Consider the following 222,385-nt stretch of genomic DNA (forward strand, 5'->3'; position numbering starts at 1 on the left):
CCCAGCGCCGGCAGGTCCGGGTGGCTGTCCGTGTCCAGCGCGTGTCCCAGCACCACGAAATCGGCCTGCAGCTGGCGCGCGCATTCGATGTCCTCCGCCGTGTGGGCGGACACCCCCAGCCAGCCCGGCGGGCGCGTGTCGTCCTGCAGGATGCGGGCCGCGTCGGCCGCCCGCAGCTGCACGCCGTCGGCCTCGGACCACCAGGCGGCCGGATGGACGCTGTTGACCAGGCAGCGGGCGCCGTGCTGGCGGCACAGGGCCAGGGCGGCCAGGAAGGCCTCGCGCAGCGAGTCCGGGTCGGCCTGCCAGTCCGGTTCGCGGAACTGCACCAGCCGCAGCCCGCGCAGCAGTTCCTGGCGCAGGTCGGCCAGCCAGCCGGAAAGCCGGTCGGGATGGCCGATCCGGCTGATGCGGTAGCGCGTGGGCAGGCGCAGCCAGCGCAGCGGCGGCGCGGCGGCCGGCAGCAGCGAGCCGCCGCCCGGGCCGATGGGGTGTTCGGATTCGTCCAGGCGGATCTCCCAGGGGTCCACCCAGTCCAGCGCCTGGTTCTCGCGGCCGTGGGGCTCGCCCTCCCAGGCGGTCACCTGGCAGAAGGCCAGCTCGACGATGGTCTTGGGGTATTCGTGCACGTGCACGACCCAGGGATAGACGCGCGTGGCGCGGATGCCCAGCTCCTCGTCCAGCTCGCGCACCAGCGCCTGCTCGACGGTTTCGCCGGCCTCGATCTTGCCGCCGGGGAATTCCCACCAGCCGGGCCAGGCCTTGCCTTCCGGGCGCTGGCCCAGCAGCAGCCGGCCCCGGGCATCGATGATCAGGCCGGCGGCCACGCGGATGTAGGGTTTGGAGTCAGTCATGGCGGATCGGGAACGATGCGGAGCGGGGGGGAAACGGGGCATCAGGCATGGCGGGCCGCCCAGTCGCGCGCGAACTGGCGCGCCACCCGCCCGGACCGCGAGCCGCGTTCCAGCGCCCATTGCAGGGCCTCGGTGCGCGCTTCGCGGACCTGGGCCTCGCCGCAGCCGTGGACCCGCAGCCAGTGGCCGACGATGTCCAGGTAGTCGTCCTGGGCGAAGGGATAGAACGACAGCCACAGGCCGAAGCGTTCCGACAGGGAGATCTTTTCCTCGACGGTTTCCCCGGGGTGGATCTCGCCGTCGGGCTGGTGCTGGGCTTCCAGGTTCTCGTGCATGTATTCCGGCATCAGGTGGCGCCGGTTCGAGGTGGCGTAGATCAGCAGATTGTCGCCCGGCGAGGCGACCGAGCCGTCCAGCGCCGATTTCAGCGCCTTGTAGCCGGCTTCGCCTTCCTCGAAGGACAGGTCGTCGCAGAACACGATGTAGCGTTCCGGGCGGCCGTGGATGAGCTCGATGATCTCGCCCAGGTCTCCCAGGTCGGACTTGTCGATCTCGATCAGGCGCAGGCCCCGGTCCGCGTGCGCGTCGAGCAGCGCCCGCACCAGCGAGCTCTTGCCCGTGCCGCGCGCGCCGGTCATCAGGACGTTGTTGGCCGGCCTGCCGTCCAGGAAGGCCAGCGTGTTGCGTTCGAGGACGGCCTTCTGCCGGTCGACGTGGCGCAGGTCGTCCAGGTGGATGGGAGCGATGCGGCGCACGGCTTCGAGCCAGCCGCGCGCGCCCCGGCGCTGCCAGCGGTAGGCGCGGGCCGTCCAGTCGATGGCGGGCGGCGCGGGCGGCAGCCAGGCTTCCAGCTGGGCCAGCACGCCCATCGCCCGGTCCATCAGCGCCTGCAATCGATCGTCTGCCACGGAATCTGCCACGGAATTCTCCTCGATGTGATGCGGAAAGTATAATCTGGCTCTTTGCGGCCGCTTCCGGCGGGCGCCCCTCAGCATCCGGGTCCGTCTTGAACTTCTCAGAACTGTTCGCTCCCATCGTGTCCGACATGCGGGCGGTCGACGCCGTCATCCGCGCCCGCCTGGATTCCGAAGTCGTCCTGATCCGCACCATCGGCGATTACATCGTCGGCGCCGGCGGCAAGCGCATGCGCCCGGCCATGGTGCTGCTGGTGGCGGGGGCGCTGGGCTACCAGGGCGACAACCACCACCGCCTCGCCGCCGTGGTGGAATTCATCCACACCGCCACCCTGCTGCACGACGACGTGGTGGACGAGTCCGACATGCGCCGCGGCCGCCAGACGGCCAACGCCGTGTTCGGCAACGCCGCCAGCGTGCTGGTGGGCGACTACCTGTATTCGCGCTCCTTCGAGATGATGGTCGAATCCGACTCCATGGCCGCCATGGCGGTGCTGTCGGCGGCCACCACCATCATCGCCGAGGGCGAGGTCCTGCAACTGCTGAACGTGCACGATCCGGACGTGTCCCTGGACCGCTACCTGCAGGTCGTGCGCTACAAGACCGCCAAGCTGTTCGAGGCCGCCGCCCAGGTGGGGGCCATCATTTCGCGCGCCACGCCGGAGCAGGAAGCCGCCGCCGCCGCCTACGGCCGGCACGTCGGCACGGCCTTCCAGCTGATCGACGACGTGCTGGACTACAGCGGCGACGTCCAGGCCCTGGGCAAGAACGTGGGCGACGACCTGCGCGAAGGCAAGCCCACCCTGCCGCTGATCCGGGTCCTGGAAACCGGCACGCCCGAGCAGCGCGCCCTGATCCGCGGCGCCATCGAGACCGGCGACGCCGACTTCGAGGCCGTGGCGCGCGCCATCCACGCCACCGACGCGCTCGACTACACCCGCCAGGCGGCCCGCGCCGAGGCCGATCTGGCCCGCGAGGCGCTGTCGGCCTTCCCGGATTCCGTTTATCGGGAAACTCTGCTAAAATTCTGTGCTTTCGCGGTCGAGCGTGATCGCTGAAAAATTTCCCGCTGGCGGGGCTTGCCGGTTGATCTTCATCCGGCCGGGGCCTGAAATATGGTCTTCCATGAACTTCATGGGCCCGCCTGGCAGCACCGTCGGGGTGTAGCTCAGCCTGGTAGAGTACTACGTTCGGGACGTAGGAGTCGCATGTTCGAATCATGTCACCCCGACCACCATTTCCTCAGAAACGCACGGCCGAAAGCCGTGCGTTTTTGTTTTTGCGGCGGGCGGGATGCGTCTGCATGATGTGGTCGAAATGCTCCCAGGGAGCCTATGCACGTCCTCGATCATGGCTTAAAACGATCTGAAGCGGTTTCTCTGAAGAAGGCTGAGGGATGAAAAACGAACTGATCACCAGCTTGACCGTGACCTTCGAGGGCCATGCACAGCGTACGGAAAGCGGTGTGGAGTACTGGCTGGCCCGCGACCTGCAGCATCTTTTAGGCTATGGCAAGTGGGATAACTTCCAGAGCGTGATCTCCAAGGCCAGAACGGCTTGCGAGGTGTCCGGCCATCTCATCGGAGACCATTTTGCCGACGTCGGGAAAATGGTCGACCTGGGGTCGGGTAGCCGGCGTGAGATCGATGACGTAATGCTCACGCGCTACGCCTGCTACCTCATCGCCCAGAATGGCGACCCTCGCAAACAGGAAGTCGCCTTTGCCCAGACCTACTTCGCCATGCAAACCCGCAAGGCCGAATTGATCGAGCAGCGGCTGCTGGAGGCTGAGCGGGTGCAAGCGCGCCGTAAGCTGTCCGGCACCGAAAAGGAGCTCTCCCAGGTCATTTATGAGCAGGCCGGTGGCAACCAGAGCTTCGCCCTGATCCGCAGCAAGGGTGATCATGCTTTGTTCGGCAAGAGCACGCAGGCCATGAAAGCGCAGTGGCAGGTGCCGGACGGTCGGCCGCTGGCCGATTTTGCGCCGACCATCGTCCTGAAAGCCAAGGATTTCGCTGCCGAAATCACCATCCATAACGCCCGCACCCATCAGATGGGCACCGAGTCCGCCATTTCCCATGAGCATGTCGTCAACAACGAGGCCGTGCGCCAGACCTTGCTCCTGCGGGGCATACGTCCAGAAAGTCTGCCGCCCGCCGAGGATGTGAAGAAAGTGGAGCGGCGTTTGGCATTGGCAGAGAAGAAGACCCGGGAAAAGCCGGACAAACTGCCCGGTGACGAATGAGCGGAAGCAGCGAAAGGAATCCGCCCTGCTGCCGTCATGGTGCTGTGCGGTTCGGAGGGCTTCAGATCTCCCGCCGCAGCAGATCGCAGAAATAATCGGCGGCCAGCGTCAGCGGCAGTTCGCTACGGCGGATGAGCGAGATGTCGGGCGCGACCAGCAGTTCTTCCAGCCTGAGCTGCTCCAGGCAGCCGCGCAGGGGAGAAAACGCGGTCCATTGCACGGGCAGGAGCGCCAGCAGGTCGGTGCTGGCCAGCGCCACCATCATGGACAGCGCCGTGCACGCCTCCAGGGCGACCCGGGGCGCGGGCAGGCCCCGCTCCAGGAAGATATGGGTCAGGTCCTGCTCGTTGTTGAAATCGGCCGCCGGCAGCGCCCATTCGGCCTGGACGAGATCGGCGAGCGTCCTGGCCCCGATCAGCGGATGGTCGTGGCGCGCCATGACCGCCCTGGTGTTGCCCGAGAGGCGTTCGTGGATGAAGCCGGGCGGCACCTGCCTGGGCGTCACGCCGACGTAGAAATCGATCTCGCCTTTCCAGAGGCCTTCCTGCAGGTCCGGAAACAGGCCCTCGATCAGGCGGATGCGGACGGCGGGGTAGCGTCTCCTGAATGCCGGCAATGCCCGGGGCAGCATGCCCATGTGCGGCATGATCGAGAGCCCCGCGGTCACCGTGCCGGTGGCGTTCCCCTGCGCCTGCTGCAGTTCTTCCTGCGCCCGCCGCAATTCGTTCGTCACCAGCCTGGCCCGCTCGTAGAAGCGCTGGCCCAGCGGCGTCAGGACCATCCCCGTGGGCTGCCGGTCGAACAGCGGCGTCCCTAATTCCTTTTCCAGGCTTTTGACGCTGCGGGTCAGCAGCGGCTGGGCGACACCCAGCCTGCGCGCCGCCGCGCGCAGGCTGCCGCTTTCGACGATGCAGGTCAGGTCGCGGAGCTGGTTGAGTTTCATGTCGGCGCGGAAAAGGAAGCGGGAATCAGAAGCGGGAATCAGAAGCGGGATTTGGAAGCGGGATTTGGAAGCGGGAATCGGGACGGCGCGGCGCCTGCGTCCGAGGCATTGCATCAATCTACCCAGCCCTTCGATAACAATCATTAAGGGTTTTCTCTTAGTAGATATCAAAATCGAATCAGCGGCCCGGTTTTGCGATCTTCTGGCAAGGCGACGGCGTCATTACAGTGGTTTCGACTGCTCCGCCCGATCTCCGACGTTCGTACAGGCGTGAAAGCAGGTCTTTTCCAACAATCGAGAGGAAGACATGAACCAACGACTCAAGGCGCTCGTCACGGGCGGGGCGACGGGCATCGGCCGCAGCGCGGTCCTCGCATTGGCCGGGGCCGGCTACGACGTGGCGATCGTCTATGGATCGAGCGCCGCGGCTGCCGCCACGGTGGCGGGCGAGGCGCAGGCGCTGGGGGCGCGGACGCTGGTGCTGCAATGCGACGTCAGCGACGATGCCGCCGTGCGCCGCGTCATGGGCACGGTGGACGAGGCTTTCGGGCATCTCGATGCCCTGGTCAACAATGCCGGGACCACCGCCACCTGGAAGGTCAAGGACCTGGAGAGCCTGGACATGGCCGAGTGGGACCGCACCTTCGCCGTCAATGTGCGCGGCACCTTCCAGGTCACCCGCGCCGCGGTGCCGCTGCTGCGGAAAGGCACGCGGCCGGCGATCGTCAACACGGCCAGCATCGTGGGCCTGCGCCCGGGGCCGCAGCCCCTGCCGTATGCGGCCAGCAAGGCCGCCGTGGTCAATCTGACCAGGACCCTGGCCTGGAACCTGGGGCCCGACATCCGCGTGAACGCGGTGGCGCCCGGCTGGATGGAAGGCGAGTGGATGGAGCGGATGCTGGGCGACAAGTACGAGGATCTGATGGGCAAGCGTGCCCGGCTGACGCCGTTGCGCCGCTGCGTGACGGCCGACGACGTCGCCGAGGTGATGCTCAACCTGCTGACCGCCAACCGTTTCGTCACCGGCGAGGTGGTGGTGATCGACGGCGGCTTCTCGGCTTCGACCTGACTGTGGGGGTATGCATCATGCTTGAAGGATTCGTCCCATTCCCCGAGGATTTCGCCAGGCGCTACCGCGAGCGCGGCTATTGGCGCGATCGGTCGCTGGCGCAGGAATTCTCGGCCGTGTTCGCGCGTCATGCGCCGCGCATCGCCCTGATCGATGGCGAGCGCCGCTACACGTATGCGCAGCTCGATGCCCTGAGCGACAACCTGGCGCTCAATCTGCTGGCGCTGGGCCTGCGGCCGCTGGACCGGGTCGTGCCCACGCTGCCCAACGTGGCGGAGTTCGTGATCCTGTACTTCGCGCTGCAGAAGCTGGGCTGCATCCCCATCGCGGCCCTGGTCACCCATCGCCATGCCGAGATCAGCCAGTTCGTGCGCCTGGCGCAGGCGCGCTGCTGCGTCTATCCCGCATCCGTGCGCGAGCAGGGGGGAGAGTTCCGCTTCGCTCCCGTCATCGAGCGGATCCAGGCCGAGCAGCCCTGCCTGCAGCTGCGCCTGGTGCTGGGCGAGGCCGGTCCCGGCGAGCATTCGCTGCGGGCATTGATCGAACGGCCCGCCGCGCAGCCGGCCGCCCGGCTGCGCGAGATCCGCATCGATCCGGCCGATCCCTGCATCTTCCAGCTCTCGGGCGGCACCACGGGCATCCCCAAGCTGATCCCGCGCACCAACAACGACTATGCCTACAACTCCAGGGTGGCCGCGGAGGTGGCCGGCGTGACCGGCGATTCGGTGCTGCTGCTGGTCCTGCCGATCGCCCACAATCTGCCGCTGGCCTGCCCGGGCATCCAGGGCTTCCTGTTCCAGGGGGCCACTGTCGTGCTGCACGCCAATACGCGGCCGGCGGAGATGTTCGCCCTGATCGAGCGGCACGGCGTCACGCACCTGAAGGTGGTGCCGGCCTTGCTGATCCGCCTGATCAACGATCCGGCCGCCGCCGGTGCCCGGCTGGATTCCGTGCGCCAGATCCAGAGCGGCGGCCAGCGCATGCAGCCGGAGGTGCGCCTGCGCACGCGCCAGCTCTTTCGCAACGCCTTCGTGCAGGAAAACTTCGGCATGAGCGAGGGCCTGCTGATGTTCGTGCGCCCGGACGACGACGAGGAGGTGCAGCTGCAGACCTGCGGCCGCCCGGTCTGCCCCGACGACGAGGTGCTGCTGATCGACGACGAGGGGCGCGAGGTGCCCGATGGCGAGGTGGGCGAGCTTGCCTGCCGCGGTCCCTACACCCTGCGGGGATACTTCGGCGTGCCCGAGTACAACGCGCGCCAGTTCACCCCCGACGGCTTCTACCGCTCGGGGGACCTGATGCGCAGGCATCCCTCGGGCAACTACATCGTCGAGGGCCGCAAGAAGGACCTGATCAACCGAGGCGGCGAGAAGATCAGCGCGGAAGAGGTCGAGAACCTGATCCTCATGCACCCGGCCGTGCAGAACGTCGCCTGCGTTCCCATGCCGGACGCCGCCATGGGGGAAAAGATGTGCGCCTATGTGGTGCTCAAGCAGGGCGCGGCGCTGGATCTGCCGGCGCTGACGGCTTTCCTGAAGGCGCACGAGATCGCCCGGTTCAAGCTGCCCGAACGCCTGGAGGTGCTGCCGGACTTTCCGGTGTCCACCTTCGGCAAGGTGTCCAAGAAGACGCTGGGCGAATGGATCGCCGCCCGGCTGGCCGACGAGGCCCGCGCCGCCGCGGCGGGCTGAGCCGCTCCGCGATTCCTCATTCCCCCCTTTCAGAAAGAGACTTGCACATGCGCATCATCGACCTGCATTGCTACCCCGGCACACCCGCCTGGATCGACGCCCAGGGCCCCTATCCCGAAGCGCTGGCCACCTACTGGAAACGCGACTGGGTGGGCAAACCGGAAGAGGACGTGATCCAGGAGTTCGCGGCGGCCGGCGTCGAGGCCTGCCTGGTGGCCCTGGACCTGGAGACCACCGTGGCCAGTCCGCCCTGCACCAACGAGTACGTGCACGACATCTGGAAACGCCATCCCGGGCGCATCCTGCAGTGCTGGGGCGCGGTGGAGCCGGCCAAGGGCGAGATCGCCATCCGCCAGGCGAGGAAGGCCGTGACCGAACTGGGCTTCATCGGCTTCCACTTCCACCCCATCATGCAGCACTTCGCGGTGAACGACCGGCGCTACTACCCCTTGTTCGAGGAAATCGATGCGCTGGGAGCGGCGGTGATGATCGACGTCGGCACCACCGGCATGGGCGCCGGCATGCCCGGCGGCCATGGCGCCCGCATCCGCCATGCCCACCCGGGCGCCATCGACGATCTGGCGGCGGATTTCCCGAACCTGCGGATCATCATGGCCCACCCCGGCTGGCCCTGGGTGGACGAGGCCACCGCCGTGGCGCTGCACAAGGGCAATGTGTACTGGGAGATGTCGGGCTGGGCGCCCAAGCATTTCCCGGGCAACCTCAAGGTGGACATACGCGGCCGGCTGCAGGACAAGATCATGTTCGGCAGCGATTATCCCAGCCTGCCCTACGAGCGCATCCTGCGCGAATGGGACGAACTGGGCTACGGCGACGCCGTGATGGAGAAGGTGATGCACGGCAATGCCGAACGGGTGCTGGGACTATGAGCCGCGCCGCCTATCTCTGCGACGGCGTGCGCACCCCCATCGGCCGCTACGGCGGCGCGCTCGCGGGCGTGCGCACCGACGATCTCGGCGCCGTCCCGCTGCAGGCCCTGATGGCGCGTCATCCGCGCCTGGACTGGGAGCGGCTGGAGGAGGTCTGCTTCGGCTGCGTCAACCAGGCGGGCGAGGACAATCGCAATGTGGCCCGCATGAGCGCGCTGCTGGCCGGCCTGCCCGTCACGGTGGCCGCGGCCACCGTGAACCGGCTGTGCGGCTCGGGCCTGGAAGCCATTGCCGGCGCGGCGCGCGGCATCGGCATGGGCCAGCTCGATCTGGCGATTGCCGGGGGCGTGGAAAGCATGAGCCGCGCCCCGCTGGTCATGCCCAAGGCCGTTGCCGCCTTCAGCCGCCATGCCGAGATCCACGATTCCACCATCGGCTGGCGTTTCGTCAACCCGCGCATGAGGGAACTGTACGGCATCGACGCCATGGGCGAGACGGCCGAGAACGTCGCCGAAGAGCAGGGCGTTTCGCGGGCGGACCAGGACGCGTTCGCGCTGCGCAGCCAGCAGCGCGCCGCCAGGGCCGTGGCGGCGGGTCTTTTCGAGGGCGAGATCATCCCGGTCCGGTGTCCCGCCGGGCGGGGCGAGACCGTCCTCTTCGGCCGGGACGAGCATCCGCGGCCCGACACCACGCCCGACACCCTGGCCCGGCTCAAGCCGGCCTTCCGCCGCGATGGCACGGTCACGGCCGGCAACTCCTCCGGCGTCAACGACGGCGCTGCCGCGCTGCTGGTGGCCAGCGAGATTGGAGCCGCGCAGGCCGGCCTCGAACCGCTGGCCCGCGTGACCGGCATCGCCACGGCCGGCGTGGCCCCGCGCGTGATGGGCCTGGGCCCCGTGCCGGCGGTGCGCAAGCTGCTGCGGCAGACGGGCCTGCGCATCGCCGATTTCGACGTGATCGAGCTCAACGAGGCCTTCGCCGCGCAGGGCCTGGCCGTCCTGCGCCAGCTGGGCCTGCCCGACGACGCCGAGCATGTGAACCCCAATGGCGGTGCCATCGCCTTCGGCCATCCCCTGGGCATGTCGGGCGTGCGCCTGGCGCTGACGGCGCTGCGCCAGCTGCAGAGGACCGGCGGGCGGCGGGCGCTGTGCACCATGTGCATCGGCGTGGGGCAGGGCATCGCGCTGGCCTTCGAGCGTGTCTGAACAGGAGAGCCCCGGCATGACGCAAGAAATGCTGCTTTAGGAACGCCTTCTTCCCGGCGTGGCCGTGCCGCGCCGGGCCTGCCGCATCCGATCGCATCCGATAACGACATCATCCCAATCACGAGGAGACAACCATGCATTCATATCGAGACGGCGCGCACGCGCCCTGGCAGATCGCCATTGGCGCCTGCCTGGCCCTGATCGTGGGCAACGGTCCCGTCATGCAGTTCACCTTCGGGGTCCTGATCATTCCCCTGAGCGAGGCGCTGGGGACCGATCGCGGCAGCATCTCCACCGCGCTGCTGGTCGGTTTGGTGACGACCGGCGTGGCGACGCCGTGGATCGGGCGCCTGATGGACCGCCATGGCGTGCGGCGAGTGGGCTCCTTCTGCATCCTGGCATTCGCGCTGCTGATGGCGGCCTGCGGATGGCTCGCCCACTCGGTGGCCACCCTGATCCTGCTCTATTTCCTGGCGGGGGTATTCGCCGCCGGGCAGACGCCGCTGGCCTACAGCAAGGCGATTACCGCCGCGTTCGACCGGCAGCGCGGCCTGGCGCTGGGCGTGGCGGCGGCCGGGGTCGGCCTCGGGACGATGCTCATGCCCATGGTGGCCCAGTGGCTGCTCAATCAGTTTGGCTGGCGGGGCGCCTATGTGGGATTGGGGGCGATCACCGCCCTGATCGCCCTGCCGGCGTTCCGGCTGATGGTCGTGCCGCGGGCGGGAAGCGGCGCGGCCTGCGTGTCGGCGGTGTCGGCGCAGGCGGATGCGGCCGAAGCGGCGGCCCTGCCCGGCTGGTCCGCCCGGCAGGCGCGTTCGAGCGGCATCTTCTGGACGATGGCGGGCGCCTTCTTCCTGGTGGCCCTGGCGGTGTCCGGCACCATCGCCCATATCGTGCCCCTGCTGGTGGACCGCGGCGTGTCGCCGCAGGCCGCCGCGACGGCGATCAGCACGGCGGGCCTGTCCCTGCTCGTCGGCCGGATATTCGCCGGATGGATGCTGGACCGCTGCCCGGCGCCCCATGTGGCGATCCTGTTCTTTTGCCTGCCCCTGGCCGGCCAGGCGCTCCTGCTGCTGGACCATGGCGCGTCTGCCGGCCTGATGGCGGCCGTCTTGATCGGGCTGGGGCTGGGGGCCGAAATCGACCTGATCGCCTTCATGCAGTCGCGCTACTTCGGCCGGCGGGCGTTCGGTGAGATCTACGGCTATTTCTTCGCGATCTTCATGTTCGCTTCCGGGTTCGGCCCCTTTCTCATGGGACAGGCCTTCCGCGTCAGCGGCAGCTACGAGCCCTTTTTGCTGGTCTCGATGGCGGGGCTCGCGGTCGCGTGCCTGCTGATGGTGATGCTGAGCCGGCGGCCGGAGCGAGTGGCGTCCGTGGACATGGCCTGAACCACCGGCCCCGCGCGCGCCGCCCCGGATCCGCGCGGATCCGGCGGCGTCCGGGGCGGCGCCCGTTCATTTCGCCGTGAGCCGCAGCAAGCCCGCGCCGGAGCCGTCCTCGATCAGCCAGACCGCGCCGTCGGCGGCCACCGCCACGTCGCGGATGCGCCGGTCCAGCGACCAGCGGTCCGCCTGGCGGGGGACGCCGTCCTTGCCGAACGCCACCCGCACCAGGCCTTCGGCGCGCAGGCCGCCGATCAGGGCCGAGCCCTGCCAGGCGGGGAATGCCGTCCCCCGGTAGAACGCCAGGCCGGCCGGGGCGATCACCGGGGTCCAGTAGAGGCTGGGCGCGTCGAATTCGGGGCGGGTGGCGTGCCGGGGGATGGGCCAGCCGCTGTACTGGTCGCCGTTCGAGACTTCCGGCCAGCCGTAGTTGCCGCCGGGCCGGATGCGGTTCAGCTCGTCGCCGCCGCGCGGTCCCATTTCGTGTTCCCAGAGCGTGCCGTCGGGCGCGAAGGCCAGGCCGTAGGCGTTGCGGTGGCCCGTGCTCCAGGTCAGGGCGCGGATGCCGGCCTGCCCCGCCATGGGGTTGTCCGGCGGCGCGGAGCCGTCCGGGTTCAGGCGCAGGATCTTGCCCCGCGCGGCCTCGGGGTCCTGGGCGGTGTCGGGCTCCATCCGGTCGCCGACGGTCAGGAAGAGATGGCGGCCGTCGGGCGAGAAGGCGATGATGCCGCCGGGCTGGCCGCCCCGGCTGGCGGGCCGCTGGCGCCACAGGGTCGTCAGCTCGCTCAGCCGCGCGCGGCCGCCGGATTCGTCCAGCCGGGCGCGGGCCAGGATCAGCGCGCCGCCGCCCTTTTCGGGCGCCACGCGGGTGAAATAGAGCAGGCGGTCGCGGGCGAAGTCCGGCGAGGGGGCCACGTCCAGCATGCCGTTCTGGCCCCGGTCGTAGGCCGCCGGCACGCCGTCGATGGCGGTTTTGGCGCCGGCCTGCGTGACGAGGAACATGCGGCCGGCCTTTTCGGTGAGGACCAGGCGCCCGTCGGGCAGGAAGGCGATCGCCCAGGGGCGGTCGAAGGCGGCGATCCGCCGGACCGCGAACGGGGCGTCGGCCTGCGCCGGCAGGGGGCCGGCGTTTTGTGCGGCGGCGTTTTCCGGGGCGGCGTTTTCCGGGGCGGCGCTTTTGGAGGCGGCCTGGTCCGGGGATGCTCTTTCCGGAGCCGCGCCGCGGGGGCCGGCGCCCTGCGGCGCGGCGCAGCGTGCGGCGGGCGCCGCCGCGGCCAGCAGCGCGGCCAGCGCGAGCGCGGCGGGGAGGGCGGAAAAACGTGTCATGTGCATGCCTTTCGGAGGGCGTCCGGCCGGGTGTCCATTCCAGTTTTATAGTCGGCGCGCGGGCCGGCATCAAGAGGCCGCGCCGGGGGCCGTCGGGGGGCTATACTCGATTGAACGGACGGCATCCCGTCCCCTTCCCCCTTCAATCCACCGGTTCCGAACGATGACGACTTCCGCGATGACGACCCCTGCCTATCCCGATACCCGGCTCCTGATCGACAACCAATGGGTCGATGCGGCCGACGGCCGGACGCTCGACGTGCTCAACCCGGCCAACGGCCAGGTAATCGGCCGGGTGGCCCACGCCGGCGTCCCCGACCTGGACCGCGCGCTGGCCGCCGCCCAGCGGGGCTTCGAGACCTGGCGCGACACCTCGGCGCACGACCGCGCCGCCGTGATGCGCCGCGCGGCCGGCCTGCTGCGCGAGCGCGCGGAGGACGTCGCCCGCCTGCTGACCCTGGAGCAGGGCAAGCCGCTCGCCGAGGCGCGGGCCGAGACCCTGGCCGGCGCCACGATCATCGAATGGTTCGCCGACGAGGCGCTGCGGGTGTACGGCCGCATCGTGCCGTCGCGCAATCTCTCGGCCCTGCAGCTGGTCATCAAGGAGCCCGTGGGGCCGGTGGCCGCCTTCACGCCCTGGAATTTCCCCATCAATCAGGTGGTGCGCAAGCTGGCCGCCGCGCTGGCGACCGGCTGCTCCTTCCTGTGCAAGGCGCCGGAGGAAACCCCGGCCTCGCCGGCCGCGCTGCTGCAGGCCTTCGTGGACGCCGGCCTGCCGCCCGGCGTGGCGGGCCTGGTGTACGGCAACCCGGCGGAAATCTCCGGCTACCTGATCCCGCACCCGGTCATCCGCAAGGTCACCTTCACCGGCTCCACGCCGGTCGGCAAGCAGCTGGCCGCGCTGGCGGGCGCCCACATGAAGCGGGTTTCCATGGAACTGGGCGGCCATGCGCCGGTGATCGTCGCCGAGGACGCCGACGTCGAGCTGGCGGTCAAGATCTCCGCCGCCAGCAAGTTCCGCAACGCCGGGCAGGTCTGCATCTCGCCCACGCGCTTCCTGGTGCACAGCAGCCTGGTCGACGAATTCACCCGCGCCTTCGTGCGCCGCGCCGAGTCCCTCAAGCTGGGCGACGGCCTGGCCGAAGGCACCACCCTCGGGCCGCTGGCCAATGCGCGCCGCATCGCCGCCATGGACAAGGTGGTCGAGGACGCCCGCCGGCGCGGCGCCGAGGTCCTGACGGGCGGCGCGCGCGTCGGCGAGGCGGGCAATTTCTTCGCCCCGACCATCATCGCCGGGCTCACCACCGAGGCCGACCTGTTCAACAACGAGCCCTTCGGCCCGGTGGCGGGCATCCGCGCCTTCGACCGCCTGGACGAGGCCATCGCCGAGGCCAACCGCCTGTCCTACGGCCTGGCCGCCTATGCCTTCACCCGTTCGCTGCGCAACGCGCAGCAGCTGATGAGCCGGGTCGAGGCCGGCATGCTGTGGATCAACCAGCCGGCCACGCCCTCGGCCGAGCTGCCCTTCGGCGGGGTCAAGGATTCGGGCTACGGCACGGAAGGCGGCCCCGAGGCGCTGGAGGCCTACCTGAACACCAAGGCGGTGTCGGCGGTGGGGGTCTGAGGCCTTGCCCGGCGCGGGCCGGGCGCGCTTCGGCCGCCGGGCCGCGCGCACGACGGGCCGTGCGGACAGCGGACCGCGCGGTCGTCGCCCGGGTCGCCCGATCCAGGGATTCAGCGCTTTTCGAGGGTCTTGAGCACGGGGGACTGTTCGAGCTGCTGCGTCAGGGCGTGTCCCCAGGCCGCGTAGCCGGCCCGGTTGAAGTGCACGCCGTCCACCGTGGTCCAGGCGCCGGGCTTGGACAGCTTCAGCGAGTCGATGTAGCCGCAGGGGGCCACGTTGCCGGCGAGGAACGCCGAGACGAGCTTCACGCGGGCGTCGGTCTTGCCATACTTGCCGCCGTCCTGGCCCCAGGCCGGACCGATCCACAGACAGGCGGTGCCGGTGGCCGACACGGCCTTGGTCAGGGCGTTGACCTGCTGCCAGGCCCAGGCCTTGGGAAAGCTGGGCTTCGGGTACGAGGCCAGGGTGTCGCCCATGACGATGAGCAGCAGCCGCGGCTTTTCGCGGGCCAGCAGGGTCTGGATGGAAGGGATCTCGGCACCGGCCGCGAGGATTTTCACCGGCCCCTTGCCGACGCGCTCGGCCGCCCCGCAGGTGCTCTTGACGGGCGCCAGCCAGTCGCTCGGCTCGGTGCCGCAGGCCCCCACGGTGTGGACCCTGGCGCCCTTGCCTTCCAGCCCCATGTGCAGCGAGTCGATGAGATTGCCCGCGCTGATCAGATGGCTGTCGCCGATGACGAGGATGGACAGGCCGGCGAGTAGGGTGGTCACCATGTCGGGATTTCCTTCGGAGTGAGTCTGCCCGCCCGGGGAGGCGCGTCTGCGCGGACGAGCGGGCGAGGAGGGCCGCCTGCGGCCGGCCTTGCGGAACCGCTGGCTCGCATTATGGCGCCGATCCCCGCCGGCCGCCAGACCACCGGCCGCCAGACCACCGGCCGCCAGATCACCAGCCGCCAGATCATCGGCCGTCAGATCACCGGCCGCCAGAACGCGGACCGCCAGAACGCGGACCGCCAGAACGCGGACCGCCGGACCACCAGAACGCCGGGCGTGCGCGCAGCGGGCCGCTCAGGCGTCTTCGTCGGCCCCCAGCCGCCGCGACAGGCGCGCGCAGATGTCGGCCTGGATGCGCTTGACCTCTTCGATGGATGGCGTGGCGGCCGCGTCGATGCGCGCGATGTACGGCACGTTGATGGCGGCCACCACCTTGTGGTTCAGGCCGTGCACGGGGAAGGCGATGTTGGTGACGCCCTGGATCTGCTTGCTGGGCATCACCGAGCAGCCCGCGCGCCGCACGTCGGCGAGCAGGGACAGCAGGTGGCCGGGGTCCATGTCGAGCTCGCCATCGACCTTGATATGGTTGCGCAGCATGCGGGCGCGGCCGATCTCGTCCTGGTAGGCCAGCAGGATGTGCCCCGAGGAGGTGTCCGTCAGCCCCATGAACGCGCCGGTCTTCAGCCCGAAGGACCAGCGCTCGGGGCTGTCGACCTGGGCGACGACCACGCTGCAGCCGCGTTCGTACACGGCCAGGTGGCAGGACTGGCGCGCCCGTTGCGCCAGTTCGTCGAGCAGCGGCAGCGCCGTCTGGATCATGCGCTTGAGGGGCGGCTGGCGGTGCGCCAGGCAGAACATCTTCAGCGTGAGCGTGTAGCGGTCGTTGGCGTCGGACTGGATGTAGCCGCGCCGGTGCAGGGCCACCACCATGCGGAAGATCTGGCTGACGTTGCGGTTCAGGGCGTCGGCCAGTTCCTTCAGCGTGCAGCCTTCGGCCGTCCTGCTGAGGACTTCCAGGATGTCCAGCCCCTTGTCCAGGGCGGGGGCACTGTAGCGCACGGTTTCCCCGGCGGGGGCCGGATCGTCCGGCGGGTCGGTCATGTCCATTGGAGGCGTCGTTCCCGGTTGAACAGGGGGCCGCCGCATGGCCTTCATGCGGCGTTCCTGGCGGCAGCCGTATCGGTCATCGGCAAGCAGTCATCGGCAAGCAGTCATCTTGTTTTACCAGAAAAATTATAAGTTCATATAGAAAACAAGAAACCTCATTTAACGTCATTTTTCCTGAAAATTTACGTTTTATAGGGTAAACACCGAACGGAAAACAGACTGATCTCGTTGTCAACAAACGGCCCATCGATGAACATAGAGTCTGATTCAAATAAGAAATCCATTTTCATAAGAGGAAATGGGTTCCGCCTCTCACCACTCACCGAGCCGGCCGCCCGATCCAGGGACGTGCCTGGGGCCGTCCGGCTCGCACGACAAGGAGCATGAACAATGGCAGGTCGTCTTTCCGGGAAAACCGCGCTCGTCACCGCAGCGGGCAATGGCATCGGCAAGGCCACGGCGCAGCGCTTCCTGGGCGAGGGCGCCCGTGTCATCGCCACCGACATCGACGAAGATGCGCTGCGCGCGCTGGCCGGCTGCGAGACGCGCAGGCTCGACGTCACGGATGCGGCGGCCATCGCCGCGCTGGTGGCCGAAGTCGGCCCGGTCGACGTGCTCTTCAACTGCGCCGGCTACGTGGACAGCGGCTCCATCCTCGAATGCAGCCGCGCGGCCTGGGATTTCTCGTTCGGGCTGAACGTCACGTCCATGTATGAAATGTGCCGCGCCGTGCTGCCGGGCATGCTCGACAAGGGCGCGGGCTCCATCGTCAATGTCTCGTCGGTCGCCTCCAGCGTCAAGGGGGTGCCCAACCGCTTCGTGTACGGCACGACCAAGGCGGCGGTCATCGGCCTGAGCAAGGCCATCGCCGCCGACTTCGTGGGCCGGGGCATCCGCTGCAACGCCATCTGCCCGGGCACGGTCGAATCGCCGTCGCTGCGCGACCGCATGCGGGAGCAGGCGCAGGCGCAGACCGCCTCCCTCGACCAGGTGCGCGACGCCTTCGTGGCGCGCCAGCCGATCGGCCGCCTGGGCACCCCCGAGGAAATCGCCGCGCTGGCCGTCTACCTGGCCGGCGACGAGTCCGGCTATACGACCGGCGCCATCCACATCATCGACGGCGGCTGGGTCAACTGACGTTCCCCGCCACCGCCATTCCAGGAGGATTCGAATGAAACTGTTGCGCCACGGCCCGGTGGGCCAGGAAAAACCGGCTCTGGTCGATGCCCAGGGCCGCATCCGCGATCTGTCTCCCGTCATCGACGACATCACGGCCGAGACCCTGCGGCCCGCCGCGCTGGCCGCCCTGCGGGCGGTCGATCCGGCATCGCTGCCGCTGGTCGAGGCCCCGGGCCGGATCGGCGTGCCGTTCCGCGGCCCGGGCAAGTTCCTCTGCGTGGGCCTGAACTACAGCGACCACGCCGCCGAGACCGGCGCCGAGGTGCCCGCGGAGCCTGTGCTGTTCAACAAGTGGTCGCGCCCCTCGGGGGCCAACGATCCCATCGTCCTGCCCCAGGGCTCGGTCAAGACCGACTGGGAAGTCGAGCTGGGCGTGGTGATCGGCAGCAAGGCGCGCTACGTGTCCAAGGGGGATGCGCTGTCGCACGTGGCCGGCTACTGCGTCATCAACGACGTGTCCGAGCGCGAATACCAGCTGGAGCGCGGCGGCACCTGGGACAAGGGCAAGGGCTGCGACACCTTCGGGCCCGTGGGCCCCTGGCTGGTGACCGCCGATGAAATCGCCGATCCGCAGAACCTGGCCATGTGGCTGGAAGTCAACGGCAAGCGCTACCAGGACGGCAGCAGCCGGACCATGATCTTCGACGTGGCCACGCTGGTGCATTACATCAGCCGCTTCACGACCCTGTACCCGGGGGACATCATCTCCACGGGCACGCCTCCGGGCGTCGGGCTCGGGCAGAAGCCGCCGGTCTATCTCAAGCCGGGCGACACGGTCCGGCTCGGCATCGAGGGCCTGGGCGAACAATGCCAGCGGGTGCTGGCCTGGGATGCGGCGCAGCTCGACTGAGCGGCCCGCCGGCGATCGCGGGGCCGGTCCCGCCGATCCCGCCGGGGCCGGGCGGGCCGGCGGCGCCAGTGCGGCTCACGGCCCGGCTCACGGGGCGGGACGGAAGCGGTAGCGCTCCAGGGAGTCCCGCTTCATCTCGATCGAATAGCCGGGCCGGGTGGGCGGCATGTAGGCGGCCCGCCGGATCCGGCAGGGATCGACGAAGTGCTCGTGCAGGTGGTCCACGTATTCGATGACGCGGCCTTCCTTGGTGGCGGCGAAGCACAGGTAGTCGATCATCGACAGGTGCTGGACGTATTCGCACAGGCCCACGCCGCCGGCATGGGGGCAGACCTTCAGGCCATGCCGGGCGGCCATCAGCATGACGGCCAGCACTTCGTTGACGCCGCCGAGCCGGCAGGCGTCGATCTGCACCACGTCCACCGCCGATTCCATGATGAACTGCTTGAACATCACGCGGTTCTGGCACATCTCGCCGGTGGCGACCTGCATGCGGCCCCGCAGGGCCTGGCGGATGCGCCGGTGCCCCGCGACGTCGTCCGGGCTGGTGGGCTCCTCGATGAACCAGGGCTTGGCGAAGGCCAGGCGCTCCAGCCAGGGGATGGCCTGATCGACCTCCCAGACCTGGTTGGCGTCGATCATCAGGTGGCGCTCGTCGCCCAGGACCTCGCGGGCGATCCGCACGCGGCGGATGTCGTCCTCCAGGTCGCGCCCCACCTTGAGCTTGATGTGCGAGAAGCCGGCCTGCACGGCCTGCGTGGCCAGGCGGCGCAGCTTGTCGTCGTCGTAGCCCAGCCAGCCGGCCGAGGTCGTGTAGCAGGGATAGCCGTCGCGCTCCAGCTCCGCCAGACGCCCGGCCTTGCCGGCGGCCCGCTGCGTCAGCAGTTCGAGCGCCTCGTCCGGCGTGACGCAGTCGGTGATGTAGCGGAAGTCGATCAGCCGGACGAGCTGCTCGGGCGTCATGTCGGCCACCAGCCGCCAGACCGGCTTGCCCTCGGCCTTGGCCCAGAGATCCCAGACGGCGTTGACCAGCGCGGCGGTGGCCAGGTGGATGGCGCCCTTGTCGGGGCCGATCCAGCGCAGCTGGCTGTCCGAGGTCATGTGGCGCCAGAAGCGGCCCATGTCCTCGGTGATCCAGTCCAGGTCCAGGCCGATCAGCCGGGGCTTGAGGGCTTCGATCGCGGCGCAGCAGATTTCCGTGCCGCGCCCGATGGTGAAGGTCAGGCCATGGCCCTCCAGTCCCTCGACGTCCGTGTGCAGGATGGCGTAGGCGGCCGAGTAGTCCGGGTCCGGGTTCATGGCATCCGAGCCGTCCAGATGCGCGGACGTCGGGAAGCGGACGTCCAGTACTTCGATGGATTGGATGAGGGTCATGGTCCGGTCCGCCTCATTTGCCTTCGGCCACGATCTCGGCCGGCAGATCGGCGCCGTGGTATTTCCTGTAGATGGCGTTCAGCTCGCCGCTCTTCAGGGTCTTGCGGATCAGCTCGTTCATTTTTTCCAGGAGCTGCGGGTTGTTCTTCGCCACGCCGATGCCCAGCATGGAAGTCGCCATGACGACCTTGGTGACCAGCGGCGGCTTGCCGTTTTCGGCCAGCTGCTTGTTCAGCGAGGCGATGATGGCCGGCGCCCCGGAATAGATGTTGCCCCGGCCGCTGGTGACGGCGGTCATGGCGGTGGCGTCGTTCTCGAAGCGCACGATGTTCGTGCCGGCGGGCGCGAGCCTGGTGACGTTGGCGTCGTTGGTCGTGCCGCGCGCGGTCATCACGGTCTTGCCGGCCAGGTCCTTCATCGACGAGATGGCTTCGCTTTCCGGCGCGGCGATGACGGACTGGATGGCCGCGTAGGGAATGGTGAAATCGACGACCTCCTGGCGCTGCGGCGTGATCGTCAGGCTGGAGATCACCACGTCGGCCTTGTTGGTGAGCAGGAACGGGATGCGGTTGGCCTGGGTGGTGGGCACGATCTCGAGCCGCACGCCCAGGTCCTTGGCCAGCAGCTGCGCGGTCTCGACGTCCGAGCCGGTTTCCTTGAGGCTGGCGTCCTTCATGCCGTAGGGCGGCGCGTTGAGGTCGATGGCGACGCGCAGGGTCTTCTGCTGCTGGACCTGTTCCAGCGTGTTGGCGTGCGCCGGCGCGGCGGCCGCGAGCAGCGCGGCGGCGCCCAGGGCCAGGGCGGCCATGCCGCGGTTCGGGGGGAATGAGGTGATCATGATGTGTCTCCTGTGGGAATGGTCGGCGCCATCCTGGCGCCTGGGCCGGTCAGAGCCCGTTGCTGACGAACTGCCGCAATTCGGCGGTCTGGGGGTTGCGCAGGATGTCCGCGCCGCCCTGTTCGTGGATCCTGCCCTCGTGCATGAAGATCACCCGGTGGGCGAGCTTCATGGCGAAGGCCATTTCGTGGGTGACCAGCACCATGGTCATCCCGCCCGCGGCGAGCTTCTCGATGACCCGCAGCACCTCGCCGGTGAGCTGCGGGTCCAGCGCCGAGGTCACTTCGTCGAACAGCATGAGCTGCGGGTCCATGGCGAGCGAGCGGGCGATGGCCACGCGCTGCTGCTGCCCGCCGGACAGCTGCTCGGGGTAGCAGCCGGCCTTGTCGCTCAGCCCGACCTGGGCGAGCACGTCGGCGGCGATCTTCCGCGCCTGCTCGGCCGGCAGCTTGCGCACCGAGCGGGGCGCGAGCGTGATGTTCCGCTCGACCGTCAGGTGGGGAAACAGGTTGTAGCTCTGGAACACGATCCCCACGTCCTGGCGCAGCTGTTTCAGGTCGGTGCTGGAGATGCCCTTGCCGAAGGTATGGCCGCAGACCGTGATTTCGCCTTCGTCGATGATTTCCAGGTGGTCCATGCAGCGCAGGGCGGTGCTTTTTCCCGAACCGCTCTGGCCGATGATGGCCACGATCTCGCCCTTGCGGATGCTGAGGTCGATGCCTTTGAGGACGTGGTTGTCGCCGAACCGCTTGTGGACGTTGCTGAGGCGTACGACTTCCGTCATGAAGAAACTCCTAGGCCGGGAATCCGGACTCTCAGTTGCGCGCGATGGTCAGCCTGCGTTCGAGGCGCATGCTGTACCAGGACAGGGGGTAGCAGATGAAGAAGTACAGGACCGCCGCCGCGCCGAAGTAGAGGAAGGGCTTGAAGGTCGAGTTGTTGAGGATCTTGGCGTTGTAGGACAGTTCGGCGAAGCCGATGACCAGGGAGGCGAACGAGGTGTTCTTGACGATCTGGACCATGAAGCCCACGGTGGGCGGCACGGCGATCTTGAAGGCCTGCGGCAGGATGACCTTGAACATGCGCTGGATGCGGTTCAGGCCCAGGCATTCGGCGGCTTCCCATTGGTTGCGCGGCACGGATTCGATGCAGCCGCGCCAGATTTCCCCGAGGAACGCGGCCGCGTGGACCGTCAGGGCCAGGACGGCGGCGAACAGCGGCGAGGTCTCCGCGGCGCCGAGGATCGAGGGGCCGTAGAAGCAGATGCCCATGATCACCAGCAGCGGCGTGCCCTGGATGACGTTGATGTAGCCGAAGGCGGCGCCCTTGACGGCCCGGCTGCCGGACACGCGCATCAGGGCGACGGCCAGGCCCAGCAGGGCCGAGCAGGCGAAGGTCAGGACCGACAGCAGCACGGTGCCCCAGGCGCCGGCGAGCAGATACAGGACTTGTTCGTGGTTCATGGCGGGGCCTTCAGAGCAGGGTGCCGAGCTTGCGCTTGCGCACGAACAGGAACTTGCCGGCCAGCGCGAAGGCGCCGCGCACCAGCGCCGACATGGCCAGGTACACCGCCCACAGCACGATGAAGACCTCGAAGTTGCGGAAGGTGAGCGCCTGGACGTTGCCCGAGATGCCGAACAGGTCTTCCGTGCCCACGGCCGAGAGCAGGCTGGTCACCAGCATCAGCAGCACGAACTGGCTGGTCAGGGCGGGGTAGACGCGCTCCAGCGCCGGCACGAGGATGATGTGCCAGTAGACCTGGAAGGGGGACAGGCCCAGGCACTCGCCGGCCTCGCGCTGGCTGCGCGGGACGGATTCGATCCCGGCGCGCACGATCTCGCAGGTGTAGGCGGTGATGTTGATCACCAGGGCCAGGATGGCGCCGGTCAGGATCGACAGGGTGAAGCCGACGCTGGACAGGCCGAAGATCAGGAAGTAGCTCTGGATGATGAGGGGCGTGTTGCGGATGACTTCGACGTAGGCGCCCACGGCCCGCCGCAGCAGCGGCCCGCCGGAGCTGCGGGCGACGGCGCAGCCCACGCCCATGACGAAGCCGGCCACGGTGGACCAGAACGACATCAGGAGCGTGGTTTCCACCCCCTGGAGGAACAGGGGCCAGTACTGCAGCACCGCGCCGAAATCGAATTGATAGGTCATGCTCGGGCCTCGCTGGCCGGCGGGCGGCCGGGGAAGGGTTTCGATGGCTGTTTCTAGTCTAAAAGGACTGACCGGTAAAACCAGTTATGGATTTCCCTGATTTTTGTATTACCGGTCAGACCAGATAAAATGGGGCCGCCGGCGGAGTGCGCCGGGGCAGCGGAGATCCCTCATGGAAAAAGCAGCGGACGTTTCGATCCACGTGGTGGACCGCACGCGGGGTTACATGCAGGTGGCCGATGCGCTGCGCCGGGAAATCCGCCGGATGGACCTTCCGGCGGGCGCGCGCCTGCCGTCGGAGCGCGAACTCGCGCAGCATCTCCGGATCTCCCGGCCCAGCCTGCGCGAGGCCCTGATCGTGCTGGAACTGCGGGGCGAGATCGAGATCCGGGTGGGCTCGGGCATCTACCTGAAGCGCGACGTGCCGGCGGAGGAGGCCGAGGCGGGGGCGCGGGTGCCGGGCATCGACCACGACGTCGCGCCGATGGGCCACAGTCCGCAGGACGTGAGCCAGACCCGGTATTTCCTCGAAGGCGGGGTGGCCGCGCACGCGGCGCGCTTCATCACCCGGGAGCAGATCAAGACGCTGGGCGCCAGCGTCGAGGCCATGCGCCGGGCGGTCGGCACGCGCGACCGCACCGGGGACAAGCCCCTGGCCGACGCCGACCGCCTGTTCCACGTCACCCTGTCCTCCACGACCCGCAACCGCCTGCTGATCCAGACGCTCGAAGAGCTGTTCGACCAGCGCTACACCCCGATCGGCGGCTCCATGCACCGCCTGTTCGACACCGAATCGGTCTGGCTGGACGCCGTGCAGGAGCACCAGGAAATCTACGATGCCGTGGCGGCCCGCGACCCGCTGCAGGCCCAGGCCGCCATGTACCGGCACCTGACGCGGGCCCATGCGCGCCTGATGGCCGTGATCGGCTAGCGCCCCGGCCGGGCCCGCCGCGCCCGGCCCATCGATCCAGCCCGCTGATCGGCCTGGACTGCGAGACGGGCCAGATCACCGGCCGCCCGCATCGAGGGGCGGCGGGGCTTCAGGCCGACAGCAGGCCGCGCCGCGCCAGGTTGCGCATCAGCCAGGCGATGCCGCCCGTCCAGGGCGGCGCCTCTTCGCTGTAGGTGACGCGGTTGATCAGCGTTCCCAGCCGGGGCGAACCGATGCGCACGACGTCGCCCGGCTTGTGGGTGAAGCCCTGGCCGGGCGCGTCGCGGTCCTCGGTGGGGGCGAACAGGGTGCCGGTGAACAGCATGAAGCCGTCCGGATACTGGTGATGCCGGCCGCAGGTCTGGGCCACCAGGTCCGTCAGGTCGCGGCTGATCCGGCGGATGGAGCTGTGGCCGTCCAGGACGAAGCCGTCCTCGCCGGTCACGTTCAGGCGGATTTCGAGCCGGCGGGCGTCGTCCAGGGTGAAGCGCGCGTCGAACAGCCGGATGAAGGGGCCGATGGCGCACGAGGCGTTGTTGTCCTTGGCCTTGCCCAGCAGCAGGGCGCTGCGGCCTTCGATGTCCCGCAGGTTCACGTCGTTGCCCAGCGTGGCGCCGCGGATCCGGCCCGCGGCGTCCACCGCCAGGACCAGTTCGGGTTCCGGATTGTTCCACTGCGAGGCCTTCAGGATGCCGATCGCCTCGCCGCTGCCCACGGCCGACAGCACCGGGGCCTTGGTGAAGACTTCGGCGTCCGGGCCGATGCCGACTTCCAGGTATTGCGACCACAGGCCTTCCCGGACCAGGTACCGGCGCGCTTCCTCGGCTTCCCGGGAACCGGGACGGATGCTGGAGATGGCCGCGCCGATCGCCTGGCCGATCCCGTCGCGGATGCGGGCGGCGTCCTGGGGATTGCCGCCCGCCTTTTCCTCGATGACGCGTTCGAGCATGCTGTCGGCGAACGTGACGCCGCAGGCCTTGATGACCTGGAGATCGCAGGGCGCCACGAAGCGCGGCGCGTCCCGGTCGCCGGCGAGGGTGGCGCGCGCCACCGCGTCGAACGACCAGCGGGCGGGGGCCGCCCGCGCCACGGCCGCGGCCGGGTCGTCCTGGTTCAGCAGTTCGGAGACCGTGGGGAACCGATGGGTCAGATCGACCAGGACGCCGTTCCGGAGGGCGACCACGCTGGGGCCCTGGTCGCGCGGGTCATGGATGCGTCCGATCAGCAGGGCCTGTCCGGCATCGGACGGAAGCAGCGCGGAAGTGCCGTGCGTGTCGTGCATGGGATCAGGCGTACGAGACCAGCCCCTTGATCTTTTCCTGGTCGTAGCCCGACCAGGTCTCGCGGTCGGTCTCGATCACGGGCGCGCCGCGGTGGCCCAGTCCGATCAGGCGTTCGAGCTGGTCCTGGCGCTGGGTCAGGTCCACGGTTTCGTACTCGATGCCCAGGATGTCCATGTCGCGCTTGGTGAGTTCGCATTGCGGGCAGTTGGGCTTTGAATAGACGGTGATGGCCATGTCGGATCCTTTTTTGTCGGTCGGGGTTTGATCGGGAGGTATGGCAGGAGGCGCGGATTCAGAAATCCACGTCGAACACTTCGTTCTCGTCGTCGCGCTTCATCACGCCGACCTTGTACTGGGCGGTGTCCTCTTCCTGGTTGGAGGCCTGGACCTTGCTCATGTTGAGCCAGCTTTCCATGTATTTCAGCGGGTTCTCGGTGACGATCGGGAAGGACACCCGGTCCTGGACGTTGAAGAAGCGGGCCACGTCGGTGGCGCTGAAATGGACCCAGTCCTTCATCATCTGGCAGGTCACGCCGGTGAGCTCGCGGCCTTCGGAGAAGGCGTAGTCGGTCCATTCGACCTCGCTGGCGGTGACCTCGTCGATCATCTGGACGATCTTGTCGCGGCATTGCTCGAAGGCGGTGCGGCCGCGCTCGGTCTTGACCATGGCGCGCAGGACTTCCTTGCCGTACTGGACGTGGACCTCGAATTCGTCCTGGGCGATCTTCTGGACCGCCTTGCCGATGGGCTGGAACAGGCCCGTGCCGTCGCAGATGCCGAAGGTGACGGCGAACGAGGCAAGGAACTGGATGCGCTCCATGCACAGCACGGCGACGATGAACAGGTAGATGGCGTTGTAGGTTTCCTGGTCGTTCTCGCGCTGGCCGCGGGCGTAGTCGTAGCTGACCTCGAAGGCGCGGTTGAAGACCTCGCTGACGACGCGCAGGCGGCTGATGGCCTCCTTGACCGAGAGGATCTCGTTGAGGATGTCGTCGGGATTGTCGAAGCTGTTGCGGACGATCTCGGAATACGTGGCGGCGTGGACGATCTCGTTCTTGGTGATCTCCACCCAGCCGGACCAGGCCTCGCTGCTGGTGCAGACCGGGGCCAGCACGGCGGCGATGGAGCGCGAGGCGACGCTGTCGGCCTCCCATTGCCACGCCAGGGTCTTGACCATCATGTCGTAGGTGTGGCGGTCGCAGGTCTTGAACTGCACGTTGCAGGTGGAATAGTCGAACTCGTTCTCGTCCCAGTCCTGGTTCTTCAGCGTCTTGTAGAGCTTCCAGATCTCGGGATAGAACTTGTTGATCGTGTCGAACAGGCCCAGGTCCTGGCCCAGGATGATTTCCGGGAAGGCGTAGTCGGACTTGTCGGTGTTGAAGATCTTGGTGGGCAGGGCTTCTTGGGTCATTTTCGGGTCGTGCCAGGGGTAGGGGGCGGTCGGAGGCCCCGGAACGGTCGTCCGGGGCCGGGGTCGTGCGGGCCGTGCGGCGCGGGCGGCCCTGATGTCGGGGAAGGGCCTACATCGTGCAGCTTTCGCAGACGACTTTTTCTTCCACGCCGTCGTGGATGCTGCCGGCGTTGTCCAGCGTCTTGTCCGAGGCCACGTTGGAGTTGTAGTAGTAGCGGGTCTTCATGCCGTACTTCACCATGGCGAAGTAGTGGGTGAGCAGTTCGCGGCTGGAGACCTTGTCGTCGTCCTTGATCCGGCGCCACAGGTCGGCGGAGATCCCCTGGTCGGTGAATTTCTGGAACACCGCGTAGGCCTTGATCATGTCCACTTCGGAGATGTCCCAGGCCGACTGGTAGAAATAGGCCGGGTTGTCGCTCTCGGGCGCGGCCCAGCGGATCGTGACCGAGCCGTCGGTCTTGTTCAGCGTGACGTCGCGCACGGGATAGAGCGAGTTGGGCTTGCCCAGCGCCTTGGAGGACGATTCCCCCGGCATGTACGCCACCAGGCAGGAATGGGCGATGCCGCCGTTCTGCATGATCTCGGTGCGCAGGGCTTCCCAGTCGTAGCGGTTATGGAAGTCGCCCAGCTCGTCGACGTTGCGGTTGTAGGTGTCGATCGGCAGCCAGCCGTCAGGCCAGCGGGTCTTGTGCATCCAGGGCGCGACGCCGCGTTCCTTGCTGATGCGCAGCGAGGCCCGGATGGCGTGGTACATGTGGCGTTCGGCGATGCGGTGCAGTTCCTCGCGGCCCTCGTCGGTGTCGTAGCGCAGGCCCTTGCGCGCCATGTGGGTGGCCACGCCCATCAGGCCCACGCCGGCGTTCATGCGGGCCTTGGCGGTCACGGCCACGTGGGGCAGCACGTAGTGCGAGTTGAGGATGCAGTAGTCGATCATCTTCAACGTCAGGTACATCGCCTCCTGGTAGGTCTCGTCGTCGTCCTCGCCGATGGCGTCGTAGGCGATGGCGCCCAGGGAGCACAGGGCGATCTCGGGTTCCTCGTGGATCTCGACCACGCGGGCGACCCGGCCGCCCTTGCCCGGCTCGTCGGACAGGATGTCGTCGCCCGCCTTCAGTTCGCCGGCGAAGATGACGCGCGGCAGGGTGGAGTCGGCGACCGCGACGGTCAGCGGCGCGTTGAAGTCGAAGGTCTGCGTCGTTCCGTCGGCGAGCTCGACGGTGATGTGGCCCACTTCCCGGTCGGAATACAGGTCGCGCATGTCCTGGTAGGGACGGTTGGGCTCGCAGATCTCCAGGCACAGGTTGCTGGAATGGATGGGTTCCTTGAAGGGCGTGTGGCGGTTCATCTCGTCGATGTTGGCCAGGTAGGCCACGCCGGTCTCCAGCGCCTCGTTCAGCGAGGTCAGGATCAGGTCGCGCGGCTTGAAGGTTTCCTTCTTGAAGGAGGGGTCGCGCTCCAGGCGCTCGTATTCGCGCTTGAAGGCGGCCGAGTCGGGGCCGAAGAACAGCCGGGTGAGCTCGGGCGCGGTGCGCACGTTGAACGAGAAGGCTTCCTCGTTGCGGGCGACCTTTTCGGCGAAGAGCTTGTTGGTGACCAGTGCGTAGTGCAGGTCGCGGTTCTTGCGGTCCTCGGTGCTGCGCGGGTTGCGCAGGTAGGCGATGACCTCGGCCTCGGGGTCGAAGCCGGAATAGTAGGTGGTGCAGGCGCCGCCGCGCCCGGCCTGCATGTTGGCGTGCACCGCCTTGCCCAGCGAGGCCAGGTAGGGCAGCTTGCCCTGGTGCTGGATCAGGCCGCCGCGCACCGGGTCGCCCTTGCTGCGGGTGATCAGGTGGCTGCCGATCCCGGCCGAGGCCGCGGTCATGCGGTAGGCGATGTGGTCGCCGATGGCCAGGGACGCCTCGTTGTCGTCCACCACGTACAGGCAGCACGAGGCGAAGCCGCGCAGTTTGGTGCCCAGGTTGACGTAGTTGGGCGTGGGGGCGGAGATCCGCTTGGCGGAGAATTCGGTGTAGAAGCGCCGCACCAGGTCGATCCGGCGCTCGGCGGGCTCGTTTTCCGACAGCGCCATGGCCATGCGCATGTAGACGAACTGCTGCGTTTCGTATTCCTGCCGGGTGACGCGGTTCTGCAGGCTGTACTTCTTGCGGATGTAGTGCAGCGAGAAGTGCGGCGTGTCGTAGTCCTGCTCGTGGTCGATGAAGGACTCGATCTCGGCGTATTCGGCGTCGGTGTAGTCCAGGCGCACCATCACCCCGTCGGCCACCATGCGGTCGTGCAGGGCCTTGACGGTGGGGATGGCGGGGCCGTGGATGATCTTGTGCAGGTGGGACGCGTACAGCCGGCCCGCCATCAGGTAGTAGGACCAGGTGCCCTTGTCCAGGCAGTTCTGGATCAGTTTTTCCTGCAGATCGGCGGTGGAGACCGTCTCGGGCATGGTGCTGACGGCCTGCAGCACGATGCTGCTCCAGTCGACCTTGTTGCCCAGGTTGGCGGCGGCCCAGCGGCCCCAGCCGTTGAGCTTGCTGGGGATGTAGGGTTCGATGCGTCCATCACGCTTGACGATGTTCTTGATCACGGCCGGCAGTCCTTGGTGGCATGGGGTCTTCCTGCAGAAGACCTCTTTGATTTTCTACATGTAGTGCGGCTGGAAATGATAAACACAATATATGGTGTAGGCAAGCGCGGTTTCAAATTCGTCCGTTGAAACATTTTGAGGGTTTCGGCGGCCCCCCGCGTCGTGATACCCTGGAGCGCTTTGGGGGATTTCGCGGCGGTTTTCGCGCCGCGCGATCCCTGGATTTCATCGCCCGGGCCCGCGCGGCCCGGCGATCCTGCGTGTCATCCCATGAATGGAATCGTCCGGCTGCTGGCCGTGTCGGCCCTGCTGGGCGGCGCCAGCCTCGCGCCGGCCCGGGCCTGGCAGGCGGCCGACCCGGATGCGGCGCTCATCGACCTGGCCCCCCAGCGCTATGCCGTCCCCGACGTGCCCCGCGACGTCCCGTCCGACGTCCCCTCCGACGCGGCCGAGGCCGGCGATGCCGCCGACGTGCCGGATGCGTCCGGGGCGGTCGCCGTCCCCGGGCTGCGCTACGACCTGCTGTTCCTGGATGAGCCCGGACACGGGACAGTCCTTGCGGACTGTGACGTGCCTGGCGGATCCGGGCCGCTTGCAAGCGGCGAGGTGGAGGGATGCTTCCGCCTGCGCTGGTTCGGCTCGGCCGCCGATCCGGCGGCCGGCGCGGGGCCGTCCGGCGGATTCGGGCCGCTCGCCTCCGGCGGCCTGGACGCCTGGACCCTGGGCGCGCGGAACTGGCGCTATCGCAGTTCCGCCGGCTACGGCGTGACGCTGGGCAGCACGGCCGCGGGCGCGCCGGACTGGGGGCGGCCCGTGCGCCTCGCGGGGGTGGGCGTGGCCCGCTCCGTCTCCCAGGGGCGCCTGCCGGCCGGGTCGTGGGACTACGCGGTGGCGGTCGGCGCCGTGGACACCGGCCGCACGCCCGCCGAGGGCGATCTGGCCTACGGACCGGTCGCGCTCGATGCGACCACGCGCTATGCGCCGGACCGCGACCTGATCCTGGCCTCGCGGCTGCAGAGCGCCCAGGGCCTGACGGCGCTGGGGCTGGGGGGCGACTATTCCATGGGCGGCGCGGGCGCCTGGCGGTTCGGCGTGTCCGGCTCGCGCCAGCCGCTGGCCGAGGGCTGGCGCCGGCAGCTGGGCTATACCCTGGGCCTGCTGCCGGGCTGGGACCTGTCCTGGGTGAATGCGCGGCAGGGCGGGGGCTATGCGGACCTGGCCGCGTACGGCGGCGACCCCGGCTGCGACTGCGTCAGCAACCAGTGGCAGCTGGACCTGGCGGCGGGCCGCTGGGGTTCGTTCAGCGGCTCGTTCGAGCGGCGGCTGGACGCGGCGGGCGGCGGGCTGGACGAGCGGGTCGGGCTGGCGCACGGCTTCCGCTATGGTCCGTACCTGCGGGTGCGCCTCGAAACCAACCGCAACCTGACGTCCGGGGACTACGGCCTGGGCGCGCGGTTCTCGCTGCCGCTGGACTGGTAGGGCGGCGGCGGTTCCGGGCCGGGATCAGTCCCGGCCGTTCAGGTGGTTCATGAAGACGCGGCACAGGGCTTCCATCCCACGCCGGTCGTCCTCGTCGAAGCGGTCCGTGACGGGGCTGTCCACGTCCCAGACGCCCAGCAGCGATCCGTCCGCGCGCACCAGCGGCACGACGATTTCCGATTGCGAGGCGGAATCGCAGGGGATGTGTCCGGAGAACCGGCTGACGTCGCGGACGACCTGGGTCCTCCGGGTGCTCGCGGCCGTGCCGCAGACGCCCGAGCCCAGGGCGATGCGGATGCAGGCGGGCTTGCCCTGGAAAGGACCGACGACGAGTTCCGTGCCGTCGTACAGGTAGAAGCCCGCCCAGTTCAGCTGCGGCAGGCTGTCGAACACCAGCGCGCTGAAATTGGCCGCGTTGGCGATCAGGTCGGGTTCCCCCGCGATCAGGCCGCGCGCCTGGGCGGCGAGGTCGGCGTAGTGTTCCGCCTTGCTGGCGTAGGCGCGGGGAGCGAATGTGAACATCGGGCATTCCAGGAGACGGTCTGAGGAAATCCCATTGTAGGGCGGCCGTTGCGGGCCGGCCGCCGGCCGGACCGCGGCATGATGATCGTTATAATCTTGTATATATAGCGAATGTGTGCCCGACTGGCTTATGCTGGGCCGGGGGACGTTTGCGCGGCATCAAGGCCGCGTGTCCGATCTCCGCATGACAATGTCGGCGGCGCGGCATGGCGCCTGTCGCCGCCGGATCCGACGCCAGGAGAACCGCCCATGATCACGCTGCCGATCGCCGCCATCGTCCATGACCACGAGGACGGGGCCGATGCGTTGATGCGCGCCTTCGCCGAGCGCCAGTCCCGCGCGGGGCTGGACGTGCGCGGCCTCGTGACGGAGCCGGGCGGCGAGGAGGCGGGCCGGTCCCGGCGGCGCCTGCGCGACGTCCGGACCGGCGAGTCCTTCGAGATTTTCCAGGACCTGGGCGCGGGATCCCGGGCGTGCTGCCTGGACGTCTTCCGGCTGGCGGCGGCCAGCGCCGCGCTGCGCGTGGCCGGGAATGACCGCCCGGACCTGGTGGTCGTGAGCCGATATGGCCGCCAGGAAGCGGGCGGCGGCGGTTTCGCCGCGGAGTTCCTCGCCCTGATGGCCGAGAGCATTCCGGTGCTGACCATCGTCGCCGGGGAATTCCTGGAGGACTGGCGGCACTTCACCGGCGGCCTGGGCGTGGAGCTGCCCGTGGATGCCGATCTGTTGAACGAATGGGGCGCGCGGGTGTGCGCGATGCCCGCGCGGAACCGATGGATGATGGCATGAATGACGACGCCTTGACGATCGAGGACCTGGATTTCGCCCGGCTGTACCGCAACCACATGGCCCGCAGCGGCCGTCCGCCGAAGCAGGCGGGCGAGTGGGACGCCCGGGTCAGGAAGAACGGCATGCCCCTGGCCGGTACGAGCGGCTATGCCGGCGAATTCCTCTCGCGCATGGACCTGGGCGGCGCGCGCACGCTGCTGGACGTGGGCTGCGGCCCCGGCACCATCTGCCTGCCGCTGGCCGGGCGCCTGGAGCGCGTCTACGGCCTGGACTACAGCACGGCCATGCTCGACGCCCTGCGCGAGCAGGCCGCGCGGCAGGGCGCCGGCAACGTCGCGGCGATCCATCGCGCCTGGGAGGACGACTGGTCCGACGTGCCGGTCTGCGACATCGCCGTGGCCTCGCGCGCCTCCAACGTGGCCGACCTGGATGCCGCGCTGGACAAGCTGTCGGCCCATGCCCGCCTGCGCGTCTACATGACGCATCTGGTGGGCGGGCATTTCATGGACCCCGCCGTCGCGGACATCGTGGGGCGCGGCCACCAGGGGTTTCCGGACTACATCTACGTCCTCAACCTGCTGCACCGCAAGGGCATCCATCCCCGCGTGGACTATATCGAAGTGCCCAGCCGCCTGGCGGGGACGGCCTCGTTCGAGGCCTTCGCCGCGCGGGTGTCCTGGACCTATCCGGACCTGGGCGAGCGGGAGCTGGCCCGCCTGCGCGCCTGGCATGATGCCGACCCCGCGCGCGCGGCCCGGGGCGGGGCGCCGATGCGGTGGGCCTTCATCCATTGGGAGAAAACGGCATGAAAAAAAGCGCGCGCAACCTGGGCCTGGCCGTGGGCGAATCCGTGCGGGCGATCTTCAAGGCCTCCAGCGTCATCGTCGGCGTGCCGGGCTGATTTTCGGCGGGTCGATTCCCGCCGGTTCCGTGTATATTTCCTCCTTTCGGCACTATTCCTGGCGCCGGACATGACACGCAGGGAGGCACGGATTGTCCGAATCTCGCGGCACGGGTCCCCACGCAGGATTGCTCGACAGCCTCCGGGCGCGCCTGTTCCTGGCGGTGCTGGCGGTCATCGTGCCGCTCCTCTGCGGCCTGGGCTACTACGTCTGGCACCAGTACCGGAGCCTGGTGGCCAACAGCGAGCGCGCGGCCGAAAGCCTGGTCAGCGTCACGGCGGCCTACGACCGGGCGCTGATCAACGACGCCAGCGACGTGCTCCACACGCTGGCGAATTCCCCCATCCTGCGCCATGAGCGCTGGGCCGAATGTCGCGGCTACCTGGCGTCGCTGCTGGCGCGCCTGCCGCGCTACCTGAACCTGGGCGTGACCGACGCGCGCGGCTACCAGGTCTGCTCGGGCCTGCCCGACCCCGATCCCAACGGCGTCTACCTGGGCGACCGGCCCTATTTCCGCAAGGCCATCGAGCAGGCCGAGGTCACGCTGGGCGGCTTCATCATCGGACGCATGTCCAACCTGCCCACGCTGGTCCTGGCGGTGCGCGTGCCGGGCGATTCCGGCGTCAACGGCGGGGTGGTCTTCGGCGGCATGAACCTCGGCTACCTGCGGGCCGGCGCGGCCATTCCCGACCTGCTGCCGGGCGGGCGCCTGTGGATCCTGGACCGCGAGGGGCACGTGCTGCAGCGCGTGCCGGGCGACACCAGCCACCTGGGCGAGCGGCTCGATCCGCATCCGCCCCACGAGGACGGGCTGGTGCGCGGCACCCACCTGGACGCCGACGGCCGCCGCTGGGTCACGATGTCCATGACGGCCGGCCCGCGGGGCGATCCGCACGGCCTGTCGGTGCGCTACGAGGTGCCGGAATCGGTGCTCTACGGCGAGGCCCGCCGCGCCCTGTGGGTCGGGATGTTCATCGTCGCGCTGCTGCTGTGCGTGGCGGTGCTGGCGGCCTGGAACCTGATGCAGCTGGCGGCCGGGCGCAGCCTGGAGCACCTGCGCGAGGCCGTGCGGCGGCTGGCGTCGCAGGACTTCTCCGGACGCGTGGCCGACCGGCTGCAGGGGCGCGACCTGCGCGAAATCGGCCAGCAGTTCGACGACATGGCCGATGCCCTGCAGTCCTACCAGCGCTCCCTGGCCCAGTCCGAACAGAGCTACCGGCTGCTGTTCGAGGGCAGCCCCAATCCGATGATGGTGCTGAGCCTGGACAGCGGCCGCTTCCTGGCCGTCAACGACGAGGCGATGCGCCGCTACGGCTACGGCCGGGACCACTTCCTGCGCCTGGGCCTCGACGACCTGCGCATCGAGGTGCTCGAACACCAGCCGGACACCGCCTTTTCCTACGAGCGCCACCGCCGCCGCGACGGGCAGCCGCTGTTCGTCGAGGTCCGCAGCCTGTCGCTGATGTTCACCGGCCAGCTGGCCCACGTGCTGGTCATCCGCGACCTGACCGAGCGCGAGACGCTGAGCCGCGGGCTGAAGGAACGCGAGCGCCTCATCAGCCAGCTGATGGACGTCACGGCGGAAGCCATCTACGGGCTGGATGCGAGCGGCTGCTGCATCTTCGCCAACCAGGCCTGTTCGCACCTGCTGGGGTACGACCACCCCGACCAGCTGGTGGGCCAGCACTTCCACAGCCTGATCCATGACCGGCACGAGGACGGCAGCCCCTATCCGCTGGAGGAATGCCGCATGCACCTGGCCCTGCGGGAGGGCAAGGGGATCCACGTGGACGACGAGGTCCTGTGGCGCCGCGACGGCACCTGCTTCCCGGCGGAATACTGGTCCTATCCGATCCTGCAGGACGGCCGGCTGGAGTTCTGCCTGGTGACGTTCCTGGACATCAGCGAACGCCGGGCGCAGCAGCGGGCGCTGGCCTACCAGGCCACCCACGATCCCCTGACGGGGCTGCTCAACCGCGGCGACATCCTGCGGCGCCTGCAGGCGCGCTCGGAACAGTCCCCCGAGGCGCCCTGGACCCTGGTCATGTCCAATCTGGACGGCTTCAAGGAGGTCAACGAGGCGCTCGGGCACGACGCGGGCGACCGGCTGCTCCAGGCGGTCGCGCAGCGGCTGCAGGGGCTGCTGGGCCCGGCGTGCATGCTGGCCCGGCTGGGCAGCGACGAATTCGCCTTCCTGCTCGACACGGGCGACGAACACCTGGCGCAGGAGCAGGTCCACGTGCTGCTCGCCGCGCTGCGCGATCCGTTCGCGCTGAACGACCTGCAGATCCGCATCAGCTGCAGCTTCGGCCTGGCCGTGCATCCCGGCCATGCGCGCGATCCGGACGAGCTGGTCCGCTGCGCCGACACCGCGATGCGCCGCGCCAAGCGCGACGGCCTGGGGATCGCCGTGTTCAATCCCCAGGACCGCGCCAGCGTGCACGACCACCTGCTGCTGCGCGGGGAACTGCGCACGGCGCTGGCGCAGGGCCAGTTCCTGCTGCATCTGCAGCCCAAGGTCTTCCTGAACGACGGCCTGCGGGCCTCGGGCTCGCCGATGGGCTTCGAGGCCCTGACCCGCTGGATGCACCCGGAACGGGGCCTGATCCCGCCGGGCCGGTTCATCCCCATCATCGAGGTCAGCGACCTGATCCATCCCTTCACCCTCTGGGTCGTGGACCAGGCGGTGGCCTGCTGTTCCCGGCTGCAGGCCGTCCATCCCGGCGTCGGCATGGCCGTGAACGTGTCCGCCCGCAACCTGCTCGACGGCCATTTCCCCAGCCAGATCAGGGACGCCCTGCTGCGCCACGGGCTGGACCCCGCGCTGCTGGAGCTCGAAGTCACCGAAAGCGCCATCATGGCCGACCCCACCCGGGCGCTGGACACCCTGCACGCCCTGCACGCCCTGGGCGTGCGGCTGTCGATCGACGATTTCGGCACCGGCTATTCCTCGTTCGCCTACCTGAACCGGCTGCCCGTCGACGCGCTGAAGATCGACCAGTCCTTCGTGGCCGGCATGGCCGCCGATGCCGACATGCGCGCCATCGTGCGCTCCATCATCGAGATGAGCCACACCCTGGGCCTGATGGTGATCGCCGAGGGCATCGAGACGCAGGAAACGCTGGACCTGCTGTGGAACATGGGCTGCGACGTCGGCCAGGGCTACTTCATCGGCCATCCGGCGCCCGAGTCCAGCGCCGAGGCCTGGCTGCGCGGCCGCTGACCGCGCGGCCGCCGGCGCCGCGCGCGGCGGCCGCGGCGGGGCCCGTCCATGTCCCGGCGGGACCCGCCCATGTCTTGATGCGGGTCGACTGGCGCTCCCGGGAAACGTGGTATGAATGAAATATCGAAGACGGGCGCGGGAGCGTTTCCATGTCAGTTTCCATGTCAGACAGAGCGGATGCGGCCGACCGGGATGCCGTGAACCAGAACGTGCAGGGACTGATGCGGTTCCTGCGGGAATATCCGCCCTTCGACCAGATGGAGCCGGGGCACGTGCGCCGGCTGGTCGAGCGGATGCGGCTGCGGTTCTTCGAGGCGGGGCAGGAGATCGCGTCCCCGGACGACGGGCCCGCCGATGCGTGGTACCTGATCCGCCAGGGCGCGGTCGAAGGCCGCCGGCCCGGCCCGGACGGCGCTGCCGGTGCGACTGCGGGTGCCGGTACAGATACAGGTGCGGGTACGGGCGCCGGTGCCGGTACAGAGACGGGTCCGGATGCCGGGGCCGGCGCGGCGGGGAAGTCCGCCGCGGGCGCCGATCCGGGCGGCGGCTTCGTCCTGGGGCCGGCCGACGCCTTTCCGGTGGCCGCCCTGCTGGAGCATCGCCCCACCCGCACGCGCTACCGCGCCCTGCAGGACACCTTCTGCCTGCAGGTGGACCGGCCCGATTTCGTCGAGGCCCTGGAATGGTCCGAGCCCTTCCGCGCCTACGCCCTGCGCGGCGCGGGCAGCCTGCTCGGGCGGCTGCACCAGCGCACGCGGCAGGAGGCCGCGGCGGTCCAGGGCGAGGGCTACGTCTTCGACCAGGCGCTGGGCTCGCTCATGGCGCGCGACCCGGTGGCCTGTACGCCGGATCTGCCGCTGTCCCGGGCGGTGCAGCGGATGCACGAGCGGCGGGTGGGCAGCATCGTCGTCACGGACGAACAGCGCCGTCCCGTGGGCATCTTCACTCTGCGCGACCTGCGCCGCGAGGTCGCGGCCGGCGCGATCCGGCTGGACGCCCCCATCGGGGAATTCATGACCCGCCATCCGGTCTGCCTGCCGCCCGACGCCATGGCCTTCGAGGCCATCCTGCTGATGACGCGCCATCGCATCGGCCACCTGTGCATCGCGCAGGCCGGCGTCCTGGCCGGCGTGGTGTCCGAGCGCGACCTGTTCGCCCTGCAGCGGATCGGCATCGTGCACCTGGCGCGGGCCATGCGCCAGGCCGAGGACGCCGAGACCCTGGCCGGGCTGCGCACGGACCTGGCCCGGGCGATCTCGGGCATGCTGGCGCACGGCGTCGATGCGCTGCAGGTGATGCGCCTGATCGCCCAGATGAACGACCACACCACGCATCGCGTGATCGAGCTGGCGCTGCGCGACGTCGGCGATCCGGGCGTGCCGTTCGCCTGGCTGGCCTTCGGCAGCGAGGGCCGGCGCGAGCAGACGCTGCTGACGGACCAGGACAACGGCATGCTGTTCCAGGCGGCGAGCGACGCCGAGGCGCAGGAACGGCGCGAAGCGCTGCGGCCGCTGGCCGAGACGATCAACCAGGACCTGGACCGCTGCGGCCTGCCGCTGTGCCGCGGCAGGGTCATGGCCAGCAATCCGGCCCTGCGCCTGGCGGCGCGCGAATGGGAACGCTGGTTCGCCGACATCATCCGGCAGCCCACGCCCGAGCACCTGCTCCAGGCGGTGATCTGCTTCGACCTGCGGCTGCTGTGGGGCGAGGACAACGGCTTCGCGGCGCTGAGCCGGTTCCTGCTGGAGCAGGTGGCCGATTCTCCCCAGTTCCAGCGGATGCTGGCCGAGACGGCCCTGCGCAACCAGCCGCCGTCGGGCGGCCTGTTCGAGATCGCGGGCGGCGCCTGGAAGGCGGGCGCCTCGGGCTTCGACCTGAAGACGCAGGCGCTCACGCCCTTCGTGGATGCCGCCCGGGTCTTCGCCCTGGCCGCCGGCATCGCCGAGACTTCCACGGTGGGGCGCCTGCAGGCGCTGGCCGAGCGCGGCGTGCTGAGCGGGCGCGACGTGGGCGCCTACGTCGAATCCTACCGCTACCTGCAGCTGCTGCGGCTGCGGCAGCACCAGGCGCGCATCCATGCCGGCGAGGCCCCGTCCAACCACGTCCTGCCGGGTTCGCTCAACGCCCTGGACCGGCGCATCCTGCGCGAGGCCCTGCGCCAGGCCGCCGACCTGCAGAAGCTGCTGCGCTACAGCTACCGCCTGTGAAGGAGGACGGCGTGGTGAGCGGGAGCAGCGTGGTGAATGGAGGCCGCATGGCGAATGAGGACAGCGTGGAGGACGGGGGCCGCATGGCGAACCAGGACGGCGTGGCGAACGGAGACGGCGTGCTCCGGCTTCGGGCAGACCGCGCGGCCGTGCGCCGGAGGCGGCGATGTGGATGAGGCGCGAGGCCTGGCGCGCGCGCGACTTCCGCAGCCAGCCGGCCGTCGTCTTCGACCTGGAGGCCAGCGGCCTGGATCCCCGGCGGGACCGCATCCTGTCCATCGGCGCGGTCCGCATCGAGGACCTGGCGATCCCGCTGGGCCGCCAGTACGCCCGCGTCGTGCGCGCGACGGGTCCGCTGGGGCTCGCGGGGCGGCTGTTCCATGGCCTGACGCGCGCCGACCTGGAGCGCGGCGTGGCGCCGCGGGACGCGCTGTCCGGCCTGCTGGATTTCGCCGGCGACGCGGTGTGGCTGGCCTTCCATGCCGGCTTCGACCGCGCGCTGCTGGCGCGCGCCCTGAAGGCGCACCTGGGACTGCGCTGGGACGGCGAGGTGCTGGACCTGGCGGTGCTGGCGCCGATGCTGTTCCCCGACCGGGCCGGTCCGCATGCGGGGCTGGACGAGTGGGCGGCGGCGTTCGGGCTGGCCGCGCCGGCCCGGCACGCGGCGGTGGCCGATGCCATGCTGACGGCGGAACTCGCCCTGGTGGCGCTGCGCCGCGCGCAGCGGCAGGGCCTGCGCACCTGGGGCGAGCTGGCCGCGGCGGCGCGGGACTGGCGGGCCGGCCGGATGGGGCCGGGCGGGCCGGTCTTCTGAGCCGCCGCGCGTCCGCGCCGCGCCGCATGACGCCGTATGATGAAAGATGCGGGCCCGTTCCAGGACGGCACACCTTCGGACGGCCCGCCGTGATCCGCCGTTCCGGCCCGTGCCGGCCTTGGCCGGCTGGCGCCCGATGATCGACCTTCCCGATACGACCCTTCCTTCCGATACGACCCTTCCTTCCGATACGACCCGCCTTTCCGACATGACCGACGATTCCGATACGAACCTGACCGAGACCCTGATCCGCAGCGAGCCCCTGTGCGAGGGCAATTTCCTGAAGGCGCGCCGCGACACGGTGCGCATGCCCGATGGCAGCGTCTCGACGCGCGAATACATCGTGCATCCCGGGGCGGTGGTGGTGATTCCCCTGCTGGACGAGCGCCACGTCCTGGTCGAGCGCCAGTTCCGCTACCCCGTGGGCCGCATCATGACGGAGTTCCCGGCCGGCAAGCTCGATCCGGGCGAGGACCCCTGGGTCTGCGCCCGGCGCGAACTGCGCGAGGAAACCGGCTACGCCGCGGAGGAATGGGCGCTTGCCGGGCGGATACACCTGGCCATCGCCTATTCCACCGAAGTCATCCACGTGTTCTTCGCCCGCGGCCTGAAGGCCGGCGAGCGGGACCTGGACGTGGACGAGTTCCTGGACGTCGGCACCCTGTCCGACGAGGCCCTGCTCGACGCCTGCCGCGATGGCGCGGCCACCGACGCCAAGACCCTGACCTGCCTGCTGTGGCTGCAGAACGTGCGCAGCGGCCGCTGGACGCTGGACTGGCACCGGGCTCCGAATGCCGGGGCGGGAGATCAGGATTCGGCGTAGGGCTCGAAGCGGCCGGTCTCCGGGTTGCGGATGAACAAGACGCCCGTGGCGACGCCGAAATACGCGCCGTGGATGGCGAGCGTGCCGGCCTCGACGCGTTCGCGCACGGCGGGGAAGGTCATCAGGTTGCGCATGCTGTATTCGACCACGCCCCATTCCATCCGGCGGATCCAGTCGGCGTAGTCGTCCGTGCGGGGGCCGACCGCCTCGGCCACGGGCCTGATCTGGGACATCCACTTGCCGATGAAGTCGCGCTTGGACAGGGGCGCGGCCTGGTTGGCGTAGGCGGACACGCCGCCGCAGCTGGCGTGGCCCATGATCACGATGTGGCCGACCTCCAGGGCGTTGACGCCGAACTCGACACAGGCGCTGGTGCCGTGGAAGGCGGTTTCCGGATCCTCCTCGCAGGGCGGGACGATGCCGGCGATGTTGCGCACCACGAACATCTCGCCCGGGCCCGCGTCGAAGATGGTTTCCGGCGCCACGCGCGAATCGCCGCAGCTGATCACCATGATGTCGGGGTGCTGGCCCTTTTCGGCCAGTTCGAGGTAGCGCGCGCGTTCGGTGGCGAGCCGGCCGTGCAGGAAGGAGCGGTAGCCGTCGGTCAGTCGTCGAGGGAGCACGATGGGGTCCTTGTGGATTGAATGGGGTCGGATGCGTCGGTGAAGATGTCCCCGGCCGCCTCGCGCGACAGCAGCCGGCTGAGCGGGCCCGCCAGGTGGCCGTGGCGCACCGTGATGGCGTAGAAGTGTTCGGTCAGCTGCGAGGACTGGCCGACGTGCACCAGCTCGCCCGAGTGCAGTTCGTCCTGCACGACCACTTCCGGCAGCACCGTGATCCAGCCGCTGTCGCGCGCGATCAGGCGCAGCATCGTCATGTCGTCGATCTCGGCGCGCAGCCGCGGCTGCACCCCGGCCGAAAAGCACAGGGCGTCGAACTGCAGGCGCACGCCGTGGCGCACGCTGGGCATGGCCATCTCGACCCCGTCCAGGTCCTCCGGAACGCGCAGCGCGGTGCCCGACCAGCGGTCGGCCCGGCCGACCAGCGAGATGACCTGGCTGCCGAGGAAGCGCGAGGACGTGGGGCGGGTGGGGTCGGACGACACCGGCTCGTTGGCCAGCACCACGTCCAGCTGGTGGCGCAGCAGGCGTTCCACCAGCGTCTCCAGCGAACCCGAATCCACCGACAGCACGATCGTCGGGTCCCGCAGCAGGGGGCGCAGCCAGTTGACCTGGAAGTTGCGCGACATGGTCGAGACGCTGCCCACGCGCACGCGGGTCGCGCCCTCGTCGCGGCCTTCGAGCCAGCCGAGCATCTGTTCGCCCAGCCCGAAGATGCTTTCGGCGTAGGCGAAGACCTGCTGACCCGTCGCGGTGAGCTCCAGGTGGCGGCCCTGGCGGTCGAACAGGGGCGTGCCCAGGCGGTTTTCCAGCTGCCGTATCTGGGTGGAGAGGGCCGACTGGGACGTATGGATCTGCTCGGCCGCGTGCGTGAGGGAGCCCTGCTTGGCCACGCGCCAGAAGTAGAACAGGTGCTTGAAGTTGAGCTGGTTGATGTCCATCGTTCTGTTTTAGAGAACCGTTCAATATTATAAATGTAATTTACAGAACATACGAAAACTTCAAGAATACGCAGGTCGTTTTTGCCGCCGGGCCGCCGCGACGCAGAAGCCTCCTCCGGCGGGGGAGGCGGGTGGCCGCGGGCCGGGCGGCGGGGGCCTTTTCCTGGAGTACGTGTTGGATTCGTCATTCTCATCCGAGTTGAATTTCATGCTGGCGCTGGCGCCGGCGTTGCTGATGTCGGCGGCGGCGCTGGAGGCGTGGCGCAGCCGGGAACCGGTCGAACGCCTGTGGCGCCGGTTCAACGCGCTGACCTTCGCCGCCCTGGCCTTGGCCCTGGCCGGGCTCGTCGCGCAGCTTGCGCTCGCGCCGGCGGACGGCGCGGCGGACGCCGGCATGGACGGCTGGCTGGCCGCGAACGCGTTCGGCGCCTGGGTCAGCCTGCTGGTGCAGCTGCTGGGCGCGGCGATCGGCGTCTATTCCTCCAAGCACCTGCGCGGCGAGCCGCGCCAGCCCGTCTACGCGACCGCCCTGGCCGCCGTGCTGGCGGCCGTGCACCTGCTGCTGCTGGCCAACCACTGGGTCGTCCTGATCGCCGCGTGGGCGGCCATCGGCGGCGCGATGCATCCCCTGCTGTGCTTCTACGGGGACCGGCCCTTCGCGCTGCTGGCCGCGCACAAGAAGCGCGTGACCGACCGCGCCGCCGACCTGCTGCTGATCGCCGCCGCCGCGCTGGCCTGGTCCGAGACGGGCAGCGGGTCCTTCCCCGTCCTGTGGGCGCACATCGCGGCCGGCCAGGCCTCCGCGGCCCTGGCCTGGAGCGGCGTCTGCCTGGCGCTGGCGGTCATCGCGCGCACCGCGCTGATGCCGGTGCACGGCTGGCTGGTCCAGGTGATGGAAGCGCCGACGCCGGTCTCGGCGCTGCTGCATGCGGGGGTGGTCAACCTGGGCGGGTACGTGCTGGTGCTGTTCGCACCCCTGCTGGGCGTGTCGCTCGCCGCGCGCTGGCTGCTGGTGGCCTTCGGGCTGGTGTCGGCGATGGTGGCGGGGCTGGTGCTGCTGACGCGGGTCAGCCAGAAAGTGCATCTGGCCTGGTCCACGATCGCGCAGATGGGCTTCATGCTGCTGGAATGCGGCCTGGGCCTGTACCTCTTCGCGGCGCTGCACCTGCTCGGGCATTCGCTCTACAAGGCGCACAATTTCCTGAACGCGTCGAGCACCGTCGGGGAGTGCGGGCGCACGCTCGTCACGGGCGAGGCGCGCAATTCGGGCCTCAGCATGGCGCTCGCCGTGCCGGTGGCGCTGGCGGTCGTGTTCGCCGTGCGGGCGGCCCTGGGCGGGGGCGCCTGGCCGTGGTGGTGGAGCGCGGTGCTGGCGCTCGCCTGGGCGCCGATCCTGTGGGTGCCGGCCGCGCCGCAGGGACGCGCCGCCGTGCCCGTGCGCCTGGCGGCGGCGCTGGCCATGACGGTCTTGCTGACGCTCGCGGCCGGCCTCGTCGATCATGCGCCCCTCGGGGTGGCCAACGATCCGCTGGCGCCCGCCGGTCTCGTCGCCCTGGCCGGCATGGCGGCGATGTACCTCGGCATGGCGGCGTTCCAGCTGCGGCCGCGGGCGGTCACGGCCATCCGCCGCTGGGTGTATGCCGGTTTCTACATGGACGAGGGCTATACCCATTGGGTGCTGCGGCTGTGGCCTGTGCGCTGGGCCGGCGCCGGGCGCGCGGCCGCGCCGGCGGCCTGGGGCCTGCGCGGCTCGGCCTGGGGGAGGTCCGGATCGTGAGCGCCGTCCTTTCAGCCACGGTCTCCGCGGACGCGGCCCCCGCGCCGGCCGCGCCCTGCGACGGCGCGGCCCTGCGCGACGCCGTCGCGCACGCCTGCTCGGGCATCATGCCGGCCTGGCCGCTGGACCAGGCGGTGGCGGTCAATCCCCACTGGCGGCGCATCGGCATGCCGATCCGCCACGTGGCGGCGCGCCTGGCGGTGCTGGGCGACTTCCGGGTGTTCCCCGCGCGGGACTACATCCGGCGCGAGTGGGCCGCGGGCCGCATCCTCCCCGCCGACCTGGAGGCCGCGCTGCGCGTCCACGCGGGCCGCGAGGGCGGCGCCGCGGCGGCCGAGCGCTGCATCGCCGAGCTGGCGGCGGCGCCCCGGGTGCGCCGCGCGCCGCTGCTGGTGGACCTGCTCGACGACGCGGTGCAGAAGAACCGGCGCTGGCCGTGGCGCGAGGCCATCGTCTTCCAGATGAGCCAGGCCTGCGCGACCTACTTCGACCGCCACCAGGCCGACTGGCGCGCGTCGGGCAGCCCGGACCTGTACGGCTTCTGGCGCGAGAGCATGGTCGGCGACCATGGCCTGGGCGCGCGGCTGGGCCTGCCCGGGCTCATGCGGCACCTGCGCGGGCTGCCCCTGCGCGCGCAGGACGCGATGGCCTGGGCGCTCGCCGAGCTGGAACTGGAATCCGCGGCCTGGAAGGATTATTTCGAGGCCCTGCTGCTGTCGATCAATGGCTGGGCCGCGTGGTGCGCGTACGTCGGCTGGCAGAAGGCCGCCGCCGGGCAGGACGACGCCCGCCTGAGCGACCTGCTGGCCTGCCGGATCGCCTGGGAGGCGGTGCTGGCGCGCGCCGTGCCGCCCGCCGCGCGGAGCCCGGCGGTGGCCGCGCTGGGGGCGGCCTGGCTGGACGTCCCGCAGCGGATCGCGCGGGCCGAGGCGGAGCTGGCGATCGACGAACTCTGGCAGGAGGCGCTGGAGGCGAGCTTCCAGCGCGAATTCGCCCGCACCCTGCGCACGCCGGCGCCCCCGCCGGCCGCGGCCTCCGCCGCGCCTGAAGTCCAGGCCGTCTTCTGCATCGATACGCGCAGCGAACGCATGCGGCGCGCGCTGGAGGCCCTGTGGCCGGGCGTGGAGACGCGCGCCTGTGCGGGCTTCTTCGGGCTGCCCGCGCACTACAGCCCGCTGGGCACCGAGGCCCGCCGGCCGCAGCTGCCGGGGCCGGCCTATCCGAGCATCGCCCTGCGCGACGTGGCGACGGCGCCCGGGCAGGCGTGCGCGGACGAAGCGCGCACGGCCCGCCTCGGTGCGGCCCGCCGGCGGCGGCTGGCGCGGCTGGACCAGTGGCTGGGCGCCGTGCGCTGGCCGAACGCCACCTTTTCCTTCGTCGAGACCCTGGGCGTGGCCTACCTGGGCAGGATCGCGCACTGGATCCGGCCGCCGGCCGCGCCGCGCGCGCCGGCGGACCGCCTGGGCATGCCGGCCGGCGGGCGCGAACCGTGCCGCCCCATGGTCGTGGGGCTGGACGCCGGGGCACGCGCCGAACTCGCCGCCGGCATCCTGCGCACGATGGGGCTGGGCGACCGGCTGGCGCCGCTGGTGATCCTGTGTGGCCACGCCGGGCACAGCACCAACAACGCGCACGCCTCGACGCTGGACTGCGGCGCCTGCCACGGGCGCTCCGGCGAGGCCAACGCGCGCGCCCTGGCGCATCTGCTGAACGACCCGCAGGTGCGCGCCGGCCTGAGCGCGCGCGGGCTCGACATCCCGTCCGGCACGGTCTTCATGGGGGCCCTGCACAACACGACCACCGACGAGGTGACCGGTTTCGACCTCGACCTCCTGCCGCCGGCGGCGCGGGCGCGCTGGGACCGGATGGAGCGGGTCTTCGCGCAGGCCGGCGACCGCGTCCGCCGCGAACGCGCGCCGGCGCTGTGGATGGACGCCGGCCTGGCGCCCGGGGCGCTGCTGAAGGCGTTCCGCCGCCGGGCCAACGACGGCGCGCAGACCCGCCCGGAATGGGGGCTCACCCGCAACGCCGCGTTCATCATCGGCCCGCGCGAGCGCAGCCGGGGCCGGGTGCTCGACCGCGTCTACCTGCACGACTACGATGCGCGCGCCGACCCGGATGGCACGGTGCTGGAGGCGCTGATGACGGGGCCGATGGTGGTCACCCACTGGCTCTCCTGGCAGTACCACGCCTCCACCTGCGACCCGCTGCACTACGGCGCGGGCAACAAGGTGCTGCACAACGTCGTGGACGGCCATGTCGGGGTGTTCGAGGGCAACGGCGGCGACCTGCGCATCGGCCTGCCCAGGCAGTCGCTGCACGACGGCGACGGCTGGTATCACCAGCCCGTGCGCCTGACCGTCGTGATCGACGCGCCGGCGGCCTCGATCGAAGGCGTCATCGCGCGCCATGCCGAACTGGGCCGGCTGTGCGACAACGGCTGGCTGCTGCTGTGGCGCTACGAGGGCGACGAACTGCGGCGCTACGAGCGCGGCCGCTGGCTGCCGCTGGCGGTCTGAACCCGCCAGGACGCGCGCGGCGGGGCGGTGGCGCGCCGGTGCGCCGGGCCCCGGCGCGGCTTCCCCGATGCCGCGGGGGCGAACGCTCCTAGCGCTCGGCGCGGGGAATGCCCCAGGGATTGTCCTGGCGCAGCGCCGGCGGCAGCAGGCCGTCGGGAATGTCCTGGTAGCACACGGGGCGCAGGAAGCGCGCGATCGCCAGCGTGCCCACCGAGGTCGAGCGCGGGTCGGAGGTGGCGGGGAACGGCCCGCCGTGGACTATGGCGTCGCACACCTCGACGCCGGTCGGATAGCCGTTGGCCAGGATGCGGCCCGCCTTCAGTTCCAGGATCGGCAGCAGGCCGGCCGCCAGGGCGTCGTCGGCGCCGGCTTCCAGGTGCAGGGTGGCCGTCAGCTGGCCTTCCAGCGCCCGGGCGACGGCCGCCAGTTCCTCGGGGGATGCGCAGCGCACGACCAGGGCGCTGGCGCCGAACACCTCGGCGCCCAGGCCGGCCGGGTCCGCCAGGAAGGCCTCGGCCGTGGTCGCCGCCAGGCCGGCCTGGCAGGGCGCGGGGCCCTGGCCCGCCGCGCCGCGCGCCAGGGGCTCGACGCCCGCGTGGCCATGCAGGCGCTCGACGCCTTCGCGGTAGGACCGGGCGATGCCGGCCGTCAGCATGGTGGCGGCCGGCGCGGCGCCCACGCCCTCGGCGGCCAGACGCACGAAACGGTCCAGGTCCGGCCCGTCCAGGCCGATGATCAGGCCCGGGTTGGTGCAGAGCTGGCCCGCGCTGCCCGTCAGCGAGGCGACGAAGCCCCGGGCGATGGCCTCGGCGCGCGCGGCCAGGGCGCCGGGCAGCAGGAACACCGGGTTGGTGCTGCTCATCTCGGCGTAGACGGGGATGGGCACGGGGCGCGCGGCGGCCGCCCGCATCAGCGCCAGGCCGCCCTGGCGCGAGCCGGTGAAGCCCACCGCCCGGATCGCGGGATGGCCGACCAGCGCCAGGCTCAGCTCGTGGCCCGGCCCCGCCAGCAGGGAAAAGACGCCTTCGTGCAGGCCGCAGCGCTGGACGGCCCGGCGGATGGCGCGGCCCACCAGTTCCGAGGTGCCGGGGTGCGCGGGATGCGCCTTGACCACGACCGGCGCGCCGGCGGCCAGGGCCGAGGCGGTGTCGCCGCCCGCCACCGAGAAGGCCAGGGGGAAGTTGCTGGCGCCGAAGACGGCCACCGGCCCCACCGGGATGTGGCGCAGGCGGATGTCGCCGCGCGGCAGCGGCGTGCGCCCGGGCAGGGCGCGGTCGATGCGGGCGCCGACCCAGTCGCCGTCGCGCACCACGCGGGCGAACAGGCGCAGCTGGTTCACGGTGCGGCCGCGCTCGCCTTCCAGGCGGGGCCGCGGCAGGCCGGTCTCGCGCATGGCGCGCTCGATCAGCGCGTCGCCCAGATCCAGGATGGCTTGGGCGACGGCTTCCAGGAAGTCGGCGCGGGCTTCCAGGCCGGTCTCGCGGTAGGACGCGAACGCGGCCTCGGCCAGCCGCGCCGCCCGGTCCACCAGGCCGGCGTCCGCGCCCTGCCAGGCGGGCGGCAGCGCCTCGCCCGTGGCGGGGTCGATGGCGTGGAATGCGGCGCCGGTGCCGGGGATGTCCTGGCTGCCGATCAATTGGGTGCCGGTGATCTGCATGATGGGGTCCTTCGTGTCAGGGGTCTGTCGGGGCCGCGCCGTCCGCGCGGCGGGCCGGGTTCGGGCGGACGTCGAGCCGCAGGCCGACGTCCAGGGATGCGTCGAGCGCCAGGACGCGCAGCCCGGTGTCGGCCTGTCCGTCCGCGCTCAGGTTGACGGCGTCGCAGACGTGGGTGGCGGGCTCGACGCACAGGTAGCGTCCGGCGTTGGCGTGCAGCACCAGGTGTTCCAGCGGGCCTTCGGCGCGCAGGTCCAGGCCCGGTCCCCGCTCCCAGTCCAGCCGGGCCAGGCCGTCCCAGCCGCCCAGGAACGCGGTCCAGGTGCGCGTGCCGCGCGGCCAGTCCGCGCGCTGGTTGGCCCGGGGAAAGCGCGCCAGCTCGTCCTCGTGGGTCCATTCGACGGCGGCGTTCAGGCGCACGCCGGCCGCGGTGAAGTAGGGGTGCAGCCCCAGGCCGGCGGGCATGGGAGTGTCCGACCGGTTGCGTAGCGACAGGCGGACGCGCAGGCCGGCGGGCTCCAGCCGGACCGTCTGGCGCAGCCGCCAGGCCCAGGGCCAGCCGCCGACGCCGGCCGGATGGTCCAGCGCCAGTTCGGCGTGGGCGGCGCCGGCGTCCAGGACCGTCCAGGGCATCGCCTGGGCCTGGCCGTGCAGGGCGTGGGGATGGCCGGGCAGGGCTTCCAGGGCCAGCGTACCCGATCCCCAGCGCAGCCGGGCGTCGCGCACGCGGTTGGAAAACGGCGCCAGCGGAAAGAGGCCGCCCTTGGGCCAGGCGTGGGCGGGCCAGCCCTCGGCCTCGACCGGCGCCAGCCAGTCGCGCGGCCCTTCCTCGGGCAGGTCCGTGGTCCAGCGCAGGATGCGCCCGCCGGCCGCCGGCGCGAGCACGGCCCGGTGGGGGCCGCAGCTCAGGGCCAGACGGGCCGGCCCGGCCGCGTCCATCCAGGCGGCGTACATCCCGGCAGGCCCCTGCGGCGCGCCCAGGGGGCCTTCTTGGCGCTGCGCGTTCATGCCTCGCGGGGTGCTTCCTTGACGCGGCTGACGAGCTGCGTCGGGCTGACGAAGCGCAGGGCGATCAGGACCCACAGCAGGGTGATGGCCATGTAGATCATCGCCATCGCGTCGATCGCCTGCGGCGCGCGCACGCCGGTGGAGAACACCGCGTAGTACAGCGCCACCACCAGGGTCTGGGAATCCGGCCCCGCCGTGAAGAAGGTCAGCTCGAACATGCCGATGGTGCGCACCAGCACCAGCAGGCCCGCCGCCAGCATGCCCGGCACCAGCAGGGGCAGCAGCACGTGGCGGAAATACTGGTAGGTGTTGGCGCCGAAGATGCGCGCGGCCGATTCCAGGCCGGGGTCGATCTGCTCGATGAAGGGCGTCATCACCAAGATCACGAAGGGCAGGGCGGGCACCAGGTTGGACAGGATGACGCCCGTCAGCGTGCCGCCGACGCCGAGCTGGTACATCGCCGTGGCCATGGGGATGCCGTAGGTGACCGGCGGCACCATCATGGGCAGCAGGATCAGCAGCATGGCCAGGCGCTTGCCGCGGAACTGGGCGCGGGCCAGCGCGTAGGCGGCGGGCACGCCCAGCAGGATCGACAGCAGGACCGTGGCGGCGACGACTTCCAGCGTCACCACCAGGACGTGCGCGAGCTGGAAGTCGTCCCAGGCGCGGCCGTACCAGGACAGCGTGAAGCCTTCGGGCAGGGGCGTGCCGAACCAGCGCGTCGCCACCGAGTTGACCACCACGGTGGCGATCATGAAGACGACGTTGAGCAGGAAGAAGCCCATGACGGTCCAGATCGTGGCGCGCCACAGCCAGCCCCAGCGCCGCGAGGGCGCGGCGGAGGCGGGCAGGCCGGTCCGGGAAGTCGGGAGTGTGTTGGCGGTATCCATGATCATCAACCCTTGCCGCTGGTGGCTGGCCCGCTGTAGAAGGCGCGCCGGAATGCGAAGATCGCGCAGACGATGAGCAGCTGCACGAATCCCATGACGATGGCGATGGCCGAGGCCATGCCGTAGTCGTACTGCTCGAAGGCCGCCTCGTAGGCGGCGATGGAGATCACCCGCGTCGGACCCGCCGGGGCGCCCAGCAGGATGGCCGAGGGGAACACGGCGAAGGCCTGGACGAAGGACAGCGCGGCGGCCATCGACAGCCCCGGCACCAGCAGGGGCAGGTAGATCAGCCGGAACTGGTTCCAGGGGCCGGCGCCCAGCGTGCCCGCCGCCTTGGCCAGCGTCGGGTCGATGCCCGAGATGTAGGACAGGGTCAGCAGGAAGGCGAAGGGAAAGCCCGAGATCACCAGGGAGATCAGCACGCCCCAGAAATTGTGGGTCAGGCGGACCTCGTCCATGTACAGGTGCAGGCCCTGCAGGAATTGCGGGAACCAGCCCGCCGGGCCGTAGAAGGTCAGCATGCCGTCGGCGACCAGCACGGTGCCCAGGGTGATCGGGATCACCAGCAGCGTCGTGACGATGCGCTGGGCGCGGCTGTCGCGGCGCAGGGCGAAGGCGACCGGCACGGACAGGCCGACGTTGATCAGGGTGGCGGGCACGGCCAGCTTCAGCGTCACCCACAGCGTGCTCCATTGCGAGGGCGTGGTGAAGAAGTGCGTGTAGTTGGCCCACAGGCCGCCGCCTTCCAGCGGCTGCGTCGAGATGACGACGCCGTAGACGAAGGGGTAGACGAACAGGGCGAGCAGCACCAGGACGGCGGGCGCCACCAGCCAGCCGCGCCGGTCCCCCGTGGGCGCGACGCTCAGGGCGGTCGAGCTCATGCGGCCTCCGCGTAGGCCAGGACCCGGTCGGCCGGGATGTGCAGCCGGATGCGGTCGCCCGGCGCGAAGGCGCCCGGCAGGCGCACGTACAGGTCGCCCAGGCCGGTGGCGACGGACAGCAGGGAGTCGCGTCCGCCGAATTCCAGGGTCCGGATGGTGGCGTCGAAGGCGTTGGTCTGGCCCTGCGCGGCGATCTCGAAATCGTCGGGCCGCATGGCGACGGCGACTTCCCGGCGGCCGGCCAGCTCGCCGATGGCGGTGCCGGCGAGCTGGATCTGGCTGCGTTCGAGCGTCAGGCTGTCGCCGGCCTGGCGCACGGTGCGGAAGTCGAGCACGTTGCGGTAGCCCATGAAGCGCGCCACGTGCAGGTTGCGCGGGCGGCCGTAGACTTCGCGGGGCGCGCCGATCTGCTGCACCGAGCCGGCGCGCATCACCACGATCCGGTCGGCCATCGAGAGGGCCTCGTCCTGGTCGTGGGTGACGTAGATGGTGGCGCGTTCGAGCTGGCGGTGGATGCGGCGGATTTCCGCGCGCATCTCGATGCGCAGCTTGGCGTCCAGGTTCGACAGGGGCTCGTCCATCAGGATCACGGGCGGTTCGATGACGATGGCCCGGGCGATGGCGACGCGCTGCTGCTGGCCGCCGGAGAGCTGGCCCGGCAGCTTGTGTTCGTGGCCTTCCAGCTGGACCAGGCTCATGGCCGACTGCACGCGGCGGGCGATCTCGTCCCTGCGCACACCGCGCATCCGCAGGCCGAAGCCCACGTTGTCGCGCACCGACATGTGGGGAAACAGCGCGTAGTTCTGGAACACCATGCCGAAGCCGCGCCGCTCCGGCGGCAGCACGTCGATACGGGTATCGTCCAGCCAGATGCTGCCCTCGCTGAGCGAGGTCAGGCCGGCCAGGCAGTTCAGCGCGGTCGATTTGCCGCAGCCCGACGGCCCGAGCAGGGCGATGAACTCGCCGCGCCGGATGTCGAGACTCAGACCGCTCAGGGCGGCGACGGCCGAGCCGGAGGCCGTGTCGAATTTCCGGCCCACGCCATCCAGACGCAGCTGTTGAAAAGAATGATTCATGATCCTTGATCCAGGAGGGTCGGGCCGCCCGCGCGCCCGGGGCGGGCAGGCGGGCGGCCGTTCACGGGAATGCGACTGCGTTACTTCTTCAGGGCGCCGACTTCGGCGTCCCACTTGCGGAAGGCCTCGACCATCGCCTTGGCGTCCAGCGGCACGGCGTTCGGGCGGCGGGCGATCATCTCGTCGTATTCCGGCCGGCCGAACTTCTTGATGACCTCCTGGCTTTCGGCCGGCGCGGCCGACAGCGGCACGTCGCGGATGGCCGGACCCGGGTAGAAGTAGCCGGAGTCATAGGTCATGGCCTGCTGCTTGGGTTCGAGCATGAACTTCAGCAGCTGGAACAGGACTTTCTGCTTTTCCGCCGAGACGCCCTTGGGGATCACCATGTAGTGCGCGTCGTTCACCCAGGTGAAGTTGTCGAAGGCCTGGATCTTGAACTCGGCGGGCACCACGCCCAGCGCGCGCGGGTTGATGTCCCAGCCCGTGACGGTCACCGTCATGTCGCGGCTGCCTTCGCCCAGCTCCTTCATCACGGCCGAGGTGCCGCCGGGGTAGTAGGGCACGCAGTCGTTCAGCTCCTTCAGGAACTGCCAGGTCTTGTCCCAGCCGTTGATCGGGTCGTAGGGATCCTTGTCGCCCAGCAGGTAGGGCAGGCCCATCAGGAAGGTGCGGCCCGGGCCCGAATTCGCCGGCCGCGCGTAGATCAGCTTGTTGGGATTGGCCTTGCACCAGGCCAGCAGCTCGGCCGGCGTCTTGGGCGGGTTCTGCACCTTGGCCGGGTTGTATTCCAGCAGCGGGCCGGCCGGCATGAAGGTGACTTCCAGGCCGTAGCCCTGGGCCAGTTCCTGCATGCGGGCGGGGCCGCGCGCGTACCGGGTGAGGATGTCCTTGAACTCGGCCTCGTGGTCGGGCAGCAGCTTCAGCCACAGGCCCTGCTCGATGCCGGCGGCCAGGGCGTCGGTGCCGGTCAGGACCAGGTCGATGTCGGAGCGGCCGGCATTCTGCATGGCCTTGATCTTGCCGGGCAGCTGCGGCGAGGGCGCGTTGGTGAAGGTGATGTTCGAGACCAGGTCCGGGTGCTGGTCGCGGAAGGCTTCCAGGGCCTTCTGCGTCAGGGCCAGGTTGCCGGCCACGTCGACGACGTTCAGCGTGACGGGGGCGGCGTGGGCCGACAGGGCAGCGCCGGCCAGGGCCAGGGCGCCCGCCAGCGCGTGGAATCGTCCCAGTCGCGGGGACTGCTTGATGCCTTTCATGAGTTGTCTCCTAGGGTGTTCGCCAGTGCGCGGAAGAAGCCGGCAAACGGAATGTCCAGTTCGATCGCGGCCCAGATGTCCAGCCGTTCTTCTCGTAAGTCATCATATAAGTTCATGGGTCCGGAGGACAACATTTTTTTGCATCTCGCGGGCCCGTGGACGCGGTTCCATAAAATGAATAATAGTCCTAGTATTATGATTTACATGGACTAAATTCGGAAATTCCGCTTCTTGTCAGTATATTCCCTAGTAGTCCGGGATTTCCCGCTGAATCTACAGTCTGCATGTCATACGACAACATGCAATCTCACTGTCCCCGCAAGGCCTCCCATGAAACTCAAGACTGTCAAGATCACGCCCATCGCATTCAAGGATCCCCCGCTGCTGAACGCCGCGGGCATCCACGAGCCCTACGCGCTGCGCACCATCATCGAACTGGAAAGCGACACCGGCCGGATCGGCCTGGGCGAAACCTACGGCGACGCGCCCATCATCGAACTGCTGCGGGCCCTGCAGCCGAGCCTGATCGGGCTGGACCCCTTCGACCTGAACGGCCTGCGCCGGCGCGTCCAGGACACCGTGGCGCGCACCCAGGTCAGCGCCAACACGGCCTACAAGCTCGCGCCCGGCACCGATCCGGCCAAGAACGTCCAGAAGCTCTATTCCGCGCTGGAAGTCGCCCTGATGGACATGCAGGCGCGCCACCTGGGCGCGCCGCTGGTGGACCTGCTGGGCGGGCGCGCGCGCGACGCGGTGCCCTTCAGCGCCTACCTGTTCTTCAAGTATGCCCGCCACGTCGATCCCTCCTATCCCGACGACGCCTGGGGCGAGACCCTGACGCCCGCGCAGCTGGTGGCCCAGGCCGAGACCATGATCGGCCGGTACGGCTTCCAGAGCATCAAGCTCAAGGGCGGGGTGCTGGAGCCCGAACAGGAAGTCGAATGCGTCAAGGCGCTGGCGGCCCGTTTCCCCGGCATGCCGCTGCGCATCGATCCCAACGGCAACTGGTCGCTCGCCACCGCGATCGAGATGGGCAAGCGGCTCGACGGCCTGCTGGAATACTACGAGGACCCCTGCCCGACGCTGGCCGACATGGCCGCGCTGCACCGGGCGACCGGCCTGCCGCTGGCGACCAACATGGTGGTCACGGACATGGCCCAGTTCCGCGAGAACGTCTCGGCCAACGGCTGCCAGATCATCCTGTCGGACCACCACTACTGGGGCGGGCTGCGCGATACGCAGCTGCTGGCGCGCATGTGCGAGGTGTTCGGCATGGGGCTGTCCATGCATTCCAACTCGCACCTGGGCATCAGCCTGATGGCCATGGCGCACGTGGCCGCCAGCGTGCCGACCCTGAGCTACGCCTGCGACACGCATTACCCCTGGCTGGATCCCGACGAGGAAGTCGTCGCCGGCGGGCACCTGCGCTTCCATGATGGCGCCATCGTGCTGGGCGACGCCCCGGGCCTGGGCCTGGAGATCGACCAGGACGCCCTGGCGCGGCTGCACGAGCAGTACCTGAGCTGCGGCATCCGTTCGCGCGACGACGCCGCGCAGATGCGCAAGTACCGGTCCGACTGGAGCGGCAAGGCGCCGCGCTTCTGAGCACAGCCGGGACGGCCTGGGCGGGAAGCCGAAGACGGTGCAGATTGCACGGCGGGGCGAACCAACAACGCGATCCGCCCCCAGGCCGTTCCGGTCAAGTCACGGGGCCGGGGTTGAACAGCACCAGATCGTTGACGATGCCCCAGTGCTCGGCCCAGGTCTTGCGGCCGCTGGCGACTTCCAGGATGCGCTCGAACAGTTCCTGGCCCAGTGCCTCGATGCTGGCCTCGCCGCTGGCGATCCGGCCGGCGTCGATGTCCATCAGGTCGTGCCAGCGGCGCGCCAGGTCCGAGCGCGTGGCGACCTTGATGACCGGGACCTCGGCCAGGCCGTAGGGGGTGCCCCGGCCGGTGGTGAAGATGTGCACGTTCATGCCCGCCGCCAGCTGCAGGGTGCCGCAGACGAAGTCGCCGGCCGGGGTGGCGGCGTACAGCAGCCCCTTGTCCCGTGCGCGCTCGCCCGGGGGGACCACGCCGCGGATCGGCATCGTGCCGGACTTGACGATGGAACCCATGGCCTTCTCGACGATGTTCGACAGGCCGCCGCGCTTGTTGCCCGGCGTGGTGTTGGCGCTGCGGTCGGCCTGGCCGCGCCGCAGGTAATCGTCGTACCAGGCCATCTCGCGGATCAGGTCGCGGGCGACCTCGGGCGTGGCCGCGCGCGCCGTCAGCTGGTCGATGCCGTCGCGCACCTCGGTGACCTCGGAGAACATCACGGTGGCGCCCGCGCGCACCAGCAGGTCGGCGGCGTGGCCCACCGCCGGATTCGCGGTGGCGCCGGAAAAGGCGTCGCTGCCGCCGCATTGCACGCCCACCACCAGGTCGGAGGCGGGACAGGTTTCCCGGCGCCGCCGGTTCAGGCGCTCCAGGTGGGTTTCCGCCATCGCCAGGATGTCGTCGATCATGCTGCCGAAGCCCACGTGCCGCTCGTCCTGCAGGCGCACCAGGTCCGGGTGCGTCTCGCCGCGGTCCTTGAAGCGCTCGGGCATGAGGCGCTCGGGCTGCAGCTTTTCGCAGCCCAGGCTGACCAGCATGACCTCGCCGCCGAAATTCGGATTCTGCGCGATGTGGCGCAGGGTCTTCACCGGGATGGAGGCGCCGGGGGCGTCGATGGCCACGCCACAGCCGTAGCCGTGGTGCAGCGCCACGGCGCCGTCCACGTTCGGATAGCGCGGCAGCAGTTCGCGGCGGATGCGCTCCAGGGCGATGTCCGCCACCCCGGCCACGCACTGCACCGTCATGGTGATGGCGAGGATGTTGCGCGTGCCCACGGAGCCGTCGGCGTTGCGGTAGCCCTGGAAGGTGTAGCCGGCCAGGGGTTCGGGATCGGGCACGGGGGCGGTGCAGATGGGCAGCTCGTCCAGGGACGGCGCCGGCGGCATGCGCATCACGGCCTCGTAGACCCAGCTGCCGGCGGGCAGCGGGCGGGTCGCGTGGCCGATGACGACGCCGTAGCGCACGATGGCGCCGCCCTCGGGAATGTCGCACAGGGCGACCTTGTGGCCCTGCGGGATGGCTTCGAGCAGGGTCGGGCCGTCGGGGATGCGGGCGCCCGCGGGCAGCCCCCGGTCGTTGGCGACGATGGCGACGTTGTCGCCCGCGCGCATGCGGATCATGCGGGGGACCTGGACGGTCGGTCTGGGGGAATGCACGGGGAGTCTCCTTGTGATCATCTCATCATACAACTAGAGATTTGCACTGACAATCGGCCGTGTGCGGCCGGATCGAGATCATTGCCCTATGCAGTTCGCTGCCGGGTCCGGCGGGAACAGGGTAATCGATAATGTGTCATCGTATGAGTTATCTCTTCGGGAATGCAGTATCATGAATCGGTCCGAACCCACAGACCCCGCCCATGGCCTCCGTTCCCGCCCGCCGTTCGCGCAATCTCACCCAGAATGTCGTGGCCGCGCTCTCCGAGCGCATCCGCCACGGCGAATTCCACGTCGGCGAAAAGCTGCCGACCGAGTCCGCGCTGATGGAGTCCTTCGGCGTCAGCCGGACCGTCATCCGCGAGGCGATCTCGCGCCTGCAGGCCGCCGGCCTGGTCGAGACGCGGCACGGCATCGGCACCTTCCTGCTCGAACCGCGCAACGAACAGCAGCTGCGCATCCGCACGGAAAACATCCTCACCATGCTGGACGTGCTGGCGATCCTGGAACTGCGGATCAGCCTGGAGACCGAGGCGGCGGGGCTGGCCGCGCTGCGCCGCACGGACGCCCAGCTGCAGCAGCTGCGCGTCATCCTGGACGAGTTCGCCGAACACGTGCGCAAGAAGACCGGCAACGCGGTGGTCTCGGACATCGCCTTCCACCTGATGGTGGCCACGGCCACGGGCAACCGCTATTTCCACGACATCCTCAAGCAGCTGGGCAAGGCCATCATTCCCCGCACGCGCGTCGATTCGGCGGCGCTGGCGGAAAACGACCGCACCGGCTATCTCGGCCGCGTCCACGTCGAGCACGAGGACATCTACAACGCCATCGTCCGCAAGGACCCGGACGCGGCGCGCGCCGCGATGCGCACGCACCTCACCAACAGCCGGGAACGCCTGCGCCGCGCCCAGGAAGCCGCCGCGCAGGACGCCTGAGGGCGTTCGCGCGCCCGCCGCCGCCCGGCCTCCCGACCCGTTGACCCGTTGACCCGTTGACCCGTTGACCCGGCACCGGCGCCGTCCATTTCCAACGCGCCGCAGCGCCTCGGCCTCTTATAGGTATGTCATCGTATAAGATGATGGGGTCCGGCTTCCCGCACGGATTCCTGGCGAAATCGCCACACAAACCATCCAGATGTAAGGGTATACGCTAATCCGGCAGGATTCCGCTTGTTGCCCATCGCCCTATGTCATATGATAACGTACGACATGAATGGACGAGAGGGCGTGACGCGCGCCTTCCAGAATCAGAGGACACCACGCATATGACGACTTGCCAGGAATTGAAGGACATCCTGAGGGACGGACTCCTGTCGTTTCCCGTCACGGATTTCGACGCCCAGGGGGATTTCGACCCCAAGGGCTATCAGGCCCGCCTGGAATGGCTGATGCCCTACGGCGCCCGCGCGCTGTTCGCGGCCGGCGGCACGGGCGAATATTTCTCCCTCACGCTGGACGAGTTCTCCCGGGTGGTGCGCACGGCGGTCAAGACCTGCCAGGGCCATACGCCCATCCTGGCCGGCGCGGGCGGGCCGACCCGCACGGCGATCGCCTTCGCCCAGGAGGCCCAGCGCCAGGGTGCGGCCGGCCTGCTGCTGATGCCGCACTACCTGACCGAAGCCCCGCAGGACGGCATCGCCGCGCACGTCAAGGAAGTCTGCCGCTCCGTCGAGATCGGCGTGGTGCTCTACAACCGTGGCCAGTGCCGCCTGTCGGCCTCGATCCTGGAGCAGCTGGCCGACGAATGCCCGAACCTGATCGGCTTCAAGGACGGCGTGGGCGACATCGAGAACATGGTGCGGGTGCGCCGCCGGCTGGGCGACCGCTTCGCCTACCTGGGCGGCCTGCCCACGGCCGAGGTCTACGCCGAGGCTTACCGCGCCCTGGGCGTGCCGGTGTATTCTTCCGCCGTGTTCAATTTCATCCCCGCCACGGCCATGAAATTCTACGAAGCGGTCAGGGCCGGGGATCACGAAACCACCGGCCGTCTGCTGGACACCTTCTTCCTGCCGATGCTGGAGATCCGCAACCGCAAGCAGGGCTATGCGGTCAGCATCGTCAAGGCCGGCGCGCGCATCGTCGGCCATGCGGCCGGCCCGGTGCGCGCGCCGCTGGTGGACCTGCAGCCGCAGGAAGAAGCCGCGCTGCGCGAGCTGATCGAGGCGCTCTGATCGACGGAGGCGAGCATGGCGACTGAAGAGTCCGGCATTTCCCGGCCATACGGCCGCATCCTCCTCACCGGCGCCGCCGGCGGCCTGGGCAAGGTGCTGCGCGAGACGCTGCGGCCCCATGCGCGGGTCCTGCGGCTGTCCGACATCGCCCCGATGGCGCCGTCCGAGGGGCCCCATGAAGAGGTCGTGGTCTGCGATCTGTCGGACAAGGACGCGGTCGACGCCCTCATGGAAGGCGTCGACGCGGTCGTGCACCTGGGCGGGATCTCGGTGGAGCGGCCCTTCGAGGAGATCATCGAGGCGAACATACGGGGCACGTACCACATCTACGAGGCCGCGCGCCGGCACGGGGCGCGCCGCATCGTGTTCGCCAGTTCCAACCACGTGATCGGCTTCCACCGGCAGGGCGTGCGCCTGGACAGCCGGTCGCCGCGCCGTCCCGATGGCTACTACGGTCTGTCCAAGTCCTTCGGCGAGGACCTGGCGTCCTTCTATCACGACCGCTACGGGATCGAGACCGTCAGCGTGCGCATCGGCTCGTCCTTTCCGGCGCCGCGCAATCGCCGGATGATGCACACCTGGCTCAGCTACCGCGACCTGACGGATCTCGTGCGGCGCGGCCTGTTCACTCCGGGCGTGGGCCACACCGTGGTCTACGGCGCCTCGGACAACCGCGACGGTTGGTGGGACAACTCCGGCGCCGCCATCCTGGGCTATGTCCCGCAGGACAGTTCCGAGCCCTTCCGCGCCGAGATCGAGCGCCAGCCGGCACCGCCGGCCGACGATCCCGACCAGGTCTACCAGGGCGGCGCGTTCACCGCCGCCGGACCCTACGAGAACATGCCGCCCGTGCGCCGGGCCACCCGCTCGGCGGGAGACGCCGAACTGGTCCTGCACCTGCGCAATCAGACGGGCGAGAGCCCGGTCTGGCATGCGGGCGAGCAGGCCCTGTACTGGGTCGACATCCAGGCGGGCGCGCTGCACCGCTGGCGTGTCGGCGACCAGCAGCACGCCAGCTGGCGCGCCGATCAGCAGCTCGGCTGCATCGCCCGCCTGCCCGAAGGCGGCTGGATCGGCGCCATGGAGGACGGCATCCATCGCCTGACGCCGGGCGCGGGCCAGATCCTGACGACGGAGCGCTGGACGGGCGTCGATCATGCGCGGCCCGGCATGCGCTTAAACGATGGCCGCTGCGACCGCCAGGGACGCTTCTGGGTCGGCACCATGCTGATGGACATGTCGCGGGCCGCCGCGGTCGGCGTGCTGTACCGCATGACCGGCCGCGGCGACGGGCTGCGCCTGGAGCGGATGGCCGGGGACCTGATCGTGCCCAACGGCATGGCGTTCAGCCCCGACGGGCGCACCATGTACCTGTCGGATTCCCATCCGTCGCGGCAGTGCGTGTGGGCCTACGACTATGACGCCGACGAAGGCGTGCCGGGCCGGCGCCGCGTGTTCATCGAAGCGCTGGCCGGCGGCCGGCCCGACGGCGCCGCCATCGATGCCGAGGGATGCTACTGGATCTGCGGCAACGACGCGGGGCTGGTGCATCGCTACACCCCGGACGGCCGGCTGGACCGCAGCCTGCGCGTGCCCGTGGCCAAGCCCGCCATGTGCGCCTTCGGCGGCGCCGGGCTGGATACCCTGTTCGTGACCTCGATCCGCCTGCCGGATGCGGCTCCGCATGCGCTGGACGGCGCGGTGTTCGCCCTGCGGCCGGGGGTGAGCGGAATCGAGGAATCCCCCTACGCGCCCTGATTCACCCTGGCGGCCCGTCTTGACGGGCCGCCTTGATTTTGCGGCACCCGCGGTACCCCCTGAAGTTCCAAACACAAAACCATCCTTCGACAGGAGAGAGGAAGACATGTCCTATTCAACTCTGAAGCGCGTCTCGCTGGCCATCGCCGCCGGCATGCTGCTGTCCACCGGCCCGGGGCTGTCCCAGGCCCTGGAGCTGCGCTCCGCCGACATCCACCCGGAAGGCTATCCCACGGTGCTCGCCGTCCAGAAGATGGGCGAGCTGATCAAGGAGCGCAGCGGCGGGCGCATCACCGTCAAGGTGTTCTCCGGCAGCGCGCTGGGCAGCGAAGGCGATTCGATCGAGCAGGTCAAGCTGGGCGCGCTGTCCATGGCCCGCGTCAGCAGCGCGGCCATGCACAACATCTGCGAAGTCACCCGCGTGCCGTCCCTGCCGTTCCTGTTCACTTCCAAGGAGCACCTGCACAAGGTGCTCGACAGCGACATCGGCGAACAGATCCTGAAGTCGTGCGAGCAGGCCGGCTTCGTCGGCCTGGCCTGGTACGACAGCGGCGCCCGGTCCATGTATTCCCGGGGCAAGCCGGTCCGCAGCGTGGCCGATGCCAAGGGCATGAAGATCCGGGTGCAGCAGTCCGACCTGTCGGTGGCGATGATCGAGGCGATCGGCGCCAACGCGACGCCCATGCCCATGGGCGAGGTCTATACCTCGCTGAAGACCGGCCTGATCGATGCCGCCGAGAACAACTACCCCAGCTACGAGAGCGGGCACCACTACGAGGTGGCGAAGTTCTTCTCCAAGACCGAGCACACCATGACGCCCGAGATCCTGCTGTTTTCCAAGCGCCAGTGGGACAAGCTGCCCGAGGCCGACCGCAAGATCATCCAGGACGCGGCCCGCGAGTCTGTGCCCTACATGCGCAAGCTGTGGGCCGAGCGCGAAGACAAGTCCCTGGCGATCGTCCAGCAGGCGGGGGCCCAGGTGGTCGAGGCCGACAAGGCGTCGTTCCAGGCCGTGATGAAGCCGGTCTACGACCGGTTCGTGACGACCGACGAGATGCGCGATCTGGTCAAGCGCATCCAGGCGGTGAAATAAAGTGCGGCGCGCCTCCGGAACCAGCCTGGCCGCAATGGCGGCGGGCGGCGGCGCGGCCGCCGCCCCGGCGGGCTGGTGGATCCGCCTGTCGGACGGCTACACCCGGGCCTGCGCCCGCCTGGCGCGGCTGTGCATGATGCTCAGCGTCGCGGGCATGATCGCCTTGCTGGCGGCGGTCGCGTTCCAGGTCTTCGGCCGCCACGTGCTCAACGACACGCCGACCTGGGCCGAGAGCCTCTCGCTGCTGCTGGTCCTGTACGTGACCATGATGGGCGCGGCCGTCGGCGTGCGCGATGGGACGCACATCGGCTTCGAGTCCCTGCTGCTGCTCGTGCCCGCCGCCCGCCGCCGCTTCCTGCTGCTGCTGGTCCATGCCCTGGTGCTGGCCTTCGGCCTGCTGATGGCCTGGAACTGCGCCGTGCTGGCCGAGTCCGTGCACGCCTACAAGATTCCCAATCTGGGCGTGTCCGAGGGCTGGAAATACATGCCCGCCACGATCGCGGGCGGGTTGATCATGATCTTTTCCGTCGAACACATCGTCGCAGTCCTGCGCGACAGGAAGGTGGAACCCTCATGGCGCTGACCATTCTTTCCCTGGCCTTCACGGCCTTCCTGGTGATCGGCGTGCCGGTCGCCTTTTCGATCGGGCTGGCGTCGGTCACGGCCATCGTCTACGAGGACCTGCCGATCGCCGTGGCGTTCCAGCAGATGACCTCGGGCATGAACGCCTTTTCGTTCCTGGCGATCCCGTTCTTCATCTTCACCGGCGAGCTGATGCTGTACGGCGGCGTGGCCGACCGCATCGTCGCCTTCGCCAAGGCGGTGGTGGGCCACGTGCGCGGCGGCCTGGGCATGTCCAACGTGCTGGCCTGCACGCTGTTCGGCGGCGTGTCGGGCTCGCCCGTGGCCGACGTGTCGGCCATGGGTTCGGTGATGATCCCGATGATGAAGCGCGAAGGCTACCACGCGGACTACGCCGTCAACGTCACCACGCACGCCGCGCTGGTCGGCGCGCTGATGCCGACCAGCCACAACATCATCATCTACACGCTGGCGGCCGGCGGCAAGGTCTCCATCGCCGCGCTGATCGCCGCCGGCGTGGTGCCCGCGATCCTGCTGACGGCATGCAATCTGGCCGCCGCCTACCTGGTCGCGCGGCGGCGCGGCTATCCGGCCGGCATCTTTCCGGGCTGGCCGGCGGTGCTGCATTCGCTGGCGGCGGCCGTGCCCGGCATGCTGGTGATCGTGCTGATCATTTCCGGCATCCTCAGCGGCGTGTTCACCGCGACGGAATCGGCGGCGGTCGCGGCCCTGTACGCCCTGCTGTTGACCGCGCTGGTCTACCGTTCGCTGAGCTGGCGGCAGTTCGTCGCCGCGGCGGCCAAGGCCGTCCAGACGACCGGCGTGGTGCTGCTTCTGATCGGGATCTCCGCGACCTTCGGCTATCTGATCGGCTTCTACGGCGTCGCCGAAAAGACCGGCGCGCTGATGGCCGCGGTCTCGGACAGCCCCTGGGCCATCTTCCTGATGGTGAACGTCGCGCTGTTCGTGCTGGGCACGTTCCTGGACATGGCCGCCACGATTCTGATCTGCACGCCGATCTTCCTGCCGATCTGCATGCAGTACGGCATGGGACCGGTCCAGTTCGGGATCGTGATGCTGCTGAACTGCGCGCTGGGCCTGAACACGCCGCCGGTGGGGACCACCCAGTTCATCGGCTGCGCGATCGGGCAGGTGTCGGTGGGCACGGTGATGCGCACGATCTGGCCGTTCTACGGCGCCCTGCTGGTGGCCCTGGCGCTGGTCACCTACGTGCCGGCCTTTTCCCTGTGGCTGCCCGGGCACCTGCTATCCTGATCCCCGTCCGGAGTCCGACCCATGACATCTTCCGCCGTCCTGCCGCGCCGTTCCGCCGTGGCGATCCTGCTCTGCGTGGGTGCGCTGTTCGCGGCGAACCATGTGGCGGCCCGCCTCGCCTTCGACGACCGGGCGGGCCTGCTGCTGGCCATCGTCTGCCGTTCCGGCCTGACCCTGCTGGTCCTGGCGGGCTTCGTGCTGTGGCAGCAGCCGCGCCTGCGCCTGGCGCGCGGCCAGGCCAGGTGGCAGCTCGTCCTCGGCGTGCTGATCGCGCTGCAGAGCCTGTGCCTGTATTCCGCCGTGGCCCGCATCCCGGTCGCCCTGGCGCTGCTGATCGGCAACACCTTTCCGATCCTGCTGGCCCTGCTGACCTGGGCGCTCGGCGGCTCGCCGCCCACGCGGCGCGCCAGCCTGCTGATGGGGCTGATCCTGTGCGGCCTGATCCTGGTGCTGGATCTGCCGGCCTGGCTGTCGGCTGCGGGGCCCGCGGCGCCGGGCTGGCAGGCGGGCATCGGCTTCGCGTTCATGGCGGCTTGCGCGTTCGCCTGCGGACTGTGGATCACCGAGCACCGGCTGTCGTCCCTGCCGGGCGCCGTGCGCAGCCTCTACACCATCCTGATCGTGTTCTGCGGCATGCTGGCGGCCGGGGCGGCCGGCGTGGTGCCCGGGGGCATGAGCCCGCCGTCCGGCGGGCAGGGCTGGGCCGCCCTGGCCACGCTGTCGGTCCTGTACGCCACGGCGTTCACGGTCCTGTTCGTGTTCGTGCCGCGCCTGGACATGGCGCGCAATGCGCCGGTGATGAACATCGAGCCCGTGGCCAGCCTGCTGTTCGGCTGGCTGCTGCTGGATCAGGTCTTCGGCGGCCTGCAGCTGCTGGGCGGCGCGGTGGTGCTGGGCGGGATCGTGCTGCTGGCGTATTCGAGGCGGCACTGAAGCGGTTCCCACCTCGCGGCCTGCAGGCCGCTCCGATTCGGCAGGCACGGATCGTCGAGGATTGGGACATCCCCCCACGTCGCGGCCTGCAGGCCGCTCCGATTCGGCAGGCACGAAATAGTCCGCAGGGACTATTTCGTGTCCGGCCTCATCCCGAATTCCTCAGCCCGGCGGCGATGCCGTTGATGGTCATGTGGATCGCGCGCTGGTCGCGCGATTCCTGCTCGTCGGCGCGGCGCGCGGAGGCGTGGCCGGAGCGCACGCGGCGCAGCAGCTCGACCTGCAGGTGGTTGAGCGGGTCGATGTAGGCGAAGCGCTCGGCCAGGGCGCTGCGCAGGGGCTCGTCGTGCGCCAGCAGGTCGTGGCCGGTGACGGTGCGGAAGGCGTCCAGCGTGGCCTGGTATTCGGCGGCGATGCGCTCGAAGATGCGCTTGCGCAGGGCCTTGTCGGGCACCAGTTCGGCGTAGGCGCGGCCGATGGCGAGGTCGGTCTTGGCCAGCACCTGCTCCATGTTGGACAGCAGGGTGCGGAAGAACGGCCAGTCGCGCGCCATGGCCTGCAGGCGCCGCAGGCGTTCTTCTTGCGGCAGGGCCTGGTCGGGGCCGCCCTCGGCCAGGTAGCGCCGCAGCGCCGTGCCCATGCCGTACCAGCCGGGCAGGGGCAGGCGGCACTGGGCCCAGGAGAACGACCAGGGGATCGCGCGCAGGTCCTCGATGCGCTGCAGGGCCTTGCGCGAGGACGGGCGCGAGCCGATGTTCAGGCCGGCGATCTCGCGGATCGGCGTCGAGGCGAAGAAATAGTCCGTGAAGCCTTCCGTGCCGTAGACCAGGTCGCGGTAGGCGTGCCGGGCGGTCTCCGACATCCAGGCCATGGCCTCGCCGTAGCGGGCGGCGTGGTCGTCCTCGGCGCGGCTGGCCGGCGATCCGGACGCCAGGCTGGCCTCCAGCGTGGCGGCGACGAAGAGCTCCAGGTGCGAGCGCCCGACCTCGGCGTCCTTGTAGCGGCCCTGGATGATCTCGCCCTGTTCGGTGAGGCGGATCTGGTTGTTCACGGTGCCCGGGGGCTGCGACAGGATGGAGTCGTAGCTGGGGCCGCCGCCCCGGCCCACGGAGCCGCCGCGCCCGTGGAACAGGCGCAGGCGGGTGCGGTGCCTGCGGAAGACTTCGACCAGGCGCCGCTCGGCCTGGTAGAGCGACCAGTTCGAGGTCAGGTAGCCGCCGTCCTTGTTGCTGTCGGAATAGCCCAGCATGACTTCCTGGATGCCGTGCTGGGCGTGGCGCACGCGCGCGGCGACCTCGGGCAGCGACAGCCAGGCGTCCATGATGTCCGGCCCGCGCTCCAGGTCGGGGATGGTCTCGAACAGCGGCACCACCATCAGCCCGCTGTCGGGCTCGGCGTCGTTCGCCGCGGTCGGCGCGATCAGGCCGGTTTCCTGCTGCAGCACCAGGACTTCCAGCAGGTCGCTGAGAGTCTCGGTATGGGACACGATGGTCTGGCGCAGGGCGGCCTTGCCGAAGCGGCGGCGGCAGTCGGCGGCCATGCGCAGGATGGCCAGTTCCTTGGTGGTCTCGGCCGAATATTCGATCCAGGGCGACACCAGGGGACGCGGCTCGCGCAGTTCCTGGCGCAGCACGCGGACGCGGTCGGCCTCGGGCAGCCGGGCGTAGCGCACCGGCTTGCCGTCCAGGGTCACGCGGGCGTGGCGCATCAGCTCGTCGAGCACGCGCTCGTGCACGTCGGAGCTCTGCCGCAGGTCCACCGTGGCCAGGTGCAGGCCGAAGATCTCGACCGCCTGGCGCAGGTGCGTCAGGCGCAGCCGCGCGACCAGGGCGCCGTGGTGCGCGTCCAGCGACTCGGCCACGATGCGCAGGTCCGCGGCGAGTTCGGCGGCCGAGCCGTAGGCCGGGGCGTCGTAGATGGTGCGCCGGGCCAGGCGCCGGCCGGTCAGGGCCTGCGCGGTGGCGGCGAGCCGGGCATAGATGTGGATGCAGGCGCGCCGGTAGGGCTCGTCCTGGCGGTGGGGCGAAGGGTCGCGGCTGGCGGCGGCCAGCTCGGCCAGGGCCGGGGTGACGTGCATCAGGGACTGCGAGACGGACAGCTCGGCGCCCAGGGCGTGGACTTCGGTCAGGTAGTGGCGCAGCACGTGCGCGCACTGGCGCAGCAGCGCCTGCTCCAGCGTGCCGGCGTCCACGTTCGGGTTGCCGTCGCGGTCGCCGCCGATCCAGCTGCCCATGTGGACGAAGGGCGGCAGCGGCGTGTTGTCCACGTCGAACACGGTGCGCGCCGGCTTGCGCAGCAGCGTGCCCATGTCCAGGTGGAGCTGGGGCAGGGTGCTGAAGAAGGTGCTGGTGTAGTAGGACAGGGCGTTGTCGATCTCGTCGAGCACGGTGAGCTTGCTCTGGCGCAGCATGCGGGTCTGCCACAGGGCGGCGATCAGGCCGGCCAGGCGTTCCTGCAGCCGGGCGGCTTCCAGCGGCGCGTGCGGCGTGTCCAGCTGGCGCAGGTGCCCGGCGATGGCCTGGTGCAGGTCCAGCGTGCTCTTGCGCTGGACTTCGGTGGGGTGCGCCGTCAGCACGGGCACGATGCAGGCCGAGGCCAGGTGCTGGCGGATGCGGGCGCCGGACAGGCCGGCGGCCTGCAGCAGATCGACGGCGTGCCGCAGGCTGCCCGGGACGGCGGGGCCTTCGGCCTGCCACTGCCGGCGCTGGCGGCGGGTCTGGTCGCGGTCCTCGGCGATGTTGGACAGGTGCAGGAAGTAGCTGAAGGCGCGCGCCACGGAATTGGCCTCGCCGTCGGCCAGGCGGCGGATCTGGCGCTCCAGCATGCGGCCGTCGCGGTCCAGGCCCTCGCGGCGGAACTTCACCGCCGCGCGGCGCAGTTTTTCGATCACGTCGTAGACGGCGCGCCCCTCGCAGTCCCGGATGACCTCCCCCAGCGTCCGGCCCAGCATCCGGATGTCCTGTCGCAGGGGGGAAATGGCGTCGTTCGGGGTTGCGGGCTTCACGGGGTCTCCATCGTCGGAATCAGGGCGTGCGCGGCCTGCCCGCCCCATCGTGCCAGGCGGGAGGAACCGTTTATCATAAGCGCTTTTGCCCCTTCCGTTTCCAGGACAGCCGCCATGCCGCACTATCGTTCCCGCACTTCTACCCACGGCCGCAACATGGCCGGCGCCCGCGCCCTCTGGCGCGCCACCGGCATGAAGGATGCGGACTTCAGCAAGCCCATCATCGCCGTGGTGAATTCCTTCACGCAGTTCGTGCCGGGCCACGTGCACCTGAAGGACATGGGCCAGCTGGTTGCGCGCCAGATCGAGGCGGCCGGCGGCGTGGCCAAGGAATTCAACACCATCGCGGTGGATGACGGCATCGCCATGGGGCACGGCGGCATGCTGTATTCGCTGCCCTCGCGCGAGCTGATCGCCGATTCGGTGGAATACATGGTCAACGCGCACTGCGCCGACGCCATGGTCTGCATCTCCAACTGCGACAAGATCACCCCGGGCATGCTGATGGCCGCCATGCGCCTGAACATCCCCGCCGTGTTCGTGTCCGGCGGCCCGATGGAGGCCGGCAAGGTCATCGCCAAGGACGGCAAGACCGTGGTGCGCAAGCTGGACCTGGTCGACGCCATGATCGAGGCCGCCGACCCCAATATCACCGACGAGCAGGCCGAGACCGTGGAACGCAGCGCCTGCCCGACCTGCGGATCCTGTTCCGGCATGTTCACGGCCAATTCCATGAACTGCCTGACCGAGGCGCTGGGCTTGTCGCTGCCGGGCAACGGCACGGTGGTGGCCACGCACGCCCGGCGCAAGGGGCTGTTCGAGCTGGCGGGCAGCCTGATCGTGCAGCTGTGCAAGCGCTGGTACGAGCAGGACGACGCCTCCGTCCTGCCGCGCAGCATCGCGACGTTCGAGGCCTTCAGCAACGCCATGACGCTGGACGTGGCGATGGGCGGCTCCACCAACACCGTGCTGCACCTGCTGGCCGCCGCCCAGGAGGCCGGCGTGGCCTTCACCATGGCCGACATCGACCGGATCTCGCGCCGCGTGCCCTGCCTGTGCAAGGTCGCCCCGGCCACGCCGGACTACCACATCGAGGACGTGCACCGCGCGGGCGGCATCATGGGCATCCTGGCGGAACTCGCCCGCGCGGACCTGCTGGACCTGAACGTGGGCAACGTGCACGCCGGCACCCTGGGCGAGGCCATCCGCCGCTGGGACGTGTGCGGCGAGCACGGCGCCGGCGTGGCCGACTTCTACCGCGCGGCGCCCGGCGGCGTGCCGTCCCAGACCGCGTTCAGCCAGGACCGCTACTACGAGACCCTGGACCTGGACCGCGAATCCGGCTGCATCCGCGACCGCGCGCACGCCTATTCGCAGGACGGCGGCCTGGCCGTGCTGTACGGCAACCTGGCGCCCAACGGCTGCATCGTCAAGACGGCCGGGGTGGACGAAAGCATCCTCACCTTCACCGGCCGCGCGCGCGTCTACGAAAGCCAGGAAACCTCGGTCGCGGGCATCCTGGGCGGCGAGGTCGGCGCCGGCGACGTGGTCGTCATCCGCTACGAAGGCCCCAAGGGCGGCCCCGGCATGCAGGAAATGCTCTACCCCACGTCCTACCTGAAGTCCATGGGCCTGGGCAAGTGCGCGGCCCTGCTGACGGACGGCCGCTTTTCCGGCGGCTCGTCGGGCCTGGTGATCGGCCACGCCTCGCCCGAGGCCGCCGAGGGCGGCAACATCGCCCTGGTCGAGGACGGCGACACCATCGAGATCGACATCCCCAACCGTCGCATCCACCTGGCGATTGGCGAGGAAGCCCTGGCGGCGCGCCGCGCGGCCATGGAGGCGCGCGGCGCGCAGGCGTGGAAGCCGGTGGACCGCCAGCGGGAAGTGTCCCAGGCGCTGCGGGCCTACGCGGCGCTGGCGACCTCGGCCGACCGGGGCGCCGTGCGCGACGTCGGGCAGCTGATGTGATGCGCCCTGGCGGCGGTCTCCGGGCCCCGGACGGGGATCAGAACCTGTAGTTCACGCCCGCCGTCACGCTGCGGCCGTTGCCGGGCAGGAAGGTGGGCATCGCGGTCGTGCCGGTGTTGCGGATGACGAAGGCGCTGGCGTAGGTCTTGTCGGTCAGGTTGTCGCCCTGTACGTAGGCCTGCCAGTGCTTGTCGATCTGGTAGTCCACCTTGAAGCCGAGCAGGGCGTAGCTGTCCTGCTGGGTGTCGGGCGTGTTGGCGTGGTTGGTTTCCGTGGCGGCCGGCATCCAGCGCACGTTCGGGCCGAAGCGCAGGCCGCCCACGCGGTACAGGACCTCGGCGCTGACCAGGTGGCGCGGCACGCCGGCGATGCGGTTGCCGGCGTATTCGCCGCCCTTGAAGCGGAAGTCGCTGAAGGTGTAGGCGACGCGGTAGTCGAAGGCCGCGCCCTCGCCGAAGGCGGGCAGGCTGCCGTTCAGGCCCAGCTCGATCCCCTGGTGGCGGGTGCCGCCGCGGTAGTTGTAGGTGCCCGCCGCGGTGCCGTTGGCGGTGCTCACCGACATCAGCTCGTCCTTCACGTCGCTGTGGTAGAGCGTCAGCGCCCAGTGCGGCGCGTAGGCGCCGGCGCCCAGCAGGCCCTCGCCGCCGATCTCGACGGTGTCGGCGCGCTGCAGCTTCAGCTCGCTGAGGCTGGAGGTGCCGACCGCGTCGTTCAGGGGATTGGGCAGGCTGCCGCCGCCGATGATTTCCCAGTACGTCGGCGCTTCGTTGCTGCGGCTCACGTTCACGAAGAAGCGCTGCGACTCGACCGGCTGCCAGACCAGGCCCAGCTTCGGGCTGACGTAGTTCCGGTCCTGGTCCAGCGATTTGCCGGTGAACCGGTCGCGCGCGTCGCGGATCGCCTGGGTGAACTTGGCATCGCCCACGACCGTCCACTGCGGCGCGACGTGCCAGGCGAAGCCCAGCAGGGCGTTGCGGTTTTCCGCCTGCAGGTCGTAGTTGCCGTAATGGGTCTTGCGGCTGCCGGTTTCCTTGTTGACGGTGTACAGGTCGCGGTCCATGTCGCTGCGCGACCAGTCCAGGGCGACGCGGTAGTCGATGGCGCGGAACTTGCCCGCGAGCTGCCATTGCGCGCCGTAGGTCATGCCCTTGGTCGCGGTGGTCGTCAGCGGATCCTGGAAGACGTCGTCGATGTTCTGCGCGTAGACGCCGACGGTGTTGTTCAGGGTCTCCGTGCCCCAGTAGGTGCGGTTGGCGGCGCGGAACTGGCGCGACGTGCGGTGCGGCTGGCGCTTGCCGATGTCGATCTGGTTGAAGGGCGGGTTCACCTTGACCCCCTCGCCGTTGGTCTGGCGCGGATCGTGTTCCATCTGCTCGCGCGTCACGACGAATGGGATGTCCACGTCCAGGTCGGTGTACGACAGGTAGGTGCGGTTCTCGAAGCCGTCGCCCTGGATGCCGAAATTGCCCTGCACGCTGGTGCGCTCGGAGCCGGAGTAGTGGCGGTAGCCGTCGTATTTGTCGTGGGTGACGCTCAGGCGGCCGTCCAGGTTGTCGCTGCGCAATCCCTTGGCGGCCTGGGCGCCGAAGCGGCCGAAGCTGCCGCCTTCCACGCGCAGCACGTCGCCTTCCGTGCCGGTCAGGGACTGGAAGTCCAGCTCGCCGCCCAGGGTGGTGGCGGCCGGCGACAGGGCGTTGGCGCCCCGGCGCGCGCTGATCAGGCGGGCGTTGCGCGGCTCCAGGAAGCCGATCACGAAGGAGCCGTCGGCCTCGTTCAGCGGCAGGCCGTCCTGCAGCAGCATCACGCCCCGGTTCACCGGATTGCTCTGGATGCCCGAGCCGCGGATGTTCAGGCGCGGCTGGTCCAGGCCGCCGAAGAATTCCTGCACCACCAGGCCGGGCTGGTAGTCCAGGGCGTCCTTCAGCGTGACCAGGCGGGTTTCCTTCTGCGGTTCGATCAGGTTGGTGCCGCCGGCCACGCCGTCCAGGCGGGCGCGTTCGGCCTTGACGCCGGGGTTCAGGGGAGTGGCCTGGGCGTCGCCGCTGACGGTGATGGGGTTGAGGCTCTTGACTTCCTGTGCGTGGGCCGGCGTCAGGCCGGCGGCCGCCAGGGCCAGGGCCAGCGCCAGGGGGGTGGGGGCGTAGGGTGCGCTCATCGGGGGTCCTCGGTCGAAGGGGATGTGGAAAAAAGGGTCGTGAAATCGGGCTATGGGCCGGCGGGCGGACTCGGCGGGGCGCCGGCGGCGGGCTCGTCGGGACGGCCGAAGGGGGCGGCCTGTTCCCGGACCCGGCCGTCGGCCACGAGCAGGATGCGGTCCACCAGGCCGGCGAGCTCCCAGGGCTGGTGGCTGATGCAGACCAGGGCGGCGCCGGTGGCGCGGGCCTGTTCGGCGCACAGCCGCCCCAGGTCGGCGCGCAGCGCCGGGTCCAGCGCGCTGAAGGGCTCGTCGAGCAGCAGCAGGTCCGGCTCCAGCGCCAGGGCGCGGGCCAGGGCGGCGCGCTGGGCCATGCCGCCGGACAGTTCGCCCGGCCAGGCGCGCGCCGCGTCGGCCAGGCCCACGCGGGCGAGCCAGCGCTCGCGCCGCGCGGCGATTTCGCCGGCGGGGACGCCGCCCGCGCGCAGGGCGATGTCCAGGTTGTCGGCCACGCTGCGCCAGGGCAGCAGGCGGGGCTCCTGGAACACCAGGCGGGTGCGCTGGAAGGTGTTGTGGCAGGTGCCTTCGTCCGGCCGCAGCAGGCCGGCCGCCAGGCGCAGCAGGGTGCTTTTGCCCGCGCCGCTCGGGCCGATAACGCCGATGCGCTCGCCGGGGCGCACGTCCAGGCCGATGCCGTCGAGCACGGTGTGCGGCCCGAAGGCCAGGCGCAGGTCGCGCATCTCAAGCATGGCTGGGCTCCTGCCAGCGGGTCAGGCGGCGCTGGATGGGCTGCAGCAGCAGGAATTCCAGCAGGGCCACCAGGCCCAGGATCAGCAGCACCCAGGCGTACAGCCGGCCGCTGTCGAAGGTGCTGCGCGCGTTGGCCAGCGCGTAGCCCACGCCGCTTTCGGCGCCCAGCACCTCGGCCATGACCACCAGCCGCACGCCGCCGCAGGCGGCGATCAGCAGCGCCGCCGTCAGGGGCGCGGCCAGCGCGGGCAGGTAGATGTGGCGCAGCCGCGTCCAGGCGCCGAAGCGGTAGACCTGGCCCATTTCCAGCAGGCCGGCGTCGATCATGCGCATGCCCTTGACCGTGTTGACGTACATGCCGGGCGCCATCATCAGGATGGTGATGAAGATCACCATGCCCGAGCCCAGGCCGAACCAGAGCATGGCCAGCACCACCACGACCACGGGCGGGATGGCCATCAGCAGCCAGCGCAGCGGCTCCAGCAGGCCGCGCAGGCGCGCGTCGTGGCCGGCGAGCACGCCCAGCGCGAAGCCGATGCCGCAGCCCGTGCCCACGCCCACGGCGATGCGCGTCAGGCTGTCGCGGCTGTGCGCCCAGAAGCCGGGGTCGCCCGCCAGCACGCCGATCGAGCGCAGCGCCTCCAGGGGCGTGGCCATCAGCATGGGCCCCATCAGGCGGGCGGCGAGCTCCCAGCCGGCGAAGATCAGGACGACGCCCAGCGCGGACCAGAGCCGGGAGGTGCGCTTGGGGCGGCCCGGCGCGGTCATGGCCCGTAGAACCCCGCGTCGGGCAGGCGGCCGCCGACGGCTTCGGGGTTGTGCTGCAGGATGAGGCCGTAGAGGGCTTCGAGGGCGGGCCGCACGGCCCGCGCGTCGCGGCTTTCCAGGCGGGTGACGCGGATCGAGGCTTCGATGGCCTCGACCGGCAGGAAGTCCAGGTGCTTGTGCACCAGGCGGGCGCATTCGGCCGGCTCGGCCTTGCACCAGCGCGTCGACCGGTCGTAGGCGCGCGTGAAGGCCTCGCCCAGGGCGCGGTCGCCGGCCAGGCCGGCATTGGCCATGATGCCGGCCTGGGGCAGGTCGGGATGGGCCGGGAAGGTGCCGCGCCAGGCCTCCTCCAGGCTCTGCACGCGGTGCAGCGCCGCGCCGCCCCGGCGGGCGTTCTGCGCCAGCAGCAGCGAGACCGAGGGCTCGGGCAGCAGGGCGCTGCGGGCCTCGCCGGTGAGCAGCAGGGCGATGGCGTCCTGGGCGTCGCGCGCGTAGCGGATGGCCGGCGCGCGTTCGCCGGTCAGGCCCTGCGCGTCCAGCAGGCGTTCCAGCAGCAGGGCGGGCAGGTCGCGCTGGAAGGTCGTCAGCAGCGGCTTGCCGGCCAGGTCGGCGACCGTGCGCACGTCCGGGTCGGCGCTGACGAACCACAGCAGCCCCCAGACCGAGACGTTGAGCAGGCGCACGGGCATGCCGCGGTTGGCCATGATGGCGGGCAGGTTCACGGGCGTGGCGCTGAAGTCCACTTCCTGCTTGGCGAGCAGCACGCGCAACTGGTCGGGGCTTTTCCAGTGGCGGAATTCCACGGTGCCGGCCCAGTCCGCCAGGGCGCCGGTCTCGACCATGTGGATGAGCGGGAAGCTGACGGCCGCCGTGGGGCCGGCCAGGACCAGGCGCTCGCGCGGCGCGGCCGAAACCGACAGGCCCATGCCCAGCAGGACGGCCAGCAGGCCCAGCCGCGCCAGGCGGTATGATGCTCGAAGGGATTCCCACATAACTGAATGCGAATTATTATCAATCTCGCATCGTCGCATTCCGAATCGCTCAACGCAAATGACAAAAGTCAATCCGACCGAGGATTCTCCCGCCCGGGTGCTGGGGCACCCGCTGTTCCGGGACGCGCCGCCGGAGGTGGCGCGCCTGCTGCTGCGCGACGCCGCGATCCTGCACGTCGAGGACGGCGACCTGCTGTTCCGGGAAGGCGAGGACGCCGTCGAATACCTGTACGTCGTGAGCGGCGGCATCGAGGTGCTGCGCCACACCCAGGACGGCCAGGAGCGCGTGTTCCACATCTTCCGCGTCGGCCAGCTGCTGGCGGAGACGGCCATGTTCATGACCCACGGCCGCTACCCGATGCATGCCCGGGCGCATGGCGACGCGATCGCCCTGTGCCTGAAGCGGGCCGGCCTGCAGGCGGCCTGCCGCGCCTGGCCCGACCTGGCCATGCGGCTGCTGGCGCGCCTGAGCGACCGGGTCTACCAGCGGGTCAACGAGGTGGAATGGTTCAGCGACAGCACGGCCGCGCAGCGCCTGGCCGACTACCTGCTGCGCCTGCGGCCGGGCGAGGGATCGTCCGTGCGCCTGCCCCTGACGCAGCGCCAGCTCGCGGCGCACCTGGGGGTGCGCGCCGAGACCCTGAGCCGGCTGCTGGCCGACTGGGTGGCGCAGGGCCGCATCGCCGGCGCGCGCCGGGAATGGGTCCTGCTCGATCCGGCCTTCCTCGACGATCTGGCGCAGCCCGCCCGGCGCAGCTTTTGACCGCGCGGGCCGATCCGCGCCCGGCGCGCCCCAATACCCGCATTCGACGTGCGCGTGTCCGGCCCGCCGGCGCGGAGTAGTTTTAAACTGGAAGATTCCCCACCGACTTCCCGAAAGGATTCCGCCATGGCCAAACCGCTGCGTTCCTCGAACATCACCCAGGGCGTCGCCCGGGCGCCGAACCGATCGATGTATTACGCGCTCGGCTACACGGAGGCCGATTTCGACAAGCCCATGATCGGCATCGCCAACGGCCAGAGCACCATCACGCCGTGCAACAGCGGCCTGCAGCCGCTGGCCGACGCGGCCGCCGCCGCCATCAAGGAATCGGGCGGCAATCCCCAGATGTTCGGCACGCCGACGATCTCCGACGGCATGGCCATGGGCACGGAAGGCATGAAATATTCCCTGGTGTCGCGCGAAGTCATCGCCGACTGCGTGGAAACCTGCGTCCAGGGCCAGTGGATGGACGGCGTGCTGGTGATCGGCGGCTGCGACAAGAACATGCCCGGCGGCATGATGGGCATGCTGCGCGCCAACGTGCCGTCCATCTACGTCTATGGCGGCACCATCCTGCCGGGCAGCTACTGCGGCCAGGACCTGAACATCGTCAGCGTCTTCGAGGCCGTGGGCGAACACGCGGCCGGGCGCATGTCCGAAGTCGAGCTGCACAACATCGAGACCCACGCCATCCCCTGCAGCGGCTCCTGTGGCGGCATGTACACGGCCAACACCATGAGCTCGGCCTTCGAGGTCCTGGGCATGAGCCTGCCGTATTCCTCCACCATGGCCAACGTGCACCAGGAAAAGATCGATTCCGCCGCCGAATCGGCCCGCGTGCTGCTCAAGGCCGTCGAGCTCGACCTGAAACCGCGCGACATCGTCACGCGCGAGTCCATCGAGAACGCCGTGGCCGTCATCATGGCCACCGGCGGCTCGACCAATGCGGTGCTGCACATCCTGGCGATCGCGCACGCCGCCGGGGTCGAATGGACCATCGACGACTTCGAGCGCGTGCGCCGCCGCGTGCCGGTCATCTGCGACCTGAAGCCCAGCGGCAAGTACCTGGTGGTGGATTTCCACCAGGCGGGCGGCGTCCCGCAGGTCATGAAGCTGCTGCTGAACGCCGGCCTGCTGCACGGCGACTGCATCACCATCACCGGCAAGACCATCGCCGAGACCCTGGCCGGCGTGCCCGACGCGCCGCGCGCCGACCAGGACGTGATCCGACCGCTGGACCAGGCCCTGTACCCCGAAGGCCACCTGGCCATCCTCAAGGGTAATCTGGCGGAACTCGGCGCCGTGGCCAAGATCACCGGCCTGAAGAATCCGGCGATCACCGGCCCGGCGCGGGTGTTCGACGACGAGCCCTCCGCCATGGACGCCATCCTGGCCGGCACGATTCATGCGGGCGACGTGATGGTGCTGCGCTACCTGGGGCCCAAGGGCGGCCCGGGCATGCCGGAAATGCTCGCGCCGACCAGCGCCCTGGTGGGCGAAGGCCTGGGCGATTCGGTGGGCCTGATCACCGACGGCCGCTTTTCGGGCGGCACCTGGGGCATGGTCGTGGGCCACGTCGCGCCCGAGGCCGCCGTGGGCGGCACCATCGCGCTGGTCGAGGAAGGCGATTCCATCACCATCGACGCCCACCGCCAGCTGCTGCAGCTGAACGTGCCCGACGACGTCCTGGCCGCCCGGCGCGCCGCGTGGACGCCGCCCGCGCCGCGCTACACGCGCGGGGTGCAGGCCAAGTTCGCCTTCAACTGTTCCGACGCCAGCACCGGCGCGGTGCTGGACCGCTTCGAGGATCGCTGAAACGAGGACCGCCGGAGAGAACCGCCGAGGATGCGCTGAATGGAAGACCGTTGGATCCGGAACCGCCGGATCGAGGATCGCCAAGAACCGCCGGATCGAAGACCGTTGAATTTCAAGGACCGCCGCATGAATGACGAGCAACGCGCCCTGCAACTGCACATCCGCCTCGCCCTGGGCGTGGTGGACGCCTTCGACGCCCAGGCCGAGGTCGAGCGGCGGGTGGAATTCCTGGCCGAACTGCTGCGCACCACCGGCGCCCGCGCCCTGGTGCTGGGCATCAGCGGCGGGGTCGATTCCCTGACGGCGGGCTGCCTGGCGCAGCGGGCCGTGGAACGGGTGCGCGCGCAGGGCGGGGACGCCCGCTTCGTGGCCATGCGGCTGCCCTATGGCGTCCAGCTCGACGAGGCCGACGCCCAGGCGGGCCTGGCGGTGATCCGGCCCGACGAGACCCTGGCCGTGGACGTGCGCCCGGCCTCGGACGCGATGCTGGATTCGGTGCGGGCTTCCGGCCTGGCCTTCCGCGACGCCGCCCAGCAGGATTTCCTGCACGGCAACATCAAGGCCCGCCAGCGCATGATCGCGCAGTACGCCGTGGCCGGGGCGCGCGGCGGGCTGGTGGTGGGCACCGACCACGCCGCCGAGGCCCTGATGGGCTTCTTCACCAAGTTCGGCGACGGCGCGGCCGATGTCACGCCGCTGGCGGGGCTGAACAAGCGCCGCGTGCGGGCGCTGGCCGCCGCCATGGGCGCTCCCCATGCGCTGGTGTTCAAGGTCCCCACGGCCGACCTGGAACTGCTCAAGCCGCTCAAGCCCGACGAAGAGGCCTTCGGCGTCAGCTACGAGCAGATCGACGATTTCCTGGAAGGCCGGGACGTCGCGCCGGAAGCCTTCGACATCATCGTGTCCACCTGGCGGCGCAGCGCCCACAAGCGCGCCCTGCCCATCGCCCCCTGAGATCCCGGCCCCGGGATCCCGCTCGGGCGTCCCGCGGGGCGGCCGGCGAAGCGGGGCGGCCGGCCTGAGGCTGGACGCGGCCGGCCCGGCGGCCGCTCAGGCGGACGTTCAGGCGGCCGCGGCCATCGCCCCGGCCGCGATCTCGTAGGACCGCAGGCGGGCCGCGTGGTCGTGCATGTTGCAGGTGATCATCAGCTCGTCGGCCCCGGTGCGCGCCACGAAGGCGCCGATCTGCGCGGCGACGGTGTCCGGCGAACCGATGGCGGCGCAGGCCAGGATCTGGTCCAGCAGCGCCCGGGCGGGCGGCGGCAGGGATTCCAGGTAGCCCTCGACGGGGCGCGGCAGCAGCCCCGGCCGGCCGGTGCGCAGGTTGACGAAGGACTGCTGCCAGGAGGTCGCCAGGAAGCGCGCCTGATCGTCCGTGTCGGCGGCGAACACATTGAAGCCCAGCATCACGTAGGGCCGGTCCAGGTGGCGCGAGGGCCGGAAATGGCGCCGGTACAGGGCGATGGCGTCCATCATCTGCGCCGGCGCGAAATGCGAGGCGAAGGCGTAGGGCAGGCCCATCAGGGCGGCCAGCTGCGCGCCGAACAGGCTGGACCCCAGGATCCAGACCGGCACCCTGCAGCCCGCGCCGGGCACGGCGCGCACCGGTCCGCGGCCCTCGAAATAGTCCATCAGCTCGGCCACGTCGCGCGGGAAGGCGTCGGGATCCGAATCCAGCGTGCGGCGCAGCGCCCGCGCGGTGGCCTGGTCCGACCCGGGCGCCCGCCCCAGGCCCAGGTCGATGCGGCCGGGATACAGGGTTTCCAGCGTGCCGAACTGCTCGGCGATCACCAGCGGCGAATGGTTGGGCAGCATGATGCCGCCCGCGCCCACGCGGATGCGCGCGGTGGCCGCCGCGACGTGGCCGATCAGCACGGCGGTGGCCGCGCTGGCGATGCCGGGCATGCCGTGGTGTTCCGCCATCCAGTAGCGCCGGTAGCCCAGGGATTCGGCGTGGCGGGCGAGGTCGGCGGTGTGGGCGTAGGATTCGGCCGCGCCGCCGCCTTCGGCGATGGGGGCCAGGTCCAGGACGGAGAACGGGATCGAAGTGCGCGTCATGCGGGTTCCGGCAGATTGATGAGGGTTTGCTGCATCAGCGCCACCGGCGTCTTCTCGCCCGCGCTCAGGGCGTAGACGTCGATCTGGGCGATGGTCAGCGTGCGGCCCGCGCGGACGACCCGGCCGACGGCCTCCAGGGATTCGCCCTGCGCGGGGGCCAGCAGGTTGATCTTGAATTCGACCGACAGCACCGTGTGGCCCAGCGGCGCGCGCGTCATGGCGGCGAAGCCGCCGGCGGCGTCGGCGATCGCGGCCGTCGCGCCGGCGTGGAAATAGCCCAGGTGCTGGGTCAGGTCGGGGCCGTAGGGCAGGTGGACGTGGACCCGGCCCGGGGCGACGTCGCCCAGGCGCGCGCCCAGCTGGCGCATCAGGCCGGAGCGGTCGAAGCTGTCCCGGATGCGGGCGTGCAAGGCGGCGGAGTCCGGCGTGTCGGGCGCGGCGTTCTGTGGCGTCATGAGCGGTCCTGTATAGTCGTCAATCGCAAGAATCCAGAGATCGGAAGCAATCCCCGCAGTGTCCTACGATAAGCCATTTTCTCCCATGTCCCAACACGACCCGGCCCGCGCGCGCGGCCGCGCGTCCGGGCGGCCCGGGCCGGGCATCGGCCTGGCGGTCGGCCTGGCCGTGGCCGCCATGGTCAGCGTGCAGACCGGCGTGTCGCTGGCCGTGCCGGTGATCCACGACTACGGCGCGCTGTCCACCTCCGGCCTGCGCCTGTGCTGGGCCGCGCTGGCGCTGCTGCTGTTCGTGCGCCCGCCGCTGCACCGCTACGGTGCCGCCCAGTGGCGGGCGGCCCTGGTGCTGGGGACGGCCATGGCCGTCATGTCCCTGGCCTTCTTCCTGGCGATCGAGCGCCTGCCCCAGCACTTGACGGTGGCGCTGGAGTTCTGCGGGCCGCTGGCGGTGGCGGCGCTGGGCGCGCGCGGCTGGCGCGCCCTGGCCTGGCCGCTGCTGGCGGCCGTCGGGATCGGGCTGCTGGTGTCGGGCGACGCCCACGCGGCCGGCGGCGCCGATCCGGCCGGCATCGCCTACGCCCTGCTGGCGGCGGCCGGCTGGGGCGTCTACATCGTCATGATGAAGAAGATCGGCCCCGCGTTTCCCGGCCTGCAGGGCCTGACCGTCTCGCTGGCGGTCGCGGCGCTGCTGTCCCTGCCCTTCGCGGCGGCCGAGGCCGGCACGATCCTGTTCCCCTGGCGGCAGCTGGCTTTCACGGCAGGGCTCGCGGTGCTGGTGCCCCTGGTGCCCTACATCTTTGAAATCACGGCCCTGCGGCGCATGCCGGCCGCCATGTTCGGCGTGCTGATGAGCCTGGAGCCGGCCGTCGGCGCCGCGTCCGGCTGGATCTTCCTGGGCCAGGGCATGGGCATCGGGCAGATGCTGGGCACCGGCCTGGTGGTCGCCGCCAGCGTGGGCGTCGTGCGGGCAGGGCGCTAGGAGATCGCATTTCGTTCCTGGTCCGGAGGGCCCGAGCCGCTTCAGTGCTGTCGGCCGGACCTTCGCCGTGTCCCCCGCGCGAAGCATGGAACTTTCGGGGCGTTTTCGTTACTCAGCCCCGATCATGTCCCCCGGAGCTCGGGGGGTCTCACAGAGGCCCGACCTTTTTCATGCGATTCCCGCTGGTTCCAGCTTTTCTGTTCAGCCTGCTGATTGCGGTCTGCCTGTCCGCAGGCGCCTGGATGACCGAGGGTTCGCTGCTCAAGGCGTATCGCGGCATCCTCGAGTCCCGCTTCGCCATTGCATTGGACCGGACCGCGGAAGGCGCCATGCATGCCGCTTCGCTGGGGGTGAGCCTCGAGAGCCAGGAAGGCACACTGGGCGCCGCCCTGCGACGCGAACGCGCCCTGGATGCCGATATCCTGGGCATGTCCGTCCAGGATGCGCGTGGCCGGAGCCTGTATGGGGACGGCCTTTTGCCGGAGCCCGCATCGCCCGGCACGCTCGGACGGGACCTGATCGACGATCTCGGGTTGCCGGCCGGGCGGATCCTGTTGCGCTACGACACCCGCGCCCTGGAGATCCCTTCGGTGGAAATCCGCCAGGCAATGCGCGGACATGCCGTGCCCATTGTGGCCGGCGGCGCCTTGCTGGGCTTCCTGGCAGCCTGGGCGCTGCGGGTCGGCCGCGACGGGCGAGGCAGGCTGCGGCTGCCCCTGATGCTGGCGTTCATCCTCGGGGGCGGCCTGTTCCTGATGGATCATCAGGCCCTGCGCATCATCGACCGTACCTTGAATCCGTTGATCGAGACCAAGGTCGAGTCGATCGGCAATGGCGCCCGTTCCCTGATCGACAAGGCGTTGGACCTGGGGATCCCGTTCGACCAGCTGCAAGGGGTGCCCGAATATTTCGAGTCGCTGCGACGGCATTATCCGGAACTAGAGCGGGTCGAGCTCAAGGTGGTGCCACCCGGCGGAATCGACGCGGCGGCGGTGGGAAAAAGCCTGTGGCTGCCGATCTCTGCGCGGGGAAACGCTGTGGCCGTCCTGGAAGTGGTGCCCGACAACCGCCATGCGGCCGCCCAGATCCATGGCCTGCTGCTGGATACGGCCTTCCTGGGCCTGGTTGCACTGCTGATCGGTTTCGAACTGCTGTCGCTGCTGACGCAGACGAGCGCCTTCCGGAATGCGCCCGAGGCGGCCGGCACGGGTGCCGTCCGGACCCTTCCGGCAGGGCAGGTTCGGGGTGTCCTGTTCATCTTCATGATGGCCGAGGAGCTGAACCGCCCCTTCCTGCCCAGCCTGACCCATGCACTGCTGCCTGGAGGCGCCGGTCATGCGCCGTTGCTCGTCAGCCTGCCGATCGTCATCTTCATGGCGATCGTGGCCCTGGGGCAGATTCCGATGGCGCTCTGGTCCGAGTCGCTGGGCCGGCGCCGGGGGTTGATGCTGGGCGCCGGCGTGGCGGGCATCGGCTACGGACTCTGCGCCTTCGCCGATTCCTATTCGGGCTTGCTGCTGGCTCGTGCTTTCAGCGCGCTGGGCTTCACGCTGGTTTTCACGTCGGCGCAGGGATACATCGTCGACCAGGCCGACCCCGGCGCCCGCACGGCGGGGCTGGCCATCTTCATTCGTGCCATTCTTGCCGCGGCCCTGTGCGCCCCGCCCATCGGTGGTTTCCTGGCCGAATATTTCGGCAGCGGTCCTGCATTCCTGGCTGCGGCCGGCTTGTGCCTGATCGCCTTGTGCCTGGCGCGAGTCATGATGTCCGCAACACGGCCACATGACCGGCTGCACCGTGCCCGCCTGGCGCCCGGGGCGCTCGGGGAAACCTGGCGCATGCCCGGCCTGCGGTCCCTGTTGCTGGGATGCGCCGTGCCGGCCAAGCTGATCCTGTCGGCCCTGTGTTTCTTTCTGGTGCCGCTCATCCTGGAGGCAGATGGCTATTCGCTGTCCAGCATCGGCCGTGTCCAGATGATCTATCCGCTGATGATGGTCCTGTGCGTCCCGCTCTTCGCCCGCTGGGGCGAGGCGCCCCGGCAGGACGCCCGGCCTCGCAAGATCGTCCTGGGCGGGCTCATCGCCGGCCTGGGTGTGCTGCCGGTCTTGTTCTGGCCCGGTCTGGGCGCCATCGTGGCCTTCCTGTTCCTGCTGGGGCTGGGGCAGGCCCTGTCGATCACACCCCAGTCGTCCATGATGGCCAGCTACGCCCACCATGGGCATGGCCGTCATTCCGCCCAGGTTCTCGGGCTGTTCCGCCTGGTCGAGCGCAGCGGATCGGCCGCAGGCCCGGCCCTGGCAGGTGCGGCGATGGGCCTGCTCGGCCCGCCCGCCACACTCATCTTGTTCGGTTTGTTGACCACTGGCGGCGCCCTGCTCTACGGTTATGGGCAGTGGCGCTCCGCTTCCGATGCCTACGGCAGTCTCCCATGAATGTTCCTGCTCCTTTTTCACGCATCCGCCGGCGCCTGTTGCGCGCGGCCTTGTCCACCGGCCTGCTCGGGGGAGCTGCGCCCTGGGTGGCGCGGGCGGCAGACCGGCGCCGCATCCTGATGATCACCTACCGGGGCCGCACCGAAGTCGAAGACGGTTTCCTGGAATACCTGCGCGCGCAGGGCAGGACGCCGGAGATCATCCAGCGCGACGTCGGGCAGGACGTCCGTCGGCTGCCCGCCATCCTGGATGAGATTCCCCGCCTGGCGCCCGACCTGATCTATACCTGGGGCACGCCCGTGACCCTGGGCGTGGCCGGCACCTGGCAGGATCCCGATCCGTCCGGCCGCGTCGGCAGCATTCCCGTGGTCTTCGCCCTGGTAAGCGCGCCGGTGGCCGCCGGCATCGTGCCATCCCGCACGCAGCAGGGCCGCAACGTCACCGGGGCCGTGCACGTGGTGCCCACCGAAACCCAGGTCAGGGCCATGGCGGCATACAGGGAATTCAGCAAGGTCGGCCTGCTGTATTCGACCACCGAACCCAACTCGCGCGCGGTCGCGGCCGAAATGGACGCCCTGTGCGCCGCCACGCACCGCACGGCCATTCACCGTCATTTCGGGCTGGATGCGGCAGGCCGTCCCACGGCCGGTGGGCTCGAACGGCTGATCGCCGAATTGCGGGAAGAGGGCGCCGAATGGTTCTACCTGGTGCCCGATACCTTCCTGGGCACGGTCTATGACCGGGTCATTCCCGCCAGCATCGAACAGCGCTTGCCGACGTTCGGGGTGACGGAGCTTGCCGTCCGGCAGTTCTCGGCCCTGACCGGACTGATCAGCCGCTATCGCTCCGTCGGACGGCTGGCTGCGGTGCAGGCCGAGGCCATCCTGTATCAGGGCGTGTCCGCCGACCAGATTCCCATCGAGGCCCTGAAGCGCTTCGCGCTGCTGATCAACCTGCACACGGCCAAGGCACTGGGGGGCTTCTACCCGCCCATAGAAATGCTGAACTACGCCGACGTGATCACCCGGGCCCCTGCGTCGCTGACGGGGAATATCGGATGAACTGCAGCACGTCCCTGCAATTGGATTGGCGCATCCTCGGTCCGGCGGATCTCGACCGGATCGTCGATCTGCATGGGCGGGCGATCCGGGGCATGGGTCCCGACCAGGTCCGGCCCGAACGCCCGGAGTTCTTCGCCGCGCAGCTGGATGGGGGTGGGAAGATCATCGGCGCCTGCGGTATGGATGGATCCCTGGTAGCCTATGGCGTGCTGCAGAATGGCCCCGATCCGGGGACACGGCCGGATCTCTGGCTGGGCTGGCCCGATGATGCGCGGGTCCAGAAACTGGCCGGGGCTTCGGTTGCCGAAACCCACAGGGGGCGGCGGCTGCAGTGTGAGCTGATTCGCCGCCGTATCGAATTGGCCCATCCCGACGCCTATCTGTATGCCACGGCGGCGCCGTCGAATCCGGCCAGCTGGCGCAGCCTGATGCTCGAAGGTTTTGAGATCCGTCTGGTGCGCCGGGTCTATCAGGACTCGTTGCGCTACATCCTGGCCCGCCGTGCGCGTACGGTGGTTCCGTTCGCCGAGGGGGCGGATGGAACCGTCACCCGCCCCTTCGACGACCTGCCGCTGCACGAACAGGAACGATTGCTGTCGCAGGGGTGGCGCGGCCGGCTCCTGGGGCGGTCCGGTTGCGTGCTCGTGTCCCCGGAGGCCGTGGCGCCATGACGACCGTACCGTATGCCGATATGCCCGTGATGGAGATCGACCTGGGTCGTCTGGTCCGCAACTGGCAGGCCGTTCGCGAGCACTACACGGGGACCGATCTCGGCGCCGTGGTCAAGTGCGATGCCTACGGACTGGGGCTGGAGCCCGTCGTTGCGACGCTGTCGGCCCAGGGTTGCAGGCAATACTGGGTGTTGGGCTACGACGAAGCCTGCCGCGTGCGTGCATTGGCACCGGATGCCGAGGTCTTCATTCTCAGCGGCTTGCGCGGCGCTTCCGCGCAGGACTGCCTGGCGCGGCGCCTGATTCCCGTGCTCAACGACCTGGAAGAAATCGCACAAGCGCGACGGGCAGGCGCCCTGACGGTGGCCGTTGCGTTGGATACCGGGTTGGGGCGTCTCGGCCTGAAGCCCGATGCGGTGGAGCGCCTGAAGGCGCAGGAATGGGCCCCGCTCCGGGTACGGGCCTGGATCACCCAGCCGGCCAGCTTCAGCACTCCGGAAGACTCGGCCCGCCAGAGCCTGCACGATCGCTTCCTTGAACTGATCGCTCCCTTGCCGCCCGCAGCCCGCTGCCTGGCGATCTCGGCGAGTGTCTTTGCCTGCCCGGGGCATCATCTCGACATGGCCCGCGTGGGCAGTGCGCTGTACGGCGTGGACACGACGCCTGCCCGGACCCTGCCCCTGCTGCCCGTGGCCAGGGTGCGGGCGCCTGTCCTGCAGGTCGCCGACCTGCCCGCCGGGGCCGAGATCGGCTACGACCGTCAATACCGCTGCCCGACCCCCATGCGGGTCGCCACCCTGTGCATCGGCTATGCCCACGGCCTGCCCTATGCCTTGATGAACCGGGGCGCCGTGTATTTCGGTCCGCATCGGGCGCCCATCGTGGGCGGCATTTCCATGGGCCTGACCAGCGTGGACGTCAGCGGGCTGCCTGACGGCCTTGCGGCGCCCGGGCAGTGGGCCGAGATCTTCGGCGAACACCAGCGGCTCGAAACCCTGGCGGCGTTGGCCGGCCTGCCCGCCAACGCCTTGTTGAGCGCGGCCGCCGCCGGCTGCGGCAGGCGCTATCATGCCGCTCGTCCTGACCGGACTCCCGTATCCCGCCTGTCGGAAAGCCTGCCATGAGAACGCCTCTGCTCCTGATCCTCGCCCTGGCCAGCTGTGCTCTGGCTGCCGTGTTCGGCGCGACCGTGCTGACCGTGCGCATCGAGCAGCAAGCCATCGACCAGACGCTCAGGGCGCACGAGGAATACGTGCTTGGAAGCCTGCGCAGCACCATCGAGACCAACCTGACCCTGGGGCTGGCGCTCGAACAAAACTCGGGTCTGCAACGGCTGATCGAGCGGGAGAAGTCCGGCATGCCGGATATCCGGGACATCAGCATCTACGGCGCCCGCGGCCAGGTGCTCTACAGCACGGACCTGGGCAAGCGGGGCGGCGCCATTCCGGCCGGCTGGATCCAGGAATCCAGAGACAATGGAACCTGGTGCGTCAATGATCCGCACGTGCGCCGCTGCGGCGCAGTGCTCCAGGACGAGCTGGGGCGTACGGTCGGTGGCCTGATCCTGGTGGTGCCGCATACGGCTCAGGCCTACAGCCTGCAGGCCTGGCTGGCGCGCGGGCTGCCCACGCTGGCGCTGGCGGTGCTGGCGGTGCTGGTCGCGGGCCTGGGGGCGATCTGGCTGGCGCGCCGCCGCCTGCGGCCGTTCCTGTGGGCCGGCATGATCCTGAAGGGCGAGGCGCCTGCCCTCGATGACCGGGATCCGCTGGTCGCTGCCGCCCGGCGGGCCAGCGAGCGCCATCTGGCCAATCTGCAGGCCCTGGGCCGGCAGCGGCAGCAGATGAAGGAGTTGGATCATGCCGATTGACCAAGGCATCCGTGCTTGGCTGCGCGATGCAGCCGGCGGTTTCCTGATCGTCGCGGTCGCGGCCGGGTTGGCAAGCGGCATTCTTCTCGGACGCCTGCAGGATACGGTGGCATCGGCCGTACAGGAGCAGGCCAGTGACCTGGCCTCTTCGGTCGGGCGTTCCCTGGGTCGGCAGTTCGTCCGAGCCGGCCAGCTGGGCATCCCGCTCGACGCCATCCCGGTGATCAGCCGCAGCCTGCAGGGTACGCTCGATCACGTGTCCCAGCTGACACACATCGAGCTGACCAACCCCGACGGCAAGGTGCTGGGATCCGCCCGGCGTTCCGGCGCAAGCTCATCGGCGGCCGTGCGCACGGAACTGAATGTCGGTTCGCAGCGGATCGGCACCCTGAAGATCGAGGCAGCGCCTCCCGCGTTGGGGGGGGCATACACGGCCTTGCTGACGTGCATGCTCTGGCTGTTCCTTCCCCTGGCCCTGCTGGGCGGGTTGTGCAGCGCACTCTACGGCGCCCATCTCAGGCGGCATCGGCGCGCCTTGCTTGCCCTGCTCGAGACGGATCCCGATGACCTCATGCCGCCGCCCCCGGGGCCCCGTCCCGAGCCGCGGGACATTCTCGGTCAGGCCTGGGACGGCCTGCAGACGATGGCGGCCCGCGCGGCGCAGCAACGGGCCGACCTGGCGCATGAAGCCGAGTCCTTGCTGGCAGTCGATTTCGACGGACGGGTGCGGCCCCGTCTCGAGGCCCTGGGCGTCCTGCCCCCGAAGCCCGCGCCGCGCGTGCAGATTGTGCCGCCCCGGCGCGGCTGGCGCCTGTCGCTGCGCTTGCGCCTGACGTTCATCATCGCCCTGGGCTTCGCCCTGCTGATCGGTTCGCTCTCGGGTCTGCAGGCCCTGAGAGAACACCTGCTGCGGCAGCAGGCCGCCAATCTCGGGCAGGAAGATCAGACCGCCCTCTGGACTCAGTTCATGATGTCCCAGACGCTGGACATTGCCGGCAGATTGCATTCCCTGACCCCCAGGCTGAGCACGGCCGGCGATCCCGTGAAGGCGCTGCGCGAACAAGTGCCTTCGCTGGACTACCTGGCCCTCGTCGACCCCAATCGCCAGGTGTATGTCCTGCAAGGTGCCACCACCGATGTGGCGCCGCTGGACGCCGGAACGCTGGACGATGTCCTGGCCGGGGGGAAAGCCAGGGGGTTGAGCAATCTGGATGGCGGCACGACCTTGCTGCTCGCGGCTCAGACCATCCATCTGCGGGGCGACGACTGGGCGCTGATCGGAGGACGCACACTGGATCGAGCCGTGCAGCAGATCGATCCGCTCAGGGACGACGACCGCTACAGCATTCATTTCCTGGATCCCAGGGGGCGCCTGGTAGCCAGTACCGGGCGCAGCCAGTGGCTGCGCGTCGATCCGGCCTTGTCCGGGCAGGATGCGCAATACCGGTTCCTGGAAGACCAGGGAAAAATCCTGCTGCTGACGTCGACGCCGGTCGCCAGCATTTCGGGCAGTGCGGGCGGTGTGCTCCTGTCGCTCAAGGACGTCACATCCCTGATGAAACCCAGCCTGACCCTGGGCCGGCTGACATTGTGGCTGGCGGTGGGTCTGGCCATCCTGGGGCTGGTGCTGATCCATCGGATCATCTGGCGCAGCTTCCGGCCATTGCAGGATTCCCTCGAGATCCTGGACGAACTCAGCGGGCCGCGGGATGATGCAGGCGGCCGCCCGGCGGCGGGACGGCAGGACGAGATCGAACGCCTGGGCCACAGCATCGTTGCTTTCCGCCACAAGACGCTGCAGTTGGCACGCGATCAGGCCCAGCAGGCACGTATCCGCCGCCTGCACGAAGCCGTCATGGCCGGAGAGTTGCGTGCGCTGGCCGATTCGATGGACTCGATCAGTCGCCAGGAGGTCCAGGCGCTGATTGGTCGCCAGGGCGACGCGGCCGATGAGGGCGGCGGCCTGAGACGCCTGGCCGAGGTGATGGGCGATCTGCGCCACCGGCTGGTCGAGCAGCACCAGCGGCTGTCCCACATGGTGATCGAACTGCGCGATGCCCTGATCTCGAAGACCAAGCTCGCGGGGCTGCAGCAGGAGCTTCAGATCGCCAGCGCCGTGCAGCTCAGCATCCTGCCGCGTACCATGCCGGACGATCCTCGCATGGAGATCGATTGCCGGATATTCCCGGCGCGCGACGTGGGCGGAGATTTCTACGATTTCTACATGCTCGACGAACATCATCTGGGATTCGTCATCGCCGACGTGTCCGGCAAGGGCATCCCCGCGGCACTGTTCATGGCCATCTCGCGCACCTTGCTGAAATCCACGACACGCTTCGTGCGGCGGCCGGCGGAGTGCGTCCAGCGCGTCAATGCGCTGCTGGCGGCGGAAAACGAGCAGATGCTGTTCGTGACATTGTTCTACGCGACCCTGGACCTGCGTACCGGACGGCTGGATTACGTCAATGCCGGCCACCATGTGCCGTGGCTGCTCGATGCGCATGGAGAATTGTCGGCCGTGGCGCCGACACACGGCATCGCCGTGGGGATCGAGGAGGACATCGCCTATACCCAGAAGACCCTGTATCTGAAGCCGGGCGACCTGCTGTACCTGTATACGGATGGCATCACCGAAGCCTTCAATCCCGACGGCCAGGTTTTCGGCGAGGAGAGGTTGGCCAGCCTGCTGCGCGCGCAGCCACGGGATGTGCCGCTGAATGTCCTGACCGATGCGGTGATCGCCGACGTGCGCGCGTTCGAGGACGGTACCGATCCGACCGACGACGTCACCAGCCTGTGCCTGCGATATCGGGGTTGATTCCGAAGCGGGCGCCGATGCGGCGTCAGGGTTTTTTCATGACCAGGGTCAGGCAGTTCCAGCCATCCTGGCGCCGGTAGTCGAGTCCATCCAGGTAATGCCGCATCAGCCGCATGCCGTGCCCGCCGACGCGGGCTTCGTCCAGGCAGGTCACCAGCGGGGGCGGCTCGTCCGCCGTGGGATCGTAGGGCCGGCCGTTATCGCGCAGTTCGACCCTGACGCAGGTATCGTCCGCCTGGCATGAAACGGTGATGGCCGGCGTGCCTGGCCCGGGCGGGGTGAAGGCATAGGACACCACATTGGTCAGCGCTTCGTCCAGCGACAGGGCCAGTCCGAAGGCGATGCGGGCGGGCCAGTCCAGCCGCCCAGCCAGGCCCTCGATCCATTGCAATGCGAGCGGCACTGCACTCATGTCGGCTGGCAGGTCAAGCATGTCGCGGCTGTCGGTCATGGGATATCCGGTGCGGACCGACAGGTTACTGAGGCACGTCGCCCCGGATGCGTGCGGCAATATCGGTGGCCGCTTCGGCCGACGGCACCTCGAAGGCCAGGATGCCGCGGTCCAGCACGCTGGAAATGCGAGGAGCGGCGACTAGCTCGCGGCCGATGACCAGGGCCAGCAGATTGCCGATGTTCTGACGGCTGACGGCGCTGAGCCGTTCGGCGCCTGCAGGCGTCAGTCTCAGGCCGACGAAATGTCCGCCCTGACGGTCGGAGAGAGCAGCCGCCTCGGTCAGGTCCTCGCGGGCGAGGATGGGGCGGGCATGCAGGTAGACCGTGCCGTCCGGTACCGGGACGGCAACCAACCGGTCGCCGGGAGCCGATTGCGCGAGATAGATGGCGACCGGCTGCACGACGCGGGTGGCATCGGTGCCCGTGCTTGCGGCGGCGTGGGTGGCGGTCGATGCGGATCGGGAGGCTGATGGAATGTTCTGGCATCCCGCGAGGGCCAGCAGGACGGCCAGCAGGACGGGCGTTGAGTAGCGGGTGTTCAAGTGCATGGTGGTGGCTTGGATGGCCTGGCAGGTGGAAACCGTCAGCCGCATGAGTGCCGCCCTGATGGAATGATCGTCGGGAGGCGTCGCTCGGTAGCCGGCCGGCGTGCAAAATGGCGCCGCCACCAGGAACTATACACACGGTCCGCTTTCAAGCCAATGGCCCTGTTGATCGGCGGGATAATCGTCGCGATGTGTGGAACCCGGCGCTGGATCGCGTTACTCATTCGTTCGTGATGAGTCTTGATCGATGAACGGAGAGACGCGATGGCAATCGGCCTCAACAATTTCAGGCAGTTGAGCGGCGGAACATTCGAGCGGGAAATCCGCCAGGATCCCCAGGGGCAGGATGGCCCGCGCCAGAGCAGCCTGTCCCGGCTGGCCGGCCGCATCCAGGGGTGGTTCCGCACGCCCCAGGAGCAACAGATGCGCGTCCAGGAACGCACCCAGGTCAAGCAGTCCTTCCTGACCCTGCTCGAAAAGACCGAGGGCCGCGTGGGCGCGCAACGAGCCCTGCGTGCTTGCGGCCTGCCGGCCAACTGGGCGACCAACGACCGCCCCTTGACCAATCACCTGGTCGGTAAGATCCTGAACAAGGCACAGGAATTCCGGCTGCAGGTGGTGCGGCACAACGAAGCCCTGCTGGGCGACGCGCTGCAGGGCCTGGACGGCCCCGAACTGCGCGATGTGCGGGCGGCCGTCATCCGCGCCGTGCGCAACGATTCCCGTTACGGCAATACGCCGCTGAGCCGGGTGGATGTCCAATCCCTGCGTGCCGGTGCCGAGGCCGAACTGCGCGAACTGCGCGCCCGACAGTGCGAGGAGCGCTTCCCGGAACTCGCCAGGCTGGTCCAGGAAGCGCCCAGGGGCAGCGTCCTGTCGCGGGTAGAGCTCGATCCTGCCCGTTTCACGCAGGGCCTGCGGCAGATCCATGGCGGCGGCCCGTGGCATGATCCGAATGTGGCGGGAGCCCTGGCCCGGCTCGACCAGACTACGGAACTGCTGGGGCGGCAGGCCTGGACCCAGGACTCCCTGCAAGGCCTGTCGGACCAGCTGACGCAGCAGCGCGACGACCTGGTCGACAGCCAGGGCAGCCTGTGGAACGGCATACAGACGATCAATGACGAGCTGGCGGCGCTGACGGACGATCTGGGCGAGACCGACCGCAGCCTTCATGCAGCGCCCCCGGGCTCCGATCAGGCAAAGACGCTCCAGGCACGGAAAGAAACCCTCGAGGGGCAGATCCGGGTCAAGAACGAGAAGCTGGCCATGCATCAGGCGCTGTACCTGGATCTCGACCACCAGATCGGGCTGCTGGATGCCAAGAGCGCCTATGTCGACGAAATGCGCCTGACCGACCCCCTGACCGACCGTTCCATCAAGCATAGCAACCTGGTCTGGGCCGAGGCGGGCAGGCACCTGCTGGATCAATTGAACGTCGATGCCCGCAACGGCGATCCGGCGCTCACGGTCGATCAGCTGGGCCAGCTGGCGCAGGTACGCACCGACTGGGCGCTGCTGTGCGATGACCGCAGCCAGCAATACCAGGACAGCGAGAACGTCGACACCCTGCAGGCCATCGAGGCGCCCAGCAAGTCGAACCGGGACACGCATCCCATCGTCCAGGGCAAGCGGGGTACGCTGCAGGACTTGCGTACCCGCCTGGAGGGCATCGGCATCCCCCGCGGCACGCTCGATGCGATGTTCTCCAAGCCCAGCCTGGCGCGCAGCGAGCGGCAGGCCCTGTCCGGGCTCGAGACATGGCAGCCTGTGATTCGCGACATGCCCGTGATGCGCGATGGTGTGATGCGCACCTACAAGAGCGAAATCGTGCCGGCCCAGTTCATCAGCCATCAGCTGGGGGTCGACCTGGGCCATGGCCGCGTCGGCGGTGTGGCCGCCGGAGTCAAGGACAGCGAGGATCATGCGCGCAACCTCAAGGTCAGCCGCCTGCTCGATCCCGACGGCCGGACGATGACCACGGTGGTGGGCCATGGCGTGCTGGACATGTGGGATGTCGACGGCCAGGACGAACGGCAGACTGCGAACGAACGCGGCGCGCGCGAGGTGCTCGAAGTCGCCCTGACCAGCAACCAGCGGCTGCGGGGGGTGCTGACCGATCCCGACAGGCCGCAGGATGCCCCCCCGCCGCGGCTGGTGCATGTCAGCGTCAACTTGATCTCGCCCGACACGATGCGCGACGTCTTTGGTGTCCGGGACTACCAGGAACGCGCCTATACGCAGAGCCAGTTTCAGGCCTTCGATGCCAATTCGGGGCCGGGCCGGGATCTGCGGCTGTTCGACCCACAGCGCCCCGACCATCATGACGACGTGCAGGTGGACGTGGATACCATCACGTTCTCGTTCGGCATCAACGCCATCGCCACCGGCGGATTCCAGAACCTCATGCGGGTCTGGAACAATGTGCACGAACACAATACCCGCAACATGGTCAAGCTGGTGGGCGATCTGGGCGAAGGAACCTTCGGCGCCCGCGGTACCCGGCCGGGCGGTTTCGTGGGCGAGGTCTACGATCGCCTGGAAGCCGCGGTCAACGACCCGGCCACGCAGCCCGGGCAGCGGGCAAAGGCCGAAGGCCTCATGGCCCAGCTGCGCGGCCAGACCGACCTGGTGCGTGGCATGTTCACCGAAGAGGCCTTTCGCACGGGCAACGGCGACACCGCCAAGATGGGCCGCGAGGTCCTGGTCCTGCAGGGGCTGGCCGAACAGGGCCTGGATCTGCTGGGCGCCACCGATCTGGCCGGCACCATGTCCAAGGGCTGCAAGAGCGACAAGGACCGCGGCGGCGTCACCGACGTCGAACTCAAGTCCAAGCTGATCCTGCGCGACCTGGGCGGTGAAATGAACCCCGACGAACGGCTGGTGGGCGATGACCAGGGCGTCTACTATACGGTCAGTTCCAGTTCCGGCCAGCTCGAGAATCAGCGGTGGAACACGGGGCTGTCCGGCAGCAAGGAAGCGGGCCACCTGAAAGACAGGCTGCCCGATCCGGAAGTCCGCCAGTTCCTTTGCGGGCTGGGCAAGTTCGCCAAAGCCTGATCATGACCCACGACGCAACCCATTGAATCACAGGAGCATCACATGTCTCTTTCTTCATACCAGGCCTTGATCGCCGAACTGGGCCGGACGCTGGGCATGGCCGACATGGCGGCGGGCGAGGACGGCTACGTCGGGCTCATGATCGACGATCACGAGATCCACATCCAGCACGAACCCGAGGACGACGAGGTGATCCTCTTCGCCCGCCTGCCCGAAGCCGATCCCGATCGCCGGGACGCGATCTATGCCATGCTGCTGGCGGCCAATGTGTTCTGGCAGGGAACGGGGGGGGCCACCCTGAGCGCAGATTTCGACACCGGACACGTTTTCCTGGCGGATCGGCGTGGGCGGGCAAGCCTGGATGTGGAATTGCTGTCGACCTGGATCGAGCAGTTCGCCAACGTGGCGGCCCATTGGCGCGAGCGCATCGAGGCCGCGAACGACGGGGGCCCCCTGCGCACCGGCGGGGCGCCGGATGTGGCGCCGGGCGGCCTGTCAGGGATGTCGCCCGGCGGCAGCCTGGCCTGAGCCGCCGTTCTCCACGTTCTCAACCGGGGGCGCGTATGCGCCCGCTGGTTTTTGCCCCTGTTCAATTGCGCCTGTCTGGCGTATTTTTAATGGCTCTTCCACCTATGATGCCCGTTTGCACCGGGTGAACAGACAATGTCTGCCGACTCTCCGTATGCCAGTCTGATCGCCGAACTGGGCCGGACGCTGGGTATTGCCGGTCTGGCGCCTTCGGCCGATGGCATCTGCCAGTTGGTGTTCGATGGCCGGCAGGTGGTGCAGGTGATCCACGTGGGCGCACATGGGCTGGTGCTGATCTCGTGCCGGTTGGCCGATCACGGTATCGACGCCCGGCAGGCCGAACGCATGGCGCGCGCCAATTTCATGCAGGCTGGCCGTGGCACGGTGCTGTGCGCCGCCCCCGACGGCAGGCCGTGCATGCAGCTGGCCCTGAGGCTGGCCGAATGCACCCCGGCCATGCTTTGCTCGGCGCTGGAATCCCTGCTAGACCAGGCCGATGCCTGGTCGCATGCCCAGGTGCGCGCCAACGATGCGCCCGGCAGGCACGATCCTTCCATCTTCCTGCAGTCAGTCTGAACGCCCGGGCGATCGCTTCCCGGCGGCATCGTCGGCGCCGCCGGTGTGCCGGATTCAGGAAGACTTCTGGATGATGCCCTTGAGCGAATCGGAGATCTGCTTGGTGATCGTGCTCTGCAGTTCGATCATCATCGTCCACTGCTGTGTCTGCTGCTGCAGCATCAGCAGGTCGGCCTGCGAGATATTGCCGTCGGCATCGGCCTGCAGCGTGGAAAGCGTATCGCGCAGCTTGTTTTCCTGGGCGCGGATACCGCTGTAGATCGTATTGTTGACGGCGTTGAAGTTCAGGCCGGCCGAGCCGGAAAGTCCGTTGAGTGCCATGATGGGCTCCTGGCTTGGTTGAGGATCAGAATGGTTGTTCGGGCCCTGCTGGGTCCGCGGAAGGTGCATCGTTGGCTGGCCATGCAGCCAGGATCGCCTGCGCGGCAGCCGCGGCTTCGGCGATGTCGTGCCAGGCCGGGAAATCCCGGCGCGGCAGGCCTGCAGCCATGCGGGCGCGCAGGGCGGCTTCCATGCCGGCGGCACGGGCGACCAGCGCGTCCCGCAGCGCGGCGCCACCAGGGGCGGCCAGGCGGGCTTCGAGATCGGTCAGGGCAGTGGTCATGGCGAAGTCCGTAATCAGCGCAATATGATCGCGGGGCGCGGGCCGTCGAAGATCAGGCGCCGTTCCTCGATGCCGATCAGGCGGTAATGCCGGTAGGTGCCGCCTACGAGCAATTTACTCCCATCTTCCAGCACGATAAAGGGTGTCTTCCCGCTGACCACGCTGAGGATGCCGAAGGGCACGGTGTCAGCGGCGGGGCGGTCGGCGTCGGGCAACGCGGCGACGTCGAAGTGGCGGCGGTTGAATTCCGCCAGGATGTCCTCGAATCTGGCCAGCTGGGCGTCGTCCAGGTCGGATGAATCGGTGCGCAGGTGGTGGCGGTCCCAGGTCAGCGTGACGCCGCTCAGCCCAGCCGCCGCCAGCTCCCGGGTCAGGGCGTCGGCCACGGCCGCCGCCGGCTGGATGTCGTTGCCCATGATGGTCATGCCCGGCAGTTGCGCGCGCACTGCCTCGACGGCCGCTGTGCGCTCTGCTTCGTCGGATGCGATGCCCAGGACGCTGAGGCGGCCATCGCCATCGTAGCGGGGCTCGTATTTCACCGCGTAGCCTTGCAGCACGGTCCGGGCCATCCGGACCGCGTCCGCCTCGACGCTGACCTGCATGCCCGGCATGGGCCAGATCTGCGCCAGCGCGGCGGCCAGTGCATCGCGTTCGGCGGCATCGCGCACCCAGCCCGACACTTGTGCCGTGGCGCTGCCGGCTGCCAGGGACGCCCGCAGGCGCGAAGCCAGGCCCAGGCGTTCCAGCGCAGCCTGGATGCGGGGCAGCGACTGTTCCGCGGCGATGCGCGGATCGGGCCGCTGGGGAGCGGATGGTGCGGCCGGCAGCAGCCAGGCCAGGAGCAGTGCCACGACGATAGCCAGGCCGGCGGCGGTCAGCCCCAGGATCATGGGCCAGGATCTGCCCCGCGGGGATGGCGCGGCGATGCCGTCGGTACGCTCCGCACGGGCGCCGGGCCCGGCCTGCCCGGCATCGTCGCCCGGATCGGCCAGGGATGTATGGTCTTCGTCCGGGCCGGGTTGCTGCATGCCGATGGGTGCGGGGTCGGCTTCGCCTGCGGCTTCATCCGCGGTCTCGGGCAGCATCCAGGGATCCCCGGGGCGGGCCACCGTGAGCCAGACGGGACCCAGCGGCAGCGGCTGGCTGTAGGGCGTGCCGGCCGGCGCATCCGGTCCGGGCTCGTTTTCGCCAGGCATCAGGTTCCAGCCTTCGGCACCCAGGACCAGGCGGGCGGCACGCGCCGGCAGGCCGGCATCGGCCAGGACGATGTCGCATTCCGGATCCGCGCCCACCAGGTTGCCGTGGGCGGCCGGGCAGCGCGCTTCGCGGTGCAGGCCCGAAAGCACGCGCAGTTCGAACGTCGCGCTCATCCGGGCCTCTTGTCGAAGGGCCGGTTCGCTGAAGGCCGGCATGCGCGGGGGGGGACGCGGGGCTGCATCATAGTTCCACACGGGCCAGGGGCTGCACGTTGATTTCCTGGGTGAGTTCCTGGTAGGACAGCACGGGCAGCTCGTACAGGTCCTGCTCGATCATCTTGCGCAGGTAGCGGCGGATGTCCATGGATGTGAGCAGCACCGGCTTGCGGGTACTGGCCGCGATGTCGCCCACGGTATTGCGGATGTTTTCCACCAGTTTCTTCGTGGCGCCGGGATCGAGCGCCAGGTAGCTGCCGGCCGAGGTCTGGCGGATCGCCCCGCGGATGGTCTCCTCGACGTTGGGTGCCAGCAGGTAGGCAGGCAGGATGTTCTGGCCGCTGGAATACTTGTAGCTGATGTGCCGCTTGAGCGACACGCGCACATATTCGGTCAGCAGGACGGAATCCTTTTCCTTCTGGCCCCACTCGATCAGCGCTTCCAGCACGGCGCGCAGGTTGCGCACGGAAATGTCCTCGGACACCAGCCGCTGCATGATCTCGGCGATCTTCTGCACCGGCATCACGCGCAGGGCTTCCTTGACCAGATCGGGGAAGCGGTCTTCCATGGCGGTCAACAGGAATCGCGTTTCCTGGATGCCGATGAAATCCGAGGAATATTTCTTCAGGACGAAGGCCAGGTGCCAGGTGAGGATCTGGTGGGCGTCCAGGCAGGGGATGCCCGCGGCGGCCAGCATGGGAACGTGCGAAGCCTCGGTCCACAGCGCGGGGATGCCCGGCAGGAAGGGCTTGTCGATGTCATAGGGCACCTGGAGCGCCTGGAGGTTCTGCTCGGTGTCGCGCACCAGCACGTGGCCGGGGCGCAGCTGGCCCTGGGATACCGGCACCTCGGAAAGCAGGATGAGGTAGGTGTTTGCCGGCAGGGCATCGTTGAAGCGCAGCTGGATCCCGGGAAAGGGCACTCCCAGGTCGAAATACAGCGCGCGGCGGATCTTGATCAGCTCTTCGTTCAGCTCGTCGGCATCGAAATGCCGCTGCAGGCCGGCGGCCACGTCCATCATCAGGGGCAGGGTGGGCGCGAACTCGGCGCCGCCTTCGGTCCGCGGCTTGGGCACGGGCTGGCCGTCGGCCGCCAGTGCGGGAATCTCGGTGATTTCGCCGGTCTTCTCGTCCACGACCTTGCGGGTGCCGCGCAGCAGCACGAAACCGATCGTCCCCACGACGGCCGCCAGCGCGAGGAAGGTGAGGGTGGGCATGCCGGGGATCAGGCCCATGCCCAGGGCCACCGCCGATGCGATCAGCAGGGCGCGGGGTTGGGCCAGCACCTGGGCGCCGATGTCCTTGCCGACGTTCGACGGTCCGCCTTCGCCGGTCTGCACGCGGGTCACGATGATGCCCGCGCAGATGGCGATGAACAGGGCCGGGATCTGGGCGATCAGGCCGTCGCCGATGGTCAGGATGGAATACACCTGTACCGCCTCGCCGGCGGTGAGCCCGCGCTGCATCGTGCCGATGAGCATGCCGCCCAGCAGGTTGACCGCGACGATGATCAGGCCCGCGATGGCGTCGCCCTTGACGAACTTCATGGCGCCGTCCATGGCGCCGTAGAGCTGGCTTTCCTTTTCGACCACGCTGCGGCGCTTGCGTGCCTCGTCCATGTCGATCGTGCCGGCGCGCAGGTCGGCGTCGATGGACATCTGCTTGCCCGGCATGGCGTCCAGCGAGAAGCGGGCCGCGACTTCGGCCACGCGCTCGGCCCCCTTGGTGATGACCACGAATTGCACGATGGTCAGGATGAGAAAGACGACCAGGCCGACGATCAGGTTCCCGCCGACCACGAAGTTGCCGAATGTCTCGATGATGTGGCCCGCATCGCCCTGCAGCAGGATCAGCCGCGTGGTGGCGATGGAAATGCCCAGCCGGAACAGGGTGGTGACCAGCAGCACTGAAGGAAAGGACGAGAAGGACAGCGGCGAGGGCAGGTACATGGCCACCATCAGCAGGATGGCCGACAGCGTCATGTTGGTGCCGATCAGCACGTCCACCAGCGAGGTGGGCAGCGGCAGGATCATCATGAAGATGATCGAGACGATCAGGACCGCCAGGACGATGTCGTTGCGGCTGGTGAGGATACTGACGGCGCGGTTGAGTGTTTGTTGCATGGAGGCGGGCTCAGCGGGAATCGGCGGGTGGGGCCTGGCGGGCACGCAAGTCCATGTAGGCCCGCATCGCGGCTTCGGCCTCGGCCTCGCGCCCCAGGGCAACCAGCGTTTGGGCGCGGACCAGGTGGAATGCGCTGGTCAGCCCCCCCTGGAGCGCCACGCGGTCCAGAGTGCCCAGGGCGGTCTCGGGCTTGCCGGAGCGCAGTTGCGCCAGGGCCAGCGAGATGTGCTGGCGCGTGCCCGCCAGCCCCAGTTCGTCGAGCGCGGCCAGCAGCACGGCGGCTTTTTCGGGCCGGTCGTTTTCCAGGTAGATGTAGGACAGCAGATCCAGCAGCGCGGGGCCGTTTGCGCCCAGCGGGTGGGCGGTTTCAGGAGCGGCCTGGGGGGTGGCTGGTGCGTTCATGCCTTCATCCCTGGTACAAGGCGCTGCGGTACATGGCGACCAGATCCCGCAGGTTGGTTTCTTCCTTCAGCAGGCGCACGGCCCGGTTCAACACGCGGCTGTCACCTCCCCCGCTTTCGGCCAGGCCGGCGAGTGCCTTCAGGGCTTCGCGCAGAGCCTCGGCGAATTGAGAGGGCATGAGCAGGTCGCGGTTGCCGATCTCCGGGCGCAGGGCTTCTTCGAGGAAGCTGCCGATGTTCGGTTTCTCGAGCAGTTGCGTCAGCTGGGCCCGGACGGGGTCGTCCGACGGCGTCAGGTTGCGCCGTTCGGGCAGGGCCTGTGCGGCTTGTTCGCCTTTGCTGGCATAGACGATGGTGTCGATGCCGTGATCGAAGCTCATGAGCCGGTTGGGGCCGATATCGGGCATGGTGCGCTCCGGTTCAGGGTTCCGAGTCCAGGGCGTCGAGCCACTGTGACAGATATTCGAGTGTCTGGCGCAGGCGCGTTTCGGTGAAATCGCGTTCGTCCAGGCGGACCAGCGCCAGCAGGTGCGGGATGCCGTCGTATTCGCGCAGCGCCGGCTGCACCGGCCAGTCGCCCAGGCGGCTATGGTGGGCGCGTTTGCAGGCGCGCAGCAGCCAGTCGCTGCTGTCGTAGCGCACCGGCAGGGCGGCATAGACGAGCATTTCGCGGTCAGCCTGCTCCACCCCCAGCAGCCGGCCGGGCATGGTGCGGAAGACGGCCTGCCCGCGAGCGTCGAAGCGCAGGCCGGCGATGCCTGCGGCTTCGCCGAATTGCTGCAGGATGGCTGCGGGGCTGCTCATCAGAGATCTTCCTCGTCGATGGCCACGTCCAGGGCGTCCTGGATGGCGCTCAGGGTGGACTGCCGGGCTTCGGGGTCAGGGAAGACCTGCAGGGGAAGGTCGCGCATCAGGGTCTTGATGCCGGCAAGAAATACCACTTGTCCCTCGGGCGATGCAACGCCGTGCTGCTGCGCCATGGTCGTGAAGCGCGATCCGTTGAGCCATTTGTCCGCCGTGAGCGCCACCAGATCCCGCATCAGGCGTTCGCCGTCCGGCGTGCCCAGGCGCTTGGCCTTCAGGTCGCCGGACAGCGCCTCGCAGCGTTCGAGCACGGTCACGGCGACTTGCAGGTGATACAGGTCGCTGGCAAGAGCCTGCAGCCGTTGCGGCGAGGCCGAAGGCCGCATGGACGCCAGATCCCGCCCCAGCGCCTGGACCAGCTGCTTCAGGCCCCGGCCCGCATCCTTGCCGCCGAACCGATCCAGGGCCAGGCCGAGAGTTCCTCCCAGGGTGTTCTCGCCCAGGACGATGTCGCGGTAAGTGTCCTGGAAGGCCTGGACTCCCCGGGCATCTGCGGCGAATTCCGCGGCGCTGCCCAGGGTGTTGATTCCGGCCCGGATCTGGGGGCCGCTCTCGATTTCCAGGTCGGCCAGCGCGTCGCGCAGGGATTCCAGCAGCTCGGGGCGGGCGCCTTCCTGTTCGCCCTTGCGCAGGGTGTATTGCAGGGCCAGGTACTGCTGCGACACATCGCCGAAGGCCTGGGCGGCCTGCTGTCTGGGCGACCCCTGGCCCGAAAGCAGTCTGGCCACCAGCTCTTCGAGCTTGGCCTGGGCGTGCGGATTCTGGGTCTGCTGCAGCATCTCGAGGATTTCCTCGAGGCGCATCAATTCCATGGGGCGTTCGGGCTTGATCTTGCGCTGAGCGTGATGCTTGCTTTCGACCTTTTCAGCCATGTGCAGGCTGATTTCCTCGGCCGCGTCTCCCAGGGACGAGATCTCCCCGTCGATCAGCACCGCCTGCTCGCCCAGCAGGGTGCCGGTCCGGGATTGCCCGGCATCGAACCCGGCTTGCTGGCCAAGTGAGCCGAAGCCGGGGGGCGTGGTGGGTCCTCCGGTGTCGATGCGATTCATGTTGGGCGGGGCTCCGCGTTGATGCTGTGACCGAATAGTAACCGTGCCGTGCGAAAGGTTCCCTTGGAAAGGGAGAGGGAAGCCCCCCCGGGCATGCATGCAGGGTTTTTACGGATATGAAAAAGGAATGCGGCGGGGATGGAACTGGCGGCAAGTGGATGCCACTAATGCTCTCGAAGGCGGTGATGTCTGGTCGGTTTTCCCGACCGGAACTCCCGGACGGGATCGGTTACTGACCTGATGGTCGGGTTTCAAATGAAGTTTCAACGATAGGATGATCCAGTTATGAGCTCCCCCGTAACGAACAACGGCGGCATCAATTTCCAGGCCGCGCTGGCCAGCGGCGACATCCAGACCATCATCCAGATGGTGCAGAGCGAGCGCGTCCGGCTGCTGGACACGCAGCTGGTGGACCAGGTCAAGGCCGTGCAGGCCCGCAACGACCAGATCGCCAAGCTCAACAACGTGCTTTCGGGGCTCAATGCCGTGCTGGGCCGGGCCAACAGTACCGACGCGAACAAGAAAATCAACGACGGCAACAGCAACTGGAATGAAGATGCGATCAAAAACATCGAATTGCCGCTGAATGACCAGATCCGCGAGCTGGGTCTCTCGAATCTCACGGGCAATTCCAATGTCGGCGGGCAGTGCACGGCCGGACCGGGCCTGCCGAAGGACGGTGGCCAAGGGCATTCCATCAAGGGCGACAGTGTCATTTCCGGCAATTCGACCCGCGGCGAAATCGAAGCCGCCATCACCAAGGTCAAAGGCCTGATCGATGCCGAGAGCAACAACCAGCAGATGGACATGCTGCGTCTGCAGAGCCTGAACAACAAGAAGAACGAGTCGATCGAGATCCTGACCAACACGCAGAAGAAGCACACCGACGCCAATTCCAACATCATCCGCAACATCTGATTGGAATAGGCAGGTTCCGTCAATCGGACCCGTCCTCGCGGCGGGTCAGCATGCAAGGAGTTCATCATGCAGGTCAACAACAACGGCGGCATCAATTTCCAGGCCGCGCTGGCCAGCGGCGACATCCAGACCATCATCCAGATGGTGCAGAGCGAGCGCGTCCGGCTGCTGGACACGCAGCTGGTGGACCAGGTCAAGGCCGTGCAGGCCCGCAACGACCAGATCGCCAAGCTCAACAACGTGCTGTCCGCATTGACGAAGTTCCAGGGCGCTATCAGCGGCACCGACCCCGACAGCAAGGTCAAGGACTGGGGCTGGGACAAGGTCGATCAATATGAAATCCCGCTGAATGACGCCATCAAGGAGGCCGGCATTACCGATATCGGCTTCACCGGGGCTGGTCGGGTGACCCCGGGTCCGGGGGAAAGCCTGGACGACGGGCACGGCCATGTGATCAGGGACCAGACCAACACGTGCAACGGCGGCACGACCAAGGGGCAGATCGACGCGGCGATCACCAAGATCAAGGGCCTGATCGATGCCGAGAGCAACAACCAGCAGATGGACATGCTGCGTCTGCAGAGCCTGAACAACAAGAAGAACGAGTCGATCGAGATCCTGACCAACACGCAGAAGAAGCACACCGACGCCAATTCCAACATCATCCGCAACATCTGACGAGAGGCAATCGAATCATGGCCACGAAGACGCCCGAAGAAATCATGCAAGAAGCCGAGGCGCTGATCCAGCAGGTCCAGCAGAGCCTGGACGAGACTCCCGAGATCTACCAGGCCCAGGGACTCGATGCGCGCAAGCTGAATGAATCCATGGGCCCGAAGGAACGGGCCGAAGCCGAGGCTTTGTTCCGCAAGGACATGGAAGACATCGAGCGCGAGGTGGCCGAAGAGGCCGCCCGCCTGAGTTTCGCCAACGCCGTCCCCCGCACGGGGGGCATGCGCAAACTGCGCAATATGATCTGACAACGGCCCGCCGCGATGCGGCGGCAGGCACAACAAAGGAATGCCCATGAACGCGCAAACGGATACCGGGATCACAGATCAGGAAGCCGACAGTATTTCCGAGAACCTGCTGGGCCTCTGGAAGGCGGGCGGCACGCTGGCCCAGGCCATGGGCCTGACGGCCCGCGAATGCGAGGCCATGTATGCCTACGGTCATGCGCTTTATGCGCAGGGCAAGTACAACGACGCCTTCAAGATCTTCGCCCAGCTGGTGGCCTACGACCACATGGAATCGCGCTATCAGCTGGCCCTGGCTTCCGCGCTGCAGATGACCAGGCGCTATGAAGAGGCCCTGCAGCACTACATGATCGTGACTGTGATGCGTCTGGACGATCCCGTGCCGGTCTACCATTGCGCCGAATGCCTGCTTGCGCTGGGCAGGCCTGCGGAAGCGGCCGAATCCCTGGAACTGGCGATCGGCACCTTGTGCAAGCCGGGCGAGCACGATGTGATCAAGGCGCGCGCCGAGGTGCTGCTCAAGGCCGTCCGGGCCAGGATCGCCGCCAAATAATGGCGCCGGGCATGGAACGACTTCGCCCCTGACGTCCACATAGTGTGTGTATAGGCGCCGATGACGGTGCAGAACGAAAACCGAGCCAGCATTCCGGAGCACATCATGACGATTTCCCTGCAATCCACTTTCCCGCCTGGTTATGTTCCTCCGGGCGTCGACCCCAAGTCGCTCGATCCCGCCACCAAAAAGATGGTGGAGACCACGGGCATCACGCTGGACGTCGCACTCAAGCTCATCGGGGTGGACGTCAACGAGGCCAATGTGGGGCGTCTCGATGCCCTGCTGAAGTCCATGCTGCCCGAGCCGTCCGGCGGCAAGAGCACGGGGGATCCCTTCGGCAAGATCGGTGCCGAAACGGTGGCCATCGACATCTACTCGGTCATGGCCCTGTTCCAGAAATGCGCCCAGGAAATGCGCAACCAGGCCCGCGAGGTGCGCAGTTCCGAAATGCAGGCACAGGTTGCCAGCCTGAAGGACGCCGCCAAGGAAATTCGCAAGGCGGCCGAGGATCGCCTGCAGCAGGCCATCATCCAGGGGGCGTTCCAGATCACGGGCGGCGCCGTGTCGATCGGCATGAGCGTCGCCGGCGGCGTCTTGAACGCCAAGAGCATCAGGAAAGGCGGCGAGGTCGATCCGGACTCCGGTGTTCGGGTCAATCCCGCCGACAACAAGCCGATCGACCTTCAGGTGGTCCAGGACAGCAAGCTGCAGGGCAACTGGGGCAGCGGGCTGAGCGGCACTGCGCAAAGCACGGGTGGCATGTTCTCCAGCCTCGGCGGCATGATCGCCGCCGGCAAGGAGCAAGAGGCTGCGGAGCGCGACGCGAAGAAATCCGAGCTCGAGTCCGACGCCCGGGTGCACGAACAGAGCGTCCAGCAGGCCAACGACCTGATGCAGCAGATGATGGATGTGATCCGCGACGTGCGCGAAAAGCTGGGTGCCATCGACCAGGCGCGCAACGAGACCAACCGCGGCATTGCGCGCAACGTCTGATCCGCGCGCCCGCAATAGCCAGGAGCGAACATGAGCACGACGATTACGAACGGACCCGGGTATGTGCCGCCGACGGGCGGGGCCCCGACGGACGGGACCAAAGGCGCGGAGAGCACGACCGGCGCTGGCGGGACCAACCAGGTCGACCTGGAAAAGTTCTATGACGAAGTCCTGAGCCTTGTCCGGCAGCAGGACGGGTCCGGGACGCCCGGCGGGGACAATCCGCTGGTCGACAGGAACGGAGCGCCGCGCATCGATACGCCGACCGAGGTCTTCAGCGCCAGCGACATGGTCGATCTGCTGCGCAGCCTGCGCAGCAAGTCCGACGATGCGCAGCTCGCCACCGCGCAGAAAAGCCTGGAATCCGCGCGCATCAAGGCCGAGAAGAACACCGAGCACCAGCTCGAGAAGATCAAGGAATGGATCGAGAAGAGCAAGGAAGCCGAATCCAAGGGCGCCCTGGGCAAGATCTTCGGCTGGATCGGCAAGATCTTCGCCTTCGTGGCCGCGATCGCGGCGGTGGTCGCGGCGGCGGCGGCAACGGTTGCCACGGGCGGCGCCGCCGCGCCTTTGCTGGCCCTGGCGATCGTGGGGGCGATCAGCGCCACGATGACGCTGGCCAGCGCCATTTCGCAGGAATGCGGCGGTCCGGAAATCAGCATCAACAGCCTGATCCAGCATACGGTCGGCAAGTTCCTGACCGACGTGTGCGGCGTGGATCCCAAGCAGGCCGAGAACATCTGCAAGATCGTGGGCGGTGCGCTAGCGATCGCCTGCCCCGTGATGCTGGCGATCGAGCCTTCGCTCCTGGGCAACATGGCCCAGAGCATTGCCCTGATGGCGGGCGCGGACGAGAAGACAGCCGGTTACATCGGCATGGCGCTGACGATCGCGGCCGCTATCGGCATCGGCATCGCCATGGCGGTGATGACGGGCGGGGCGTCCGCGGCGTCGACGGCGGCGCAGGTCAGCAACAAGGTGCTACTCTCCTCCATCAAAACCTTCAATACGGTCCTGGCCAGCACGAACGTGGCCGTTTCTGGCAGCACCCAGATCGCGCAGGGCGGGTTGAACATCTCCAAGGCCCAGTCGGAAGAAAAGGCCCAGAAGGCCATGGCCGACAAGAAAGATCTCGAGGCGATGATGCTCAAGCTGCAGAAGCAGATGGAAGAAGGCCGGGAGGAAATGAAGAAGATCATCCAGCAGATCGAGGAAAGCACCCAGCTCGTCAGCAAGATGATTGCCGGCACGACGGACAACATGAACCAGATCGCCATGAACATGGGCAGCCGGTCGACGGTCTGACCGGCAGGTTGCACACAGGAGAATCGCATGTCCCAGCAAGCTACAGCATCCCGCGGCGAGTTCGGCCGGCAGCTCTATGAGGGCCTGCAGGCGCTGCCGTCCAGTTCCCGTCTCAGCAATGCGCAGCTCGAGGTCATCTATGCCCTGGCCTACGCCCATGTCACCCAGGGGCAGTATGCCCAGGCACTGCCGGTGTTCTCGATCCTGGCCACTTACGGCCCCACGCGGCGGCACTACATCGCCGGACTGGCCCTGTGCCTGGAGCAATGCGGGCGCTACGAAGAAGCCATCAGCATGTATTCGCTGCTGATCACGCTGTTTCCGGGCAGCCCGGAGCCGGCCCTGCAGGTTGCCGAATGCCTGCTGATGCTGGGCCGCACGGCCGAAGCGGTCGAAGAACTGGACCGCGTACTGCTTTGCATCGCGGAATCGGGGGGCGAGCATGACGCCCTTCGGCCACGGGCCCAGGTATTGCGCGAGCTGGCCAGTCGAAAGGCCTCTTGATGAGGGCAGGCCGAACACCGCCGTCAGGGCCTTCCGGGTCCGGATCCCGAGCCGTCTCCAAGGAGACGGCTTTTGTGCTTGAGGCGGACGATGCGCGTTTCCTGACCGAGGTCGGTATGCTGGCTGCCGGACGTGGAGATGTGTCTCGTGCGGATACAATTTTCAACGCACTGCGGCGTGTGCGGCCGGGCCGCGCCTATCCCCTGGTGGGATTGGCCGTGGCGCGCCTGAACGCGGGACGCGCTGCCGAGGCCGCCCGCCTGCTCGAGGACGCGGGATTTTCCGATCCCGAAGAACAGGCGGTGGTGCGGGCCTGGTGCGGCCTGGCAATGCAGCTGGCCGGCCGTGGCGCCGAAAGCCGCCGGGCGTTGGCCGACGCCGCCGCGCTGCCCGGAGAAGGCGGTGCGCTGGCCCGGCGGATGCTGGGACTGGCCGTGGAAACGCCAAACGATGCTTGATCGAGGAGTCACACCATGGAAATCGCTGCCCTGACCGCCGCCCTGGGTGCCCAGGCGCTTCCCGCCGCCACTCCAGCGGCACGCGCCGAGCCGGCCAGCCTGGCGACCGAACGTTTCAATGCCTTGATGAATGCGCCGCTGGAGCCCCAGCTCGGCAGCGTGCCCGCGGCCCTGCAATCGGCCTTTGCCGCGCCATTGCCGGATGCCGTGCCCACCCTGGGAGGACAGATCCTTTCGGGCCTGCGCAGCATGGCGACCGATTTCTCGGGCAAGTGGCAGGATATTGCCCACAGCATGGATGGACTGGGGACGCGGCCCGCGGTCAGCGACATGCTGCGGCTGCAAACCGAACTGCTGCAGGTCTCGGTGCAGTACGAACTGGTGGGCAAGGCGGTGGCGCGGTCCACTCAGAATATCGATACGATGGTCAGGATGTCTTGATGGCTCTTTCACTTCCGCCTTCCTCTCATTCCCCTTTCCGTGTCCTGCGGCTGGCCCTGGCCGCCCTGGCACTGTCGTTCCTGGCGGCCTGCGGATCCAGCGTCACCCTGTATTCTTCAGCCAGCGAAGGCGAGGCCAACGAATTGCTGTCGGTCCTGCTGGATGCCGGCATCCATGCCGAGAAAGTCTCCAGCAAGGCAGGCGTCGCCGTGTCGGTCGACGGCGCCCAGGTGGCCCGCGCACTGGACATCCTGCGCTCCCAGGGGCTGCCGCGCGAGCGCTTCGACGGCATGGGGCAGATCTTTCGCAAAGAAGGCCTGGTGTCCTCGCCCCTGGAAGAGCGCGCCCGGTACATCTATGCCTTGTCCCAGGAACTCACCAACACCCTGTCACAGATGGACGGCGTGCTGGCTGCCCGCGTGCATGTGGTGCTGCCCGAGCGGGGCGAGATCGGCGAAGCCGCCACGCCCTCGACGGCGGCCGTCTTCATCAAGCACCGGATCGGCTATTCCTTCGACGCGCTCAAGCCGCAGATCCGCCAGCTGGTCACGCACGCCATCCCAGGCCTGACCGAGGATCGGGTTTCGATCGTCCTGGTGTCCGCCCAGCCCGGCACGGCTGGGCACGAGGCGCCGGTCCTGGCTTCGGTCCTGGGATTCCAGGTCTCGCAGGCTTCGGCCGGCGGGCTCGGCCTGCTCCTGGCCGTGCTGGCCGTGCTGGTCCTGGTCCTGGCGGGCGGCCTGGGCTATCTGTTGTGGCGCGGAGGCTGGACGCTGCCGGGCATCGCATCCCGGCAACCCGCCGGCCAGGCGAGGCGTGAGCCGGCGCCCGAGGGCTCCGAATGAGCACCGCCCTGTTCGGCGCGCGGCTGCTGGAATTCAATCTCCTGCCCAGCCTCTCGCTCCATCCCAGCCGGCACGCGGCTTTCGGCGCGCCTTCCCGGCCTGTGCCGGCGGCCTGCGCAGCCGCCTGGCACAGGCATTGGTCGAGCGCGATTTTGCGCCGGCTGGACTTGCATCATCGCCCGGTGCTCGATGCGGACCGCCCCGAACTCGCCCTGGCGCTGCTGCCTCCGGACCGGCTGGCTCGCCTCGCGCGGCATGTGGGCGCCGCCCGCTGTGCGCAGAGACTGCGCCGGATCGTGGCGGGCAGCCAGGTGCGCGAGCTGGCGGCCGCCCTGGGATCCGATGTGCTGGACTTCGCCCGGCATGCCGAGACCGGGCCCTGGACCCGGCCGGCGGATCGGGACGACGGCCCCATCGCGGCGCTGGCCGGTCAGGTGGATCGGATCGGACGAGCGGCGCTGCGCGCCGTTTTCCAGGCGGCGGGGCCGGAACTCGGCCTGCGCGCCGAACTCAGGCTGGCAGACGAGCCGGCCGGCGATGCGCCGGATGACTGCCCGGCACCGCTGGCCCTGTCCCTGGCAGTCCTTGAACGGATCGAACCGACATGGCATTCCTCGTTTCCCGCGGCGCATTGAATCCGCGCACCCTGACGGTGGAGCTCGACCCGGCGGCCCGTGTGCTGCGCGCGGCCGAGCATGCCGCCCTGGTCCAGGCGCAGACGCTCCTGGACGAGGCCCGCGCGCAGGCCGACGCCATCCTGGCCGGCGCCCAGGAAGCGTTCGAGGCCGAGCGCCGCCGTGGCTACGAGGACGGCAAGCAGGAAGCCCTGCTCGACCAGGCCGAAAAGATGATCGAAACCGTCGGGCGCACCATCGATTATTTCGCGGGCGTGGAAAACGAGATGGTCGACCTGGTCATGTCGGCCGTGCGCAAGGTCGTCGACGGCTTCGACGACCGCGAGAAAGTCATGATCGTCGTGCGCAACGTGCTGGCCGTGGTGCGCAACCAGAAGCAGATGACCCTGCGGCTGCACCCCGACGACGTTGAAACCGTGCGGGCGCGGATCAACGACATCCTGGCCGCATATCCCGGTGTCGGCTACCTGGACCTGCTGGCCGACGCCCGGCTGGCGCAGGGCGCCTGCATCCTGGAAAGCGAGATCGGCATGGTCGAGGCCAGCCTGGAAGGGCAGGTCGCGGCCCTGCAGAACGCGTTCCAGCGCACGCTGGGCAGCCGGGTCTAGGGCGGAGACGAAGCCGTGCGTCAGTTCGACTACATCACCGAAATGATGGAAATGGCACTGCACGACACGCCGACCCTGCGCATCAAGGGCCGCGTGACCCAGGTCATCGGCACCATCATCAAGGCCGTCGTGCCCACGGTCAAGGTCGGCGAAGTCTGCATCCTGCGCAACCCGGGTGAGGATTTCGAGATGAAAGGCGAAGTCGTGGGCTTTGCCCGGGATGCGGCCTTGCTGACCCCGCTGGGCGACATGTATGGCATTTCTTCCGCGACGGAAGTCATTCCCACCGGCCGGGCGCACATGGTGCCCGTGGGTCCGGGGCTGCTGGGCCGGGTGCTCGACGGCCTGGGCCGGCCGCTGGACGAGGCCGAACGCGGCCCGCTGGAGGCCAGCAAGTTCTACCCGGTGTTTGCCGAGGCGCCCGATCCGCTCAAGCGCCGCATCATCGACAGGCCGCTGGAGCTCGGCGTGCGGGCGCTGGACGGCGTGCTGACCTGCGGCGAGGGCCAGCGCATGGGGATCTTCGCGGCGGCCGGCGGCGGCAAGTCCACGCTGATGGGCATGCTGGTCAAGGGCGCCGACGTGGACGTGACCGTGGTGGCGCTGATCGGCGAGCGGGGCCGGGAAGTGCGCGAATTCCTGGAACACGAGCTTGGCCCGGAAGGACGGCGCAAGAGCGTCATCGTGTGCGCCACCAGCGACAAGTCCTCGATGGAACGCGCCAAGGCGTCCTACGTTGCCACGGCGATCGCGGAATATTTCCGCGACCAGGGCAAGCGAGTGCTTTTCCTGATGGATTCGGTCACGCGGTTCGCCCGCGCGCAGCGCGAGATCGGCCTGGCGGCGGGGGAGCCGCCGACGCGCCGGGGCTACCCGCCATCCGTGTTCGCGACCCTGCCCAAGCTCATGGAACGGGTCGGCATGAACGAGCACGGCTCGATCACGGCACTCTATACCGTGCTCGTCGAGGGCGACGACATGACCGAGCCCATCGCCGACGAGACGCGTTCCATCCTGGACGGACACATCGTGCTGTCGCGCAAGCTGGGCGCGGCCAACCATTATCCGGCGATCGACGTGCTGGCCTCGGCCAGCCGGGTCATGAACGCGGTGGTGAGCGACGAGCACAAGCGGCTCGCCGGTCGCATGCGCGAATTGATGGCCAAGTACCAGGAAGTCGAGCTGCTGGTGAAGATCGGCGAATACAAGCGCGGCGGAGACCCCGTCACGGACGAGGCCATCGACAAGATCGACGCCATCAATCGGTTCCTGCGTCAGAAGACCGATGAGCATTCGACCCTGCCGGAAGCGATCGAAGCCATGGCCTCGATCGTCGGGGAGAGCGCGGGATGAACGTATTTCGCGAACTGATCGCCATCAAGCGCTTCCGCGAGGGCCAGGCGGAGCTGGCCATGATGCGGCAGCGCCAGGTGCTGGCCGAGGCCGAACGCCTGCGGCTCCAGGCGGTTGAACATCTGGATGAATACCGTCGCTGGTCCGAGCAAAGGGAACTGGACATGTACCGGGACCTCTGCAGCCGCCTGGTGAGGGCGAGCGAGATCGAGGACGTGCTGGAGAACGTGGCCGGCCTGCGCGAGGGTGAGCAGGACCGCGAGACCCGTGTCGAGGAGGCCGAAAATCAGGCACATCGCGAGGCCGAGACCCTGACCCAGTGCCGCGAAGCCCACCGCGAAGCCTCGCGCATGGTCGAGAAATTCGTCCAGCTGGCCAGCCTGCACGCAGCCGAGGAACTGCGCGAACTGGAGCGCAAGGAAGACCTGGAAATGGAAGAAGCCGCATCCGTCGCGCGCGACCGCGAAGACTGGCTGCAGCATGATGACTATGAGCCCGCATGACCATGACTGAACGACGCATCGATCTGGACATCGGCATGGCCCGGAGCATGCCGGACCTGGGACAGCAGGGCGCCGGCGCATCGCGCCGCGAGGCGTCCGACGCGGATCGCCAGGCGTTCGAGCAGGCCCTGGCCCGGGATGGCGGGCCGCCGGCAGAGAGTCCGGAACCTTCGGCCGATACCCCCAAGCCGTTCGTCCTGCTTTCCGGCGCCCTGGCGCCCGCCGAAACCCAAGCGCCGGTTGCGGCCCCGGATGGCCTGGCGCAGGCGCTGAGCGAGGCGGCCGACCGCATGCTGGTGGGCGATGGCAGCAGCGGTCGACGCGAAGTGCGCCTGGACCTGAAGGCCGAAGTCTTGCCAGGCGTGACCGTGTCCGTTTATGAAGAAGATGGCCGCCTGGTGGCCGCGTTCGCCTGCGCCAGCGAGGCCTCGCGCGAAACCCTCAATCGCTGTGCGCCGGTGCTGGCCCAGGAACTCGCCCATTCCCTGGCGCGTGCCGTCCTGGTGCGGGTGAGCACCGACGATCCCGAAGATCCCTGCCTGTTCGAAGCGGCTGCGGCCGCATGACCAAGACCGTTTCATGGATGCAATGAATCCCTTGACCGCCCGGACCGCCGCCCTGCCGCGCCTGACCACCAACCAGGCCCAGGCGCTGACGCTGGTCGCGACCCGCGGCGCCGACCTGCGGGTGGATATGCCGGCGCCCGAAGGCGCCGAGGCTGTGTCCGTTGCCTGGCGCGTGGGCCTGACGCCGGGCGTGCCGCAGGCCCTGCGTCAGGCCGCCAGCCACCGGGCCGACCTGGAATGGGCGGGGGCCGCGTTGCGGCTGAGTCTGCCGCCGGCTGCCCTGGCGGCCTGGGCCGATGCGCGGTTGCCTGGCCTTGGCGTGGGCGAACTGCCCGCAGCATTGCAGGCGGCGGCCCTGGAAACCCTGCTGGCCGAGGCGGTGGCCGCGCTGTCGCCGGCCCTGGCCGGCGGGGCAGTGCGTGTCCTGGCCGAGCCCCGGCAGGCGGAGCTGCCGCACGCCTGGACTCTGGCCGCCCGCGCCGAAGCACGCGGCGAGACCGTGCTGGCGGTGCTGGAGTCCGACGACCTGGGGCTGATGCTGCTGGCCGGCCTGCTGGACCGGCTGCCGCCCGGCGCCGTCGGCGCCGTCGACGAATCGGCCCTGCCGGTCGGCCTGCGCGCCGAGATCGGGCGCGCCTCGCTGCCGGCCGCCGAACTGCGCACCCTGGGCAGCGGCGACGTCATCCTGCTGGACGAATACCTGGTCGGGCCCGAAGGCGAGCTGTGGCTGGGGATTCCGCAGGGCCAGGGCCTGCGCGTGCGCGCCGAACATTCCTCCTATCTCGTGACCCAAGGCTGGACTTCCCTCATGAATCAGACCGTTCCTTCCGCCGAAGAAGCCCCATCCGCCGAGCCGCTGGACCTCGACGCCATTCCGGTGCGGCTGACCTTCGACCTGGGCGACCGCGCCATGACGCTGGCTGAACTGCGCCAGCTGCAGCCCGGTGCGGTGTTCGACCTGCAGCGGCCGCTGTCGGACGGCCCGGTCATGATCCGCGCCAATGGCGCGCTGGTCGGCACCGGCGAGCTGGTCGAGGTCGATGGCCGCATCGGCGTGCGTGTCGGCACCCTGGGCAAGGGCGGGGCATGAGCGGCAATTTCGATCCCATCAGCCTGGCCATCGCGCTGGCGCTGCTGGCGCTGCTGCCGCTGGCCGCCGTGATGACCACGTCCTTCCTGAAACTGGCCGTGGTGTTCGCACTGGTACGCAATGCCCTGGGAGTGCAACAGGTGCCCCCCAACATGGCGCTCTACGGCCTGGCCGTGATCCTGTCGGCCTACGTCATGGGGCCGGTCGTGATGCAGGTCGGGCACGAATTGCGCGCCGTGGGCGAGCCGGCCAGCCTGTCGGCCACCGCTGAACCGCGCGCCGACCCGGTCGGGGCCATGCTGAATGCCGTGGCGCGCGGCACCGAGCCCCTGCGCGCCTTCATGCTGAAGAACAGCCGGCCCGAGCAGCGGGATTTCTTCGTGCGCACCGCCCGGCATCTCTGGGGCGAGGCTCAGGCGCGCGAACTGCGCCAGGACGACATGATCGTGCTGATCCCGGCTTTCCTGGTGTCGGAGCTCACGGCGGCGTTCCAGATCGGTTTCCTGCTGTACCTGCCGTTCGTCATCATCGACCTGATCGTGTCCAACATCCTGCTGGCGATGGGCATGATGATGGTGTCACCGGTCACGATCTCCATGCCGCTCAAGCTGTTCCTGTTCGTCATGATCGACGGCTGGACGCGGCTGATCCAGGGCCTGGTCCTGTCCTATTCCTGAGGCGCGCATGGGTACCGTCGACATTGTCTCCTACATGACCCAGGCGCTCTACCTGACCCTGTGGCTGTCGCTGCCGCCGATCGCCGTGGCGGCCATCGTGGGGACGCTGTTCTCGCTGTTCCAGGCGCTGACGCAGATCCAGGAACAGACCCTGTCCTTCGCGATCAAGCTGATCGCCGTGTTCGCCACCCTGCTGCTCACGGCGCGCTGGCTCAGCGGCGAGCTCTACAACTACGCCGTGTCGGTGTTCGACCTGTTCCACAAAATACACTGAGGACGGGCACGACATGTTCAACGGCGCAGCCACTGCAGAAATCCACATGTTCCTGGGAGCCTGGGCGCTGACGCAACCCCGGCTGCTCGCCATGTGCAGCATGCTGCCCCTGTTCAACCGGCAATTACTGCCGGGCCTGCTGCGCTACGCCATCTGCGCCGCTCTGGGCCTGGTGCTGGTGCCCATGCTGATGCCGCGCTACGCGGAACTGGACCTCGGCACGATCGGCCTGCTGCTGCTGATGACCAAGGAAGTCTTCGTCGGCCTGGTCCTGGGGTTCATGGTGGCGCTGCCCTTCTGGATCTTCGAGGCGGTGGGATTCGTCATCGACAACCAGCGCGGGGCCAGCCTGGGCGCCGTCATCAATCCGGCCACGGGCAACGATTCCTCGCCCCTGGGCATCCTCTTCAACCAGGCGTTCCTGGTGTTCTTCCTGGTCGGCGGCGGTTTCACGCTGATGCTGACGCTGCTGTACGACAGCTTCCGCCTGTGGGACCTGTGGTCCTGGTCGCCGGTTCTGCGGGCCGACAGCATCCCGCTCATGCTCGACCAGCTCAGCCGCTTCATGCGCCTGGTGCTGCTGTTCGCCGCGCCGGCCGTCGTGGCCATGTTCCTGGCCGAGCTGGGCCTGGCCCTGGTCAGCCGCTTCACGCCGCAACTGCAGGTGTTCTTCCTGGCCATGCCCATCAAGAGCGCCCTGGCGCTGCTGGTGCTCGTGCTGTACATGAGCACGCTGTTCGAATATGCCGGCGATACCGTGCGCGGCATTCCGGGCATCCTGCCTTTCCTCGACGAGCAATGGAGGCTTCCATGAGCGGAGAGAAGACCGAACAGCCGACCGCCAAGCGGCTGCGCGAGTCCCGCGAGAAGGGCGATGTCGCGCACAGCAAGGATTTCACCCAGACCCTGCTGATCCTGGCCCTGTTCGGCTACATGCTGGGCAATGCATCGAACCTGATCGAGTCGCTGGGGCGAATCCTGCTGGTGCCCTCGACCCTGACGGGCATGCCCTTCGAGCTTGCGCTCAAGACCGCCCTGGAAGCGACCCTGAACGAGGCCCTGGCGCTGGTCCTGCCCTTCGTGCTGATCGTGCTGGGCATCGGCATGTTCGGCGAGTTCCTGCAGGTCGGTATCGTGCTGGCCTTCAAGAAACTCATCCCTTCCGGACAGAAGCTCAACCCCGCCAGCAACATCAAGAACATCTTTTCCAAGAAGAACCTGGTCGAATTCCTCAAGTCGGCGTTCAAGATCGCCTTCCTGTCGATCCTGGTGACGCTGGTGGTGCGCGATGCGCTGCCGCAGCTGATGTCCGTGCCGCACAGCGGCCTGGCGGGCCTGCAGATGGGGGTGGGCGGCATGCTGCGCACGCTGATCGTCCATGTGGCGATCGCCTACGTCATCATTTCCCTGGCCGATTTCGTCTGGCAGCGCATGCAGCATCGCAAGCAGCTGATGATGAGCAAGGAAGAGGTCAAGCAGGAATACAAGGAAATGGAAGGCGACCCCCACATCAAGGGCAAGCGCAAGCACCTGCACCAGGAAATGGTCATGCAGGGCGCCGTCCACAGCGCGCGCAAGGCCACCGTGGTGGTGACCAATCCGACGCACCTGGCGATCGCCCTGTACTACGATCCGGACGAGACGCCGCTGCCCGTGGTGCTCGCCAAGGGCGAAGGCACCCTGGCGGCGGAAATGATGCGTGCCGCGCGCGAGGCGGGCGTGCCCGTCATGCAGAACATTCCCCTGGCGCGGGCGCTGATGGCCGATGCCCAGCCGGATCAGTACATCCCCAGCGAACTCATCGAACCCGTCGCCGAAGTGCTGCGCCTGGTGCGCAAGCTGGCGGCGGAATCACCGGAGTAGAACGATGAACATCCCATCCCATCCATTGATCGCGGACTATGCGGCCCGCCTGGGCGTCTCCGACGGCGTGCGCGCCGACGGCCGCCTCACGGTCCTGGTCGACGACAAGTACCGCGTGCACCTGCAGGGCGCCCGCAACGGCTGGCTGGCGATCAGCGCGCGGCTGTGCACCCTGCCGCCCGACGGCCTGGCGCGCGAACGGTTCCTGTCCGAGATCGGCCGGCAGGCCGCCGGCATGCTCAGTCGCCACGCTTCGGCCTGCGTGGTCGATCCGGACGAGGATGCCCTGTGGCTGCAGCAGATGGTGCGGCCCGATGCGGACACGGGCGACGTGGAAGAGGCCGTGGGCCGCTTCGCCAACGCCCTGTCGTTCTGGACCGGCACGGCCCGGCGGGCGGCATGAGGGGGCTGGCGCGCGGCGTCCGGGAGGGCGCATGGGGCGACCCGGTGAAAGGGAGAGGACGCGGGATGCGACACGGGGAGGATACGCTGTGTTGAAACGTTGGATTCCTGCCTGCGCGCTGGCCCTGTGCCTGGCCGGGACGGCCGCCCGGGCCGCGCCCGGCTGGCCTCTGGCGGCCTACAGCTATTACGCCGAGAACGAAAGCCTGCAGAGCGTCCTGCGGCAGTTCGCGGGCGGTTTCAGCCTGGCCCTGGAACTGGCGCCCGGCGTGACCGGCACGGTCAACGGCAGGTTCAACACGGCCACGCCCACCGAATTCATGGACCGCCTGGGCGGGGTCTACGGCTTCAACTGGTTCGTCTATTCGGGCACGCTGTTCGTCAGCCCCGCCAGCGCCATGGTGACGCGCTCGATCAGCGCCATGGGCAGCTCGATCACGGCGCTGCGCGACGCCCTGCTGGAACTGGGCGTGCTCGATCCGCGTTTCGGCTGGGGCGAACTGGCCGACCAGGGGATCGCCCTGGTCTCGGGGCCGCCCGCCTACGTCAGGCTGGTGCAGAAGATGGTGGCCGCCCTGCCCCTCGGGGCGGGCGGACAGCAGGTGGCGGTGTTCCGCCTCAAGCACGCCTCGGTCAACGACCGCACCGTCAGCTACCGCACGCAAAGCGTGGTCACGCCCGGCCTGGCGACGGTGCTGCGCAGCCTCATCCTGGGCTCGGGCTCGGGCGCCAACAACGAAACGCTGTCCGCGGTGGCCGCTCCGCTGCGCGAAAATCCGCCGGTGTTCGCAGGCCCGGCCGGGGATGCCGGCGGCGCGCCGGCCGCGGGGGCGAACGGTCCGGCCGGCGCGGCGGCGCCGGACGCCAGGCGGCGTGCTTCCGGCCAGGGACTGCGGTTCCGCGAGCCGACGGTGCAGGCCGATCCCCGCCTGAACGCCATCATCGTGCAGGACATCCCCGACCGCATTCCCATCTACCGCCAGCTCATCGAACAGCTCGACGTGCCCAGCACCCTGATCGAGATCGAGGCGATGATCGTCGACGTCAATTCCGACAACGTCAGCGAACTGGGCGTGACCTGGGGCGCGAAGGCCGGGAACGCGACCTTCGGCTACAGCGATTTCGGCCTCAGCCCCAGCAACGGCCTGCCGGTGGACAGCGCGGCCTCGCTGTCGCCGGGGACGCTGGGGCTGTCCATCAGCAATGTGCTGGCGGCCCGTCTGCACGCGCTGGAAACCAAGGGGGCGGCCAACATCCTGTCGCAGCCCTCCATCCTGACGGCCGACAACATGGGCGCCCTGATCGATCTGTCGGACACGTTCTACATCCAGACCACGGGTGAGCGCGTGGCCACCGTCACGCCGGTCACGGTGGGCACCTCGCTGCGCGTCACGCCGCGCTACATCGAGGGCAGCGGTGATCTGCGCCGGGTCGAACTCACGGTGGACATCGAGGACGGCCGCATCCAGGACGAACGCCAGATCGGCGCGCTGCCGACGGTGCGCAAGAGCAGCATCAGCACCCTGGCCATCGTCGGCGACGGCCAGACCCTGCTGGTCGGCGGCTACAACAGCAGCCAGGACAGCCAGCAGGTCGACAAGGTGCCCGGCCTGGGCGACATTCCCCTGCTGGGCGCGCTGTTCTCGAACAAGAGCAAGACCATGCAGCGCCGCGAGCGCCTGTTCCTGTTGCGCCCGCGCGTGGTGTCGATCCAGGGCAATCCCGTGGCCCCGCCGCGCCTGCAGTCGGGCGACACCGGTCCGGCCCTGAGCGCCACCTGGCCGGACGACGGCAAGCCCATGAGCGCGGGCGAATACCTCGATCTGATCCAGGGGCAGCAGACGCGGGTGCGGTTCGACGCCGTGCGCGAGGCCGCGGTGACTGGCCCGGTGCGGGTCGGGCCGTCCTACGTCGAATCGAAGGCGCTGGGCGAGGCCGACGTGCCGCGCGGCGGGGATGCCGCCGTGGCCGCGGGCCCGGCCGTGCATGTGGAGCTGCGTCCCGTCGAGCCCTGACGCGGCGGCGTGAGGGAACGCCGGGCGCCGCGGCGTTACTGAGCCGGTGCAGGGCGTGGCCATTCCGCCACGCCCGCAAACCGCGAGGAAACCCATGGACGCATCCAGCCTGATTGCGCTCTTCGGCCAGGAAACCGGCGTCGCCCTGACGCTGAACGAAGCGGGGACGGCGTCCCTCGCTTTCGAGTCGGGGCTGGCGCTGCACCTGGAACATGACCCGCAAGCCGATCTCCTGCATTGCTACGTGGTGCTCGGCCAGGCGCCCGCCGATCCCATGTGCCGCCACGACGTGTTCCGGCGGATGCTGGCCGCGAACGCCTTCGGCCGCGACACCGAGGGCGCGACCCTGGGCCTGGACGAGATCACGGGCGAGTTCCTGCTGTCGCGCCGCCTGGAACTGCCGCGCACCGATACGGCCTGGCTGCGCGCGACCGTCGAATCCATGGCGGCGGTGGCGGCGGACTGGCTGCGGCGCCTGGACGGGACTGCACGGGATGTGGCGCCGGCCCCGGCCCCCGGCGACCTGCCGCCGGATTTCGGCCTGCGCGTCTGATCCCCGGGAGACCTCCATGAATGGCGTCCGCAATCCCGTCCAGTCCCCCCTCCAGAACCTGCAGCGGCGGCATCTCGATGCCGGTCCCCTGGGCCAGGTCGGCAATCTGCGCTTCAAGGCCGGGCCCGGCGCCACGCCGCGCGCATCCGGCCCCAATGCCCTGCAGCGCTTCGGCCGGTTCCTGTCCAAGGTCGCCTTTTATGTCGGCGCCGGCCCCGCGCAGCGGGCGCAGCGCCACGTGCTGGACCAGGCGCGCGACAACAGCCGCCGCATCGGCAACCTGCTGGGCAGCCTGACCGGGGCGCCCGGCGATCCGAAGTCCTGCTCGCGGATCGCCGAGGGCCTGGCCCGGCTGGGCGACCTGTCCGGCGGAGACCTGTCCAGGCTGCCGGGCGGCAAGGAATCCCTCGAGACCTACCTGGGCGAGCTGGGCGTGATGGACTTGAACGCCCTGCGCAGCGGCGTGCTGGGCGATCCCGAGGCCCGCCAGGCGGTGCTCGACCGGGTGGACCCGCCTCGCCTGCGCGCCCAGGCGGCCCTGCTGCTGGACCAGATCGCCGTCGCCCTGGAGCAGGCGGTCGCCGGCCAGGCGGTGCAGGAGCCCCTGGCGCAGATCCGCACCCTGCTGGCCGGCCGGCCGGTCGACGGCCAGGCCCTGGAGGGCCGGCTCGCCCGCCTGTCGGAAAACCTGGCCATGCTGGGCGGCGACAAGCTCGGCATCCATCTGCAGGCCCTGTCCGACCAGGAACTGGGGGTCTTGCAGTCGGTGTTGCACACGGACCGGCTGGCCGGCGCCCGGCAGGCGCTGGCGCAGATCCGTGAGCCGGATGACGAATCCCCGCGCATCGAGGACGCGCCCGGCCGGCAGCACGAGACGCCCGATCCGCAGCGCGTCCGGCCCGGCCGGGATTCCCCGGGCGAAACCATGCTGGACCGCCTGAGCCAGGCGCTGGATGCGGAAATCCAGGCGCGGGTCGATCGGGCGCTGCCGGATCCGACCCGCGAACTGGAGACCGCCCTCGCGGGCGGCGAAACCGCCGCCATCGCCAGGGCGCTGTCCAATCTGAGCCGGCACGTCGGCGAACTGGGCCGGACCTACGGCGCCCTGCCGGCGCGGACCGCGCGCATCGTGCGCGAACAGGTCACCCGGGCCATGGAGGCGCTGCGTGATCCGGACACCAATCCCGAAGGACCGCTGACGCGGGATTCGCTCGCGCGGCTGGACGACCATGCCCTGGGCCGGCTGCGCCGCAGCGGCGCGCTGGCGGAATTCGGCCTGCGGCTGGACCTGGACGGTGCCCGCTCCGAAAGCCTGTCGCGTGTCGAGGCGCTCGACCAGCGGGTGGCCGAAGGCATGAGCGGCCTGCTGCGGGCCTTGTCGGTGGATCAGCCCGACATGCCGGCGCTGATGCGGCAGCTGCGGGATTTGACCGAGCTGGAATTGCAGCGCAATCAGCAGCTGGACCGGATGGGCCATTTCGGCGATCAGGCCGGCGTGGAGGATCAGCACGCGCTGGTCCGGCAGGCCGTCCGGCAGGCGTTCGGCACACTGGACGAGTCCGGCGGCGGCCCGACCGGCGAGCGGACGCGCCAGTTCCTGGGCCTCCTGCTGGGACTGGAAAAGCAGTTCCGCGGGGCGGCCTCCGGGCTGGCCGTGCTGATGCGCGGGGGGGATTCCGTGCAGGGCGGGCAGGAAACCCTCAAGCGGATCGGCACCACCCAGCACATCCTCGGCGGCCTCATCGACGTCCTGCATGAGCGTATCGCCGGCCAGCTCGATCCGGGCGAGAAGATCCCGCCCGAGGTGCCGCCCGGCCCGTTCCACACTTCGCTGGTCGAGCAGTACGGCGTACGCTACGATCCGGACACCGGCGTCTCGACCCTGACGCTGAACGACGCGATGCGGGCCCGGATGGCGTCCAGCCTGGAAGCGCCCATCGATCCCGGGATCCACCCCACGCGCACGGTCACCCTGCCGGTGCGCGGCGTGGATACGGAATTCTCCATCGGCTCGTCCTTCCTGGTGGACGGCATCGAGCGGTCCAGCCTCTCGCTGTCGGTGCGGGGCGCGGGCATCGACGGCAGCCCGGTGCGCTCCACCTGGCCCGACGGCGTGTCGGGCGAGGACCTGGGGCCGGCCATGGGCGAGGCGCTGGATGCCCTGTTCAGGGTTGCCGGCCCCGGCGCCGAACCCCTGACGCGCCTGATGAACCAGCAGCTGGGCGGGTGCATCCTGGAAGGCCTGCAGGCCATGGGCCAGGATTCGCCGTTCAGGCTGGACGACGGCTCCGTGATCCTGCCGGTGGGCGCGGGGAGCCTCCATTTCGACGTCGAGAAGAACGAGGACGGCAGCTTCCGCGTCGGCGGGACCATGTCCATCCCCATCAAGAACGCCGTCGGGTCCGACGGGCACGGCCACGATTTCCCGGTAGCCATGAAGCCTTCGGTCAGCTGGGCGCAGGTGCAGGTGACGCTGACCGTGTCCCCCGATGGCCTGCAGGTCCGCATGAGCGAGCCGCCGCAGTTCCGGCATCATTTCGTCCTGGCGCCGGAAAACAGCGTCTGAGGGCGCCGCGTGCCAGGTCCGGGACCTGGCCGGCGCCCGCTGGATCCAGGTGTCCGTTGAGTCCAGGCGTGCGCTAGAAATTCAGCGTCAGGCCTTTTTGCTCGAGCCGGTCGCGCAGGGCGGCGCGCGCGCGCGACAGGCGGCTGCGGACCGTGCCGATCGGCACCGACAGCAGGGCGGCCGCTTCTTCGTAGGACAGGTTGTCCAGCCCCACCAGCAGCAGGATGCTGCGCATGCTTTCGGGGAGTTCGTCCAGGGATTCCTGCAGCAGGCGCATGGACTGGGTCTGCTCGGCGGCTTCCTCGGGGGTGACGGATTCGGCGGCCAGGTCGTCGAGGCCGCTGTCGCCGACGAAATCGTAGCGGCGCTCGGGCGCCCGGGACAGGTGGTTGCGGATCAGGTTCAGCGCGATGCCGTACAGCCAGGTGGACAGCTGCGACTCGCCGCGAAAGGTCCGGTACGAGCGGGCAGCCTCGGTGAAGGCCTGCTGGGCGATGTCCTCGGCTTCGCTGATGTTGCCGATGTGCCGGACGATGAAACGCTGCAGGCGGCTGCTGTGTTCCTGGACCAGGTCGCGGAACAGGCGTTCGTCGGCGGGACTGGGAGATTCGGAAGATTCGGAAGATTCGGGGAGGATTGTCTGCCGCGCGGTTTCCGGCGCAATGCCGTCAGGGTCGGAGGGAAGGTTCATGGGACGGGACGGAGAGCAAGAGGCGGCGCTGATCCAGGGGATTCTAACCCGGACATTTCGTCAGCAAGCCTGTTTAAGTGATTTCCCGGTAGTCCGGCTGCCTCGGCGACGCGGCGGAGGGGATCGGCGGCGCGGGAAGCTGTTTTTCAGTACCGCAGGCGCAATGGTCCCTACCCCCGTTGCTTTATCGCGTGCCGGGGACAGCACTTTCTCGGCGCTACGGGGCCATGGCGCGCGCGGCGTGCGCGTAGACGTGGCGCAGCGGATGATGCGAGGCCAGCAGGATGCGGACCCGCCGGGTATTGCGCACGATGGCCGCACCGACCTTCAGCAGGCGCACCCGGATGGTGGCGGCGCTGGCGCGCTCCAGTTCGGTGCCTCGTAGCGCCGTCTCGCGCAGCCGCTGCATCAGCGTATAGGCCAGGGCCGCCAGCAGCAGCCGGAACTGGTTGGCGGCGAACCGGTGGCAACTGGCGCGCGTACCGAACAGATCGAGTTGCGCTTCCTTGATGCGGTTCTCGGCTTCGCCCCGGGCGCAGTACAGCTGATCGTACAGTTGCATGGCATCGCAGTCCCGGATGTTGGTGACCACGAAGCGCGGGTTCACGCCCTGGGCACCGTACTCCAGGCGGGTGAGCACGCGCCGGGGCCGATCCCACGACCCGGCCGCGTAGGTGAACTCACTGACCAGGCGCTGCTTGCGCCCGGTGCGCTCGTAGCCGTCCTTGAGGATTTCCTCGGCCTGCGCAACGCGCGCCTGAAGCCGTTTATTGCGTGCCAGGCCGATGATGTATTGCACGCCGCTGCGTTCGCACCAGCGGATCAGCGGCTGACGGCAGAACCCCGAGTCCCCACGGATGATGATCCTGACCTCGGGCCATGCCTGACGCAGCCGGTTCACCAGCAGGCGCAGCACCGCCGCCGCGTGCCTGGCCCCGTCAATGCGGCTGGGGCGCAGCAGGCAGGCCAGCATCGACTGGCCGCAGAACACGTACAGCGGCAGATAGCAGTGGTGGTCGTAGTAGGCGTGGAACTGCTTGAGCTCCTGCTCGCCGTGCAGCGGGATATCCGAGGCATCCACATCCAGAATCAGTTGCCTGGGCGCGGTGGCGAAGCTGGCGATGAAGTGTTCAACCAGCACCCCATGCAGCGCCCACGCATCGGCGCGGGTCGCCCCCGTCTCCAGGCGGCTGAGCGTGGGTGAACTGGCCAGGGCACGATCTCGCCCAACAGCCGTTTGCATCAGCAGATCCCCGCGCAGCGTATCGTGGTCGTTCAGGTCTTCGTAGCCGCAGCACAGGCCGTACAGGCGCTGGGCCAGCAGATCGCGCAGGCGGTGATGAATGCGGCCAGCGGCCCGGCGCTCGGTCAAGGCCTTGGCCGCCATGCGCGACAGGCCCGTGCGCGCATCAATTCTTCGCAGCAGCATCAGCCCGCCGTCGGAGCTGAGATCGCCGCCTTGGAAATTGGCCTGTAAATGGCGCCGTCCAAGGCGTCCAAAGTCCAGTTCTTCAGTGGTACGATTTGGCATAGGCGGTTCTTTTTGGTTGTATGGCGTGAGACCCAATAACCATAAGCCCTCGGGCAGGAATCGCCTATTCCTTTTTACCCGCCTGACGAAATTTCCGGGCTAGACCAGGACACGAGGCCTTACAAGAAATTACCTTAGGTTTATAAGAACCTGCTTCCCGGGGCCCGGCCGGGCCGGCGGATCGCTGCGAATGGGCAGGGGATCAGGCGCGTAGCAGCTCGCGCAGCCAGGCCTGGGCGGTTTCGGGCGCCACGGGACTGCGGCCCTGGGCGGCCGCCTGCTCGAACCTGAGCTGCATGGCCCGGTCGATGTCCTGGCGCCGCTGCGGATCCAGGCCGGATGGATCCAGGCCCAGCGCCTGGCAGGCGGCCTTGAAGCCGGTCCCCTGGGCGCTGGCCGAGCAATCCAGGCGCGTGACGAAGTCCACGCCCGAGAGCGCCTGGCTGGCCGTCCGCGCCATGTCCAGTGCCTGCATGACCGTGCGCGAGGACAGCGGCTTGCCCGGGCTGGGCTCCAGCCCCAGTTCGCGCGCCACGCTGCGGGCGATGCCGGCGCCGTAGCTGTGTTCCAGGGCTGCGGTGAACAGGCGCGTGGTGTCCACGTCGGGGGCGACCCAGGCCACGCTGCGCCCGCCCGGCGTCGTGCCGGTGCCCAGCACCTGCATCGACTGGCCCGACACGGAGATGTAGACCGATTCGGCGCCGCGCGTGGCGGCGGCGAACCGGTCCAGGTTCGGCAGCTCGTGCGAAGGAAACGAGACGGGCGGAAGGGTATTCATAGGGAAGTCGGTTCGAGCAACTGCGATGGCGGGGCCGCCGGGCGAAGAGAGGCCTTTGCACGCTGAGTAACACAGGGTAGCGCAAAGGTTCCGGCCCGGTGTATCCGGAATCTTGCCGGAATTGACTTTTGATCCGCCGCCCGATCCGACGCCCGCGTGCGCGGGCGGCGTCTGCTTGCCTGTGCCATGGGGCCGCCGTTTCGCGTATGATGAGGTCCGATCGTACGCCGTTTCCCATCTCCCTCCAAGCCTGCCATGCCCTTTGCCATCGACAAGTCCGGATCCGCGCTCATCTTCCAGCCCGAAGGCCAGGTCAACAGCGCCAACGCCGCCGCCTTCGAGGCCGATCTCATGGCGCAGGTCGACCGGGGCGAACACCGCATCGTGCTCGACCTGGCGCGCCTGGACTACATTTCCAGCGCCGGCCTGCGGGTCGTGCTGCTGCTGGCGAAAAAGCTCAAGCAGGCGGGCGGCGCGCTGATCCTGTGCGACATCCAGCCCAACGTGCGCGAGGTCTTCGAGATCAGCGGCTTTCTCGCCATCCTGAAGGTCTGCGCGACCCGCACCGACGCCGTCGCCGCCCTGGGATGAGTCAGGACACCGGGCAGTCCCTGCGGACTGCCCGGTGCCTGACGAATCGGCGCGGCCTGCGAGCCGCGCCGTGGGGGAATCGGCGCGGCCTGCGAGCCGCGCCGTGGATCAGCATTCCACCACGTTCACGGCCAGGCCGCCGCGCGAAGTCTCCTTGTATTTCGACTTCATGTCGGCGCCGGTCTGGCGCATGGTCTCGATCACCGTGTCGAGCGAGACGTGGTGCTTGCCGTTGCCGTGCAGCGCCAGGCGCGAGGCGTTGATGGCCTTGTTGCCGCCCATCGCGTTGCGCTCGATGCAGGGAATCTGCACCAGCCCGCCCACGGGATCGCAGGTCAGGCCCAGATTGTGCTCCATGCCGATTTCCGCCGCGTTCTCGACCTGGGCGACCGTGCCGCCCTGGACCGCCGTCAGCCCCGCCGCCGCCATCGAACAGGCCACGCCCACCTCGCCCTGGCAGCCGACCTCGGCGCCCGAGATCGAGGCGTTTTCCTTGTACAGGAAGCCGATGGCCGCCGCCGTCAGCAGGAAGTCCACCACGCCGTCCTCCGACCAGCCGGGCACGAAGGTGCGGTAATAGCGCAGCACGGCGGGCAGCAGGCCCGAGGCGCCGTTGGTCGGCGCCGTCACCACCCGGCCGCTGGCGGCGTTTTCCTCGTTCACGGCCATGGCGTAGAGGTTCACCCAGTCCATGGCGAACATCACGTCGTCCTCTTTCTTCGGCCCCGCCTTCAGCTGCGCGTAGAGCGCCGGCGCGCGCCGCCGGACCTTCAGGCCGCCGGGCAGGATCTCGTCGGTGACGGGGCCGTGCAGGCCGCAGCCCCGGTCGATGGCCTCGTCCATGACCTGGGCGATGCGCAGCACGCCGGCGCGGACCTCCGCGGGCGGGCGCAGGGTGGATTCGTTGGCCATCATCAGCTGGGCGATGGTCAGGCCGTGGCGCTGACAGGCCGCCATGAGCTCGGCGCCGGTGGAGAAGGGATAGGGCATGGGCGCGTGCTCGGGCACGGTCTCGTCCGTCTCGATGCTGTCGAGCGCGCGGATGAAGCCGCCGCCGATCGATACGTAGCGCTCGTCGAGCAGCGTGTCGCCGTCGGCGTCCAGGGCGACGAAGCGCATGCCGTTGGGGTGTTCCGGCATCGGCTTGACCCGCCCCGAGAACGCGCGCCGGGGATCGAAGTCGATCGTGCGGCTGCGCCACAGCGTCAGGCGGTGGTCGCGCGCCACGGCATCGACCAGCGCGCCGATGGCGGCCGGATCGACCGTGTCCGGCGCCTCGCCCATCAGGCCCAGCATGATGCCCATGTCGGTGCGGTGGCCGGCGCCGGTTTCGGCCAGGGAGCCGTAGAGATGGATGTTCAGGCTGGCCACCCAGGGCAGCAGCCCGCGGGCGTCGAGATTGCGGGCGAAATTGCGCGCGGCGCGCATCGGCCCCACCGTATGCGAGCTGGAAGGCCCGATGCCGATTTTGAAAATGTCGAAGACCGACAGCGCCATGATCGTCCTCCTTGTGCGCGTGATGGTGCGTGTGGCTGCCTCGCGTCCCCGGCGCGCGGCCGGGGAGCGTTTCCTCGGATTCTAGTGATTTGGCGGATTCTTGATTGAATGAAAACGACATCCATCAGGAATAGGATGTCCATTGGCTCATTACCGTGCTGTTTCGGGTAGAGTTCAGGTTGGACAACATGAGCAAGAATAGAATGTATGCGTCATAAAATTCCTCGATCATGAACAAAAACGACATCCGCCTGCGCATCGGCTTCGTCCTGCTGCCGCAGTTCGCCATGGGGACCTTCGCCGCGTTCGCCGATCTGCTGGGCCTGCTGGACGCCCAGACCGGCACGGCGGGCCCCTGCGCCTGGGAAGTCGTGGCCGGCACCCTGATTCCCGTGCGCTCGGCCAGCGGCATCCAGGTCGTGCCCACCGACCTGCTGGGCGATCCCCTGCGCTTCGACTACGTGGTGGTCGTGGGTGGTCCGCTGCCGCCCGCGGCCGAGGCCGGCCCGGCGCTGCTTGCCTGGCTGCGCCAGGCGGCGCGCGGCGGGCGCCATCTGGTCGGTTTGGGCAATGGCGTCCATGTCCTGGCCCGGGCCGGCGTGCTCGCCGGCCATCGGCTGTGCGTCGGCGGCGACCAGTACCGCGACTTCGCCGACCGTTTCCCCGCCATCCCGCCCGAGCGGATCGTCACCGACCGGCCCGCGGTGTTCGACCGGCGCCGCATCACCTGCGCCGGCGGCACCGCCGTCACCGACGTCGCCGTGCGCATCCTGCGCCGCCATCTGCCGCAGGCCGACATCCGGCGCGCCCTGCGCGGCCTGCAGATCGACGCGGAAGGAGGGCGGGGCGGGCAGATCCAGCCCCCGCCGCAGGGCGTTCCGGCCGACAGCCCGCCCGCCCTGCGCCGCGCCGCCCTGGTCATCGAGCAGTACGCGGGCCAGATTCCCAGCCTGGGCGAGCTGGCCGACCGCCTGGGCCTGTCCCCGCGCCAGCTGCAGCGGCTGTTCCGCCAGCACCTGGACACCACGCCCCAGGCCTATGCCCGCGGCGTGCGCCTGCGCCAGGCGGTCTGGATGCTGCGCCACACCGGCAAGAGCATCGCCGCCATCGCCTCCGACTGCGGCTTTTCCGACGCGGCCCACATGGGCCGGGTCTTCCGCGCCGAGCACGGCATGGCGCCCGGCGCCTGGCGCCGGGCGGGCAGGGGCGGGCGGGGCGGAGCGGGCCCGAAGGTCCGGAAGATCCGGGCGCCGGGCCGGGTGCGCGGGGCCCGGGCGGGCAGGGTCCGGGCCGCCGGGACCCCCAGGAAAACACCGTATAATGATGGTCCTTTCGCGGCGCGAGTCTCTCTCGCGCCGACCCCGCCCGGGTGGTGAAATTGGTAGACGCAGGGGACTCAAAATCCCCCGCCGCAAGGCGTGCCGGTTCGATTCCGGCCCCGGGCACCATTTGGAAAAGCCGTTTCCATGCTCGTGGAAACGGCTTTTTGCCGCTCACGGCCGCGCCGTGCCTCACTCGCCGCTCATGCCTGCGGCCCGCCCCGCACCACCGCGTAGGCGGAATGGTTGTGGATGGACTCGAAATTCTCCACGGCCACCTCGAACGCCGTCACGCCGGACAGCCGCCGCAGCCCGATGGCCACGTCGCGCACCAGATCCTCGACGAACTTCGGGTTTTCGTAGGCCTGCTCGGTGACGAACTTCTCGTCGGCGCGCTTGAGCAGCCCCCAGAGCTGGGACGAGCCGCACGCCTCGATGTCACCGATGAGGCGGTCCAGGTCGAGCGCCGGCGCGGCGGCGTAGTCGAGCCGGACCGTCACCTGGGAGCGCTGGTTGTGGGCGCCATATCTGGAAATGGCCTTCGAGCAGGGGCACAGGCTGGTCACCGGGACCACGACCCGCAGGCTGAAATCCGTGCGCCGGCCCTGCCGGGCGTGCGCTTCCCAGCCCACCTGGTAGTCCATCAGGCTGCGCGCGCCGGTCATCGGCGCCGCCTTGTCGATGAAGTAGGGGAAATCCACCGTGATGTCGCCGGCGCCGGCCTGCAGCAGGTCCAGCATGGATTCGGCCATGGCGCACAGGCGCGCCGGCTTCATCGCCTCGTGGCGGTGGGCCGCCAGCAGTTCCATGAAGCGCGACATGTGCGTGGCCTTTTTTTCCGCGGGCAGGGCGACCGTCAGCGTCCACCGGGCCACGGTCTCCTGCGCAGCGCCGGCATCCGCCGCCACGCGCACCGGATGCCGCACGCCGCGCACGCCCACCTGCTGGATGGCGACCTGGCGGGGATCCGCCTGGCTTTGCACGTCCACCAGCGACGCGATGGAAGAATCGGGCAGTGCGTTCATGAGACGGTTCCCCTGGAGTCCTGAGCACATTGTATACAAGGTGGCCGGACACCGGCAGGCTCAGATGTCCACGACCGTCCTGATCAGCGCGCCGCCGTGGATCCGCTTGATGGCCTTGGCGTCGGCGAGCGCATAGCGCAGGTTGCGCAGCGCCAGGCGCGCGTGCTCGCGCATCAGCGCCTCGGCGCGCTGCCCCTGGCGCAGTTCGATGGCCTCGATGACGGCCCGGTGGCCTTCCTGCGCGAGGGTCAGGATCAGATGGGCGTGCGGCGCGCGGACCTGCGCCTTGACGAAACCGCTGGGCGAGGCGAACGGCAGCCGCGTCATGCGGTTGAATTCGCGCGCCAGCAGCTCGCTGTCCGACATGACGATCAGGAGTTTGTGGAACTGCTCGTTGATCTGGATGTAGCGCTCGAAGTCCTCTTCCGAGACCTCCTCCTGGCGCAGGATCTCGTCGACCGCGTCGATCAGTTCGTGCGCCTTGGCCAGCAGCATCGGCGAGGCGCCGCGTTCGGCCGCGAAGCGCGCCGTCATCCCCTCGATCGTGCCGCGCAGCTCGATGGCGTCCTGCACGTCGCGTTCCGTGAAGGTCTTGACCGCGTAGCCGCCGCCGACGATCTCCTCGAGCAGGCCTTCCTCGGCCAGGCGCTGCAGGGCGGCGCGCACCGGCGTGCGCGACACGTTCAGGCGCGCGGCCACGGTGAGTTCGGAGAGCCGCTCCTCGGATGCGAGCTCGCCGTTGAGGATCAGGTTGCGCAGCTCCAGCAGGGCGCGCGTCGTCTGGCTGGGGAGTGTCTGTGTGGAATCAGTCATGACCATGAAATGAAATTCCGGCCTGGACCGGATGCTGGCCGGGGCGGCGGCCGGGCGTCCGGCGCCGCCGGCCGCGGGGGCGAAGGGGATCCAATCGCAGAAGATTATAGGTTGCATGGCGCTCCGGAGTGGCCCGCGCCGGGCCCGGCGCGGGCCGGAAGCCGGCTGCGGCCGCCCCGGGATCGGGAGCATTTACAGGGGGAAAATTTACTTGTATGCTACCTGTATACAAGAACGAGGAGACCTCATTATGGAGCTGCAAGCCGCCCCTTCGCAAGTCCTGGAGGAAGCCGCCTCCGGGCTGTCCGACTATTCGCTGGAAGTCACGGCGGGCGGCGTGGACCAGGCGCAGGCGGCCGTCCGTGCGCTGCGTCCGGGCACGGCCTTCTCGATCACGTTCCTGCCCGGCGAGGACTACCCCGCGCGGCTGCGGGCGGCCCAGGTCCTGCGGAGCCTGGGCTTCGTGCCCGTGCCCCACCTGTCGGCGCGCCGCATGGCCGGCGTCCGGGAGGCCGAGTCCTTCATCGAAGCCCTCGCGGTTTCCGCCGCGGTCGATCGCGTGTTCGTCGTGGGCGGCGATCCCGATCGTCCGCTCGGGCCTTTCCGCGACGCGCTGGACCTGATCGAAACCGGCCTGCTGGAACGCCACGGCATCCGCGAGGTCGGCATCGGCGGGTATCCGGAAGGCCATCCGGCCATTCCGTCCGACCGGCTCTGGGCCGCGCTGCAGGCCAAGTGCGAAGCCATCGAGGCGCGCGGCATGCGGCCTTTCATCGTCACCCAGTTCGGCTTCGAGCCGGGCGTGATCGTCGAATGGCTGACAGAAGTGCGCCGGCGCGGCATCCGCTGCCCGGTCCGGGTGGGTGTGGCCGGCCCGGCGAAGATCGCCACCCTGATGCGCTATGCCGCCCGCTGCGGCGTCAGCGCCTCGGCGCGCGCCATGAGCCGCTACGGCCTGTCGCTCACCCGCATGATCCGCTCCGCCGGCCCCGGCGGACTGATCGCCGATCTGGCGGCCGGGCTGCACGCCGCCGGCATCCGCGATGTCGGCCTGCATTACTACACCTTCGGCGGTTTCCAGCAGACCATCGACTGGATCCGCTCCTTTCATGAGGCCCAGCATGGATAGTTCGCTCGATGCACCGATCCGGCCCGTACCGGAACCCGCCGTCCCGGTGGCGTACGGCGGTCCTTCATCCCCGACGGCAAGCGCCTTCGCGCGCGAACCGTACCCGGCGCGCACGCGCCACGCCTACGCCCTGACGCTTTCCTGCGACGACGAGCCGGGGCTGGTGGCCGCCGTGACCGGCACCCTGGCCCGCCACGGGGGCAACATCCTCGAAGCGCAGCAGTTCGACGACCTGGACTCGGGACGGTTCTTCATGCGCGTCCTGTTCGAGCTGGGCCAGGGCGCCGGCGTGCAGGACCTGATCCGCGATTTTCCCCAGACCGTTGCGGCGCGGCACATGCACTGGCGCATCCGGGCGCGCAGCGAACGGCGGCGCGTCATGATCCTGGCGTCGGCCCAGAACCACTGCCTAGCGGATCTCCTCTACCGCTACCGGGTCGGCGAGATGAACATGGAGGTGGTGGGCGTGCTGTCGAACCACCCCAGGGATGCCCTGGACATCCCGCTGATCGGCGACATTCCCTTCCATCACCTGCCCATCGAGCCGGGGCAGCGGGACCGGCAGGAAGCGCGGATGATGCGCCTCATCGAGGATGCCGGGACGGAGCTGGTGGTGCTGGCGCGCTATATGCAGATCCTGTCGGACGGCTTCGCCGCGCAGCTGGAAGGCCGCTGCATCAACATCCACCACAGCTTCCTGCCGGGATTCAAGGGCGCGCGTCCCTATCACCAGGCCTACGACCGCGGCGTCAAGATGATCGGCGCCACCGCGCACTACGTGACGGCGGACCTGGACGAGGGGCCCATCATCATCCAGGAAGTGGAGCCCATCAGCCACGCGGACACCCCCGACGAACTGGTGCGCAAGGGGCGCGACATCGAACGCCGGGTGCTCGCGCGCGCCGTGCGCCACCACCTCGACGACCGGATCCTGCTCAACGGCAGAAAAACCGTCGTGTTCTGAAAGCCCGGCCGCCGGCTTTCCCCATCTTCGCCTGTCCTCAGGCTTCACACCAAAGGTAAGAGACCATGACCGCACACAACCTCGAAGAAATTCTGCAGCAGCAGAAGAACATCGTGCAGATGCTGCGCAACTCGCGCGTCGGCGCCTACGTCTATCCGGTGGTCGCGCCGGAATTCTCCAACTGGCGCGACGAGCAGGCGGCCTGGCGCAAGACGGCCGTGCTGTACGACCAGAGCCACCACATGGACAACGTCTTCATCCGGGGCCGGGACGCGCACAAGCTGATTTCCCACGCCACGATCAATTCCTTCAAGAACTTCAACCCGAACCGGGCCAAGCAGTTCATTGCGACCACGCCGTACGGCCACGTGATCGGCGACGGCATCCTGTTCTGGGAACCGGACGACACGCTGATCTACGTGGGCCGCGCGCCCGTGTCGAGCTGGCTGATGTACCTTGGCCAGACCGGCGAGTACGACGTCCAGATCGAACGCGACGCCCGCTCTCCGTCCCGTCCCATGGGCAAGCCCGTCCAGCGCCGCCTCTACCGCTATCAGGTCCAGGGCCCCAAGGCCTGGCCCGTGCTGGAAAAGCTCAACGGCGGCCCGCTCGAGCAGGTCAAGTTCTTCCATATCGGCAGCATGAAGATCAACGGCAGGCCGGTGCGCGCCCTGCGCCACGGCATGGCCGGCGAGCCCGGGCTGGAGGTCTGGGGGCCGTACGAAGAGGCCGACGAGGTCCGGGCGGCGATCCTGGAGGCGGGCGCGGAATTCGGCCTGGTCCCGGTGGGCGCGCGCGCCTATTCCACCAATACCCTGGAATCCGGCTGGATTCCTTCCCCGCTGCCCGCCATCTACACCGGCGACAAGCTGGCGGACTACCGTCGCTGGCTCGGGGCGGACAGCTACGAGGCCACCGGCAGCATCGGCGGCAGCTTCGTCTCGGACAGGATCGAGGACTACTACCTCAACCCGTACGAGCTGGGCTACGGCCACATCATCAATTTCGACCACGAGTTCTACGGCCGCGAGGCACTCCAGGCGCTGGACCCCGCGACACAGCGCAAGAAGGTCACCCTGGCCTGGAACCGCGAGGACCTCACCCGGGTGCTGGCGTCGATGTTCGAGCCGGAGGGCCAGAACTTCAAGTATTTCGACCTGCCTCAGGCCAACTACGCGTTCTCCAGTTACGACCGCGTCATCGACGCGAGCGGGCGCACCGTGGGCCTGTCCATGTTCACGGGCTACAGCTACAACGAACGCAGCGGGCTGTCGCTGGCGGTGGTGGACCATGAAATCCCCATCGGGGCGGAACTGCGGGTCGTCTGGGGCGAGGAGGACGGCGGCACCCGGAAAGCCACCGTGGAGCGCCACCGGCAGACCGAGATCCGGGTGGTGGTCAGCGCCGTCCCCTATTCGCAGGTGGCGCGCGAGCACTATGCCGAAGGCTGGCGCACCAGCCGCGTCGGCTGACGCGCCGCTCGCCGGGGCGTTGCTCATTCTCATTCCAGAACGACGGTCGCAGACCGATACCATGCGAAGGACGCGGGCGGGTGCGGGCGGCCCGTCCGTTCCTTCAGCGAGGAGACATGACATGATTCAGCATCTGAAACACGGGCTGGCCGCGCTGTTGCTGGCGGTCGCGGCACCCGGCCTGTGCCGGGCCGCGGACTTGAAGGTCGGGCTGGTGGTTCCCCTGTCGGGGCCGTTCGCCACCACGGGCCAGCAAATGATGAACGGCGTGAAGCTCTACATGCAGCTCCATGGCGACACCGTGGCGGGGCGCAGGATCGTGCCGATCGTCAAGGACGACACCGGCGTCAACCCCACCCTCACCAAGCGCGAAGCCCAGACGCTGCTCATCAACGACGGGGCCGAAATCCTGGCCGGCTTCGGCCTGACGCCGGGCGCCTTCGCCACGGCGCCGCTCGCCCAGCAGACGCAAACGCCCATGATCGTCATGAACGCGGCGACTTCCTCCATCACGACGAAATCGGATTTCATCGTGCGCACCTCCGTGGCGCTGCCCCAGGCCGCGGCACCCATGGCCACCTGGGCCTGGGAAAACAAGCTGAAGAAGGTGTACGTCAGCGTCGCGGACTACGGGCCCGGGCACGATGCCGCCGCCTCGTTCAAGAAGGCCTTCACGGCGCTGGGCGGCGAGATCGCCGGCGAGCTCCACACACCGCTCACCAGCCCGGACTTCGCGCCCTTCCTGCAGAAGATCAAGGACGCCAGGCCGGACGCGATCTTCACCTTCATTCCCAACGGCGACCAGAGCATCGGCTTCACCAAGGCCTACAAGGAACGGGACCTGGCCGGGGCCGGGATCAGGCTGCTCGCCACCGGGGACATCACCACGGAAGACATGCTCGACGCCATCGGCGACAACGGACTGGGCATCATCACCTCCTACTACTACTCGGAAGCCCACGCCTCGCCCGAGAACAGGGCCTTCGTGGCGGCCTACCGGAAGGCCTATCCGGGCGTGCGGCCCAACATGGTCGCCGTGGCCGGCTACGACGGCATGCACCTGATCTACGAGGCCCTGAAGAAGACGGGCGGCAATGCCAAGGGCCCGGCCATGATGGAGGCCATCCGGGGCATGCGCTGGACCAGCCCCCGCGGCCCGGTCGAAATCGATCCGGCCACGCGCGACATCGTGCAGAACATGTACATCCGCAAGGTCGAGCGCGTCGACGGCGTGCTGCAGAACGTCGAGTTCCACACCTACGAGGCGGTCAAGGATCCCGAAAAGCGGTCCTGACCTCCGAAAAACGGCCGGATTCCTCCCTGACCTGGGTTGCCCAGAGGGATGTGGCACGGATCGAGGACCACAACTTCATCTGCGCCGGGCATCAGGAGGATGCCGGCGCCCCTGCGCAGCCGCTGGGCTCAGTTGTCGGCCGATCTGGGCCGATCCATCGCCAGGTTGCGGCGTACCCGGAAGAGTTCGAGCCCGAAGCGGGCGTGAAGGCTGCCCCAGAGCCCTTTCGGGCTCCAGAGCATCACGGCGACGGTCAGCAGGCCCACGATGATCAGATACCAGCTGCCGTAGCCGCTGAGCTGCTCGCGCAGGATGAAATACAGAAGGGTGCCCACCAGGGGCCCTTCGATCGTGCCGATCCCGCCGATCACCACGATGAAGATCATGGCCACCATCCAGTCGATGGAAAAGGCGGCATCGGGCGAAATCCGCAGCTTGGTGATGAAAATCAGGGCGCCCGCCATGCCGCAGCCCATGGCGCAGACTACGTGGACGAACCATTGGATGCGGCGGGTGGACACCCCCAGGCTGGCTGCCGCCCGGACACTGTCGCGCACCGCGGTCAAGGCCAGGCCATGGCGGGATCGAAGCAGGAGGAAGACCAGCCCCGTGGCGCCCAGGCCCAGGGCCAGGGCGGACCAGAGCGTCAGGGCCTCGCGCCATGCGGCCGGCATGCCGCGCAGCGTGGCCGTGACCGAAATCCCCGATCCGCCGCCAAAGGCGCTGACATTGGCCAGCAGCAGGCGGCAGACCTCGGCCACGACCCAGGTGCCGACGGCAAAATAGGCCCCGCGCAAGCGGAACATCAGCAGGCCGATGGGCCAGGCCAGCAAGCCGCAGACCAGGCCCGCCAGCGGGATGGTCAGGAAAGGATTCAAGCCCAGCTTGAGCCCGAACAGCACCAGGACATAGCCGCCCAGGCCCACATAGGCCTGCTGCCCGATCGACAACAGACCCCCGTATCCGGCCAGCAGGTTCCACATCTGCGCCAGAGCCAGCATGTAAAAGAATTCGCTGAGCAGGCGCAGGCTGGCGCGGTCCGCCCACCAGGGGCCCAGTGCCAGCAGGACCACGCCCGCGGTCAGCAGGATCGCCGGCAGGCGCCGGGCGGCGGATCCGCCGGCGGGAAGAAGGTTTTTCAGCGAGGGCATGGGAGTCCTTCAAGCATGCTTGACGACGGGAAACAGGCCTTGAGGCCGGAAGGCCAGGACGAGCAGGAAAGCCAGGTGTCCGCCCAGAATGCCCCAGCCCGGGTTCAGTTGCAGGGCGATGGATTGCGCCACTCCCAGGACCAGGGCGCCCAGCAGGGTGCCCCAGAGCGAGCCCAGGCCGCCGATGATGACCGCCTCGAAAGCGTAGATCAGGCGCAGGCCGCCCTCGGCCGGCCCCACGTTGCCGCCGAGCACGAAGAAGAATCCTCCGAGTGCCGTGACGGCCATCGCTAGGCCCATGGCCAGCGCATAGACATGGCGGTTGTCGACTCCCATCAGCCTGATCGTGTGCGGATCGTCGGCCGCCGCCCTGAACGCGCGTCCCAGCCGCGTGCAGCGGAACAGGCCCTGCAGCAGCACGAACACGAGAACGGCCACACCCAGCACCAGCAGGGGCAGCACCCCGACCTGGAGTCCCCCGCCCAGGGAGAAGCTTTCGGTCGTCAGCGTGCCCGAAGGCAGGCTGCGGGTATCGGCCGAATACACCTGCAGCAAGCCGCTCTGTATCATGATGGACAGGCCGAAGGTCATGAGGAGCGGAGGCAGCAGATCGGAACCGAGCACCCGGTTCAGCAGGCTGCGTTGCAGCAGATACCCCAGCAGCCCCATGAGAGGCGCCAGCAGGATCAGCACCACCCAGTTGCCCACCCCCAGCCAGGTGGCCAGCGACAGGGCGATGAAGGCCGCGAGCACCGTCAGATCGCCATGGGCGATATTCACCAGACGCATGATCCCGAACGCCAGGGAAAGCCCCAGGGCCATCAGGGCGTACAGACCGCCCGCCAGCACACCCTGGATCACCGCATTTGCCCAGACCATCATCGATCCACTCCAAAATAGGCCCGCGAGATTTCTTCCTGGCCAAAGGCCTGGGCCTTTCCCTGCAGAACGACCCGGCCCTCGCACAGGCACATCATGCGATCGGCGCTGGACAGGGCCTGACGGATGTCCTGTTCGACCAGGATGATGGAAACGCCCTGGCGGCGGATCTCGGGGAAGGCCTGATACACACGGCGTACGATCACGGGGGCCAGGCCCAGCGACACCTCGTCGCACAGGAGGATTTCCGGGTTGGACATCAGCGCCCGGCCAATGGCCACCATCTGCTGCTGTCCGCCCGAGAGCTGGGTGGCCGGCGTTTTCCGGAAGGCCATCAGATCGGGAAACAGCCGGTACACGGACCGCAGCGACCAGGGACCGGGCCGCCCGACATATGCGCCCATGAGCAGGTTTTCTTCCACGTCCAGGCTCGGAAACAGCCGGCGGCCTTCGGGAATCATGGCGATGCCCAGTGCCACGATCTCATGCGCCGGCAGATGCCCGATGGGGCGTCCGTGCAGGGTGATGTCCCGCCCCTGCGCGGGAAGCGTGCCGCTGAGCGCCCGCAGCAGGCTGGTCTTGCCGGCGCCGTTGGCGCCGATGATGGCCAGCATCTCGCCCTGGTTCAGGACCAGGTCGATGCCGTAGAGCGCCTGGAAATCTCCGTAGCTGGCCTTCAGGTCGCAGGCTTGAAGTTGCGTCATTCGAGCGCCATCCCCAGATAGACTTCCTTCACCCTGGGATCGGCCATGACGGCCTGCGGCCGTCCCTGGGTCAGCACCAGGCCCGCGTCCAGCACCAGCAGATGATCGGCCACGGCCATCAGGGCATGCACGATGTGTTCGATCCAGATCATCGAAATTCCTGTGCGCCGGATCGTGTCGATCATCCGCAGCAGCTCGGTCACTTCGGGATCGCTCAGGCCCCCGGCAATCTCATCGAGCAGCAGGACCTTGGGATCGGTGGCCAGGGCGCGCGCCAACTCGAGCCGTTTGCGGTCCAGCAGCGGCAGGCTGCCCGCCAGACGGTTCGCCTTGCCCAGCAGGCCCGTTCGCTCGAGCGCATCCCGGGCGGGCGCCCGGGCCTCGCGCTCGCTGCGCCCGGCCCCGAAGCTGGCCCCCACCAGCACGTTCTCGTAGACCGTCATGCCGGCAAAGGGGTGGGGGATCTGATAGGTGCGTCCGATGCCCCGCAGGCAGCGCCGGGCCGCCGAGAGACGGGTGATGTCCTCGCCCTCGAACAGGATCTGGCCGTTGTCCGGCGCCAGATCGCCCGCGATGAGATTGAACAGGGTCGTCTTGCCGGCGCCGTTGGGGCCGATGATGCCCAGCACCTCGCCGGCCGGCAGGGAGAAGGAAATGTCTTCCAGCACCTGCAGGCGGCCGAAGGAGCGCGCCAGCCGCCTGAGTTCGAGCTGTGCGTTCATGCGTAGCGGATGGGCTCGAGGCGACCCTGGACGGCGATATTGCCGGCCTGGCTGTTTTCGACGATCCGCAGGTCCAGGCCCTGGGTGCCGCGCTGCCACTGGCCTCCCACCAGCGGGGTCTTGCAGACGTTGGGGACGGGCCCCGAGGCGAAGTCGATGGGCCCCACGACGGTATCCAGCCGCGTCGTCCTGATGGCGTCGCGGATCGCTTCGGGACTGCGCTCGGCCGCCCGCTTGAAGACGTCCACCGCCACCTCGAACAGCGAGTGCTTGAAGCCCAGCGGCATCGTCCAGGGGCGGCCCGAATAGGCCGTGAACGCCTGGGCCAGCTCGGCCGACGACTGGCCGGTCAGGCTGGAAGCGAAGGGGTGGGCCGGCGACCACCAGACTTCGACCGACAGCCCTTCGGCCCTTGCGCCGAAGGATTCGATGGCCGCCGGGAACTCGCACGCCTTGGCCACGGTGACGATCCGGGGACGGAAATCCTGCTGTCCCGATTGCGCCCAGAAATTGGCGAAATCGGGAGGCGGCACCACCCCGGTCACGATATCGACCTGCGCCGATTTGAAGGCGTTGATGTAGGCCGAGAAGTTGTCGGAAGGCGTCTGGTACCGGCCTTGATCGACCAGCTCGAAACCTTTCTGCGCCAGCACGGGCGGGAACCCCATCTTGGCGTCTCCCCAGGCATTGCCGTCGGAATCGTTGGGCCACAGCGAGCCCACCGTTTTGCGGGTCGGAATCTGCTCCCAGAGGCTGGTGAATACGCCGATGATGTCCTCCAGGCCCCAGAAATAATGCCAGGTCCACTCGAACCCCTGCTTCGGATCGCCGCCGCGGCCAAAGAAATGAGGTTGCCAGGGCGTGTCGGTCGTCACGCACGGCACGCCGTTGAGCTCGCACTGGTCGGCCACGGGGTTGGTGGTGGCCGGGGTGCTGGCGGCCACCACCAGATCGACCTTGTCCTCGAGGATGAGCGCCGAGGTGACGTCGGCCGCCCGGTTCGAGCTGGACTGGGAGTCCTTGTAGAGGATTTCGACGGCGTATGGCTTGCCGGCCAGCTTGATGCCCGAGGCCAGCGCCCCGCGAACCTGATCCAGCGTGAAGGGATCGGGTTCGGCAAAGACGGCCAGGGGCCCCGTCTGCGGACTGACGTAGCCGATCTTCAGGCTCTGGGCGGCTCGGGCGGACGGCATGGGCAGCATCGAGGCGGCGGCCAGTCCGCCCAGCTTCTTCAGTGCGCTGCGTCGAGGTGCGGAAAACGCGTGGGACGAGCCTTGATGGGATGATTTCATTTTGTCTCCTGATCTTGTCTTGTTATGGGGTGGGAACGGCCTGCCGGAACAGGCTTTTGAACCGGCCGCCGGCCGGCTGCGGCCGATGCGATCCGTTCAGATGGGACAAGGCCGACTTGACGTGGTCGTAGGCGGGACGGACTTCGGCGGGGACCTTGATGCGAACTTCGGCAAAGCGTTCCTGCCGGGCCAGTTGCAGGACCTCGTGACGAATGGCCCGATAGGATGCCAGGGCCGTCTCGAAGGCGGACAGTGCAGCTTCGAGGCTCCGGTGGCGGCGATCCCGCCGGAAATGCTGCCAGTGGGCGTCGATGATCTGGTCGAGCTCGACGATGCGCTCGAGCACGCCGGTCAGTTCCGCGCAGGCCTCGGCATTCATGATGAGGATGTTGCAGGCCCGCATTTCTTCGATGCCGTCCATCAGGATGTCGAGGTCGTCGCGGGCAGGGATCAGCGCCGAGGTCGAGCGCTTCAGCAGGCCGATCTGCCCCTGCACCACGCGCAGCTGGGCATTGCTCTTGCCCACCCATTCCACGGACTGCTGCGCGGCATTGGCCAGGGTATCGACGTCGCGGGCGATTTTTTCTCCCAGGCCGCTTTGCGTCCGTGCGGCGGCGGCCAGATCGCGGGCGGCATCCAGGGTGCGCCGGGAGCGCTCGCCGATGTCGGCGAGGGCCTGCGCGGTTTCCCGGGTGCGTTCGACGCCGGCCTGGATGTCGGCGAGCACGGTCTTGAGGAAGCCGTCGGCCGCCTGGGCGCTGGAGGAAATGCCCGAGATCATGGACCGGATCTGCACCGTGGCTTCGCCCGTACGGGCAGCCAGGCTGCGGACTTCCCCCGCCACGACGGCGAATCCGCGCCCCTGTTCGCCCGCCCGGGCCGCTTCGACGGCGGCATTGAGGGACAGCAGATTCGTTTGCATGGCCACGTTCTGAATCACGCCCAGGAAATTCTCGATTTCCCCCGCATGGCGCAGCACCTCGCGGAACCGCTCGTCCAGGCCGGCGGCCGATTCGGCCAGCGAACCGATCCGCCCGGTGGTTTCATGCAGCAGGGCATCGCCGCGCGAGGCCAGTTCATGCATCGAATCCACTTCGTCCCGCGTGATCCCGGCCGAGTCCGCCACGGTATGTACGCTGTGTGCCAGCGTTTCCATGCTTTCCCGTACGCCGGCGAGCACTTCGGATTGCTGTCGGGAAAAGGCCACGACGCGCGTGAACGACGACATCATGCTGGCATTGTTGACTGTCACGTCCAGGGCATGGCGATCGAGCTGGTTCAGGGTTCGGGCCACCGGCCCGGATCGCTGCAAGAGCCGGGGAAGCAGAATGACCGCCAGGAACCCCGCCAGGCTCAGGAGCAGCAGTCCGGCCAGGGCCGGGGCCCGCCAGGCCTGCAGAGCGGGCATGGCCTCATGAGGCCACGCCAGAAACGTCAGCAGCGCGGCCAGCAGGCAGCCCATCATGCTGAACCAGTGAACACCACGCGGCATGGCGCATCTCCTCGACTCGTTGAACGGACTGCGCCCGGGGTCAGAGCGGCATGATGAACTTGAGCCAGAACTTGTCGCCGCCGAAGCGGTTCCTGACCAGGGTCTCGTGCTGCCACTGGGCGATGAACTGCATGCCGTTCTTGGCGGCGTAGTTCACGCTGGGGCCGAAGGCGAGCACCCGGCCCTTGCGTCCGTCGGACCACGGCCCCAAGGCCGAGGACACGGTCTCGCCGTCGAGCGTGTCGTCGGTGGTCTGCTGCACGTAGTAGCCCGAGACGCCCACGCCCCAGGGCCCGAAGTGCTTGCCCAGCAGGAAGTCCATGTGGAACTCGTCGCCCGAGCGGTAGTCCATCTTGGGCCCGCCCTGGAACGGGCTGAACGAGGTGTTGGTGGTCTTGAAGTTGTACATGAACTTGGCCGAGGCCTCCCAGCCCTGTTCATCGAGGTACGTGACCGCGAACAGCGGCTCGAAGCTCCAGTAGTTCGCGCCGATGCTGCGCCGCGGCTCGCCCGAATGGTATTCGCCCAGCGGCACGTAGATGTCGAGCGCCGCGGCCCAGTGCCAGTTGCCGCGGTGCCAGGACAGGATGAAGGGGCTGACGGTGACATCGCCCAGGCTGGCCTCGGTGTCCGAGCCCCCGCCCATGCGGATGCGCTGGTGCACCAGGGGCGCGATGACGTGCCAGCCCCAGTTGCCGCCCAGGATCTGGTGGGGGGTGACGTGGACGTAGCGCAGGGCGTCGAACCAGGCGTCCACGCTGGCGCCTGGGACCTTGTCGCCGTTGCCGTCGCGCAGCTTGCCGGAGTAGTAGCCGGCGTAGTTGATGAAGTAGCCGCCCGGCGGGGGCACGGCGCCCGCCATCCAGTTCTCGGCGCCGTTGGGATATTGGTCGCCGCCTTCCTTGGCCTGGGCCAGGCCGCACAGGCCCAGCGCCAGCGTCAGCGCCAGGACCAGCTTCTTGGTCTTCATGGGGTTGTCTCCTGAGGATATCGTGTTGTCGTGAAATGCAGATGCGGCTTGCCGCTAACGCCCGAGGTCCTTGGCCGAGACGCCGGCGATGGACCAGTTCTCCTTGGGCATATCGTGGACCCAGATGCGGACGTTCTGCTGAGGGACTCCCAGCGTTTCGACCAGCACCTGGGTCATCTTTTCGTACATGGCCTTCTTCTGTGCTTCCGTACGGCCTTCGAGCATGTAAACCTGAACAAAGGGCATGAAAATGGCTCCTATGAGAAATGGACGGACACCGAACCCATCTCGTGCACTCGCAGGCGGATCGAATCGCCGCGGGCCACGGACACGGCTTCGGTGATGCCCCCCGAGAGCACCAGGGTGCCTGCGGGAATCTCGGCGCCGCGCCGGCCCAGGTGGTTGGCCAGCTCGGCCACTGCCGTGGCCGGATGCCCCAGCACCGCCGCACCCGCCCCCAGCGCGACGACCCGGCCGTTCTTTTCGAGCACCACTCCCGTGGTGCGCAGATCCAGATCGCGCGCGTTGCGCATCATGCCTCCCACCACGAAACGGGCCGACGAGCAGTTGTCCGCCACCACGCTCTTCAGGTCGAACTTGAAGTCGCGGTAGCGGCTGTCGATCACTTCGATGGCCGGCACGACGAAATCGGTGGCTGCGAGCACCTGGCCGACATGGCAGCCCGGGCCGCGCAGCGGCGTGCGGATCATGAAGGCAATCTCGGGCTCGACCTTGGGATGGATCAGTTCGCCGGTCGCCACCGCACCGCCGTCGAGCACGCTGAAGCCATCGCTCAGAAACCCGAACACCGGGGTCTCCACACCCATCTGGCGCATCTTCGCGTACGAGGTCAGCCCCGCCTTCAGGCCCACGATCCGCGCGCCCCGGGAGCGCTTGCGCCGCATGATTTCGTCCTGGATGGCATAGGCGTCGTCCCAGTCCATCTCGGGGTGGTCCAGAGTGATCTTGGGCGTGTCGCGCGCCTGCAGCTCGCAGTTCTCGAGGTGTTCGGCGAGCGCCACAATCGTTGCTTCTGTCAGCTTCATGCCGCACCTCGTGGCCGCACCTGTGCCCCTGGCTGCGGAGGATGGATCTTTCTCATGTCGTTTTCCTTGAAATGCTCGTGCCGTTTCTTTGGCGATCGTGATGAAGGCGAAAAATAGCGTGCTATGCGTGGAAGCGCACCTCGCAACTGCCCAGCCCGCCGATCGACAGGCGCAGATCGCAGGCGGACCGGATGGGCACCATGGCGGCCAGCGCGCCTGAAAGGACGATCTCGCCCGCCTTCAGCGGGGTGCCCAGCCGGCCCAGCTGGTTCGCCAGCCATGCCACGGCGGCGGCCGGCGCCCCCAGGGCGGCAGCCCCCGCGCCGGTGACGGCCACCTCGCCATTCTGTTCGAGCACCATGCCGCAGGTGCTCAGGTCGAGGTGGCGCGGATCGACCAGCCGATCTCCCAGCACGAACACGCCGCACGACGCGTTGTCGGCCACCGTATCCTGGATCTTGATTTGCCAGTCGCGGATGCGTGAGTCGACGATCTCGAAGCAGGCCAGCACCCCTTCGGTGGCGGCATAGACCTCGGCCACCGAGATGCCGGGCCCCTGCAGGTCTTTCTTGAGCAGGAATGCGATCTCGCCCTCGGCTTTGGGCTGGATGAGGGTGTCGAGCGCGATGTCAGCCCCGGAAGCCAGCATCATGTCGTCGAGCAGGTAGCCGAAATCGGGCTGATGGACGCCCAGCATGTCCATGACGGCCTGGCTCGTGACGCCGATTTTCTTGCCGACGACGCGGCTGCCCGTCGCCAGGCGCCGGCCCACCATGTGCTCCTGGATGCGATAGGCCTGCTCGATCGTGAGCCCGGGGTGGCTTTCCGTGAGCGGCGCAATCGGCCGACGATCGAGCAGGGCCTGGTAGAGCAGGTCGCCCTGCTGCGTGATCAGTTGTTCAGCCATGCGGAGACCCCTCAGAGTTTGATGCAGATGTTGCGCAACTCGGTATAGAACTCGAGCGAGTGCAGGCCGCCTTCGCGGCCGATACCGGATTGTTTGGAGCCGCCGAAGGGGGCGCGCAATTCGCGCAAGAACCAGGAATTGACCCAGACCAGTCCGGCTTCGATCTGGCCGGCCACCCGGTGTGCGCGGGAGAGGTCGCGGGTCCAGATGGAGCAGGCCAGGCCGTAGTCCGTGTCGTTGGCGCGGCGGATGGCCTCGTCTTCGGCATCGAAGGGCTGCACCAGCGTGCAGGGCCCGAAGATTTCTTCGCGCGCGATGGGGGAATCATCATCCAGGCCGGTCCAGATGGTGGGCTGCACCCATGCGCCTTCGGCCAGAGGCGCCGGCATCGGCGGAACGCCGCCGCCGGTGACGACCGTAGCGCCCAGTTCCTGCGCCCTGCGGTAGTAGGACAGCACCTTTTGCTGGTGCTCACGCGAAACCAGCGGTCCCAGCGCGACGCCTTCTTCATCGGGGCAGCCGATCTTCAGGGCTTCGGCTCCTTGCTTGAGCCGCTGCACGAATGCTTCAAACAGGGGACGCTCGACGTAGATCCGCTCGGTTCCCAGACAGACCTGGCCGCTGTTCGAGAACGAGGAACGGACGCAGCCCTCGATCGCCGCATCGAGATCGCAGTCGGCGAACACGATGGCCGGATTCTTGCCTCCCAGCTCGAAGGAGACCGGTCTGGCGCCCTTGGCGGCCGCCTGCATGATGGCGGTTCCGGTTCGGGTCTCACCCGTGAAGGTGATCGCGTCGACCGCGGGGTGTTCGGTGAGAAAGGCCCCCGCGGAATTGGGGCCGAAACCATGGACGACGTTGTAGACGCCGGCCGGGATGCCCACTTCGTTCATGACTTCGCCCAGCAGCGTCGCGGTCTGCGGCGTTTCTTCGGAAGGCTTGACGACCACCGTATTGCCGCAAGCCAGTGCCGGGGCGACTTTCCAGGTCATGAGCAGCAGGGGCAGATTCCAGGGACAGATGACGCCGATCACCCCCACGGGCCGGCGAACCGCGTAGTTCAAGGCGCCCAGGCCATCGGGCGTGTGGGACTCGAAGAATTCGGACGGGGCATTCTGGATCAGGTTCGCGAAGACCTTGAAATTGGCGGCTCCCCGCGGGATGTCGAGATGGGAGGCCAGGCTCAGAGGCTTGCCGGTATCGGCGCACTCGGCCTGCAGGAAGTCGTCGAAGCGCCGATTGATGGCGGCGACGAGACCGTTCAGGAGATCGGCCCGCTCTTCGATCCGGATGCTGCCCCACGGCCCTTTCAGCGCCCTGCGTGCCGCCTGCACCGCACGGTTCACTTCGGGCAGCCCCGCCTCATGCACGCGGGCGATCGCCGAGTGATCCATGGGCGAATGCTTGATGAATTGCGAAGCCGTTCCAACGAACTGGCCATCGATAAAGTTGAGGATGTCCTTCATGGTTTCACTCGAAAGGTCGTTGTTTCGGGGGTTGCTGTTCTTGCGTTGAAGCCGCTTCGAGTGCCTGGAGACCGATCCGGGCACATTGTTCGTCCTGTGTTTCACTGGCGCCGGAGACACCGATGCCGCCGATGACCTGGCCGCCATCGACGAGAGGCAGGCCGCCGCCGAATACGATCAGCCCGGGCTGATTGGAAAAACCCAGCTTCATGCCTTCGTTGTCGGCGCAGGCCGCCATCCACTGCGAAGTGGGAAAGCCGAAGCCTGCTGCCGTCCTGGCCTTTTCGATGGCGATCTGCGCCGATTGCGGGAAGGACCGCGGCATCCGCAGGAAACCGACGAGCGTGCCGGACCGGTCGGTGACCGCCACGTTCACCTGCCAGCCCTGGCCGGCGGCGTGATCGACCGCGGCCCGGCAGGCCAGCAGTGCGGCCTGCCACGTCACCGTGCGAAGCGTTTCGGAAACCATCATCGGATGCTCTCTTTTCTATTTCTCGAGATTATATATCAATTTCGTGATTTAAGCGAAATAGCTATATTTCGTATAATGGCATGACAGACGTTCTTCTCATGTCTCATGGAGACCCGCATCGTGAACGAGCCCAAGATCAATGCCCTGCTGGACAAGCCCAGCCCGAAGACCTTGGTGGAAGGCGCATATCGCCAACTGCATGACGACATCATCAACGGCGTCCATCCTCCGGGCATGAAGCTGCGCGTCGAGCATCTGAAGGACCAGTACGAGGTGGGTGCCGGCACCTTGCGCGAGGCCCTGCTGCTGCTGGTGACCGATGCCCTGGTCGTCACCCAGGGGCAGCGCGGCTTTCGCGTCGCGCCCATTTCCATGAACGATCTCGAAGACATCACACGCTCCCGGCTGCTGATCGAGTGCACCGCCCTCGAGATGTCGATCGAGCACGGAGATGACGAATGGGAATCGAATGTCATTTCCGCCTTCCATCATTTGTCCAAGGTCGAGCAGAAGATCACTGCGGAAAGCATCAGCCTCACCGATGAATGGGAACGGCGGAACCATGCCTTCCACGACGCGCTGATCAGCGCCTGCCCTTCGCGCTGGATTCAATATTTCCAAAGCCTGCTCTACAAGCAGTCCGAGCGGTACCGCCGGCTCAGCATCCTCAAGCAGCCGATCGCCAGAGACGTGCATTCCGAGCATGTGATCCTTTTCGAGTCGTCCATTGCGCGCGACATCACCCGCGCCAGATCGGCGCTCTCGGAACACATCCTGAGAACGCTCGATGGCATCAAGAAAATGCCCAGTGATTTCTTCAACGGACATTCAGGCCGGAATGTCCAGGACAGCCACGACGCCTGAGGCATCGGCCTGCCGCGCGCTGCGGCGGCAGGCCCGCACCGATCAGGAAACGACTGACAGGAAGCGCTCGTTCAAGACGCGATCGTGATAGAAGATGCCGGTTCCGACTTCTTCCCAGGTCCACTTGATCGGCTGCCAGTCAGGGTAGCTCTGGTATCCGCCGCAGAAGGTTTCAAAGCGATTGCCGCTGGGGTCGAAGGCATAGATCGTGGTGCCCCGCGTGATGCCGTGCCGTGTGGGTCCGATGTCGATGGAGACCTTGTTCATGGACATGATGTCGGCGGCGCGCAGCACCTTTTCCCAGCTTTCGAGCAGGAACGAGGTGTGATGCAGCTTGCCGGGCTCGGGGTGGCGCACGAACGCGATATCGTGCGCCTTCATCGAGCACGACAGCCAGACGGCCAGATCGGTCTGCCCGTCTTCCATGACCACGTGTTCGACCAGATAAAATCCGAGGACATCGACGAAGATGTCCTTGACCTTCTCGATATCGGGGCCGTACAGCAGGCAGTGATCGAGACGAATGGGGGCGATGCCGTTTTCGCTCTGGTCGGTCCAGGGCTCGGGATTGACATAGGGCTGGCCATTGCCGACGTCGGTCTTTTCCCAGTACAGCTCGATCTGGTGCCCGGAAGGGATGCCGAAGCGCACGCGCTCGCCCGTCTCCAGCAGATCTCCGGCGGGAATGCGGCTGGTCTGCACGCCGTATGCCTGCAGGTCCTTTTCCAGCCTGTCCAGCGTTGCGGCATCGAGCACCTTGAAGCCGAAGAAATCGATGCCGGCCTCGTCGGCCTGCCGCAGGACGACGCTGTGATGATCGCGTTCGTCCCAGGCCTTCAGATAGACGCGTCCCGACGCATCGCGGCCTGTTTCGACCAGGCCCAGAACGTCGCGATAATGATGAACCCCTTCTTCGAGGTCGAGCACACGAAGCTGAACGTGTCCGGGACGCAGGACTCCAGTGATTGCCATGATAATGCCTCCTGTTAAAGCCTCTTGAATAATGGGCTGTGTAATTGCTGCGCGTCGGCAGCCGAAATGAATTTTTCCGTATAGATGTCTTTCTCGTAGAGACGTCCCTGGATCAGCATGCTGATGCAGGCTTCGATCATGAGCGGCGGTCCGCACAGGTAGGCCTTCCAGCCGCGGAAGTCGTTCTGGAAGTGCGCGCGCGCCGCATCGTGCACGAAGCCGCGGCAGCCCGTCCACGTCGAGGTCTCCGGCTCGTGGGACAGGACGGGAACGTAGGTCAGGCCAGGATGCCGGGCTGCCAGAGCCAGGAAATCCTCGTGGTAATACAGCTCTTCCCGGGTGCGCTGGCCGTAGACCAGGGTGATGCGGGCGTCCGGGTCTTCGGCGAGCAGGTCGAGAATCATGGACCGTGGGCTGGCCAGCCCGGACCCTCCGGCGATGAACAGCGAAGGGGCCTGCGCCTTTTTGCGAACGAAGAATTGGCCATAAGGTCCCGAGAAATTCACACGCATGCCGGGCCGCAGCCGCTCGTGGATCCAGGTCGTGCCTTCGCCCCCGGGAACGAGCCGTACATTGAGCTCGACCTGGCGCGATTGGGCGGGCGGCTGCGCCAGGGAGAAGGCGCGGCAGAACTGGCCCTGGTCGATCCGCAGATTGATGTACTGGCCCGCCATGAAATCGATTGGATCGTCCAGTTCGATATGGATGGCCTTGATGGTGGGCGTGAGGCTGACGACCTGGCTGACGACGCCGCTGTGATCGCGCACGGGGATCAGACGCGCATCGGGGTCCGGGTCGATATCGACCTCGATGGTGGTGTCGCTTTCCAGGCGGGCGCAGCATGCCAGGGTCTTGCCTTCCTCCCGCTCGAAATCCATCAGTGCATAACTGGAGGATTCTCCATGGTCGATATCGCCTTCCACCACCTGGATCTTGCAGGTGGCGCACAGACCATGACAGCAGGCGTGAGGCAGCCAGACGCCTGCGCGCAGGGCGGCATCGAGAATCGTCTGTTCTTCCTCGACCTCGACGATGGCGCCCAGGGGTTCGATCTTTAACTCGTACGACATGCTGCACCCACTTTTCGATGACGACTACATGCGGGAACCATGGATGCCCGTCAGGCCAGGCGTGCGGAACCTCAGGACATCCTTGTGGCGCAAGCCGTTTTCCGCCAGCGATTTATCGTGCTGCGGGGTCCAGGGGCGGCCCGACTTGAACCATTCGACCTTGGACCAGTCGATCCGGGCGAAGTCGGGGTGATAGCCGAAGGCTCCCGGCAGCACCTGGTCGATGATGAGGCCGAACGGCATGTCGGGCGGAAAGGGAAAGCAGAAGGGGGCGCAGAACAGCAGGTGGTCTTCCCAGCCGATATACGTCAACTGATTTCCATGGAAGTTTTCCAGGCGATCCTTGGGTGGAAAATCATACGGTCCCAGTGACTTGACTGCCATGTCGGTCTCCTTAGTTGCTGTTTGCCTGCCCGTTCCAGGCAGCAAAGTTCTTCTGGTCTTCCGAGCCGTTGAAATCCAGGTTGTCACGGTCGATCTTGTAGTACTGCAGCACGGCGGCCAGCGGGTCGAAACCTTCCTGAGTGGGATCCGTGCCTTCGGGGAAGCAATTTCCCTGATAGATCTGATGGACCGGCAGCCAGGCCTGGGAATATTTCTCCGGTTCGTGCTGGAAAATGTCCTTGCAGTGGTCGGAGCAGAAGTGATACTTGTCGCCCTTGTAGTCGGCCTCGCGGTAGCAGATCTTCGTCGGGTCGCCGGGTTCGGTGAACATCATGGGAATCTGGCAGACCTGGCACAGCATGGGCAGGGTCTTGTTGTAGAAACGGTTGCCCTTGGCTTCCTGCTCGGCCTGGAATTCGAGGCGGGGGCGATAGAGCTTGTCGAAGGAATCGGGATATTTCGAGGACAGCCAGTCCATTTCGGACGCCGTGGGCGACCAGGTGTGGAAGGCGGCCGCGGCGCCGTAGTTGTAGAGCGTGTTCCAGGCCTGGTGCGACAGGTGGTCTTTTTCGAGGGCAATGGTTTCGACGCACTTGGGCACCTTGATGCCGTAGCGTGCCAGGTCCTTGAACAGGGCGCCCCCGTTTTCCTCGAAATAGATTTCCCAAGCCTCCTTCCAGCTCATGGTGCGCTTGGGCAGCATGTAGTCCATCATCATGGCCACCAGCGTCAGCACGCGATAGCCGCGCCAGGTCCATTTGTCGACCCAGGCCTGGATGATGGGCAGATTGTCGGGATCCTGTTCGAGGATGAACTTGATGACCTCGAGGCCCAGCGTCATGTGGCGCGCTTCGTCGGACTGCGCCGAGAACCCGTAGGCCATCGTGTTCATGTCGCCGTTGTAAGCGGCTCCCGATACGAACGGGACGAACAGCAGGTTGGTGAGCACGTATTCAAAGGAAAACGAGATCGCCAGCAGGAACTCGAAGGGACCGGCACTGAACGCATCGTCGAAGAAGCTCTTCGGCACGGAGAGATACCAGACACGATCATGCATGTGCCGGAATTCATGGAAGCCGTTGTAGTGCTTGTTGTAATTGGAGATGGCGTGGATCTGGGTCTGCGCGTGCCGTACTTCGTCGACCGACTGCATCAGGCAGGCGACCCGTGCGCCGCCTCCGGGAATCTGGCGGCCGACGTGGGCGAAGCCGCGGTGCGCCATGTATTCGAGCGGCGTCACCCCAGTGAGGAACAGCTTGACCGTATTCAGGTAGCGGGCATCGGTCACCTTCAGGTGGCCGTTATTCTGGGTGAAGGCGTCGATGATGGCGTAGAGCTTGCGCTCTTTTTCGGCCTGGTACTTCCAGTAGGCGTCCATCGTCATGCGGAATGGATCTTCCCAGTTGTCCCAGTTGTGGATCTTGAGACCCTCGTAGCGGGCAAAGGGAAAGATGTCCTCGAACCGCTGGTACGTCGGGTTCCAGTCGAGACCGCGGGTCATGTGCTGATACTTTTCCTTCAGGCTCAGCTTGGCCTTCTTCGTGGGCATATCCATGATCAGTTCCTCAAGTGTTCCAGCTCAGCGTGACGGATTCATCGGTTTCTTCGATGTTCCCGGCCAGGGTGATGGTGTGCACGTTCAACTCCTGCAGGTCGAAATCGCGGCCGATACGTTCTTCGATGGACTGCCGCTTGACCACCAGCGTGTCTTGCGCGTCGATCTTGACCATGGCGGGTTGCTCGTTCAGCACGGCGTGCGGGTTGTCGGCCAGGATGGCCTCGATGATGGGGCGCGTTTCGTCCGTGGTCTGCAGCGCAATGAAAACAGTGGGCATCGTGTTTCTCCTAGAGCCCCGACTTCGCCAGGCGGGCCTGCAATTGTTCCTGGGCGGCATCGAGCATGGCTTGCGCCTTGTCGTCGAATGCCATGCCGGCCACCGGCCGGAGCGCCTCGACAGCCTGCGGCAGCAGGCGCGCCAGCCAGCCTTGCAGCACTTCGCGGTTCGCGTCCGATTCGGCCGCCATGGCCTTGATCGTGGCATCGACCCATTTGCGGGTTTCTTCGGACCATGACGACATGAACCGCGTCAGGGAGGCCACCGTGGCCCCGCCTTTGGTCGGGATGACGTGCGTGGCAAACTGGTCGAAGAGCAGCGCGTACATCAGGCCGTCGAGCACCAGGTTCTGGGCCACGTGCAGTTCCACCGGATCCTTGATGACCAGGGAATCCTCGACATAGCGGCGCAGCCCCTGCCAGTGCGGGGCATCCTGCCAGGCCGCCTTGGCCTGGTCGAGGATGACCGGGTCGTCGTGCAGCACTAGGCCGATCCGCGTGAGGTACTGCGCAATGGCCAGGTGATCCATGGCGTGGAAGACCGCCGCCTGGGCCAGCGCGGCGCCGTAGCCATAGGCTCCGATGGCGGCGTTGTTCATGTTGGCGGCCCAGGCCACGTGGCGCAGGGGCACCAGCACGGACAGCACCCGATGCCGCAGCGTTTCGTCGATTTCTCCCACAAGGTCGTGGTCTTCAACGAATTTGAAGCTGTCTTCGGCAATTTCCTGGCTGCGTGCCCGGGCGATGGTATAGGCGCCATAGTAGAACTGGCGCGGGTCCTTCAGTGCGTACCAGTCGGCCATGCGGATGGCGCTGCGGCTCGCATCGAACAACTCGTACTGCGGTTCCCAGGTGGGACGGTAGTGGAAGTTGGCCGTTGCCTGAAGGTCGTAGGTGCCTTCCTGGTAACGGGATGCGGGCTTGTCGCCAAACCGTCTCGCGATATGGCCATAGGTATGGCGCAAGGGCTTGAGCGATACGGTACGCAGATCAATGTTCATTGATTTGCCTCCTTTGAGGATGGATGAGAAGGACTACGCAGACGTTCAACCGCCTGGCTCAGCGACAGGCCCAGGCCGGATTCATCGTGTCCGGTTCGAGGGGGGAGTTCTTCTGGAGCATTGATGGCACAGAAAGACGCATAGGCTGGCGCTGGCAAGATCATTTCGACATAGAGATCGGGCTCGCCAAGGGCGAACTCGAACTCGACGAAACCGTCTGGCCGGCGCCGCAGCAGCCGTACATACTTTCGAGTCACATCAATCGACACGGGGGTCGTTTGCATGGACTTGTCTCCAAGGGGCTGTTCATTCCCTCCGTTTCCGGATGGATGACGCCTTCGTTTTCATCTGAGGATGACCCTGATGATCTCAGGGCATGGTTATTATATCGAAATTTTAAATTTTATCGAGATTTTTCTTGGTTGGGGTCAAGTTTTCCGGCTTCGCCCCAGCACTTGAAGGTTCAGGTCCGATCGGGGATAGAGCTGGCAGGCCAGGACGATCCCCTGCGCCTGATCGTGCTCGGAGACGCAGGCGCGGCTCATGCGCCGAACCTCGAAGGTTCCCGACAGAATTCGGACCCTGCATGCGCCGCATCCCCCGCCGCGGCACCCTACCGGAATGGCCCGCCGGCCCTGTGTCTCCATGGAGCTCAGTACGCTGCGATCTTCGTTGCATGGAAAGGTTTCGCCGCTGACTTCGATGCGGACCTGGTGTTGCGCTGCCATGATGTCTCCAAGTATCCACCAATAATCACGGATATATGGTTTTTTCTCGATATTATTGTCTGGGCCATTTCCTGTAAAGAAATTTCGCTGTGCTGGCGGGGGAAAAGGCGCTTTTCGCCGCGATGGAGGCGCCGGACCCCGATCCGGCTCCGCCGGCGGGACTAACATGCTTCCTGCGGCCCGATGCCCGATCGATGCGCATCGGGCCGCGCCCATGGATCAATGGCACAAGGAGGCTCCCGCATGTCGCAACCCGTCACCCTGTACACCGACGCGAACTTCATCAGCCCGTACGCGATGTCGGCCTTCGTCGCCCTGGAGGAAAAGGGCGTGTCCTTCGAGCTGTCGCCGGTCGATCTCGATGCGGGGGCGCAGCGCGAGTCCGGCTACGTCTCCCTGTCCGTGACGGGCAAGGTTCCCGCGCTGGCGCATGGATCGTTCGCGCTGGCCGAGTCGTCCGCCATCGCGGAATACTTGGACGAGGTCTTTCCGGGCCCCGCGCTCTATCCTTCGGATGCCCAGGGCCGCGCGCGGGCGCGCCAGATCCAGGCATGGCTGCGTTCCGACCTGATGCCGATCCGCGAGGAACGCTCGGCGGAAAACCTGTTTCGCCGGCCGCCGCCGCCCGCGCCCCTGTCCGATGCGGCGCGGCAGGCGGCGGACAGGCTGTTCGCGGTGGCCGATCGCCTGTTGCCCCAGGGTGCCAGCGACCTGTTCGGCGCATGGAGCATCGCCGATTTCGATCTGGCGCTCATGATCAGCCGGCTGACGCTGTGCGGCGACGCCGTGCCCCAGCGGCTGGCGGATTACGCGGACCGCCAATGGCACCGGCCCTCGGCGCAGCGCTGGGTGGTGCTGCCGCGCCCCGGACTCTGACGCCTCGCATCCCGCGTCGATGCATGGCGTCCCGCGGCGCGTTCCGTCTGCGCGTGGGTCGGGTCAGCGGAGATTCCGATTGCCCAGCGCGCTTACCGCGCGTTCCTCCCGCGCGCGGGACGGGCGGGCCATGCCGCCGCGCCCCGCGCCGGGCCGTCCCGATCGCCGGACGGGGGCGCCGGACGGGGGGCGAACCGGCATCGAAACCCTGTTAAAATTGCCGAGGCGGGCCCCTTCGCATGGTTCGGCGGTGAACCTGGTCAGGTCGGGAACGAAGCAGCCACAGCCGCGCGGAACCAGTGCCGAAGTCAGGCTCGCCTTTCCTTTTCCCCCTCCAGGGCGGCCCATGAGTTATCTCGTCTTGGCGCGCAAATGGCGCCCCCGTTCATTCGATACGCTGATCGGCCAGGATCACGTGGTGCGTGCCCTGACCCATGCGCTGTCGTCCGGCCGGCTGCACCACGCCTGGCTGTTCACCGGCACGCGCGGCGTGGGCAAGACCACCCTGTCGCGCATCCTCGCCAAATCCCTGAACTGCGTCCAGGGCGTCACCGCGACGCCCTGCGGCCATTGCCAGGCCTGCACGGAGATCGACGCGGGCCGCTACGTGGACTACATCGAGCTCGACGCCGCCTCGAACCGGGGCGTCGACGAAATGACCCAGCTGCTGGAACAGGCGGTCTACGCGCCGTCGTCCGGCCGCTTCAAGGTCTACATGATCGACGAAGTCCACATGCTGACCGGGCATGCGTTCAACGCCATGCTCAAGACGCTCGAAGAGCCGCCCGAGCATGTCAAGTTCATCCTGGCGACCACCGATCCGCAGAAGATCCCGGTGACGGTGCTGTCGCGCTGCCTGCAGTTCAACCTGAAGCAGATGACGGTGCCCGCCATCGTCGACCACCTGCAGGACATCCTGGCGCAGGAATCCGTGCCGGCCGACCCCCAGGGGCTGCGCCTGATCGCCCAGGCGGCGTCCGGCTCGATGCGCGACGCCCTGTCGCTCACGGACCAGGCCATCTCGTTCTCGGCGGGCAACCTCACCGCCGCCGCCGTGGGCGAGATGCTCGGCACCCTGGACCAGCGCCATCTGCTGGACCTGCTGCGGGCGCTGGCCGCGGCCGACGCGCCCGGCATCCTGGCCGTGGCCGACGACCTGGCCGCGCGCGGCCTGTCGTTCCAGGCGGCCCTGGGCGACCTGGCCGTCCTGCTGTCGCGGGTGGCCATCGCCCAGCGCCTGGGCCATGCCCAGGCCGACGATCCCCTGGCCGAAGACGTCACCGCCCTCGCCGGCGTCCTGACGCCGGACGACGTGCAACTGTTCTACGCCGTGGCGGTGCACAGCCGCCAGGAACTCGCCCTGGCGCCCGACGAGCAGGCGGGCTTCATCATGGCCTGCCTGCGCATGCTGGCCCTGCTGCCGGAAGGCCGCGTGCCGCCCGTGGTGATGAGCTCGCCGCCGACGGCCGGCGCGGAGGCCCGTCCGGCCGCCGCGCCCGACGCGGCGGCGCCCGTCCCCGTCGAAGCCGCCGTGCCTGCGCCTGCAGCGCCCGCGTCCGCTGAAGCCGCCGTGTCCGTGCCCGCAGCGTCCGCGCCCGCCGGAACCGCCGCGCCCAGGTATTCGCCCGAGCCCGCGCCGGTCGCAGCCCGGGCCGCCCATGCCGCCCCCGCCGCCGCGCCGTCCGCGTGGGCGCCTGCACCGGCCCCCGTTCCCGCCGCACCCGTGCCGCCGGTCCCGGCCCAGGCCGCTTCCGCCGCCGCACTCGCCGAGACTCCCGCCTGGGAGGCCGCGCCCCCCGGCAGCCGATCCCGTCGCCCGATCCCGATCCGGCGCCCGACCGCGACCCGATCCCGGACCCCGATCCGGCGCCGCCCGCGCCGCCGGACGAGGCCGCATCCGCCTCGGACGACTGGACGGACGCCGTCCCCGACGACCTGACCGAACCCTTCGACGCCGCCGCCACGCTGGACGACCTGGGCATGGATCCCGGCGTGCCCGGGGCCATCGCCGGACTGTCGGCCGAGCCGCCCGCGTCGCGGCCCGAAACCCCCGATCCCGGCGGGATCACGCCCCAGGACTGGCCCGCGGTGGCGGCCGGCCTGCCGGTCGGCGGCGCCGCCCGGGCGCTGGCGCTGAACAGCGAATGGCTGTCCGGCGACGACCGCCAGATCCGCCTGCGGGTCGCCATCCACACCTATGCCGACGGCGGCGGCCACGACCGGCTGCGCACGGTGCTGTCGGAATATTTCGGCCGCGTCCTGCGTCTGGAAGTCGAATACGGCGCGACGGGCGACGACACCGCCCATGCCGTCGACCAGGCCGAGCGCGCCCGGCGCCAGCAGGCCGCCGAGCAGGCGGTCGAGCGCGACGCGCTGGTGCGCGCGCTGGCGCAGCGCTTTTCCGCCCGGGTGGTGCCGGGTTCGGTGCGTCCGCCCGGCGGCGCCCCGTCCGCGCATCGATAGGGCGTCGCCAGGGCATCGCCCGGGCGACGCAAGGACATCCGCCCGCGCATCACCGGGGATCACTAGGGTATAGTCCCACTCTTCGTTTGAATCCGTTTGAACTCTCGGAATTCCAGGACACCGCCATGATGAAAGGTCAGATCGCCGGGCTGATGCGCCAGGCCCAGCAGATGCAGGAAAACATGAAGAAGGCCCAGGACGCCCTGGCCGACCTGATCGTCGAGGGCGCTGCGGGCGGCGGCCTGGTCAAGGTCTCCATGAGCTGCAAGTACGACGTCAAGCGCGTCACCATCGATCCGTCGCTGTACGACGACGACCGCGACATGATCGAGGACCTGGTCGCCGCGGCCTTCAACGACGCCCAGCGCAAGGCCGAAGCCACCGCCCAGGAAAAGATGTCCGCGGTGACGGCAGGCCTGTCCCTGCCGCCGGGCATGAAGCTGCCATTCTGACCGGCCGTCCCGCCAGGTCACAGGAACAGGCTCCGATGGCTGCCGGCCTGCCCGAACCGGAACCCCTGCGCGCCCTGATCGACGCCTTGCGCGGGTTGCCCGGCGTGGGCGTGCGCACCGCGCGGCGCATGGCCTACCACCTGCTGCAGCACGATCCGCAGGGCGCACTGCGCCTGGGCGATGCGCTGCGCGACGCGGTCGGCGGGCTGCGCCACTGCGAACGCTGCAATTCCTTTTCCCAGACGCCGGTGTGCGCCACCTGCGAGAATCCGGAGCGGGACGCCTCCGTGCTGTGCGTCGTCGAGACGCCGGCCGACCAGAACATGATCGAGGCCAGCCACGGCTACCAGGGCCTGTACTACGTGCTGATGGGCCGGCTGGCGCCGCTCGAAGGCGTGGGGCCGGACCAGGTCCGTTTCGCCCCTCTGCGCGAGCGCGTGCGGGACGGCCGGGTCCGCGAGGTCATCCTGGCCACCAATTTCACCGCCGAAGGCGAGACCACGGCCTACTACCTGGCCGAGATGCTGCGCGAATGCGGCGTCAAGGTGACGCGCCTGGCGCGCGGCGTGCCCAGCGGCAGCGAGCTGGAATACGTCGATGCCGGCACGATCGCCTGGGCCCTGATGGAACGCCGGCCCAATTAGGGGCCGCTCCTGCCGACCCCGATGGAACGCCGGCCCGACGGGGCCTGCGCCCGCCGTGGCAGGGCCGCCGCGCGCCGGCCGCCGCGCACATCCTCGCCGCACATCTTCGTCGCACATCCTCGCCGCACATCTTCGCCGCGAACCGCGCCGCAAACCCTTTTTCGGCGTACGGTCCGGTGGGCCCGGCCGCTCCGCTGCGCTATCATCGAAACTTCAAACGCAGCTTCAAACGCAGCATGACCACCAGGGAGACAAGCCATCATGTCGATTTCACGTCGTGAACTGCTCAAGACCGCCGGCGCCGCAGGGCTGCTGGGCACGCTGCCCGGACTGTCCTTCGCCCAGGACGCGGCCGCCGCGCCCGAAAAGAAGGCGCTGACCATCGCGGTCGGCGGCCAGCCGCTGATCTACTACCTGCCGCTGTCGGTGGCGCACCTGAAGGGCTACTTCAAGGACGAGGGCCTGGACGTCACCATTGCCGATTTCGCGGGCGGCTCCAAGGCCCTGCAGGCCGTGGTGGGCGGCAGCGCCGACGTGGTGTCCGGCGCCTTCGAGCACACCATCAACCTGCAGGCCAAGGGCCAGTTCTACCGCTGCTTCGTCCTGCAGGGCCGGGCGCCCATGATCGTGCTGGGCGTCTCGAAGAAATCCATGGCCGGCTACCAGTCGCCCGCCGACCTGAAGGGCAAGAAGATCGGCGTCACGGCGCCGGGCTCCTCGACCAACATGATGGTGAGCTTCTTCCTGGCGCAGCATGGGCTCAAGCCCACCGACGTGTCCTTCATCGGCGTGGGGGCGGGCGCCGGCGCGGTCACGGCCCTGCGCTCCGGCCAGATCGACGCCATCGCCAACCTGGACCCGGTGATCAGCACCCTGGTCAAGGAAGACGCCATCCGCATCATCGCCGACACCCGCGCCCTGGACGATGCGCAGAAGATCTTCGGCGGCAACATGCCCTCGGGCTGCCTGTACACGGCCCAGGCCTTCATCGACGCCCATCCGAACACCACCCAGGCGCTGGCCAACGCCATGGTGCGGGCCGACAAATGGATCCAGGCCTCGTCGGTCGACGACATCGCCAAGCTGGTGCCCGAATCCTATCTGCTGGGCGACCCGGACCTGTACAAGCTCGCGCTCAAGGGCAACCGCGAAGGCCTGTCGCCCGACGGCCTGGTGCCGGAGGACGGCCCGCAGACGGCCCTCAACGCCCTGGCCGAGTTCGTGCCGAACTTCGACCGCACGGCGATCGACATCTCGCGCATCTGGACCAACCAGTTCGCCACCCGGGCCAACCAGAAATATCCCCATGCCTGAGCGGCACGCGCGCGCGCCCGGCGGCGGGGCGGACCGTCCCGCCCTGCTGCTGGAGCAGGTCACCTGCACCTTCGCTTCGCCCGGCGGCACGCCGTACACGGCCATGCGCGATGCCACCCTGGCGGTGGCGCCCGGCGAGTTCGTCTCGGTCGTGGGGCCCACGGGCTGCGGCAAGTCCACCCTGCTGAACATGGCGGCGGGCCTGCTGCGCCCCACGTCCGGCCGGGTCGAGGTGTTCGGCCAGCCGCTGCAGGGCGTCAACGCGCGGGCGGGCTACATGTTCCAGGGCGAGGCCCTGATGCCCTGGCGCAACGCCCAGGCCAACGTCGCCGCGGGGCTGGAATTCGCCGGGGTGGCCGCCGCCGAAACCGCCGAACGCAGCCGCGAATGGCTGCGCCGCGTGGGGCTGGGCGGCTTCGAGAACCGCTATCCGCACCAGATGTCGGGCGGCATGCGCAAGCGCGTCATGCTGGCCCAGACGCTGATCCGCGATCCCGACATCATCCTGATGGACGAGCCGTTCTCGGCGCTCGACGTGCAGACCCGCCAGCTGATGGAAAACGAGGTCCTGGACCTGTGGATGGCGCGGCGCAAGGCGGTGCTGTTCATCACCCACGACCTGGACGAGGCCATCGCCATGAGCGACCGCGTGGTGGTGCTGTCGGCCGGCCCCGAGACCCATCCCATCGGGGAGTTCGCCATCGACATCCCGCGCCCGCGCGACGTGGCCGAGGTGCGCATGCAGCCGCGCTTCGTCGAACTGCACCAGGCCATCTGGGCGGTGCTGCGCGACGAGGTCCTGAAAGGCTACGAACGCCAGCGGCGCGCCTGACCCCATGATCGCCGCCGGCCCGCGGGCCTTCCCGTCCTCCGACCCGAATCTCCCTCCGGAACGCTTGCCACGATGAAATCCGACCTGTCCAAACCCGTGCTGCGCGTGCTGCAACTGGCCTTGCTCGCCGCCATCCTGCTGGTCTGGCACTGGGCCTCGCTGAACCGCAACGTGGCGTTCTTCTTCGGCCGGCCGCTGGAAGTCGCCCAGGTCGTCTGGGCCTGGTTCGTCACCGACGCCGGGATCTACCGCCATCTGTGGATCACCCTGTCCGAGACCGTGCTGGCCTTCGTCATCGGCACCATCGGCGGCCTGGGTTTCGGCCTGTGGCTGGGCCTGTCGCGCGGCGCCAGCGCCCTGCTGGAGCCCTACGTCACGGCGGCCAACTCCATGCCGCGCGTCATCCTGGCGCCGATCTTCGGCATGTGGTTCGGCCTGGGCATCTGGTCCAAGGTCGCCCTGGCCGTGACGCTGGTGTTCTTCATCGTCTTCTTCAACGTCTACCGCGGCGTGCGCGAGGTCAGCCCGACGCTGCTGGACAACGCCCGCATGCTGGGCGCCAGCCATCGCCAGCTGCTGCGCCACGTCTACATCCCCTCGGCCACCAGCTGGGTGTTCTCCAGCCTGCACACTTCCGTGGGCCTGGCCTTCGTCGGCGCGGTGGTGGGCGAATACCTGGGCTCGGCGGCCGGGGTCGGCTATCTGATCCTGCAGGCCGAGGGCACGCTGGACGTCAACACCGTGTTCGCCGGCATCGTGGTGCTGACGGTGTTCGCCCTGCTGCTGGACGGGATCGTGTCGCTGGTGGAACGCCGCCTGCTGGTCTGGCAGCCCGGGCCCGGGGAGTCGGGCAAGACCTGAATGCCGCCGCGCGGGCGGCTGGCGAGGCCGCCCGGATGTCTCAGGTCCCGGCCTGGCTGACCAGCGCGTCCAGCTTGATCGCGTCGGCGGTGAAGATCCGGATGCCCTCGGCGAGCTTTTCCGTCGCCATGGCGTCCTCGTTCAGGCGCGTGCGGAAGGCGACTTCGTTGCTGGCGATCCATTCCGGCGCGTCCGCCTTGGCGGCGGCCGCCGTCAGGCCCGGTTCCAGGGGCTCGTCCGAGGCCGCCAGCTCGCCCAGCAGGGCGGGGCTGATCGTCAGCAGATCGCAGCCCGCCAGCGCGCGAATCTGGCCGATGTTGCGGAAGCTGGCCCCCATCACCTGGGTGGGAAGGTCGTAGGCCTTGAAATAGCGGTAGATGCGCGCCACGGACTGCACGCCCGGGTCGGCGGACCCGGCGTTCCGCGCCTCGTCCCAGCCGGCGCCGGCCGCCTTCTTGTGCCAGTCGTAGATGCGGCCCACGAAGGGCGAGATCAGCGTCACCCGGGCCTGGGCGCAGGCGATCGCCTGCGCCAGGGAGAACAGCAGCGTCAGGTTGCAGCGGATGCCTTCGGCCTCCAGCGCACGGGCGGCCTGGATGCCTTCCCAGGTCGAGGCGAGCTTGATCAGCACGCGCTCGCGCGGGATGCCGGCGGCCTCGTACAGCGCGACGATCTGCCGGGCGCGCTCGATGCTGGCCTGGGTGTCGAAGGACAGGCGGGCATCGACCTCGGTGGAGACGCGGCCGGGCACGATGGACAGGATCTCGCGGCCGAAGGCCACCAGCAGGCGGTCGACCTGCTCGGCCAGCGGCGCGCCGGGATGGTCGCGCAGCACCCGGTCCAGCAGGGGACGGTAGGCCGGCTGCTCGACGGCCTTGAGGATCAGCGAAGGGTTGGTGGTCGCATCGGTCGGCCGGTAGGCCCGCATGGTTTCAAAGTCCCCCGTGTCGGCGACGACGGTCGTCAGCGTGCGCAGGGCGTCCAGTTGATTGCTCATGGAGGTGGGATTCCGGTGAATGCAGGGTTGCGAAAACCCTACTGTAGACCATTTCCCGCCAAGGGTCGGGCGCGGCGGGGATCGGGGGCGGCGAGGATCAGGCGCGAGGACCGGGCGCGAGGACCGGGCGCGAGGACCAGGCGCGGCGCCGGGCCGCACTCCCGCCGGCACCCCCGCGGGCGCCCGGATGCGGCGCATGGGAGCGGAGCCGCTGCGGCTGTATAATAGGAAGGTTTGAATATCGACTTTATAACCGGGGTTCCATTTTGCTGCCGTCAATCTTTCCCGAGGGGTCCGCAGGACTCGCACCAGCAATTCTCGCCTTGGCTGACGGTACCGTGTTCAAGGGCGTCTCGATCGGCGCCGACGGGACCAGCGTGGCCGAAATCGTCTTCAACACGGCCATGACCGGCTACCAGGAGATCCTCACCGATCCCAGCTACAGCGGCCAGATCGTCACCCTGACCTATCCCCACATTGGCAACACCGGCGTCAACGCCGAGGACGTCGAATCCAGCCGGGTGCACGCCGCCGGCCTGGTGGTGCGCGACTGTCCGGCGCTGCTGTCGAACTTCCGCGCCAGCCAGTCGCTGCCCGACTACCTGAAGACCCAGGGCATCGTGGCGATCTCGGGCGTGGACACCCGCAAGCTCACCCGCATCCTGCGCGAGCGCGGTGCCCAGGGCGCCTGCATCCTGGTGGGCGAGGACGCCGACCGCGCCGTCGAACTGGCGCGCGGCTTCGGCGGCATGGAAGGCCAGGACCTGGCCGTCGCCGTCTCCACCAAGCAGCCCGGCGCCTGGGTGCAGGGCACCTGGCAGCTGGGGCGCGGCTACACCCGCCGGGACCAGGGGCGGTACCACGTCGTCGCCTACGACTACGGCATCAAGTCCAACATCCTGCGCCTGCTGGCCGACCGCGACTGCCGCATCACGCTGGTGCCGGCCCTCACGCCTGTGGCCGACGTCCTGGCGCTGGCGCCCGACGGCGTCTTCCTGTCCAACGGCCCCGGCGACCCGGCGGCCTGCGGCTATGCCGCCGACACCTGCCGCGCCGTGCTGGACCGCGGCATCCCCCTGTTCGGCATCTGCCTGGGCCAGCAGGTCCTGGGCCTCACCCTGGGCGGGCGCACGGTCAAGATGAAGACCGGGCACCACGGCGCCAACCACCCGGTCCAGGACCTGGACACCGGCCGCGTGTTCATCACCAGCCAGAACCACGGCTTCACCGTGGACGGCGACAGCCTGCCGGCCAACGCCCGCATCACGCACGTGTCGCTGTTCGACGGCACCCTGCAGGGCTTCGAGCTCACCGACCGTCCGGCCTTCTGCTTCCAGGGCCACCCGGAAGCCAGCCCCGGCCCGCACGACATCCTGGTGCTGTTCGACAAATTCATCGACCTGATGGCGCAGCACAAAGCCCAGTCGCCCAAGTAAAAAGATCCCGCCTCCCATGCCCAAGCGTTCAGACATCAAAAGCATCCTCATCATCGGGGCCGGTCCGATCATCATCGGCCAGGCCTGCGAATTCGACTATTCCGGCGCCCAGGCCTGCAAGGCCCTGAAGGCCGACGGGTTCCGCACCATCCTGGTCAACAGCAATCCGGCCACCATCATGACGGACCCGGAAACGGCCGACGTCACCTACATCGAGCCCATCACCTGGCAGGCCCTGGAAAAGATCATCGAAGTCGAGCGGCCCGACGCCGTCCTGCCCACCATGGGCGGCCAGACGGCGCTGAACTGCGCGCTCGACCTCGATCGCCACGGCGTGCTGGAAAAGTACGGCGTGGAGCTGATCGGCGCCAACGCCCACGCCATCGAGAAGGCCGAGGACCGCCTGAAGTTCAAGGACGCGATGACCGCCATCGGCCTGGAGTCGGCCAAGTCCGGCATCGCCCACAGCATGGACGAGGCCTGGGCCGTGCAGAAGCGCATCGCGGCCGAGCTGGGCACGTCCGGCTTTCCCGCGGTGATCCGCCCCAGCTTCACGCTGGGCGGCACGGGCGGGGGCATCGCCTACAACGCCGAGGAATTCGAGACCATCTGCCGCCGCGGCCTGGAGGCCTCGCCGACCAACGAGCTGCTGATCGAGGAATCCCTGCTGGGCTGGAAGGAATTCGAGATGGAAGTCGTGCGCGACAGCGCCGACAACTGCATCATCGTGTGCGCCATCGAAAACCTCGATCCCATGGGCGTGCACACCGGCGATTCGATCACCGTCGCGCCCGCGCAGACGCTGACCGACAAGGAATACCAGATCATGCGCGACGCCTCGATCGCGGTGCTGCGCGAGATCGGCGTGGACACCGGCGGCTCGAACGTCCAGTTCGCCGTCAATCCGGCCAACGGCCGCATGATCGTCATCGAGATGAACCCGCGCGTGTCGCGTTCGTCCGCGCTGGCGTCCAAGGCCACGGGCTTTCCCATCGCCAAGGTCGCGGCCCGCCTGGCCGTGGGCTACACCCTGGACGAACTGCGCAACGAGATCACCGGCGGCGCCACGCCGGCCTCGTTCGAGCCCACGCTGGACTACGTCGTCACCAAGGTGCCGCGCTTCGCCTTCGAGAAATTCCCCCAGGCCGATTCGCGCCTGACGACCCAGATGAAGGCCGTGGGCGAGGTCATGGCCATCGGCCGCACCTTCCAGGAATCCTTCCAGAAGGCCCTGCGCGGCCTGGAAGTCGGCGTCGACGGCCTGAACCAGAAGACCACCGACCGCGAACGCCTGCAGGTCGAGCTCGGCGAGCCCGGCCCGGAGCGCATCTGGTACGTGGGCGACGCCTTCGCCCAGGGCTTCTCCCTGGAAGAAGTCCACAACCTGACCAAGATCGACCCCTGGTTCCTCGCGCAGATCAAGGAAATCGTCGACATCGAACTCGCGCTCGAACAGCGCACCCTGTCCGAGCTGGACGACGGCACCATGCGCGAACTCAAGCGGCGCGGCTTCTCCGACCGCCGCCTGGCGTTCCTGCTCGACACCACCGAGGCCGAGGTGCGCAAGCTGCGTCACCAGATGAACGTGCGCCCGGTGTACAAGCGCGTCGACACCTGCGCGGCCGAATTCGCCACCACGACGGCCTACATGTATTCGACCTACGAGGACGAGGACGAGGCCGCGCCGACCGACCGCAAGAAGATCATCGTGCTGGGCGGCGGGCCCAACCGCATCGGCCAGGGCATCGAATTCGACTACTGCTGCGTGCACGCGGCCCTGGCCCTGCGCGAGGACGGCTTCGAGACCATCATGGTCAACTGCAACCCGGAGACCGTGTCCACCGACTACGACACTTCCGACCGCCTCTACTTCGAGCCGCTGACGCTCGAAGACGTGCTGGAGATCGTCCACAAGGAAAACCCGGCCGGCGTCATCGTCCAGTACGGCGGCCAGACGCCGCTGAAGCTGGCCCGCGCCCTGGAGGCCAACGGCGTGCCCATCATCGGCACCAGCCCCGACTCCATCGACGTGGCCGAGGACCGCGAGCGCTTCCAGAAGCTGCTGACCAAGCTGGGCCTGCGCCAGCCGGCCAACCGCACCGCCCGCACCGAAAGCGAGGCCCTGGCCCTGGCGGGCGAGATCGGCTATCCCCTGGTGGTGCGCCCCAGCTACGTGCTGGGCGGGCGCGCCATGGAAATCGTGCACGAGCCCCAGGACCTGGAACGCTACATGCGCGAGGCCGTCAAGGTCAGCAACGATTCCCCGGTGCTGCTGGACCACTTCCTGAACAACGCCACCGAAGTCGATGTGGACTGCCTGGCCGACGGCGAGCAGGTCATCATCGGCGGCGTGATGGAGCACATCGAGCAGGCCGGCGTGCACTCGGGCGATTCCGCCTGCAGCCTGCCGCCGTACTCTCTCTCGCCCGAGATCGTGGCCGAGATCGAGCGCCAGACGGCCCTGATGGCCCGCGCCCTGAACGTCAAGGGCCTGATGAACGTGCAGTTCGCCATCCAGGACGGCGACGTCTACGTGCTGGAAGTCAATCCGCGCGCCTCGCGCACCGTGCCCTACGTATCCAAGGCCACCGGCCGCCAACTGGCCAAGATCGCCGCGCGCATCATGGCCGGCCGCAGCCTGGCCGCCCAGGGGGTCTCATCGATCCCGGCGCCGGCGCGCTATTGCGTCAAGGAAGCCGTGTTCCCCTTCGTCAAGTTCCCCGGCGTGGACACCATCCTGGGGCCCGAAATGAAGTCCACCGGCGAAGTCATGGGCGTGGGCGACACCTTCGGCGAGGCCTTCGTCAAGTCCCAGATCGCCGCCGGCGCCTGGCTGCCCGAGTCCGGCCGCGTGTTCATCAGCGTGCGCGACCAGGACAAGGCGCGCGCCGTGGAAGTCGCCCGCGGCCTGGCCGCGCTGGGCTTCCAGCTGATCGCCACGCGCGGCACGGCCGCCGTGATCGAGGCCGCCGGCCTGGCCGTCCAGGTCGTCAACAAGGTCACCGAGGGCCGGCCGAACATCGTGGACATGATCAAGAACGGCGAGATCGCCATGGTCATCAACACGGTCGAGGAACGCCGCAACGCCATCGCCGATTCGCGCGCGATCCGCACGCAGTCGCTGGCCAACCGGGTGACCTTCTTCACCACCATCGCGGGCGCGCGCGCCGCCGTCGAAGGCCTGCAGTACCTGCGCCACGGCGGCGGGCTGAAGGTCTACTCGCTGCAGTCCATGCACGCCGCGACCGCGGCCTGAGGCCTTCGTGGCGGGGACGAGTCCGGACACCGGGGCCGCAGACCGCCCGGCCCCCGGGGCGGCGCCCCCCGCCGGACACCCCGAACGCGTGTTCATCACGGGCGCCAGCAGCGGCATCGGCGCCGCCCTGGCGCGCCGCTACGCGGCGCGCGGCGCCGCGCTGGGGCTGGTCGGCCGCCGCCGCGACGCCTTGCAGGCGCTGTGCGACTGCCTGCCGGGGCAGGGGCACCGGATCTATGCGCTGGACGTGCGCGACCGCGCGGCGCTGCACGCGGCGGCGCGGGATTTCCTGGCGCACGGCCCGGTGGACGCGGTGATCGCCAGCGCCGGGATCAGCGCCGGCACCCTGACCGAGGCGCCCGAGGACCATGCGGTCTTCGAGGCCATCCTCGACACCAACGTCCTGGCCATGGCGGCCACCTTCGCGCCTTTCGTCGCGCCGCTGCGCGCGCGGGGGCGGGGCACGCTGGTGGGCATCGGCAGCGTGGCGGGGGTGCGCGGCCTGCCGGGCGCGGGCGCCTACAGCGCCTCGAAGGCCGCCGTGCGCGCGTACTGCGAAAGCCTGCGGGTCGAACTGCGCGGCAGCGGCGTGCGCGTGGTGACGATCGCCCCCGGCTTCATCGCCACGCCCATGACGGCGCGCAACCCCTATCGCATGCCCTTCCTGATGCCCGTCGAGCGCTTCGCCGAACGGGCCGTGCGGGCGATCGACGCCGGCGTCTCCTACCGCGTCATCCCCTGGCCCATGGCCTGGGTGGCGCGGCTGCTGCGCCTGGTGCCCGACGCGCTCTACGACCGGGCCGCCGCCCGGCGCAAGCGCAAGCCGCGCATGGGCGAGCGCCCGTAAGCGATCCGGCATCCGGGATCACGCCATCTTGCGGGGGCGTGGACCGCCGCCTTACACTTGCGGCGCAATTTCGTTCAGCCTTCCAACATCCTCTTCCGGACGGCCTCCCGGCCGCGATTCCTCCATGACGACATCCTATTTCCCGCAGTGGCGCCGCGTGTCCGGCACCGCCGACGGCGCCGTTGTCCAGCCCGACGAAACCATGCCCTGGCCCCAGACCGTGGCGATGGGCGCGCAGCACGTCGTGGCCATGTTCGGCTCCACCATCCTGGCGCCGCTCATCATGGGCTTCGATCCCAACACGGCCATCCTGATGTCGGGCGTGGGCACGCTGATCTTCTTCCTGTTCGTCGGCGGCCGGGTGCCCAGCTACCTGGGCTCCAGCTTCGCCTTCATCGGCGGCGTGATCGCCGTCAGCGGCTATTCGGGCAGCGGGCCGAACCCGAACATGGGCGTGGCGCTGGGCGCCATCGTGGTCTGCGGCCTGATCTACACCGGCATCGGCCTGCTGACCGCGCTGATCAACGCCCGCCAGGGCGGGGCGGCCGACTGGATCGACCGCTGGATGCCGCCGGTCGTCACCGGCGCCGTCGTGGCCGTGATCGGCCTGAACCTGGCGCCGATCGCGGCCAAGGGCGCCATGGGCGGCTCCCTGTTCGATGCCGTGATGGCGCTGGTGACCGTGCTGTGCGTCGGCGGCGTGGCCGTCTACACCCGCGGCCTGGTGCAGCGCCTGCTGATCCTGGTGGGGCTGTTCGCCGCCTGCGTGCTCTACCTGATCCTGGCCAACGGCCTGGGCCTGGGCAAGCCGATCGACTTCGCCGCCATCGCCGCCGCGCCCTGGCTGGGGCTGCCGCGGCTGACGGCGCCGGTGTTCGAGGCCCACGCCATCAGCGTGATCGCCCCTGTAGCCATCATCCTGGTGGCCGAGAACCTCGGCCACATCAAGGCGGTCGGCGCCATGACCGGCCAGAACCTGGACCGCTACCTGGGCCGCGCCTTCATGGGCGACGGGGTGGCGACGATGATTTCCGGGTCCCTGGGCGGCACGGGCGTGACCACCTACGCGGAGAACATCGGCGTGATGACCGCGACGAAGATCTATTCCACCCTGGTGTTCGTGGTGGCCGCCCTGGTGGCCCTGGTGCTGGGCTTCTCGCCCAAGTTCGGCGCGGTGATCCAGGCCATCCCGGCGCCGGTGCTGGGCGGCATGTCGGTGGTGGTGTTCGGCCTGATCGCCATCGCGGGCGCCCGCATCTGGGTGGTCAACCAGGTCGATTTCAGCGACAACCGCAACCTGATCGTGGCGGCCGTCACGCTGATCCTGGGCGCGGGCAATTTCTCCATCGCCATCGGCGGCTTCAAGCTCGACGGCATCGGCACGGCGACCTTCGGCGCCATCCTGCTGCACGCGCTGCTGCGCGGCAAGCGGCAGCCGGCCGTGATCTGATGGGCTGTGATCATCCGATGGGCCGCGATCATCCGATGCGCCGCGGTCTGATGTGATCCGATCCGCTCTCCGGGTCCGCGGATCCGCGCCCTGACCCCGGGGGCCGCGTGCGCGGCGCGGGGCTTGCTTTTTCTTTCCGGATTGCCCACAATACCCCTCAAGCACCCCGGTTTCGGCCGGGGTTTTTCACGGGCGAGCCGGCAGGCCACCTGGTCGGGATGCGGATGGCGCCATGCCACGACCGCCTCCCATAGGCCCATACGCGGGCGCGCATGGCCAGGCAGCCCCCAACGGGCCGGAACCACCACTTTTCGCCCCCCTTCTTTCGTTGTCAGGCGCCCCGCGCATGGGGCGTCTTTTACTTTTGAGTCAGGAACTATGGCTGCGATCCCTTTGACCGCTCGCGGGGCGGAGCGCTTACAAGCTGAATTGCATCGTCTGAAGACAGTCGAGCGCCCCGAAGTCATCAACGCCATCGCCGAAGCGCGGGCCCAGGGTGATTTGTCCGAAAACGCCGAATACGATGCCGCGCGCGAGCGCCAGGGCTTCATCGAGGGCCGCATCCAGGAACTGGAAAGCACCCTCTCCAACGCCCAGATCATCAATCCGGCCGAACTGGACGTGTCCGGCCAGGCCGTGTTCGGCGCGACCGTCGAGATCGAGGACCTGGAATCGGGCGAACGCCTCACCTACCAGATCGTCGGCGACCTGGAAGCCGACATCCGCGCCAACATGATCTCCGTGTCCAGCCCCGTGGCGCGGGCGCTGATCGGCAAGAGCGAGGGCGACGTGGTCGAAGTGCGCGCGCCGGCCGGCGTGCGCGAATACGAGGTCTGTTCCGTCAGCTACGAATAGTCAGCTGCGGATAATCAGCCCCGGCCCGTGCGGCCGCCGCGGCGCGCGCCCGCACGCAGCGAAAGCGCGCTGCCGCTGCCGGTGCGGCGTGGGATGCCGTGGCCCGCGTCCGCGCGGCCGCCCGCGCCGGCTTGCCGGCGCCCCGGGCGTCGGCCGGGCGGGCCGGCCGGCCCGTGTCGGCGGCGGATCGCCCGCCGGGGCGGTGTTCTCCGCGCGCGGGCGCGTCGTCCCTGTCCGCGCCGGCGGCGCGCCTGGATGCGGCGGGGCGGGCGGCGCGCGGCTGCGCCGCCTGTTTCTTGGGCACGTAGGGTTCGGATTTCCGGCGCACGGCCCGGGTGGCGTTTTCGGCCGCCTGGGCGGCTTGTTGCGCGAGCGGATCGGGCCGATAGATAATCAGCGTTTTGCCGAGATGATGCACTGTGGCGCAAGACAGCGTTTCGCAGATTTCCGCCAGCATCGCGTCGCGTGCGTCGCGCTCGGCGCCGGCGACGCGGATCTTGATCAGTTCATGGGCCGCCAGGGTGCGGTCGATTTCTTCCAGCACGGCGGCGGTCAGGCCGCGGTCGCCGATCAGGACGACGGGATGCAGGGGATGAGCGGCGGCGCGCAGGGCGCTGCGCTGCTGAGAGGTCAGTTCGAGTTTCGGCATAGTGGAATTGTACGAGAATGGCCAAGAAAAAATTCTCCAAAGCCTGGGTCCAGCGGCATATTCAAGACCCTTACGTCAAAATGGCGCAACAGAAGGGCTACCGCGCCCGCGCCGCCTTCAAGCTGACCGAGATCCTGGACACGGAAAAGCTGCTGCGGCGCGGCGACGTGGTCGTGGACCTGGGCTCGGCCCCGGGCAGCTGGTCGCAGGTGGTGCGCGAGCGCCTGCTGGCCGCGGGCGGCGCGATCGACGGCCGCGTGCTGGCGCTCGACCTGCTGCCCATGGAGCCCGTCGCCGGGGTCGAGTTCATCCAGGGCGACTTCCGCGAGGACGCCATCCTGGCGCAATTGCACGCGCGTCTGGCAGGCCGGCCCGTGGACCTTGTGATTTCCGACATGGCCCCCAATCTATCGGGTGTGGCCTCGGCGGATTCCGCCCGCATCGCCCACGTCTGCGAACTGGCGCTGGAATTCGCCTGCGCCCACCTCAAGCCGGACGGCGCCCTGATCGTCAAGGCCTTCCACGGCAGCGGGTTTTCCCAGATCGTGCAGATGTTCAAGCAGCATTTCGTCCGCGTGGTCGAGCGCAAGCCCAAGGCGTCGCGGGACGAATCCTCCGAGACCTTCCTCATCGGCCGCGGCTTGAAGGAAACCGCCGCGTCGCGGCTTGCGGGCCGCCCCGATGCGCCGGACGCGGACCGGTCCCCGCGGACCGATCCCTGAGCGGGCCCGTCCACTGCGTCCGCGCGGCGGATTCAGGTAGAATGAAGCATTGACGTATTTGTCAGCTTGTTGTAATTGCGCGCCGCCGGACGCGGCGCGCGGGCGATGGGCGGGCAGCGGTACATACCCAGGAGGTTGGCTTTGAACAACTCGTTTTCCAAGGTTGCGGTCTGGCTGGTGATCGCGCTCGTGCTCTTCACGGTGTTCAAGCAGTTCGACGGACATCCGGTCACGAGCGGGGATTCGGTCAGCTACACGCAATTCATGAACGATGCCCGCGCCGGCCGCATCAACAAGGTCGACATCCAGGGCGACACGATCTACGTGTCGCCGGAATCCGGCCGTTCCTACAGCCTGACCTCGCCGGGCGACCTCTGGATGGTCCCCGAACTGGTGAAGAATGGCGTGCAGGTCTCCGGCAAGGCCCGCGAAGAGCCTTCCTTCCTCACCAGCCTGTTCATCTCCTGGTTCCCGATGCTGCTGCTGATCGGGGTCTGGATCTTCTTCATGCGCCAGATGCAGGGCGGCGGCAAGGGCGGGGCCTTCAGCTTCGGCAAGTCGCGCGCGCGCATGCTGGACGAAAACAACAACAACATCACCTTCGCCGACGTCGCCGGCTGCGACGAGGCCAAGGAAGACGTCCAGGAACTGGTCGATTTCCTGCGCGATCCCACCAAGTTCCAGCGCCTGGGCGGCCGCATTCCGCGCGGCGTGCTGATGGTCGGCCCTCCGGGCACCGGCAAGACCCTGCTCGCCAAGGCCATCGCCGGCGAGGCCAAGGTGCCGTTCTTCAGCATCTCGGGCTCGGATTTCGTCGAGATGTTCGTCGGCGTGGGCGCGGCTCGCGTGCGCGACATGTTCGAGAACGCGAAAAAGCAGTCCCCCTGCATCATCTTCATCGATGAAATCGACGCCGTGGGCCGCCAGCGCGGCGCCGGCCTGGGCGGGGGCAACGACGAACGCGAGCAGACCCTGAACCAGCTGCTGGTCGAAATGGACGGCTTCGAGACCGGCCAGGGCGTGCTGGTGATCGCCGCCACCAACCGGCCCGACGTGCTGGACCCGGCGCTGCTGCGCCCGGGCCGCTTCGACCGCCAGGTGGTCGTGTCGCTGCCCGACATCCGCGGCCGCGAGCAGATCCTGAAGGTGCACATGCGCAAGGTCCCCATCGCCCAGAACGTCGATCCGAACGTGCTGGCGCGCGGCACCCCGGGCTTTTCCGGCGCCGACCTGGCCAACCTGATCAACGAGGCCGCGCTGTTCGCCGCGCGCCGCAACGGCCGCACCGTGGACATGTCCGACCTGGAAAAGGCCAAGGACAAGATCATCATGGGCGCGGAGCGCCGCTCCCTGATCATGCCGGAAGAAGAACGCCGCAACACGGCCTACCACGAATCCGGCCACGCGCTGGTGGCGCGCCTGCTGCCCAAGACCGATCCGGTGCACAAGGTCACCATCATCCCGCGCGGCCGCGCGCTGGGGGTGACGATGCAGCTGCCCGAGGGCGACCGCTACAGCATGGACAAGGAACGCCTGCTGAACACCATCGCGGTGCTGTTCGGCGGCCGCATCGCGGAAGAAGTCTTCATGGGCCAGATGACCACCGGCGCCTCCAACGACTTCGAGCGCGCCACCGCCATCGCGCGCGACATCGTCACGCGCTACGGCATGACCGACTCCCTGGGGCCCGTGGTGTACGCCGAGAACGAGGGCGAGGTCTTCCTGGGCCGCAGCGTGACCAAGACCACGCACGTGTCCGAAGCCACCATGCAGAAGGTCGATTCCGAGATCCGCCGCATCATCGACGAGCAGTACAGCGTGGCGCGCACCCTGATCGAGTCCAACCAGGACAAGATGCACGCCATGGCCAAGGCCCTGCTCGAATGGGAAACCATCGACGCCGAGCAGATCGACGACATCATGGCCGGCCGTCCGCCGCGCGCGCCGCAGCCGCCGTCCTCGGGGGGCGACACGCCGCCGCAGGCCCCGTCGGCCGGCCTGCCGGCCGCCAGCAACGACAAGGGCGCCGCCGCGACGCCGGTCTGATCCGACCGCCGGCCTCCTATGCATGACCACCTTCAGTGCGGGCGTTTCCGCTTGTCCCTGGAACGCCCGCTGGTCATGGGGATCGTCAACGTCACGCCGGATTCGTTTTCCGACGGCAATGCCCACTTCCGGGCCGACGAGGCCATCGCCCATGGGCGCCTCCTGGTCGAGGAAGGCGCCGACCTGCTCGACATCGGCGGCGAGTCCACCCGGCCCGGCGCCCAGGCGGTTCCCGCCGACGAGGAACTGCGCCGCATTCTGCCCGTGATCGAGGCCCTGCGCGACTGCGGCGTGCCGCTGTCCGTGGACACCTGCAAGCCCTCCGTGATGCGGGCCGCCCTGGAGGCGGGGGCCGACATGATCAACGACATCGGCGGCTTTGCGGCGCCCGGGGCGGTCGAGGCCGTGGCCGGTGCCGATTGCGCGCTGTGCCTGATGCACATGCGCGGCGAGCCGCGCACCATGCAGGATGCGCCGTCCTACCAGGACGTGGTCACGGAAGTCCGCGCCTACCTGGACCAGGGCGCGCGGCGCCTGCGCCAGGCCGGCATCGCGGCCGACCGCATCGTGCTCGATCCCGGCTTCGGCTTCGGCAAGACCGCGGCGCACAATTACACCCTGCTGCGGCAGCTGCCGCAGGCCGTGGGGCAGGATTACCCCAGCCTGCTGGGCCTGTCGCGCAAGTCCATGATCGGCGCCGTCACGGGGCGTCCCGCGTCCCGGCGCCTGGGCGGCAGCGTGGCGGCGGCCCTGGCCGGCGCAGTGCGGGGCGCGCACATCCTGCGCGTCCATGATGTGGCCGACACCGTGGATGCCCTGCGGGTATGGTCGGCCGTCGAACGAGGAGTCCGTGCATGAGCGCACGCAAGTATTTCGGGACCGACGGGGTGCGCGGCATCGTCGGCGGCGATCGGATCAACGCCGAATTCGCCCTGCGGCTGGGCTATGCGGCCGGCCGCGTGCTGGCGCGCGGGGCCGTGTCGGCCGGGCGGCCGACCGTGGTCATCGGCAAGGACACCCGCATCTCCGGCTACATGCTGGAATCCGCGCTGGAGGCCGGCCTGTCGGCCGCCGGGGTGGACGTGATGCTGGCCGGCCCGATCCCCACGCCGGCGGTGGCCTACCTGACCCGCGCCTGGCGCCTGGCGGCCGGCATCGTCATCAGCGCGTCCCACAATCCGCACTACGACAATGGCATCAAGTTCTTCTCCGCGGCCGGCACCAAGCTGCCCGACGAGACCGAGGCCGCCATCGAGGCCCTGCTGGACGAGCCGCTGGGCTGCGCCGATTCGGCCGGCCTGGGGCGCGCGCGGCGCATCAGCGACGCGGCCGGGCGCTACATCGAATTCTGCAAGAGCACCTTCCCCAGCGAACTGGACCTGCAGGGCCTGAAGATCGTGGTGGACGCGGCCAACGGCGCCGCCTACCACATCGCGCCGCACGTGTTCCGCGAGCTGGGGGCCGAGGTCTCCGTGATCGGCTGCGAGCCCGACGGCTTCAACATCAATGAAAAGGTCGGCGCCACTCATCCAGAGACCTTGGTCGCCGCCGTGGCGGCCCAGGGGGCGGACCTGGGCGTCGCCCTGGACGGCGACGCCGACCGCCTGCAGATGGTGGACGCCACCGGGCGCCTGTTCAACGGCGACGAGCTGCTCTACGCCATCGTGCGCGACCGCGCCCGCACGCAGCCCATCCAGGGGGTGGTCGGCACGCTGATGACCAACTTCGGCTTCGAGCGCCGCATGCGCGAGCTCGGCATCCCGTTCGAGCGCGCCAAGGTCGGCGACCGCTACGTGCTGGAAGTCCTGCGCCAGCGCGGCTGGCTGTACGGCGGCGAAAGCTCCGGCCACCTGCTGTGCCTGGACCGCCACACCACGGGCGACGGCATCGTGGCCGCCCTGCAGGTGCTGGCGGCCATGCGGCACGCCGGCGCCTCGCTGGCGGACCTGGTGGCCGACCTGTCCATGTACGCCCAGAAGATGGTCAACGTGCCGCTCGCGCCGGGGCTGGACTGGCAGACGCACGCGGGCCTGAAGGAAGCCTCGGACGCGGTGCGCGCGTCGCTCGGCGAGCGCGGCCGGGTGCTGATCCGCGCCTCGGGCACCGAACCCAAGCTGCGCCTCATGGTCGAGGCCGACGACGAGGCCCTGGCCGAGGAAGGCGTGCGCCGGCTCGTGGCGGTCAAGCTGGCCTGAACGCCGCTGTCACATGATTCACACAGAGCATCGGCAGAATATCCCCGATATCGTGACTTCCGGGAATCCGCCATGCTCGCCCTCGCTTCTTCCCTGCACGCGGGATCGATGAAACGCATAGACTGGCCCGGGGCCGAGGCCGGCGGACTGGCCCTGACCGTCGCGCGCACGCAGGCGGACCTGGAAGCCCTGCAGCGCCTGCGCTTCCGGGTGTTCACGGAGGACATGGGCGCGGTGTTCCCCCAGGCCGTGGGCGACCGCGACGTGGACCGCTTCGATCCCTGGTGCGTGCATTTCATGGTGCGCGAACTGGGCACCGGCCGGGTGGTGGGCACCTACCGGCTGCTCACGCCCGAAGCCGCGCGCCAGGCGGGCGGCTATTACTCCGAGTCCGAATTCGACCTGGAGCCGCTGGCGGCGCTGCGTCCGTGGCTGGTCGAGGTCGGCCGCTCCTGCATCGATGCCGGATTCCGGCACGGCACGGCCATCATGCTGCTGTGGTCGGGACTGGCCCAGGTGATGAAGCGGGGGGGCTACCGCTACATGCTGGGCTGCGCCAGCGTCAGCCTGCGCGACGGCGGCGCCACGGCCTCGGAGGTCTGGCGCCGGGCGCGCGCCCTGATGGCGCGCAATCCCGACGTGCCGCGCATCCGCCCGCTGCATCCCTATCCGGTGGACCGGCTGGACAGCGCCCTGCCGGCGCGGGTGCCGCCGCTCATCAAGGGCTATCTGGCCCTGGGCGCGACGATCTGCGGCGCGCCCGCCTGGGATCCGGATTTCCACACCGCCGATTTCCCGATCCTGCTGGATCTGGAACGGCTGGACGCCCGCTACCGGCGGCATTTCGGGATCGATTAGGCATTTCGGGACCGATCGGGCGAGACCGGCGCGCCGTCTTCCCGCCCGGCCAGTGCGACCGGCCCGGCTTTCCGGCGCCCGGCGCGTTCAGCTTTCGATGATGTCCAGGGCGAAACCGGCCTTGCGCCAGATCGCCGCTTCCTTCTTCAACTGGAAGCCGCTCAGGGGGCGGGCGGCCAGCCAGCCCGCCGGGATGCGCAGGGCGATGCGCAGGTCCTGGGCCTGCAGGCGCAGCGCCAGGGGACCCAGGGCCTCGCGGCGGCGCAGCAGCAGGACCGCCAGGCGCAGGCAGCACAGGGCCAGCCAGCGCGCGCGGTCGGGCGCGTAGCGGCGGACCTTGGCCAGGCGCCCCTGGTGGCCCAGCGCGAGAAAGGCCAGCAGCCGCTGGTCGTCGTGCGAAAAGCCCGGCATGTCGGCGTGTTCCAGGATGTAGGCGCTGTGCTTGTGATAATCGTTGCGGGCGATCGCCAGGCCGATTTCGTGCAGTTCGGCCGTCCAGCCCAGCGCGCGCCGCAGCTCGGCCGTGTCGGGCTCGTCGCCCAGCCCGAGCTGGTCGAACAGCTGCAGCGCCAGGCTGCGCACGAAGCCGGCCTGGGCCGTGTCGAGCTGGTAGCGGCCGCGCATCTGGCGCACGGTCTCGTCGCGCCGGTCCTGGTGCGAGTCGCGGCCCAGCAGGTCGTGCAGCACGCCGATGCGCAGGGCGCCGTCGCCCGCCCGCATCCGCTCGATGCCCAGTTCCCGGAACGCGGCGATCATGATGGCCAGGCCGCCGGGCAGCACCGGCACGCGCTCGGGCTTCAGGCCGGCCCAGTCCTGCAGGCGGACCTCGCCGGCGCGCGCCAGGGCGGCGCTCAGCCGTTCCATGCCGTCCAGGGTGATGTCGCGCGGGCTGAGGCCGTTTTCGACCAGGACGGCCAGCAGGCCCTTGGCGGTGCCCGAGGAGCCGTAGGCTTCCTGCCAGCCCGTGCCGCGGTAGCGGCTGGCGATGGTTTCGATGGCGCCGCGCGCCGCCAGCACCGCCTGGCTCATGCGGGCTTCGGTGACGCGGCCCTGGGGGAAGAACTGCCGCGTCCAGGTGGTACAGCCCAGCTCCAGCGAGGCCAGCTCCAGGGGCTGGTCGCGCCGCCCGATGATGAATTCGGTGGAGCCGCCGCCGATGTCGATCACCAGCCTGCGGTGGTCCGAGGGCGGCAGGTCCTGGATCACGCCCAGGTAGATCAGGCGGGCTTCTTCCTGGCCGGAGATGATTTCGATCGGAAAGCCCAGGGCGCGCTCCGCCGCGGGCAGGATCTCGGCCGCGTTGCGCGCCACCCGGAAGGTGTTGGTGGCCACGGCGCGGACGTTGGCGGGGGAGAACCCGCGCAGCCGCTCGCCGAAGCGCCGCAGCGCCGCCAGGGCCTGCTCCACCGTGGCGGCGTCGATGCGCTTGTGCTCGTCCAGGCCGTTGGCCAGGGCGACCAGTTCGCGCAGCTTGTCCTCGGCGTAGATCTGGGCGCCGCCGCCGTGGCGCACGACGCGGCCGATGGATAGCCGGAAGGTGTTCGAGCCCAGGTCGATCGAAGCGAGCCGGTTGTCCATGGCCTTACCAGGAAATGTCACACTGTGCGATTATAGTGGCCGGTTCATGACAGGATTGTGAGGCGCGCATGCGGGCCGTCGAGGAAATGCCGGTTCTCCTGAACCGGGAATTGTCGGTGCTGAAATTCAACGAGCGGGTGCTCTCCATGGCCGAGCGCACGGACGTGCCGCCGCTGGAGCGCCTGCGCTACCTGTGCATCGTCGGCTCGAACCTGGACGAGTTCTTCGAGATCCGCATGGCCAGCCTCAAGGAACAGCAGCGCCAGACGCCGGAGCTGCGCGGCGTGGACGGCATGACGCCCGACGAGGCCTTCGACCGCGTGCAGCGCGCCGCGCACGCCCTGGTGGACCGCCAGAACCGCCTGCTGACCGGCGAGGTCATGCCCAAGCTCATGGAACACGGGGTGGGCCTGATCTATTCGACGGGCTGGACCGACCTGCAGCGTGAATGGGCCTACGGCCTCTTCCGCCGCGACGTGATGCCGCTGCTCACCCCCATCGGCCTGGATCCGGCGCATCCCTTTCCGCGCGTCTACAACAAGAGCCTGAACTTCATCGTCTCGCTCAGCGGCGAGGACGCCTTCGGCCGCGAGGGCCACATCGCCATCGTGCAGGCGCCGCGCGCGCTGCCGCGCATGATCAAGGTGCCCGCCGAGATCGCCGGCATCCCGGACGGCTTCATGCTGCTCACCACCCTGATCAACGCCTTCGTCGGCGACCTGTTCCCGGGCATGAACGTCCAGGGCTGCTACCAGTGGCGGGTGACGCGCAACAGCGACCTGTTCGTGGACGAGGAAGAAATCACCAACCTGCGCCAGGCCCTGCAGGGCGAACTTTCCCAGCGCAATTTCGGCGCCTCGGTGCGCCTGGAAATCGCGCACGCCATGCCGCCCGACCTGGAGCTGTTCCTGCAGCGCGAATTCAGCCTGGGGGCGGCCGACACCTACCGCGTCAACGGTCCGGTCAACCTGGCCCGGCTGATGCAGCTGTGCAACCGGGTCAACCGCCCCGACCTGGAATATCCGGTCTTCCGGCCACGTATGCCGGCGCCCTTCGACGGCGGCCTGGAGCGGCCCGAGGAACTGTTCGCGGCCATCGCGGCGCGCGACCACCTGCTGCACCATCCCTACCAGTCCTTCCAGCCCGTGCTGATGTTCCTGCGCAGCGCGGCGCTGGACCCGCAGGTCGTGGCCATCAAGCAGACCATCTACCGCACCGGCGAGGACTCCGAGCTGATGGGGCTGCTGCTGTCGGCGGCCCGGGCGGGCAAGGAAGTCACGGTGGTGGTCGAGCTGATGGCGCGCTTCGACGAGCAGACCAACATCAACTGGGCCGCGCGCCTGGAAGAGGTCGGCGCCCACGTCAGCTACGGCGTGGTGGGCCACAAGACCCACGCCAAGATGGCCCTGGTGCTGCGCCGCGAGGACGGCCGCATCCGCCGCTACGGGCACCTGGGCACGGGCAACTACCACCCGCGCACGGCGCGGCTGTACACCGATTTCGGCCTGCTGACGGCCAACCAGCAGATGTGCGAGGACATGGACCAAGTGTTCTCCCTGCTGACCGGCCTGGGCGCGCGCCGCGAGCTCAAGCTGCTGCTGCAGTCGCCCTTCACCCTGCACGAGACGGTGCTGCGCCTGATCCGCTCGGAAACCGAGTTCGCCCGCGCGGGCAAGCGCGCGCGCATCCGCGCCAAGATGAATTCCCTGCTGGAGCCCGAGGTGATCCGGGCGCTGTACGAGGCCAGCCAGGCGGGGGTGCGCATCGACCTGATCGTGCGCGGTGCCTGCGCGCTGCAGGCCGGCGTGCCGGGGCTGTCCGAGCACATCCGGGTGCGCTCCATCATCGGCCGCTTCCTGGAGCATTCGCGGGTGTTCTATTTCTACCAGGACGGCGCCGAGCCCCTGTACCTGTCCTCCGCCGACTGGATGGACCGCAATTTCCTGCGGCGGGTCGAGCTCGCCTTCCCGGTGCTGGACAAGACCCTGCGCCGCCGCGTCATCGACGAGGCCTTCACCTTCGCCTGGCGGGACAACCAGCTCGCCTGGGCGGCCCAGCCCGACGGCCGCTACCTGCGCGTGCGCAACCGCCGCGCCGCCTTCAACCTGCACCAGCACCTGATGGCGAGGTTGGGATGAGACAGGACACGAAATAGTCCCTGCGGACTATTTCGTGCCTGTCGAATCCGAGCGGCGTGCAAGCCGCGAGGTGGGGGAGAGACGCCCAGACCGAGCGGCGTGCAAGCCGCGAGGTGGGGGAGAGACGCCCAGACCGAGCGGCGTGCAAGCCGCGAGGTGGGGGAGAGACGCCCAGACCGAGCGGCGTGCAAGCCGCGAGGTGGGGGAGAGACGCCCAGACCGAGCGGCGTGCAAGCCGCGAGGTGGGATGAGATCGGACATGAAAGGGTCCCTGCGGACCCTTTCATGCCGATCGAATCGGAGCGCCTTGCAAGGCGCGAGGTGGGGAGATCCGTTGTCATTAAACTGTCACTTCAACCCTCTACCATGTCGTCCTGACGGTCCAGTGAATTCTTCCGGGCCGCCGAATAGTGCAAACCACAAAGGGTTTACGACATGCTCAAACGGATTCTGACGCAATGCGCCGCCGGTCTGGCGATGATGGCCGCCGCGGGCGTCGCGGCGCACGCCGCCGACCTGACGGGGGCGGGCGCCTCCTTCCCCTATCCGATCTACGCCAAGTGGGCGGCCAAGTACCAGGAAGTCACCGGCAACCGCGTCAACTACCAGTCCATCGGCTCGGGCGGCGGCCAGCAGCAGATCATCGCCAGGACGGTCGATTTCGGCGCCTCGGACGACCCGATGAAGCCGGAGGACCTGGCCAAGCACGGCCTGGTCCAGTTTCCCGCCGTCATCGGCGGCACCGTGCCGGTCGTCAACGTCGAAGGCATCAAGGAAGGCCAGCTCAAGCTCACCGGTCCGGTGCTGGCGGACATCTTCCTCGGCAAGATCAAGAAGTGGAACGACCCGGCGATCGCCGACCTGAACAAGGACCTGAAGCTGCCCGCCAAGGGCATCGTGGTGGTGCACCGTTCGGACGGCTCGGGCACGACCTTCGGCTGGACCAACTACCTGTCCCAGGTATCGCCCGCCTGGAAGGAGCAGGTCGGCCAGGGCAAGGCGGTCAAGTGGCCCACCGGGCAGGGCGGCAAGGGCAACGAAGGCGTGGCCGCCTACGTGCGCCAGCTGGCCAATTCCATCGGCTACGTGGAATACGCCTACGCGCACCAGAACGGCCTGGCCTGGGCGCAGCTGCAGAACCGCGAGGGCCGGTTCGTGCAGCCCTCGCAGCAGGCGTTCGCCGCGGCGGCTTCGCACGCCGACTGGAACTCGGCGCCGGGCATGGGCCTGGTCCTGAACAACGAGCCGGGCGCGGATTCGTGGCCGGTCACGGCGGCGACCTTCATCCTGGTGCACGGCAAGCAGGCCGACCCCAAGCGCGCCCGCGAAGTCCTGGCCTTCTTCGACTGGGCCTGGCGCGAAGGCGGCGCCATGGCCAGCGAACTGGACTACGTGCCGCTGCCCGACGACGTGACCGCCCGGATCCGCGGCGTCTGGGCCGAGCAGGTGCGCGGCGAGGACGGCTCGGCGGTCTGGAAGTAAGCCCGGCCGCCGCTTCCCCGGCAGGGCGGCGCCGCCGCGCGCCGCCTGTGGGAAAATGGCGGTTTCCGAATCCCACATTCCGATGCGGATCCCCGGCGCGGCCGGGGGTCCCGTCGCCACGGACGAGTCCCTCATGGCCCCTACGCAGCGCAGCCTCCTGGCGGATGCCGGCTTCCGGTATCTGACCCGTCTGTTTGCGTTCTTCGTCTTCATCCTGCTGGCCGCGATCATGGTCTCCCTGATCTACGGCAGCCGGGAATCCCTGGCCCGGTACGGCCTGCCGTTCCTCTGGACCAACGACTGGGATCCCGTGCGCCACAGCTACGGCGCGCTGGTGCCGATGCTGGGCACGGTGATCAGCGCCTTTCTCGCGCTGCTGATCGCGGTGCCGGTGTCCTTCGGCATCGCCATGTTCCTGACCGAACTCGCGCCCGTCTGGCTGCGCCGCCCGCTGGGCGTGGCGATCGAGATGCTGGCCGCGATCCCGTCCATCATCTACGGCATGTGGGGCCTGTTCGTGTTCGTGCCGCTGTTCCAGGAGTACGTCCAGCCGTACGTGGTCGACTTCTTCGAGGGCGTGCCGGTGCTGGAGCACCTGTTCGGCGGGCCGCCCATGGGCATCGGCCTGTTCACGGCGGGCCTGATCCTGTCCATCATGATCATCCCCTTCATCGCGGCGGTGATGCGCGACGTGTTCGAGCAGGTGCCGCCCATGCTGAAGGAATCCGCCTACGGCCTGGGCAGCACCACCTGGGAAGTCGTCTGGAAGATCATGCTGCCCTACACCAAGCACGGCGTCATCGGCGGCATCATGCTGGGCCTGGGCCGGGCGCTGGGCGAGACCATGGCGGTCACCTTCGTGATCGGCAACGCCTTCAACCTGCCTTCCTCGATCTTCTCGCCGTCCAATTCCATCGCCTCCGCCCTGGCCAATGAATTCAACGAGGCCGGCGGCCTGCAGAAATCGGCCCTGCTGGAGCTGGGCCTGATCCTGTTCCTGATCACCACCGTGGTGCTGGCCCTGTCGAAGTTCATGCTGCTGCAACTGTCGCGCAAGGAAGGCGCCAAACACTGATGTCCGCCCCCGACTCCCCCATCGCCCTCGACAATCCGGTCTACCGGCGCCGGCGCCTGTTCAACCGCCTGATGCTGGGGCTCTCGGGCCTGACGCTGGGCTCGGGCCTGTTCTGGCTCGCCTGGATCATCCTCACGCTGCTGCTCAAGGGCGGCTCCGCCCTGTCGCCGGCGCTGCTGTGGGAAAGCACCCCGCCGCCCGGGGCCGACGGCGGCCTGCTGAACGCCATCGTCGGCAGCGTGCTGATGTCGGCCGTGGGCACGCTGATCGGCACGCCCATCGGCGTGCTGGCGGGCACCTACCTGGCCGAGTACGGCCGCCGCGGCTGGCTGGCCCCGGCCACGCGCTTCCTGAACGACGTGCTGCTGTCGGCGCCGTCCATCATCATCGGGCTGTTCATCTACGCCGTCTACGTGGCCCAGGTCGGCCATTATTCCGGCTGGGCGGGCGCCTTCGCCCTGGCGATCCTGGTCATCCCGGTGGTGGTCCGGTCCACGGACAACATGCTCGGCCTGGTGCCCAACAGCCTGCGCGAGGCCGCCGCCGCCCTGGGCTGCCCGCAGTGGCGCGTCGTCGTCTTCATCTGCTACCGGGCGGCGCGCTCGGGCATCGTCACCGGCATCCTGCTGGCCGTGGCCCGCATCGCCGGGGAAACCGCGCCGCTGCTCTTCACCGCCCTGAACAACCAGTTCATGTCGCTGAACATGAACGCCCCCATCGCCAACCTGCCGGTGGTGATCTTCCAGTACGCCGCCAGTCCCTTCGAGGACTGGAACCGGCTCGCCTGGGCGGGCGCCGCGCTGATCACCCTGCTGGTGCTGGGGATCAACATCGCCGCGCGCAGCCTGTTCCGCAAATAAACGATTTCGACCATGATCCTGAATCCGTCTTCGTCCGCCGCCCGGGAGCGCACCAAGCTGGCCGTGCGCAACCTGAACTTCTACTACGGCGGCTTCCACGCCCTGCGCGACATCAACATGGACATCGCGGAAAACAAGGTCACGGCCTTCATCGGCCCGTCGGGCTGCGGGAAGTCCACGCTGCTGCGCACCTTCAACCGCATGTTCGAGCTCTACCCCGGCCAGCGCGCCGAAGGCGCCATCGAGCTGGATGGCGAGGACCTGCTCCATTCCCGGCTGGACATCTCCCTGATCCGCGCCAAGGTCGGCATGGTGTTCCAGAAGCCCACGCCGTTTCCCATGAGCATCTACGACAACATCGCCTTCGGCGTGCGGCTGTTCGAGCGCCTGAGCAAGGGCGAGATGGACGAGCGCGTGGAATGGGCCCTGACCAAGGCGGCCCTGTGGAACGAGGTCAAGGACAAGCTCGGGCAGAGCGGCAACAGCCTGTCCGGCGGCCAGCAGCAGCGCCTGTGCATCGCGCGCGGCGTGGCGATCAAGCCCGAGGTCCTGCTGCTGGACGAGCCGTGCTCCGCCCTGGACCCGATCTCCACGGCCAAGATCGAGGAACTGATCGCGGAACTGAAGTCCGACTACACCGTGGTCATCGTCACCCACAACATGCAGCAGGCGGCGCGCTGCTCGGACTACACCGCCTACATGTACCTGGGCGAGCTGATGGAATTCGGCCCCACCGACCAGGTCTTCATCAAGCCCGCCCGCAAGGAAACCGAGGACTACATCACAGGACGGTTTGGATGAGATCGGACTCAGGATGGTCCCTGCGGACCATCCTGAGCCGATCGAATCCGAGCGGCTTGCAAGCCGCGAGGTGGACAGTCCGAGTCGCTGCAAGCGACGAGGGGGCTGCTACGGCCTGAGAGGTCCCTGCGGACCATCCTGAGCCGATCGAATCCGAGCGGCTTGCAAGCCGCGAGGTGGACAGTCCGAGTCGCTGCAAGCGACGAGGGGGCTGCTACGGCTTGAAATCATCATGCTGCGCCCGCAATACCCCGCGCTGCACCTTGCCCGTGGTCGTCATGGGCAGGCTGTCCATGAACTCGATCAGCCGCGGGTATTCGTGCGCGGCGACCTTGCGGCGCACGTAGTCCTGGATCTCCGCGACCAGCGCGGCGTCGCCCGTGTAGCCTTCGTTCAGCACGATGCAGGCCTTGACGATTTCCGTGCGCTGCGGATCGGGCACGCCGATCACCGCCGCCAGGCGCACGGCCGGGTGGCCCAGCAGGCAGTCCTCGATCGGCCCCGGGCCGATGCGGTAGCCGGCGCTGGTGATCACGTCGTCGCCCCGGCCCTTGAACCAGAGATAGCCGTCCTCGTCGCACAGGCCGCGGTCGCCCGTCACCAGCCAGTCGCCGATGAAGGCGCCGGCGGTGGCCTCGGGGTTCTGCCAGTATTGCAGGAACATCACCGGATCGGGCCGGCGCACGGCGATGTGGCCTTCGGTCCCGGGCGGCTGGACCCGGCCGGCCTCGTCGATGATGCGCACTTCGTGGCCCGGCACTGGCCGGCCCATGGCGCCGATGCGCGGCTCGAACAGGGCGGCGCAGGACGAGACGATCATGTTGCATTCGGTCTGGCCGTAGAACTCGTTGATGGTCACGCCCAGCGCCCGGCGGCCCCATTCGATCAGCTGCGGCCCCAGGGATTCGCCGCCGCTGGCCACCGAGGCCAGGCCCAGGCGGCCAGGGCGTTCGGGATCCTGCAGCGTGCGCAGCATCTTCAGCGCCGTGGGCGGCAGGAAGGTGTGGCTGACCTTGTGCCTGGACATCAGCTGCCAGGCGACGGCGGGATCGAACTTCGTGAAGCGGCAGGCCAGCACGGGCACGCCGTGGTGCCAGGATGGCATCAGGACGTCCAGCAGCCCGCCGATCCAGGCCCAGTCGGCCGGGGTCCACATCAGGGTGGCCCGCTCGGGAAAGAAATTGTGCGACATCTCCACCCCCGGCAGGTGGCCGAGCAGCACGCGGTGGGCGTGCAGCGCGCCCTTGGGCTTGCCGGTGGTGCCCGAAGTGTAGATGATGATCGCCGGATCGTCGGCGGCGGTGTCCACGGGCGTGAAGCCCAGGCCGTCCTGCGATTCGATCGCCGCCCAGAACGAGGCCTCGCCCGCGTCCGCGTCCACGTCCAGCACGCAGCCGAGCTGGGGCAGATCCTGGCGGATCGCGGCGATCTTGCCCAGGCCCTCGGTGTGGGTGACGAGCGCGCGGGCGCCCGAATTCCCCAGGCGGTACTGCAGGGCGTCGGTGCCGAACAGCGTGAACAGGGGCACGGCGATGGCGCCGAGCTTGTACGCGGCGAGATGCGCCAGCGCCGTTTCCAGCGACTGCGGCAGCAGGATGCCCACCCGGTCGCCCCGCGACACGCCCCGGGCGCGCAGGGCCCGCGCCAGCCGGTCGGACCAGTGCTTGAGCTGGTCGAAGGTGTAGTGCCGCGCCGGAGCGTCGCCGCGGTCCACGATCAGGGCCAGGCGGCCGCTGCCGTCGGCCCAGCGGTCGCAGACGTCCACCCCGATGTTGTAGCGCTCCGGCACGGCCCAGGTGAATGCGTCCCGGGTCTGCCGATAGTCGCCTTGCGCGTGCAGCATGATGTCTCCTCGTCTTCCGTCTTTTCGTTGCGCGCCCCGCGCCGCCGGCGGGGGCCTGGGAATCCATGGTACAGCGGCGCCCTCCCGCGTGCCATTCATTCACGGTTCATGCGCTTCCTGATATCGTAGGCCCGTGGATCGAACGAGGAGTCTGCCGATATGCAGTCTGCCGATACGCGCCGCCGCTGGGTGCTGGCGGGCGCGCTGGCCCTGGGGCTCTGGACCGCGGGCGCCGGGGCGCACAATCACGACCGGGACATGGCCGAGCGGCTGCAGGCCCTGGGCGAAGTGCTGCCGCTGCAGGACGTCCTGCAGCGGGCGGCGCGCGACTATCCCGGCCAGGTCCTGAAGGTCGAGTTCGAGCAGGAGGACGAGCGCTGCGAATGCGATGGCGGCGCCCCCGGCCGCGGCAAAACCGAAAGCGGCAAGTCCGAAAAGGGCGGGTCCGAGGGCCGCTGGATCTACGAACTCAAGATCCTGCAGGACCAGGGCCGGCTGACCAAGCTGAAGATCGACGCCCGCACGGGCGAAACGCTGTGGGTGGGCACGCGCCCGCTGCACCGCGACGGGAGACACCCATGAGGCTGCTGGTGGCCGAGGACGAGCCGGTGCTGGCCGCGCAGCTGAAGGCGGCGCTGGAAAAATCCGGCTACGTGATCGACGTGGCGGCCGATGGCCTGGACGCCGAGCACCAGGGCCTGAGCGAGCCCTACGATCTGGCCGTGCTGGACCTGGGCCTGCCGGGGCGCGACGGCCTGTCGGTGCTGCGGGCCTGGCGCGAGGCGGGGCGGAGGATGCCCGTGCTGATCCTGACGGCGCGCGACAACTGGCACGACAAGGTGGCCGGCATCGACGCCGGCGCCGACGACTACCTGACCAAGCCCTTCCACCAGGAAGAACTCGAGGCCCGCGTGCGCGCGCTGCTGCGCCGCGCCGGCGGACACGCCACGGCCGACATCCGCTGCGGGCCGCTGCTGCTGGACACGCGCCAGTCCCGCGTGCTGCTGGACGACGCGCCGCTGGACCTGACCAGCCACGAATACCGGGTGCTGGCCTACCTGCTGATGCACCAGGACGAAGTCGTGTCCCGCAGCCAGCTGGTGGAGCACATCTACGCGCAGGATTTCGACCGCGACTCGAACACCATCGAGGTCTTCGTCGCCCGCCTGCGGCGCAAGATCCCCCCGGGCCTGATCCAGACGGTGCGCGGCCTGGGCTACCGCCTGTCCGCCGACGCCCGATGACGGCGCCGCATCCGTCGCTGCGCCTGCGCCTGCTGGCCGTCACCCTGGTCTGGACGCTGCTGAGCGTGGCGCTGGCCGGCTGGGGCATCCAGCGCCTGTTCCGCCAGCACATCCAGGCGCAGCTGCAGTCCGAGCTGAACATCCACCTGAACCACCTGACCGCCTCGCTGCAGGTCGACGAGCAGGGCCAGGTGTCGCTGTCCGCCCTGCCGACCGACCCGCGCTTCGGCCATCCCTTCTCCGGCCTGTACTGGCAGATTTCCGTGCCTTCGGACGGCACGCGGTTCGCCCAGCTGCTGCGTTCGCGTTCGCTGTGGGACGCCCACCTGCCGGCCGCGGCCGGCGACGTGGAACCGGGGCAGGACGCGGTGGCGCAGGTGTCCGGCCCGGGCGGCAAGCCGCTGCAGATGCGGCTGCGCGAGGTCCATCCCGCCGAAGGCCCGATCGACACGCTGATCCTTTCGGTGGGGGCCGACGAGGCCCTGTGGGCCGAGCCGGTCAGCCGTTTCGACCGCATGCTGGCCGTGGCGCTGGGCATCCTGGCGCTGGGCATGGTGGCGGCCGCCTGGATGCAGGTGGGCTTCGGCCTGCGGCCCCTGGGGCGGCTGCGCGAGCGCCTGGCGGCCCTGCGCGAGGGCCGGGCAGACCGCATCGAGGGCGAGTTCCCGATGGAAGTCCAGCCGCTGGTCGAGGATTTCAACCTGGTGCTGAGCCGCAACGCGCAAGGCCTGGAGCGGGCGCGCATGCAGGCCGGCAACCTGGCGCACGCCCTGAAGACGCCGCTGGCGGTCATGGCCAACGCCGCCCAGGCGGGCGATCCGGCGCTGCCGCGCCTGGTCGCCGAGCAGGTCGAGGCCGCCCGGCGCCAGGTGGACTATCACCTGGCCCGCGCCCGGGCCGCGGCGGCGGTGCGCGTGACCGGCCTGCGCAGTCCGATCCTGCCCCTGCTGCAGGGCCTGGTGCGGGTGATGGACCGCGTGCACGCCGAGCGCGGGCTGGCCTACGACCTGAGCGGCGTGCCCGCCGAGCTGGCGTTTCGCGGCGAGGCGCAGGATTTCCAGGAAATGCTGGGCAACGTGCTGGACAATGCCGGGAAATGGGCGCGCCGGCGGGTGCGCGTCACGGCCCGACGCACGGACGGGGAATTGTCGATCCGGGTGGAGGACGACGGCCCGGGCCTGAGCCCCGAGCGCGCCGAGATGGTCTTCGAGCGCGGCCGGCGGGCGGACGAGCGCACGCCCGGTTCGGGCCTGGGGCTGGGGATCGTGCGCGACCTGGCCGACCTGTACGGCGGCTGGGCGCGGATCGAGGCCGGCGACCTGGGCGGCGCGAGGGTGGTGATCACCCTGCCGGCCGCCTGAGGCGGGGATGGGAGGTTGGTTGCAGTGATCCGGGGGCCGGCGGGCCGCCCGGGCGCCGGCGGGAATCAGTTCCAGCGGCCGTTGCGTCCGCCCAGGCTGTAGGCGCCCGCGCCGAACAGGGCGATGGCGATGGCGGCAACCATGAACATGCCCTGCAGTTCCAGTGCCCAGCCGCCGCTCTTGCCCAGCTCGAAGAGCTGGTGCATGTGGACCAGGCCGAAGACGAACAGCATGTTGATCACGACGATCAGGCCGCCGAGGCGGGTGAACACGCCCAGGATGATCAGGACCGGGGCGAGGACTTCGCCGATGTAGACGCCATAGGCCACGAAACCGGGCAGGCCGCGCTGGCCCAGCATGTCCACGAGCCAGCCCACGCCGCCGTCCAGCTTGGACAGACCGTGCAGCAACAGCAGGATGCCCAGGCCCAGGCGCAGGATCAGTTTGCCCAGGTCGTCGTACGTGGAAGAAGACATGGCGGTTTCCTTGATCGTGGTTGGTCGGGGCGACATGATTTGAACATGCGACCCTCTGCTCCCAAAGCAGATGCGCTACCAGGCTGCGCTACGCCCCGACTGGACCGCAAATTCTACCATGGGGCCTAGGGGCAAATCCCTAGCCGGGCAGCCGCAGTTCCGGCAGCGTGTGGGCGCGGTGGCGGTAGGCCCAGGTGGGCCAGAGCGCATGGGCCAGGGCGATGCGGCCGAGTTCCGCGTCCGGATCCAGCGGCGTGTAGGTGTCCGGCGCGGCATAGCGGTAGAAGTGCGCGGACTGGTGCGGCTCCAGCACCGCCAGGGTGTCGCCGCGCAGGTAGCCGTAGTGTTCCTCGTACTGCATCATGGCGCGTCCGCCCGCGTCCGCGCGCGTCAGGTCGTGGCCGATCATGGGATGGGCGTCGTCGATGCCGATCAGCGACAGCAGGGTCGTCGGCAGGTCGATCTGGCTGACGATGCGCTCGTCGCGGCGCGCCTGGACGCCCGCGCCCAGGATCAGGGCCGGGATGTGGAAATGGCGCAGCGGGATGCGCTGGGCGCCGCCGACGCGCGCGTCGTGGTCGGCGACGATCAGGAAGACCGTGTCGTCCCAGTAGGCGCTGGCGCGCGCCTGCTCGAAGAAGCGGCCGATGGCCCAGTCCGCGTAGCGCACGGTGTTCTGCACCGTGGCGGGGTCGCCGTCCACCGGGATGCGGCCGGCCGGATATTCCCAGGGCGTGTGGTTGCTGACGGAGAAGGCCAGGTGCAGGGTGGGCTGCCCGCCGCCCTGCGACAGCAGCGCGTGCAGCTTGTCGAACATGTCCTCGTCGCTGGCGCCCCAGGTGCCGACGAAGGCCGGCGACTCGAAGGTCGGCAGGTCGTGCAGTTCGTCGAAGCCGTTGCCCAGGAAGAAGCTCTTCATGTTGTCGAAGTGGGCCTCGCCGCCGTAGATGAAGCGCGAGCGGTAGCCGTGCCGCTTCAGCAGCTGGGCCAGGGTGAAGAACCGGCTCTGGGCGTCGCCCAGGCGCAGGGCGGCGTCCGACAGGGTGGGGGGAAAGCCCGCCGTGACGGCCTCCAGGCCGCGCACCGAGCGGGTGCCGGTGGCATAGGCGCGGGCGAAGTTCCAGCCCTCGGCGGCCAGGGCGTCCAGGCAGGGCGTCAGGCCCGCGCCGCCCAGGTTGCCGACGTACTGGGCGCCCAGGCTTTCCTCGACGATCAGCACCAGGTTGCGCGGCCGCGCGGGCCGCTGGCTGGCGGGCTGGCGGTGCAGCGTGGGGATCTCGGGCGGGCCGGGCGGGATGCCGGCCTGCTCGCGGATGATCGCGTGCAGCTCCGGATCGGGCAGGTCGCCGTAGACGTCGGCCGCCGAGCGCTCGTTCTTGATGGCGTACAGGGCGAACAGCACGCTGTACAGGGACGTCAGGGGCAGGGTGTTGAGCAGGCTGTCGCCGCACCAGGCCACCGAGGCCGGGTTGATCGGGCGATGGCCCAGCGTGCCGCGGATGGCCAGCGCGATGGCGGCGGCGAAGACCAGCGTGGCCAGGACGCGCCAGGGCCAGGCGGGCAGGGCGTCGGGCTGCGCCCGGGCGAACAGCGCATGGCCGAGCCAGGCGGCCAGGCCCAGGCCCAGGGCGGCGCCCAGCAGCACGGGCTTGTAGCCCTTCCACAGCATGCCGAAGACTTCCTTGGGATATTTCAGGTATTCGATGTAGAGGCGGTTGGGGCGGCTGTCGTATTCCGCGATGAACTGGGGCGTGGACACCTCCAGCAGCACGAACAGCAGCCAGACGGCCTGCAGCCACAGCCCCGTCAGGAAGATGGCGGCGGGGCGGTCGCCCAGCCAGGGCGCCAGCAGCAGCGGGATGCCGGCCCACATGGCGATCTGGTTGAGGTCGATGCGCAGGCCCCAGCGCAGGATCGGCCAGGGCCCGCCGGCCGCCCGCACCCGCGGCCACAGCCAGGCGGTCAGCAGCAGGCGGCTGAGCGTCAGCAGCGCCAGGGACGCGAGGACGAAAACCCCGATCTGGGTGAGCATGCAATGGATTCCTCAGGGCACGAACGCGATGCCGATGCGCAGTTGCGGGTCGGCTTTCTTGTTGTAGTCCAGCAGCGTTTCGCCGTAGCCCCGGAAATACTGCACGTACAGATGGCCGTTCATGTGCAGGAAGGTGCGCTTGAGCGGCCAGGCGGCTTCGAGCTGGGTGGAGTGGCGCCCGGCCGTGCCCTGGCGGTATTGGCCCGACAGGATCAGGCCGTCGTCCTGCGCCCAGCGCAGTTTCCAGTCGACGTAGCCCAGGGAATCCGGATAGCCCATGTCGTGGTCGGTCCAGACGTAATACTTGAAGCGCGGCCGGAAGCTGAGCGTGCTGCCGCCGTCGAAGCGGTAGTTGACTTCCGGCTGCACGTAGAGGTCGTTCAGCGAGCGCGACGCCTCGTCCTCCTTGCCGTTGGATTGATGGTCGAAGCCCGTGTTCAGCCCCAGGGACCAGCGCTTGTCGCCGGTGGCCCAGATCGAGTCGCGCGCCCAGAACAGGCTGGGGTTGTAAGTGGTGTCCACGAAGGGAATGGAATCCGAATGCAGGTCCCACAGGGCGGTCTGGGTGTAACCGAAATACCAGTTGTCCATGAAGCCCGGCCGGGCCGGGTCGTCCGGGCTGAACAGGCGGTATTTGAAGCTCACCTGGAAGCGGGCGCTGGCGCCGTCGCGGTTGCCCACCGCGAAATAGATCGGCTCGTAGGACGAGATCGCGTTGCGGAAGGTGTCGAAGGGCGACAGGCCGGCGGGCGCCGCCGTCGCCGGCGCGGCCGCGGGTTCGGTCGCCGCCCCCGCCGTGGCCGCGCCCGCGGGTGCCGCGGACGCCATGGCGGGCAGGTCGGTCGCGCCCACCTGCAGCGCCAGCAGGGTATCGGCCGCCCCGTCCAGGCGCAGGGTCAGCAGGCCGTGCGCGCCGGCCGGCACCCGGCCGCTCCAGGCCATGCGGGTGAAGGTGTTGGCGGGCAGGTCGATGGCGTCGGGCGAGGTCCGCAGCTGGAAATGCGCAGGCGTGGCCCGCCCCCGCGCGTCCACCCACTGCCCGGTCAGCTCGCGGGCGACCGGGGTGGAGAGCGCCGTGCCGGTGTCGTTCGTCAGCAGGCCTTCCAGTTCGATCGTGGCGCCGGGATTGGCCTGCGGGCTGGTCAGGCGATAGGACAGGCCCGCCTGGGCGCCGCCGGCCGCCAGGCAGAGGCAGCCGATGGCGAGGGAAATGGCATGGCGCAAGCCCGTGTGTTGGAGACGAGGCATGATGTTGGAACCAAAAGCGAGTTCGTGCCCGGAACTTTAGCATCTGCGATCCGCGGACACGTTTCGCGGTGTATCCGCGCCGCCGGGGGATGCGGCGGCCCGGCGTGCCCGTCCCCGGCGTGTCCTCCGTTCCGCCCCCGGTCCGGCCGGACAGCGCGGCGGCCCGCCAGGCCGCGGGTCACGGGTGCGAATCCGGCAGGGCGGGCCAGTCCCGCCCGCCTTCCTCCTGGAATTTCCACAGCAGCTTGTCCAGCAGCAGGTCCAGCTGCGCGTGCTCTTCCGGCGTCAGCGCGGCCAGCAGCACGTTTTCCATCGCGTGGCCCAGGGTGTCGCTGGCCGCGCGGATCTTCCGGCCTTGGGCGGTGGCCTGCAGCCGGTACTGGCGCGCGTCTTCCGGGCTGATCGAGCGCCGCACCAGGCGCCGTTCGATCAAGGTCTTCAGGTCCTTCGACAGCAGGGTCTTTTCCACCAGCGTCAGTTCGTGCAGCCGCGTCGCGGTCACGCCGGGGATGTCGCAGATGGCCCGCAACAGCCGCAGGGCGCGCACGTCCAGCCCGAATTCCCGGCGGTAGGCCTCGTTGGCCGGCCGCAGCATGGCGGATTTCACCAGATCCAGCTTGAAGGTCAGGTAGTGGCTGAAGGGCGCCCGTGCCTGCGGGTCCGGGCCGGCCGGGGAGGCCGCCGGCCCGGGCGCCGGGGCTGGGGGGCTGCCGGCTGGCGGGCGGGGGGCGGGGCGTCGTCGGCTGCGGTCGTTCATGGCGGGATTTTAATCCGGGGCCGGCCGGCGCGAAGCCGGACCCGGACTCAGGGTAATCCTTAGGCGAATTTAATTGAAAATTTCAACTATTGAATTTATCTTTTTATTTGTCCGGGAAGCCCGCCCGTCAGCGGCCAGGTGCGGCGCCGCCGCCGGCCCGGAGCGAGAAACGATTCGAGGAGCACGATGTGTCGACGATGGAAATGTCCGCCCTGGCGGAGGAGATGACCGCCTGGCGGCGGGACATCCACCAGCATCCGGAACTGGGTTTCGAGGAGCACCGCACGGCGGACAAGGTCGCCGGGCTGCTGCGGTCCTGGGGCATCGAGGTGCACGCCGGCTTCGGCGGCACGACGGCGGTGATCGGCGTGCTGCGGGGCGCGCGCGGTCCCGGCCGCGTCCTGGGGCTGCGGGCGGACATGGATGCCCTGCCCATGGACGAGCAGGCCGATGTCGCCCACCGCTCGGTCAACGAGCACGTGTTCCATGGCTGCGGGCACGACGGCCACACGGCCATCCTGCTGGGCGTGGCCAGGCACCTGTCCGCGCAGCGCGACTTCGCCGGGACCGTGCATTTCATCTTCCAGCCGGCGGAGGAAACGCTGCGCGGGGGCTCGACCCTGATCGGGGCGGGGCTGTTCGACCGGTTTCCCTGCGACGAGATCTACGCCCTGCACAACCACAACGGCGTGCCGCCGGGCAAGGTCGGGGTGCGCGCGGGTGCCATCCTGTCGGCCTGCGACTGGTTCCGCATCCGGATCGCCGGCACCGGCACGCACGCGGCCATGCCCCATCAGGGGGTGGATCCCATCGTGGCCGGCGCGGCGCTGGTGCAGGCGCTGCAGGGCGTGGTCAGCCGCGGCGTGGATCCGCTGGATGCGGCGGTGCTGAGCATCTGCCAGTTTCACGCCGGGACGACGATCAACGTCATTCCCGGCACGGCATGGCTGGAAGGCACGGTGCGCACGCTGTCCAGGGATGCGCAGAAGGTGGTGCTGGACGGCCTGCGCCGCATGTGCGACGGCATCGCCGCCAGCCATGGCTGCGAGATCCGTTTCGAGCACCTGCAGTCCTCGCCGCCGACCGTGAACGCGGCCGAACAGGCGCAGGCCGTGCGCCTGGCCGCCGCCGCGGTGCTGGGCGAGGACGGGGTGGTCGAGTGCCGGCCGCTCATGGCCTCGGAGGATTTCGCCTTCATGCTGGAACGACGCCCGGGGGCGTATTTTTTCCTCGGGCATGCGGGCCGGACCTGCCACCACCCCGAATTCGACTTCGACGATGGCACGCTGGCCACCGGGGCGGCGGTTTTCGTGGAAATCGTGCGTCGGCGCCTGAGCTGAACACCCAAGGAGGAAGTGATGGAGACAGACAAGAAAGTATCGCCCGCCATGCTGCGGCGCGTCGTGATCGCATCGGTGCTGGGCAATGCCCTGGAGTGGTTCGACTTCGCCATCTTCGGCCTGTTCGCCGTGATCATTGCACGGCTGTTTTTCCCCGCCGACAGTGAATTCGCGTCCATGCTGCTGACCCTGGCGACGTTCGGCGTGGGTTTCGCGGTGCGTCCGCTCGGCGGCGTGGTGCTGGGCCTCTACGGGGACAGGGTGGGCCGCAAGAAGGCCCTGTCCCTGACGATCCTGCTCATGGCGGTGGGCACGGGCCTCATGGGGGTGCTGCCGACGTACGCGGCCATCGGCATCGCGGCGCCGATCCTGATGGTGCTGGCGCGCCTGATCCAGGGCTTTTCCACGGGCGGGGAATTCAGCGGCGCGACCACCATGCTGATCGAGTTCGCGCCCCGGCGCCTGCGCGGCCTGTTCGGCAGCTTCCAGATGTGTTCCCAGGCCCTGGCCTTCTCGTGCGGCGCGCTGGCGGCCTACCTGCTCACGAGCCGCCTGACGCCGGAGTCCCTGGACGCCTGGGGCTGGCGCATTCCCTTCCTGTTCGGCATCGTCATCGGCCCGGTCGGCTGGGTCATCCGTACCCACCTGGACGAATCGCCCGAGTTCCAGGCCTATGCGCGCAACCGGCCCCGGGGCGCGCGGCCGGGCATCCGGTCCTCGCTCGCGGACCTGTTCGGCAATCACCCGCGCGAGATCCTGTCCTCGATGGGGGTGTGCATCGTCGGCACGGTGTCGGCCTACGTCTTCGTGTTTTTCATGCCGATCTTCGCCAAGAAGCAGATGGGCCTGCCGATCGCGGACGTCAACTTGGCCACGTTCTTCGCCACGGCGGTGCTGCTGGTGTGCTGCCCGCTCAGCGGCTACCTGTCGGACCGCTATGGCCGCCGGGCCGTGCTCCTGTCGGGCATCGTCGCCTACGGCATCGCCGCCTATGTGCTGTTCGCCCATTTCGTCCAGGCGCCTTCGTACGAGTCCTTCCTGCTGGCCCAGGTCGTGATCGCCTTGTGCATGAGCTTTTTCTGGGGCCCCACGCCGATCATCATGACGGAGGTCTTCCCGGTCGGCCTGCGCTCGACCGGGGCCTCGATCACCTACAACGTCGCCGTGCTGCTGTTCGGCGGGCTCGCGCCGCTGTACAACACCTGGCTGGTGGAGGCCACCGGCAGCGACATGGCGCCGATCTACTACGTGATGGTGTCGGTGGCCTTCGGCCTGGCCGGCGCCCTGGCCCTGCCGGCCGCCTGCGTCCGGCCCGCGGGCCGCATCGCGGCCGCATGACGAGGCCGCATGACGAGGCCGCATGACGAGGCCGCGCCGGCGGCACGCCGCCGGCGCGGCGGATCTGGTCCGGTCCCGGTGGTGTGGTTCACACCATTGAAGCGGGCATTTCTACTTTGCGCAGACCGGACATTCTCACGTTGCGCCAACCCTGGATAGGGCGTTGGATATACAAATGATAATTATTATCAATATAATCCAGTGTTTGGACTCGACCGCCGCCGCCCTCCCATGTCCCGCCATCCCGCCGCCGACAAAGGCTGGCTCGCCTACTACCGCGAGCTGGCCGGCGCCTGGGTGCGGCGCAACAGCCATCCCGACGACGCGGCCGACGCCATGCAGGATACGGCCTTGCGCCTGCTGGAGAACGGCGTGGGCATGGTGGACGATCCCCGCGCGTATTTCGCGCGCAGCACCCGCAATGGCGTGGTGGACCGCCTGCGGCACCGGGCGGTGCTGGGGGCGCTGCCGCTGCACGACCTCGGAGAGGACGAGCATCCGGCGGTCGAAGGGCCCGAGGCCGAAGTCTATTCGGGCCAGCTGCTGCGGGAACTGAAGGCGGCGCTCGGGGAATTGCCGCCGGCCTGCCGCCAGGTCTATGTCCACCGCCGCCTGGAAGGCTGGACCCATGCGGAGATCGCGCGTGCGCTGGGGATTTCCCGCGCGATGGTCGAAAAGCACATGACGCGGGCCTTGCGGCATCTGAGCGAACGGCTGCAGCATCATGAATAGGGAACTCTCGCACCGCGATGCGCGCGACCAGGCGGCCTTCTGGTTCGCCAGGCTGAATTCCGGGCATGCGACGCGGGCGGATCGCCTGGCTTGCGACCGGTGGCGGGCCGCCAGCCCCGAGCACGAGCGGCAATACCGCCAGGTGGAACGGGCCTGGCGCGCCTCGGCGCGGATTCCGCAGCAGGAATTGCGCGCCCTGCTGGCCCGGCCGTCCGCCGGGGACCGGCCGATGCGGCCGGATCGGCGCCGGTTCGGACTCGGGCTGGCCGGGGCCTGCGGGATTGCACTGACGGCGGGGGTGGCGGGGTGGCATGCGCTCGATGCGCCGCGGCAGGTCGTCGAGCTCGCGTCGGCGCGCGGCGAGCGCCGCCGGGTGGCTTTGCCCGATGGGTCCGTGCTGGACCTGAATACCGGGACACGGGCGCGGGCGCGATTCCAGGAGGGCCGGCGCGTGGTCGAACTGCGGGAAGGCGAAATCTTCTTCGCCGTCCGGCCGGATGCCGGACGGCCGTTCGTCGTGGAGGCGGGTCCTGCGCGGGTGGAGGTCACGGGCACGCGCTTCGACGTCCGCCACGATGCCGACTGGACCCGGGTCAGCGTGGAATCGGGCTCGGTGGAGGTGTCGAGCGGACCCTGGTGGCGGCGCCGCCGGCAGGCCCTGGCGCAGGGCCAGGAAGTCCTCCGGGCGTCCGGCGACGAGACGTTCGACGCCGTCCGCGCGGCCGATCTGGAGACCGTGCTGGCCTGGCAGCAGGGCCGGATCGTGTTCGAAAACACGCCGCTGGCACAGGCCATCGCCGAAATCAACCGCTACCTGGATACGCCGGTCCGGCTGGATGCGCCGGCCTTGCGCGACTTCCGGGTGGCGGCCGTGCTGAGCGTGGACGAACCCGAAGCCCTGATCGACATGCTGCCCGCGATCGCCCCGGTCCGTGTCTACCGCCTGCCGGACGGGCCCCTGCGGATCGTGCCGCGTTAGGCCGGAGCGGACTCGCATGCGGCCGATCCCACGCGCCAGGGTCGATGATACATCCGGTATCATAATAATTCTCATTTCCATTCTGATCATGGAGGCTCTCATCCGTCTTCTTCTTGAGAGGGGCGGTGCGCCCGGCGGGGCTGCGCCCCGGTGTGGCCGCGCACCGCGATCGGATCACAAGATGCCCGTGCGCCCCGCCGGGCCGCCATCCATAGGAAGAAGCAGGACCGTGAATACGACGAAATCAAGGACCGCGCCGCGTGGGCGCAACCGGGCCGCGCGCCTGGGCGCCGTGGCGCTGCTTTTGGCGGCCCTGGCCGCGACGCAGGCGCTGACCGCGCCCGCGTTCGCCCAGGAAGCGCCTGTCGCCATCGACATTCCCGCCCAGCCGCTGAGCAAGGCCCTGCTGCAGCTGGGCGGGCAGACCGGGCTGCAGATCTTCTTTTCGCAGGCGATCGTCGAGGGCCATCGGGCACCCGCCTTGAACGGCACCCTGGCGCCCGACGAGGCCCTGCGCCGGCTGCTGGCGGGCACGGGGATCGAATTCCGCCGGACCGGCAGGAACGTGTCCCTGTCGCGTCCCGGAGCGGACGGCGCGGCGCAGCTCGCCCCCATCACGGTCGCGGGGACGCGCGCGGGCGATCCGCCGCCGGCCTACGGCGGCGGGCAGGTGGCCGCCGGCGGCCGCCTGGGCCTGCTGGGCGACCGGGATTTCATGGAAACCCCGTTCAGCACGATCAGCTACACGAGCGAGTACATCCAGGACCGCCAGGCCCAGGAACTGTCGCGGGTGATCGCGGTCACGGATCCGGCGGTCTTCAATCATGGCGCCACCGGGATGATTCAGGACCACTTCGCCTTGCGCGGCTTCGGCGTCGAGAACAGCGACGTGGCCTTGAACGGACTGTACGGCATGGTGCCGTACTGGCGGATCACGCCGGAATTCATCGAGCGCATCGAGGTCCTGAAAGGCCCGGCCGCCATGCTGAACGGCATGCCGCCCGGCGGCTCGGTGGGCGGCAGCATCAACCTGGTCACCAAGCGGGCCGGCGAGACGCCGCTGGCGCGGGTCACGGGCACCTATGCCTCGGATGCCCAGTACGGCACCCACGTGGACCTGGGCCGCCGCTTCGGCGACGACCAGCAGTTCGGCATCCGCTTCAACGGCGTGTACCGGGACGGCGACGCGGCGGTGGATCATCAATCCAGGCGAGCCAGGCTGGCGGCGCTGGCCCTGGACTGGCGTTCGGACCGGATCCGGCTGTCGGCGGACCTGTATACCAACGAAGACCACGTCGGCGGCCTGAATCGCGGGGTTTCCCTGGTCAACGGCCTGGACGTCCCGTCGCCGCCGGATCCCCGGACCCTGCTGGCGCCGGACTGGACGTTTTCCACCACCCAGGCCGACGCCGCCATCCTGCGCGGCGAGGTGGACATCACGAAGGCCGTGACCGCGTATGCGAGCTATGGCCACAGCAAGACGGACTTCGATGCGCTGGCGAGTTCGACCTACCAGGTCTTCAACGCCCGGGGCGATTTCCGGAACGACTTCTCGCATCAGCGCACCCAGTACGACAAGGACACGGCCGAGGCCGGCGTCCGGATGCGGTTCAGGACGGCGGGGATCGGCCACGAACTGGCGCTGGCGGCCAGCTACTACCACCATGACTACCGCTTCGGCTTCCTGCGCAACATGCTGGGCGCGGGCAGGGAGTGGGTCACCAACATCTACGATCCTTCGTGGGGACCGTCGGTGAGCAAGCGCTTCAGCGACGAGACCCTGCCCAAGACGGGCGAGGTCCGCACGGTCGGCTTCGGCGTGGCCGATACGCTGTCATTCGCCGGCGACCGCGTCCTGCTGACGCTGGGCGCCCGGCGCCAGAACGTGGTCAGCGACACCTTCGACGCGACCACCGGCGCGCTCACGGCGCGCTACGACGCCGGGGCCACGACGCCCATGGCGGCCCTGCTGTGGAAAGTGACCGATACCGTGTCCGTGTACGGCAACTACATCGAGGGCCTCAGCCAGGGCGCCACGGCGCCGGCGACCGCCGTCAATGCGGGCGAGGTGTTTCCGCCCTACAAGACCAAGCAGCGCGAGGCCGGGCTGAAGATGGACTGGGGGGGCTTCGCCACGACCCTGAGCGCGTTCCAGATCGAGCGGCCCAGCAGCTACACCGATCCGGTGACCCGGGTGTTTTCCTTCGGCGGTGAGCAGCGCAACCGGGGGCTGGAACTGGGCTTCTTCGGCGAGCCGGTGCAGGGGCTGCGCCTGATGGGCGGCATCTCCTACACGCAGGCCAAGCTGACCAGGACCGCCGGGGGCGTCAACGAGGGCCGCTACGCCACCGCCGTGCCGCAGTGGCAGGGCAAGCTGGGCGTCGAGTGGGACGTGCCGGGCGTGCCCGGCCTGGCGCTGAACGGCAACATGGTGTCGGTGTCCGAACAGTACGTCAATGCGGACAACTCGCTCTCGGTGCCGGGCCGCACGGTGTTCGACGTGGGCGCGCGCTATGCCACGTCCATCGCCGGCCGCCCCCTGACCCTGCGGGCCATGGTGCTCAACGTGACCGACAAGGCGTACTGGGCCGGCTCGCTGAGCTCGGGCCTGGGCGCGCCGCGGACGTACATGCTGTCGGCCTCGATGGACTTCTGATGGGACTTCTGATGCGGACCGGCAGGCGATGACGCGCATTCCCCTTCCCGTGATCTCCCGAGTCGTGGCGGCCGTGTGCGGCGGCTATGCGCTGGCGGCGCTGCTCTCGGTCGCGGCGCTGGCCGCGCCGCTGGCTGGATCCGAGGCGGCCTTCCTGGGCATGATGCTGAGCTTCCTCTGCCATGCCGGCGCCGTCGTCTGGGTCTTCGCCGTGCGCTCGGCACGGCGGGCCTGGGCCGGCCTGCTGGTGGCGGCCTGCGTCCTGCTGCCCCTGGCCTGGCCCGCCTGGCCCGTGGGGGGCGCGTCATGAGCGGCCCGGTCCGGGACGGGCGCGCATCGCCCGGGCGCATGCCGGCGCCGACCGCCCCGCCCCTGGCCAGGCCCGCGGCCCGGCCCGCCGCCAGGCCGCGCGGCATCCGCCAGACCATGTCCGACCTGCACATCTGGGCGGGACTGCTGGCGGGCTGGATCCTGTACGCCATGTTCCTGACCGGGACCGTCTCGTTCTTCCGCGACGAGATCAGCCGCTACATGCGGCCGGAACTGAATGCGGCCGCGGTCCCGCCGCCGGCCGGCGCGGCGGCGGCCCGCATCGTCGAGGGCATCCTGGCCCGGACGCCCGACACGCCGCAACTGAGCGTGACGCTGCCCTCGCCGCGCGATCCGGCGGCGTCCGCCTTCTGGCGCGATCCGCATGCGGCCGGCCGCGGATTCCGAACGGAGACGTTCGACGCCGAAACGGGGGAGCGCCTGTCGGCCCGCGACACCCGGGGCGGCGATTTCTTCTACGCCTTCCATTTCAACCTGCACTACATGTCGCCCCTGTGGGGGCGGTGGATCGCCGGCCTGTGCGCCATGTTCATGCTGGTGGCCATCGTCAGCGGGGTGATCACGCACAAGAAGATCTTCGCGGATTTCTTCACCTTCCGCCGGGGCAAGGGCCAGCGCAGCTGGCTGGACGCGCACGCCGCGCTGTCGGTGCTGGGCCTGCCGTTCCACTTCATGATCACCTGGAGCGGCCTGATCACCCTGATGGTGCTGTACATGCCCTGGCCGATGCAGGCCCTGCCCACGCCGGCGGACCGGGCGGCGATGACCAGCGAAATGCGCTTCTTCCTGCCGCCGGGCAAGCCCGCTCGGGAGCTGGCGGCCCTGGCGTCGATCGAATCCCTGGTGGCGCAGGCCGAGCGGCGCTGGGGCGCCGGCAGCGTCGGCGGGGTGCAGGTCGCCCATCCGGGCGATGCGCAGGCGCGGGTGGCCGTCGTGCGCCGGCAATCCGGACAGATCGCCACCACGCCGCGCTATCTGCTGTTCGACGGGGTGTCGGGCGAACTGCTGCGGGCCAAGGACGCGTCCGGGCCGATGGCGACGGCGCAGGGCGTGCTGTACGGCCTGCACCTGGGCCGCTACGCCGACCCCGCGCTGCGCTGGCTGTATTTCCTCGTCAGCCTGGCGGGGACCGCCATGGTCGGGTCGGGGCTGGTGCTGTGGACGGTGAAGCGCCGGGCGGGCCTGCCGGATCCGCAGAAGCCTCATTTCGGCTTCCGGCTGGTCGAGCGCCTGAACATCGCGGCCATCGCGGGCCTGTCGGTGGCGATGGCGGCGTTCTTCTGGTTCAACCGCCTGCTGCCGGTGGACCTGGCGGGGCGCGCCGACTGGGAGATCCATGGCTTCTTCATCGTCTGGGCACTGGCGCTGGCAGCGGCCTGCCTGAGGCCGGCCCGGCGCGCCTGGATCGAATTGCTGGCCGCGGCCGCCGCGCTGCTGGCCCTGCTGCCCGTCCTGAACGCCTGCGTGACGGACCGGCCGCTGTGGCACAGCCTGCGCAACGGCGACGGGCTGTTCGCCGGCTTCGACCTGGCGCTGCTGGCCCTGGCGGCGCTGCACGCCCACATGGCGCTCCGGACCGCGCGGCATCGTCCGGCGGTCCGCCCGGCCCGCCGCGTCCGGGGCGCCGGGGCGGCTGCGGCCGCGGCTACGGCCGCGGCGGGCGCCCCGGCGGCCGGGGGAGGCGCATGAACGCGATCGTCTCGCCGCTGTGGGCGCATGGCCTGCTGCTCGGCCTCTCGTGGGCGGGTTTCGCCTGCCTGGCGCTGGCCATGGAGCGGCATCAGCGGGACGTCTTCGGCCGCCTCCTGCGGACCGCCGCCCGCCGCCGCCTGCGGTTCGCGGGCTGGTGCCTGCTGGGCGCGGCCCTGTGGCGGGCCGTGGCCGGGATGGGCTGGGGATTCGGACTGGCGGCCTACAGCGGCCACACCAGCCTGGCCGCCGGGCTGGTCTGCCTGGGACTGGCGGCATGGAACCGGCGCGGCGGGCAGCGGCCGGAAGGCGGGGAGCGTTGAGCGCCGGGCCGCCCCGAGGCAAAAAGCGCCCCCTCGGGAAGGCGGCAAGCCGAAGGCGCGGCGTGGGGGCAATTTTTTTCACCGCGGTTTTCGCGTGCCGCGGGTTTTTCTTCTTTCGTCTGTTTTTGGTTTCTTCATAGGGATGGACTTCGTATGCGACGTTTCAAATCAGCTTCTTTCCTGGCCCTCGTCCTGACGGCGGCGCTGGCCGGGTGCGCACAGACGGGCGACCGCACCGCGTCGGCACCGGCCGCCTGTACGTCGGCAACACGAACGACGCCTCCATCACCGTCATCGACACGGCCGCCGGCAAGGTCGTCGGCCTGGTGCAGCTGACGTCGAAGAAGGTCAAGGCGCCGGACGGCAAGGAACGCTATCCGCACAATCTGCGGGAACTGGTCCTGGATCCGGCCCGTCACCGGCTGTACGCCCCCGGCCTCGCTTTCCGCGACAGCGTCCTGTACGTCGTGGACACGCGGTCGCTGAAGGTCGAGAAGGTCGTGCCGGGCTTCGGTTTCGTGGCCACCGGCGCGACGCTCGATGCGGCGGGCGGCAAGCTCTACGTGTCCAACCTGCAGGGGCAGCTGTTCACCGTGGACACCGCGTCGCTGCGCCTGGAGAAGGTCTCCGAGGCGGGCGGCGACCAGCTGCTGAACCTGGCGTTCGATGCGCGGACCGGCCATGTGCTGGCGACCGACGAGGGCATGGAACGCCTGGACGGCATGCGCGAGAAGCTGGGCGGACTGAAGGATTACCGCAAGCGGGGCGAGGGCAACCGCGTCGTCGCGCTCGATCCGGCCGACGGCAAGCGGCTGGCCGACATCCCGACCGGCCAGGGTCCCGTGGCCCTGCTGCTGGATGCGCCGCGCCAGCGCCTGTTCGTCACCAACCGCGAGTCGGGGACGGTGACGGTGTTCGACAGCGGCACGCATGCCCTGCTGCGGACGATCGAGCTGCCGGCCCATCCGAACAGCCTGGCGCTGGATCCGCGCACCGGCGCCGTGTTCGTGACCGTCAAGAACGGCCGCGACGCGCCCAAGGACAGCGCCGAAAGCGTGGCGCGCATCGACTTCTGATCGTGCTCCGGGGCTTCGCGGCTCCGGGGGTTCCGATGGCGGCGGGCGGGCTGTGCCTGCCCGGCGTGCGCAGGCTCGCCGATGCAGGCGCTCAGGGCGCGCCGGGCCAGGTCGTTCAGCGTCATGCCATGCGTCGACCGCCGCCAAACCGCGGCAGGGTGGTTTTTTCAGGGCCGGCCTCAGCGGGTCGCCACGAGAAACAGCCGGGGCACCGGCAACAGCACCGAACCGTCCGCCTGCGTGGGGTAGGCCCGGGCCAGTTCGTCGCGGTACTGCGCCAGGAAGAGCGCCTGCTCGGCCTCGTCCAGCGGCGCCAGAAAGGGGCGCAGGGCGCTGCCCTTGAACCAGGCCACGATGCCGTCCACGCCGTCGGGCAGCACGTGCCAGTACCGGGTGCGCCAGATGTCCACGCGCGCGCAATGCGGCGCGAGCAGGTCGTAGTACCAGGGGACCGGGTGGCTGGGGAAGCGGGTGCTGCGCTCGTCGCCGATGCGGTCCGACCAGCGGGGGTCGGCGGCCGTCTCACGCATCAGGATCTTGACCGGATCGTCCTGGTTGTCGGGCATCTGGACGGCCAGGCTGCCGCCGGGCGCGAGGAAGCCGGCCAGCCTCGGGAACAGGGCGGCGTGATCCGGGATCCATTGCAGCGAGGCGTTGGCCAGGATGAGGTCGAGGGGCGCGCTGGGCGTCCAGGCGGCGATGTCGGCCTGCAGGAAGTCGATGTCCGGCAGCCGCTTGCGGGCGGCCGCCAGCATGTCGGCGGAACTGTCCAGGGCGGTGATGCGGGCGCCCGGGTAGCGCGCTCGCAGGACTTCGGTCGAATTGCCCGGGCCGCAGCCCAGGTCGGCCAGCCGGGCTGGGTCGCGCGTCGGGACCGCCGCCAGCAGATCCCTGACCGGGCGGGTGCGCTCGGCCTCGAACATCGTGTATTGGCTTGCCGACCAGGCCATGCTTTGTTCTCCCTTCTGGAAGGCTGAACGACCGGCGCGCCGCTGCCTCGCCTGGATTTGCGCCATCCCTTGCGCCATCAATGTTTTGGCCCGCCCTACTGGATTTGAACCAGTGACCTACGGCTTAGAAGGCCGTTGCTCTATCCAGCTGAGCTAAGGGCGGTCGGGTGGCGCGCCCGCGGACCTGGGCGTAGCCCCAGTCCGGGCCGGGGCGGCTCGCCTGCGCTGCGTGCGGGCCTGCGTTGCGTGCTCGAACCCTGGATTCTAACGTGCATTCCGCGCCTCGGTGTTTTCCCTGAGGGCAGGATCGAACGGGGCGCCTGTAAGGCCCTCGTAAGGTCGGGTTTCTATCTTGCACTGCATCATACGACCCATCAGGAGACCGACATGGGAGACAAGCGGACACAAACCATCGTGTCGAACCCGAAATACCAGCATCTGCGGCGGACGCGACTGCGTTACGGCTGGACGCTGGCCGTGATCATGCTGCTGGTGTACTACAGCTTCATCGGCGTGATCGCGTTCGACAAGGAATTGTTCGCGCTGAAACTGGGCGAAGGCGTCATGACCTGGGGCATCCCGGTCGGTTTCGGCGTCATCGTGTTCAGCGTGCTGATCACCGGCCTGTACGTGCGCCGGGCCAACAACGAATTCGACCGCCTGACCCGCGAGATCGTCCAGGAGGCCGGACAATGAACCGCATGACACTACGCGCGCTGGGCGCGCTGACCCTCGCGGCGGGCCTGGCCTCGGCCGCGCAGGCCGCGGGCGGCGATCTGGGCGAGCTGCAGCGGCAGCCCACCAACTGGACCGCCATCACGATGTTCGGCCTGTTCGTGCTCCTGACCCTGTGGATCACGAAATGGGCCGCCGGCCGGACCCGTTCCGCCGCCGACTTCTACACCGCCGGCGGGGGCATCACCGGCTTCCAGAACGGCCTGGCGATCGCGGGGGACTACATGTCCGCCGCTTCGTTCCTGGGGATTTCCGCCGCCGTGATGATCAACGGCTACGACGGCCTGATCTATTCCATCGGCTTCCTGGTGGGCTGGCCCATCCTGACCTTCCTGATGGCCGAGCGCCTGCGCAACCTGGGCAAGTTCACCTTCGCCGACGTGGCGGCCTACCGCTTCAAGCAGGGGCCGATCCGCGCCTTCGCGGCCTCGGGCACGCTGGTGGTGGTGGCGTTCTACCTGATCGCGCAGATGGTCGGCGCCGGCCAGCTCATCAAGCTGCTGTTCGGCCTGGAATACTGGATCGCCGTGGTCGTGGTCGGCGTGCTGATGATGGTCTACGTGCTGTTCGGCGGCATGACGGCCACCACCTGGGTGCAGATCATCAAGGCGGCCCTGCTGCTGGGCGGGGCGACCTTCATGGCCCTGATGGTGCTGGCGCATTACGGCTTCTCGCCCGAGCGCCTGTTCGCCGCCGCGGTGGAGGTCAAGACGCTGGCCGCCCTGAACGCGGGCAAGGACGCCGTCCAGTCCGGCGCGCTGGGGCAGTCCATCATGGGGCCGGGCAATTTCATCAAGGACCCGATCAGCGCGATTTCCTTCGGCATGGCGCTGATGTTCGGCACGGCCGGCCTGCCGCACATCCTGATGCGCTTCTTCACCGTGCCCGACGCGCGCGAGGCCCGCAAGTCCGTGTTCTGGGCCACGTCCTGGATCGGCTATTTCTACATCCTGACCTTCATCATCGGCTTCGGCGCGATCGTGCTGGTGTCCACCAACCCGCAGTTTCTGGACACGGCCGGCGCCCTGATCGGCGGCGGCAACATGGCGGCGGTGCACCTGGCCGACGCCGTGGGCGGCAACGTGTTCCTGGGCTTCATGTCGGCCGTGGCCTTCGCCACGATCCTGGCGGTGGTGGCCGGCCTGACGCTGTCTGGCACCTCGGCGGTGTCGCACGACATCTATGCGACCCTGGTCAAGGACGGCCATGCCACCCGCGAGCAGGAAATGAAGGTCGCCAAGATCACCACGGTGGTCCTCGGGATCGTCGCCGTGGTGCTGGGCATCGCCTTCGAGAAGCAGAACATCGCCTTCATGGTGTCGCTGGCCTTCGCGGTGGCGGCGTCGGCGAACTTCCCGGTGCTGTTCATGTCGGTGCTGTGGAAGGGCTGCACCACGCGCGGCGCGATGATCGGCGGCTTCGCCGGCCTGATCAGCGCCGTGGGCCTGACGGTGGTGTCGCCGTCGGTCTGGGAGGCCACGCTGGGCAACCCGGCGGGCTCGGCCCTGTTCCCCTACGCGTCCCCGGCGCTGTTCTCCATGACGATCGGTTTCGTGTCGATCTGGCTGTTCTCGGTCACCGACCACAGCGAACGCGCCCGCATCGACCGGGCCGGCTTCGAGGCCCAGACCGTGCGCAGCGAAACCGGGATCGGCGCGGCGGCGGCCAGCGCGCACTGATCCCGCGATGGACGGCGGTCCGATCCGGCCGCCGCCATCGCAACCCGACCCGAGGCCGACAGGCGCAGCCTGCGGCGATTTCCGGGTGCTCTCGCACCCCGGCGACCGTGATCCGGCGCCGGGGTGTTCTTTTTTGGCGCCAGGTTTTGTGCCAGGAAGCGCCGCGCCGCGCCGGAGGCGGGCTGGAGACCAGACCGTGGCTCGCCGACCGTGGTTCGCCTGACAATCAGTACCAAAACGGTGCACAATGGAAAGCGCTCCTTTTTTGCCGCCGGGCCGCCCCAAGGCAAAAAGCGCCCGCTCATTACGTTTTTCCTGGATCTCATTCACCATGACACAACGCTTGAACTACTACCAAGCCTCGCCCGAGGCCGCCCGCAAATACGGCGAATTCAGCCAGCTGCTGCATGCCAATCCCTTCCTCGCGGAAATCGGCTACCTGGTGACGCTGCGGGCCTCGCAGCTCAACGGCTGCACCTTCTGCGTGGACATGCACGTCAAGGAAGCCAAGATCGCGGGCGAGCGCGAACTGCGCCTGCATCACGTCGCGGTGTGGCGCGAATCGCCGCTGTTCACGGCCAAGGAAAAGGCCATTCTGGAATGGACCGAGGCCCTGACGCGGCTGCCGCCCGAGGGCGTGTCCGACGAGCTGTTCCGGCGCGTGCGCGAGCAGCTGTCGGAAAAGGAGCTGGCCGACCTGAGCTTCCTGATCGTGGGGATCAACGGCTGGAACCGCCTGGGAGTGGCCTTCCAGCCGGTGCCGGGTTCGTCCGACGCCCTGTTCGGGCTGGACAAGGCGGGCCTGAGCTGATCGCATCCCCCCGGTCGGCCGCGTCTTCCTGGCTGACCGTCTCTTGCCGGCCGATTCCCTGCCCTGGGCCCGCCGCGTCTTCCGGACTCGCCGCGCCTTCCGGGCTCGCCGCCTTTCCGGCCAGCCCGCCCGCGAACGCGGCGGGCCGCCTGCCCGCCTGCACCAGGATGGCCTCCAGCTCGCGCACCGTCGCCAGCAGGCGCCGCAGGGTCTGGTAGTTGAACGCGCGCATCCGCTCGTCGATGCGTCCGGGAATCAGCACCCAGCCGCGTCCACGCTGTTCGAGGTAGCCGGCGTCCCGCAGTCCGAGCAGCTTGCGGCGGATGGTTTCCCGGGGCAGCCGCGAGACCACCGTCAGGTCGCGCAGGCGGACGGGCTGCGGTTCCCCGCGGACGGGGGCGGCATCCGTGCCCGCATCAGCGCCCGCGCCCGCGCCGCCCGGCGCCATCAGGCGCACCAGGCCCAGGTGGGACACCAGTCCGAGAAGGATCAGGGATTCGGCGTCCATGTCGAGTTCGCGCATGGCCCGCAGCAGGTGATCGATGAAGTGCCGGTTCATGACGAAGCTGAGGGCGGCGAAGGCCCGCTCGTAGCGGGGATCGCGCGCCGTCCGCCCATTTTGGGCGGAATCGCCGCCGTCCGGCGTCGCGGCGGGCGGACTTTCGGATAAGGTAGGCGGGAGTCTTTCACGAGAGGATGTCATGACGGCACACATTTCTGTATCTGACTGGAAGCTGGCCGGGTTCTCCGGGGCCTTCGTGGCGACGACCGCCTGGCTGGAGTGGCGGCACCTGGAGTCCATGCCGATGACCCACGATAGCATCTCGATGCCCGTCGAGTCGGCCATGGGGCTGGCGGTGGTGGCCGCCGTGGTGATCGCCCTGATCCTGAGCCTGTCGCGGTTCCTGACGCATTTCCACCGCTACCGGGGCTGGACGGCGGCGACGCCGGGCGCCGCGCTGCGCGCCGGCCTGCGGCTGGGCGGGCGCAACGCGCTCGCGGCGCTGTGCGTGCTGGTGTCGGCGGGGGTCTTCTGGCAGCGCTGGGCGGGTTCCACGGAGCTGTCCCCCGAACTGGCCGCCCTGGTCGTCGCGGCGGTGGGCGGCCTGGCGGCCCTGGCCGCGGCGGCCTCCGCCCGGCGCGCGCACGAGCGGTTCATCCAGCGGGCGGTGCCCCACCGTCCCCCGATGCCGGCGTAAGCCGCGCTCAGGCGGGTTCCCGGACCGCCTGCGACCGTTCCAGCGCCTGGGCCAGGTCGGCCTTCAGGTCGTCCACGTGCTCCACGCCGACCGACATGCGGACGAAATTGGGCTCGATGCCGGCGGCCTGCATGTCGGCCTCGGTCATGGAGCTGGCCCACATGGACGCGGTGTGCACGGCCAGGGTCTCGACCCCGCCCAGGCTGACCGCCTGGGTGGCCAGCTTGAGCCCGGTCACGAAGCGCTGCGTGGCGGCGTAGCCGCCCTTGATCGAATACGCCACCACCGCGCCGAAGCCGCGCATCTGGCGCGCCGCCAGGGCGTGCTGCGGGTGGCTTTCCAGGCCGGGGTAGAAGACCCGCTCGACTTCCGGGCGGGCCTCCAGCCACCGCGCCAGCGCCAGGGCGTTGGCATTGATGCGTTCCATGCGCAGCGACAGTGTGCGCAGGCCGCGCAGCAGCAGCCAGGCGTCCATGGGCGAGAGCACCGCGCCCAGGGTGACGTGCATCTTCCAGATGGTCTCGGCCAGCGCGTCGCTGCAGCAGATGGCGCCCGCCATCAGGTCGTGGTGGCCGCCCAGGTATTTGGTGGCGCTGTGCACCACGATGTCGATGCCCAGGTCGTGCGGGCGCTGGTTCAGCGGCGAGGCGAAGGTGTTGTCGGCCACCGTCAGGATGCCGCGCGCCCGGGCGATATCGGCCACCGCCGCCAGGTCCGTGATGGACAGGCTGGGGTTCACCGGCGTTTCCACCATGATCAGCTTCGTGTCCGGACGCAGCGCGGCGCGCAGGCTGTCCAGGTCCGTCTGGTCGAAGAAGCTGACCTGCACGCCGTAGCGGGGGAGGACTTCCGCGAACAGCTTGGAGGTGCTCATGTAGTGGCGCTGCTGGGCCACGACGTGGTCGCCGGCCTTGAGCAGCGCCAGGATGGTGGTGCAGATGGCGCCCATGCCCGAGCCCGTCAGCAGCGCGCTTTCGGTGCCTTCCAGGCCGGCCAGGATGGCCTCGACGCGCTTGTTCACGGGATTGCCGTGGCGCGTGTAGAAGGCCGCCGGGCGCACGGTGGTGGCCATTTCCGAGAACTGCTCGGCGGTTTCGGCGCGGAAGGTGGCGCTGTAGTGGATCGGCGAGACCACGTCGGCCCCGTGGCCGCAGACGGCGTCGCCGTGCAGCAGCAGGGTCTGTTCGCGCCAGGGCGCGTCGGGGGCGGCTTCGGGGGCTTCGGGCTGGGAGGGATTCATGGAGCGGGCTCCTGCGCAGGAATGAGGACAGGCGCCCATGATACGCCCGGGGCGCGGGGTCCCGGGGCCCTTGGGGATTCAGAGGTACGGGCTGGCCAGCCAGATGATCCGGTTGCGCAGCTGCTTCAGGTAGGGCATGGCGTTCAGGGAGTCCAGGGTCACGCGCTCGGACTGCTCGATGGCCGCGTCGATGCGCCGTCCGATCTGGCTGGCCAGGCCGCGGTCGTAGACCTCCATGTCCAGCTCGAAATTCAGCCGCAGGCTGCGCGGATCCAGGTTCGACGAGCCGACGTAGGACCAGGCGTCGTCGACGGTGAACAGCTTGGAGTGGTCGAAATTCCTGCGGTAGCGCCAGACGCGGCAGCCGCCTTCCAGCACCTGGCTCAGCTGGGCGGTCATGGCGTAGTTCACCAGGCGCAGGTTGTTGCGCCCGGGGATCACGATGTCCACCTGGATGCCGCGCCGCGCCGCCGTGTTCAGCGCGCCGATCAGGATCTGGTCGGGCAGGAAATAGGGCGACTGGATGCGCACGTGATGCTGCGCCACGGCCAGGGCGCCCAGCAGCACGCGGTGCGTGGCCGCCATGAAGCGGTCCGGGCCGGTCCGGATGCAGCGCGCCGGCACCCGGGGCGGCGGCGGCAGGGGCGAGACGCGCACCCAGTCCTCGATGCGCAGGCGCTCGCTGGTGGCGAATTCCCAGTCGTTGGCGAAGACGGCGAACAGCTGGGTCGCCAGCGGACCCTCGATGCGGAAGTGCGTGTCGCTGTCCGCGCGCCGTCCCGCCAGGGACGCCATGAAGCTCTCGCGGATGTTCATGCCGCCCATGAAGCCCAGGTGGCCGTCGACGAACAGGATCTTGCGGTGGCTGCGCAGGTTGGCGTAGGCCGAGCGCAGGCCCAGCGGATTGGTCATGTAGCGGTCGGCGCGGATGCCGTTGCGCTGCAGCAGGCGCAGGATGGGCGGGTGGGAATAGCGCGCGCCCACGGCGTCGATCAGCACCCGGATCTCGACGCCGCGCTCGCGGGCGCGCCGCAGGGCGTCGGCGAAGCGCAGGCCGGCGCGGTCGTGGTCGAAGATGTAGCTTTGCAGCGCGATGCAGTGGTGGGCCTCGTCGATGGCCCGCAGCATGGCCGGATAGGCCTCGTCGCCGCTGTCGAGCAGGGTGATGTGGTTGCCGCCTTGCAGCGGGAACCGGCCGACCTGGTCGCACAGCACGCGCAGCGAGGCGAACTGCGGGCCGGACACCGCGGCGACGTCGCCGAAGGCGGGGTACGCGCTGTTGACGTAGTCCTTGATCAGGCGGCTGCGGTGGGTGGACATCTGGTCGTGGCGGATGCGGTTGATGCCCGCGACCAGGTACAGGAAGGCGCCCAGGAACGGCGACATCAGGATGACGCCGACCCAGGCGATGGCCGCGCGCACGTCGTTCTTCTGCATGGCCGCCTGGGCCGCGACGGCCAGGCTGAAGACCAGCGTCAGCAGGGCCGCCAGGTGCGGCCAGTATTCGCGCAGGAACTCGGTGAGGACGCTCATGGGCTCAGGGCCGGGGCGGCGTGTCCGGACCGGCGGGGGGCGGCGGCCCGCCGGGGCCGGGTGCTTGCGCCGCGCTGGGCCGGCGGCGCAGGGATTCGAGCCAGTCCGGGTTGGGCCGGCCGGCGGCGGCGAATTGCTGGTTGCGGGAATTCGAGCGCCAGATGCCGCCGCCGATGCCGGGCACGGGCTCGGTGCGGTACCAGTACCAGCGCCCGTCCGCGTCCTGCGCGGACCAGTCCCAGCCGTCGGGGGCCTGGGACCACTCGGGGGCCTGGGGCGCCGGGGTCGTGTCGGAAGGGGTGTCCATGCTGCGTTCCGGGGGGAGGGCCCGGACGCGCTGCCGGGCCTGTCAGTCGGCTGTGATCAGATTCTGCCGAATCTTGTCATACCCCAGGTTGAAAAGAAAGCCGTAGGGCAGGTAGAACAGGACGAAGCCGATGTCCAGCACCAGGGCGTGCCAGACGGAGATGTCCAGCCACCAGGCGACGAAGGGAATGGCGATCACGATCAGGCCGCCCTCGAAGCCGATGGCATGCGCCACCCGCACGCCATAGGTGCGGTCGAAGCCGACGCGCGCCTGCAGGCGGTCGAACAGCCAGTTGTAGAGCATGTTCCAGAGCACCGCGATCGTGGCGACGACGGCGGTGAGCACGCCCATGTCGAAGATGCTGCGCCCGGTGATCCAGGCGGCCAGGGGGGCGGAAATGCCGATGGCGAGGATTTCAAACGTCAGTGCGTGAAAGACGCGTTCGCCCAGCGGGCGGTCGTGGATCTGCATGGAAAGCGGTTCGCTGCGGCGGTGCCGTCACCGCGTGGATGCGATCGGACGGGGCCGTCCCCGCCAGCCCGGGAACCCGGGACAAAGCCTCCCCAGGTCCGGAAGTCCGTTCCGGCTTTCGCGCGGTGAAAACCCGCGCATGGCGCGGCTTTTCACAGGGAAAGGGGGGTGGGGTGACCGATGGGGCTCGAACCCACGACAACCGGAATCACAATCCGGGACTCTACCAACTGAGCTACGGTCACCACTCAAAGAACGGGAATTCTAGCATGACTGGAATCCTTTTGCAGGCGGCGCTCCGGCCCTTGATCGCCACTGCGTTTTAGGTCATGTTATCGGCTACGGATTCGATTTCAGCGGTTCACCGGGGCCGTCCGGGATCGGGCTCCCCGGCGGGGCCGGATCCGGGATGGCCGGACCCCTCCCATAAGGAATGCTCATGGCACAGATCTTCGTCGTCCATCCCGAAAACCCGCAATCCAGGCTGCTCCAGCAAGCCGGCGAGCTCCTCGCCGAGGGAGGGCTGGTCGCCGTCCCCACCGATTCCAGCTACGCCGTCGTGGCGCGCCTGGACGACAAGGACGCCGCCGGGCGCCTGCGCCGGCTGCGCGGCCTGGACGAACGCCACCACCTGACGGTGCTGTGCCGCGACCTGGCGGAAATCAGCCACTTCGCCAAGGTCGACAATCCCCAGTACCGGTTGCTGAAGCTGGCCACGCCGGGCCCCTGGACCTTCATCCTCGAAGCCACGAAAGAAGTCCCCCGGCGCGTCTCGCACCCCTCGCGCAAGACCATCGGCATCCGCGTGCCCGACCACCGGGTGGCGCTCGCCCTGATCGAAGCCGCCGGCTCGCCGCTGCTTTCCACCACATTGATTCCCCAGGACGAGACCCTGCCGTTGAACGACGCGCAGGACATCGTCGGCCGCTATGCGCACGATCTGGCCGCCATCGTCGATGGCGGCTCCTGCCCCTTCGAGCCCACCACGGTCATCGACCTCACCGAAGACCCGCCCAAGGTCGTGCGGGCGGGCCGCGGCGACCCGGCCACCCTCGGCATCGCCTGAGCGGGGGCGCCGGCCGATGGCGCGGCGCGGACGATCCGGGCGAGCGGTTATGCTTACGGAATCTGCCGGCCGCCGGCCGGCGCTTCGTTCGCCCGAGTTCCCGTGGACAATCTGATCCAGACCATCGCGGTCTACGCTCTGCCGGTCCTGTTCGCCATCACCCTGCACGAGGCGGCGCACGGGTACGTGGCGCGCCATTTCGGCGATCCCACGGCCGAGCAGGCCGGCCGCATCAGCCTCAATCCCCTGCGGCACATCGACCCGATGGGCACCATCGTCGTGCCGCTGGTGCTGCTGTTCGCCACCAAGCTCATGGGCGGCGGGCTGCTGTTCGGCTGGGCCAAGCCCGTGCCGGTGAACTGGAGCCGCCTGCGCCGGCCCAAGCGCGACATGCTGTGGGTGGCGCTCGCCGGGCCGGCCTCCAACCTGCTGATGGCCATCGGCTGGGTGCTGTTCCTGCGCGCCATGCTGATGCTGGGCCTGATCGGCGGCCCGGGCGATTTCTGGGCGCTGATGGCCCAGGCCGGGGTCCAGGTCAACCTGATCCTGATGGCGCTGAACCTGCTGCCGCTGCCGCCGCTGGACGGCGGGCGGATCGTCTTCAGCCTGCTGCCCGCGCGGCTGGCCTGGCGCTACGGCCGCATCGAGCCCTATGGCCTGGTGATCCTGATCGTGCTGATGATGCTCGGCTGGCTCTGGCCCCTGATGCTGCCGCTGCTGAAGCTGGGGCAGTGGGTCGTCAGCGGATTTTTGTAGATCGGCGGTCCGAATCCGGTAAACTTGGCTTTTTGTTTCGCCCGGGCCTATCCCGGGCGTCTTGCGGAGGCATTCCTCATCATGGCCGGCTCGGATTCATCGACCCCAGTCTTTCAGGGCAGCATGGTCGCCCTGGTCACGCCCATGCATCCCGACGGGCAACTGGACCTGGAGGCCTTCCGGAAACTGATCGACTGGCACGTCGCGCAGGGCACCGACGCCCTGGTGGTCGTCGGCACCTCGGGCGAATCGCCCACCGTCACCGTCCAGGAGCAGGCCGAGCTCATCGAGCTCGCCGTGCGCCACGCCGACGGCCGCATCCCCGTGATCGCGGGCACCGGCGGCAATTCCACCGCCGAGGCCATCGAGCTGCAGCGCCACGCCTATGCCGCCGGCGCGGCCGCCGGCCTGACGGTCGTGCCCTACTACAACAAGCCCACCCAGGAAGGCCTCTACCAGCACTTCCGCGCCATCGCCGAGTCCGGCGACCTGCCCAGCATCCTGTACAACGTGCCGGGCCGCACGGTGGCGGACCTGTCCAACGAGACCATCCTGCGCCTGGCCCAGGTGCCCGGCATCATCGGCGTCAAGGACGCCACCGGCAACATCGCCCGCGGCGCCCAGCTGATCGCGGCCGCGCCGGAAGGCTTCCAGGTCTTCAGCGGCGACGACGCCACCGCCGCCGCGCTGATCCTGCTGGGCGGACGCGGCAACATCTCCGTCACCGCCAACGTCGCGCCGCGCCTGATGCACGAGTTGTGCGCCGCCGCGCTGCGCGGCGACGTGCCCGAAACCCGCCGCCTGAACAACCGGCTGGCGGCCCTGAACCAGGTGCTGTTCCTGGAAGCCAACCCCATCCCCGTCAAGTGGGCCGTCGCCGAAATGGGCCTGACCCAGCTCGGCTACCGCCTGCCCCTGACACCCTTGTCCGACTCGTTGCGCACCGCCGTGCGCCAAGCCCTGATTGAGGCAGGTTCCCTGTGATGATGAAACGCATGCCGCTCGCCCGGACCAGCCTGGTGCTGGCGGGTCTGCTGTCCCTGTCCGCCTGCTCGACCCTCGGCCAGCTGACCGGCCAGACCGAGTCCGTCGAATACAAGAGCACCGTCACGGGCGAACCCCTGTCGATTCCGCCCGACCTGACCCAGGCCAACAAGAACACGCACTACGTGGCCCCCGAAGGCGTCGCCCGCCTGAGCGACTACCGCGCCAGCCAGGGCGTGCAGAGCGTCAACCCGGCCGACCGCGTGCTGCCCCGGGCGCCCGGCATCGAAGTCATGCGCGACGGCACGCTGCGCTGGCTGGTCGTCAACGAGACCGCCGAAAACCTGTACCCGAAGATCATCGAATTCTGGGGCGAGCAGGGCTTCACCATCCATTCGCAGAACGCGCAGGCCGGCCTGATCGAGACCGACTGGGCGGAAAACCGCGCCAAGATCCCCGAGGGCTGGCTGCGCAGCGCCCTGGGCAGCGTGCTCGACCAGGTCTTCGACAGCGGCGAGCGCGACCGCTTCACGACCCGCCTGGAGCGCGTCAACGGCAAGACCGAGGTCTACATCAGCCACCAGCACATGGAAGAAACCCCCACGGGCGACGGCACCGCGTTCAAGTGGGTCTTCGGCAAGGAAGATCCGGGCCTGAACGCCGCCATGCTGGCCCGCCTGATGGTCTACCTGGGCACCGACCAGCAGCAGGCCGCGCAGAAGGTCAAGGCCGCCGAGACCGGCGCCGGCACGGTCGCCGCCGCCCAGCTCGCTCAGGACCAGACCTCGCTGACCGTGGCCGAACCCTTCGACCGGGCGTGGCGCCGCGTGGGCGTGGCCATCGATGCGGCGCGCTTCACGGTCGAGGACCGCAATCGAGAGCAGGGCGATTATTACATCCGCTACCTGGACACCGACACGGGCGAGCAGATCGAGCAGCAGACCTTCTTCGGCCGCGTCTTCGGCACGCGCAACACCGCCGAGCCGCAGAAACTGCGCATCCACCTGGCCCAGCAGGGCGGCGGCACCGAGGTCAGCGTGCGCGACGCCGCCGGCCAGCCCAAGACCGACGCCACGGCGCGCCGCATCCTCTCGGTGCTGGCGAAAAACCTGAAGGAAACCGAGTAGGCCGGACCCTCGCGGGCTCCGCCCGCCCGTCCGCCACGCGACGCGAGCCTCGCCGGAACACCGACCGGCGAGGCTTTTTTACTTGTTGCCATCCGTCTCTCAAGCTAATATGTTAGTAAAACACAGGAGACGAAGATGAGCATGCGGATACGCTGGATGAGCGGGCGCGTCGCCCAGGACATCCAGAGCCTGGACCGGCAGGCGCTGGACATCACCGTCAACAACGCCAGCATGATGTCCTCCTTCACCAACGTGGTCACCCTGTCGCGCGAGCAGACGGGCATCCTGGCCGGCCTGAGGGCAAGCATGGACGCGCTGGCGCGCAGCGTCGAGACCGTCGTGCAGTCGGCGGAGGTCACGCGCGACGGCGTGGACAGCATGCACGCGCTGGCGCGCCGGGGCGACGAACTGCTGGGCCAGACCACGGCGCGGCTCGCCGCGCTGGCGCGTTCGGCCGACAGCCTCAGCGACCGCTTCCGCGAGGTCGTGCGCCGGACCCAGGAGATCGAGGGCATCCTCGGGCTGATCCAGCACGTCGCCATGCAGACCAACCTGCTGTCGCTGAACGCGGCCGTCGAGGCGGCCCGGGCGGGCGAGCAGGGGCGCGGCTTCGGCGTCGTGGCCGACGAGGTCCGCAAGCTGGCGGCCCGCACCGACGAGGCCACCGTGCAGATCCGCGAGATGATCTCGGCGATTTCGGCCAGCACGGCCGAGGCCGGCGGATTCCTCGACACCGTGCTGACCGACATCCAGGCGGGGGTGGATCACGCCCAGGAGGCCGGCCAGGCCCTGACCGACATCAGCCAGCATTCCAGCCGCACGCTGGAAGCCTCCGGCCAGATGACCGAAGCGGCGCGCACGCAAAGCGGGCTGAGCCACCGCATCGGCCAGGACATCGAGTCCCTCTCGGCCTCGGCGCGCCAGTCCGTCGAATGGGTGGGCAAGAGCAACGTCGACCTGCGCCTGGTCCAGGGGCAGATCGGCCAGCTCAAGCGCGGCACCGCGCAACTGCTGCCCGGGCGCAGGGAGCTCGACGTGCTGACGACCTGCGCCGAGGAAATGCGGGCCTGCAACATCCTTATCAAGAACGCCGACAGCCACGAGGAAATCAAGCCCGTGATCGAGCGCATCGGCGAGATCGACCAGCTCATGGACGAGACCTGGGCGCGCTACCTGCGCCGTTCGAGGGACCCGGCGGCGCGGGAGCGGTTCGCCGAGGCCCTGCGGAACTACCGCGTGGTGCGCGGCGAGATCCTCGACCTGGCGCGGCGCGGCCGCTTCGAGGCGGTGCGGGAAAAGATCACCGCGCAGGGGCGCCCCGCCTACGGCGCGATCAAGCAGGCCCTGACGGGCCTGGAAGAGGCCGAGCGCGGCGGCCGGAAAACCCGGGGTCGGCGGCCCGCGGCCGGGGTGCACGCCTTGAAGTAGCCGGAGGTCGCCATGCAATGCCTCAGCCTCGATACCCGGAAGACGCCGCCGCGCCTGCGCCGTTCCCGAATAGGCATTCGTAGCTACAAAAATAGCTTGCCCGTCATATTTTTCGTAACTACAACAACAATAATATGGAAATCGCCTTCGATCCGGCCAAGGACAAGAGCAACCAGCGCAAGCATGGCATCTCGCTGTCGCTGGCCCAGGGAATCGACTGGCCGGAGGTGATGGCCAAGCCCGACACGCGCCAGGATGACGGCGAGGTTCGGGAAATCGGCTATGCGGTCATCGACGACCGCTTGTACTGCGTGGTGTTCACGCAGCGCGAAGACAAGATGCACGTCATCAGTCTGCGCAAGGCCGATTCACGAGAGGTACGGAACTATGTCGAGCAAACGTAAGCTGATCCTGCCGACGTCCGTGGAGGACGCGGCGATCGACCGCGGCATTGCCGCGGATCCGGATACCTACGAACCGGGAACCGATCCGCTACGACAAGGCGGTGATCGATGCCTTCAAGGCGGGCGGCCCAGGCTGGCAGACCAGGATGAATGAGGCTCTCAAGAAGGCCGTGACTGGCGAAGGACGGGCGTAGGCGGCGGTCGGTGGAAAAAAGCCCGAACTTTCCGGATTTGACGGATCGCTTTACGAAGATCCAGCCCGCGTCGTACGGCTGACACGGCCCTCTACGGGCCGTGCCACAAGAAGAATGCTCAGGCGGCGGCCTGCTGCCGCGCGGCGGAATCGCCGGCCGAGGCCGTCTCCGCCTGCACGGTTTCGCCGAACCACGCCAGGTCCGGGCCCAGCGCGGCGACTGCGCCGACGATGACCAGGGCGGGGGACCGGATGGCGTGGCGCTGCGCGGCGTGCGCGAGCGAACCCAGGGTGGCGTGCAGGGTGCGCTGTTCCGGGCGCGAGCCGTTTTCCACCAGGGCGCAGGGCAGGCCGGGGGCGTGGCCTTCGGCCAGCAGCCGGGCGCTGAGCTCGGGCAGGCGTTCCACGCCCATGTAGTACACCCGGGTCCGGCCGTCGCCGCCGTCCCCGGAAGCGGCGGGCCGGTCCCGCCCGGATGCGCCCGCCTGCCGGTGCGCCGTGGCCAGGGTCAGGGACTGGGCGTGGCCGCGGTGCGTCAGCGGGATGCCGGCGTAGGCGCCGCAGGCCAGGGCGGCGGTGATGCCGGGCACGACTTCGTAGGCGATGCCGTGGCGCTTCAGGTGCTGCAGCTCTTCGCCGCCGCGCCCGAAGACCATCGGGTCGCCGCCCTTCAGGCGCACCACGCAGCGCCCCTGGCGGGCGTGCGACACCATCAGGGCGTGGATGCGCGCCTGGGTGGATTCGTGCGGGCCGCCGGGCGCCTTGCCCACGTCGATCACCTGCGCGTCGCGCCGCGCCAGCGCCAGGACGGCGGGACTCACCAGCCGGTCGGCCAGGATCACGTCGGCCTCGTTCAGGGCGCGCAGGCCGCGCAGGGTCAGCAGGCCCGGGTCGCCGGGGCCGGCGCCGACCAGCAGCACCTTGCCCGCCGGGGGCGGATTGCGCGCGGCCAGGGCCTGGTCCAGCAGGGCTTCCGCTTCGCCGGCGCGGCCGCGCCGCAGAGCGCCCAGGACGGGACCGTCCAGCAGCCAGTCGTAGAAATCCCGGCGCGGCCGCAACTGCGGCCGGGCCTGGCGGATGGCCGGCCGCTTGCGCTGGGCCAGCGCGGCCAGCGCGCCCAGGGCCGGGTCGAACAGCGATTCGATGCGTTCGCGCAGGCGCCGGGCGATCACCGGCGCCGCGCCCCCCGAGGAAATGGCGATGGTGATGGGGGACCGGTCCACGATGGCCGGCACCTGGACGCTGGACAGCTCCGGATCGTCCACGACGTTGCAGAACAGCCGCCGCGCCGCGGCGGCGTCGGCCACCCGCCGGTTCTGCGCGCGGTCGCTGGTGGCCGCGACGGCCAGCCAGGCCTCGTCGAGCAGGGCGGGATCGAATTCCCCCAGGCGCAGCTCGATCTCGCCCGCGCGGGCGCGCGCCAGCACCTGGGGATGGGCCGCGCGGGCGCTGACGATCACCCGGGCGCCGGCCGCGCGCAGCAGGGCGATCTTGCGCTCGGCCACCAGGCCCGCGCCGACGACGACGGCGGTGCGCTCCTTCAGGTCGGCGAACAGCGGGAAGTGGTTCATGCGGCGCTCGCCTTGCGGTCGGGAACCGCGGCATGCGGGCCGCGCGGATCCGCCTGGATGACGCCGACGCGCACCAGGAAGTCGCCGAAGCCTTCGTCCGCGACGCGCTCGCGGGCGTACTGGCCGAACAGGGCGTCCAGGCTGGACAGGATCTCCGCCTCGGCGACGTTTTCGCGGTACAGGACGTTCAGGCGCTCGCCGATGAAATCGGCGCCCAGGCGCAGGTCGTAGCGCCCCAGGGCGCGGCCCACCAGGGCGATTTCGCCCAGGTAGGGGCGCGAACAGCCGTTCGGGCAGCCCGACAGGCGCAGCAGGATGGGCGCGTCGCGCAGGCCGTGCGCATCCAGCAGGGCCTCCAGCTTGGGCAGCAGGACGGGGGCGTAGCGCTCGCTCTCGGCCATGGCCAGGCCGCAGGTGGGCAGGGCGACGCAGGCGATGTGGTGGCGGCGGATGCCGCTCTGTTCCTTGTAGCCGTCCAGCCCGTATTCTTCGACCAGGGCGTCGATGGCGGCGCGGTCGGCCTCGTCCACGTTGGCGATCACGAGGTTCTGGTTGCAGGTCAGGCGGAATTCGCCCTGGAGCACCCGGGCGATCTCGCGCATGCCGGTCTGCAGGCGCAGGCCGTCCTGGTCCCACAGGCGGCCGGAGGCGATGTACAGCCCCAGGTGCCAGCGGCCGTCCTCGCCGCGCGACCAGCCGTAACGGTCGCCGTTGTGTGCGAAGCGATAGGGGCGCAGGGGCTCCAGGGGGACGCCCGCGCGCAGGCCGACCTGTTCGCGGAACCAGTCCACGCCCAGGCGGTCGATGGTGTATTTCAGGCGCGCGTGCTGGCGCTCCTTGCGGTCGCCGTGGTCGCGCTGCAGGGTGACCACGGCCTCGGCCACGGCGACCACGTGTTCCGGCCGGGTGAAGCCGATCAGCGTGCCCAGGCGCGGGTAGGTGGTCGGGTCGCCCGCCGTGGCGCCCATGCCGCCGCCCACGGCGACGTTGAAGCCCTGCAGTTCGCCGTTCTCGATGATGGCGACCAGCCCCAGGTCGTTGGCGAAGACGTCGCAGTCGTTGGTCGGCGGGATGGCGATGCCGATCTTGAACTTGCGCGGCAGGTAGGCCGAATCGTTGCCGTAGATGGGCTCCTCGTCGACCGCTTCGCCGACCTGCTCGCCGCCCAGCCAGATCTCGGCGTAGGCGCTGGTGCGCGGCAGGAAGTGGTCGGACAGGCGCTGCACCCAGGCTTGCGTCAGCGCGTGCTGGCTGGACAGGTGCGGGTTGACCGAGCTGATCACCTGACGGTTGACGTCGCCGCAGGCGGCGATGGTGGTGGCGCGGGCGTCGTGGATGCCCTGCATGAAGGCGCGCAGGTTGCGCTTCAGGATGCCATGCCACTGGAAGGTCTGGCGCGTGGTGATGCGCAGGCCGCGCGTGGCGTATTTCTGCGCCAGTTCGTCCAGCGCCAGCCACTGGTCGGGGCTGATCACGCCGCCCGGCAGACGCGCGCGCACCATGAAGGCGTAGGCCGGCTCCAGCTTCTGCTTGCGCCGCTCGTCGCGGATGTCGCGGTCGTCCTGCATGTAGCTGCCGTGGAACTTCAGCAGCTTGGTGTCGGCTTCGGGGATGGCGCCGGTGACCGGGTTTTCCAGTTCCTTGGCGATGGTGCCGCGCAGGAACCGGCTGCGGGTCTTGATGTCTTCCAGGGGGGACAGGGGGGAAATGCTCATGTCGTGGTGTCGGAGTCGAATAGGAAACTGGCCGGGGCGCGAACCCCGGCCAGGGAATGGGACGGGAGCGGGACGTTCAGTACACGTCGCGCGCGTAGCGGCCTTGCGCGGCGAGGTCGTCCAGCCACTGGCGGGCGCCTTCCTCGTCCAGGCCGCCGTGGTCGCGGGCGATCTCCAGCAGGGCGGCGTGCACGTCGCGGGCCATGCGGTCGGCGTCGCCGCAGACGTAGACGTGGGCGCCCGCCTGGATCCAGTCGTACACGTCGGCGCCCTGGGCCAGCAGCTTGTGCTGGACGTAGATCTTTTCCTCCTGGTCGCGCGAGAACGCCAGGTCGATGCGATCCAGGTGGCCGTCCTTCAGCGCCTGCTGCCATTCGACCTGGTAGAGGAAATCGCTGGTGAAGTGCGGGTTGCCGAAGAACAGCCAGTTGCGGCCCGGGGCGTCCGCCTCGGCGCGGGCCTGGACGAAGGCGCGAAACGGCGCCACCCCGGTCCCGGCGCCGATCATGATGATGTCGCGCGAGGCGTCGGCCGGCAGGCGGAAGCGCGTGTTTTCCTCGATGAAGACCGGGATCGTGTCGCCCTCGGCCCGTTCGGCCAGGAAGTGCGAGGCCACGCCCCAGCGGGATTCGCCTTCCAGCTCGAAGGCGACGTGCCCGAGCGTCAGGTGGACCTCGTCCTCGGCCACCGCCGCGCAGGAGGCGATGGAATACAGGCGCGGGGTCAGCGGGCGCAGGGCCGCCACCAGGGCCTGCCCGGTCCAGCGCGCCGGCCACTGGCGCAGCGCGTCGATCAACTGGTGCGTGCCCAGGTAGGCGGCCAGGCGCTCGCGGGCGTCCGGCGCCAGCAGCGCCGCCAGCTCGCCGCTCTGCGCGCGTTCCGCCAGGGCGGCCAGGAAGGGACGGGTCAGCACCGTCAGTTCGCGGTAGCGGCCCAGCCATTCGCCCAGCGGGCGCTGGACGCCCTGGTGCTCGACGGGGTCGATCGCGTTCAGGCCGGTGGCTTCCAGCACGCGGGCGACCAGGGTGTCGTCCTGCACGGGCCAGACGCCCAGGGCGTCGCCGGGCTCGTACTGCAGCTTGCTGCCGTCCAGGGACAGCTCCAGGTGGCGGATGTCCTTGTCGCTGTCGCGCCCGGTGATGGGCTGGTTCAGCAGGACTTCCGCCTGGAACGGATGGTCGCGGGTGAACTTCTCGGCCTGGGGGCGCAGCGGCGTCACGGTGGCCTGGGAGGCGGCCGGCGCGGCGGATTTCAGGACCTCGCGCGCCTGTTCCAGGGCGCGGGCCTGCCAGGGCGCGGCGACCGTCTCGATGTCCAGGTCGGCCGCGCCCGCGTCCTGCAGGCGCTGCGCGCCCAGTTCGGCCAGGCGCGCGTCGATCTTCTGCGAGATGCCGCAGAACGAGGGATAGCTGGAATCGCCCAGGCCCAGCACGGCGTATTTCAGCCGCGGCAGCTTCGGCGCGCGCTTGCCCAGCAGGAATTCGACCCAGGCGATGGAATCGTCCGGCGGATCGCCGTCGCCCTGGGTGCTCATGACCACGTAGAGCAGCTGCTCGTCCTTCAGTTCCTTGGTCTTGTACTGGTCGGCCCGCACCAGGCGCGCCTCCAGCCCCTGGGCGCGCACCTGCTCGTGCAGCGCGGTGGCGATGCGCCTGGCATTGCCCGTCTGGCTGCCGTAGAGGATGGTCAGGCGCTGCGCCGCGTCGGGCGCGGCGGCGGCCACCGCCAGCGGGGGCGCGGTTTCCCGCGCGGGCTGGCGCGCCTGGGCGACGCCCGCGAAATAGCCCGAGAGCCAGTGCAGGCTGGAAGATTCCAGGGTGTCGGCCAGTTCGGCGATCAGGGAATGATGGGCTTCGGGCAGGTAGTTCGGCGCGAGCATGGCACGGTCTTGTGAAAATGAAGGAAGCGTCCATTCTGGGACGCTTCCTTCATATCGTGAACGAACCGATGCTTATGTTTTTATGCGGGCATAAGCAAATTGCCTGACGAATAGGAGCGCCTTGCAAGGCGCGGCGTGGACCGGGTTCACGCTTCCCAGTGGAGCCAGCCTTCCGCCAGCCATTCGTCGAGCAGGGCCAGGGTCCCGGGGGCCAGGCGGCGCACCGCGTCGGCCTCCAGCGCGCGCTGGTCGGCGAGCGCCTCCAGGCCGGGTGCGGCCGCCAGGGGCGCGACCTCGCCGTTGATGAAGAGCTGCCGGTCGCAGTACATCAGCCGCGTGCAGCGGTCCAGGACCAGCCGGCCCGCCGCGGGCACCCCGGCGCTCAGCGAAAGGGGTTCGTCGGCCGGATCGAACAGGGCGCTGTCGGGCAGCGAGGTGAGCCATTGGCCCAGGAACCGGGCCGCCACCGCGTGGTCCAGGCGGATCCTGGACAGGGTGTCCAGCGTGGCCCGCACCAGCGAGTCGGGCAGGGCCGCCGGAGTGCGCGTGGCGGGCGCGCCGGCGTCGGTGTAGAGCGCGGCCAGGTCCGGGCCGGGCAGGCAGGGGTGCCCGTACAGCCCCGGGTCGCCCAGGTGCTGGGCCGAAATCTGGTCGGCGGCCGCTTCCAGCAGGCCGCGGGCCAGGGTGGCCTGGCTGGGGACGCGGAAGCCGATGGACAGCGTCATGCAGTCGTTGCCGATGGCCACGCCGTCGTGGCAGACGTGCGGGGGCAGGTACAGCATGTCGCCCGGCTCTAGGACGTCGTCCGCGTCCGGCTGGAAATCGGCCAGGATCTTCAGCGGCAGCCCCGGCACCAGGGCGCGGTCGGCCTGCCGGCTGGTGCGCCAGCGGCGCCGGCCGTGGCCCTGCAGCAGGAACACGTCGTAGCTGTCGTAATGGGGCCCGACCCCGCCGCCGTCGGTGGCGATGCTGATCATCAGGTCGTCCAGCCGGGCGTCGGAAATGAAGCGGAATTGCCGCATCAGCGCGGCCGAGGCGTCGTCGTGCAGGTCCACGCTCTGCACCAGCAGCGTCCAGTTCGGCTGCGTGGCGGGCGGCAGCCGGCGAAACGGCCCATGCTTCAGCGACCAGCCGCGCTCGCCGTGGGTGATCAGGCGGGACTCGACCTCTTCCCGGCGGGCCAGCGTCTGCACGTCGCGGATCGTGACCGGGGGCCGGAAGCCGGGGATGGCCTGGCGCACCAGCAGGGGCTTCTTCTGCCAGTAGTCGCGCATGAATTCCTGCGGCGTCAGGCCGCCCAGCAGCGGCGTGGGCCGGTCGATGTCGGGGATCGCGGGAGCGGGGGTCGGGGTGTGCATGGCGGGGTGTCCTGGAGTGTCCTCGGGGGGCGGGCGGGCCGGCGGACCGGGCACCGCGCATGCGCGGCGGACTGGATTCCGGTCCGGGCCGCGCGCGTATCCATCAGAGAAAGTCGCGGCGCAGCTGGTAGATCAGCTCCAGCGCCTCGCGCGGGCTGAGGCTGTCGGGCTCCAGCGCCTGCAAGGCGGCGCGCAGCGGTGCGTCCGGGTCGCCGCCGGACTCGTCCTCGGCCTGCTGCACGAACAGCGCCAGCTGGGAACCCGCCCGGTTGCGGGCCTCCAGTTCGGCCAGTTCCTTGCGCGCGTGGCGGATCACCACCGGCGGGATGCCCGCGCGCTGGGCCACGTGCAGGCCGTAGCTCTGGCTGGCCGGCCCCGGGCGCACCTCGTGCAGGAAGACCACGCCGTCGGGCGCGTCGGCCGCCGCCAGGTGGACGTTGACCACCCCGTGGGCCGTCTCCGGCAGCCGGGTCATCTCGAAATAG

At 68.9% G+C, this 222,385-nt stretch carries 205 protein-coding genes, 5 tRNA genes, 1 other RNA gene and 3 pseudogenes (2 of these 214 only partly in view); 124 read left to right on the plus strand and 90 right to left on the minus strand.

The genetic code is table 11. The features are described 5' to 3' along the window. On the minus strand, window positions 1-854 hold the 5' portion of the coding sequence (locus BN940_RS03490) for a Nudix family hydrolase (RefSeq protein ID WP_043680199.1). It extends 142 nt beyond the left edge of the window; the window shows 854 of its 996 coding nt (coding positions 1-854); the start codon lies at window positions 852-854; its stop codon lies beyond the left edge, outside the window. A 41-nt stretch (window positions 855-895) separates the two neighbouring features. Further along, on the minus strand, window positions 896-1,735 hold the full coding sequence (locus BN940_RS03495) for an ATP-binding protein (RefSeq protein WP_043685722.1): 840 nt from the start codon (window positions 1,733-1,735) through the stop codon (window positions 896-898). A gap of 125 nt (window positions 1,736-1,860) precedes the next feature. Between BN940_RS03495 and ispB the strand changes: the two genes are divergently transcribed. The 3 genes from ispB (at window position 1,861) to dinD (ending at window position 4,013) form a co-directional block, all read left to right on the plus strand. Next, window positions 1,861-2,826, plus strand: a complete 966-nt coding sequence (ispB, locus tag BN940_RS03500; protein WP_043680202.1) for an octaprenyl diphosphate synthase — start codon at window positions 1,861-1,863, stop codon at window positions 2,824-2,826. A gap of 99 nt (window positions 2,827-2,925) precedes the next feature. Then, a tRNA-Pro gene (locus BN940_RS03505) sits at window positions 2,926-3,002 on the plus strand. 162 nt (window positions 3,003-3,164) lie between these two features. Continuing rightward, the gene (gene dinD / locus BN940_RS03510; protein ID WP_043680204.1) at window positions 3,165-4,013 is read left to right on the plus strand and encodes a DNA damage-inducible protein D; all 849 of its coding nucleotides are present in this window, start codon (window positions 3,165-3,167) and stop codon (window positions 4,011-4,013) included. Between the two features lie 61 nt (window positions 4,014-4,074). On the opposite strand, the gene BN940_RS03515 is transcribed toward dinD, so the two are convergent. Next, on the minus strand, window positions 4,075-4,956 hold the full coding sequence (locus tag BN940_RS03515) for a LysR substrate-binding domain-containing protein (RefSeq protein ID WP_043680207.1): 882 nt from the start codon (window positions 4,954-4,956) through the stop codon (window positions 4,075-4,077). 307 nt (window positions 4,957-5,263) lie between these two features. Between BN940_RS03515 and BN940_RS03520 the strand changes: the two genes are divergently transcribed. From BN940_RS03520 to BN940_RS03540, 5 genes are all read left to right on the plus strand, one after another. Continuing rightward, entirely contained in the window at window positions 5,264-6,025 is a 762-nt protein-coding gene (locus BN940_RS03520) for an SDR family NAD(P)-dependent oxidoreductase (RefSeq protein ID WP_043680209.1), read from the plus strand. Window positions 6,026-6,042: 17 nt separating this feature from the next. Continuing rightward, window positions 6,043-7,716: a (2,3-dihydroxybenzoyl)adenylate synthase gene (locus BN940_RS03525; protein WP_043680210.1), complete on the plus strand. Its 1,674-nt coding sequence runs from the start codon at window positions 6,043-6,045 to the stop codon at window positions 7,714-7,716. A 47-nt stretch (window positions 7,717-7,763) separates the two neighbouring features. After that, window positions 7,764-8,606 carry an amidohydrolase family protein gene (locus BN940_RS03530; RefSeq protein ID WP_043680212.1) on the plus strand — a complete coding sequence of 281 codons (843 nt, stop codon included), beginning with the start codon at window positions 7,764-7,766 and terminating at the stop codon, window positions 8,604-8,606. Continuing rightward, window positions 8,603-9,811: a 3-oxoadipyl-CoA thiolase gene (gene pcaF, locus BN940_RS03535; protein ID WP_043680215.1), complete on the plus strand. Its 1,209-nt coding sequence runs from the start codon at window positions 8,603-8,605 to the stop codon at window positions 9,809-9,811. The genes BN940_RS03530 and pcaF overlap by 4 nt, the downstream gene beginning before the upstream one ends. 134 nt (window positions 9,812-9,945) lie before the next feature. After that, the gene (locus BN940_RS03540; protein ID WP_043680217.1) at window positions 9,946-11,202 is read left to right on the plus strand and encodes an MFS transporter; all 1,257 of its coding nucleotides are present in this window, start codon (window positions 9,946-9,948) and stop codon (window positions 11,200-11,202) included. A gap of 66 nt (window positions 11,203-11,268) precedes the next feature. Here BN940_RS03540 and BN940_RS03545 read toward each other — a convergent pair whose 3' ends face one another. Further along, a complete protein-coding gene (locus BN940_RS03545) occupies window positions 11,269-12,522 on the minus strand; it encodes a PQQ-dependent sugar dehydrogenase (protein ID WP_084330800.1) in 1,254 nt (417 codons plus the stop codon). Between the two features lie 178 nt (window positions 12,523-12,700). Between BN940_RS03545 and BN940_RS03550 the strand changes: the two genes are divergently transcribed. Continuing rightward, complete coding sequence (locus BN940_RS03550; RefSeq protein ID WP_043680219.1) at window positions 12,701-14,146, plus strand: NAD-dependent succinate-semialdehyde dehydrogenase; 1,446 nt, start codon at window positions 12,701-12,703, stop codon at window positions 14,144-14,146. 110 nt (window positions 14,147-14,256) lie between these two features. On the opposite strand, the gene BN940_RS03555 is transcribed toward BN940_RS03550, so the two are convergent. Both BN940_RS03555 and BN940_RS03560 read right to left on the minus strand, forming a co-directional pair. Further along, window positions 14,257-14,919: an SGNH/GDSL hydrolase family protein gene (locus tag BN940_RS03555; protein WP_043680221.1), complete on the minus strand. Its 663-nt coding sequence runs from the start codon at window positions 14,917-14,919 to the stop codon at window positions 14,257-14,259. A 294-nt stretch (window positions 14,920-15,213) separates the two neighbouring features. Further along, a complete protein-coding gene (locus BN940_RS03560) occupies window positions 15,214-16,026 on the minus strand; it encodes an IclR family transcriptional regulator (RefSeq protein ID WP_052355575.1) in 813 nt (270 codons plus the stop codon). A gap of 390 nt (window positions 16,027-16,416) precedes the next feature. On the opposite strand from BN940_RS03560, the gene BN940_RS03565 reads away from it, so the two are divergent. Together BN940_RS03565 and BN940_RS03570 are read left to right on the plus strand one after the other, a co-directional pair. Beyond that, complete coding sequence (locus BN940_RS03565) at window positions 16,417-17,163, plus strand: SDR family oxidoreductase (RefSeq protein WP_043680224.1); 747 nt, start codon at window positions 16,417-16,419, stop codon at window positions 17,161-17,163. Window positions 17,164-17,197: 34 nt separating this feature from the next. Further along, complete coding sequence (locus tag BN940_RS03570; RefSeq protein WP_043680226.1) at window positions 17,198-18,055, plus strand: fumarylacetoacetate hydrolase family protein; 858 nt, start codon at window positions 17,198-17,200, stop codon at window positions 18,053-18,055. Window positions 18,056-18,142: 87 nt separating this feature from the next. Here the strand turns inward: BN940_RS03570 and BN940_RS03575 are convergent, their stop codons facing one another. The 5 genes from BN940_RS03575 to BN940_RS03595 are packed head-to-tail and all read right to left on the minus strand — an operon-like array spanning window position 18,143 to window position 22,424. After that, on the minus strand, window positions 18,143-19,429 hold the full coding sequence (locus tag BN940_RS03575; protein ID WP_043680229.1) for an L-fuconate dehydratase: 1,287 nt from the start codon (window positions 19,427-19,429) through the stop codon (window positions 18,143-18,145). 13 nt (window positions 19,430-19,442) lie between these two features. Continuing rightward, window positions 19,443-20,267, minus strand: coding sequence for a transporter substrate-binding domain-containing protein (locus tag BN940_RS03580; protein ID WP_052355576.1), 825 nt, complete (start codon window positions 20,265-20,267; stop codon window positions 19,443-19,445). A 49-nt stretch (window positions 20,268-20,316) separates the two neighbouring features. Beyond that, entirely contained in the window at window positions 20,317-21,051 is a 735-nt protein-coding gene (locus tag BN940_RS03585; RefSeq protein WP_043680230.1) for an amino acid ABC transporter ATP-binding protein, read from the minus strand. A 31-nt stretch (window positions 21,052-21,082) separates the two neighbouring features. Then, window positions 21,083-21,730 (minus strand): amino acid ABC transporter permease, encoded by a 648-nt coding sequence (locus tag BN940_RS03590; protein WP_043680233.1) that lies wholly within the window; start codon window positions 21,728-21,730, stop codon window positions 21,083-21,085. A gap of 10 nt (window positions 21,731-21,740) precedes the next feature. Beyond that, entirely contained in the window at window positions 21,741-22,424 is a 684-nt protein-coding gene (locus BN940_RS03595) for an amino acid ABC transporter permease (protein ID WP_043680236.1), read from the minus strand. 172 nt (window positions 22,425-22,596) lie between these two features. Here BN940_RS03595 and BN940_RS03600 point away from each other — a divergent pair, with 172 nt between their 5' ends. Beyond that, window positions 22,597-23,355: a FadR/GntR family transcriptional regulator gene (locus BN940_RS03600; RefSeq protein ID WP_052355577.1), complete on the plus strand. Its 759-nt coding sequence runs from the start codon at window positions 22,597-22,599 to the stop codon at window positions 23,353-23,355. Between the two features lie 109 nt (window positions 23,356-23,464). Here the strand turns inward: BN940_RS03600 and BN940_RS03605 are convergent, their stop codons facing one another. From BN940_RS03605 to BN940_RS17815, 4 genes are all read right to left on the minus strand, one after another. Next, window positions 23,465-24,637, minus strand: coding sequence for a fumarylacetoacetate hydrolase family protein (locus BN940_RS03605; protein ID WP_043680239.1), 1,173 nt, complete (start codon window positions 24,635-24,637; stop codon window positions 23,465-23,467). A gap of 4 nt (window positions 24,638-24,641) precedes the next feature. Next, window positions 24,642-24,872: a glutaredoxin family protein gene (locus tag BN940_RS03610; protein ID WP_043680242.1), complete on the minus strand. Its 231-nt coding sequence runs from the start codon at window positions 24,870-24,872 to the stop codon at window positions 24,642-24,644. 58 nt (window positions 24,873-24,930) lie between these two features. Continuing rightward, window positions 24,931-26,049: a ribonucleotide-diphosphate reductase subunit beta gene (locus BN940_RS03615; RefSeq protein WP_043680245.1), complete on the minus strand. Its 1,119-nt coding sequence runs from the start codon at window positions 26,047-26,049 to the stop codon at window positions 24,931-24,933. A 109-nt stretch (window positions 26,050-26,158) separates the two neighbouring features. After that, window positions 26,159-28,624 carry a ribonucleoside-diphosphate reductase subunit alpha gene (locus tag BN940_RS17815; RefSeq protein WP_052355578.1) on the minus strand — a complete coding sequence of 822 codons (2,466 nt, stop codon included), beginning with the start codon at window positions 28,622-28,624 and terminating at the stop codon, window positions 26,159-26,161. 270 nt (window positions 28,625-28,894) lie between these two features. Here BN940_RS17815 and BN940_RS03630 point away from each other — a divergent pair, with 270 nt between their 5' ends. Further along, entirely contained in the window at window positions 28,895-30,103 is a 1,209-nt protein-coding gene (locus BN940_RS03630; protein ID WP_043680248.1) for a fimbria/pilus outer membrane usher protein, read from the plus strand. Between the two features lie 24 nt (window positions 30,104-30,127). On the opposite strand, the gene BN940_RS03635 is transcribed toward BN940_RS03630, so the two are convergent. Continuing rightward, on the minus strand, window positions 30,128-30,625 hold the full coding sequence (locus BN940_RS03635; RefSeq protein ID WP_043680250.1) for a GAF domain-containing protein: 498 nt from the start codon (window positions 30,623-30,625) through the stop codon (window positions 30,128-30,130). 249 nt (window positions 30,626-30,874) lie between these two features. Here BN940_RS03635 and BN940_RS03640 point away from each other — a divergent pair, with 249 nt between their 5' ends. The 7 genes from BN940_RS03640 to BN940_RS03665 all read left to right on the plus strand — a co-directional run bounded on the left by BN940_RS03640 (window position 30,875) and on the right by BN940_RS03665 (window position 39,383). Continuing rightward, window positions 30,875-31,414 (plus strand): DUF2478 domain-containing protein, encoded by a 540-nt coding sequence (locus BN940_RS03640; protein WP_043680252.1) that lies wholly within the window; start codon window positions 30,875-30,877, stop codon window positions 31,412-31,414. Then, window positions 31,411-32,223: a class I SAM-dependent methyltransferase gene (locus tag BN940_RS03645; protein WP_242404260.1), complete on the plus strand. Its 813-nt coding sequence runs from the start codon at window positions 31,411-31,413 to the stop codon at window positions 32,221-32,223. Before BN940_RS03640 ends, BN940_RS03645 begins: the two co-directional genes overlap by 4 nt. Then, window positions 32,220-32,315 carry a TOBE domain-containing protein gene (locus BN940_RS18810; protein ID WP_184142694.1) on the plus strand — a complete coding sequence of 32 codons (96 nt, stop codon included), beginning with the start codon at window positions 32,220-32,222 and terminating at the stop codon, window positions 32,313-32,315. Before BN940_RS03645 ends, BN940_RS18810 begins: the two co-directional genes overlap by 4 nt. A 92-nt stretch (window positions 32,316-32,407) precedes the next feature. Beyond that, entirely contained in the window at window positions 32,408-35,539 is a 3,132-nt protein-coding gene (locus tag BN940_RS17820; protein WP_148304875.1) for a bifunctional diguanylate cyclase/phosphodiesterase, read from the plus strand. 161 nt (window positions 35,540-35,700) lie between these two features. Beyond that, a complete protein-coding gene (locus tag BN940_RS03655) occupies window positions 35,701-37,746 on the plus strand; it encodes a DUF294 nucleotidyltransferase-like domain-containing protein (RefSeq protein ID WP_148304876.1) in 2,046 nt (681 codons plus the stop codon). A gap of 166 nt (window positions 37,747-37,912) precedes the next feature. Further along, a complete protein-coding gene (locus tag BN940_RS03660; RefSeq protein WP_052355581.1) occupies window positions 37,913-38,560 on the plus strand; it encodes a 3'-5' exonuclease in 648 nt (215 codons plus the stop codon). A 208-nt stretch (window positions 38,561-38,768) separates the two neighbouring features. Next, window positions 38,769-39,383: an NUDIX domain-containing protein gene (locus BN940_RS03665; protein WP_043680258.1), complete on the plus strand. Its 615-nt coding sequence runs from the start codon at window positions 38,769-38,771 to the stop codon at window positions 39,381-39,383. Here BN940_RS03665 and BN940_RS03670 read toward each other — a convergent pair. Further along, window positions 39,368-40,006: a carbonic anhydrase gene (locus BN940_RS03670; RefSeq protein WP_043680261.1), complete on the minus strand. Its 639-nt coding sequence runs from the start codon at window positions 40,004-40,006 to the stop codon at window positions 39,368-39,370. The genes BN940_RS03665 and BN940_RS03670 overlap by 16 nt on opposite strands. After that, window positions 39,988-40,944 (minus strand): LysR family transcriptional regulator, encoded by a 957-nt coding sequence (locus BN940_RS03675; protein ID WP_052355582.1) that lies wholly within the window; start codon window positions 40,942-40,944, stop codon window positions 39,988-39,990. Before BN940_RS03675 ends, BN940_RS03670 begins: the two co-directional genes overlap by 19 nt. Window positions 40,945-41,119: 175 nt before the next feature. Here BN940_RS03675 and BN940_RS03680 point away from each other — a divergent pair, with 175 nt between their 5' ends. Together BN940_RS03680 and BN940_RS03685 are read left to right on the plus strand one after the other, a co-directional pair. After that, on the plus strand, window positions 41,120-42,721 hold the full coding sequence (locus BN940_RS03680; RefSeq protein ID WP_242404261.1) for an NADH-quinone oxidoreductase subunit L: 1,602 nt from the start codon (window positions 41,120-41,122) through the stop codon (window positions 42,719-42,721). Beyond that, the gene (locus tag BN940_RS03685) at window positions 42,718-45,240 is read left to right on the plus strand and encodes a YbcC family protein (RefSeq protein WP_084330801.1); all 2,523 of its coding nucleotides are present in this window, start codon (window positions 42,718-42,720) and stop codon (window positions 45,238-45,240) included. The genes BN940_RS03680 and BN940_RS03685 overlap by 4 nt, the downstream gene beginning before the upstream one ends. An 88-nt stretch (window positions 45,241-45,328) precedes the next feature. On the opposite strand, the gene BN940_RS03690 is transcribed toward BN940_RS03685, so the two are convergent. From BN940_RS03690 to BN940_RS03715, 6 genes are all read right to left on the minus strand, one after another. Next, a complete protein-coding gene (locus BN940_RS03690) occupies window positions 45,329-46,897 on the minus strand; it encodes an aldehyde dehydrogenase (NADP(+)) (RefSeq protein ID WP_043680263.1) in 1,569 nt (522 codons plus the stop codon). Window positions 46,898-46,913: 16 nt separating this feature from the next. After that, window positions 46,914-47,903 carry an aldose epimerase family protein gene (locus BN940_RS03695; RefSeq protein ID WP_052355583.1) on the minus strand — a complete coding sequence of 330 codons (990 nt, stop codon included), beginning with the start codon at window positions 47,901-47,903 and terminating at the stop codon, window positions 46,914-46,916. Further along, window positions 47,900-48,688 (minus strand): ABC transporter permease, encoded by a 789-nt coding sequence (locus tag BN940_RS03700; protein WP_052356031.1) that lies wholly within the window; start codon window positions 48,686-48,688, stop codon window positions 47,900-47,902. Before BN940_RS03700 ends, BN940_RS03695 begins: the two co-directional genes overlap by 4 nt. A gap of 110 nt (window positions 48,689-48,798) precedes the next feature. Further along, on the minus strand, window positions 48,799-49,674 hold the full coding sequence (locus BN940_RS03705) for an ABC transporter permease (RefSeq protein WP_043680267.1): 876 nt from the start codon (window positions 49,672-49,674) through the stop codon (window positions 48,799-48,801). After that, the gene (locus tag BN940_RS03710) at window positions 49,671-50,750 is read right to left on the minus strand and encodes an ABC transporter ATP-binding protein (RefSeq protein ID WP_043680271.1); all 1,080 of its coding nucleotides are present in this window, start codon (window positions 50,748-50,750) and stop codon (window positions 49,671-49,673) included. Before BN940_RS03710 ends, BN940_RS03705 begins: the two co-directional genes overlap by 4 nt. An 80-nt stretch (window positions 50,751-50,830) precedes the next feature. Continuing rightward, entirely contained in the window at window positions 50,831-52,003 is a 1,173-nt protein-coding gene (locus BN940_RS03715; RefSeq protein ID WP_052355584.1) for an ABC transporter substrate-binding protein, read from the minus strand. A 330-nt stretch (window positions 52,004-52,333) separates the two neighbouring features. Between BN940_RS03715 and BN940_RS03720 the strand changes: the two genes are divergently transcribed. Further along, entirely contained in the window at window positions 52,334-53,608 is a 1,275-nt protein-coding gene (locus BN940_RS03720; protein ID WP_043680273.1) for a glucarate dehydratase family protein, read from the plus strand. 94 nt (window positions 53,609-53,702) lie between these two features. On the opposite strand, the gene garD is transcribed toward BN940_RS03720, so the two are convergent. Continuing rightward, a complete protein-coding gene (gene garD / locus BN940_RS03725) occupies window positions 53,703-55,223 on the minus strand; it encodes a galactarate dehydratase (protein ID WP_043685761.1) in 1,521 nt (506 codons plus the stop codon). Between the two features lie 239 nt (window positions 55,224-55,462). On the opposite strand from garD, the gene BN940_RS03730 reads away from it, so the two are divergent. The 8 genes and pseudogenes from BN940_RS03730 to BN940_RS03760 all read left to right on the plus strand — a co-directional run bounded on the left by BN940_RS03730 (window position 55,463) and on the right by BN940_RS03760 (window position 63,073). Next, complete coding sequence (locus BN940_RS03730) at window positions 55,463-56,197, plus strand: FadR/GntR family transcriptional regulator (RefSeq protein ID WP_043680276.1); 735 nt, start codon at window positions 55,463-55,465, stop codon at window positions 56,195-56,197. A 329-nt stretch (window positions 56,198-56,526) separates the two neighbouring features. Continuing rightward, window positions 56,527-57,432, plus strand: a complete 906-nt coding sequence (kdgD, locus tag BN940_RS03735; protein ID WP_043680278.1) for a 5-dehydro-4-deoxyglucarate dehydratase — start codon at window positions 56,527-56,529, stop codon at window positions 57,430-57,432. Between the two features lie 15 nt (window positions 57,433-57,447). Next, window positions 57,448-58,269 (plus strand): annotated as a pseudogene (locus tag BN940_RS03740) (NAD-dependent epimerase/dehydratase family protein); the annotation flags it as partial. 135 nt (window positions 58,270-58,404) lie between these two features. Beyond that, a pseudogene (locus BN940_RS18285) lies at window positions 58,405-59,190 on the plus strand (SMP-30/gluconolactonase/LRE family protein); the annotation flags it as partial. A 106-nt stretch (window positions 59,191-59,296) separates the two neighbouring features. Then, a complete protein-coding gene (locus BN940_RS03745; RefSeq protein WP_043680281.1) occupies window positions 59,297-60,283 on the plus strand; it encodes a TRAP transporter substrate-binding protein in 987 nt (328 codons plus the stop codon). 133 nt (window positions 60,284-60,416) lie between these two features. Beyond that, window positions 60,417-60,866: a TRAP transporter small permease gene (locus tag BN940_RS03750; protein ID WP_052356032.1), complete on the plus strand. Its 450-nt coding sequence runs from the start codon at window positions 60,417-60,419 to the stop codon at window positions 60,864-60,866. After that, window positions 60,857-62,140 carry a TRAP transporter large permease gene (locus BN940_RS03755; protein WP_043680284.1) on the plus strand — a complete coding sequence of 428 codons (1,284 nt, stop codon included), beginning with the start codon at window positions 60,857-60,859 and terminating at the stop codon, window positions 62,138-62,140. The genes BN940_RS03750 and BN940_RS03755 overlap by 10 nt, the downstream gene beginning before the upstream one ends. Before the next feature lie 21 nt (window positions 62,141-62,161). Further along, window positions 62,162-63,073, plus strand: a complete 912-nt coding sequence (locus BN940_RS03760) for an EamA family transporter (protein WP_043680286.1) — start codon at window positions 62,162-62,164, stop codon at window positions 63,071-63,073. 148 nt (window positions 63,074-63,221) lie between these two features. On the opposite strand, the gene ppc is transcribed toward BN940_RS03760, so the two are convergent. Then, window positions 63,222-66,125: a phosphoenolpyruvate carboxylase gene (gene ppc / locus BN940_RS03765; RefSeq protein ID WP_052355585.1), complete on the minus strand. Its 2,904-nt coding sequence runs from the start codon at window positions 66,123-66,125 to the stop codon at window positions 63,222-63,224. A gap of 66 nt (window positions 66,126-66,191) precedes the next feature. Between ppc and ilvD (BN940_RS03770) the strand changes: the two genes are divergently transcribed. Next, window positions 66,192-68,048, plus strand: coding sequence for a dihydroxy-acid dehydratase (gene ilvD / locus BN940_RS03770; protein ID WP_043680292.1), 1,857 nt, complete (start codon window positions 66,192-66,194; stop codon window positions 68,046-68,048). Window positions 68,049-68,085: 37 nt separating this feature from the next. Here ilvD (BN940_RS03770) and BN940_RS03775 read toward each other — a convergent pair whose 3' ends face one another. The 4 genes from BN940_RS03775 to BN940_RS03790 are packed head-to-tail and all read right to left on the minus strand — an operon-like array spanning window position 68,086 to window position 72,692. After that, a complete protein-coding gene (locus tag BN940_RS03775; protein WP_043680295.1) occupies window positions 68,086-70,203 on the minus strand; it encodes a TonB-dependent receptor family protein in 2,118 nt (705 codons plus the stop codon). 50 nt (window positions 70,204-70,253) lie between these two features. Next, a complete protein-coding gene (locus BN940_RS03780) occupies window positions 70,254-70,931 on the minus strand; it encodes an ATP-binding cassette domain-containing protein (RefSeq protein ID WP_084330498.1) in 678 nt (225 codons plus the stop codon). Continuing rightward, window positions 70,924-71,700 carry an ABC transporter permease gene (locus BN940_RS03785; RefSeq protein WP_043680298.1) on the minus strand — a complete coding sequence of 259 codons (777 nt, stop codon included), beginning with the start codon at window positions 71,698-71,700 and terminating at the stop codon, window positions 70,924-70,926. The genes BN940_RS03780 and BN940_RS03785 overlap by 8 nt, the downstream gene beginning before the upstream one ends. Then, a complete protein-coding gene (locus BN940_RS03790) occupies window positions 71,697-72,692 on the minus strand; it encodes an ABC transporter substrate-binding protein (RefSeq protein ID WP_052355586.1) in 996 nt (331 codons plus the stop codon). Before BN940_RS03790 ends, BN940_RS03785 begins: the two co-directional genes overlap by 4 nt. 58 nt (window positions 72,693-72,750) lie before the next feature. Here BN940_RS03790 and BN940_RS03795 point away from each other — a divergent pair, with 58 nt between their 5' ends. From BN940_RS03795 to nadE, 3 genes are all read left to right on the plus strand, one after another. Then, window positions 72,751-73,455 carry a Crp/Fnr family transcriptional regulator gene (locus tag BN940_RS03795; protein WP_043680301.1) on the plus strand — a complete coding sequence of 235 codons (705 nt, stop codon included), beginning with the start codon at window positions 72,751-72,753 and terminating at the stop codon, window positions 73,453-73,455. Window positions 73,456-73,581: 126 nt separating this feature from the next. Then, a complete protein-coding gene (ilvD, locus tag BN940_RS03800) occupies window positions 73,582-75,270 on the plus strand; it encodes a dihydroxy-acid dehydratase (RefSeq protein WP_043680304.1) in 1,689 nt (562 codons plus the stop codon). A 126-nt stretch (window positions 75,271-75,396) separates the two neighbouring features. Continuing rightward, window positions 75,397-76,224 carry an ammonia-dependent NAD(+) synthetase gene (nadE, locus tag BN940_RS03805; RefSeq protein WP_043685776.1) on the plus strand — a complete coding sequence of 276 codons (828 nt, stop codon included), beginning with the start codon at window positions 75,397-75,399 and terminating at the stop codon, window positions 76,222-76,224. A gap of 108 nt (window positions 76,225-76,332) precedes the next feature. On the opposite strand, the gene BN940_RS03810 is transcribed toward nadE, so the two are convergent. Further along, window positions 76,333-77,328 (minus strand): LLM class flavin-dependent oxidoreductase, encoded by a 996-nt coding sequence (locus tag BN940_RS03810; RefSeq protein WP_043680306.1) that lies wholly within the window; start codon window positions 77,326-77,328, stop codon window positions 76,333-76,335. Then, window positions 77,325-77,783: a PaaI family thioesterase gene (locus BN940_RS03815; protein WP_043680309.1), complete on the minus strand. Its 459-nt coding sequence runs from the start codon at window positions 77,781-77,783 to the stop codon at window positions 77,325-77,327. Before BN940_RS03815 ends, BN940_RS03810 begins: the two co-directional genes overlap by 4 nt. An 85-nt stretch (window positions 77,784-77,868) precedes the next feature. Here BN940_RS03815 and BN940_RS03820 point away from each other — a divergent pair, with 85 nt between their 5' ends. The 7 genes from BN940_RS03820 (at window position 77,869) to BN940_RS17825 (ending at window position 87,611) form a co-directional block, all read left to right on the plus strand. Then, window positions 77,869-78,762: an EamA family transporter gene (locus BN940_RS03820; protein ID WP_084330499.1), complete on the plus strand. Its 894-nt coding sequence runs from the start codon at window positions 77,869-77,871 to the stop codon at window positions 78,760-78,762. 170 nt (window positions 78,763-78,932) lie between these two features. After that, window positions 78,933-81,194, plus strand: a complete 2,262-nt coding sequence (locus BN940_RS03825; RefSeq protein WP_043680312.1) for an MFS transporter — start codon at window positions 78,933-78,935, stop codon at window positions 81,192-81,194. Then, window positions 81,191-82,255 (plus strand): ABC transporter substrate-binding protein, encoded by a 1,065-nt coding sequence (locus BN940_RS03830; RefSeq protein WP_084330500.1) that lies wholly within the window; start codon window positions 81,191-81,193, stop codon window positions 82,253-82,255. The genes BN940_RS03825 and BN940_RS03830 overlap by 4 nt, the downstream gene beginning before the upstream one ends. Beyond that, entirely contained in the window at window positions 82,252-82,926 is a 675-nt protein-coding gene (locus tag BN940_RS03835) for a hypothetical protein (RefSeq protein WP_043680318.1), read from the plus strand. Before BN940_RS03830 ends, BN940_RS03835 begins: the two co-directional genes overlap by 4 nt. Further along, complete coding sequence (locus BN940_RS03840) at window positions 82,923-84,050, plus strand: alanine racemase (protein WP_043680320.1); 1,128 nt, start codon at window positions 82,923-82,925, stop codon at window positions 84,048-84,050. The genes BN940_RS03835 and BN940_RS03840 overlap by 4 nt, the downstream gene beginning before the upstream one ends. Further along, entirely contained in the window at window positions 84,047-84,793 is a 747-nt protein-coding gene (locus BN940_RS03845; RefSeq protein ID WP_043680323.1) for a cache domain-containing protein, read from the plus strand. Before BN940_RS03840 ends, BN940_RS03845 begins: the two co-directional genes overlap by 4 nt. Then, on the plus strand, window positions 84,783-87,611 hold the full coding sequence (locus BN940_RS17825; protein ID WP_052355587.1) for a PP2C family protein-serine/threonine phosphatase: 2,829 nt from the start codon (window positions 84,783-84,785) through the stop codon (window positions 87,609-87,611). Before BN940_RS03845 ends, BN940_RS17825 begins: the two co-directional genes overlap by 11 nt. A gap of 25 nt (window positions 87,612-87,636) precedes the next feature. Here the strand turns inward: BN940_RS17825 and BN940_RS03855 are convergent, their stop codons facing one another. Further along, on the minus strand, window positions 87,637-88,062 hold the full coding sequence (locus BN940_RS03855; RefSeq protein ID WP_043680326.1) for an ATP-binding protein: 426 nt from the start codon (window positions 88,060-88,062) through the stop codon (window positions 87,637-87,639). 25 nt (window positions 88,063-88,087) lie between these two features. Beyond that, window positions 88,088-88,657: a SecDF P1 head subdomain-containing protein gene (locus BN940_RS03860; RefSeq protein ID WP_242404262.1), complete on the minus strand. Its 570-nt coding sequence runs from the start codon at window positions 88,655-88,657 to the stop codon at window positions 88,088-88,090. Window positions 88,658-88,873: 216 nt separating this feature from the next. Between BN940_RS03860 and BN940_RS03865 the strand changes: the two genes are divergently transcribed. The 3 genes from BN940_RS03865 to BN940_RS03875 all read left to right on the plus strand — a co-directional run bounded on the left by BN940_RS03865 (window position 88,874) and on the right by BN940_RS03875 (window position 92,770). Continuing rightward, entirely contained in the window at window positions 88,874-91,666 is a 2,793-nt protein-coding gene (locus BN940_RS03865) for an inositol phosphate phosphatase SopB (RefSeq protein WP_043680329.1), read from the plus strand. A 42-nt stretch (window positions 91,667-91,708) separates the two neighbouring features. Then, window positions 91,709-92,194, plus strand: a complete 486-nt coding sequence (locus BN940_RS03870; RefSeq protein WP_084330501.1) for a type III secretion system chaperone — start codon at window positions 91,709-91,711, stop codon at window positions 92,192-92,194. A 135-nt stretch (window positions 92,195-92,329) separates the two neighbouring features. Beyond that, window positions 92,330-92,770 carry a type III secretion system chaperone gene (locus BN940_RS03875; protein WP_043680335.1) on the plus strand — a complete coding sequence of 147 codons (441 nt, stop codon included), beginning with the start codon at window positions 92,330-92,332 and terminating at the stop codon, window positions 92,768-92,770. A gap of 54 nt (window positions 92,771-92,824) precedes the next feature. Here BN940_RS03875 and BN940_RS03880 read toward each other — a convergent pair whose 3' ends face one another. The 8 genes from BN940_RS03880 to sctW all read right to left on the minus strand — a co-directional run bounded on the left by BN940_RS03880 (window position 92,825) and on the right by sctW (window position 99,223). Then, the gene (locus BN940_RS03880) at window positions 92,825-93,091 is read right to left on the minus strand and encodes an EscF/YscF/HrpA family type III secretion system needle major subunit (RefSeq protein ID WP_043680337.1); all 267 of its coding nucleotides are present in this window, start codon (window positions 93,089-93,091) and stop codon (window positions 92,825-92,827) included. Window positions 93,092-93,116: 25 nt separating this feature from the next. After that, window positions 93,117-93,374, minus strand: coding sequence for a hypothetical protein (locus tag BN940_RS03885; RefSeq protein ID WP_043680340.1), 258 nt, complete (start codon window positions 93,372-93,374; stop codon window positions 93,117-93,119). 14 nt (window positions 93,375-93,388) lie between these two features. Further along, window positions 93,389-94,744, minus strand: a complete 1,356-nt coding sequence (gene sctD / locus BN940_RS03890) for a type III secretion system inner membrane ring subunit SctD (RefSeq protein ID WP_043680343.1) — start codon at window positions 94,742-94,744, stop codon at window positions 93,389-93,391. 67 nt (window positions 94,745-94,811) lie between these two features. Then, on the minus strand, window positions 94,812-96,908 hold the full coding sequence (sctV, locus tag BN940_RS03895; RefSeq protein WP_043680346.1) for a type III secretion system export apparatus subunit SctV: 2,097 nt from the start codon (window positions 96,906-96,908) through the stop codon (window positions 94,812-94,814). A gap of 10 nt (window positions 96,909-96,918) precedes the next feature. Continuing rightward, the gene (gene sctY, locus BN940_RS03900) at window positions 96,919-97,311 is read right to left on the minus strand and encodes a type III secretion apparatus assembly chaperone SctY (RefSeq protein WP_242404263.1); all 393 of its coding nucleotides are present in this window, start codon (window positions 97,309-97,311) and stop codon (window positions 96,919-96,921) included. A gap of 4 nt (window positions 97,312-97,315) precedes the next feature. Next, window positions 97,316-97,717 (minus strand): type III secretion apparatus assembly protein SctX, encoded by a 402-nt coding sequence (gene sctX, locus BN940_RS03905; RefSeq protein ID WP_043680349.1) that lies wholly within the window; start codon window positions 97,715-97,717, stop codon window positions 97,316-97,318. A gap of 13 nt (window positions 97,718-97,730) precedes the next feature. Next, window positions 97,731-98,114: a type III secretion system chaperone family protein gene (locus BN940_RS03910; protein ID WP_043680351.1), complete on the minus strand. Its 384-nt coding sequence runs from the start codon at window positions 98,112-98,114 to the stop codon at window positions 97,731-97,733. Beyond that, the gene (gene sctW, locus BN940_RS03915; protein WP_043680354.1) at window positions 98,114-99,223 is read right to left on the minus strand and encodes a type III secretion system gatekeeper subunit SctW; all 1,110 of its coding nucleotides are present in this window, start codon (window positions 99,221-99,223) and stop codon (window positions 98,114-98,116) included. The genes BN940_RS03910 and sctW overlap by 1 nt, the downstream gene beginning before the upstream one ends. 285 nt (window positions 99,224-99,508) lie before the next feature. Between sctW and BN940_RS03920 the strand changes: the two genes are divergently transcribed. From BN940_RS03920 to BN940_RS04035, 24 genes are all read left to right on the plus strand, one after another. Further along, entirely contained in the window at window positions 99,509-100,141 is a 633-nt protein-coding gene (locus BN940_RS03920; protein ID WP_043680356.1) for a hypothetical protein, read from the plus strand. 66 nt (window positions 100,142-100,207) lie between these two features. Beyond that, window positions 100,208-100,819, plus strand: coding sequence for a hypothetical protein (locus BN940_RS03925; RefSeq protein ID WP_043680358.1), 612 nt, complete (start codon window positions 100,208-100,210; stop codon window positions 100,817-100,819). Window positions 100,820-100,836: 17 nt separating this feature from the next. Beyond that, window positions 100,837-101,121: a Btc22 family type III secretion system chaperone gene (gene btc22, locus BN940_RS03930; protein ID WP_043680361.1), complete on the plus strand. Its 285-nt coding sequence runs from the start codon at window positions 100,837-100,839 to the stop codon at window positions 101,119-101,121. 46 nt (window positions 101,122-101,167) lie between these two features. Then, a complete protein-coding gene (locus BN940_RS03935; protein WP_052355589.1) occupies window positions 101,168-101,671 on the plus strand; it encodes a SycD/LcrH family type III secretion system chaperone in 504 nt (167 codons plus the stop codon). Between the two features lie 105 nt (window positions 101,672-101,776). Next, complete coding sequence (sctB, locus tag BN940_RS03940) at window positions 101,777-102,667, plus strand: type III secretion system translocon subunit SctB (protein ID WP_148304877.1); 891 nt, start codon at window positions 101,777-101,779, stop codon at window positions 102,665-102,667. Between the two features lie 30 nt (window positions 102,668-102,697). After that, window positions 102,698-103,972 (plus strand): type III secretion system translocon subunit SseC family protein, encoded by a 1,275-nt coding sequence (gene sctE / locus BN940_RS03945; RefSeq protein ID WP_084330502.1) that lies wholly within the window; start codon window positions 102,698-102,700, stop codon window positions 103,970-103,972. 27 nt (window positions 103,973-103,999) lie between these two features. Continuing rightward, on the plus strand, window positions 104,000-104,476 hold the full coding sequence (locus BN940_RS03950) for a SycD/LcrH family type III secretion system chaperone (RefSeq protein WP_043680370.1): 477 nt from the start codon (window positions 104,000-104,002) through the stop codon (window positions 104,474-104,476). 74 nt (window positions 104,477-104,550) lie between these two features. Then, window positions 104,551-104,934 (plus strand): tetratricopeptide repeat protein, encoded by a 384-nt coding sequence (locus BN940_RS03955; RefSeq protein WP_242404264.1) that lies wholly within the window; start codon window positions 104,551-104,553, stop codon window positions 104,932-104,934. Window positions 104,935-104,949: 15 nt separating this feature from the next. Further along, complete coding sequence (sctI, locus tag BN940_RS03960; RefSeq protein ID WP_043680375.1) at window positions 104,950-105,375, plus strand: type III secretion system inner rod subunit SctI; 426 nt, start codon at window positions 104,950-104,952, stop codon at window positions 105,373-105,375. After that, a complete protein-coding gene (sctJ, locus tag BN940_RS03965; RefSeq protein ID WP_043680377.1) occupies window positions 105,375-106,220 on the plus strand; it encodes a type III secretion system inner membrane ring lipoprotein SctJ in 846 nt (281 codons plus the stop codon). The genes sctI and sctJ overlap by 1 nt, the downstream gene beginning before the upstream one ends. Beyond that, window positions 106,217-106,855 carry a SctK family type III secretion system sorting platform protein gene (locus BN940_RS03970; RefSeq protein ID WP_043680379.1) on the plus strand — a complete coding sequence of 213 codons (639 nt, stop codon included), beginning with the start codon at window positions 106,217-106,219 and terminating at the stop codon, window positions 106,853-106,855. Before sctJ ends, BN940_RS03970 begins: the two co-directional genes overlap by 4 nt. Beyond that, a complete protein-coding gene (locus BN940_RS03975; protein ID WP_043680381.1) occupies window positions 106,825-107,463 on the plus strand; it encodes an HrpE/YscL family type III secretion apparatus protein in 639 nt (212 codons plus the stop codon). The genes BN940_RS03970 and BN940_RS03975 overlap by 31 nt, the downstream gene beginning before the upstream one ends. Window positions 107,464-107,478: 15 nt before the next feature. Beyond that, window positions 107,479-108,816, plus strand: a complete 1,338-nt coding sequence (gene sctN, locus BN940_RS03980) for a type III secretion system ATPase SctN (RefSeq protein WP_084330503.1) — start codon at window positions 107,479-107,481, stop codon at window positions 108,814-108,816. Beyond that, a complete protein-coding gene (locus tag BN940_RS03985; protein ID WP_043680384.1) occupies window positions 108,813-109,319 on the plus strand; it encodes a type III secretion protein in 507 nt (168 codons plus the stop codon). The genes sctN and BN940_RS03985 overlap by 4 nt, the downstream gene beginning before the upstream one ends. A gap of 2 nt (window positions 109,320-109,321) precedes the next feature. Further along, the gene (locus BN940_RS03990) at window positions 109,322-109,885 is read left to right on the plus strand and encodes a hypothetical protein (RefSeq protein ID WP_043685794.1); all 564 of its coding nucleotides are present in this window, start codon (window positions 109,322-109,324) and stop codon (window positions 109,883-109,885) included. Window positions 109,886-109,907: 22 nt separating this feature from the next. After that, window positions 109,908-110,975 (plus strand): type III secretion system cytoplasmic ring protein SctQ, encoded by a 1,068-nt coding sequence (sctQ, locus tag BN940_RS03995; RefSeq protein WP_043680386.1) that lies wholly within the window; start codon window positions 109,908-109,910, stop codon window positions 110,973-110,975. Next, entirely contained in the window at window positions 110,972-111,652 is a 681-nt protein-coding gene (sctR, locus tag BN940_RS04000; protein WP_043680390.1) for a type III secretion system export apparatus subunit SctR, read from the plus strand. The genes sctQ and sctR overlap by 4 nt, the downstream gene beginning before the upstream one ends. Window positions 111,653-111,659: 7 nt before the next feature. Further along, window positions 111,660-111,926, plus strand: coding sequence for a type III secretion system export apparatus subunit SctS (gene sctS / locus BN940_RS04005; protein WP_043680393.1), 267 nt, complete (start codon window positions 111,660-111,662; stop codon window positions 111,924-111,926). 13 nt (window positions 111,927-111,939) lie between these two features. Beyond that, window positions 111,940-112,740 carry a type III secretion system export apparatus subunit SctT gene (gene sctT / locus BN940_RS04010; protein WP_043680396.1) on the plus strand — a complete coding sequence of 267 codons (801 nt, stop codon included), beginning with the start codon at window positions 111,940-111,942 and terminating at the stop codon, window positions 112,738-112,740. After that, on the plus strand, window positions 112,737-113,789 hold the full coding sequence (sctU, locus tag BN940_RS04015) for a type III secretion system export apparatus subunit SctU (protein ID WP_043680398.1): 1,053 nt from the start codon (window positions 112,737-112,739) through the stop codon (window positions 113,787-113,789). Before sctT ends, sctU begins: the two co-directional genes overlap by 4 nt. 4 nt (window positions 113,790-113,793) lie before the next feature. After that, window positions 113,794-114,192 carry a CesT family type III secretion system chaperone gene (locus BN940_RS04020; RefSeq protein ID WP_043680401.1) on the plus strand — a complete coding sequence of 133 codons (399 nt, stop codon included), beginning with the start codon at window positions 113,794-113,796 and terminating at the stop codon, window positions 114,190-114,192. A 31-nt stretch (window positions 114,193-114,223) separates the two neighbouring features. Beyond that, complete coding sequence (gene sctC / locus BN940_RS04025) at window positions 114,224-116,206, plus strand: type III secretion system outer membrane ring subunit SctC (protein WP_084330504.1); 1,983 nt, start codon at window positions 114,224-114,226, stop codon at window positions 116,204-116,206. A gap of 94 nt (window positions 116,207-116,300) precedes the next feature. After that, window positions 116,301-116,759 (plus strand): type III secretion system chaperone, encoded by a 459-nt coding sequence (locus tag BN940_RS04030; RefSeq protein WP_043680403.1) that lies wholly within the window; start codon window positions 116,301-116,303, stop codon window positions 116,757-116,759. 16 nt (window positions 116,760-116,775) lie between these two features. Beyond that, window positions 116,776-119,325 (plus strand): hypothetical protein, encoded by a 2,550-nt coding sequence (locus BN940_RS04035; RefSeq protein ID WP_043680406.1) that lies wholly within the window; start codon window positions 116,776-116,778, stop codon window positions 119,323-119,325. A gap of 73 nt (window positions 119,326-119,398) precedes the next feature. On the opposite strand, the gene BN940_RS04040 is transcribed toward BN940_RS04035, so the two are convergent. The 3 genes from BN940_RS04040 to BN940_RS04050 all read right to left on the minus strand — a co-directional run bounded on the left by BN940_RS04040 (window position 119,399) and on the right by BN940_RS04050 (window position 122,325). After that, complete coding sequence (locus BN940_RS04040) at window positions 119,399-120,016, minus strand: RNA polymerase sigma factor (protein WP_052355592.1); 618 nt, start codon at window positions 120,014-120,016, stop codon at window positions 119,399-119,401. 217 nt (window positions 120,017-120,233) lie between these two features. After that, window positions 120,234-121,547, minus strand: a complete 1,314-nt coding sequence (locus BN940_RS04045) for an IS1380 family transposase (protein WP_043680420.1) — start codon at window positions 121,545-121,547, stop codon at window positions 120,234-120,236. Window positions 121,548-121,749: 202 nt separating this feature from the next. Further along, entirely contained in the window at window positions 121,750-122,325 is a 576-nt protein-coding gene (locus BN940_RS04050; protein WP_043680423.1) for a BspR family type III secretion system anti-sigma factor, read from the minus strand. A 255-nt stretch (window positions 122,326-122,580) separates the two neighbouring features. On the opposite strand from BN940_RS04050, the gene BN940_RS04055 reads away from it, so the two are divergent. Beyond that, on the plus strand, window positions 122,581-122,916 hold the full coding sequence (locus BN940_RS04055) for an STAS domain-containing protein (RefSeq protein WP_043680425.1): 336 nt from the start codon (window positions 122,581-122,583) through the stop codon (window positions 122,914-122,916). 108 nt (window positions 122,917-123,024) lie between these two features. On the opposite strand, the gene BN940_RS04060 is transcribed toward BN940_RS04055, so the two are convergent. Next, complete coding sequence (locus tag BN940_RS04060; RefSeq protein WP_043680428.1) at window positions 123,025-124,413, minus strand: L-serine ammonia-lyase; 1,389 nt, start codon at window positions 124,411-124,413, stop codon at window positions 123,025-123,027. A 230-nt stretch (window positions 124,414-124,643) separates the two neighbouring features. Here BN940_RS04060 and BN940_RS18290 point away from each other — a divergent pair, with 230 nt between their 5' ends. Next, window positions 124,644-125,789, plus strand: coding sequence for a GlxA family transcriptional regulator (locus BN940_RS18290; protein ID WP_084330505.1), 1,146 nt, complete (start codon window positions 124,644-124,646; stop codon window positions 125,787-125,789). Next, window positions 125,777-125,861 (plus strand) — tRNA-Leu (locus BN940_RS04075). The genes BN940_RS18290 and BN940_RS04075 overlap by 13 nt, the downstream gene beginning before the upstream one ends. A 74-nt stretch (window positions 125,862-125,935) precedes the next feature. On the opposite strand, the gene folE2 is transcribed toward BN940_RS04075, so the two are convergent. Both folE2 and BN940_RS04085 read right to left on the minus strand, forming a co-directional pair. Then, window positions 125,936-126,757, minus strand: a complete 822-nt coding sequence (gene folE2 / locus BN940_RS04080; protein WP_043680436.1) for a GTP cyclohydrolase FolE2 — start codon at window positions 126,755-126,757, stop codon at window positions 125,936-125,938. Between the two features lie 60 nt (window positions 126,758-126,817). Then, entirely contained in the window at window positions 126,818-127,570 is a 753-nt protein-coding gene (locus BN940_RS04085; RefSeq protein WP_043685803.1) for a GntR family transcriptional regulator, read from the minus strand. A gap of 250 nt (window positions 127,571-127,820) precedes the next feature. On the opposite strand from BN940_RS04085, the gene BN940_RS04090 reads away from it, so the two are divergent. From BN940_RS04090 to BN940_RS04105, 4 genes are all read left to right on the plus strand, one after another. After that, window positions 127,821-128,699, plus strand: coding sequence for a methylenetetrahydrofolate reductase (locus tag BN940_RS04090; RefSeq protein ID WP_052355593.1), 879 nt, complete (start codon window positions 127,821-127,823; stop codon window positions 128,697-128,699). Continuing rightward, window positions 128,692-129,663: a formyltetrahydrofolate deformylase gene (purU, locus tag BN940_RS04095; protein WP_084330506.1), complete on the plus strand. Its 972-nt coding sequence runs from the start codon at window positions 128,692-128,694 to the stop codon at window positions 129,661-129,663. The genes BN940_RS04090 and purU overlap by 8 nt, the downstream gene beginning before the upstream one ends. Before the next feature lie 65 nt (window positions 129,664-129,728). Next, window positions 129,729-131,135 carry a vanillate/3-O-methylgallate O-demethylase gene (gene ligM / locus BN940_RS04100; protein ID WP_043680439.1) on the plus strand — a complete coding sequence of 469 codons (1,407 nt, stop codon included), beginning with the start codon at window positions 129,729-129,731 and terminating at the stop codon, window positions 131,133-131,135. Between the two features lie 121 nt (window positions 131,136-131,256). After that, a complete protein-coding gene (locus tag BN940_RS04105; protein WP_043680442.1) occupies window positions 131,257-132,429 on the plus strand; it encodes an ABC transporter substrate-binding protein in 1,173 nt (390 codons plus the stop codon). 128 nt (window positions 132,430-132,557) lie between these two features. Here BN940_RS04105 and BN940_RS04110 read toward each other — a convergent pair whose 3' ends face one another. The 12 genes from BN940_RS04110 to BN940_RS04165 all read right to left on the minus strand — a co-directional run bounded on the left by BN940_RS04110 (window position 132,558) and on the right by BN940_RS04165 (window position 143,530). Beyond that, entirely contained in the window at window positions 132,558-133,580 is a 1,023-nt protein-coding gene (locus BN940_RS04110) for a branched-chain amino acid ABC transporter permease (RefSeq protein WP_043680445.1), read from the minus strand. Window positions 133,581-133,589: 9 nt separating this feature from the next. Further along, complete coding sequence (locus BN940_RS04115) at window positions 133,590-134,462, minus strand: branched-chain amino acid ABC transporter permease (protein WP_242404265.1); 873 nt, start codon at window positions 134,460-134,462, stop codon at window positions 133,590-133,592. After that, on the minus strand, window positions 134,459-135,163 hold the full coding sequence (locus BN940_RS04120; protein ID WP_043680447.1) for an ABC transporter ATP-binding protein: 705 nt from the start codon (window positions 135,161-135,163) through the stop codon (window positions 134,459-134,461). The genes BN940_RS04115 and BN940_RS04120 overlap by 4 nt, the downstream gene beginning before the upstream one ends. Beyond that, on the minus strand, window positions 135,160-135,885 hold the full coding sequence (locus BN940_RS04125; RefSeq protein ID WP_043680450.1) for an ABC transporter ATP-binding protein: 726 nt from the start codon (window positions 135,883-135,885) through the stop codon (window positions 135,160-135,162). The genes BN940_RS04120 and BN940_RS04125 overlap by 4 nt, the downstream gene beginning before the upstream one ends. Further along, window positions 135,882-137,177, minus strand: coding sequence for an ABC transporter substrate-binding protein (locus BN940_RS04130; RefSeq protein WP_052355594.1), 1,296 nt, complete (start codon window positions 137,175-137,177; stop codon window positions 135,882-135,884). Before BN940_RS04130 ends, BN940_RS04125 begins: the two co-directional genes overlap by 4 nt. 22 nt (window positions 137,178-137,199) lie before the next feature. After that, on the minus strand, window positions 137,200-138,669 hold the full coding sequence (locus BN940_RS04135; protein WP_084330507.1) for a methyl-accepting chemotaxis protein: 1,470 nt from the start codon (window positions 138,667-138,669) through the stop codon (window positions 137,200-137,202). A gap of 40 nt (window positions 138,670-138,709) precedes the next feature. Further along, window positions 138,710-139,639 (minus strand): SphA family protein, encoded by a 930-nt coding sequence (locus tag BN940_RS04140; RefSeq protein ID WP_043680455.1) that lies wholly within the window; start codon window positions 139,637-139,639, stop codon window positions 138,710-138,712. Between the two features lie 54 nt (window positions 139,640-139,693). Next, window positions 139,694-139,885: a 2-hydroxymuconate tautomerase gene (locus BN940_RS04145; RefSeq protein ID WP_043680458.1), complete on the minus strand. Its 192-nt coding sequence runs from the start codon at window positions 139,883-139,885 to the stop codon at window positions 139,694-139,696. A gap of 11 nt (window positions 139,886-139,896) precedes the next feature. Continuing rightward, window positions 139,897-140,685, minus strand: coding sequence for a 2-oxo-3-hexenedioate decarboxylase (dmpH, locus tag BN940_RS04150; protein ID WP_043680460.1), 789 nt, complete (start codon window positions 140,683-140,685; stop codon window positions 139,897-139,899). A 121-nt stretch (window positions 140,686-140,806) separates the two neighbouring features. After that, complete coding sequence (gene dmpE / locus BN940_RS04155; protein WP_043680463.1) at window positions 140,807-141,592, minus strand: 2-oxopent-4-enoate hydratase; 786 nt, start codon at window positions 141,590-141,592, stop codon at window positions 140,807-140,809. An 11-nt stretch (window positions 141,593-141,603) separates the two neighbouring features. After that, entirely contained in the window at window positions 141,604-143,058 is a 1,455-nt protein-coding gene (locus BN940_RS04160) for a 2-hydroxymuconic semialdehyde dehydrogenase (protein ID WP_043680466.1), read from the minus strand. A 4-nt stretch (window positions 143,059-143,062) separates the two neighbouring features. After that, window positions 143,063-143,530: a GlcG/HbpS family heme-binding protein gene (locus BN940_RS04165; protein ID WP_043680469.1), complete on the minus strand. Its 468-nt coding sequence runs from the start codon at window positions 143,528-143,530 to the stop codon at window positions 143,063-143,065. 120 nt (window positions 143,531-143,650) lie between these two features. Between BN940_RS04165 and BN940_RS04170 the strand changes: the two genes are divergently transcribed. Further along, entirely contained in the window at window positions 143,651-144,394 is a 744-nt protein-coding gene (locus BN940_RS04170; protein WP_242404266.1) for an FCD domain-containing protein, read from the plus strand. Between the two features lie 42 nt (window positions 144,395-144,436). On the opposite strand, the gene BN940_RS04175 is transcribed toward BN940_RS04170, so the two are convergent. From BN940_RS04175 to BN940_RS18300, 8 genes are all read right to left on the minus strand, one after another. Continuing rightward, window positions 144,437-145,366, minus strand: coding sequence for a catechol 2,3-dioxygenase (locus tag BN940_RS04175; RefSeq protein WP_043680472.1), 930 nt, complete (start codon window positions 145,364-145,366; stop codon window positions 144,437-144,439). Window positions 145,367-145,380: 14 nt separating this feature from the next. Then, entirely contained in the window at window positions 145,381-146,436 is a 1,056-nt protein-coding gene (locus BN940_RS04180; RefSeq protein WP_043680476.1) for an NADH:ubiquinone reductase (Na(+)-transporting) subunit F, read from the minus strand. Window positions 146,437-146,460: 24 nt separating this feature from the next. Then, on the minus strand, window positions 146,461-146,820 hold the full coding sequence (locus BN940_RS04185; protein WP_043680479.1) for a phenol hydroxylase subunit P4: 360 nt from the start codon (window positions 146,818-146,820) through the stop codon (window positions 146,461-146,463). 10 nt (window positions 146,821-146,830) lie between these two features. Then, on the minus strand, window positions 146,831-148,375 hold the full coding sequence (locus BN940_RS04190; protein ID WP_043680482.1) for an aromatic/alkene/methane monooxygenase hydroxylase/oxygenase subunit alpha: 1,545 nt from the start codon (window positions 148,373-148,375) through the stop codon (window positions 146,831-146,833). Between the two features lie 10 nt (window positions 148,376-148,385). Continuing rightward, window positions 148,386-148,655, minus strand: coding sequence for an MmoB/DmpM family protein (locus tag BN940_RS04195; protein ID WP_043680485.1), 270 nt, complete (start codon window positions 148,653-148,655; stop codon window positions 148,386-148,388). Between the two features lie 10 nt (window positions 148,656-148,665). Beyond that, window positions 148,666-149,655, minus strand: a complete 990-nt coding sequence (locus tag BN940_RS04200) for a ferritin family protein (RefSeq protein ID WP_043680487.1) — start codon at window positions 149,653-149,655, stop codon at window positions 148,666-148,668. Then, the gene (locus BN940_RS18295; RefSeq protein WP_084330508.1) at window positions 149,652-149,939 is read right to left on the minus strand and encodes a phenol hydroxylase subunit; all 288 of its coding nucleotides are present in this window, start codon (window positions 149,937-149,939) and stop codon (window positions 149,652-149,654) included. The genes BN940_RS04200 and BN940_RS18295 overlap by 4 nt, the downstream gene beginning before the upstream one ends. 144 nt (window positions 149,940-150,083) lie before the next feature. Further along, window positions 150,084-150,383: a 2Fe-2S iron-sulfur cluster-binding protein gene (locus BN940_RS18300; protein ID WP_084330509.1), complete on the minus strand. Its 300-nt coding sequence runs from the start codon at window positions 150,381-150,383 to the stop codon at window positions 150,084-150,086. A gap of 243 nt (window positions 150,384-150,626) precedes the next feature. Here BN940_RS18300 and yfcF point away from each other — a divergent pair, with 243 nt between their 5' ends. The 9 genes from yfcF to BN940_RS04240 all read left to right on the plus strand — a co-directional run bounded on the left by yfcF (window position 150,627) and on the right by BN940_RS04240 (window position 157,825). Continuing rightward, window positions 150,627-151,259 (plus strand): glutathione transferase, encoded by a 633-nt coding sequence (gene yfcF / locus BN940_RS04205; protein WP_043680489.1) that lies wholly within the window; start codon window positions 150,627-150,629, stop codon window positions 151,257-151,259. 224 nt (window positions 151,260-151,483) lie between these two features. Further along, an RNA gene (gene ffs / locus BN940_RS18305) (signal recognition particle sRNA small type) lies at window positions 151,484-151,581 on the plus strand. 24 nt (window positions 151,582-151,605) lie between these two features. Next, the gene (gene dnaX, locus BN940_RS17830) at window positions 151,606-153,198 is read left to right on the plus strand and encodes a DNA polymerase III subunit gamma/tau (protein ID WP_242404267.1); all 1,593 of its coding nucleotides are present in this window, start codon (window positions 151,606-151,608) and stop codon (window positions 153,196-153,198) included. Between the two features lie 41 nt (window positions 153,199-153,239). Then, complete coding sequence (locus tag BN940_RS19675) at window positions 153,240-153,722, plus strand: DNA polymerase III subunit gamma/tau C-terminal domain-containing protein (RefSeq protein WP_043680492.1); 483 nt, start codon at window positions 153,240-153,242, stop codon at window positions 153,720-153,722. 125 nt (window positions 153,723-153,847) lie between these two features. Further along, on the plus strand, window positions 153,848-154,174 hold the full coding sequence (locus BN940_RS04220; RefSeq protein ID WP_043680496.1) for a YbaB/EbfC family nucleoid-associated protein: 327 nt from the start codon (window positions 153,848-153,850) through the stop codon (window positions 154,172-154,174). Window positions 154,175-154,209: 35 nt separating this feature from the next. Continuing rightward, a complete protein-coding gene (recR, locus tag BN940_RS04225) occupies window positions 154,210-154,818 on the plus strand; it encodes a recombination mediator RecR (protein ID WP_043680501.1) in 609 nt (202 codons plus the stop codon). 261 nt (window positions 154,819-155,079) lie between these two features. Beyond that, window positions 155,080-156,132 carry an ABC transporter substrate-binding protein gene (locus tag BN940_RS04230; RefSeq protein WP_043680504.1) on the plus strand — a complete coding sequence of 351 codons (1,053 nt, stop codon included), beginning with the start codon at window positions 155,080-155,082 and terminating at the stop codon, window positions 156,130-156,132. Continuing rightward, window positions 156,125-156,964, plus strand: coding sequence for an ABC transporter ATP-binding protein (locus BN940_RS04235; RefSeq protein WP_052355596.1), 840 nt, complete (start codon window positions 156,125-156,127; stop codon window positions 156,962-156,964). The genes BN940_RS04230 and BN940_RS04235 overlap by 8 nt, the downstream gene beginning before the upstream one ends. 72 nt (window positions 156,965-157,036) lie before the next feature. After that, the gene (locus tag BN940_RS04240; protein WP_043680507.1) at window positions 157,037-157,825 is read left to right on the plus strand and encodes an ABC transporter permease; all 789 of its coding nucleotides are present in this window, start codon (window positions 157,037-157,039) and stop codon (window positions 157,823-157,825) included. 40 nt (window positions 157,826-157,865) lie between these two features. On the opposite strand, the gene tal is transcribed toward BN940_RS04240, so the two are convergent. Then, window positions 157,866-158,822, minus strand: a complete 957-nt coding sequence (tal, locus tag BN940_RS04245) for a transaldolase (RefSeq protein WP_043680509.1) — start codon at window positions 158,820-158,822, stop codon at window positions 157,866-157,868. Between the two features lie 266 nt (window positions 158,823-159,088). Here tal and carA point away from each other — a divergent pair, with 266 nt between their 5' ends. The 5 genes from carA (at window position 159,089) to greA (ending at window position 166,666) form a co-directional block, all read left to right on the plus strand. Beyond that, the gene (carA, locus tag BN940_RS04250; protein WP_043680512.1) at window positions 159,089-160,258 is read left to right on the plus strand and encodes a glutamine-hydrolyzing carbamoyl-phosphate synthase small subunit; all 1,170 of its coding nucleotides are present in this window, start codon (window positions 159,089-159,091) and stop codon (window positions 160,256-160,258) included. Between the two features lie 16 nt (window positions 160,259-160,274). Next, on the plus strand, window positions 160,275-163,514 hold the full coding sequence (carB, locus tag BN940_RS04255; protein WP_043680514.1) for a carbamoyl-phosphate synthase large subunit: 3,240 nt from the start codon (window positions 160,275-160,277) through the stop codon (window positions 163,512-163,514). 88 nt (window positions 163,515-163,602) lie between these two features. Further along, window positions 163,603-164,361, plus strand: coding sequence for an SDR family oxidoreductase (locus tag BN940_RS04260; protein WP_043680517.1), 759 nt, complete (start codon window positions 163,603-163,605; stop codon window positions 164,359-164,361). Window positions 164,362-164,485: 124 nt separating this feature from the next. Continuing rightward, window positions 164,486-165,811: a solute carrier family 23 protein gene (locus BN940_RS04265; protein ID WP_043680520.1), complete on the plus strand. Its 1,326-nt coding sequence runs from the start codon at window positions 164,486-164,488 to the stop codon at window positions 165,809-165,811. Between the two features lie 378 nt (window positions 165,812-166,189). Continuing rightward, window positions 166,190-166,666 (plus strand): transcription elongation factor GreA, encoded by a 477-nt coding sequence (gene greA, locus BN940_RS04270; RefSeq protein WP_043680523.1) that lies wholly within the window; start codon window positions 166,190-166,192, stop codon window positions 166,664-166,666. On the opposite strand, the gene BN940_RS04275 is transcribed toward greA, so the two are convergent. Next, window positions 166,653-167,315 carry a YhbY family RNA-binding protein gene (locus tag BN940_RS04275; protein WP_084330510.1) on the minus strand — a complete coding sequence of 221 codons (663 nt, stop codon included), beginning with the start codon at window positions 167,313-167,315 and terminating at the stop codon, window positions 166,653-166,655. The two genes, greA and BN940_RS04275, sit on opposite strands and share 14 nt — an antisense overlap. A 17-nt stretch (window positions 167,316-167,332) precedes the next feature. Between BN940_RS04275 and BN940_RS04280 the strand changes: the two genes are divergently transcribed. The 5 genes from BN940_RS04280 (at window position 167,333) to BN940_RS04300 (ending at window position 173,136) form a co-directional block, all read left to right on the plus strand. After that, window positions 167,333-168,037: an RlmE family RNA methyltransferase gene (locus tag BN940_RS04280; RefSeq protein ID WP_052355597.1), complete on the plus strand. Its 705-nt coding sequence runs from the start codon at window positions 167,333-167,335 to the stop codon at window positions 168,035-168,037. A 141-nt stretch (window positions 168,038-168,178) separates the two neighbouring features. Beyond that, window positions 168,179-170,083, plus strand: coding sequence for an ATP-dependent zinc metalloprotease FtsH (ftsH, locus tag BN940_RS04285; RefSeq protein ID WP_043680526.1), 1,905 nt, complete (start codon window positions 168,179-168,181; stop codon window positions 170,081-170,083). Between the two features lie 18 nt (window positions 170,084-170,101). Further along, window positions 170,102-170,941: a dihydropteroate synthase gene (gene folP, locus BN940_RS04290; protein WP_043680529.1), complete on the plus strand. Its 840-nt coding sequence runs from the start codon at window positions 170,102-170,104 to the stop codon at window positions 170,939-170,941. Next, complete coding sequence (glmM, locus tag BN940_RS04295) at window positions 170,938-172,278, plus strand: phosphoglucosamine mutase (RefSeq protein ID WP_043680532.1); 1,341 nt, start codon at window positions 170,938-170,940, stop codon at window positions 172,276-172,278. The genes folP and glmM overlap by 4 nt, the downstream gene beginning before the upstream one ends. 108 nt (window positions 172,279-172,386) lie before the next feature. Further along, window positions 172,387-173,136, plus strand: a complete 750-nt coding sequence (locus BN940_RS04300) for a GNAT family N-acetyltransferase (protein ID WP_148304882.1) — start codon at window positions 172,387-172,389, stop codon at window positions 173,134-173,136. A gap of 87 nt (window positions 173,137-173,223) precedes the next feature. On the opposite strand, the gene BN940_RS04305 is transcribed toward BN940_RS04300, so the two are convergent. Then, complete coding sequence (locus tag BN940_RS04305) at window positions 173,224-174,714, minus strand: Ppx/GppA phosphatase family protein (protein WP_043680538.1); 1,491 nt, start codon at window positions 174,712-174,714, stop codon at window positions 173,224-173,226. Window positions 174,715-174,782: 68 nt separating this feature from the next. Here BN940_RS04305 and ppk1 point away from each other — a divergent pair, with 68 nt between their 5' ends. The 5 genes from ppk1 (at window position 174,783) to pstB (ending at window position 181,070) form a co-directional block, all read left to right on the plus strand. Next, window positions 174,783-176,852: a polyphosphate kinase 1 gene (gene ppk1, locus BN940_RS04310; RefSeq protein ID WP_043680541.1), complete on the plus strand. Its 2,070-nt coding sequence runs from the start codon at window positions 174,783-174,785 to the stop codon at window positions 176,850-176,852. Between the two features lie 435 nt (window positions 176,853-177,287). Then, window positions 177,288-178,334, plus strand: a complete 1,047-nt coding sequence (gene pstS, locus BN940_RS04315; protein ID WP_043680544.1) for a phosphate ABC transporter substrate-binding protein PstS — start codon at window positions 177,288-177,290, stop codon at window positions 178,332-178,334. A gap of 133 nt (window positions 178,335-178,467) precedes the next feature. Continuing rightward, entirely contained in the window at window positions 178,468-179,409 is a 942-nt protein-coding gene (gene pstC, locus BN940_RS04320) for a phosphate ABC transporter permease subunit PstC (protein WP_043685828.1), read from the plus strand. Continuing rightward, window positions 179,409-180,269: a phosphate ABC transporter permease PstA gene (gene pstA / locus BN940_RS04325; protein ID WP_052355598.1), complete on the plus strand. Its 861-nt coding sequence runs from the start codon at window positions 179,409-179,411 to the stop codon at window positions 180,267-180,269. Before pstC ends, pstA begins: the two co-directional genes overlap by 1 nt. 12 nt (window positions 180,270-180,281) lie before the next feature. Continuing rightward, window positions 180,282-181,070, plus strand: coding sequence for a phosphate ABC transporter ATP-binding protein PstB (gene pstB / locus BN940_RS04330; RefSeq protein WP_043680546.1), 789 nt, complete (start codon window positions 180,282-180,284; stop codon window positions 181,068-181,070). Window positions 181,071-181,284: 214 nt separating this feature from the next. On the opposite strand, the gene BN940_RS04335 is transcribed toward pstB, so the two are convergent. Beyond that, a complete protein-coding gene (locus BN940_RS04335; RefSeq protein ID WP_043680548.1) occupies window positions 181,285-182,913 on the minus strand; it encodes an acyl-CoA synthetase in 1,629 nt (542 codons plus the stop codon). Window positions 182,914-183,072: 159 nt separating this feature from the next. On the opposite strand from BN940_RS04335, the gene BN940_RS04340 reads away from it, so the two are divergent. The 3 genes from BN940_RS04340 to BN940_RS04350 are packed head-to-tail and all read left to right on the plus strand — an operon-like array spanning window position 183,073 to window position 185,518. Continuing rightward, entirely contained in the window at window positions 183,073-183,495 is a 423-nt protein-coding gene (locus tag BN940_RS04340; protein WP_052355599.1) for a PepSY domain-containing protein, read from the plus strand. After that, entirely contained in the window at window positions 183,492-184,157 is a 666-nt protein-coding gene (locus BN940_RS04345) for a response regulator transcription factor (RefSeq protein WP_043680550.1), read from the plus strand. Before BN940_RS04340 ends, BN940_RS04345 begins: the two co-directional genes overlap by 4 nt. Beyond that, window positions 184,154-185,518, plus strand: coding sequence for an ATP-binding protein (locus BN940_RS04350; protein ID WP_043680552.1), 1,365 nt, complete (start codon window positions 184,154-184,156; stop codon window positions 185,516-185,518). Before BN940_RS04345 ends, BN940_RS04350 begins: the two co-directional genes overlap by 4 nt. A gap of 65 nt (window positions 185,519-185,583) precedes the next feature. Here the strand turns inward: BN940_RS04350 and BN940_RS04355 are convergent, their stop codons facing one another. The 5 genes from BN940_RS04355 to BN940_RS04375 form a co-directional block, all read right to left on the minus strand. Beyond that, on the minus strand, window positions 185,584-185,994 hold the full coding sequence (locus tag BN940_RS04355; protein ID WP_043680554.1) for a DoxX family protein: 411 nt from the start codon (window positions 185,992-185,994) through the stop codon (window positions 185,584-185,586). Between the two features lie 21 nt (window positions 185,995-186,015). Beyond that, window positions 186,016-186,092: transfer RNA gene (locus tag BN940_RS04360), tRNA-Pro, on the minus strand. Between the two features lie 41 nt (window positions 186,093-186,133). Then, window positions 186,134-188,026 (minus strand): LTA synthase family protein, encoded by a 1,893-nt coding sequence (locus tag BN940_RS04365; protein ID WP_043680556.1) that lies wholly within the window; start codon window positions 188,024-188,026, stop codon window positions 186,134-186,136. Window positions 188,027-188,038: 12 nt separating this feature from the next. Next, window positions 188,039-189,274, minus strand: a complete 1,236-nt coding sequence (locus tag BN940_RS04370) for a phospholipase A (protein ID WP_043680559.1) — start codon at window positions 189,272-189,274, stop codon at window positions 188,039-188,041. A gap of 178 nt (window positions 189,275-189,452) precedes the next feature. After that, the gene (locus BN940_RS04375) at window positions 189,453-190,031 is read right to left on the minus strand and encodes a MarR family winged helix-turn-helix transcriptional regulator (protein WP_084330512.1); all 579 of its coding nucleotides are present in this window, start codon (window positions 190,029-190,031) and stop codon (window positions 189,453-189,455) included. Window positions 190,032-190,228: 197 nt separating this feature from the next. On the opposite strand from BN940_RS04375, the gene BN940_RS04380 reads away from it, so the two are divergent. The 9 genes from BN940_RS04380 (at window position 190,229) to BN940_RS04420 (ending at window position 200,494) form a co-directional block, all read left to right on the plus strand. Next, the gene (locus BN940_RS04380; RefSeq protein WP_242404268.1) at window positions 190,229-191,371 is read left to right on the plus strand and encodes a M20 aminoacylase family protein; all 1,143 of its coding nucleotides are present in this window, start codon (window positions 190,229-190,231) and stop codon (window positions 191,369-191,371) included. Between the two features lie 18 nt (window positions 191,372-191,389). Beyond that, window positions 191,390-192,709, plus strand: a complete 1,320-nt coding sequence (locus BN940_RS04385; protein ID WP_043680566.1) for an MFS transporter — start codon at window positions 191,390-191,392, stop codon at window positions 192,707-192,709. 231 nt (window positions 192,710-192,940) lie between these two features. Continuing rightward, window positions 192,941-193,441, plus strand: a complete 501-nt coding sequence (locus BN940_RS04390; protein ID WP_043680568.1) for a sigma-70 family RNA polymerase sigma factor — start codon at window positions 192,941-192,943, stop codon at window positions 193,439-193,441. Further along, on the plus strand, window positions 193,434-194,420 hold the full coding sequence (locus BN940_RS04395; RefSeq protein ID WP_043680572.1) for a FecR family protein: 987 nt from the start codon (window positions 193,434-193,436) through the stop codon (window positions 194,418-194,420). The genes BN940_RS04390 and BN940_RS04395 overlap by 8 nt, the downstream gene beginning before the upstream one ends. Before the next feature lie 229 nt (window positions 194,421-194,649). Next, on the plus strand, window positions 194,650-197,076 hold the full coding sequence (locus tag BN940_RS04400; RefSeq protein WP_242404269.1) for a TonB-dependent receptor: 2,427 nt from the start codon (window positions 194,650-194,652) through the stop codon (window positions 197,074-197,076). A gap of 28 nt (window positions 197,077-197,104) precedes the next feature. Then, the gene (locus tag BN940_RS04405) at window positions 197,105-197,386 is read left to right on the plus strand and encodes a DUF3649 domain-containing protein (RefSeq protein ID WP_043680579.1); all 282 of its coding nucleotides are present in this window, start codon (window positions 197,105-197,107) and stop codon (window positions 197,384-197,386) included. Next, complete coding sequence (locus tag BN940_RS04410; RefSeq protein ID WP_338075601.1) at window positions 197,383-199,095, plus strand: PepSY-associated TM helix domain-containing protein; 1,713 nt, start codon at window positions 197,383-197,385, stop codon at window positions 199,093-199,095. The genes BN940_RS04405 and BN940_RS04410 overlap by 4 nt, the downstream gene beginning before the upstream one ends. After that, complete coding sequence (locus BN940_RS04415) at window positions 199,092-199,418, plus strand: DUF3325 domain-containing protein (RefSeq protein WP_052355601.1); 327 nt, start codon at window positions 199,092-199,094, stop codon at window positions 199,416-199,418. Before BN940_RS04410 ends, BN940_RS04415 begins: the two co-directional genes overlap by 4 nt. A gap of 212 nt (window positions 199,419-199,630) precedes the next feature. After that, window positions 199,631-200,494: a YncE family protein gene (locus BN940_RS04420; RefSeq protein WP_052355602.1), complete on the plus strand. Its 864-nt coding sequence runs from the start codon at window positions 199,631-199,633 to the stop codon at window positions 200,492-200,494. A gap of 179 nt (window positions 200,495-200,673) precedes the next feature. Here BN940_RS04420 and tam read toward each other — a convergent pair whose 3' ends face one another. Next, window positions 200,674-201,444: a trans-aconitate 2-methyltransferase gene (gene tam / locus BN940_RS04425; protein ID WP_043680582.1), complete on the minus strand. Its 771-nt coding sequence runs from the start codon at window positions 201,442-201,444 to the stop codon at window positions 200,674-200,676. A gap of 86 nt (window positions 201,445-201,530) precedes the next feature. Beyond that, window positions 201,531-201,607 (minus strand) — tRNA-Arg (locus BN940_RS04430). Between the two features lie 224 nt (window positions 201,608-201,831). Here BN940_RS04430 and BN940_RS04435 point away from each other — a divergent pair. The 3 genes from BN940_RS04435 (at window position 201,832) to BN940_RS04445 (ending at window position 204,669) form a co-directional block, all read left to right on the plus strand. Continuing rightward, window positions 201,832-202,140 (plus strand): DUF485 domain-containing protein, encoded by a 309-nt coding sequence (locus tag BN940_RS04435; protein WP_043680584.1) that lies wholly within the window; start codon window positions 201,832-201,834, stop codon window positions 202,138-202,140. After that, complete coding sequence (locus tag BN940_RS04440; RefSeq protein ID WP_043680585.1) at window positions 202,137-203,858, plus strand: cation acetate symporter; 1,722 nt, start codon at window positions 202,137-202,139, stop codon at window positions 203,856-203,858. Before BN940_RS04435 ends, BN940_RS04440 begins: the two co-directional genes overlap by 4 nt. Window positions 203,859-204,189: 331 nt before the next feature. After that, window positions 204,190-204,669 carry a carboxymuconolactone decarboxylase family protein gene (locus tag BN940_RS04445; RefSeq protein WP_043680587.1) on the plus strand — a complete coding sequence of 160 codons (480 nt, stop codon included), beginning with the start codon at window positions 204,190-204,192 and terminating at the stop codon, window positions 204,667-204,669. Here the strand turns inward: BN940_RS04445 and BN940_RS18815 are convergent. Next, entirely contained in the window at window positions 204,578-205,384 is an 807-nt protein-coding gene (locus BN940_RS18815; protein WP_158386229.1) for a hypothetical protein, read from the minus strand. The two genes, BN940_RS04445 and BN940_RS18815, sit on opposite strands and share 92 nt — an antisense overlap. On the opposite strand from BN940_RS18815, the gene BN940_RS04455 reads away from it, so the two are divergent. Beyond that, window positions 205,371-205,868 (plus strand): hypothetical protein, encoded by a 498-nt coding sequence (locus tag BN940_RS04455; protein ID WP_043680593.1) that lies wholly within the window; start codon window positions 205,371-205,373, stop codon window positions 205,866-205,868. The two genes, BN940_RS18815 and BN940_RS04455, sit on opposite strands and share 14 nt — an antisense overlap. Before the next feature lie 7 nt (window positions 205,869-205,875). Here BN940_RS04455 and BN940_RS04460 read toward each other — a convergent pair whose 3' ends face one another. From BN940_RS04460 to BN940_RS04480, 5 genes are all read right to left on the minus strand, one after another. Beyond that, window positions 205,876-207,108, minus strand: a complete 1,233-nt coding sequence (locus BN940_RS04460) for a trans-sulfuration enzyme family protein (protein ID WP_043680596.1) — start codon at window positions 207,106-207,108, stop codon at window positions 205,876-205,878. Window positions 207,109-207,186: 78 nt separating this feature from the next. Continuing rightward, window positions 207,187-208,641, minus strand: coding sequence for a phospholipase D-like domain-containing protein (locus tag BN940_RS04465; protein ID WP_043680598.1), 1,455 nt, complete (start codon window positions 208,639-208,641; stop codon window positions 207,187-207,189). A gap of 4 nt (window positions 208,642-208,645) precedes the next feature. After that, the gene (locus BN940_RS04470; protein WP_242404270.1) at window positions 208,646-208,948 is read right to left on the minus strand and encodes a hypothetical protein; all 303 of its coding nucleotides are present in this window, start codon (window positions 208,946-208,948) and stop codon (window positions 208,646-208,648) included. Window positions 208,949-208,990: 42 nt separating this feature from the next. Beyond that, window positions 208,991-209,419, minus strand: a complete 429-nt coding sequence (locus tag BN940_RS04475; protein WP_043680601.1) for a multidrug/biocide efflux PACE transporter — start codon at window positions 209,417-209,419, stop codon at window positions 208,991-208,993. Window positions 209,420-209,588: 169 nt separating this feature from the next. After that, window positions 209,589-209,664: transfer RNA gene (locus BN940_RS04480), tRNA-His, on the minus strand. A 194-nt stretch (window positions 209,665-209,858) separates the two neighbouring features. On the opposite strand from BN940_RS04480, the gene BN940_RS04485 reads away from it, so the two are divergent. The 7 genes and pseudogenes from BN940_RS04485 to BN940_RS18310 all read left to right on the plus strand — a co-directional run bounded on the left by BN940_RS04485 (window position 209,859) and on the right by BN940_RS18310 (window position 215,378). After that, the gene (locus BN940_RS04485; RefSeq protein ID WP_043680603.1) at window positions 209,859-210,485 is read left to right on the plus strand and encodes an L-threonylcarbamoyladenylate synthase; all 627 of its coding nucleotides are present in this window, start codon (window positions 209,859-209,861) and stop codon (window positions 210,483-210,485) included. A gap of 102 nt (window positions 210,486-210,587) precedes the next feature. Then, window positions 210,588-211,241, plus strand: a complete 654-nt coding sequence (locus BN940_RS04490) for a site-2 protease family protein (protein WP_043680606.1) — start codon at window positions 210,588-210,590, stop codon at window positions 211,239-211,241. An 81-nt stretch (window positions 211,242-211,322) separates the two neighbouring features. Further along, window positions 211,323-212,225 carry a 4-hydroxy-tetrahydrodipicolinate synthase gene (dapA, locus tag BN940_RS04495; protein WP_043680608.1) on the plus strand — a complete coding sequence of 301 codons (903 nt, stop codon included), beginning with the start codon at window positions 211,323-211,325 and terminating at the stop codon, window positions 212,223-212,225. An 11-nt stretch (window positions 212,226-212,236) separates the two neighbouring features. Further along, entirely contained in the window at window positions 212,237-213,352 is a 1,116-nt protein-coding gene (bamC, locus tag BN940_RS04500) for an outer membrane protein assembly factor BamC (protein ID WP_052356038.1), read from the plus strand. Between the two features lie 135 nt (window positions 213,353-213,487). Next, window positions 213,488-214,780, plus strand: coding sequence for a methyl-accepting chemotaxis protein (locus BN940_RS17835; RefSeq protein WP_084330513.1), 1,293 nt, complete (start codon window positions 213,488-213,490; stop codon window positions 214,778-214,780). 134 nt (window positions 214,781-214,914) lie between these two features. Continuing rightward, entirely contained in the window at window positions 214,915-215,184 is a 270-nt protein-coding gene (locus tag BN940_RS04510; RefSeq protein ID WP_043680612.1) for a BrnT family toxin, read from the plus strand. Beyond that, window positions 215,168-215,378: pseudogene (locus tag BN940_RS18310) on the plus strand (BrnA antitoxin family protein). The gene BN940_RS04510 and the pseudogene BN940_RS18310 overlap by 17 nt, the downstream one beginning before the upstream one ends. 118 nt (window positions 215,379-215,496) lie before the next feature. Here the strand turns inward: BN940_RS18310 and cysG are convergent. From cysG to mutS, 5 genes are all read right to left on the minus strand, one after another. Next, a complete protein-coding gene (gene cysG, locus BN940_RS04515) occupies window positions 215,497-216,948 on the minus strand; it encodes a siroheme synthase CysG (protein ID WP_052355604.1) in 1,452 nt (483 codons plus the stop codon). Next, on the minus strand, window positions 216,945-218,663 hold the full coding sequence (gene cysI, locus BN940_RS04520) for an assimilatory sulfite reductase (NADPH) hemoprotein subunit (RefSeq protein ID WP_052355605.1): 1,719 nt from the start codon (window positions 218,661-218,663) through the stop codon (window positions 216,945-216,947). The genes cysG and cysI overlap by 4 nt, the downstream gene beginning before the upstream one ends. Window positions 218,664-218,739: 76 nt before the next feature. Further along, a complete protein-coding gene (locus BN940_RS04525) occupies window positions 218,740-220,542 on the minus strand; it encodes an assimilatory sulfite reductase (NADPH) flavoprotein subunit (RefSeq protein ID WP_043680615.1) in 1,803 nt (600 codons plus the stop codon). A 146-nt stretch (window positions 220,543-220,688) separates the two neighbouring features. Continuing rightward, the gene (locus BN940_RS04530) at window positions 220,689-221,900 is read right to left on the minus strand and encodes a cupin domain-containing protein (RefSeq protein ID WP_052355606.1); all 1,212 of its coding nucleotides are present in this window, start codon (window positions 221,898-221,900) and stop codon (window positions 220,689-220,691) included. A gap of 103 nt (window positions 221,901-222,003) precedes the next feature. Then, window positions 222,004-222,385, minus strand: the 3' end of a protein-coding gene (gene mutS / locus BN940_RS04535) for a DNA mismatch repair protein MutS (RefSeq protein ID WP_043680618.1). The gene runs 2,216 nt beyond the window's last position; only the last 382 of its 2,598 coding nucleotides appear in the window; its start codon lies beyond the right edge, outside the window; its stop codon occupies window positions 222,004-222,006.

It is taken from the genome of Castellaniella defragrans 65Phen (assembly GCF_000612685.1).
Classification (GTDB): domain Bacteria; phylum Pseudomonadota; class Gammaproteobacteria; order Burkholderiales; family Burkholderiaceae_B; genus Castellaniella; species Castellaniella defragrans.

What these genes read in the sequence shown, in the direction of transcription:
- BN940_RS03830 (WP_084330500.1), top strand. Translation starts at nt 81,191, where the DNA reads ATGAATGTTCCTGCTCCTTTTTCACGCATCCGCCGGCGCCTGTTGCGC.
- BN940_RS03525 (WP_043680210.1), top strand. Translation starts at nt 6,043, where the DNA reads ATGCTTGAAGGATTCGTCCCATTCCCCGAGGATTTCGCCAGGCGCTAC.
- BN940_RS03910 (WP_043680351.1), bottom strand. Translation starts at nt 98,114, where the DNA reads ATGAGCAGCCCCGCAGCCATCCTGCAGCAATTCGGCGAAGCCGCAGGC.
- sctJ (WP_043680377.1), top strand. Translation starts at nt 105,375, where the DNA reads ATGGCTCTTTCACTTCCGCCTTCCTCTCATTCCCCTTTCCGTGTCCTG.
- BN940_RS03545 (WP_084330800.1), bottom strand. Translation starts at nt 12,522, where the DNA reads ATGACACGTTTTTCCGCCCTCCCCGCCGCGCTCGCGCTGGCCGCGCTG.
- dnaX (WP_242404267.1), top strand. Translation starts at nt 151,606, where the DNA reads ATGAGTTATCTCGTCTTGGCGCGCAAATGGCGCCCCCGTTCATTCGAT.
- BN940_RS04045 (WP_043680420.1), bottom strand. Translation starts at nt 121,547, where the DNA reads ATGCCAAATCGTACCACTGAAGAACTGGACTTTGGACGCCTTGGACGG.
- folP (WP_043680529.1), top strand. Translation starts at nt 170,102, where the DNA reads ATGCATGACCACCTTCAGTGCGGGCGTTTCCGCTTGTCCCTGGAACGC.
- dmpH (WP_043680460.1), bottom strand. Translation starts at nt 140,685, where the DNA reads ATGAAGCTGACAGAAGCAACGATTGTGGCGCTCGCCGAACACCTCGAG.
- BN940_RS03585 (WP_043680230.1), bottom strand. Translation starts at nt 21,051, where the DNA reads ATGACGGAAGTCGTACGCCTCAGCAACGTCCACAAGCGGTTCGGCGAC.
- sctX (WP_043680349.1), bottom strand. Translation starts at nt 97,717, where the DNA reads ATGCCCGATATCGGCCCCAACCGGCTCATGAGCTTCGATCACGGCATC.
- BN940_RS04165 (WP_043680469.1), bottom strand. Translation starts at nt 143,530, where the DNA reads ATGATGGTTTCCGAAACGCTTCGCACGGTGACGTGGCAGGCCGCACTG.
- sctB (WP_148304877.1), top strand. Translation starts at nt 101,777, where the DNA reads ATGACGATTTCCCTGCAATCCACTTTCCCGCCTGGTTATGTTCCTCCG.
- BN940_RS03645 (WP_242404260.1), top strand. Translation starts at nt 31,411, where the DNA reads ATGAATGACGACGCCTTGACGATCGAGGACCTGGATTTCGCCCGGCTG.
- BN940_RS04175 (WP_043680472.1), bottom strand. Translation starts at nt 145,366, where the DNA reads ATGGCAATCACTGGAGTCCTGCGTCCCGGACACGTTCAGCTTCGTGTG.
- BN940_RS03870 (WP_084330501.1), top strand. Translation starts at nt 91,709, where the DNA reads ATGTCTCTTTCTTCATACCAGGCCTTGATCGCCGAACTGGGCCGGACG.
- BN940_RS04470 (WP_242404270.1), bottom strand. Translation starts at nt 208,948, where the DNA reads ATGGACACCCCTTCCGACACGACCCCGGCGCCCCAGGCCCCCGAGTGG.
- BN940_RS04510 (WP_043680612.1), top strand. Translation starts at nt 214,915, where the DNA reads ATGGAAATCGCCTTCGATCCGGCCAAGGACAAGAGCAACCAGCGCAAG.
- pstB (WP_043680546.1), top strand. Translation starts at nt 180,282, where the DNA reads ATGATCCTGAATCCGTCTTCGTCCGCCGCCCGGGAGCGCACCAAGCTG.
- BN940_RS18815 (WP_158386229.1), bottom strand. Translation starts at nt 205,384, where the DNA reads ATGTGTGCCGTCATGACATCCTCTCGTGAAAGACTCCCGCCTACCTTA.
- BN940_RS03630 (WP_043680248.1), top strand. Translation starts at nt 28,895, where the DNA reads ATGAATGGAATCGTCCGGCTGCTGGCCGTGTCGGCCCTGCTGGGCGGC.
- BN940_RS03635 (WP_043680250.1), bottom strand. Translation starts at nt 30,625, where the DNA reads ATGTTCACATTCGCTCCCCGCGCCTACGCCAGCAAGGCGGAACACTAC.
- BN940_RS03825 (WP_043680312.1), top strand. Translation starts at nt 78,933, where the DNA reads ATGCGATTCCCGCTGGTTCCAGCTTTTCTGTTCAGCCTGCTGATTGCG.
- BN940_RS04485 (WP_043680603.1), top strand. Translation starts at nt 209,859, where the DNA reads ATGGCACAGATCTTCGTCGTCCATCCCGAAAACCCGCAATCCAGGCTG.
- nadE (WP_043685776.1), top strand. Translation starts at nt 75,397, where the DNA reads ATGAATGACGAGCAACGCGCCCTGCAACTGCACATCCGCCTCGCCCTG.
- pstA (WP_052355598.1), top strand. Translation starts at nt 179,409, where the DNA reads ATGTCCGCCCCCGACTCCCCCATCGCCCTCGACAATCCGGTCTACCGG.
- BN940_RS03550 (WP_043680219.1), top strand. Translation starts at nt 12,701, where the DNA reads ATGACGACCCCTGCCTATCCCGATACCCGGCTCCTGATCGACAACCAA.
- BN940_RS04105 (WP_043680442.1), top strand. Translation starts at nt 131,257, where the DNA reads ATGATTCAGCATCTGAAACACGGGCTGGCCGCGCTGTTGCTGGCGGTC.
- BN940_RS04390 (WP_043680568.1), top strand. Translation starts at nt 192,941, where the DNA reads ATGTCCCGCCATCCCGCCGCCGACAAAGGCTGGCTCGCCTACTACCGC.
- BN940_RS04280 (WP_052355597.1), top strand. Translation starts at nt 167,333, where the DNA reads ATGGCCAAGAAAAAATTCTCCAAAGCCTGGGTCCAGCGGCATATTCAA.
- BN940_RS03565 (WP_043680224.1), top strand. Translation starts at nt 16,417, where the DNA reads ATGGCAGGTCGTCTTTCCGGGAAAACCGCGCTCGTCACCGCAGCGGGC.
- BN940_RS03795 (WP_043680301.1), top strand. Translation starts at nt 72,751, where the DNA reads ATGACAAAAGTCAATCCGACCGAGGATTCTCCCGCCCGGGTGCTGGGG.
- BN940_RS03750 (WP_052356032.1), top strand. Translation starts at nt 60,417, where the DNA reads ATGATGCTCAGCGTCGCGGGCATGATCGCCTTGCTGGCGGCGGTCGCG.
- BN940_RS03840 (WP_043680320.1), top strand. Translation starts at nt 82,923, where the DNA reads ATGACGACCGTACCGTATGCCGATATGCCCGTGATGGAGATCGACCTG.
- BN940_RS04110 (WP_043680445.1), bottom strand. Translation starts at nt 133,580, where the DNA reads ATGCCCTCGCTGAAAAACCTTCTTCCCGCCGGCGGATCCGCCGCCCGG.
- BN940_RS03705 (WP_043680267.1), bottom strand. Translation starts at nt 49,674, where the DNA reads ATGAGCTCGACCGCCCTGAGCGTCGCGCCCACGGGGGACCGGCGCGGC.
- BN940_RS04180 (WP_043680476.1), bottom strand. Translation starts at nt 146,436, where the DNA reads ATGTCGTACGAGTTAAAGATCGAACCCCTGGGCGCCATCGTCGAGGTC.
- BN940_RS04435 (WP_043680584.1), top strand. Translation starts at nt 201,832, where the DNA reads ATGGGAGACAAGCGGACACAAACCATCGTGTCGAACCCGAAATACCAG.
- BN940_RS18290 (WP_084330505.1), top strand. Translation starts at nt 124,644, where the DNA reads ATGAACAAAAACGACATCCGCCTGCGCATCGGCTTCGTCCTGCTGCCG.
- ligM (WP_043680439.1), top strand. Translation starts at nt 129,729, where the DNA reads ATGACCGCACACAACCTCGAAGAAATTCTGCAGCAGCAGAAGAACATC.
- BN940_RS04410 (WP_338075601.1), top strand. Translation starts at nt 197,383, where the DNA reads ATGAGCGGCCCGGTCCGGGACGGGCGCGCATCGCCCGGGCGCATGCCG.
- BN940_RS03695 (WP_052355583.1), bottom strand. Translation starts at nt 47,903, where the DNA reads ATGAACGCGCAGCGCCAAGAAGGCCCCCTGGGCGCGCCGCAGGGGCCT.
- BN940_RS04465 (WP_043680598.1), bottom strand. Translation starts at nt 208,641, where the DNA reads ATGAGCGTCCTCACCGAGTTCCTGCGCGAATACTGGCCGCACCTGGCG.
- BN940_RS04335 (WP_043680548.1), bottom strand. Translation starts at nt 182,913, where the DNA reads ATGCTGCACGCGCAAGGCGACTATCGGCAGACCCGGGACGCATTCACC.
- BN940_RS03715 (WP_052355584.1), bottom strand. Translation starts at nt 52,003, where the DNA reads ATGAAAGGCATCAAGCAGTCCCCGCGACTGGGACGATTCCACGCGCTG.
- ilvD (WP_043680292.1), top strand. Translation starts at nt 66,192, where the DNA reads ATGCCGCACTATCGTTCCCGCACTTCTACCCACGGCCGCAACATGGCC.
- ppk1 (WP_043680541.1), top strand. Translation starts at nt 174,783, where the DNA reads ATGCGGGCCGTCGAGGAAATGCCGGTTCTCCTGAACCGGGAATTGTCG.
- BN940_RS03570 (WP_043680226.1), top strand. Translation starts at nt 17,198, where the DNA reads ATGAAACTGTTGCGCCACGGCCCGGTGGGCCAGGAAAAACCGGCTCTG.
- BN940_RS04135 (WP_084330507.1), bottom strand. Translation starts at nt 138,669, where the DNA reads ATGCCGCGTGGTGTTCACTGGTTCAGCATGATGGGCTGCCTGCTGGCC.
- sctT (WP_043680396.1), top strand. Translation starts at nt 111,940, where the DNA reads ATGTTCAACGGCGCAGCCACTGCAGAAATCCACATGTTCCTGGGAGCC.
- BN940_RS19675 (WP_043680492.1), top strand. Translation starts at nt 153,240, where the DNA reads ATGGATCCCGGCGTGCCCGGGGCCATCGCCGGACTGTCGGCCGAGCCG.
- BN940_RS03530 (WP_043680212.1), top strand. Translation starts at nt 7,764, where the DNA reads ATGCGCATCATCGACCTGCATTGCTACCCCGGCACACCCGCCTGGATC.
- BN940_RS04190 (WP_043680482.1), bottom strand. Translation starts at nt 148,375, where the DNA reads ATGGATATGCCCACGAAGAAGGCCAAGCTGAGCCTGAAGGAAAAGTAT.
- BN940_RS04525 (WP_043680615.1), bottom strand. Translation starts at nt 220,542, where the DNA reads ATGCTCGCGCCGAACTACCTGCCCGAAGCCCATCATTCCCTGATCGCC.
- BN940_RS04405 (WP_043680579.1), top strand. Translation starts at nt 197,105, where the DNA reads ATGACGCGCATTCCCCTTCCCGTGATCTCCCGAGTCGTGGCGGCCGTG.
- recR (WP_043680501.1), top strand. Translation starts at nt 154,210, where the DNA reads ATGGCTGCCGGCCTGCCCGAACCGGAACCCCTGCGCGCCCTGATCGAC.
- sctU (WP_043680398.1), top strand. Translation starts at nt 112,737, where the DNA reads ATGAGCGGAGAGAAGACCGAACAGCCGACCGCCAAGCGGCTGCGCGAG.
- BN940_RS04030 (WP_043680403.1), top strand. Translation starts at nt 116,301, where the DNA reads ATGGACGCATCCAGCCTGATTGCGCTCTTCGGCCAGGAAACCGGCGTC.
- BN940_RS04230 (WP_043680504.1), top strand. Translation starts at nt 155,080, where the DNA reads ATGTCGATTTCACGTCGTGAACTGCTCAAGACCGCCGGCGCCGCAGGG.
- BN940_RS03790 (WP_052355586.1), bottom strand. Translation starts at nt 72,692, where the DNA reads ATGTGGGAATCCCTTCGAGCATCATACCGCCTGGCGCGGCTGGGCCTG.
- BN940_RS03775 (WP_043680295.1), bottom strand. Translation starts at nt 70,203, where the DNA reads ATGAGCGCACCCTACGCCCCCACCCCCCTGGCGCTGGCCCTGGCCCTG.
- BN940_RS03925 (WP_043680358.1), top strand. Translation starts at nt 100,208, where the DNA reads ATGCAGGTCAACAACAACGGCGGCATCAATTTCCAGGCCGCGCTGGCC.
- garD (WP_043685761.1), bottom strand. Translation starts at nt 55,223, where the DNA reads ATGATCCGCATGCGCGCGGGCGACAACGTCGCCATCGTCGCCAACGAC.
- BN940_RS03700 (WP_052356031.1), bottom strand. Translation starts at nt 48,688, where the DNA reads ATGGGCTTCTTCCTGCTCAACGTCGTCTTCATGATCGCCACCGTGGTG.
- sctI (WP_043680375.1), top strand. Translation starts at nt 104,950, where the DNA reads ATGGAAATCGCTGCCCTGACCGCCGCCCTGGGTGCCCAGGCGCTTCCC.
- BN940_RS03880 (WP_043680337.1), bottom strand. Translation starts at nt 93,091, where the DNA reads ATGGCACTCAACGGACTTTCCGGCTCGGCCGGCCTGAACTTCAACGCC.
- BN940_RS18300 (WP_084330509.1), bottom strand. Translation starts at nt 150,383, where the DNA reads ATGGCAGCGCAACACCAGGTCCGCATCGAAGTCAGCGGCGAAACCTTT.
- BN940_RS03655 (WP_148304876.1), top strand. Translation starts at nt 35,701, where the DNA reads ATGTCAGACAGAGCGGATGCGGCCGACCGGGATGCCGTGAACCAGAAC.
- tal (WP_043680509.1), bottom strand. Translation starts at nt 158,822, where the DNA reads ATGAGCAATCAACTGGACGCCCTGCGCACGCTGACGACCGTCGTCGCC.
- BN940_RS03495 (WP_043685722.1), bottom strand. Translation starts at nt 1,735, where the DNA reads ATGGACCGGGCGATGGGCGTGCTGGCCCAGCTGGAAGCCTGGCTGCCG.
- dmpE (WP_043680463.1), bottom strand. Translation starts at nt 141,592, where the DNA reads ATGGCTGAACAACTGATCACGCAGCAGGGCGACCTGCTCTACCAGGCC.
- BN940_RS03860 (WP_242404262.1), bottom strand. Translation starts at nt 88,657, where the DNA reads ATGCGGCTGACGGTTTCCACCTGCCAGGCCATCCAAGCCACCACCATG.
- BN940_RS03520 (WP_043680209.1), top strand. Translation starts at nt 5,264, where the DNA reads ATGAACCAACGACTCAAGGCGCTCGTCACGGGCGGGGCGACGGGCATC.
- BN940_RS04355 (WP_043680554.1), bottom strand. Translation starts at nt 185,994, where the DNA reads ATGTCTTCTTCCACGTACGACGACCTGGGCAAACTGATCCTGCGCCTG.
- BN940_RS03755 (WP_043680284.1), top strand. Translation starts at nt 60,857, where the DNA reads ATGGCGCTGACCATTCTTTCCCTGGCCTTCACGGCCTTCCTGGTGATC.
- BN940_RS04115 (WP_242404265.1), bottom strand. Translation starts at nt 134,462, where the DNA reads ATGATGGTCTGGGCAAATGCGGTGATCCAGGGTGTGCTGGCGGGCGGT.
- BN940_RS04345 (WP_043680550.1), top strand. Translation starts at nt 183,492, where the DNA reads ATGAGGCTGCTGGTGGCCGAGGACGAGCCGGTGCTGGCCGCGCAGCTG.
- BN940_RS04460 (WP_043680596.1), bottom strand. Translation starts at nt 207,108, where the DNA reads ATGAATCCCTCCCAGCCCGAAGCCCCCGAAGCCGCCCCCGACGCGCCC.
- BN940_RS04275 (WP_084330510.1), bottom strand. Translation starts at nt 167,315, where the DNA reads ATGCCGAAACTCGAACTGACCTCTCAGCAGCGCAGCGCCCTGCGCGCC.
- BN940_RS04300 (WP_148304882.1), top strand. Translation starts at nt 172,387, where the DNA reads ATGAAACGCATAGACTGGCCCGGGGCCGAGGCCGGCGGACTGGCCCTG.
- BN940_RS04140 (WP_043680455.1), bottom strand. Translation starts at nt 139,639, where the DNA reads ATGAAGACCAAGAAGCTGGTCCTGGCGCTGACGCTGGCGCTGGGCCTG.
- BN940_RS17835 (WP_084330513.1), top strand. Translation starts at nt 213,488, where the DNA reads ATGAGCATGCGGATACGCTGGATGAGCGGGCGCGTCGCCCAGGACATC.
- BN940_RS03815 (WP_043680309.1), bottom strand. Translation starts at nt 77,783, where the DNA reads ATGACGCCACAGAACGCCGCGCCCGACACGCCGGACTCCGCCGCCTTG.
- sctV (WP_043680346.1), bottom strand. Translation starts at nt 96,908, where the DNA reads ATGCAACAAACACTCAACCGCGCCGTCAGTATCCTCACCAGCCGCAAC.
- BN940_RS03615 (WP_043680245.1), bottom strand. Translation starts at nt 26,049, where the DNA reads ATGACCCAAGAAGCCCTGCCCACCAAGATCTTCAACACCGACAAGTCC.
- BN940_RS04370 (WP_043680559.1), bottom strand. Translation starts at nt 189,274, where the DNA reads ATGCCTCGTCTCCAACACACGGGCTTGCGCCATGCCATTTCCCTCGCC.
- BN940_RS04125 (WP_043680450.1), bottom strand. Translation starts at nt 135,885, where the DNA reads ATGAACGCACAGCTCGAACTCAGGCGGCTGGCGCGCTCCTTCGGCCGC.
- BN940_RS04350 (WP_043680552.1), top strand. Translation starts at nt 184,154, where the DNA reads ATGACGGCGCCGCATCCGTCGCTGCGCCTGCGCCTGCTGGCCGTCACC.
- BN940_RS03875 (WP_043680335.1), top strand. Translation starts at nt 92,330, where the DNA reads ATGTCTGCCGACTCTCCGTATGCCAGTCTGATCGCCGAACTGGGCCGG.
- BN940_RS03605 (WP_043680239.1), bottom strand. Translation starts at nt 24,637, where the DNA reads ATGCACGACACGCACGGCACTTCCGCGCTGCTTCCGTCCGATGCCGGA.
- BN940_RS04475 (WP_043680601.1), bottom strand. Translation starts at nt 209,419, where the DNA reads ATGCAGATCCACGACCGCCCGCTGGGCGAACGCGTCTTTCACGCACTG.
- BN940_RS04050 (WP_043680423.1), bottom strand. Translation starts at nt 122,325, where the DNA reads ATGAATACCCTTCCGCCCGTCTCGTTTCCTTCGCACGAGCTGCCGAAC.
- sctC (WP_084330504.1), top strand. Translation starts at nt 114,224, where the DNA reads ATGGGGCGACCCGGTGAAAGGGAGAGGACGCGGGATGCGACACGGGGA.
- BN940_RS03845 (WP_043680323.1), top strand. Translation starts at nt 84,047, where the DNA reads ATGAGAACGCCTCTGCTCCTGATCCTCGCCCTGGCCAGCTGTGCTCTG.
- BN940_RS04085 (WP_043685803.1), bottom strand. Translation starts at nt 127,570, where the DNA reads ATGACTGATTCCACACAGACACTCCCCAGCCAGACGACGCGCGCCCTG.
- BN940_RS03780 (WP_084330498.1), bottom strand. Translation starts at nt 70,931, where the DNA reads ATGCTTGAGATGCGCGACCTGCGCCTGGCCTTCGGGCCGCACACCGTG.
- BN940_RS04440 (WP_043680585.1), top strand. Translation starts at nt 202,137, where the DNA reads ATGAACCGCATGACACTACGCGCGCTGGGCGCGCTGACCCTCGCGGCG.
- BN940_RS03610 (WP_043680242.1), bottom strand. Translation starts at nt 24,872, where the DNA reads ATGGCCATCACCGTCTATTCAAAGCCCAACTGCCCGCAATGCGAACTC.
- BN940_RS04235 (WP_052355596.1), top strand. Translation starts at nt 156,125, where the DNA reads ATGCCTGAGCGGCACGCGCGCGCGCCCGGCGGCGGGGCGGACCGTCCC.
- BN940_RS04380 (WP_242404268.1), top strand. Translation starts at nt 190,229, where the DNA reads ATGGAAATGTCCGCCCTGGCGGAGGAGATGACCGCCTGGCGGCGGGAC.
- BN940_RS04160 (WP_043680466.1), bottom strand. Translation starts at nt 143,058, where the DNA reads ATGAAGGACATCCTCAACTTTATCGATGGCCAGTTCGTTGGAACGGCT.
- sctY (WP_242404263.1), bottom strand. Translation starts at nt 97,311, where the DNA reads ATGAACGCACCAGCCACCCCCCAGGCCGCTCCTGAAACCGCCCACCCG.
- BN940_RS04265 (WP_043680520.1), top strand. Translation starts at nt 164,486, where the DNA reads ATGACGACATCCTATTTCCCGCAGTGGCGCCGCGTGTCCGGCACCGCC.
- BN940_RS03640 (WP_043680252.1), top strand. Translation starts at nt 30,875, where the DNA reads ATGATCACGCTGCCGATCGCCGCCATCGTCCATGACCACGAGGACGGG.
- pstS (WP_043680544.1), top strand. Translation starts at nt 177,288, where the DNA reads ATGCTCAAACGGATTCTGACGCAATGCGCCGCCGGTCTGGCGATGATG.
- BN940_RS03920 (WP_043680356.1), top strand. Translation starts at nt 99,509, where the DNA reads ATGAGCTCCCCCGTAACGAACAACGGCGGCATCAATTTCCAGGCCGCG.
- BN940_RS03855 (WP_043680326.1), bottom strand. Translation starts at nt 88,062, where the DNA reads ATGACCGACAGCCGCGACATGCTTGACCTGCCAGCCGACATGAGTGCA.
- BN940_RS03555 (WP_043680221.1), bottom strand. Translation starts at nt 14,919, where the DNA reads ATGGTGACCACCCTACTCGCCGGCCTGTCCATCCTCGTCATCGGCGAC.
- BN940_RS03935 (WP_052355589.1), top strand. Translation starts at nt 101,168, where the DNA reads ATGAACGCGCAAACGGATACCGGGATCACAGATCAGGAAGCCGACAGT.
- BN940_RS04445 (WP_043680587.1), top strand. Translation starts at nt 204,190, where the DNA reads ATGACACAACGCTTGAACTACTACCAAGCCTCGCCCGAGGCCGCCCGC.
- glmM (WP_043680532.1), top strand. Translation starts at nt 170,938, where the DNA reads ATGAGCGCACGCAAGTATTTCGGGACCGACGGGGTGCGCGGCATCGTC.
- BN940_RS03600 (WP_052355577.1), top strand. Translation starts at nt 22,597, where the DNA reads ATGGAAAAAGCAGCGGACGTTTCGATCCACGTGGTGGACCGCACGCGG.
- BN940_RS04145 (WP_043680458.1), bottom strand. Translation starts at nt 139,885, where the DNA reads ATGCCCTTTGTTCAGGTTTACATGCTCGAAGGCCGTACGGAAGCACAG.
- BN940_RS04455 (WP_043680593.1), top strand. Translation starts at nt 205,371, where the DNA reads ATGACGGCACACATTTCTGTATCTGACTGGAAGCTGGCCGGGTTCTCC.
- sctD (WP_043680343.1), bottom strand. Translation starts at nt 94,744, where the DNA reads ATGAGCGCGACGTTCGAACTGCGCGTGCTTTCGGGCCTGCACCGCGAA.
- tam (WP_043680582.1), bottom strand. Translation starts at nt 201,444, where the DNA reads ATGGCCTGGTCGGCAAGCCAATACACGATGTTCGAGGCCGAGCGCACC.
- sctR (WP_043680390.1), top strand. Translation starts at nt 110,972, where the DNA reads ATGAGCGGCAATTTCGATCCCATCAGCCTGGCCATCGCGCTGGCGCTG.
- BN940_RS04035 (WP_043680406.1), top strand. Translation starts at nt 116,776, where the DNA reads ATGAATGGCGTCCGCAATCCCGTCCAGTCCCCCCTCCAGAACCTGCAG.
- btc22 (WP_043680361.1), top strand. Translation starts at nt 100,837, where the DNA reads ATGGCCACGAAGACGCCCGAAGAAATCATGCAAGAAGCCGAGGCGCTG.
- BN940_RS03710 (WP_043680271.1), bottom strand. Translation starts at nt 50,750, where the DNA reads ATGAATCATTCTTTTCAACAGCTGCGTCTGGATGGCGTGGGCCGGAAA.
- BN940_RS04020 (WP_043680401.1), top strand. Translation starts at nt 113,794, where the DNA reads ATGAACATCCCATCCCATCCATTGATCGCGGACTATGCGGCCCGCCTG.
- BN940_RS03975 (WP_043680381.1), top strand. Translation starts at nt 106,825, where the DNA reads ATGGCATTCCTCGTTTCCCGCGGCGCATTGAATCCGCGCACCCTGACG.
- BN940_RS04120 (WP_043680447.1), bottom strand. Translation starts at nt 135,163, where the DNA reads ATGACGCAACTTCAAGCCTGCGACCTGAAGGCCAGCTACGGAGATTTC.
- kdgD (WP_043680278.1), top strand. Translation starts at nt 56,527, where the DNA reads ATGACGACTTGCCAGGAATTGAAGGACATCCTGAGGGACGGACTCCTG.
- BN940_RS04240 (WP_043680507.1), top strand. Translation starts at nt 157,037, where the DNA reads ATGAAATCCGACCTGTCCAAACCCGTGCTGCGCGTGCTGCAACTGGCC.
- BN940_RS03810 (WP_043680306.1), bottom strand. Translation starts at nt 77,328, where the DNA reads ATGACGCGCACTTCGATCCCGTTCTCCGTCCTGGACCTGGCCCCCATC.
- dapA (WP_043680608.1), top strand. Translation starts at nt 211,323, where the DNA reads ATGGCCGGCTCGGATTCATCGACCCCAGTCTTTCAGGGCAGCATGGTC.
- BN940_RS04220 (WP_043680496.1), top strand. Translation starts at nt 153,848, where the DNA reads ATGATGAAAGGTCAGATCGCCGGGCTGATGCGCCAGGCCCAGCAGATG.
- BN940_RS04130 (WP_052355594.1), bottom strand. Translation starts at nt 137,177, where the DNA reads ATGAAATCATCCCATCAAGGCTCGTCCCACGCGTTTTCCGCACCTCGA.
- BN940_RS03990 (WP_043685794.1), top strand. Translation starts at nt 109,322, where the DNA reads ATGACTGAACGACGCATCGATCTGGACATCGGCATGGCCCGGAGCATG.
- BN940_RS03950 (WP_043680370.1), top strand. Translation starts at nt 104,000, where the DNA reads ATGTCCCAGCAAGCTACAGCATCCCGCGGCGAGTTCGGCCGGCAGCTC.
- BN940_RS03865 (WP_043680329.1), top strand. Translation starts at nt 88,874, where the DNA reads ATGGCAATCGGCCTCAACAATTTCAGGCAGTTGAGCGGCGGAACATTC.
- BN940_RS03730 (WP_043680276.1), top strand. Translation starts at nt 55,463, where the DNA reads ATGGCCTCCGTTCCCGCCCGCCGTTCGCGCAATCTCACCCAGAATGTC.
- BN940_RS04375 (WP_084330512.1), bottom strand. Translation starts at nt 190,031, where the DNA reads ATGAACGACCGCAGCCGACGACGCCCCGCCCCCCGCCCGCCAGCCGGC.
- BN940_RS04365 (WP_043680556.1), bottom strand. Translation starts at nt 188,026, where the DNA reads ATGCTCACCCAGATCGGGGTTTTCGTCCTCGCGTCCCTGGCGCTGCTG.
- BN940_RS04060 (WP_043680428.1), bottom strand. Translation starts at nt 124,413, where the DNA reads ATGGCGCTGTCGGTCTTCGACATTTTCAAAATCGGCATCGGGCCTTCC.
- BN940_RS04385 (WP_043680566.1), top strand. Translation starts at nt 191,390, where the DNA reads ATGGAGACAGACAAGAAAGTATCGCCCGCCATGCTGCGGCGCGTCGTG.
- purU (WP_084330506.1), top strand. Translation starts at nt 128,692, where the DNA reads ATGGATAGTTCGCTCGATGCACCGATCCGGCCCGTACCGGAACCCGCC.
- BN940_RS03515 (WP_043680207.1), bottom strand. Translation starts at nt 4,956, where the DNA reads ATGAAACTCAACCAGCTCCGCGACCTGACCTGCATCGTCGAAAGCGGC.
- BN940_RS04305 (WP_043680538.1), bottom strand. Translation starts at nt 174,714, where the DNA reads ATGGACAACCGGCTCGCTTCGATCGACCTGGGCTCGAACACCTTCCGG.
- BN940_RS04395 (WP_043680572.1), top strand. Translation starts at nt 193,434, where the DNA reads ATGAATAGGGAACTCTCGCACCGCGATGCGCGCGACCAGGCGGCCTTC.
- BN940_RS03580 (WP_052355576.1), bottom strand. Translation starts at nt 20,267, where the DNA reads ATGATCACCTCATTCCCCCCGAACCGCGGCATGGCCGCCCTGGCCCTG.
- greA (WP_043680523.1), top strand. Translation starts at nt 166,190, where the DNA reads ATGGCTGCGATCCCTTTGACCGCTCGCGGGGCGGAGCGCTTACAAGCT.
- BN940_RS04415 (WP_052355601.1), top strand. Translation starts at nt 199,092, where the DNA reads ATGAACGCGATCGTCTCGCCGCTGTGGGCGCATGGCCTGCTGCTCGGC.
- BN940_RS03590 (WP_043680233.1), bottom strand. Translation starts at nt 21,730, where the DNA reads ATGAACCACGAACAAGTCCTGTATCTGCTCGCCGGCGCCTGGGGCACC.
- BN940_RS03540 (WP_043680217.1), top strand. Translation starts at nt 9,946, where the DNA reads ATGCATTCATATCGAGACGGCGCGCACGCGCCCTGGCAGATCGCCATT.
- BN940_RS18810 (WP_184142694.1), top strand. Translation starts at nt 32,220, where the DNA reads ATGAAAAAAAGCGCGCGCAACCTGGGCCTGGCCGTGGGCGAATCCGTG.
- BN940_RS03660 (WP_052355581.1), top strand. Translation starts at nt 37,913, where the DNA reads ATGTGGATGAGGCGCGAGGCCTGGCGCGCGCGCGACTTCCGCAGCCAG.
- BN940_RS03690 (WP_043680263.1), bottom strand. Translation starts at nt 46,897, where the DNA reads ATGCAGATCACCGGCACCCAATTGATCGGCAGCCAGGACATCCCCGGC.
- bamC (WP_052356038.1), top strand. Translation starts at nt 212,237, where the DNA reads ATGCCGCTCGCCCGGACCAGCCTGGTGCTGGCGGGTCTGCTGTCCCTG.
- ppc (WP_052355585.1), bottom strand. Translation starts at nt 66,125, where the DNA reads ATGGGGCGGGCAGGCCGCGCACGCCCTGATTCCGACGATGGAGACCCC.
- BN940_RS03970 (WP_043680379.1), top strand. Translation starts at nt 106,217, where the DNA reads ATGAGCACCGCCCTGTTCGGCGCGCGGCTGCTGGAATTCAATCTCCTG.
- cysG (WP_052355604.1), bottom strand. Translation starts at nt 216,948, where the DNA reads ATGAACCACTTCCCGCTGTTCGCCGACCTGAAGGAGCGCACCGCCGTC.
- BN940_RS18295 (WP_084330508.1), bottom strand. Translation starts at nt 149,939, where the DNA reads ATGCAAACGACCCCCGTGTCGATTGATGTGACTCGAAAGTATGTACGG.
- BN940_RS04530 (WP_052355606.1), bottom strand. Translation starts at nt 221,900, where the DNA reads ATGCACACCCCGACCCCCGCTCCCGCGATCCCCGACATCGACCGGCCC.
- sctS (WP_043680393.1), top strand. Translation starts at nt 111,660, where the DNA reads ATGGGTACCGTCGACATTGTCTCCTACATGACCCAGGCGCTCTACCTG.
- BN940_RS03785 (WP_043680298.1), bottom strand. Translation starts at nt 71,700, where the DNA reads ATGACCGCGCCGGGCCGCCCCAAGCGCACCTCCCGGCTCTGGTCCGCG.
- BN940_RS03835 (WP_043680318.1), top strand. Translation starts at nt 82,252, where the DNA reads ATGAACTGCAGCACGTCCCTGCAATTGGATTGGCGCATCCTCGGTCCG.
- dinD (WP_043680204.1), top strand. Translation starts at nt 3,165, where the DNA reads ATGAAAAACGAACTGATCACCAGCTTGACCGTGACCTTCGAGGGCCAT.
- pstC (WP_043685828.1), top strand. Translation starts at nt 178,468, where the DNA reads ATGGCCCCTACGCAGCGCAGCCTCCTGGCGGATGCCGGCTTCCGGTAT.
- BN940_RS03820 (WP_084330499.1), top strand. Translation starts at nt 77,869, where the DNA reads ATGTCCCAACACGACCCGGCCCGCGCGCGCGGCCGCGCGTCCGGGCGG.
- BN940_RS04200 (WP_043680487.1), bottom strand. Translation starts at nt 149,655, where the DNA reads ATGAACATTGATCTGCGTACCGTATCGCTCAAGCCCTTGCGCCATACC.
- BN940_RS03720 (WP_043680273.1), top strand. Translation starts at nt 52,334, where the DNA reads ATGAAACTCAAGACTGTCAAGATCACGCCCATCGCATTCAAGGATCCC.
- BN940_RS03760 (WP_043680286.1), top strand. Translation starts at nt 62,162, where the DNA reads ATGACATCTTCCGCCGTCCTGCCGCGCCGTTCCGCCGTGGCGATCCTG.
- BN940_RS03595 (WP_043680236.1), bottom strand. Translation starts at nt 22,424, where the DNA reads ATGACCTATCAATTCGATTTCGGCGCGGTGCTGCAGTACTGGCCCCTG.
- BN940_RS04185 (WP_043680479.1), bottom strand. Translation starts at nt 146,820, where the DNA reads ATGGCAGTCAAGTCACTGGGACCGTATGATTTTCCACCCAAGGATCGC.
- BN940_RS03665 (WP_043680258.1), top strand. Translation starts at nt 38,769, where the DNA reads ATGACCGACGATTCCGATACGAACCTGACCGAGACCCTGATCCGCAGC.
- BN940_RS03575 (WP_043680229.1), bottom strand. Translation starts at nt 19,429, where the DNA reads ATGACCCTCATCCAATCCATCGAAGTACTGGACGTCCGCTTCCCGACG.
- cysI (WP_052355605.1), bottom strand. Translation starts at nt 218,663, where the DNA reads ATGAGCATTTCCCCCCTGTCCCCCCTGGAAGACATCAAGACCCGCAGC.
- BN940_RS04040 (WP_052355592.1), bottom strand. Translation starts at nt 120,016, where the DNA reads ATGAACCTTCCCTCCGACCCTGACGGCATTGCGCCGGAAACCGCGCGG.
- BN940_RS04090 (WP_052355593.1), top strand. Translation starts at nt 127,821, where the DNA reads ATGGAGCTGCAAGCCGCCCCTTCGCAAGTCCTGGAGGAAGCCGCCTCC.
- sctQ (WP_043680386.1), top strand. Translation starts at nt 109,908, where the DNA reads ATGAATCCCTTGACCGCCCGGACCGCCGCCCTGCCGCGCCTGACCACC.
- BN940_RS17825 (WP_052355587.1), top strand. Translation starts at nt 84,783, where the DNA reads ATGCCGATTGACCAAGGCATCCGTGCTTGGCTGCGCGATGCAGCCGGC.
- BN940_RS04340 (WP_052355599.1), top strand. Translation starts at nt 183,073, where the DNA reads ATGCAGTCTGCCGATACGCGCCGCCGCTGGGTGCTGGCGGGCGCGCTG.
- sctE (WP_084330502.1), top strand. Translation starts at nt 102,698, where the DNA reads ATGAGCACGACGATTACGAACGGACCCGGGTATGTGCCGCCGACGGGC.
- BN940_RS03675 (WP_052355582.1), bottom strand. Translation starts at nt 40,944, where the DNA reads ATGGACATCAACCAGCTCAACTTCAAGCACCTGTTCTACTTCTGGCGC.
- BN940_RS03560 (WP_052355575.1), bottom strand. Translation starts at nt 16,026, where the DNA reads ATGGACATGACCGACCCGCCGGACGATCCGGCCCCCGCCGGGGAAACC.
- BN940_RS03885 (WP_043680340.1), bottom strand. Translation starts at nt 93,374, where the DNA reads ATGACCACTGCCCTGACCGATCTCGAAGCCCGCCTGGCCGCCCCTGGT.
- BN940_RS04195 (WP_043680485.1), bottom strand. Translation starts at nt 148,655, where the DNA reads ATGCCCACTGTTTTCATTGCGCTGCAGACCACGGACGAAACGCGCCCC.
- BN940_RS04055 (WP_043680425.1), top strand. Translation starts at nt 122,581, where the DNA reads ATGCCCTTTGCCATCGACAAGTCCGGATCCGCGCTCATCTTCCAGCCC.
- carB (WP_043680514.1), top strand. Translation starts at nt 160,275, where the DNA reads ATGCCCAAGCGTTCAGACATCAAAAGCATCCTCATCATCGGGGCCGGT.
- BN940_RS03745 (WP_043680281.1), top strand. Translation starts at nt 59,297, where the DNA reads ATGTCCTATTCAACTCTGAAGCGCGTCTCGCTGGCCATCGCCGCCGGC.
- pcaF (WP_043680215.1), top strand. Translation starts at nt 8,603, where the DNA reads ATGAGCCGCGCCGCCTATCTCTGCGACGGCGTGCGCACCCCCATCGGC.
- BN940_RS03985 (WP_043680384.1), top strand. Translation starts at nt 108,813, where the DNA reads ATGAACGTATTTCGCGAACTGATCGCCATCAAGCGCTTCCGCGAGGGC.
- folE2 (WP_043680436.1), bottom strand. Translation starts at nt 126,757, where the DNA reads ATGAACGCACTGCCCGATTCTTCCATCGCGTCGCTGGTGGACGTGCAA.
- sctW (WP_043680354.1), bottom strand. Translation starts at nt 99,223, where the DNA reads ATGAATCGCATCGACACCGGAGGACCCACCACGCCCCCCGGCTTCGGC.
- ilvD (WP_043680304.1), top strand. Translation starts at nt 73,582, where the DNA reads ATGGCCAAACCGCTGCGTTCCTCGAACATCACCCAGGGCGTCGCCCGG.
- yfcF (WP_043680489.1), top strand. Translation starts at nt 150,627, where the DNA reads ATGTCGCAACCCGTCACCCTGTACACCGACGCGAACTTCATCAGCCCG.